The following is a 205,858-nucleotide window of genomic DNA, read 5'->3' as shown; positions in this document are numbered from 1 at the left end:
GCCGCGCCCGGGGACCCCCCCGGGCTCACGGGGGCCCGCCGGGGGCCCGGGGGGGGGGGGGGGGGGCGCGGGGGGGGGGGGCGGGGCCCCCGCGCGCCCCCCCCCCCCACGGCCCCGCATGACGGCGGCCGACCCTCGGCGCCCCGCCTCCGACTCCCGGCAGGCTGTGCGACTCGTCGTGGACGACGCGGACGACCCGGCCGCCGCGGGACGTTGCCGACGGGCGCGAGCGGCCCTGCGCTGGGGGCGCGGCACCGTCGTTGGCCGTCACCGCCCGACGCAGCGACGGCAGCGGCAGCGGCAACGGCAACGGCAACGGCAACGGCAACTCGAAGACAAGCCGCATGGATTTGTCGACAAGCCCTGCTCGCAAGGATGCCGCGATAACGATTCCGAGTCGGATCGGTGATCGAAGGACCTGACCGGGAGGACCGTTGTGCCGCTTCCTTAGGATGCCGAACACAGCTATCGGGGCTGCTGATGCTGCTGGCGGGACCGTCCCCCATGTCAACGGGTCCTGCGCGAAGGGGAATTCCGTGGTTTCTGCGTTTTCTGCGTCGTCCGGGTGCCGGCGGGGGGCAGCCCGTCTCGCCGCCGTGGCGATGGTGTCGGGGCTGGTCGCGCTGGGGACTTTCGCCTCGGCCGGCACGGCCGTCGCCGACGAGACCCCGCAGAGCCCCGGCGGTGCGACCGCCACGCTCGGCGACCTGAAGACGTACGGGTCCGCGGTCGTCCACGACCACGGCGAGGACTCCTGGGTCTCGGCGGGCCTGTTCGAGATGTCCGTCGACGACGGCGGGACGCTCCAGACGTACGGCGTCGACCTGCGCAATCCGACGCAGCGGGACGCCCGGTACCGGGAGATCTCCTGGAGCGGCACGTCGTTGAGCGGGAACAAGGACGCCGGCCGGATCCGCTGGATCCTGCAGAACTCCTACCCCCAGGTGAACGACCTGGCGGCGCTGGCGAAGAAGGCCGGCGCGAGCGGCCTGACCGAGCAGGACGCGGCGGCCGGCACCCAGGTGGCCATCTGGCGCTACTCGGACGGCGCCGACGTCGACGCGGTGGACGCGAACGCGGAGAAGCTCGCGGACTTCCTGCAGCGCCACGCGCGGAGCCTGCCGGAACCGGAGGCGTCGCTCACCCTGGCGCCGGCCGCGGTGTCCGGGCACGCGGGCGAGCGGCTCGGCCCGGTCACCGTCCACACGAACGCGGACGGCGTGACCGTGACCCCGCCGGCGGACGCGGCGACGAGCGGTGTGCGGGTCGTGGACGAGGACGGCCGTCCGGTGACCTCGGCCGCCGACGGCAGCCGGCTGTTCTTCGACATACCGCGGGACGGGGCGGACGGTTCGGCGTCCCTGAGCGTGCAGGCATCGACGAGCGTGCCGGTGGGCCGTGCCTTCGCCTCGGAGTCCCGCAGCCAGACGCAGATCCTGGCGGGCTCCAGCGAGTCCACCGTCTCCGCCACCGCCTCCGCGGACTGGGCGGCGACGGGGGCCGTCCCCGCGCTGACCGCGGAGAAGAACTGCGCCGACGGCGGTGTGGACATCACGGCGGTCAACAAGGGCGACGAGGCGTTCACGTTCGAGCTGCTGGGTGTGGAGCACACCATCGCGGCGGGTGCGGCGCAGACGGTGACGGTGCCTCTGCAGGAGGACCAGGCATACGACTTCACGATCAGCGCTCCGCACGGCTTCGCCAAGCGGTTCACGGGCGTGCTGGACTGCATGACGCAGGGCGGCCCGGGGGACATCACGACCCAGACGGTCGGTGAGCCGAGCCCGGCGTCGGTGGGTGGCGGTACGGGGAGCGGTCCGGATCTGGCGGCGACCGGCGGTTCCGCCGCGACACCGGCCATCGCGGGCATCGCCATCGGCCTGGTGGTGGTGGGCGGGGCGGCGCTCCTGCTCGTCCGCAGGAGGCAGACACCCGCAACGGGCCCGAGCCGGGACTGACGGAGCCGGCGGAACCGGCGTGAGTGGCGGAGCCGGCGGAACTGGCGGGAGTGGCGGAGCCGGCGTGATTGGCGGAGTCGGCAGGACCGGCGGGACCGCGACGAGAGCGGACCGCCTACGCAGGTGAGCGGCGTCTGCGGCGGGGGAAGTCCGTCCCGCAGCCCACCAGATCCTGCGCTCCCCCGTCTCCAGGCCCCACCTCCACGAACCTCAGGTCTCTGCGGACACCCGGGTCTGCGGAATCCGGCCCGCGGATCTCGTCCCCCGCGGGGCCGCCCCGGACGACGGGACGGCCCACGGGCGACGGTGCTCAGGAGCGGACGCTCCGGACGCGGACGAGCGCGAACGCGGCGGCGATCAGGCCGAGGGCACCGACGACCAGGCCGGCCGTGCCCAGCGAACGCGCGGTGGAGTCGTCGGCCTTCTCCTGCGCGGCGGGCTCTCCGGCGGCCCGGGACGACGCCGTCTCGGACGCCCCGGTGTCCGGCGCGGAGGACGGGTCGCTTCCCGCGGCACCGGCTGCCGCGTCGCCGGAGCCCTCCCCCGCATTCTCGGCGGTGAGCGCGAGCACGGGGGCGGGGCTCTCCGGCTCGTCGGCGCCGTCCTTCGCCTCCTCGATCCAGCGGACGACCTTGCCGTCCGAATAGGTCTGAAGGGTCTTGAAGGTCAGCCGGCCGGTGTCGTCGGGCAGCTGGCCGAAGGCGACGTCGAAGTCCTGGAACTCGCCGTGCCGGATCCTGCCGCCCGTCCAGGTGATCTCGGAGACCGCGTCGGTGATCGTGCCGTCGTCCGTCTTGACGGGCTTCTTCAGCTTGGTGGTCGTCACCTTCGCCGTCCATCCGGCCTGCGGGGTGACGAGGACGCCCAGGACGGGATGGTCGGTGGGCAGGAACACCTGCACCTTCGTGGTGCTCGCGGTGTCCTCCTCGTTGGGGACGCGGAAACTCAGGACGCCGTCCGTGGCGCCCTTGGCGTAGCTCTCGGGGTGGACCGTCACATGGGCGCAGGCCGCGCCCGCCGCGGCCATGACACCCGCCAGGGCGAGGGCGGCGACGGTGCCGGTGCGGCGCAGGGTGGTGCTCGTCGGGGACATCGGGGGAACTCCGTACGGAAGGGGGTGTGGTCAGGGCGTGGCGGTGAGCCCTGCGGGTGGTCCCCGGCCGGAGACGGCGTGCCGCAGCAGCGTCTGACGCAGCGGCAGCGGCCCGGCGAAGCGGCCGGCCGGCGGATGCGGCCGGGCGGTCCCCCGCGCGGTGCGCCCCTTCCACCAGGCGACCAGGCCGGGCACGAAGGCTGCGGTGCGGCGCAGCAGGGACCACAGGGCGGCCTCGCCGCGGCGCAGCCACCAGGTCGCGAGGAGCGCGGCGGCGATGTGGGCGGCCGTGGCGTGCGGTGTGAGGGCGTGCGCGGCCGTGTGCGTCATCGGCGCGCCGTGCTGGGGCATGGCCATGGGGGGACGGCCGGCCGCGAAGCCGAGGTGGAGTGCGGCCTGCGCGCCCAGCATGGCGCCGCCTATGCCGCACAGGGACCGCTCCCGTCCGGCCAGCAGGAAGCCGGCGGCGAAGACGAGGAGGACTCCCGCGGCGACGGCGCCGGGCCCGGGTGCCCGGCCCGTGGCGAGCGCGTGCCCTCCGGCCGCCAGCAGCACGCAGAGCACGGCGAACACCGCCGCGCGCAGGCTCCGTACCGCCGGGGACGCACTCATGGAGCCCAGATACTGCCATGGGCGGTGCGCGACCGTACCTGCTTCCGGACGAGCGGTCCGTCACGGGCCGCCCGGCTCACCCCGCGGCGCCTCGGATAGGGTCTCCGACCGAGCCTGGGAGGGATGCTCCATGCGATACCGCTGTGCCGTGCTGGACGACTATCAGCGCGTGGCCGCCGAGTTCGCCGACTGGTCGCCGGTCGCGGACAGCGTGGCGGTCACCTCCTTCGACCGGCACATGGAGGACGAGGACGAACTCGCGCGTGAACTGGCGGGGTTCGAGATCGTCGTCACACTCCGCGAGCGGGTCGCCTTCCCTGCGTCGCTGCTGGCGCGGCTGCCCGCGCTGAAGCTGCTGATCGCGTCGGGCATGCGCAACAGCGTGATCGACTACGCGGCGGCCGAGGCGCACGGGATCACCGTGTGCGGCACGCCGAGCGCCTCGACGCCCCCGGTCGAGCTGACCTGGGCGCTGCTCCTGGGCCTGGCCCGGGGCATCGTCACCGAGCACGAGGCGCTGCGGTCGGGCGGCCCCTGGCAGAGCACCGTCGGCGCGGACCTGCACGGCCGCCGGCTGGGGCTGCTGGGGCTTGGCCGGATCGGCGGCCGGGTGGCGCAGGTGGGCCTCGCCTTCGGCATGCGGGTCGGCGCCTGGAGCCGGAACCTCACGAAGGAGCGCGCGCGGGAGGTGGGGGTGGAGCTCGCCGCGTCCAAGGAGGAGCTGTTGGCGGAGAGCGATTTCGTCTCGGTGCACCTCGCGCTCGGCGAGCGTACGAGGGGCCTGATCGGCGCCGCGGAGCTGGCCCTGCTGAAGCCGACGGCGTTCCTCGTCAACACCTCGCGTTCGGCGATCGTCGACCAGGACGCGCTGCTCGCCGCCCTGCACGCGGGGCGGATCGCCGGAGCGGGCGTCGACGTGTTCGACGTGGAACCGCTGCCCGCGGACCATCCGATGCGCTCGGCTCCCCGGCTGCTGGCCACCCCTCACCTCGGGTACGTGTCGCGGTCCAACTACGCGACGTACTACGGCGCGGCGGTCGAGAACATCCAGGCGTACCTGGCGGGCAGCCCGGTCCGCGTGCTCGGCTGACCGGGCGGTTTCCCAGTCGCCCCTCCGGCCGCGCGCCCAGCCCCCTGGCGCCCCGCACACCCGGCACCCCTGGCACCCCGCCCGCCCGGTAGTCCACACCCCCGGCAGTCCTCGCCCCCGATGCCCGCGCGGGCGCCCGGCGCCTCGTCCGGGGCCCCGGCCGGGCACGCGGCCTGCCGTTGCCGTGCTCGGAGCCCGGCCCGGGAGGTCCGGCACGCCGCACCTCACGCCGGGCTGCCGCACTGCCGGCCTCCCGGGTTGCCGGGCCGCCGGTCTGTCAGCCTCCCGCGTTGCCGGGCCGCCGGTCTGTCGGCCTCCCGGGTTGCCGGGCCGCCGGTCTCCCTGGTTGCCGGGCCGCCGGTCTGCCGCACTGCCGGTCTTCCGGGCCCCCGGGCTGCCGCACTGCCGGGCCGCCGCGCTACCGGGCTGCCGGCCTCCAAGGCCACACCGGGCCACCGGGCCACCGGGCACCAGCCACCGCACTCCGCCGGGCCCGGCACCCGGACGCGGCAGCCGCCGGTGGCTCGCCCCCTCCCCTGCCCGGGCGGGTCAGGCGGCGGTCGCGGCCTCGGCGCGTCGGTACACGCCGGACCGGCGGTTCAGGTGGTGCAGGTCAACGAGGTAGCGCCGGAGGGTCACATGGTCGACGGGCGCGTCCTCGCACCAGGCGCGGAGCTTCTCGTTCACCGTCCGCTCCGGGTAGGCGACGCCCGGCTCGAAGGTCTGCTCGGCGATGTGCCGCAGGACGACGAGTTTGCGTTCCCACTGGGCCGGCAGCCGGACGAGCCGGCCGTCGCGCACGAAGGTCCGCAGCACCGTCTCGGATCGCTCGTCCCCGGAACCGAAGCCCTCGTCGGAGCGCTTCGCGGCGGCGCCGCGGGCGAGTTCGCGGAAGCGGTCGTAGGCGACGGCGAGGCCGTCCCGGCGCTCCTCGACGACTCCCTGGTCGCGCAGTCGCCGCAGCGCGATGGCGGCGTCCTTGGACGACAGGCCCGTCCGCTCGGCGACCTGGGCGGCGGTGGCTGCGCCGAGGACGACGGCGGCGAAGGCGCGGGCCCGGGACTCCTCCGCGAAGAGCCCCACGGTGCCGGCGAGGCCGTCGAGGTCGGGGCGATCGTCCGGGCCGGCGGGCGTCGTGTCCGACCGCCCGTCGGCGGGGTCCGTGGCCGCGGGGGCGGTGTTCTGGTCGATGGGTCGATCGGTCGGCATGGCCGGCACGCTAGCCGAGGGGGTCCGCCCGGCCGAAGTGAATTTCGTCCGCCCGTGCGATGCGGACCGTCGGGTGATAGGCCGGCCGGCGCCCGTGACCAGGGGTGCGCGGGCGCGTTGAAGGGGGAGTGCGGTCGCGTCCGTGCCACCGCGCTTACCGAACCAAAGGAGAACGTGATGTCTCGCATCGCGAAGGTCGCCGCCGTAGCCCTCGGCACGGGTGCCGTTGTCATCAGCGGGGCCGGTCTGGCCATGGCCGACGCCGGCGCCCAGGGTGCGGCCGTGGGCTCGCCCGGCGTCCTGTCGGGCAACGTCGTCCAGGTGCCCGTGAACATCCCGGTCAACGTGTGCGGCAACACCGTCAGCGTCGTCGGCCTGCTGAACCCGGCCTTCGGCAACACCTGCGTGAACGGCGGCGGTCACGGCATGGAGCGCGGCGGCCACGGTTACGGCTACGGCAGCTGACCCGCGTCACGCGAGAGGCCCCCGGCAGGACGTCGCACGACGTCACTGCCGGGGGCCTCGCCGTCGTCGCCGGCCGGTGCGCGGGACGCCCTACGCGTACCGGTACACGGCGCTGTGGTCCTCCATCGACTCCGGCGTGACCCCCCACGGGGGCATCTCCTCGCCGCGGGCGACGACCCGCTTGTGCTGGGGGTCGCCCAGGCCCGGCGGGCGCTCGGGCAGGTAGCGGGCACCGCGGTGGCGCTGCTGCCAGCGCGACCACTGGAGGTCCACGAAGGCGTGGTGCAGCCAGAACGCCGGATCGTTGACCGAACCGCCGCCCAGCATGTGGCCGCCGACCCAGCGGTGGACGCGGTTGTGGTTGGCCCAGGCGGCGTTCCCCGGCCCGTGCCCCCATCCCTCCAGCTTGTTGCGGAATCCGCGCCGGGACGTGGAGTTCCAGGGCGAGGCGTCGTAGAGCGGGTCGTCCAGAGCGGCGTCGAGCTCGCTCGCCGTGGGCAGGCGCAGGGGCTGGCGCGGCCTGCCGAACTCCCGGGTGAGGAACTCCCCGTCCGTCACCCCCTGCGTGATCGTCCAGTTGCCCTCGGCGAAGGCGAAGGGCCCGGTCGTCACCTGGCGGTCCGAGCGGCGCCCGTCGCCGCCGAGCAGATCCTTCGTCCAGGGCACCGACGTCGTCGAACGGTCCCGGGTCCAGTCCCAGTACGGCACGCTCACCGAGGAGTCCACCCGGCGCAGCGCGCCCTCCAGTTGCAGCAGGAAGCGCCGGTGCCAGGGCAGGAAGGACGGCGTCATGTGGGCCGCGCGCAGCCCGTCGTCGCCGTCCGCGACGTAGTAGTCGATGTGCATGCGGACGAACTCGTCGTACTCGCCCCGGCGTTTGACCTCCAGCATCGCGGAGACGAAGCGCCGTCGCTCCGCGGCGGTCAGGGTGCTGACGTCCTTACGCGTGTACACCATGATGGTGGCCGCCCCCCTTCGTGCCGCCCACGAGCACGGCTCCCCCGCCGCTCCCACGGCCGGTTCCTGCCGCCCCGCGGGTCCCGCGCACGGAGTCCGTCCGGTACGAGCCGGGTGTGCCCTGCGCGGCCGGCCCGCCGTGCGCGCCGTGCGTCCCCGCGGCGCCGTGCGAGCCGTCGGTGCCGTGGGACCCCTCCTCGCCGCTCCCGCCCTGCATCGCGGCCATGGGCATCAGGTGCTCCGCCGCGCCCAGTTCGTCGACGGCGGCGCGCGCGGCCTCCAGCGCCGTGGGGTACGCGGCGTAGTGGTCCAGCATGCTCAGGTAGCCGCCATCCGCACGGCGCATCAGGTGCAGGGGCCGGCCGTCCACGGTGACCAGCCAGGCGTCACCGGTGAAGGCGACCCGGCCGTCCGAACCGGTCCTCCTGCCGAGGAGGTGCCGGCCGCGGTAGACCTCATCGAAGGAGAGGTCCTCGGAGGGTGCCGGCCGGGAGGACCGCGAGGCGGCGACCACCGGGGCCAGCGCCACGACGACGGCCGAGCCGAGCAGTCCCCGGGTCACCCCGCGCCGGGTCACCGCCCACGCGCCCGCTCCGCGTTCCGCGCCCCGGCCCGGCACCCGGCCGGCCGGCGCACGGCGCGGCCGGCGCCCTCGTGATCGTGCCGACACCCAGCTGACGAACATGCTTGTCTCCTCGACGGGTTGAGGTGGATGCATCGTCTTCAGCTGGGTTCAACGACGGTGGCCCCCGATGGTTCGGGCGGCGGGCCCGGACCGGGCTCCCGGCAGTGCGGGTTCCGGCTCACCGGCGGGCGCCCGGCAGTGCGGGTGCCCTGGTGTCAGGCCCCGGAGCCCGTCTCCACGTTCGCTCCCGGCATGGTCTGCAGGAGCGGCGTCAGCACCGCGGCCTGCGGCATCCGGGCGTCGGGCAGACCGAAGTTGTCGGCGTTCGGCGCACCGAGTGGGGCGTCGAGGGAGAGGCCGGGGGTCAGCGTCCGCAGGTCGGCGGCGGGCGCCGAGACCCCGAGGTGGTCGGTGCCCTCGGCGACGAGATGCGGCAGCGGGGTGCGCAGGTCCGCGCCGGGCAGCCCGGCGGCGAGGGGGAGCCGGGGAAGGGCGTGCTCGGGAATCATCCGGCCCTCGACGTAGCGGGGTCCCTCGGGCGCGCCGGGCACCGGCACCGGCAACTCGCCCGCGAGGTGCGGTGTGCGCAGGTGGAGGGCCTGCTCGACCCCGTTCAGCGGCACGGGGACGGGGGCCGTGTCCGCCGCGGCGGCGGGCGTCGCGGCGGCACCCACCGCCGCAGCCATCCCCGTCATGACGGCGGCGAGCGTTCCTCGTGTGGTCGGCTTCATCTCAGGTTCGGCCCTTTCCGGATTCGGTGGCTCTGCGTCCGTACCGCGTAACGAAACCGGGAAGGCCATCGGCGAAAGATTCCCCCGACGGACCCAATAGTCGTCCGATATGCAGAATCAGCCCGTCCAGAAATCCCACCATCGGGTCAGGATCAGCATCCCGATGACACCGATGTGCAGCACCGGAAGGACCCAGGTGAATTCCGCGAGGAATCTCTTCACCCCTTCCGGAGCGGGAAGAAAATCATTTCGTACGTTGAACGATGTGACGTACCAGAACATGATGATGGTGGCGATCCACGCGAGGCAGCACCACAGGCACAGCGAGTTGATCCGGTAGAACGACTGGAACTGGAGCCAGGTGCAGAATCCGACGCCGAAGAGCATGCCGGCGTTGAACGTCAGCCAGTACCAGCGGGGGAACGCGGCGCGGGCGAACAGGCTCACGCCGACGCAGACCACCACGGCGTAGGTCACCAGGCCCAGCATCGGGTTGGGGAACCCGAACGCCGATGCCTGGTCGCTCTTCATGATGTTGCCGCAGGACACGACCGGGTTCAGGCTGCACCCCGGGACGAAGCCCGGGTCCTCCAGCAGCTTGAACTTGTCGATCGTGATGACCCACGCGGCCAGGAGACCGGCCGCGCCCGTGATCACCAGCAGCAGGGCGAGGGCCCGGCCGCCGCCCAGGGCACGGCCTCGCGCCCCGGGTCCCGCGGCGGACGTCATCAGCCGTTCAGGCTGCGCGCGGGCAGCAGCACGTGCGCCGCTCCGAGCAGGGTCTCCTCGTCGCCCGCGAAGGCCGTCAGGTCCTCCGGCGCGAGCGGCTTGCCGGGCTCGGCGAGGGGCCAGGCCCGGGTGGCGAACAGGAAGTAGGCGTAGCCGCGTTCGCCGACCGCGGCGAGCCACTCCGGCGGCGCGACGCACTGGGCGTTCAGGTGGGGCATGGTCACGACGGCCTGGCCGGCCTCGACGAGGAGGGTGAGCGGCAGGCTCGGGTGCTTGGACCCGTCGATGAGCGTCTCGCCCACCGGGATGCCGTTGTCGGTGAGCAGTTGCCGGATGGCGGAGGCGGACGCCTCCGGGCCGCCCGCGCCGTCGCCGAGGGAGTAGGCGAGCAGATAGGGCATGTCGCCGTCGGGGGCTTCACCGCTGAATGCCATGACGGCGAGCGTGCCGAGATCGGCGACCTGAAGAGGGCGCGTCTGACTTGAGGTTGAGGTCACCGCGGAACCTTATCGGCGCCTCCGTTCGGCCCCTTTCCCGATCTCACCCGCCCGGGCGATGAACGGCCGGGCGACCACACGAAAGAGGGACGCGGATCGAACAGCGCGAAGGACCGGTTCCGCGGCTGCGGAATCGGTCCTTCGCGACGGTCCGGGGAACGGCGTCAGCCGTTGACGCAGGTGTTGCCGAACGCCGGGTTCAGCGCGCCGATGACGTCGGCCGTGTTGCCGCAGACGTTCACCGGGACGTGCACGGGGACCTGGATGACGTTTCCGGAGGCGACGCCCGGCGACTTGACCGCCGCGGCCTCCGCACCGGAGTCGGCGGCGGCGGTACCGGCGGCGGCACCCGCGGCCATTCCGGCGGTGGCGAAAATGAGGGCGGCCTTCTTGGCAGAGTTCATCGTCATCCCTTTCCTCGGAGATTTGTCACGAGCCTAGGGAAATGCCCGCGTCCGTCGGGGAAAGACACGCGACGAAAGAAGCGGAGCTGGGGAGGAATGGGCCGACCGGTGCCGCGACCGGAAGAGTTCGCCGGACGGCTCGCGGCGTCCGGTGCGGTGCCGTGCCGGGCGTCGCGAGCCGGTGAACCCTCCGGTCAGGACACTAGCCCTTGAGGGGGAGCCCGCCGAGCAGCTGGGAGGGGCCGCCGGCCGTGTTGAGTGCCTTGGTCGTGCCGTTCACGGTGCTGAGCAGGGAGTTCTTGTTCTCGGTGTCGAGGGCGTTCGACTGGTGCTGGAGCGGCATGACGTCCTGCGCGCTGAGCGAGCGCTGGCTGGTGAGGGTCTCCAGGGCGCCGTTGAGGCTGGAGGGGGTGAGATCGGAGGCTCCGGCGGCGAACGCGGGTGCGGCGGCACCGGCGACGACCATGGACCCGGCGACTACAGCGGCGGCCTTGAGGGACTTCATCGTGTTCCTTTCTTCGGCGACTCGCGTCACCCGAGGTAATTCCTCTTCGGTATCGCTAACGAGCCCCGAAGGAGAGGGAAACCCCGCGTGCAGAAAATTCCTGCACCCGACCGGGACGAACGACGCGCCCCCTCGCCGCAGAAGAGGGCCGCCGGGGCGCGCGGGTCCGCCGCGCCCCGGCGCACGAACGGCCTCCGTGCCGCCCCGGAAAAGGGGCGGCACGGAGGCCGGTGGACGCGGTCCCGGTGTGCGGTGGGGACGGGGTCAGGAGACGGGCAGCGAACCCGTCGGGAGGGAGCCGGTCGGCAGCGACGGCAGGGTGGGCAGGCCCGGCAGGTTCGGGGCCGGCAGGCCGCCGCCGAGGACGGTGGCGACGATGAAGTTGACCAGCCCGGTCACCACGGCGGTGGCCGCGGGGACGACCGAGGCGGCGTCACCCGACGTGACCGCCTTGACCAGCGAGTCGACGGCGGTCTGCAGGGCGGCCGGCTCGTCCGCCTTGACGTCCGCGGCCCGGGCCCGGGGCCGCTCCGCGCCCTTGGCCGCCGGGGGCGCCGCCGGAAGCGCCGCGGACGGGGCCGCCGGGACCGCCGGGACGGCGGGAACGGCGGGGAGGGCCGCCGGGGGAGCGACCGGGGCCGCGGCGGCGGCCTTGGCGATCGCGTCCTTGGCGGCCTGGCCGAGCTTCGCCGCCTGGTCGGCGGGAAGCCGGCCGTTGTCGGCCTTCAGGGCGGCGTCGAGCAGAGCGGTCACCGGGGTGAGGACCCCGCCGATGTCGCCCAGGGTCTTGGTCTGCGCCGGGAGCGCGTCCGCGCCGGGGACGGGCGCCGCCGCGTGGCTGTGGCCACGCGGCAGGCCGCCGTCGGCGGCCATGGAGGCCGGTGCGGCGATGCCGATGAGGAGCGTGGCACAGAGTGCGGAGGTCACGATGCGCCGTGCGGGCAGAGCACGCATGGATGTTCCCTTAGGTGGTGCGTTCGATCGTGGTTCCACCGTGAGAGCCATCGTGGCACTCTGCAACCTTTCGAATGCACTGCGTTACCAGCATGCCCTCTCGGGTCCCCGTCACCGCAGGTGGGGAGCCCTGTTCGCCGCCCGTGAGGGCCATCCCTCGTCCGGTGGAACGCGAACCGGCCGCCCTCCCGAGGGGAGGACGGCCGGCAGAGGGTCCGCGCAGGCGTCAGCCGTTGACGCAGGTGTTGCCGAACGCGGGGTTCAGCAGACCGATGACGTTCACGGTGTTGCCGCAGACGTTGACCGGGATGTGGACGGGAACCTGCAGGACGTTGCCCGACAGGACGCCCGGGGAGTGGGCGGCCGCGCCGTGCGCGTCGCTGTCGGCGGCGGCGATGCCGGCGGTGCCGGCCACGGCGGCGGCGGCAACGGAGGTCAGGGCCAGGCCCTTAGCGATACGCGACATGGAGAAATGCTCCTTGGAAGTCGACACAACATCCGGGCGGGTTGCCCGGCTCTGCGTTCAACGCGCGGCCCGCACAGGGGTTGTGCCCCAAAGGAGTGATATCGGAATCAGCCAGGTGCCCCGCGTCCGACACACATCACATGTTCCACGCATAAATACAGACAAGGGCTAGAGTCGGCCACCTCCCGAGGCGCCGGTACTCAGGCGCCGGCAGGCGCCGGACGAGGGGCGGGGAGCCGGCGCGCACCGATCCGATCCGCAGGCGTCCGTCACTCCGTAGGTCCAGAACCCCGTCCCCCGAAAGGGCACCCGGTCATGCGCATCTCCGCGGGTCCGCTGCTGCGCCGCGCGGCGGTGGGCCGCTCGGCCTCCACCGCCCCGGGTACGGCGGCCACCGCCGGACCCGCCCCGGCACCGGTGCACCGTCACGCGCTCCGGCACGGCGGGATCGTGCGGGCCGCGCACCCCTCCGTCGGCTGCCGCAGTTCCGGGAGTCCGGCATGCCCCGGCGCCCGCGCCGGCGGAACGGGGCGGGTGCCCGCCCCCGCGAACACGCTGGGTGACGACTCGGACGTTCGTGAACGTGTCAGGGAAATCCGTTCCGGGGGTGACCAGTTGGCCGTCCGGCTCGTTTCGCACCGGGACGCGGCCAGGGTCGGGGCACTGTTCGCCGCCGTCGACGCGAAGCAGTGACGCGCGCCCCGGCGCGCCGCCCGTGAGCAAGGAACCGCGCATGTATCTGTCAACCGACCCTCCGCCGCGTGTCCTTCATGTCACGCAGCCGGTCGACGGCGGCGTCGCCCGGGTGGTCGCCGACCTCGTCCGGGCGCAACTGGCCTCCGGTACCCGGGTGACCGTCGCCTGCCCGGACGGCAACTCCTTCGCCCGGGAGGTGCGCGCCCTCGGCGCGGAGGTTCGGCCCTGGCAGGCGACCCGTGCGCCGGGGCGCCAACTGCCCGGCGAGGTGCGTCGGCTGGGCCGGGTGCTGGCGCGGGTGCGGCCCGACGTGGTGCACGCGCACAGCGCGAAGGCCGGCCTCGCGGCCCGGCTGGCCCTGCGCGGCCGGATTCCGACCGTGTTCCAGCCGCACGCCTGGTCCTTCGAGGCGGTGGACGGCACCGCCGCCGCACTGGCGCTCCGCTGGGAGCGCTGGGGGGCGCGTTGGGCCACCCGGGTGGTGTGCGTGAGCGAGGCGGAGCGCGCGACCGGCACGCACGCCGGCGTACACGCCCGGTGGCAGGTGATCCCCAACGGGGTCGACCCGGAGCGCTTCCGCCCCGCGCCCGCGCAGGCCGCCCGCGCCGCCCTCCCCCCGCTCGCCGGGGTCGACCCGGCGGCCCCGCTGGTGGTGTGCGTGGGACGGCTGTGCCGGCAGAAGGGGCAGGACGTCCTGCTGAGCGCGTGGGACACGGTGCTGCGCCGGGTGCCGCGGGCGCGACTGGTGCTCGTCGGGGACGGCCCGGACACCGCGCCGCTGCGGGCCGCGGCACCGCCCGACGTGGTGTTCGCCGGGGCCGCCGCCGATGCCGTGCCCTGGTACCAGGCCGCCGACCTGGTGGTGCTGCCCTCCCGCTGGGAGGGCATGGCGCTGGCTCCGCTGGAGGCCATGGCCTGCGGGCGGCCGGTCGTGATGACGGACGTCGACGGCGCCCGGGAGAGCCTGCCGGCCGGCTACGACCCCCGCTGCCTGGTACCGGCGCACGAGCCGGAGCCGCTCGCGGAGTCGATCGGCGCGCTGCTGTCCGAGCCGGGACCGCGCGCCTCGCTCGGCCGGCACGGGCGCCGCCACGTACTGACCACGCACGACGTGCGCCTCACGGCCGACGCGGTCGCCGGGGTGTACCGCGAACTGCTGACCGGGCCGCCGGCGCGGCGCGCCGGGAGCGCCGCGTGCGGGGACCACACCGAGTCCAGGGAGCCCATCCACTCGTGACTGCGGAAAGCACCGTTCCCTCCCCCGGCGGACAGCCCCGGGAGTACGGATACTCGCCCGTCTCGGTCATTCCTCCGCGCGGAGCCGACGGCGGATTCAGATTCCCGGCCGTGCAGCGGCCGGCCGGCCGGCGGGCCGGGTGGCCGCCGCTGGTCGCGGTGGACACCGTCGCGGCCCTGGCCGCGGGGCAGGTGCTCGCCGGCCGGCTGCACCCGTCGTTCGTCGCCGGACTGCTGGTCGGCGTGGTCGTGCTGAACGCGCGGGCCTCGCTCTACCGGCCGCCGCCCGTACCGGCGCTGCTGGACGACGCGCCCGCCCTGTGCGGCCGGATCGCCGTCACCTGGTGCGCGCTCGCCGCGCTGGTGGCCGCCGTGGCCCCGGGGGCGGTCCTGTCCGCGCCCGCCCTCGCGCTGGGCTGCGCGGTGCAGTCGGCGATCGGCCTGTTGGGCCGGGGCGCGGTGCACTGGCGTAGCCGCCGGGCCCTCGGCCTGCGCCCCGCGGCGGCGCTGGTGATCGGCCCCGCCGCCACGGCGCAACGGGTGGCCGCGGCCTTCCTGCGCCACCCGGGCTGCGGAATCCGCCCGGTCGGCGTGGTCGCCGACCAGCCGGCCGGCGTCGAGGGCCTGCCGGTCCTGACGACCGGCGAGGAGGTGCAGCGGGCCCTGATCCAGAACGGGGTGCGGTCCGTGCTGCTGGTGGAGCCGGCATCGGGGCGCGCCCCGATGCTGCGGGCGCTGGCCGAGGCGGGCTGCGAACTGTGGGAGGTCGACGCGGACTCCCCGTCGTACGAGCGGGCCGGCCGGCACACGCTGGCCGGCTTCTCCTGCCGCCGGCTCTGCATGACGCCGCCGCGGGCGAGCGCCGGCAAGCGCCTTCTGGACGTCGCGGTCTCCGGCGCGCTGCTGCTCCTGGTCGGTCCGCTGCTGCTGGTGTGCGCGGTGGTCCTGCGGCTGAACGACGGGCCCGGTGTGGTGTTCCGGCAGGAACGCATCGGCAAGGACGGCCGGCCCTTCACGCTGCTGAAGTTCCGCACCCACCGCCCGGTCGACGCGCACGAGGCGGCGACCCGCTGGAGCGTCGCCGGCGAGCGGAGGATGAGCCCGTTCTGCCACTTCCTGCGGCGCACATCCCTCGACGAGCTGCTCCAGTTGTGGAACGTCCTGCGGGGCGACATGAGCCTGGTCGGGCCCCGCCCCGAACGCCCCTACTTCGTCACCCAGTTCAGCCAGACCTATCCCGGCTACGCGGCCCGGCACCGGATGCGGACCGGCATCACCGGGCTCGCCCAGGTGCACGGGCTGCGCGGTGACACCTCCATCGAGGACCGGTGCCGTTTCGACAACGCGTACATCGACAACTGGTCGCTGTGGCAGGACGTCTGCATCCTGCTGCGCACGGCCGTCGCGCTCGTCCGCCCGACGGGAAGCTGAGCCGATGAGCCACGCCCTGCCCGCCACCCCTCTCGGACGTCCGGCCGCCGCGCTGCGGCGGGCGCTGCCGGTGCTGCCGGTCGTGGTGGTGATCGCCCTGCTCGGGCTGCCGGTGGCGCCGGACGGCGAGGGCGGCGCGAACGTCGCCGACGCCATGTCCGGTGTCGTCGTGCTCGCGTGCGTGATCCGTCTGCTGCGGGCCCGGCGGCGGCCGTTGTCCGCCACGGCCGCGGTCGTCCTCGGGCTGCCCGTGGTCGGTGTCGCGGTCGCCGCGGCCGGGGCCGCGGACCCGGGAGCCGGCGTCACCGGACTCGTCCGCTACCTCCAGGTCTTCGTGCTCGTCCCCGCCGCCGTCCTGCTCTCGGTTCGCGACCGGCGCGACTTCCGTCTGCTGGCCTGGTCGTTCGTCGCTCTGGCCCTGTGGCAGGGGGCGGTCGGCGTCCAGCAGTACGCCACCGGGACCGGCGCCTCCTACCAGGGCGAGGACGTGCGCGCGGTCGGCACGTTCGGCCCGACGGACGTGATGGGGATGGCCACGGTCGTCGCCTTCGGGCTGGTGTGCTCGGTGGCGCTGGCCCTCGGGACGAGCGCGGCACGCCGGCGCGCCGTCGCCCTGGGGTGCGCGCTGACGCTGCTGCTGCCGCTCGCCCTGTCGTTCAGCCGGGGGGCCTGGATCGCCACCGCCGTCGCCTGCGGCGGGCAGCTGCTCCTCGCGGGCCTGCGGCGCGCGGCGAAGGTGGCCGCGGTGGCCCTCGCGGCGGGCGTCGTCCTGGTGGGGGGCTTCGGTGTCGGCACGGCGATGCTCCAGGAGCGGATGGCCAGCATCACGCAGGTCGCGGACGCGCCGGACCAGTCGGTGCTCGACCGGTACACCATGTGGGCCGCCGCCACCGACATGTGGAGCGAACACCCGCTCACCGGGGTCGGCCTGAAGGGGTTCCCGGAATACCGCGACGGCCATGCCTCGCTCGCGCTGTCGTCGGGCAGCGACATCGCCGGCGCGGGCGCCGCGTACCACAAGCAGGCACTGCTCTCGCCGCACAACATGTACCTCCTGGTCCTCAGTGAACAGGGGCTCGTCGGGCTGCTCGCGCTGGCGGGGAGCTGGCTCGCGCTGCTGGTGTGCGCGCTGCGCGGCCTCGTCCGGGTGCGCAGCGCCGCCGTGCGGGCGGCGCCGGGCGGGAGGCCGGTCGCGGCGGGCACGGACTGCGCGCTCGTCGCGTGCGGGCTGCTCGTCTGGCAGCTGACCGACTTCGTGTACGCGGACATCGGCGGTCCCTCGACGGTGCTGACCGCCGTCGTGTTCGGCCTCGTCGGCTGGTGGGCGCTGGTCGACCCGGCGGCACCGGCCGGTCCGGGGGACCCCGCCCCGGCCCCCTCGGTTCCCGAGGAGGCCGCGGTCCGATGACGGTGAAGCCGCCGAGGGCGGGGGACGACGCGGAGTCCGCGACGGCGGCGGGCGCGGTCGCGGGGGCAGGCTCGGGAGCGGACGGGGACGGCGGCCCGGAGACGATCGCGGGACCGGCCCGTGCGGCGACCGGCTCGGCCACCGGTACGGCGCGCTTCGGGCCGGCCGGGGCCGCCGGTCCCCGACCGGCGCCCGGACCCGCGGCGGCGCCGCCGGCCGGGCCCGGCCGGCGGCCGGCGGCGGCCGGCCCCGGGGCGGCGGGCGAGGCCGCGGGGGGCGCGTCGGGTGCGGGGGACGGGGACGCGTCCGGCACCGCGCCGGCCGCACCCGCCGGCCCTCCGCCGCGCCCCCTCCCCGGCGCCCGCACCGCTCCCCCGGCCACCCCGGGCGCCTCTCCCCCCTCCCCCGAGACCCCTCACCCCCTCGGCGCTCCCGGCCGCTCCGACTCCACCCGCGCCACCCGCTCCTCCGAGACCCCGGCCGCCGGCGGAGCGGAGCGCCGGTCCGAGGCCCCCGTCTCCAACCGGTTCCTCGCGAAGGCCGCTCTGGTCACCGTCGCGCTGTCCATCGCCGGAGCGGTCCTCGGCCTCGGACGCGACCAGGCGCTCGCCCACCTGTTCGGCGCGGGGTCGGACACGGACGCGTTCCTCGTCGCGTGGACGGTCCCGGAGTTCGCGGCCACCCTGCTCATCGAGGACGGCCTGGCCTTCGTCCTCGTCCCCCTGTTCAGCGTCGCCGTCGCCCGGCGGGCCCGCGGAGCGGCCGGCGACCCCGTACGGGCGCTGGTCGCCGTGACGCTGCCGCGGCTCACGCTCGCCTTCGCGGCCGTCGGCGCGCTGCTCGTCGCCGGCGCTCCCTACCTCGTCGAGGCGCTCGCACCCGGCCTGCCCGATCCCCGGCTCGCGGTGGACTGCACCCGGCTGACCGCGACCTGCGTGTTCTCCTTCGGGCTCGCGGGCTACTGCAGCGCGGCGCTGCGCGCCCACCGCCGCTTCGTCGCCCCCGCCGCCATCTACGTCGCCTACAACGCCGGGATCATCGCGGCGATGGTCGTGCTCGGCGGCCACTGGGGCGTGCGGTCGGCGGCCCTCGGCGTCGCGGTCGGCGGCGCCCTGATGGTGGTGGCGCAGCTTCCGTCGGTGGCCCGGCAGTGGCGGCGCGAGGGGGCGGCGGTCGAGTTGCCGGACGGCGAGCCGGCCCGGCCGATGGACCTGGCCCTCGTCGGCACGGTGCTGCTCTTCGCGCTCTGCCGGCAGTCCCAGGTCCTGGTCGAGCGCTTCCTCGCCTCCTCGCTGCCCGCCGGCGCCATCTCGCATCTGAACTACGCCCAGAAGGTCGCGCAGATGCCGATGGTCCTCTCGCTGATGCTGTGCACGGTCACCTTCCCGGTGGTCGCGCAGGCCATCGCCGAGGGAGACACCGCGCGCGCCCGCGAGCGCGTGGAGCGCGACCTCGCGCTGGTGTCCTGCACGGTGCTGCTGGGCGCGGCGGGGGTCGTCGCGTGCGCCCCGCAGATCATCGAACTGCTCTTCCAGCGGGGCGCGTTCACCGCCGCCGACACGGCGGCCACGGCGTCGGTCATGCGGGTGTACGCGCTCGGGCTGCTCGGCCACACCCTGGTCGGGGCGCTCGTGCGGTCGTACTTCTGCGCGGGGCGGCCGACCTGGTACCCGCTGTTCGCGATGACCGCCGGGATCATCGCGACCTCCTGGATCGGCGTCCTGGCCGTCGGTCCGTGGGGGGTGTGCGGCATCGCCGCCGCCAACGCCACCGGCATCACCCTGAGCGCCGTGCTCCTGCTGCACGGCACCGGTCCGCGCAGTGTGCCGATCCGCACCCGCCGGGTGCTGACCGAGATCGGCAAGCCGCTGCGGGCCGCGACGGCCGCCGCGGTGGCCGGGGGGCTGTGCGCGAGCCGCCCGGACTCACCGCTCCTCGGCCTGGTCCTCGGCGGCACGGTCGTGACCGTCGTCTTCGCCCTGCTGGCCTGGATGCTCCGCGTCGAGGGGCTCGCACCCGCACTCCGTTCCGTCACACGAAGGGTTCCGCATGCCCGTTTCCGCTGACAGCAGCAGACGTACCGGCACGAGCTCCCTCGAAGGGCCGCCCTGGGTGGCGATGTACCACTCGGTCGGGGACACCTCCGACGACCCGTACCGCATCACGGTCTCGCCCGACCGCCTCGACCAGCAGTTCGGCTGGCTGCGGCGGCGCGGGCTGCGCGGCATGGGGATGGCGGACCTGCTCGCCGCCCGCGCCCGCGGCGAGGGGCGCGACCTGGTGGGCCTCACCTTCGACGACGGGTACGCGGACTTCGTCGAGACCGCGCTCCCGCTGCTGCGCCGGTACGGCTTCGGCGCCACCCTCTTCGTGCTGCCCGGCCGGCTCGGCGGCGAGAACGGCTGGGACCCCCTGGGTCCCCGCAAGCCGCTGCTGTCCCGGCAGGGCATCCGGGTCGCCGCCGCCTCCGAGGGCGTCGAGGTCGGTTCGCACGGGCTGACCCACGTCGACCTGACCCGGGCCGACGACGCGCTGCTGCACGCGGAGGTCGCGGAGAGCCGTGCGCTGCTCGCGGAGCTGACGGGTGCTCCGGTCGAGGGCTTCTGCTACCCCTACGGCACGCTCGACGCCCGGGTCGTGAGCGCCGTCCGGGACGCCGGGTACGGCTACGGGTGCGCGATCGACCCCGGGCCGCTGACCTGCCTGCACGCCCTCCCCCGCCTGCACGTCGGCGAGAGCGACACCCCCGTGCGGATGCTGCTGAAGCACAAGCTGCACCGCCTGCGCCGGCGGCCCGTCGAGGGGGTCTGATGAAGGCCCTGCACATCATCACCGGTCTCGGGGTGGGCGGCGCCGAGCAGCAACTGCGGCTGCTGCTGCGGCACCTGCCCGTCGAGTGCGACGTCGTGACCCTCACCAACCCGGGGGCCGTCGCCGCCGGCCTGACCGACGACGGTGTGCGGGTCATCGACCTCGGCATGACCGGAAACCGCGACCTCGCCGCGCTGCCCCGGCTGGTGCGGGTGATCCGCGCGGGCCGCTACGACCTGGTGCACACCCACCTGTACCGGGCCTGCGTGTACGGCCGGCTCGCCGCCCGGCTGGCCGGTGTGCGGGCCGTCGTGGCCACCGAGCACTCGCTCGGCGACTCCCAGATGGAGGGCCGCCGGCTCGGCTCCGGCGTGCGCGCCCTCTACCTGGCCAGCGAGCGGCTCGGCCGGTCGACCGTCGCGGTGTCCCCGACGGTCGCCGACCGGCTGCGCCGCTGGGGCGTGCCCGGGCCGCGTATCGAGGTCGTCCCGAACGGCATCGACGTCGCCCGCTTCCGCTTCGACCCGGTGCTGCGCGAGCGCACCCGCCGCAGGCTCGGGCTGCCGGAGGGCGCCTACGTCGTCGGCGGGGTGGGCCGGCTGGCGCCGGGCAAGCGGTTCGACGTCCTGGTCCGGGCGCTGGCGGAACTGCCCGACGACTGCTGGCTGCTGCTCGTCGGCGGTGGCACCGAGGAGAGCGTGCTGCGGCGGACGGCGCACGAGGCGGGGGTCGCGGACCGGGTGCTGTTCACCGGCGAACGCCCGGCCGGGGGCTCGCCCGGCGCCGACCTCCCCTCGCTCACCGCGGCCATGGACGTCCTCGCCTCGCCCAGCCCGGAGGAGGCGTTCGGGCTCGCCGTGGTGGAGGCGATGGCGGCCGGGCTGCCGGTCCGCTACGTCTCCTGCCCGGCCGTCGAGGACCTGCCGCCCGAGGCGGCTCACGGCGCCGTGCGGGTCGCGGGCGACACGGACTCCTTCGTCCGCGCCCTGACCCGCTGCCGTGCGGGGGGCCCGGCCTCCCGCACGGCGCCGGACGCCGCCCACCACTACTGCATCACCCGCAGCGCCGCACGGCTCATGGACGTGTACACGGCCGCTGTCTCGCGCACCTGAACCGGAAAAGAGTTCCTCATGCCCGAAAACCCCACCCGGGGCCGCCGTTCCTCCGCAACGGTCCTCGCCCGGGCGAAGTCCCTGCCGCCGTGGTCGCTGCTCGCCGCCGGTGCCGTGCTCGGCGGTCTGCTCGGCGGCGCCTACGGCGCGGTGAAGACGCCGGCCTACACGGCGACGAGCTACGTCATCGCCGTACCGACCGACAAGGGCGACCCGTCGGCCGCACTCGGGTTCGCGCAGGCGTACGGCCGGGTCGCGACCCAGCTCGCGGTCCTCGGCGACGCGCAGGTGTGGGCCGGGGTCCCGGTCCGGACGCTTCAGGCGGACGTGCGGACGGCGACCTCGCCGGACGCCCCGATGGTCGCCGTCTCCGCCACCTCCGCGCGTCCCGACCGTGCCGCCGACATGGCGAACGCGGTGACCCGCTCGCTGATCCAGCACGCCAACGCCGGCCAGAAGGACACCCACGTCCAGCTCCTGTCGTTCTCCCGCGCGGTGAAGCCGACCTCGGCGTCCTCCGCCCCGGCCCCGGTGACGGGCCTGGTCGGCGCCGGCGCGGGTGGCCTGCTCAGCGGGCTCGTGCTGCTCGTCCGCCCCCGCCGCTCCGCCGACGCGACCCGGCCGGCCCCCGTACCGGGTCCCGCCGTCGCCGCCGACGTGCACGGGGCGCTGTGACTGTGCCCGGGACACTCCGGAGCCGCGTACGCAGCGTCGCGCGGACGGACATCATCACCGACGAGCGGGAGTTCGCCGACCTGGGGCCCGCCTGGGACCGCCTGTACCGCAGCTGCGCGGCCGTCACCGCCTTCCAGAGCCACGCCTGGCTGCACTCGTGGTGGCTGTCGTACGGGACGCCGGGCCGGCTGCGGCTGGTGGTGGTCCGCGAGGGCGGCGAGCTGCGGGCCGTCGCGCCGCTGATGCTGGTGCGCCGCCCGCTGCCCGTGCTGGTCCCGCTCGGCGGGGCCATCTCCGACTACGCGGACGTGCTGCTGGACGACGAGCGGGCCGACCGGTGGGCGGCCCTGCTCGCCGACGGCCTGTCGGCCGCCGCCCGCACCGCGCTGATCGACTTCCGCGAGGTCCGTCCCGGCGGGGCGGTGGAGCGGATCTACGCGTGCTGGCGCGGACCGCGCCGCCGGGTGGGCGACTCGCTGTGCCTGGAACTGCCCGCGGCCTCCATGGAGGAGCTGGTGGGCCGGCTGCCGTCGGCGAAGGCGCAGCGCGTCCGGGCGAAGCTGCGCAAGCTCACCGCGCTGGGGGTCCGGCAGCGGGTGGTGGGCCTGGACGAGGTGGACACCGCGCTGCGCCGGCTGCTCGAACTGCACCGGTTGCAGTGGCAGGACCGGAAGGTGACGAGCGAGCACCTCCAGGAACGGTTCTCCGAACACCTGGTCCGCTCGGTGGTCCCGATGGTGCGGTCGGGGGACGCGGTGGTCACCGAGTTCCGTCTCGACGACGCCGTGGTCGCCGTGGACCTCACGCTGCTGTCGCCGCGGCTGGCCGGCGGCTACCTGTACGGCGCCCATCCGCGGTTGCGCGAGCGCAAGGCGGACGTGGCGGTGATGCTGCTGGACGCCTGCTCCCGGCACACCGAGGCGGGCGGACGCGGAACCCTGAGCCTGCTGCGCGGCGACGAACCGTACAAGCGCCACTGGCGTCCGGAGCCCGTCGTCAACCAGCGGTTGCTGCTCGCCCGCCGGCGGACGGCGCCGCTGATGTCGGCGGTGGTCTGCGACGTCGCCGCGCGCCGGCGGGGCAAACAACTGCTGCGCAGTTGGAAGGAGCGCGGTGGCGGCGGGCCCTGAACGACCCGCCGCCACCCGGGGGTCACCGGTTGCGCGACCACCAGTCGAAGCGCAGGCACAGCTTCCCGCCCAGCCAGTACTCCACCCAGTCGCCCAGGTCCACCGGCGAGCAACTCGGCCGGGGGACCGGCGTCGTGGGCGGGGTCGGCTCGGGCGTGGGTGTCGGGGTCGGCGTCGGCGTCGGGGTCGGCTCCGGGGACTCCGGGACGGCCGGGCCGGTGAGCCCGGACAGCGCGGCGCGGTAGACGCGGGACGCCTGGGGGTTGTCCCGGCACTGCCAGACGCCGTGCGGGCAGTAGTCGGTGACGGTGTTGTACAGGGGCTTGTGCTCGTCGATCCAGGCGAGCATGCGCTTCATGTACTCGGCGTTGTCGCCGTTGCGGAACAGGCCCCATTCAGGATAGGAAACGGGCTTGCCGTGGGCTTTCGCGAAGTCGACCTGCGCCTGAAGCCCGTACGGCTCCTTCACCTGCTCGTCGAACGACATTCCCGACGGCTGGTCGTACGAATCCATGCCGATGACGTCGACCGTGTCGTCCCCGGGATAGCACTGGGTCCAGGGAACGGCGTCCCGGCCGCGGTTCGGGGCGAAATCGAACGTGAATTTCTGCCCGGGCACCGAACGCATCGTGGTGACGATTCTGTTCCAGTACTTCTTCCAGGCCTCCGGGTCGGGACCGCAGCGATGGGTGTACGTGATGCCGTTCATCTCCCAGCCGAGCACGACCACGGTGTCGGGCACCTGCAGCTCGACGAGGCGTTCGGCGAGCGCGCGGAAGTGGCGGTCGAACTCCCCGGCGGCGCCCTGGCGGAGCAGGGAGCGGACCGCGCTGTCGGAGACCCCGTCCTCGTTGCGCTCCATCATGGGGACGTTCAGCACGAGCATCCGGTCGGCCCGCTCCCGCCGCCAGTCCGCCCACGCGTCCAGGAAGCCGGGCGCCCCCTCGATGTTGCTCCAGCGGTCGCCGGGCAGGTACGTGTGCCCGACCCGCAGTTCGGTGCCGCCCAGCCATTCGCTGAGCTGCGCGATCCGGGCGATACCCCGGGCGCCGTAGTCCAGGTAGGCGCCGAAGGCGGGCCGCTGCGCGGCCGGCTCGGCGGGCTTCGGGGAGCCGGGGCTCGGGGAGGGCGACGGGTCGGCGGCGAAGACGGGGGGAGCCGCCGGCGCCGCCGGCGCGGGTGCCGGAACCGGCGGACGACCGGCCCGACCCGCCCCGGCGCCCACGGCGTATCCCGGACCCGCCGCGACCGCGACCGACGTGACGATGCCTGCCGCGACGAACGCCAGCCTGCTGCTCCGGGGCCGGTGCTGATGTGGGGCCATGCCTGCTCCTCTCCCTCACGCTCGGATTTTCCTATCCGATTACTGACACACAGTCATACGAATACCCATTCCGCCAACCGAGGCCCCGGCCCGATTCCCTGATGATCACTCTCACGGGTGACCGTTCGTCCGCACGTCCGCGGGCGGAACGACCGCTCAGGTATCCGGGGACATTCCGCCGGGCGCGTTCCGCGCTTTCGCCGCCCCTGTCGCCGACCCGAAGGAAAAAGCCCGTGCCGATGCTCGACACCCGGGTTCCCGCCGTTCTGCTCCGCATCGACCGGAATCCCTTCCACCACGGAACCCTCGGCGCCGTCCGCTCCCTCGGCAGGGCCGGTGTGGAGGTCCACGTCGTCGCCGATTCCGCGGGAAGTCCCGTCGCCGGATCGCGCTTCGTGAGTGCCATGCATCCCCCGCCGCCGCCGGGTTCATCCCCCGCGGAGATCGCCGCGGTGTTGCGCCGAGTGGCCGCCCGGGTGGCCCGGCCGGCCGTACTGGTCCCGATGGATGACGCCGGCGCGCTGGCGGTCGGCCGCATCGGCGGCGACCTCGGCGACGCCTTCCTGCTCCCCGGGCAGCCCCTCGCCCTCGCCGAACGGGTCGCCGACAAGGCCGAACTGGCCGCCGTGTGCGCGAGCGCGGGCGTTCCGCACCCGGTGACCCTGGTCCCGGAGAGCCCCGCGCAGGCGGCCGCGGCGACCCGGCGGCTGGGGCTGCCGCTGATGGCGAAGTGGAGCCGGCCCTGGCTGCTCCCGGCGGGCAGCGATCTGCGCAGCACGGTGCTGGTCCGCTCGGCGCGCGAGGCGCGCGACCTGTGCCGGCGTGCCGCGGAGGCGGGCAGCCCGCTGCTGCTCCAGGCTTTCGTGCCGCCGGGACCCGACCGCGACTGGTTCGTCCACGGCTACGTCGGCCGGTCCGGTACGACGCACGGCGGCGGCGCGGGCCGCAAACACCGGTCCTGGCCGCGCGGCGCGGGCCTGACGGCGGTCGGCCGCTGGACACCCCATCCCGAACTGGAGGATCTCGTCGAACGGCTCACCGGCGCTCTCGGCTACCGGGGCGTCTTCGACCTCGACTTCCGCAGGGACGGGACGGGCCGCTACCACCTGCTCGACTTCAACCCCCGGCCCGGCGCCCAGTTCCGGCTCTTCGAGGACGGCGGCGGTCTGGACGTGGTCCGCGCCCTGCACCTGGACCTGACCCACCGTCCGCTGCCGGACCCGGCACCCCTGCCGGGCCGCGCGTTCGTCGTGGAGAACTACGCCCCGCTCTCCGCGCTGCTCCCCCGCCCGCGCCCCGCGGGGCGCGAACTGGCCTGGCACGCACCGGACGACCGGGCACCGGGCCGTGCGCTGTGGAGCCTGTGGGCCCGGCACGTGCCCCTCCGGCTGGTCCAGCGCGCCGGGCGTCTGCTGCGCGCGGCGGGCGGGGTGCCGGCGGCCGGTGACCCGACGCGCGGTGCCGCGGCGGCGGTGACCGAGGCGCTGGAGGAACTGGCGGCCCCCGTCCCGGCATCCGCCGGTCCGCGCGCGGACCCGACGGTCGTGCGTCCCCGGGGCGAGGCGCGCCCCGGGCCCCGCGGGAGCGCCCGGGTCCCGGCCCCCGCCCGGCGGGACGGGCTCCCGGCCGACTCCTCCACCGCGCCGGGTGACTCCCGTGCCGGCGGCGAGACGGCGGACAGCCGCTGACGGACGGCCTGCCGGTGGCGGCGGGACCCCGCGGGGCGTCCATCGCCCCACCCGCCGCCGCGGCCGGGCCCGTTCCGTGGGTCCCCGAACGTCCCGCGGCCTCCCGACGGCGGCAGCCGCCCGGAGGAGCGCTCCCGGCGCCGCAGCCGCGGCCGTCCGGCCCCCGCCCCCGGAGGGCCGCCGGAGGGGGCCGCGCCGAGTGGCTCGGCGACCGCGGCGGAGCGGCGTCCGACAGCGGAGGCGGGAGCGGTTCGGGTGCCGGACGCGAGGACGCGTCCGGCACCCGGAGGCGTTCTACGGACGGGACACGGCCCGGTTCCGCCGGTACAGCACCGTGCCGCCGGCGAGCAGCAGCACACTGGCCGCCGTCGTGGCCAGCATGCCGCCGGCTCCGGTCTCCGCCAGCGCGGCGGGAGGCGTGGAGGCGTGGTGCTCGGGGGTGGAGGGCACGGGCGGCTGCTCGTGGACCGTGGGCGGCGGGGTGTACGCGACGGGCGTGAAGGGCGTGTCGGTCGGCGGCTGTTCGTGCACCGGCGGAGGCGTGTGCGGCGGGGTGCACGATTCGTCCGGGGTGGACGCGTGTCCCTGCGGCGCGTGCTCGTGGCCGCACGCGTTGCCGAACACGGGGTTCAGCGCGGCGATCACGTCCACGGTGTTCCCGCACAGCTCGACCGGGACGTCGACCGGGGCGCCGGCGTGGTTGCCGGAGAACACGCCGGGCGAGTCGTGCGACCCGCCGACCGCGGAGGCGCCCCCGTGGTGACCGTGGCCGCCGTGTCCCGGGTGACCGTACCCGGAGTCCCCGTAGCCGGAGTTCGCGTATGCGGAGTCCCCATGGCCGGAGTGGCCGTACCCGGAGTCGCCGTACCCGGAGTCCCCGTGGCCGGAGTGGCCGTACCCGGAGTCCCCGTGGCCCGTTCCTCCGTGGCCCGTGTCGGCGGAGGCGCCGTGGTCCGAGGCGTGGGCGCGCGCGGGGCCGGAACCGTGGGACGCGGCGGTGTCGTGCCGGGCGGGGACGCGCGGCGCGGCGTGCCTGCCGTGCGAACCGGACGTGTTCGCGCAGGAGTTGCCGAACGCGGGGTTCAGCGCGGCGACCGCGTCGACCGTGTTGCCGCAGGCGTTCAGGGGCACGTCCACCGGCACCTGGACGTTGTTGCCGGACGCGACGCCCGGCGAGTCCGAGGCGGCGGACACCGCGCCGGAATCCGCGAACGCCGTGCCGCCGTACAGGGACATGATGCTCGTCGCGGCCGCTGCCACGACCACTCCCCTACTCAGGTTCTGTCGCACTCTTGTTTTCTTCCTGCTGGTAGAAGTGAGGAAGCCGGCCCCGGACCGCACAGGGGTCCGGGGCCGGCGTGGCACAGCCGGGGGGCTGAGGTGCCGGGGGCGTCAGCCGTTGACGCAGGCGTTGCCGAACGCCGGGTTCAGCAGCGCGATCACGTTGATCGAGTTGCCGCACACGTTGACGGGGATGTGGACGGGAACCTGGATCACGTTGCCCGAGAGGACGCCGGGAGAGTGGACGGCGGCACCCTCGGCGCCCGCGTCCGCGAAGGCCGGGGCAGCCATGCCCAGGGCCATGATCGCGCCGGCGACGACAGCAGCGCTCTTCTTGTGCTTCACGTGCTTTCCCTTCTCTGCGGCCATGCCCCTGTGTCGGCCGAGACCGAGCGAGCACGACTTGAACGGCTCGCGCCATGACCTGCGCTCTGTAAACGACCGGCCGAGGGCGGAGGAAACTGCGCGACGCGCGCCGCCTGGAAATTCACTCGAATCGCCCTGCCGCACAGCGAAGGGAAAGCGGTACCCGGGAACCGAAGGGAAGAAACGCTTATTTGATGGTCGACGACAAAGAAGAAGCGTTTCCCTGGTTAGTCGGGGAAACGCTTCTCCGGGCGCAAGCGGAGGGCCCGCGGCACGGCGCGGGAAAGGCGACACGGCACACAGAGGGAGAGGAAGAGGAGGGGGGTGCGGAGACGGTTCCGGCCGCGCGCGAACGAGCCGGCGCGGCCGGAACCGTCCGCGGGTCAGCTGCCGAGCGAGCCGTTGCCCGACAGGACCGGGATGTTGTCCACGATGTGCGACAGCGGCTCGTCGCCCTTGGCCTGGGTGGAGTTCTCGGCGCACTGCTGGTTCTGCGGGGCCGACAGGACCGGCACGTCCTGCGCGACGACGACTGGGACGAGGACGCCGACGAGCGAGCCCGCGTTGGCCTTGACCGGCACACCGAGGCAGAGCTTGTTCAGCGAGCCCTGGACAAGCGAGGCCTGCGGGCTCTGGTCGCCCTTGGCCACCGCGTTACCGTACGACTGCTCGGCACCGTTCCCGTTGGTCGTGGTGACGCCGTCGTCGTTGCCGATGGCCAGCGCCTGCGGGGCGGCCGCCGCCGAGGCACCGACGACGGAAGCCGCGACAGCCGCCACGGCCATTGCCTTCTTGAGCATTTCTCCGGGTTCCTTTCCTGCCTGTACAACACATTCCTGCCGCCTCACCAACCGGACTCCACTGAAATGGTTCCGGTGCGTCACCCGAACGGATTGTCCACGCGCCGGTGTCGACGAAACCCTTGGCCCACGCACGGGCCATTTCTCCCCGCGCATGGGCCATTGGGGTGAATCGGAGCAACTATGCGCGCCGGGTCCAGTTGTCCAGGTCGCTCCGGTGGACGGGGTTACTCCAGAAGGGATCAGCAAGTGATCAAGAAGGTTATGGCTGCTGCGGCGATCGCCGCTTCCGTCGTCGGAGCCACGGCTGCCGCCGCGCCGCAGGCGCTGGCCATCGGCAACGACGGTGGTGTCACCACCACCCAGGGCAACGGCGCCGCGCAGATCTACGGCAACCAGGCCACGTACGGCAACATGAGCCCGCAGATGGCGCTCATCCAGGGCTCCCTGAACAAGCCCTGCATCGGCCTGCCCGCCAAGGCCAACCTGGCCTCGCTCGTCGGCCTGGTGCCGGTCACCGTCGCGCAGGACGTGCCGATCCTTTCGGCCCCGCAGAACCAGCAGTGCACCGAGAACTCCACCCAGGCCAAGGGCGACGAGCCGCTGTCGCACATCCTGGACAACATCCCGGTCCTGTCGGGCAACGGCTCGGCCGGCAGCTGACCCGTCGCCGCGTACAGCGGGCCGCCGCCCGCGGCGGCCCGCTGCCGCTGTCACCTCCACGACGACAGCGGCGGCGACGTCCCGGCCCGGAGATCCTCCCTGGGCCATTCGGGGCACTCCCCGCAACCGCACCACCCGCACCACAGTTGATCATGACGCGGCTCCGCTCGGAGTCCGCTCTCCGAAAGGGCAAAACCACCATGAAGAAGCTCTGGGCGACCGCGGCCATTGCCGCTTCCATCGCCGGTGTCTCCGCCGCCGCCGCGCCCCAGGCGCTCGCCGTCGGCAACGACGACGGTGTCACCACCACGAACGGCAACGGCGCCGTCCAGAAGTACGGCAACCAGGCGACGCACGGCGACATGAGCCCCCAGCTCTCCCTCGTCCAGGGCTCGCTGAACAAGCCCTGTGTCGGCCTGCCCGTCAAGGCCAACCTGGCCTCGCTCGTCGGCGTCGTGCCGGTCACCGTCCTGCAGGACGTGCCGATCCTGTCGGCCCCGCAGAACCAGCAGTGCACCGAGAACTCCACCCAGGCCAAGGGCGACGAGCCGCTGTCGCACATCCTGGACAACATCCCGGTCCTGTCGGGCAACGGCTCGCTCGGCAGCTGACCCTCCCGGTTCCGCGGACAGCGGGTCGCTCCTCGGAGCGGCCCGCTGTTCCCGTGTCCGGGCACCGCAGCGGCCCCCCTGCCGGGCGGCCCGCCGCCGGATCGCCGGGAGGGGACCGGACGGGCGACGGCCCCGGCGGCCTCCCCCTGCGCCGGTTCGCACGCGGTCCGTCCCGTCGCGCGCGCAGCGCCACGGACGGGTGGGGAGATGCCCGGCGGACGCCCGCCGGGCCCGCTACCGGAGGCAGCCGGAGCCGCAGACGTGCAGGTGGTCGGCCTGGCCGAGCGCGGTGGCGAGGGCCGCGACGTCCTTGTCCCCGGTGGCGCGCGCCAGGTCGCGGGCGCGGGAGGCCAGTTCACCGAGGGGCCGGCCGCCGGGCAGCGCCGTCCGGCGCGCGCCGTCCGAGCGCAGGGCGTCGGCGAAGTACGCCGCCACCGCGGTGACCTGGAAGGAGGGCGGGGCCGCCCAGACGTCGGAGCGCAGTGAGCCGGTCTCCAGCCGGCCGGACTCCTCGTGCGGGGCGCGGGTGGCCGGGTCCAGCCAGCGGACGGTCGCGGTGGCGAGGTGGCCGGAGGCGCCGGGCCGGGTGCGCACCGCGTACAGCGCGGTGACGGTGTGGCCGGGACCGACCTCGCCGCCGTCCACCCGGTCGTCGCGGAAGTCCTCGTCGGCGACGGCGCGGTCGTCGTACCCGATCAGCCGGAACCGCTCGACGGTCTCCGGGTCGAAGGCGACCTGGGCCTTGGCGTCGCGGGCGGTGAGGTCGATGTTCCGCGGGAGTTGGTCGCAGAAGACGTCGTAGGCGTCGTCCCTGCCGGAGACGTAGGTCGTGTGGCCGTCGCCCTTGTCGGCGAGGCGTTCCATCAGGGCGTCGCCGTACTCGCTGCCCACGCCGACGCCGAAGAGGGTGACGCCGTGCTCCCGGCGGGCGGTGGAGACCCGTTCGAGGATGCTGTCCGCGTCGGTGTCCCCGGTGTTGGCGAGGGCGTCGGAGACGAGCACGACCCGGTTGGTGGCGCCCTTGCGCAGGCCCTCGACGGCGGTGGCGTAGCCGGTGCGCACCCCCGCGCCGAGGTTGGTGGACTCGCCCGGCTCCAGCCGGTCGACCGCCCGGTGCACGCGGTCGCGGTGGTCGCCGAGGCGGGTCATCGGCAGCACCGTCCGCGCCTCGTCGCTGAAGGTGACGAGCGCGACCGCGTCGTCGTCGCGCAGCCGGTCGGTCATCACGTCGAGGGAGGCGCGGGCCAGGTCGAGCCGGCCCGGTTCGGCCATGGACCCCGAGACGTCGACGACGAAGGTGAGGTTGGCCGGCGGGCGGCTGCTCTCGCTCTCGGGGGCGCGGGTGGCGAGCCCGACGCGGACCAGGGACCAGCGGTCGTCGTCGGCGCGGGCGCCGTCGACGGTGACGGAGAAACCGTTGCCGGCGGGGCGTTCGTAGTCCTGGTGGAAGCTGTTGACGAACTCCTCGGGGCGGACCGTGGAGGGATCGGGGGTCCGTCCGCTCGCGAGGGCACTCCGGGCGTATCCGTAGGACGCGGTGTCGACGTCGAGCGCGAACGTGGACAGGTAGTCGGCGGACGGGGTGGCCTCGGGCGTGTCCGGCTGTTCGCCGTCCCGCTGGGTGCCGTCCCCTGTCGGCTGTCCCGGCAGCGGCAGGGAGCGGCGCGCCTTGCCGTCGGCGGAGGAGTGCCCGCCGCCTCCCGCGCCGCAGCCGGTGAGCAGGACCGCGCCGGCCGCGGCGAGTGCGATCAGCGGGGCGGCGAGGCGCCGGCGGCCCGCCGCCCGGGTGCCGGTGCTCGCTGCGGCGCCGGCCGCGGTGCGTGTGCGCTTGTTCCCCATCCGTGCCCCCTCGGTTGTCCGGCCCCGGTGTGGCCCGACCTGTGTGACTGTGACGGCGCGGGGGGCCCGGACGAGCGCTCGGGAGCGTTGCGGAACCGTCTCGAACCGGCCACGGTGACGGCCCGTCGAGACCGGGTGGTGATCTTCCGGAGACCTGGCGGTGTCGTCGGGGTGCCGCCGGTCGCGGTCGCGGCAGCCGGTGCCGCGGCCGGGAAGGGGTCACCGGCTCGCGGCGTCCGGCAAACCCTTCCGGTCACGGCGGCACTACGAGACGACGTCCTTGTGCCGGAAGCCGCGGAAGGCCAGGGCGAACAGCACGAGCGCGTACGTCACCGAGATCGCCGCGCCCTGGATCATGCCGCCCCACTCGGGGGTGGGCTGGACGGCGTCCGCCCAGGCGAACTGCCAGTGGGCGGGCAGGAAGTCGCGCCAGTGGCCGAGGGCGGTGACCGCGTCCAGGACGTTGCCCACGATGGTGAGGCCGACCGCGCCGCCGACGGCGCCGAGCGGCGCGTCCGTCTTCGTCGAGAGCCAGAACGCCAGTCCCGCGGTGACCAGTTGGGACACGAAGACGTAGGCGACGACGAGGAGCAGCCGCTGGGTGGCGGTGCCGGCGGGCAGGGCGCCGCCGGTGGGGATCTCCAGGGGACCCCAGCCGTAGGCGGCGGTGCCCACGGCGAGCGCGACGACCGGCAGCAGGACCATCGCGGCGAGGCTGAGGGCGAGCGCCACGGTGAGTTTGGACCACAGCAGGCGGGTCCGCGGCACGGGGGCCGCGAGCAGATAGCGCAGTGAGGACCAGCTCGCCTCCGAGGCGACGGTGTCGCCGCAGAACAGGGCGACCGGGATCACCAGGAGGAAGCCCGCGGAGACGAACAGGTTCACCGCGGCGAAGTTGGCTCCGGACGCGGTGGCCGTGTCCATCAGGGTGACCCGGCCGTTGCGCCCGCCGGGCTCGCCGCCGATGGCGAAGGCCGCGACGAGGACGAAGGGCAGCAGCGCGAGGATCGCGCCCATCACCAGGGTGCGGCGGCGTTTGAGCTGGCGGATCAGCTCCACGCGCAGCGGCAGGGTGCGGCGTGCGGTGTACCCGTCCGCCGTCTCGGTCCGCTCGACGAGCGTGCTCACGCGGAGCCTCCGATCAGGGTGAGGAAGGCGTCTTCCAGCCGGCGGTGGGGGCCCACGGACGCCACCGGCACGTCGAGCCGCACGAGTTCGGCGACGAGTCGCGCGGGGCTGCCGTCCGCGCCGAGGCGGACCAGCAGTCCGCCGTCGGTGGCGAGCGCGGACTCGACGCCCGGGAGGGCGCCGACCTTCTCCACCACGGGTGCCTCGACGGGCTCCGAGGTGCCCACGAGCAGGGTGTCGCCGGAGCCGGTGATCTCGGACACGGGGCCCGCCTGGACGAGCCGGCCGCGGTCCATGACCACCAGGTGGGTGCAGGACTGCTCGACCTCGGCGAGGAGATGGCTGGAGACGATGACCGTGCGGCCCGCCGCGGCGTACCGGATCATCACCTCGCGCATCTCGCGGATCTGCGGCGGGTCCAGGCCGTTGGTCGGCTCGTCGAGGATGAGCAGGTCCGGGAGGCCGAGCATGGCCTGGGCGATGGCGAGGCGCTGGCGCATGCCCTGCGAGTAGGTGCGCACGGCGCGGGCCAGCGCGTCGCCGAGGCCGGCGATCTCCAGGGCCTCTTCGAGGTGGGCGTCCTGCGCGGGCCGGCCGGTGGCCTGCCAGTACAGCTCCAGGTTCTCCCGGCCGGACAGGTGCGGCAGGAAGCCGGCGCCCTCGACGAACGCGCCGACCCGGGAGAGGACGGGCGCGCCCGGGCGGACGGCGTGGCCGAAGACGCGGATCTCCCCGTCGTCCGGTGTGATGAGGCCCATCAGCATGCGCAGGGTGGTCGTCTTGCCCGCGCCGTTCGGGCCGAGCAGGCCGAGGACCTGCCCCTTCTCCACCCGGAAGGACAGCTCGCGCACGGCGTAGCGGTCGGCCGACTTCGCGTACCGCTTGCTCAGGCCGGTGATCTGGAGCGGGACGTCCGCGAGCGCGGGGTCGGGTGCCGGGGCGGTGGTGCGGCGGCGGCCGGTGGCCAGCAGGGCCAGTGCGGCGAGCGCGCCGGCGGCCGGCAGCCACCACACCCAGGAGGGCAGCGGGGCCGCGGCGGTCCTCACGCCGGGCGCGGTGGGCACCGTCAGGCCGCCGCCGACCGCCGCGGTGTAGGTGGCCGGGGCGGCGGGCGAGGCGTAGCCGAGGTCGGTCGAGGCGAGGACCAGGCGGAGCCGGTGGCCCTTGCGGACCTCGTGGTCGACGGCGGGCAGCGTGAGGCGGACGTCCTTGCCCTCCTTCGCGCCCGTCACGCGCACCGGGGTGACGAGCTGGGAGGGAAGCACCTGGCGCTCGCCGTCCGGTGCGACGTCGTAGACCTTCGCGAACAGCACGGCGTCGTCGGCGCTCGACGTCACGTGCACCGTCACCGTGGGCGAGCCGGTGATCCGCAGGTCCTGGCGGAAGGGCGCGGACCGGAAGCCCGCGTACTGGCCGGGGAAGTCGATGCCGATGCCGACGCCGAGGGAGGAGAGCTGGGTGAGCCCGCCCGAGTCGCCGAGTCCCGGCAGGGCCGAGATGGCGGGCGGGCTCGCGCCGGCGGGGTTGCGGAAGGTCTGCTCGCGGCCGGTCAGCGCGACGGTGTGGCGGCCGCTGTGCAGTCCGGGGTAGCGGTCGGCGGACGCGCCGCGCAGCAGGGCCGCGCCGTCGGTGGAGTCGACGCCTCCGGTGCGGGTGACGCGGAACGCGGGACCGGTATCGGCGCTTCGGTCGTCCTTGAGGTAGCGGTCGAACCAGGCGGCGGTGCGGGCGCCGATCCGGTCCGCCTCGCTGTCGCCGCCGTCGTGCCCGCCGGCGATCCAGTCCACCTTCACGGGCGCGCCGTTGGCGCGCAGGGCCTTCTGCATCGCGTCGGCCTGGCCGAGCGGGAAGAGGGAGTCGGTCTGCCCCTGGGAGATGAGGGTGGGCACCGTGATGTGCGAGGCGACGGCTTCGGGGCTGCGTTCGCGCAGGAGGTCGACCGCCTCGGCGTCCGGCTTCCCCGACTCCGCGACCCGGTCGTACATGGCGCACAGCCGGGCCTCGAACCGTTCGCACCCGCCGCCGGAGTTGATGAAGAGCCCGGCCCAGACCTTCTTGAACACGCCGTTGGGGAAGAGGGCGTCGGCGAGGTTCCAGTAGGTGATGGACGGGGCGATGGCGTCGATGCGCGGGTCGTGGGCGGCGGTCAGCAGGGAGACGGCTCCGCCGTAGGAGGCGCCGGCCATGCCCACCCGCGGGTCGCCGCTCCTGTCGAGTCGGACCTCGGGGCGCTTCGCCAGCCAGTCGACGAGCCGGGAGGCGTCGGCCACCTCGCCGCGCGCGTCGTTCAGGCCGATCTTCCCGGTGGACCTGCCGAAGCCGCGCGCGGACCAGGTCAGCACCGCGTACCCGTCGCGGGCGAGCTTCTCCGCCTCGCCGCGGACGTCCTCCTTGCTGCCGCCGAAGCCGTGCGCGAGCAGCACGGCGGGACGGCGCCGGTCGGCGGGTCCGGCGGTGAAGTACGAGGTGTCGACGCGCACTCCGCCGCCCATCGGCATCAGGCGGTCGCTGCGGCGTACGGCGGGCGCGCCGTCGGCGGCGGCGGCCGTCCAGGTGACGGCTCCGGCGAGCACGACGAGGGCCGCGGCGGCGGCACCCCACCTCCGGCGGGTTCCCCCGCCGGTTCGGGCGGGCGGGCGTCCCCGGCGCGGCAGGCGCAACCGGGGCAGTCGAAGATCCATGCCTCAACGGTACGGGGGCGGAACGGCGTCGGGACCGGCCACCCGGGCGAGCCGCGGCCCCTCCCGGAGGTGTACGGTCCCGCCCTCGCGTACCGCGTCCGTGGTACGAACGGGTCATGCGGACACGCCGTGCCACCACCGTCGGGGAGCTGACCGCCGCCGGGCACCTCTTCGACGGTCCCGTGCGCCCCGAGTACGCCCGGCGCTTCCTGGAGACGCCGGGGCATCACCTGTACCTGGCCTACGAGGGCGGGGAGCCGGTGGGCTTCGTCAGCGGGGTCGAGACGGTCCACCCGGACAAGGGCACCGAGATGTTCCTGTACGAGCTGGGGGTGGCGGAGCCGTTCCGGCGGCGGGGGATCGGCCGGGCGCTGGTCCGCGAACTCGCCGCGCTGGCGCGGGAGCGCGGGTGTTACGGGATGTGGGTGGGCGTGGACACCGGAAACGACGCCGCCCTCGCCGTGTACCGCGGGGCGGGGGGCGAGGACGACGGGACGTGCACGGTGGTGACGTGGACCTTCGGCTGAGGGGTCCGGGGGTGGGCGCGCGGGTGTGGGTCCGGCGGGGTGGTCAGACCGTCTGCTCGTCCTCCGGGAGCGACACCAGCCAGCGGGTGTCGCGGCGCGGGCGCAGGTAGAAAGCCCAGTACAGGGTGGCGAAGGCGGTGATGCCGCCGGTCCAGAGCAGGTAGACGGTGTCCTGCTGGACGAGGATGTAGGCGAGGACCGCGATCAGGGCGACCGGGACGGCCGGCCACAGCGGCATCCGCCAGGCGGGCGTGTGGCGGTGCGGGCCGCGCCGGGCGAGCAGCGCGGCGACCGCCACCAGCAGGTACATCGCCGTCACGGACACGCCGGTCACGCCGTACAGCGTGTCCAGGTTGACGAAGCAGAGGGCCGCGCCGGGGACGCCGACCACCAGGGTGGCGACCCAGGGGGAGCCGAAGCGGCCGAGCCGCGAGAGCGCGCTGTTGACGGCGCCGGGCCAGGCCCTGTCCCGGGCCGAGGCGAACAGGACGCGGGAGTTCTGGATGACCATGACGATGCCGGCGTTGATGATCGCGAGGGCCACGCACAGGCTGACGAAGGTGCCGACGGCGGAGTTGGACCAGGCCGTCACCATGCTGCCGATGTCTCCGCCGGTGAGGGCGGCCAGGTCGGGGGCGCCCAGGGTGATGGCGACGACCGGGACCAGGATGATGACGCTGGAGATGGCCAGTGTGGCGAGGACGGTGCGGGCGACGTTGCGGCGCGGGTTCTCCAGTTCTTCCGAGAGGTAGACCGCGGTCGAGAAGCCCTGGGTGATGAAGAGGGCGATGGCGAGTCCGGAGACGACCAGCATGGCCGTCACGGTGTCCGTGTGGCCGCCGGAGCCGGAGACCTCCATGGAGACCAGGCTGCCGGCGCCGCGCTCGCCGTGCGCGAAGCCGAGCACGGCCACGACGGCGGCGGCGATGACCTCCAGGACGAGGAAGACGCCGGTGATCCAGGCGTTGGCCCGCAGGTCGAGCAGGCCCGCGAGGGTGGCCAGGAGCATCACGCCGGCGCCGGCGATCGCCGGGTTCAGGTGGATGAGGGGGGCCAGGTAGTCGGCGGTGCCCATCGCGATCACCGGGGGCACGATCATGACGACCAGCAGGGAGAGCACGAAGACCAGCCAGCCCGCGAGGCGGCCGGCCAGGGTGGAGACCATGGCGTACTCGCCGCCGGCGCTGGGGATGAGGGTGCCCAGTTCCGAGTAGCAGAACGCCACGGCGACGCAGAGTACGGAGCCGATCGCGATGGTCAGCGCGGTGGCCGTGCCGAGGGACGAGAAGAGGTCGGGGACCACGACGAACAGGGTCGAGGCGGGGGTCACGCACGAGAGGGTCAGCAGGGTGCCGCCGACGATGCCGATGGAGCGCTTGAGCTTCTGGGGGCTGCCGGGCGCCGCGAGCGCGGCCTCGGGGCCGGCGGTCTCGACGGGGCGGAGCGTGTCGGTCATGGAGCGGTTCCGATCGACTCGTGCGTGCGGTGGTTCGGGGTGGGGAGCGCTATCGCCTCCGGCGGCTGGTGTCGTGGTACGTCTCGTCGTCCGCTCCCGCGCTGATGGAACCTTGACGGAAACCGTTGCGTCAATGGCTGTTTACCTGCGGAATCCGCAGGGGCGGAGGGTCCCTTGCCACATCGCTTTCGGAGGCGGAAGAAGCCTTTTGAGGCAATCAGCAAGCCCATTTCCATAACGACCATGCTTTTGAAGGTGGATCTTGCGGAACTCCTGCGACACCCGGTTCATCCCCACTCCACGGGAACCGTTGCGGGGAGGGCGAAAAAATAAGGAAGCCGTCCGCAGAGCGGACGGCTTCCCGGGGTGGTGCGGCGGGCTCAGTGGTTGCGCGGGAAGCCCAGGTCGACACCGGCCGGGGCGTCGGAGGGGTCCGGCCAGCGGGTGGTGACGACCTTGCCGCGGGTGTAGAAGTGCGTGCCGTCGTTGCCGTAGATGTGGTGGTCCCCGAACAGGGAGTCCTTCCAGCCGCCGAAGGAGTGGTAGCCGACCGGCACCGGGATCGGCACGTTCACGCCCACCATGCCCGCCTCGACCTCCATCTGGAAGCGGCGGGCGGCGCCGCCGTCCCGGGTGAAGATGGCGGTGCCGTTGCCGAAGGGGGAGGCGTTGATGAGGGCGAGGCCCTCCTCGTAGGTGTCCACGCGCAGCACGCACAGCACCGGGCCGAAGATCTCGTCCCGGTACGCGTCCGCCGACACCGGCACCCGGTCCAGCAGCGAGAGGCCGATCCAGTGGCCGTCCTCGTGGCCCTCGACCGTGTAGCCGGTGCCGTCGAGGACGACCTCGCAGCCCTGGGCGGCGGCGCCGGTCACGTAGGAGGCGACCTTGTCGCGGTGGGCCGCGGTGATCAGCGGACCCATCTCGGAGGCCGGGTCGTTGCCGGGGCCGATCTTGATCTTCTCGGCGCGCTCGCGGATCCTGGCCACCAAATCATCGCCCACGGAGCCGACCGCGACGACGGCGGAGATGGCCATGCAGCGCTCGCCGGCCGAGCCGTAAGCGGCCGAGACGGCGGCGTCGGCGGCCGCGTCGAGGTCGGCGTCCGGCAGGACCAGCATGTGGTTCTTGGCGCCGCCCAGGGCCTGCACCCGCTTGTGGTTGGCGGCGGCGGTGGTGTGGATGTGCCGGGCGATCGGCGTCGAGCCGACGAAGGACACGGCCGCGACGTCCGGGTGCTCCAGGAGGCGGTCCACGGCGACCTTGTCGCCGTGCACGACGTTGAAGACGCCCTCGGGCAGCCCCGCCTCGGCCAGCAGCTCGGCGATGCGCATGGCCGCCGACGGGTCCTTCTCGGACGGCTTGAGGACGAAGGTGTTGCCGCACGCGATGGCGATGGGGAACATCCACATCGGCACCATGGCCGGGAAGTTGAACGGGGTGATGCCCGCGACGACGCCGAGCGGCTGGCGGATCGAGGACACGTCGACCCGGGAGGCCACCTCGGTCGACAGCTCGCCCTTCAGCTGCACGGTGATCCCGCACGCCAGGTCGACGATCTCCAGACCGCGCGCGACCTCGCCGAGCGCGTCGGAGTGGACCTTGCCGTGCTCGGCGGTGATCAGCGCGGCGATGTCGTCGCGGTGGGCGTCGAGCAGCGCGCGGAACGCGAACAGGACCGCGGTGCGCCGGGCCAGCGACGAGGTCCCCCACGTCGCGAACGCCTCCTTCGCGGCGGCGACCGCGGCGTCGACCTCGTCGACGCTCGCGAACGCGACCCGCGTCGTCACGGCTCCGGTCGCCGGGTCCGTGACCGGCCCGTACGTTCCCGAGGCCCCTTCGACGGGCTTGCCACCGATCCAGTGGTCGACGGTCTTCGTCATGGCCAAGAACTCCTTCACAGATGGCGGCGTCGGGCGGCGACGTGCCGGTCGTACTCCTCACGGGCCGCCACCGCCGACGGTCGGGTCGCGGTCTCGGCCACGGGTACATCCCACCAGGCCTGGGCCGGAGGCGCGCCCGACACTCTGTCTGCCGTTTCGGTCTCCACATAGACACAAGTGGGAGTGTCCGCGCCCCGCGCCTCGGCGAGGGCGGACCGCAGGTCACGCACCGTCTTCGCCCGCAGCACCCGCATGCCCAGGCTGGCCGCGTTCGCCGCGAGGTCCACGGGCAGCGGCGCCCCGGTGAACGAGCCGTCCCCGGCCCGGAAGCGGTAGGCCGTGCCGTACCCCTCGGCGCCCACCGCGGCGGACAGGCCGCCGATGGAGGCGTACCCGTGGTTCTGGAGGACGATCACCGTGATCGCGACGTTCTCCTGGACGGCGGTGACGATCTCGGTCGGGTTCATGAGATACGTGCCGTCGCCCACCAGCGCCCAGACGGGCCGGCCGGGGGCCGCCATCCGGACGCCGATCGCCGCGGGGATCTCGTAGCCCATGCAGGAATAGCCGTACTCGACGTGGTACTGGTCCCTCGATCGCGCCCGCCACAGCTTGTGCAGGTCGCCCGGGAGCGAACCGGCCGCGTTGATCAGGATGTCGTCCTCGGTGACCAGTTCGTCGAGTGCGCCGAGGACCTGCGGCTGGGTGGGCCGGATGTCGGCGTCCTCCGCCTCGTAGGCCGCGTCGACGCGGTACTCCCAGCGCTCCTTGTCGTCCGTGTACTCGGTGACGTAGGCCGGCTCGACGCGGTGGGCGGGCGCCGTCAGCGCCGCGGCGAGGGCCTCCAGGCCCGTGCGGGCGTCGGCGATCAGCGGGAGTCCGGCGAGCTTGTGACCGTCGTGCGGGGCGATGTTGACGTTGAGGAAGCGGACCCCGGGGGCGGTGAAGAGGGTGCCGGAGGCGGTCGTGAAGTCGGTGTAGCGGGTGCCGACACCGATCACCAGGTCGGCGGTGCGGGCCAGTTCGTCGGCGGTCGCCGTGCCGGTGTGGCCGATGCCTCCGACGTCCTGCGGATGGTCCCAGCGCAGCGAGCCCTTGCCCGCCTGCGTGGAGGCCACCGGGATGCGGGTCGCCGCGGCCAGCGCGCCGAGCGCCTCCTCGGCGCGGCTGTGGTGCACGCCGCCGCCCGCCACGATGAGCGGACGCCGGGCCGCGCGGACGGCGGCGGCGGCCGCGGCCAGCTCGCCGGGGTCGGCGGCCGGCCGGCGCACCGTCCAGGTCCGTGCCGCGAAGAACTCCTCCGGCCAGTCGAACGCCTCCGTCTGCACGTCCTGCGGCAGCGCGAGCGTGACGGCCCCGGTGTCCACCGGGTCGGCCAGCACCCGCATCGCCTGGAGCGCCGCCGGGATCAGCGCCTCGGGACGGGTGACGCGGTCGAACCAGCGCGACACCGGGCGCAGGCAGTCGTTGACCGACACGTCCCCGGCGTAGGGCACTTCGAGCTGCTGGAGCACCGGATCGGCCGGCCGGGTGGCGAACACGTCGCCGGGCAGCAGCAGCACGGGCAGATGGTTGACCGTGGCGAGGGCCGCGCCGGTGACGAGGTTGGTGGCGCCGGGCCCGATGGAGGTCGTCACGGCGTGCGCCGACAGCCGGTTGCGCTGGCGCGCGTAGCCGACGGCCGCGTGCACCATCGCCTGTTCGCTGCGGCCCTGGTGGTAGGGCATCACGTCGGCGTACTCGACGAGCGCCTGCCCGATCCCGGCGACGTTGCCGTGCCCGAAGATGCCCCAGGTGGCCCCGACGAGCCGGGTCCGCTCCCCGTCCCGTTCGGTGTACTGGGCGGCGAGGAACCGCACCAGGGCCTGCGCGACCGTCAGCCGTGTCGTCGAGGTCATCGGTGTCCCCTCGTGTTCTGTGGGTGTTCCCGGTGCGGGTCCGTCCGCCGCCGTGCGGCCGGGGCCTCCTCCGCGGCCGGCGGGCACCGCGGGAGGCGATCCCGCTCGCAGACGGGCGCGGCGTGGCCGGTCCGGGTCCGGGCGGGCACGTGCGGTCGTTCCTCGCGGAAGGGAGTCGTGGGCCGCCGACCGGGGCCGTCCGGGCCGTGCGCCGCGGAGCGGAGGACCGCCGGCGGCCGTGGCCGTGCCGCGGTCCGGGGTGCGTCCTCGGCCTGCCGGCGCGGCCGGTCCGCGCCGGCGGAGACGACGCCGGCGGCGGCGAGCGGGTCGCGGGCGGCGGTCCGGGGACGCGGCCGGGGCGCGGCTCCCCGGCCGCGGCGCCCGACGGGAACCTCCGGCGCGGGGCCGTGGCGGGCGGGGAGTCGGCGCTCGCCCTTCGCTCCTGCCAGGGCGAAGGGGCCTCCCACGCCGGAGGCGATGTGGGCCGGGACGGCTCGGGGGCCGCGGGCGACGTCGGTGACGTCGCCTTTCGCGCCCGGTCCGCCCGGGTGGGGGAACTCGGTCTCGTTCATGCCGTCCTCGGTGCGCGCCGTGCCGCCGCCGGCGTGCGCAAGCGCGACCGGCCCGCCGTCCGCGCCGGTGACGGTACGGATACCCGCCGGCGGCGGTTCCACCGGCCGCGGCGCGCCGTCGGACCGGGCGGCCCGCACACGGCCGGCGCCCGATCCGGGACGCGCCCCCGCGGTGGGGCGCGGCTCGCCGCGGGGCCCGCCGCCCGGCCGGGTCACGCGCCCCTCACAGCAGCCCCACGGCCGTGTCGACGGCCGCGGCGACGTCACCGTCCGCCGGGTACAGCAGCGACCGCCCGACCACGAGCCCCTGGACGGTGGGGAGCCGCAGCGCTCCGCGCCACTTCTCGTACGCCTCCTCCTGGTCCTCGCCCACGTCGCCGCCCAGCAGCACGGCGGGCAGGGTCGACGTCTCCATGACACGGGCCATGTCGTCGGGGTCCTCGGTGACGGGGACCTTGAGCCAGGTGTACGCCGAACTGCCGCCCAGGCCGGCGGCGATGGACAGCGACCTGATGACGGCCTCGGCCCCCAGATCGTTGCGCAGCGTGCCGTCCTCCCGGCGACGGCAGAGGAACGGCTCGACGAAGACCGGAAGGCGGCGTTCGGCCATCGCGTCGATCGCCCGGGCGGCCGACTCCAGGGTGCGCAGTGAGCCGGGGTCGTCGTAGTCGATGCGCAGGAGCAGCTTCCCCGCGTCGAAGCGGAGCCGTTCGATGTCCTGGGGCCGGTGGCCGGTGAACCGGTCGTCCAGTTCGAAGGCCGAGCCGGCGAGTCCGCCCCGGTTCATCGAGCCGATGGCGACCTTTCCGTCGAGGGCGCCGAGGAGCAGCAGGTCGTCGAGGATGTCGGCGGTGGCGAGCACCCCGTCGACGCCGGGGCGGGACAGCGCGAGGCAGAGCCGCTCCAGCAGGTCGGCGCGGCCCGCCATGGCGAACGGGCGGTCCCCGACGGCGAGCGCGCCGCGCGCCGGATGGTCGGCGGCGACGATCATCAGCCGACCGGAGTCGCCGAGCAGCGGCCTGCGCACCCTGCGCGCGGCGGCCTCGGCGACGGACCGGGGCCGGCGGGCGCGCGTGCTCGCCAGGCGGGCGACGTCCACGCGCGGCACCGGCGGACGCGGCGGCGGGCCGGCGGCGGACGGGCCGGGCGGTCGGCCGCCCTCACCGCCGGGTTCGCGGTGCGCGCCGAAGACGTGCCCCGCCCTCACCGCACCGCCCCGGCGGCCAGGGCCGCGTCGACCTCGTGCGCGGCCGGCATCGCCGAGGAGCACTCCAGGCGGGAGGCGACGATGGCGCCCGCCGCGTTCGCGTACCGCATGATCCGCTCCAGGTCCCAGCCGGCGAGCAGCCCGTGGCAGAGGGACCCGCCGAACGCGTCTCCCGCGCCGAGGCCGTTGAGGACCTCGACGGGCAGCGGCGGCACCTGCGCGACGGTGCCGTCGCGGTGGACGGCGAGCACCCCCTCGGGGCCCTGCTTGACCACGGCGAGTTCCACGCCGGCGTCCAGAAGGGCCGCGGCGGCGGCGCGCGGGTCGCGCTCGCCGGTGGCGATCTCCACCTCGTCGACGTTCCCGACGGCGACGGTGGCATGGCGCAGGGCCTGCCGGTAGAAGGGCCGCGCCGCGTCGGGGTCCGCCCAGAACACGGGGCGCCAGTCGAGGTCGAAGACCGTCGTGGCGGACCGGTCGCGGCCGGCCAGCGCGGCGAGCGTGGCCGAGCGGCTCGGCTCCGCGCAGAGCCCGGTGCCCGTCACCCAGAAGACGCGGGCGGCGCGCACCGCGTCGAGGTCGAGCTCGTCGGCGGTGATCTCCAGGTCGGGCGCCTTGGGCAGGCGGTAGAAGTACAGCGGGAAGTCGTCCGGCGGGAAGATCTCGCAGAAGGTGACGGGGGTCGGCAGGCCGGGGACGGCGGCGACCCAGCGGTCGTCGACGCCGAACCCGCGCAGCGCCTCGTGCAGATACGCGCCGAAGGGGTCGTCACCCGTCCGGGTGATGACGGCCGTACGCCGTCCGAGTCGCGCGGCCGCCACCGCCACGTTGGTCGCCGAGCCGCCGAGGAACTTGCCGAAGGACGTCACCCGGGCCAGCGGCACCCCGGCCTGGAGCGGGTAGAGGTCCACTCCGATCCGGCCCATGGTGATCAGCTCGTACGCCATGCACGTTCCTTCCCTCCGGCTGTCCCCAGGTCTAGCCCCGCGCGGCACCCCTGTCAACGTTTTGTCCGGACATTCGGACGATTCCCTTGACACCTCTCCGGAGCCGCCGGAAGCTGGCGTCCATGTCGTCGCTGCCACCTCAGCCACCGCCGCGGTCCGAGCCGGAGCCGGAGTCGGAGTCCGAATCCCCACTGTCGCGCATCCGGATCGGTTCGGCTCCCGACTCCTGGGGCGTCTGGTTCCCCGACGACCCGCGCCAGGTGCCCTGGCAGCGCTTCCTCGACGAGGTCTCCGACGCCGGGTACGAGTGGATCGAGCTGGGCCCGTACGGATATCTGCCCACCGACCCCGCGGTCCTGCGGGAGGAGACCGCCCGGCGCGGGCTCGCCGTCTCGGCGGGCACCGTCTTCACCGGGCTGCACCGGGGCCCCGAGGTGTGGGAGTCGACGTGGGAGCACGTCGCGGACATCGCCGCGCTCACCCGGGCGATGGGCGCCGAACACCTGGTCGTCATCCCGGCGTTCTGGCGCGACGACAAGACGGGCGCCGTGCTGGAGGACAGCACCCTGACGCCGACCCAGTGGCGCAGCCTGACCGCGCAGACGGAGCGGCTGGCCCACGAGGTGCGCGAACGCTTCGGACTGCGGATCGTCGTCCACCCGCATGCCGACACCCACATCGACACCGAGGAGAACGTCACCCGCTTCCTCGACGCGACGGACGCCTCGCTGGTGTCGCTGTGCCTCGACACCGGCCACTACGCGTACTGCGGCGGCGACAGCGTCGAACTCGTCGAGACGTACGGGGAGCGCATCGGCTACCTCCACCTCAAGCAGGTGGACCCGCTGGTGCTGGCCGGGGTGCGCGCCGAACAGGTGCCGTTCGGACCGGCGGTCGCGCGCGGCGTGATGTGCGAACCGCCGTCGGGCGTACCGGCGTTGGAGCCCGTCCTGGCCGCGGCGCAGCGACTCGGCGTCGACCTCTTCGCCATCGTCGAGCAGGACATGTACCCCTGTCCGCCGGACAAGCCCCTGCCGATCGCCCGGCGCACCCGCGCGTTCCTGCGGTCCTGCGGGGCGTGAGGCGCAGCGGGGAGGCCCGCCCGCCGGAGGCGTGAGCCGTCCGCCGGGGCGACGGCCCCCGCGGAGCCCGGGCGGCCGTCCGGGCGTCCGACACCGCGCGGCAGCACGACGGCGGGCCGCCGGAGCGTGCGGTGCCAGGGAGCGCCGGCCCGCCCGGAGACCGGGACACCGGACAGGCGATCCGCCCCGGCCGTGCGGGTGCGCGAGGACGCCGCAGCGCGGGTGTCCGGGCAGGCGGCGGGCGGGCGGCGGCCCGACAGCCGTGCCGCACCGCGCGAGCAGAGGACCGGCCGGTCGTGCGGATACGCCGGCACTCGACTCCCCGGGCGCACCGGCGGACGGCCGGCGAGCAGCGGCCCTCCCGACCCGGTAGCGCCGCGCAGACAGCGGACCGGCCCGGCGGTCCCGAGCGGGCGGCTCCGTGGGACGTCCGGCCGTGGGACCTCCCGGCCCCGGGCCCGTCGTGCGTCACTCGTGTCACAAAAACCACCTCCGCGTCACAGTTGTCTCGGATACGCGGGTCTTGCGTCACACCCGGTCGACAGCCGCTGCCCGGCGTTCCCGCCACGTCGTTCACCGGGCACAGGCTTTGTGATCACCAGCGCAGCGCCCCGGCTCCCCCGCCGGCCGCCCGAGGCCGCCGCCGCGGCGCGCGCGCAGGGAGGTGCCCCCCGCATGACCCACCCCGGACTCTGGTCGTACAAGGAGATCGCCGCGCACATCAAGGTGCAGCCGGACACCGTCCGTTCGTACCGCAAGCACGGCCTGCTGCCGCCACCGGACCACGTGGAGGGCGGAAAGCCCTACTGGTACGCCGACACCGTCCGCGCCTGGGTGGCCTCCCGGCCCGGCAACCGGGGGCGCCGCACCGACTGAACGCCCGCGCCCGGGGCGCGGAACGGACGGACCGTCGCTCTGCCGCCGCCCTCGCCGCCCTCGTCCCGCCCCGGGCCGGCCCCGTCTCGAAGGGGCCGGCCCGGGGAGGGTGCCGTGGAGGGAGGGCACCGGGCCGGCGCGGGCTCCGGCCCCGTGGGGTCCGGGCCCGGGCAGGCCGCTTCCGCACGGGAGCGCGCGGAGCGTAATGGGTTTGCCGCACTGCCTGCCGTCCCCGGATGATCGCCCGATGAGCTTCTCCCTGAAACCCGTCCTCACCGGCGAGAAGGCGCTCCTGCGCCCGTTCACCGAGGACGACGTCCCGGTGATGGCGGAGATCCTGCGCGATCCGGACGTCCTGCGGTTGACCGGCAGCCCCGACGAGGTGTTCGGGATGGACCGGCTGCGTGCGTGGTACGGCTCGCGGAGCGCCCAGCAGGACCGGCTCGATCTCGGCGTGGTGGACCGCGCCACCGGTGAACTGGTCGGCGAGGCCGTCCTGTTCGACTGGGACCCGCACAACCGCAACTGCGTCTTCCGCATCCTCATCGGCCCGCGCGGCCGGGACCGCGGGCTCGGCACCGAGGCGACCCGGCTGATCCTGGGGCACGGCTTCGACCACCTCGGCCTGCACCGCGTCTCGCTGCACGTCTTCGCCTTCAACCCCCGCGCGCGGCGCGCCTACGAGAACGCCGGCTTCGTGGCCGAGGGGATCGAGCGGCAGACACTGCTGCACGACGGGGAGTGGATCGACGCCGTGCGCATGTCGGTGCTGGCGCCCGAGTGGCACGCCCACCGGGGCCGCCCCGCCGTCACGCCGGCCGCCACGCCGACCTCCTGACGCCCTCGCGCCCCGGCCGCCCGGGCGCCGGATGGGGGTGCGCTCGCGGCGGGCTTTCCCGTCCCGGTGCCGGCCCGGCGCCCGGCTCGCTCATCGCAAAACGGCCGAGCGCGTGCGCCGCGGCCGGATCCGGCACGGTCGCGACGACACCCGCGCCGTCTTCCGGGCACTGGGCCGCCGCCGGTCCGCATCCGCCGTCTCCGGCCGCCGGTGCCCGCCTCGTGCGCGGCTCACGCCCACGGTTCGACGACCGTCACACCGGAGCCCGGTGCGGTCCCCAGGGCGGCCAGCGCGGCGGGAGCGGCGTCCAGGGCGATGGTGGACGTGACCAGCCGGTCGGGCCGCAGCACTCCGGCGCCGACCAGCTCCAGCATGCGCGGATAGGCGTGGGCGGGCATGCCGTGGCTGCCGAGGAGTTCGAGTTCCAGCCCGATCACGCGGGCCATCGGGACCGCGGTGAGTCCGTTCGGTGAGGGCAGCAGGCCGACCTGGACATGGCGTCCGCGGCGGCGCAGCCCGTCGACGGAGGCCGCGCAGGTGGCGGGCGATCCGAGGGCGTCCAGCGACAGGTGGGCGCCGCCGCCGGTCAGATCACGCACCGCGAGCGCGGTGTCCGCCACGGCGGAGGCGTCCACGCACTCCGCGGCCCCGAAGGCGCGGGCGAGTTCGAGCGCGGCCGGGGACACGTCGACGGCCACGACCCGCGCCCCACAGGCCGCCGCGATCATCACCGCCGACAGGCCGACACCTCCGCAGCCGTGCACCGCGACCCACTCCCCCGCGCCCACCCGGCCCTGCGCCACCACGGCACGGAACGCCGTGGCGAACCGGCAGCCCAGGCCCGCCGCCGTCCGGAAGGACAGCTCCGGCGGGACGGCGACCAGGTTCACGTCCGCGTGGTCCAGCGCCACGTACTGGGCGAAGGAACCCCAGTGGGTGAAACCCGGCTGGGTCTGCCGCTCGCACACCTGCTGGTCGCCCGCCGCGCACGCGGGACAGCGTCCGCAGGCGCAGACGAAGGGGACGGTGACCCGGTCGCCGGGGCGCCGGCGGGTCACCCGGGCCCCCACCGCCTCGACGACACCGGCGAGTTCGTGGCCCGGCACGTGCGGGAGCCTGATGTCCGGGTCGTGCCCCATCCAGCCGTGCCAGTCGCTGCGGCACAGGCCGGTCGCCTCCACCCGCACCACCACGCCGTGCTCGGCGGGCGACGGGTCGGCGACCTCCCGGACCTCGGCCTGCTCCCCGTACCGCTCGAAGACCACTGCCCGCATGGGTCCCGCCCTCCTGTCGAAGATGACCGTCCGCGCGAACGCTAACGCGCCCGCGCCGGCTGCCGGTCGGGCTCCGGGTCCCCCTCAGGTTCGCGTGCCGGTGCGGGCCCGGGCGCGGGCGCCTCCCCCTCGCTCAGGCCGAACCGGTCGTGGAGGCGGCGCAGCGGTCCGGGCGCCCACCAGGTGGCACGGCCGGTGAGCCGCATCACCGCCGGGACCAGCAGGCTGCGGACGACCATCGCGTCCATCAGGACGGCGAGCGCGATGCCCAGGCCGAGCATCTTGGTGTTCGCCACGCGGGAGGTGCCGATGGCGACCATGACGACGGCGAGGATGACCGCCGCCGCGGTGATCAGGCCGCCGGTGCGCTGGAGCCCGAAGCGGACCGCCTCGGCGTGGTCGCCGGTCCTGTCGTACTCCTCCTTGACGCGGGAGAGGAGGAAGACGCCGTAGTCCATCGAGAGGCCGAAGGCGACGCAGAACATCAGGACCGGGAGGGTCGTCTCGATCGATCCGGAGCTGGTGAAGTCCAGCAGGCCGGAGAGATGGCCGTCCTGGAAGACCCAGACCACCGCGCCGAACATGGCGGTGAGGCTGAGCGCGTTGAGCAGGACGGCCTGCACGGGGATGAGGACGCTGCCGGTCAGCAGGAACACCAGGAGCAGGGTGACGATCGCGATGAACGCGGCGGCCCACGGGAGCCGGTCCCCGATCGCGTCCTTGGAGTCGACGAGGACGGCGGCCGTGCCGGTCACCGAGGTGGCGAACGGGGCGGCGGTGGAGCGCACTTCTCCCACCAGCCGCTGGGCCCCCTCGTCCACCGCCTCCCCCTCGGGCTGCACGGTGAAGTAGGCCGCGTCGCCCTTCACCAGGGGCCCGTCCACCCGCCGGACCCCGGGCAGGGCGGCGATCCGCTGCCCGTACCCGGCGTACTGGCGTGCGGTGGCCGGGCCCTCCGCCAGGATCTCCAGGCCGCCGCCGGGGCTGCCCGGGAAGCCGTCCCGGATGTGCTGCTGGACGACGTGGGACTCGGCGGTCGAGGGGAGCTGGCGGTCGTCCGCGGTGCCGAACCGCACGCCCAGGAAGGGCAGTCCGAGCACGATGAGGCCCGCGGTGGTGGCCACCGCGAAGAGCGGCGCCCTGCGCATCACCAGGGCGGCGGTGCGGCCCCAGGCTCCCCCGCCGCCGGTGGGCCGGGGCCGGCCGCGACGGAACAGCCGCCGCAGGTCGAGCGCGTCGACCCGGTGGCCGAGCAGCACGAGGGCCGCCGGCAGCAGGATCAGCGCCGCGCCGGCGGCGAGCAGCACCACGGCGATGCCCGCGTAGGCGAAGGAGCGCAGGAAGTACTGCGGGAAGAGCAGCATCGCGGCCAGGGAGACGGCCACGGTGAGCGAGGAGAAGAGCACCGTGCGGCCCGCGGTGCGCAGGGTGGTGCCGACGGCGGCGCGGGGCGCGGCGCCGGCGGCCAGTTCCTCGCGGAACCGGCGCACGATGAACAGGGCGTAGTCGATGGCGAGGCCGAGGCCGAGGGCCGTCGTGAGGTTCATCGCGAAGACCGAGACGTCCGTGATCTCGGTGAGTCCGCGCAGCACCGCGTTGGTCCCGAGGATCGCGACGATGCCGACCCCGAGGGGCAGCAGGGCGGCGATCGCGCTGCCGAAGACCATGACCAGCAGCAGGAGCGTCACGGGCAGGGCGATCAGTTCGGCCCGGGTGAGGTCCTCGCGGATGGTCGTCTGCATCTCGTGCCGCACCGCGACCGGTCCGCCGATCTCGACGTCGACGGGTCCGCTCCGCCCCCGGTAGGAGGGGGCGAGCCGGTCGAGGGTGTCGGCGGCGGCCGTCTCGTCGCCGGTGATCCGGGCGGCGATCAGCGCCTGGTGTCCGTCACGGGACGCGAGGGCGGGGGAGGCGGACCGCCAGTACGAGCCGACCCCGGTGACGCCCTTCTCGGCCGCCAGCCGCGCCGTGATGCGCCGCGCCTCGGCGGCGACGGCCGGGTCGTCGACCGAGGAGCCGCCCGCGTCCAGCAGGAGCAGCAGGTTGGGCTGCGAGGCGGGGAACTCCCGCTCCAGGGCCTTGGTCGCGTAGGTCGACTCGGCGGTCGGGTCCTCCCAGCCGCCGCTGCCCAGCCGGTCGGCGACCCCGCTGCCCGCGACCACCGCGAGCGCGGTGAGCAGCAGGGCGACGAGCAGGGAGAGGCGGGGCCGGGCGGTCACGAACCGGCTCCAGCCGCCGAGACGGGCCTCGGGGCCGCCGCCCGGACGCTCCCCCGCGCCCGCCGCCGGGCCGGTGCCGGCCTCCGGCGCGGCGGACCCGCGCGGCACCTCGTCGCGGTGGCCGCCGGGCCCGTGACCCGCACTGTTGACTTCGGACATGACGCGGTGTCCCCTTCACCATGACCCGATGACCGGCATCCGTGCAGGCAGCATGGGTCGCCCATTGCCATAGAATTGGCAAACACGAGTCGGCGCTCGCGTTTTTCAAGAATGCGAGCGATCGCTCGCGTTTGTCAATCACGTCCCGAGAAGCTGGGGATAACCCGTGCCCGAGAATCAGCAGACCGAGGAGTCGCCGACGCGCCGCGAGCGCACCGAGGACAGGCCGCGCCGCCGCCAGGCGCGCGGCGAGCGCCGCATCGCCCAGCTCCTGGAGGCGGCGGCGTCGGTGTTCTGCCGCACCGGCTACACCGGGGCGAGCACCAACGCCATCGCCCGCGAGGCAGGCGTCTCGCCCGGCACGCTCTACCAGTTCTTCCCGAACAAGGAGGCGATCGCGGTCGGCCTCAGCGACCAGCTGCTGGAGCACTGGGCGACCTCGCACGGCCAGGCCCTCGCGGCGGAGAACACCAGCCTCCCGCTGGACCGGATGCTGGACGCGGTCCTCGACCCGCTGATCGCGTTCAACGTGGAGAACCCCGCCTTCGGGGTGCTGATGCACGCCCCCGACACCCCGGGGCGGATCATCGAGGAGATCGGCACGCTGCACGGCGCGATCCTGACGCGGGTGGAGGACCTGATCGCCGCACGGCTGCCCGGCGGCCCGGCGGACCAGCGGGAACGCACGGCCAACATGACCCTCATGCTCTTCAAAGCCGGCCTGACCCTGGTCATGGCCCACGAGGGCGCCGAGCGGCAGGCGTACATCACCGAACTGAAGACGGTCATGTACCGCTACCTGGAACCGCTGCTCGGAGAGGACGGCGCGGGCGGCCACTGACCCCGGCGCCACCGCACCCCGCCGAGCGCCGGACCGGCCGCGGGCGACCGCGCCCCGCAGGCCCGCCCTCCCCGCGCACCGCGGCCACACCGGCCCGCGCGGGCGGACCACGCCGCCCCCGGCCGTGCGGACCGCAGCGGCCGGGCGCCGGGCGCGGCGCACCCGGCGCCCGGCGTCCCGCCCCATCCCGCCGCAGCCCGCTCCACCCCGCGTCGCGTCGCGGGCGCCGGCGCGCCCTGCATGCGGAGCCGCCCCTGTACCGCGCGCCGAGCCGCCTCGGCGCATCTTTGCTTCATACCCCCTAGGGGTATAGTCTGGTGAGCGTCGAGGGGAACTCTGGGTTCCCGGAGTCCCCTTCCGTACACCTCAGCAGCACCCGCCTCGACGAGGAGCAACGCCATGACCGCCCAGACCGACACCCACAACACCGTGACCACCGTCTACCAGGTGAGCGGCATGAGCTGCGGGCACTGCGAAGGCGCCGTCGGCAGCGAGATCTCCGCGATCCCGGGCGTCGACTCCGTGAAGGCGGTGGCGGCGACCGGCGAGGTCACCGTCGTCTCCGCAGCCCCGCTCGACGAGGCCGCCGTGCGCGCCGCGGTCGACGAGGCGGGCTTCGAGCTCGCCGGCCTCGCCTGACCGAGACCCGACCCTTCCCTCCGCACCGGGCCGTGCCGACCGGCTGATACCGGCTCCGCACGGTCCGGCCGACCCCGGGAGCCGGACGATGACCACCGCACCACCCGAGATAGCCGACGGGACGACCTCGCGGGTCGAACTCGTCATCGGCGGCATGACCTGCGCCTCCTGCGCGGCACGCGTCGAGAAGAAGCTGAACCGCATGGACGGCGTCAGCGCCACCGTCAACTACGCCACGGAAAAGGCGCAGGTCTCCTACCCGCGGGGGGTACAGGTCTCCGACCTGATCGCCACCGTCGTGAAGACCGGGTACACCGCCGAGGAGCCCCCGCCGCCGGAGCCGGAACCGAGCGCGCCCCCCGCGTCCGACGAGGACCCCGGGACGGCGGCCCTGCGCCGGCGGCTGACGGTCTCCGCGCTGCTCGCCCTCCCGGTCGTCCTGCTGTCGATGGTCCCGCCCCTGCAGTTCGAGAACTGGCAGTGGCTCGCCCTGACCCTCGCCTCGCCGGTGGTGGTGTGGGGCGGGCTGCCGTTCCACCGGGCGGCGCTGACGAACGCGCGGCACGGCGCGGCCACCATGGACACCCTGGTCTCGGTCGGCACCCTCGCCGCGTTCGGCTGGTCCCTGTGGGCGCTGTTCCTCGGCGACGCGGGGAGGCCGGGCATGCGGGACGGCTTCTCGTTCACCGTCTCCCGGGCCGACGGGGCCTCCACGCTCTATCTGGAGGTCGCCTCCGGCGTCGTCGCCTTCATCCTGCTCGGCCGCTGGCTGGAGGCCCGCTCCAAGCGGCGCGCGGGGGCGGCGCTGCGCGCCCTGATGGAGCTGGGCGCCCGGGACGTCGCCGTCCTGCGGGACGGCCGCGAGGTGCGCGTCCCGGTGGCGCGGCTGGCCGTGGGCGACCGGTTCGTGGTGCGGCCGGGCGAGACGATCGCCACCGACGGCACGGTGGTCGAGGGCGCGTCGGCCGTCGACGCCTCGATGCTGACCGGCGAGTCCGTGCCGGTGGACGTGGGCACCGGCGACGGCGTCACCGGCGCCACCGTGAACGCCGGCGGACGCCTGGTGGTCGAGGCCACCCGGATCGGCTCCGACACCCGGCTCGCCCGGATGGCACAGCTGGTGGAGGAGGCGCAGAACGGCAAGGCCGAGGTGCAGCGGCTCGCCGACCGGGTCTCCGGCGTCTTCGTGCCGGTCGTGCTGGTCATCGCGCTCGGCACGTTCGCGGCCTGGATCGCGGCCACCGGGGACCCGGCCGCGGCGTTCACCGCCGCCGTCGCGGTCCTGATCATCGCCTGCCCGTGCGCCCTCGGACTGGCCACCCCGACCGCCCTGATGGTCGGCACCGGCCGGGGCGCCCAGCTCGGCATCCTGATCAAGGGGCCCGAGGTCCTGGAGTCCACCCGCCGCGTCGACACGGTCGTCCTGGACAAGACCGGCACGGTGACCACCGGCCGCATGAGCCTGCGCGAGGTGTACGTCGCCGACGGGGCCGGGGAGCGGGACGTGCTGCGGCTCGCGGGAGCCCTGGAGGACGCCTCCGAGCACCCCGTCGCCCGGGCCGTGGCGGAGGGTGCGCGCCGGCGCGTCGGGGCCCTCCCGGCGGTCGAGCACTTCGAGAACGTCCCCGGCCGCGGGGTGCGCGGCCGGGTGGACGGCCACGAGGTCGCGGTGGGCCGCTTCCCCGGGGCCCTGCCCGACCGGCTGGCCCGGGCGAAGGACGCCGCGGAGGCGGACGGCCGGACGGCCGTCGCGGTCCGGCTCGACGGCACGCCGGTCGGCGTGCTGACCGTCGCGGACACGGTCAAGGAGACCAGCGCCGAGGCGGTGCGCGACCTGCGCGCCCTCGGGCTCACCCCGATCCTGCTGACCGGCGACAACCGCGCGGTCGCCGAGGCCGTGGCCCGCTCGGTCGGCGTGGACGCCGCCGACGTGTTCGCCGAGGTGCTGCCCGAGGACAAGGTCGCCGTCGTCGAGCGGCTGCGGGCCGAGGGGCGCACCGTCGCGATGGTGGGCGACGGGGTGAACGACGCCGCGGCGCTCGCCACCGCCGACCTGGGCCTCGCGATGGGCACCGGCACGGACGCGGCGATCGAGGCGAGCGACCTGACGCTGGTGCGCGGGGACCTGCGGGTGGCGGCGGACGCGATCCGGCTGGCCCGCGCGACCCTGTCGACGATCCGCGGGAACCTGCTGTGGGCGTTCGGCTACAACGTGGCGGCGCTGCCACTGGCCGCCGCCGGACTGCTGAACCCGATGATCGCGGGAGCGGCGATGGCCTTCTCGTCCGTGTTCGTGGTGACGAACAGCCTTCGGCTCCGGAGATTCTCGTGACGACGGAGTTGAGAGTCCCCCTGGAGTCCCACGCCGCCCTCACATAAGCTCTTCACAAGGCTCGCGCATCTTCCTTACGCTGGGACCTCGGTTCCCGTACCGAGGCTCTTGCCCATCTTCAGGACATGTGCAAGAGACACAGATCACAGTGGTGTGAACACAACCATCGAAGGGGTTCGTGAGTCTAAGTTGGCAATGTCAGAAGCGTCTTGGGGGGCGTGACTGGCATCCGGGGATGTCTTGGGGGACGTTTCCCGGACCGTGCGTCGCCGGGGCGCGTACTGCGGGGAGCTTTGAGCGGCCCTCCCGATCCGTACGGGTCCCGGCAGATCGCACCGCACCACCCGCAGCATGCGCACCACCGCGGCGGGGCGAGCCGCTCTGCTCGCTTCGCCGGCCGTCGGCCCTGCGCCGGCACACAGCGATTCAGGCGCTGTCCCACAGACGCCCGGCCGGATCCCGTGGGGGGAATCCGTACCGGGACAAGGAAAGCGCCCTGACTGCCGGCCCGTGGGGGGACCAGCAGCAGGGCGCTTTCCGTTTTCCGCGTCCTCGGCAGGGCTCAGCGGGCCCCGGAATCCGGGGCCCTGCCCTTCGATACGAGCCTCAGCGGCTCTCGACCGGCACGAAGTCGCGCTCGACGACACCCGTGTAGATCTGGCGGGGGCGGCCGATACGGGAGCCGGGCTCCTTGATCATCTCGTGCCACTGGGCGATCCAGCCGGGCAGCCGGCCGAGGGCGAACAGGACCGTGAACATCTCGGTCGGGAAGCCCATGGCCCGGTAGATCAGGCCGGTGTAGAAGTCGACGTTCGGGTAGAGGTTGCGCGAGACGAAGTAGTCGTCGGAGAGCGCGTGCTCCTCCAGCTTGAGCGCGATGTCCAGCAGCTCGTCGGACTTCCCGAGAGCGGACAGGACGTCGTGCGCCGCGGCCTTGATGATCTTGGCGCGCGGGTCGAACGACTTGTACACCCGGTGGCCGAAGCCCATCAGGCGGACGCCGTCCTCCTTGTTCTTCACCTTGCGGATGAAGGAGTCGACGTCACCGCCGTTGGTCTGGATGCCCTCCAGCATCTCCAGGACCGACTGGTTGGCGCCGCCGTGCAGCGGGCCCCACAGGGCCGAGATGCCGGCGGAGATCGAGGCGAACATGTTCGCCTGCGAGGAGCCGACCAGGCGCACGGTGGAGGTCGAGCAGTTCTGCTCGTGGTCCGCGTGCAGGATCAGCAGCTTGTCGAGCGCGGAGACGACGACCGGGTCGAGCTCGTACTCCTGCGCGGGGACCGAGAAGGTCATGCGCAGGAAGTTCTCGACGTATCCGAGGTCGTTGCGCGGGTAGACGAACGGGTGGCCGATCGACTTCTTGTACGCGTACGCCGCGATCGTGGGGAGCTTCGCGAGCAGCCGGATCGTCGAGAGGTTGCGCTGCTTCTCGTCGAACGGGTTGTGGCTGTCCTGGTAGAACGTGGACAGCGCCGAGACCACCGACGACAGCATCGCCATCGGGTGGGCGTCGCGCGGGAAGCCCTTGTAGAAGTTCTTGACGTCCTCGTGCAGCAGCGTGTGCTGCGTGATCTCGTTCTTGAAGGTGGAGAGCTCGTCGATGTTCGGGAGCTCGCCGTTGATCAGCAGGTAGGCCACCTCGAGGAAGGTGGACCGCTCGGCCAGCTGCTCGATCGGGTAGCCGCGGTACCGCAGGATGCCCTGCTCGCCGTCGAGATAGGTGATCGCGGATTTGTAGGCGGCGGTGTTGCCGTACCCACTGTCCAGCGTCACCAGACCGGTCTGGGCGCGGAGCTTGCCGATGTCGAAGCCCTTGTCGCCGACGGTGCTGTCGATCACCGGGTAGGTGTACTCGCCATCGCCGTACCGCAGTACTACAGCGTTGTTGGTGTGCTCGCTCACGTCATCCCTCACCGACGTTGTGCCTCTTCTTCGAGGTGCCCTGACTGTCTCTACCATCCCCCATTTGGCCCTGGAGAGTGCACTCGGGGTCGACCATTAGGCCTATTGGCGGCACTCAGTGCCGCCAACCTGCTCATCCTGCCCCGTCCGCAGCCCGTCGGGAAGGTCTCTGTGACCTTCGTGACTCATTTGATCGATCATTTTTTTGCGGCACCCGCTCCGCGGACCGGAGAAGCTGCGGATCAGGCGCCGGAGAGCCGGAAGTCCAGGGCCGTGCACCGGCGTCCCGCCGACACCGTACGGACCGCCTGGCCTATCGCCTTGCGCGAACCGACGAGGACGACCAGCCTCTTGGCCCGGGTCACCGCCGTGTAGAGCAGATTGCGCTGGAGCATCATCCACGCGCTGGTGGTGACCGGGATGACCACCGCCGGATACTCGCTGCCCTGGGAGCGGTGGATGGTCAGCGCGTACGCGTGGGCCAGCTCGTCGAGTTCGTCGAACTCGTACGCCACCTCCTCGTCCTCGTCCGTGCGCACCGTCAGGCGCTGCTCGACGGGATCGAGCGAGGTGACGACCCCGACCGTGCCGTTGAAGACGCCGTTCTCGCCCTTGTCGTAGTTGTTGCGGATCTGGGTGACCTTGTCGCCCACGCGGAAGATCCGGCCGCCGAACCGCTTCTCCGCCAGGTCCGGGCGGCCCGGCGTGATGGCCTGCTGCAACAGGCCGTTGAGATGGCCGGCGCCGGCCGGGCCCCGGTGCATCGGGGCCAGCACCTGGACGTCCCGGCGCGGGTCGAGGCCGAACTTGGCCGGAATCCGACGCGCCGCCACGTCCACCGCGAGCCGGCCCGCGTCCTCCGTCTCGTCCTCGACGAAGAGGAAGAAGTCCTTCATCCCGTCGGTGACCGGATGCTGCCCGGAGTTGATCCGGTGGGCGTTGGTCACCACACCGGACTGCTGGGCCTGGCGGAAGACGCGGGTGAGCCGGATCGCCGGGACGGGACCGCGGTCGGCGAGCAGGTCGCGCAGCACCTCGCCCGCGCCGACGCTCGGCAGCTGGTCGACGTCACCGACGAAGAGCAGGTGGGCGCCCGGCGGCACCGCCTTGACCAGCTTGTTGGCGAGGAGCAGGTCGAGCATGGACGCCTCGTCGACGACGACCAGGTCGGCGTCCAGCGGGCGGTCCCGGTCGTACGCCGCGTCGCCGCCCGGCTTCAGTTCCAGGAGGCGGTGCACGGTGGAGGCGTCGGCGCCGGTCAGCTCCGCGAGCCGCTTGGCGGCCCGGCCGGTGGGCGCGGCGAGGACCACCTTGGCCCGCTTGGCTCGGGCCAGTTCCACGATCGAGCGGACCGTGAAGGACTTGCCGCAGCCGGGACCGCCGGTGAGGACGGCGACCTTCTCGGTGAGCGCGAGCCGGACGGCCGCCTCCTGCTCCGGGGCCAGTTCGACGCCCGTCCGGCCCTTCAGCCAGGCCAGCGCCTTGTCCCAGGCCACGTCGCGGAAGCCCGGCATCCGGTCGTGGTCGGCGCGCAGCAGGCGCACCAGCTGGGCGGACAGGGACAGTTCGGCGCGGTGGAAGGGCACCAGGTAGACGGCCGTCACCGGGTCGCCGCCGTCCGGGCCGGGCACCTTCTCGCGGACGACGCCGGGGTCCTCGCCGTCCTCGGCCGGCGCCGCCAGCTCGGCCAGGCATTCGATGACCAGGCCGGTGTCGACCTGGAGGAGCTTCACCGCGTCCGCGATGAGCCGCTCCTCGGGGAGATAGCAGTGGCCCTGGTCGGCGGACTGGGAGAGCGCGTACTGCAGGCCGGCCTTGACGCGCTCCGGGCTGTCGTGCGGGATGCCGACGGACCGGGCGATCCGGTCGGCGGTGAGGAAGCCGATGCCCCACACGTCCGACGCCAGCCGGTAGGGCTGGTTCCGCACCACGGAGACGGAGGCGTCGCCGTACTTCTTGTAGATGCGCACGGCGATGGAGGTGGACACCTCGACGCTCTGGAGGAAGAGCATGACCTCCTTGATCGCCTTCTGCTCCTCCCAGGCGTCGGCGATGCGTCCGGTGCGCTTGGGGCCGAGTCCGGGGACCTCGATGAGCCGCTTCGGCTCCTCCTCGATGATCCGCAGGGTGTCGAGGCCGAAGTGCCGGGTGATGCGGTCGGCGAAGACGGGGCCGATCCCCTTGACGAGGCCGGAGCCGAGGTAGCGGCGGATGCCCTGGACGGTGGCGGGGAGGACCGTCGTGTAGTTCTCCACCGTGAACTGCTTGCCGTACTGCGGGTGGGAGCCCCAGCGGCCCTCCATCCGCAGCGACTCCCCGACCTGCGCGCCGAGGAGCGCCCCGACCACCGTGAGCAGGTCGCCGGCGCCTCTGCCGGTGTCGACGCGGGCGACGGTGTACCCGCTCTCCTCGTTGGCGTACGTGATGCGTTCGAGGACGCCCTCCAGGGTCGCCGTCCGGCGCTCGCCCGACCGCCCGCCCTCCGCCTGATGCGACATGACCCGACGGTACCGTCCGCCTCCGACAGCGCCGGCGGCCCCGGGGACAAGCCCGCCCGAAAGGGGCGGCGGCTCCCGGCGGCCGTTCATCACGATCCGGTTGCGGGATGCGGCGAGGGGGTTGCCCGAAGCGCGTGTAATCGATTCCAATCCTCCGTGTAATCGATTCCACGAGGAGGTGGAGCGACGATGGCGAGCATCAAGGACGTTGCCGCCGAGGCAGGCGTGTCCGTCGCCACGGTCTCCCGGGTGCTGAACGACCACCCGTCGGTCAGCGAGGAGGCGCGCACCCGCGTGCTGGCCGCCGTGCGGAGCCTCGGCTACCGCCCGAACGCCGTCGCCCGCTCCCTGCGCACCGACCAGACGCGCACGCTCGGCCTCGTCATCAGCGACGTGCTCAACCCGTACTTCACGGAACTGGCGCGCTCGGTCGAGGAGGAGGCCCGGGCCCTCGGCTACAGCGTGATCATCGGCAACGCCGACGAACGGCCCGACCTCCAGGACCACCACGTGCGGACCCTGCTGGACCGGCGCATAGACGGCCTGCTGGTCTCCCCCACCGACGGCGGCTCCCCCGGCATGCTGGACGCCGCGCGGGCGGGGACGCCGATGGTCTTCGTGGACCGCTGGATCCCGGGCCTCGACGTGCCGGTCGTGCGGGCCGACGGACGGGCCGCGGTCCGCGACCTGGTCGCCCATCTGCACGGCCTGGGCCACCGCCGGCTGGCCATCATCGCCGGGCCGGCGGCCACCACGACCGGCAGCGAGCGGGTGGAGGCCTTCCGCGAGGCCCTCGCCGCGTACGGCATCGCGCTGCCCGACGCCTACATCGGGCAGGGCGACTTCCAGGCGGAGAGCGGTCGCCGGGCCACCGAGGGCTTCCTCGACCTGGCCGAGCCGCCCGAGGTGGTCTTCGCCGCGGACAACCTGATGGCGCTCGGCGCGCTGGACGCGGTCCGTGCGCGCGGACTGCGCGTCCCGGACGACATCGCGCTCGCCGCGTTCGACGACATCCCGTGGTTCGTGCACACCGACCCGCCGGTCACCGCGATCGCCCAGCCCACGGGCGAACTGGGCCGGGCCGCCGTCCGCGCCCTGGTCGACCGTATCGAGGGACGCACCCCGCGGTCCGTCATCCTCCCCGCCCGCCTGGTCGTGCGCCGCTCCTGCGGAGAGCCGGCGCCCGGGCAGGGCCCCGCGCGGCCCGCCGCCGCACCACCGTCCCCCCTGCGAAGGAGCCAGTCGTGAGCAACCAGGACGAGTTGCTGCGGATCGAGGGCATCCGCAAGACGTTCCCCGGCGTCGTCGCGCTCGACAGCGTCGGCTTCGACCTGCGCCGCGGCGAGGTGCACGTCCTGCTCGGCGAGAACGGCGCGGGCAAGAGCACGCTCATCAAGATGCTCTCCGGCGCCTACCGGCCCGACGCCGGACGCGTCCTCGTCGACGGCGAGGAGGTCCGCATCCACGGGGCGGAGGACTCCGAGCGGCTCGGGATCGCCACCATCCACCAGGAGTTCAACCTCGTCCCCGACCTGACCGTCGCCGAGAACATCTTCCTGGGCCGGCAGCCGCGGCGCTTCGGGCTGATCGACCGCACGCGGATGGAGGCGGACGCCGCCCGCCTCCTGGAGCGGGTCGGCGTGAACGTGTCGCCTCGCGCGCGGGTGCGTGAACTGGGCGTCGCCCGGCTCCAGATGGTGGAGATCGCCAAGGCGCTGAGCCTGGAGGCCCGCGTCCTGATCATGGACGAGCCGACCGCCGTGCTCACCTCCGGGGAGGTCGACAGGCTCTTCCGGATCGTGCGCAGGCTGCGCGATGACGGCGTCGGCATCGTGTTCATCACCCATCACCTGGACGAGATCGCCGCCCTCGGCGACCGGGTCACGGTCATCCGCGACGGCCGGAGCGTCGGCCGGGTGCCCGCCTCCACCCCGGAGGACGAACTCGTCCGGCTGATGGTCGGACGCTCCATCGAGCAGCAGTACCCGCGCGAACGCCCGGACACCGGCGAGGCGTTGCTCACCGTCGAGGGGCTGACCCGGAACGGGGTCTTCCACGACGTGAGCTTCGAGGTGCGGGCCGGCGAGGTCGTCGGCATCGCCGGGCTCGTGGGAGCGGGCCGCACCGAGGTGGTCCGGGCCGTCTTCGGCGCCGACCCCTACGACGGCGGTTCGGTGACGGTCGCCGGGAGCGGCGGCCTGCGCCGGGGCGACGTGAGCGCGGCCCTGGAGGCCGGCATCGGGCTGGTGCCCGAGGACCGCAAGGGCCAGGGGCTCCTCCTGGACGCCTCCGTGGAGGAGAACATCGGGCTGGTGAGCCTGCGCTCCGCGACACGGCGGGGACTCGTCGACCTCAAGGGGCAGCGGGCCGCGGCCGGGGAGATCGCCCGCCGGCTCGGCGTGCGGATGGCGGGGCCCGGCCAGCTCGTGCGCACGCTGTCCGGAGGCAACCAGCAGAAGGTCGTCATCGGCAAGTGGCTGCTCGCCGACACCAGGGTGCTGATCCTCGACGAACCCACCCGGGGCATCGACGTCGGCGCGAAGGTCGAGATCTACCAGCTCGTCAACGAACTGACCGCCGCCGGCGCCGCCGTCCTGATGATCTCCAGCGATCTGCCCGAGGTCCTCGGCATGAGCGACCGGGTCCTGGTGATGGCGCAGGGCCGCATCGCGGGCGAACTCTCCGCCGCGGAGGCGACCCAGGACTCCGTGATGGCCCTGGCCGTCGGCACCCCCGCCACCGCGCACCGCAACGACACCACGAACGAGAACGGCAAGGAGGCCCCCCGTGGCCACTGACACGCAACCGGACACGACGGGCGCGAGCCGCGCCGGGGCGGTCCGCCGCCTGCTGCTCGACAACGGGGCGCTCACCGCGCTCATCGTCCTCGTCGTCGCGATGTCGGCCCTCTCGGGTGACTTCCTGACGACGGACAACCTGCTGAACATCGGCGTCCAGGCGGCCGTCACCGCCATCCTCGCCTTCGGTGTGACCTTCGTGATCGTCTCGGCGGGCATCGACCTGTCGGTCGGCTCGGTCGCCGCGCTGTCGGCCACCGTTCTCGCCTGGACGGCGACGTCCCACGGCATACCCGTCTGGATCGCCGTGCTCCTCGCGGTCGCCACCGGCGTCGCCTTCGGCCTCGTCAACGGCGCGCTGATCGCCTACGGCAAGCTGCCGCCCTTCATCGCGACGCTCGCCATGCTGTCGGTGGGCCGGGGCCTGTCGCTGGTGATCTCGCAGGGCAGCCCGATCGGCTTCCCCGACTCCGTCTCGCACCTCGGCGACACGCTCGGCGGCTGGCTGCCGGTACCGGTCCTCGTCATGGCCTTCATGGGCCTGGTCACGGCCGTGGTCCTGGGCCGCACGTACATCGGCCGCTCCATGTACGCGATCGGCGGCAACGAGGAGGCCGCGCGGCTGTCCGGGCTGCGGGTCAGGAAGCAGAAGCTCGCGATCTACGCGCTGTCCGGCCTGTTCGCCGCCGCCGCGGGCATCGTGCTCGCCTCCCGGCTCTCCTCCGCGCAGCCGCAGGCCGCGCAGGGCTACGAACTCGACGCCATCGCGGCCGTCGTCATCGGCGGCGCCTCGCTGGCCGGCGGCACCGGAAAGGCGTCCGGCACGCTCGTCGGGGCGCTGATCCTCGCGGTGCTGCGCAACGGCCTCAACCTGCTGTCGGTGTCGGCGTTCTGGCAGCAGGTCGTCATCGGTGTGGTGATCGCGCTGGCCGTCCTGCTGGACACCGTACGGCGCAAGGCGGGCGCGGCCCCGGTGGCCGGCGGCTCCTTTGGCGGCGACCGGCGCAGGCAGGCGGCGACCTACGTGATCGCGGCCGTGGTCGCGGTGGCGGTGGTCGGCGCGATGTCCTTCGTGCACGGCGGCTCGTCCACCGCGGCGGACCGGAAGATCGGCCTGTCCCTGTCCACGCTGAACAACCCCTTCTTCGTGCAGATCAAGGCGGGCGCCCAGCAGGAGGCGCGGAGGCAAGGAGTGGACCTGACCGTCACCGACGCCCAGAACGACGCCTCGCAGCAGGCCAACCAGCTCCAGAACTTCACCAGTTCGGGACTCGCCTCGATCATCGTGAACCCGGTGGACTCGGACGCGGCGGGCCCCTCGGTCCGTGCCGCGAACAAGGCCGGCATCCCCGTCGTCGGCGTCGACCGGGGCGTCAACAAGGCGAAGACGGTCGCGCTCGTCGCCTCCGACAACGTGGCGGGCGGCAGGCTGGGCGCGAAGGCGCTGGCCGAGAAGCTGGGCGGCAAGGGCCGGATCGTGATCCTCCAGGGGCTGGCGGGCACGTCCGCGAGCCGGGAGCGCGGAGCGGGCTTCGCCGCGGGCCTGAAGGACTACCCCGGCATCAAGGTCGTCGCCCGGCAGCCGGCCGACTTCGACCGCACCAAGGGGCTCGACGTGATGACGAACCTGCTCCAGGCGCACCCCGACATCGACGGCGTCTTCGCGGAGAACGACGAGATGGCGCTCGGCGCTGTCAAGGCCCTCGGCTCCAAGGCGGGCACATCCGTCTCCGTGATCGGCTTCGACGGGACGCCCGACGGCCTGAAGGCGGTCTCCGCGGGCACGCTGTACGCGTCCGTCGCGCAGCAGCCCAGGGAGCTCGGCCGGATCGCGGTGGACAACGCGCTGCGGGCAGCCGGGGGCGGCACGGTCCGGGAGACGGTGAAGGTGCCGGTGAAGGTCGTCACGAAGGAGAACGTCGCCGGGTTCGGCGGCTGACACCGGGCCGGGGGCGGCGGGCGGCGGGAGCAGCCCGCCGCCCCCGGCCTCGCGCGCGTCGGGCTCGACTCATCTGTGCAGGGAGACAGTTCATGTACGACTACGACCTCCTGGTCGTGGGCTCGGCCAACGCCGACCTGGTGGTCCGGGTCGAGCGGCGGCCCGGCGCCGGCGAGACGGTGCTCGGCTCCGATCTCGCCGTCCACCCGGGCGGGAAGGGCGCCAACCAGGCGGTCGCCGCCGCCCGGCTCGGCGCGCGCACGGCGCTGCTCGCCCGGGTCGGCGACGACGGACACGGCCGGCTGCTGCTGGACGCGCAGCGCGCCGCCGGCGTCGACACCGTCGGCGCCCTGGTCGGCGGCGCTCCGACCGGGGTCGCGCTGATCACGGTCGACCCCTCGGGGGACAACAGCATCGTGGTGTCGCCGGGCGCCAACGGCCGGCTCGCCCCGGCCGACGTCCGCGCGGCAGCAAGCCTGTTCCAGGCCGCCAGGGTGGTGTCGGTCCAGCTGGAGATCCCGCTGGAGACGGTGGCCGAGGTCGTCCGGAGCCTCGCGGACGGCAGCCGTCTGGTGCTGAACCCCTCACCGCCGCGCCCGCTGCCGCCCGAGGTGCTCGCGGCCTGCGACCCGCTCATCGTCAACGAGCACGAGGCCCGGGTGATCGCCGGAGACGGCCTGGGGGACTCCCCCGAGGACTGGGCGACGGCCCTGCTGGCGCTCGGCCCGCGGTCGGTGGTCGTCACGCTGGGCGCGGCCGGCGCGCTGGTGGCGGAGCGGGCGGGGCCCCGGGTCCGGGTGCCCTCGGTGCCGGTCGAGGCCGTGGACACCACGGGTGCCGGCGACGCGTTCACCGCGGCGCTCGCCTGGCGTCTGGGCCGGGGCGAGTCCCTCGCGGAGGCCGCCCGCTACGCGGCCCGGGTCGGTGCCGTCGCGGTCACCCGGGCCGGGGCGCAGGAGTCCTTCCCGACCGCCGCGGAGGTGGCCGAGGTGGCCGCGCCGTGAAGCGGGCCGGAATCCTGAACCGCCATCTGGCGGGCGCGCTGGCCGAGTTGGGCCACGGCGACCAGGTGCTGGTGTGCGACGCGGGGATGCCGGTCCCGGCGGGCCCGCGCCTCGTCGACCTGGCGTTCCGGGCGGGGGTGCCGTCCTTCGCGGAGGTGCTGGACGGGCTGCTCGCCGAGCTGGTGGTGGAGGGCGGTACGGCGGCGCGCGAGGTGCGGGAGGCGAATCCGGCGGCGGCCGAGCTGCTCCGGGCCCGGGTTCCCGGTCTCGCCCTGGTCGGTCACCCGGAGCTGAAGTCGCTGTCGGCCGAGGCCCGGCTGGTGGTCCGCACGGGAGAGGCCCGGCCGTACGCCAACGTGCTGCTGCGCTGCGGGGTGTTCTTCTGAGCCGGCGGCGCCGCGGGCGGTGCGAGCCGCCTCCCCGGCCCGGACGCTTGCGCCGGAACCGTGACGGCGGCCTCGAAACGTCTTCGAGGGGCCCGGTCCGTCGACCGGGCCCCTCGGCTTTCCCCTCCGTATCAGGACCCCGTGATCCCCCCCGGAATCCCCCTCCAGACGTCCTGATGCCCGGTACGACCCGCGTCCCGGGGAAAGGGTTGTACGGGATTCCGAAGATTCTTTCCGCGGCCCGGGCGCGGGGTCGGACGGCACGCGCCCTGCCCCCGGTCTCGGCCGGCACCGCGTGGCCGTTCCGGGCGTGCGGGGCGGCGTTGAACGGTTCCCCCTCGATCGCCCCACGGCGTCCCTCCGTCCGCGCCGGGCGCCGCCACACCTCCGCGAGGGCACGACGGCAAGGGCTTTCCGTCTCGGGGGAAACCGGCCACCGTTCACCGGCTGCGACCAGACCGTCACCGGGTCGAGTTGTTCGAGGGGGCGAACACCGGGGGCCGTTGGCCGTAGGGTCTGCACGGACCCCCGCCGAGGACGGCGGCACCCCCCGGCCCCGACCCCGCGTTCGACTCCGTTCGACGAGGTGGGACCGGCACGACGACGTAGGCGCCGTACGACGGGGTACGGCGGGAGGCGCGACCGGAGGACGACGAGATGACGGTGACCCTGGCGGACGTGGCGGCCCGCGCGCAGGTCTCTCCCGCGACGGTGTCGCGCGTGCTGAACGGCAACTATCCGGTGGCCGCCGCCACGCGGGAGCGGGTGCTGCGCGCGGTGGACGAGCTGGACTACGTGCTGAACGGACCCGCCAGCTCGCTGGCCGCGGCGACCTCCGACCTCGTCGGCGTCCTCGTCAACGACATCGCCGACCCCTTCTTCGGGATCATGGCCGCCGCGATCCAGTCCGAGATCGGCGGGCCCGGGGGGCGCGCGGGCGGGGAGCGGCTCGGGGTCGTGTGCAACACCGGCGGCTCCCCGGAGCGCGAACTCACCTACCTCACGCTCCTTCAGCGCCAACGCGCCGCCGCGGTCGTCCTGACCGGCTGCGCCATCGAGGACCCGGAGCACGCGGCGGCCGTCGCCGCGAAGCTGCGCCGGCTGGCGGAGGCGGGCAGCAAGGTGGTGCTGTGCGGCCGTCCGCCGGCGCCGGACGCACCCGAGGCGATCGCCCTCACCTTCGACAACCGCGGCGGCGGCCGGCAGCTCACCGACCATCTGCTCGGCCTCGGCCACCGGCGGCTCGGCTACATCGCGGGCCCCGCGGAGCGCACCACGACCCGGCACCGGCTGGAGGGCCACCGCGCCGCGCTGGCCGCGCGGGGTGTCGAGGACGACCCGCGCCGCACCGTGCACGGCCGCTACGACCGCCGCTCCGGCTACGAGGCGACCCTCGAACTGCTGCGCAGGGATCCCGAGGTGACGGCCGTCGTGGCCGCCAACGACACCGTCGCCCTGGGCGCCTGCGCGGCGCTGCGCGACTCCGGGCTGCGCATCCCGGACGACGTGTCCGTGGCGGGCTTCGACGATCTGCCGTTCAGCGTCGACGCGGTCCCGGCCCTGACGACCGTACGGCTGCCGCTGTCCGAGGCGGGTGCCCGCGCGGGCCGGATCGCCATGGGCCGCGAGGAGCCCCCGCCGGGCGGCATCGCCACGGTGCGGGGCGAGTTGATGGTGCGGGGATCCACCGGCGGCCCCCGCGGGTGACTCTCCGCCGTACCGGGGCCGGGGCCGCCGCGCGGAGCCGGGGCGGCGGCCCCGGCTCCCCTCGCCCTCCGGCGCGGGAGGGGTGTCGCCCGCCGGGCGCCGCGGACTCCGGTGGCCTCCCCCCGTTCCGCGGGCGCCGGTCGCGGTCTTGGGCGGCGGCCCGCGGGGACGTAGGGTCCGGCCCATGAGACTGGCGTTCTCCACCCTCGGTGTGCCCGGGCTGCCCGTCGCGGACGTCGTGCGGCTGGCCGGCGCGCACGGTTTCCGGGGCGTGGAGGTGCGGGCGCATCCGGAGGAGCCCGTGCACCCCGGGATCGGCCGGGCCGAACGGGCTTCCGTGAAAGCGGAGTTCACGGCGGGCGGGATCACCCTCGTCGGCGTGGCGGGATACGCGCGGGTGGCGGCGCCGGGTGACGACGCGCCGGTGCTGCGGGAGTTGCGGGACCTGGTGGAGCTGGCGGCGGACCTGGACGCGCCGTTCGTGCGGGTCTTCCCCGGCGCCGCCCCCGGGGCGGACACCGCGGAGGCGGACGCGGCGGCCGTCCGGCGGCTCGGCGCCGCCGCGGAGCACGCCGCCGCCCGCGGGGTGCGCGTCCTGCTGGAGACGCACGACTCGCACCGCACCGGAGCCGACGCGCTCCGGGTCCTGGGCCGGGTCGGTCACCGCCACGTCGGGGCGCTGTGGGACGTGATGCACACCTGGCTCGGCGGCGAGGACCCCGCGCGGACCGGTCCGGCCCTGTCCCCGTACCTCGGGTACACCCAGGTCAAGGACATCGCGTCGGCCGCCGACACCACTCCGCTGCCGCTCGGTTCGGGGGTGGTCCCGCTCGGCGCGTGCGTGGACGCCCTCGCCCGGGCCGGGTGGGACGGCTGGCTCTGCTGGGAGTACGAGAAGCGCTGGTACCCGCAGGCGGCGCCGCTGGAGGGGCTGCTGGGCGCGGGGCGGGAGTACCTGGAGGGGCTCCTGAAGGCGGCGCGGCCCGGGGGCTGAGCGTCGGGCCCGGCAGGCTGCCCGCCGGGCCCCGTGCGGACGCGGCGCGCGGGCCGGGGTCCGCGCGGACCCCGGCGACGGCGCGCGGCCGTGGCTCCCGGACGTCACCGGCGGGGCGCGTCGCCTGCCGGCCGGCGGGCGCGGTCGGCGCCGTCGGGGGGCGGGGCGGCCGTCGCGGCCGCGTGCGGAGGGGGCGCCGCGCCGGCCGCCCGGGACGCGCGGGGTGTCCGGGAGGTCAGCGCGACGCCGCCCACCAGCAGCACCGCGGCCAGTTGGCGCAGCGGGCTCACCGGCTCGCCGAGGAAGAGGGCCGCGGAGGACATCCCGAAGACCGGGACGAGGAGCGAGAACGGGGCGACCACGGAGGCGGGGTGCCGGTGCAGCAGCCAGCCCCAGGCGCCGAAGCCGAAGACGGTGGTGATCCAGGCGACGTAGAGGACGACTCCGACGCCCTGCCCGTCCAGGGCGCGCAGCGCGTCGAGGTCCCGGGACGGTCCCTCGGTGAGCAGCGACAGGCCGAGCAGGGGCAGGACGGGCACGGTGCTCACCCACACCATGAAGGTGAGCGGGTCGGGCGGGGACGCCCTGCGGGTGAGGACGTTGGAGACGCCCCAGCAGGCGGCAGCGGCGACGACCAGGGCGAAGGCGCCGAGCGGTCCCGCGGTGCCCTCGTCGACGGCGGCCAGGCCGACCCCGCACAGCGCCACCGCCATCCCGGCCGCCCGAACGCGCGTGGGGCGTTCGCCGAGGAAGGCGAAGGCGGCGAGCGCCGTGAACACCGCCTGGATCTGGAGCACCAGGGAGGACAGCCCGGCGGGCATGCCGGCGTCCATGCCGATGAAGAGCAGCCCGAACTTGGCGACGCCGAGGCAGAGGCCCACGGCCACGATCCACCGCCACGCCACCGTGGGGCGGCCCACGAGGAAGACCGCGGGCACCGCGGCCATCAGGAACCGCAGGGCCGAGAAGAGCAGCGGCGGGAAATGGCCGAGACCGACCTGGATGACGGTGAAGTTCACCCCCCAGACGGCGGCGACGAGCACGGCGAGGGCGATGTGGGCGGGGCGCATGCGTCGAGCATCGGACGCGGGCACCGTGTAGCACCAGCGCGGATCTCTGTAGGGTTGGATGAAGCAGCGCTTACGTGTCCGGCGAAGAGGCTGGCGTGCCCGAGGAGGCCCCCGTGCTCGATCTCCAGCGCCTGCGCGCGCTGCACGCCGTGTCCGTGCACGGCACCGTCGGCGCCGCCGCCGCCTCGCTCGGCTACACGCCGTCGGCGGTGTCCCAGCAGATCGCCAAGCTGGAGCGGGAGACCCGGACGGTTCTGCTGGAGCGACGGGGCCGCGGCGTCCGGCTCACCGAACAGGCCGAGCAACTGGCCGCCACGGCACAGCAGTTGCTGGCGATCGTGGAGCGGGCCGAAACGGAGCTGGAGGAACGCAGGGGGCTGCCCGCGGGGCGGCTGACGGTGGCCGCGTTCGCCTCGGCCGCACGCGGCCTGCTGCCCGCCGTGCTGGCCGACCTGGCCGACCGGCATCCGGCTCTGGACACCCGGCTGACCGAGGTCGACCCGCATCTGTCGGTCGACCTGGTGGCCCGCGGCGCGGTGGATCTGGCGATCGCCCACGACTGGGACATCGCCCCGCTGCCGGCGCCGCCCGGGGTGGAACAGGCGGCCATCGGCGAGGACCTGTGCGACCTGCTGGTTCCCGCGGGCCACCCCTTCGCGGGGCGGGCCTCGGTGCGGCGGGAGGACCTGGGCGGCGAGCGGTGGATCTGCCAGCCGCCGGGGCGGGTCTGCCACGACTGGCTGGTGCGCACGCTGCGAGCGGCGGGCTGCGAACCGGACATCGTCCACCAGGCCGACGAGAACCCCACACTGGTCGCCCTCGTGGCCGCGGGCCTCGGCGTCGCCCTCATCCCGCGGCTCGGCCGCGGCCCGCTGCCGCCGGGGGTCGTGGAGGTGCCGCTGGATCCGCTGCCGGTGCGCCGCCTGTACGCGCTGTGGCGCGCGGGGGCGGCCCGGCGTCCGGCGATCGCGGAGACGGTCCGCACCCTCCAGGCGCACTGGCCGCGGGTCTCGGCCCGAGCCTGAACCGCCTGCCTCCGGCGGCCCACGCCTCGGCGAACTCGCGCACTGCGGACGGCGGATGGCGGAGCAGAGCGGTGTCGGCCTCGTCGCCGCCCGCCGCGACCGCCGACGCACCCTCTCCGCCGCCTGCGGCCGGCAGCGCGCCGCCACCGGCGCGCCCCCTCCGACCGCACCGGTGGCGACCCCTCCTCCGGTTGCTGTGCACACCCTTGACTGGAAGAAACTTCCCGGATATTCGTGACTCCTTGGAAGTTTCCTTCACGAGGGAAGGAGCGCTTGTGCGCGACTCCAGCACGGGAAGCACCGCAAGACCGTCCGGACCGGCCGAACCGAACACACCGTCACGGCCCTCCCGGCGTACGGTCCTGGCCGCCACGGCGGGCGTCACCGCCGCGCTGGCCACCGGACCCGCCGCCCACGCGGCCGGCACGCGCACCCCGCACGGCGACACGGCGCTGCGCGCCCTCATCTCCCGTATGACACTGGAGGAGAAGGTCGGCCAGCTGTTCGTCATGCGGGTCTACGGCCACTCGGCCACCGCCCCCGACCAGGCCGACGTCGACGCCAACCTCGCGGAGATCGGCGTCCGGACGGCCGAGGAGCTGATCGCCCGGTACCGCGTCGGCGGCATCATCTACTTCGCCTGGGCGCACAACGTCCGTGATCCGCACCAGATCGCCGCCCTGTCCAACGGCATCCAGCGGGCCTCGCTGGACCAGCCGCGCGGTCTGCCCGTGCTCATCGCCACCGACCAGGAGCACGGGATGGTGGCTCGGGTGGGCAAGCCCGCGACGCTGTTCCCCGGCGCCATGGCGCTGGGAGCCGGCGGTTCGCGGGCCGACGCCCGGAAGGTGGGCGCCATCGGCGGCGAGGAACTGCGCGCGATGGGCATCTGCCAGGACTACTCCCCCGACGCCGACGTGAACGTCAACCCGGCCAACCCGGTGATCGGCGTCCGTTCCTTCGGCGCCGACCCGGACGCGGTGGCGGGCCTGGTGGCGGCGGAGGTGAAGGGCTATCAGGGCTCGGCCGTCGCCGCGACCGCCAAGCACTTCCCCGGACACGGCGACACGGCCGTCGACTCCCACTTCGGCTTCCCGGTGATCACGCACAGCCGCGAGGAGTGGGAGAAGCTCGACGCGGTGCCCTTCCGGGCGGCGATCCGGGCCGGCATCGACTCGATCATGACGGCGCACATCATGGTCCCGGCCCTCGACGACGCGGGCGACCCCGCCACCCTGTCGCACCCGATCCTGACCGGCATCCTGCGCGGCGAACTCGGCTACGACGGCGTGGTGGTGACCGACGCGCTCGGTATGGAGGGCGTCCGGACGAAGTACGGCGACGACCGGGTGCCCGTCCTCGCCCTGAAGGCCGGGGTCGACCAGCTCCTCAACCCGCCGGACCTGCACGTCGCCTGGAACGCCGTGCTGGACGCGGTGCGCGGCGGCGAGCTGACCGAGGACCGGCTCGACGCCTCGATCCTGCGCATCCTGCGGATGAAGGCCGGGCTCGGCCTGCTGAGGAACCCCTACGTCGACGAGGCGGCGGTGGACCGGGTGGTCGGCACGCCGGCACACCTCAGGGCCGCCGACAAGATCGCCGAGCGGACCACCACCCTGCTGGTCAACAAGGAGAAGCTGCTGCCGCTGTCCCGGCGGCGCACCCCGCGCGTCCTCGTGGTCGGGGCCGATCCGGCCTCTCCCTCACTGTCCGACGGGCCCCCCACCACGGTGCTCGCCGGCGCGCTGACCGAGCTGGGCTTCACCGCGACCGCCCTGTCCACGGGTACCGCGCCGAGCGCGGCGAGGATCACCGAGGCGGTGTCCGCGGCGGACGGCGCGGACGCGGTCGTCGTCGTGACGTACAACGTCACGGCGACGGGGTCGCAGAAGACCCTCGTCGACCGGCTCACCGCCACGGGCGTGCCGGTCGTCGCCCTGTCCGTCCGCAACCCCTACGACGTCGCCCAGCTCCCGCAGGTCGGCGCCTGCCTGGCCGCCTACTCCTGGATCGACGTCGAGGTGCGCGCCGCCGCCCGGGTGATCGCCGGGCGGGTGGACCCGCGCGGGAAGCTGCCGGTGGCCGTGCAGCGGGCCGACGACCCGGAGCAGGTGCTGTACCCGATCGGATACGGCCTGACGTACTAGCCCCGCCCGGCCGGTCCCGTCCCCTCCGCCGCCCCGCCGCCCCGCCTTCCGGAGGCCGAGGGGACACCGTGCCCGGCGTGCGCCCGCCCCGGCGGGCCGCGCCGGGGCGGGGAGTGCCTGCGCGGTCGCGCCGCCCCGCACCCCGGCGGCGCGGGGGTGCGGGCCGCGACCGGATCCGGGTCCGGGTCCGGGAGACCGACTGCGGCGGGAGCGGCCGGAGGGGCCTGAGCAACGGGTGCCGTCGGCGGTGACGTCGCCCTCCCGGTGCCCGCCCGCCACGGCCCGCCACGGCCCTCCGCGTCCGCCCCGGGTGACCGGAGCGGACGCGGCCGGGTGCTCACGGACGCAGCGTCATCTCCCGCTCGACGTCCCGCCGGTCCAGGCGGGCGTCGTAGGGGGCGAGCGGCCGGGCGGCCGAGGGGTCCGCCGCGACCGCCGCGGGGGCGACGCCCGCCCAGTGCAGGATGCGGGCGGTGGCCAGGGCCTTCTGCTCGGCGGCGAGTCCGGCCACGTTCGCGCCGTGGTTCATCCCCGGGGCCGTGAACACGTAGGAGTCGCGCGCTCCGGGACCCACCCGGAAGCGCTCGGCACCCCACGGGTCGTTCTCGCCGTACACGAACAGCATGTGCCGGGCGTGGCGGCGCACCCAGCGGTCCACGTCGGGCATCGCGGACGGCTGGAAGCGCATCGGGATGGAGCGGGGCACGTAGTTCCGGGGCGGCTGGTAGCCGTAGCGCACGTACTTCTTCTCGATGGAGGGGAAGTGGATCGTCGGCGCGCCGAGCTGGGTGCCCGCCTGGTAGTAGTACGGCGTGTACGGCTCCAGCCCCTGGTCGGTGTAGAAGGAGAACCCGGAGATCGTGTCGACGGAGTCCCAGATCTCCTCGTCGGACGCCGTCGCCGCGTTCGCCGGGACCGTGTCGCAGTCGGCGAGCCGGCCGTACTGCCAGAAGCCCCAGACGTAGTCGAGCACCACGGCCTCGTAGGCCCGGTCGAGGCTGCCGACCGTGGTGAACGTGTAGCCGTTGTCGGCCGCGTAGGCCGCGTACCGGCGCTCCAGCGGCTCGCGGCGGACCAGGGCCTCGCGCTGCACGGCGTTCAGCCGGTCGCGGCACTCCGCGGTGCCGACCCGGGCGAGGAAGCGGTCGTAGGCGGAGTCCTCGTCGTCGACGACGTCGTTGGGCGCGACGTAGGCGACGACGCCGTCCATGTCGCGCGGGTGGAAGCGCTCGAAGTAGGTGGCGGTCATGCCGCCCTTCGAGCCGCCGGTGGCGATCCACTTCTTGCGGTAGATCGGTTGCAGCGCCTTGAAGATGCGGTGCTGGTCGTCGGCCGCCTGCCGGATGTCGAGCTTGGACCAGTCGGCCGGGTCGGGGCGGGACGGCGTGAAGTAGCGGTACTCCATGGAGACCTGGTTGCCGTCGACGATCTGGGTGGGCTCGCGCCGGCTCGGCGTGGTGGAGACGGTGTAGCCGCCGGTGTAGAAGATCGTCGGGCGCTCGGTGTCCTTGTGCAGCACGGTGACGCGCTGCTGGAAGGTGCCCCGCGACGGATGCCGGTGGTCGACCGGCTGGGTGTAGTTCAGGACGAAGAAGCGGTAGCCGGTGTAGGGCTTCTCCTCGACGAGGCTCATGCCGGGGATCGCCAGGAGGCGGTCCCGGATGTCCTGCGAGGCCCCGGTGGCGGGGCCGGGGGCCCGCGGCGGGGCCGCGGTGGCGGTCCCGGCCGTACTCAGTGTGCCGATGAGCACCGCGAGCACCAGCAGCCGTCTGAGCGCCTTGCGCATGCACCCTCCCCGGGGACGTGGCAGATGTCCGCCGGAACCTAGCGGAGCAACTCCCTTGACACCAGGGGTTCTTGGGCAATCCTGGACCCCGGCGGCAGTGCGGCCGAAAAGAGCCGGTGCGGCCTGCGCACCCGACGGAGGGCGGCGCACGGCACCCGCGGGAGCCGTCGGATCGACGGCGGGTACCCGACGGACCGGGGACGCGGCGGACCGGCGAGGTGGAGGGCCGGCGGGTCGGCGGTCGGCGGTCGGCGGTCAGCAGACGGCGGTCGGCGGTCAGCGGTCAGCGGTCAGCGGTCAGCGGTCAGCGGTCAGCGGTCAGCAGAGAATCCAGCCGGAGTTGACCGAGCCGGAGCCGACCGACCCCTTGAACAGGACGCAGCGGTGACCCGCGTGGACGGTCACGGGACCGGCGTGGTGCGAGAAGCGCCCGGCGTCCACCACGGGCCGGCCGCCGCGCGGCTGCACGCTGACGGACATCCGCGTGCGGGCCCCGGACTTCCTGGCCACGGTCACGGCGCAGACGTAGGCGCCGCGCTTGTAGACCCGCACGGAGCCGGTCGAGAAGGACAGGGTGCGGACCTTGCGGCCCGAGCAGGAGGTGGGGGCGGCCTGGGCGGTGCCCGGGGTCACCAGCGCCAGCACCGCGGACGCGACCAGCACGGCCGCACCCGCCGCCAGCCGCCGACGTATCGCACCACGGTCCACTCCCGCCCCTTCCGCCGCAATCAGCGTACGGGTGTACGGACGCAGAACGTACGTCGGGCGGTTGCGCCGGGGCGGACGGGACTCCCGTCCGCCCCGGCGCGGGGCCGCCGGTCTCAGGCGGTGGTGCCGACCGGCTCCTCCGGCTCCGGGTCGCCGACGAAGGTCCGCCAGAGCAGGGCGTACCGGCCGCCCCGGCGCAGCAGTTCGTCGTGGGTGCCGTCCTCGGCGACCCGGCCGTGGTCCATCACCACGATGCGGTCGGCGCGGGCGGCCGTGGTGAGCCGGTGGGCGACGACGAGCGTCGTGCGGCGGCCGGCGAGCCGGTCGGTGGCCTGGTTGACCAGGGCCTCGGAGGCGAGGTCCAGCGCGGCGGTCGCCTCGTCCAGGAGCAGGACGTCGGGGTCGACGAGTTCCGCGCGGGCGAGTGCGATCAGCTGGCGCTGGCCCGCGGAGAGGTTGCGGCCGCGCTCGGCGACCTCGTGCAGGTAGCCGCCGTCGAGCGTGGCGATCATGTCGTGGGCGCCGACCGCGCGGGCGGCGGCCTCCACCTGGGCGTCGGTGGCGTCCGGCCTGCCGTAGGCGATGGCGTCGCGGACGGTCCCGGGGAAGAGGTAGGCCTCCTGGGGCACCACGCCCAGGCGGTGCCGGTAGGAGGTGAGGTCCAGGGCGCGCAGGTCGGTGCCGTCGGCGGTGATCCGCCCGCCCGTCGGGTCGTAGAAGCGGGCGACCAGTTTGACCAGCGTGGACTTGCCCGCGCCGGTCTCGCCGACGAAGGCGACGGTCTGCCCGGCCGGGATGCGCAGCGAGACCCCGCTGAGCGCCTCCTCGGCCCGGTCGGCGCTCCCGTAGGCGAAGTCCACGTCCTCGAAGGCGATCTCGCCGCGCAGCGAGGGCACGTCGATCGGCTTCTCGGCGTTCCGCGTCGACGCCGGTTCCCGGAGCAGTTCCTGGATGCGGCCCAGCGACACGGTGGCCTGCTGGTAGCCGTCGAAGACCTGCGAGAGCTGCTGGACCGGCGCGAAGAACAGGTCGATGTAGAGGAGGTAGGCGACCAGCGCGCCGGTCGAGAGGGTGCCCGCGTCGATCCGGTGCGCGCCGGCGATCAGCACCGCCGCCGCCGCGGCGGAGGACAGCAGTTGCACGAAGGGGAAGTAGATCGAGATCAGCCACTGTCCGCGGATGCGCGCGCGGCGGTAGCCGTCGCTGCCCTCGGTGAAGCGCGCCGCGCTGGCGCCCTCGCGCCGGAACGCCTGGAGGACGCGCAGTCCGGAGACCGACTCCTGGAGCTCGGCGTTGACGAGCGAGACGCGTTCCCGGGCCAGCTCGTAGGCCCGGACGCTCGCCCGGCGGAAGAAGACCGTGGCGACGATCAGCGGGGGGAGGGTCGCGAAGACGACGAGGGCCAGCTGGAGGTCGATGACCAGCAGCGCGACCATGATGCCGAAGAAGGTGACGACCGAGACGAACGCGGTGACCAGGCCGGTCTGGAGGAACGTCGACAGCGCGTCGACGTCGGTCGTCATGCGGGTCATGATCCGGCCGGTCAGCTCCCGCTCGTAGTAGTCGAGCCCGAGGCGCTGGAGCTGGGCGAATATCTTCAGGCGCAGCGCGTACAGGACCCGCTCGCCGGTGCGGCCGGTCATCCGGGTCTCGCCGATCTGCGCCGACCACTGGACGAGCACGGTGAGCAGGGCGAGCGCGGCGGCGGCCCACACCGCGCCGAGCGCGAGCCGGTTGACTCCCTCGTCGATGCCGTGCCGGATCAGCACGGGCAGCAGCAGGGTCATCACCGCGTCGACGGCGACCAGTCCCAGACTGATCAGGAGCGGGGTGCGGAACCCGCGCAGCAGGGTGCGCAGCCCGTAGGAGTCCTCGGCGCGGACGGCGTCGGCCTCGTCGACGTCCGGCACGTCGGCGGCCGGGGGCAGTGCGTCGACCTGGGCGAGCAGGCCGGGGGTGGCGGGCATCCCGTCGAGCGCGGTGTCGCGCCGTTCGCGGTCCCCCGTCCACAGGTGCGGCGTCACCCCGCGCTCGGCGTCGAACTCGGCCTCCAGTTCCTCGCGTACGGAGGTGTCCTCGGGCGGGGCGGCCGGCCGGGCGTGCCCGGGCGAGACGCCGCCGAGTTCGTCGGGGTCGGTGAGCAGCCGCCGGTAGAGCGGGGACCGGGACTGGAGTTCCTCGTGGGTGCCGATGTCGGCGAGCCGGCCGCCGTCGAGGACGGCGATGCGGTCGGCGAGGTTCAGGGTGGAGCGGCGGTGCGCGATCAGCAGGGTGGTGCGGCCCTCCATGACGTGCCGCAGGGCCTCGTGGATCTCGTGCTCCACCCGCGCGTCGACCGCGGAGGTGGCGTCGTCGAGGACGAGCAGCCGGGGGTCGGTGAGGATGGCGCGGGCGAGCGCGACGCGCTGGCGCTGGCCGCCGGAGAGGGTCAGGCCGTGCTCGCCGACGGTGGTGTCGTAGCCGTCGGGCAGGTCGGCGATGAAGCGGTGCGCCTGGGCGGCGCGGGCGGCGGTCTCGATCTCCTGCGCGGTGGCGTCCGGGCGGCCGTAGGCGATGTTGGCGCGCACGGTGTCGGAGAAGAGGAAGGAGTCCTCGGGAACGAGGCCGATCGCGGCGCGCAGCGACTCGGTGGTCAGCTCGCGGACGTCGTGGCCGCCGACGAGGACGGCGCCGTGCGTCACGTCGTAGAAGCGGGGCATCAGCAGCGACACCGTCGACTTGCCGGAGCCGGAGGTGCCGACCACGGCGAGGGTCTCCCCGGCGCGGATCTCGAAGCTCAGGCCGTCGAGGACCGGCCTGCCCTCCTCGTAGCCGAAGGAGACGTCGTCGAACTCGACGGTGGCGGGGGCGTCGGCGGGCAGGTCCTTGGTGCCGTCCTGGAGGGACGGCCGGGTGTCGATGAGTTCGAGGACCCGCTCGGCGCCCGCGCGGGCCTGCTGGCCGACGGTCAGCACGACCGCGAGCATCCGCACCGGGCCGACGAGCTGTGCGAGGTAGGTGGAGAAGGCGACGAAGGTGCCGAGGGTGATCTGGCCGCGCACCGCCAGCCAGCCGCCGAGCGCGAGCATCGCGACCTGGCCGAGCGCGGGCACGGCCTGGAGGGCGGGGGTGTAGAGGGAGTTGAGCCGGATGGTGCGCAGCCGCCCGGCGAAGAGGCGCCGGCCGACCTCGCGCAGTTTGCCGGTCTCCTGCTCCTCCTGCCCGAAGCCCTTGACCACGCGGACCCCGCTGACGGCGCCGTCGACCACCCCGGCCACGGCGGCGGCCTGCGCCTGGGCGTACCAGGTGGCCGGGTGCAGCCGGGAGCGGCTGCGCTTGGCGACGAACCACAGGGCGGGGGCGACGGTCAGCGCCACCAGGGTCAGCGGCAGGGAGAGCGCGGCCATGACCCCGAGGGAGATGAGGAACAGCAGCATGTTCCCGATCGTCATCGGCAGCATGAAGAGCAGGCCCTGGATCAGCTGGAGGTCGCTGGTCGCCCGCCCCACGACCTGCCCGGTGGACAGTTCGTCCTGGCGCCGCCCGTCCAGCCGGGTGATCGTCCGGTACATGTCGGTCCGCAGGTCGTGCTGCACGTCGAGGGCGAGCCGTCCGCCGTAGTAGCGGCGGACGTAGGCGAGGACGTACACCAGGACCGCCGCGCCGATCAGCGCGCCCGCCCAGGGCGCCATGGAGCGGCTGTGGTCGCCGATGACGTCGTCGATGATCACCTTCGTGACCAGCGGGACCAGGGCCATCAGCCCCATGCCCGCCAGCGAGGAGCCGAGCGCGAGCACCACGTCCTTCGGGTACCGCCACGCGTACCCGGCCAGCCGCCGCGCCCATCCCCGTTCCGTCGCCACGCCGACACCTTCCGTAGATCTCACTCCGCCGCAGGCACCAACACCGCGCGAAGCGGATTTCATCCCTCCGCAACCATCGTCCGCCCCGCGGGCCCGCCCGGCGGCCGGGTGGGGCCCGTGCGGGGCATCACACAGGTTGTTGAATCCCGACACAGAACCGACACCTCGCCTTAACCCCACGTGCCGCATGTCCATGTCACGCTCCCGGGTATCCGCTCCCCTCAACCCGCGTAGAACGGACACCCCCATGCCCGCCACGCACATACGACGCTGGAAGACCCTGGCGCTGACAACCTCCGCGGTCCTCGTCGGACTGACCCTTCCGACCGTGGCCGCGTCCCCCGCGAGCGCGACGAACACCTCGTACGACAGCACGTACTACAAGAACGCCGTCGGCAAGAGCGGCGCGAGCCTCAAGTCCTCGCTGCACACGATCATCAGCAGCCAGAGCAAGATCTCCTACTCGGCGGTCTGGAACGCGCTGAAGGTCACCGACCAGGACCCGAACAACAGCAACAACGTGATCCTGCTGTACAGCGGCGTCTCCCGCAGCAAGTCCCTCAACGGCGGCGACGTCGGCGACTGGAACCGCGAGCACACCTGGGCCAAGTCGCACGGCGGCTTCGGCGAGGTGACCGGGCCCGGCACCGACCTGCACCACCTGCGCCCGGCGGACGTCCAGGTCAACAGCATCCGCGGCAACCTCGACTTCGACAACGGCGGCAGCGCGGTGACGGGCGGCGGCGGCAGCCGGGTGGACTCCGACTCCTTCGAGCCGCGCGACGCCGACAAGGGCGACGTCGCCCGCATGATCCTGTACATGGCCGTGCGCTACGACGGCGGTGACGGGTTCGCCGACCTGGAGCCGGACGACGTGGTCGGCAACGGCAGCACCCCGTACATGGGCAGGCTCTCCGTGCTCAAGCAGTGGAACGACCAGGACCCGCCGAGCGCCTTCGAGGAGCACCGCAACCAGGTCATCTACGACTCCTACCAGCACAACCGCAACCCGTTCATCGACCACCCGGAGTGGGTGGACGCGATCTGGTAGCGGTCCCGCGGGCCGCCCGGACCCCCGACCCGCGCGGGGCGTCCGGGCGGCCTCGCCGTGTCCCCCATCGCCGGGGACGGCGCGGCCGGGCCGGGAACCCTCGCGGTCGGCCGGCGTCGCCCCCGGCCTCCGTCAGTCCAGGTGCGTCGGCGCGAACATCCGCAGCAGGGCCGGCAGGACGACCACCGAGGGGCCCGGGGCGGCCAGCGCCTTCGCCAGGTCCGCCTCCAGCGTCGCGGGGCTGCTGAGCGTGCCCGGCACCCCGAAGGACTCGGCGAGGGCCACGTAGTCCGGCCGGGACAGCTCCGTCCCGGTCGCCTCCCCGAAGGTGTCCGTCATGTACTCGCGGAGGATGCCGTAGCCGCCGTCGTCGACGATCAGCCAGGTGACCGGCAGGCCGTACTGCTTCGCCGTCGCCAGCTCGGCGATCGAGTACAGCGCGCCGCCGTCCCCGGACACCGCGAGCACCGGGCGGGAGGGGTCGGCCGCCGCCGCGCCGAGCGCCGCCGGGAAGCCGTAGCCGAGGCCGCCCGCGCCCTGCGCGGAGTGCATGGTGTTGGCGCCGCGCGGGTCGAAGGCGGACCAGGCCCAGTAGGCCAGGATCGTCATGTCCCAGAAGGACGGCGAGTCCGCGGGCAGGGCGCCGCGCACAGACGCGAGCACGTCCTGTTCCAGGGTGAGTTCCTGGCCCGCGATACGGTCCGCGACCCGGGCGAGCACCGAGGTCACCCGGTCCGCCGCCGCCGCGTCGGGGCGCTCCTCGACCGTCTCCAGGAGCGCGGAGAGGGCGAGCCGGGCGTCCGCGTGGATGCCGAGCGCCGGGTGGTTGGACTCCAGCTTGCCGACGTCGGCCTCGATCTGCACGACCCGGCCGCGGGGCGTGAACGTGTGGTAGTTCGAGGAGAGTTCGCCCAGGCCCGAGCCGACGACCAGCAGGACGTCCGCGTCCTCCAGGAAGTCGGTGGTGTGCCGGTCCTCCAGCCAGGACTGGAGCGAGAGCGGGTGCTCCCAGGGGAAGGCGCCCTTGCCGCCGAAGGTGGTGACGACCGGCGCGTTCAGCCTCTCGGCGAGCAGACGCAGTTTGCCCGAGGCGTCCGCCCGGACCACGCCGCCGCCCGCGATGATCGCGGGACGCTCGGCGGTGGAGAGCAGATGGGCGGCGAGCGCGGTGAGTTCGGGGCGCGGGACGACGTCCTCGGGAGTGGCGTCCATCGCGGTCACCACCGGCAGGGAGGTCTCGGCGAGCAGGACGTCCTGCGGGATCTCCACCCACACCGGACCGTGCGGGACGGTCAGCGCCGACTCCCAGGCCGCCGCGATCGCGGACGGGATCTGCGACGGCGTGCGGACCGTGTGGACCGACTTGACCACCCCCCGGAACGACGCCTGCTGGTCGGGGAGTTCGTGCAGGTAGCCGTGGCGCCCGCCGCCCAGGCCCGCGGTGGGGACCTGGCTGCTGACGGCGAGCACCGGCGCCGAGGCGGCCCGCGCCTCCTGGAGCGCGGCCAGCGAGGTCAGCGCGCCGGGTCCGGTGGAGAGCAGCAGCGGCGCGGCCTCGCCGGTGACCCGGCCGTAGGCGTCCGCCGCGAACCCGGCGTTGTTCTCGACGCGCAGACCGACGTACCGGAGGTCGGAGCGGCGCAGCGCGTCGAACATGCCGAGCGCGTGCTGGCCGGGCAGCCCGAAGACGGTGGTCGCGCCGAGGCCGGAGAGGGTCTCCACGACCAGGTCTCCGCCGGTGCGGCCCGGGGGCGGGTTGAGCGCGGCCTCCGTCTGCGCCGCCGACGGGCGGAGGACCGGGTCGTGGTCGTGGGTCACTTGGTCCGGGCCTCCGCGATCTGGCGGGACATGATGGTGGTCAGCTCGTAGGCGGTGTGGGACGCCGCCACCGCGGTGATCTCCGCGTGGTCGTAGGCCGGCGCGACCTCGACGACGTCGGCCGAGACCAGGTTGCACGAGGACAGCCCGCGCAGGATCTCCAGCAGTTCGCGGGAGGTCATGCCGCCCGCCTCCGGGGTGCCGGTGCCGGGCGCGTGCGCCGGGTCGAGGCAGTCGATGTCGATGGAGATGTAGAGCGGGCGGTCGCCGATGCGCTGGCGGAGCTGGTCGGCGACCTCGTCGGCGCCGCGCCGGTAGATGTCCGCCGAGGTGACGATGCCGAAGCCCATCTTCTCGTCGTCGGTGAGGTCCTGCTTGCCGTACAGCGGTCCGCGGGTGCCGACGTGCGAGAGCGCCTCGGTGTCGAGGATGCCTTCCTCGACGGCGCGGCGGAACGGCGTGCCGTGGGTGTATTCGGCGCCGAAGTAGGTGTCCCAGGTGTCGAGGTGGGCGTCGAAGTGGAGCAGGGCGACCGGGCCGTGCTTCTTGGCGACCGAGCGCAGCAGCGGCAGCGCGATGGTGTGGTCGCCGCCGAGGGTCATCAGCCGGGCGCCGGTGCCGAGCAGGTCGTCGGCCGCGGCCTCGACGGTCTCCACGGCCTCGTTGATGTTGAACGGGTTCGCGGCGATGTCGCCGGCGTCGGCGACCTGGGCGAGCGCGAACGGCGAGGCGTCCTGGGCGGGGTTGTAGGGGCGGAGCAGCCGGGACGCCTCGCGGATCGCGTTGCCGCCGAAGCGGGCGCCCGGCCGGTAGGAGACACCGGAGTCGAACGGCACGCCCACGACGGCGACGTCGGCGCTGCCGACCTCGTCGAGGCGGGGCAGCCGGGCGAAGGTCGCGGGGCCGGCGTACCGCGGGACGCGGGACGAGTCGACGGGGCCGCGGGGCGTCTCGTTGCTCATGGGGCGATGCCTTCTTTCCTACGCTTCGTCGCGTATGGACGACTAAGTACGACTAGTACGACTCTACTGGTGAACGGGGACCGGCTCGGCCGCGGGTTCGGTGTCCCGGCCGGCCAGCCGCGCGCGCCAGACGGCCAGCACCGCCGCGTCCGTCGCGGGCGTCAGCAGCGAGACGGTCACGTAGGCGGCCAGGGAGAGGAGCAGCCCGTAGTAGACGGGCTCGTTGGCAAGGATGCCGTACCCGGCCATCAGGGCGACGACGGCGAGGCCGCCGACGGCCACGGAGGCGAGCGCGCCCTGCGCCGTGCCCCGCTTCCACAGCAGTCCGCCGAGGATCGGCACGAGCAGCCCGGCCACGAGCAGGTTGTACGCGACGGTCAGCGCCTCGACGACGTTGTTCAGCGCGATCGCGGTACCGATCGTGGCGACGCCCATGACCAGGATGAAGACCCGGTTGCCCCGGACCTCGTCGTGGGCGTCGCCGGTGCCGCGCCGCACCGCGCCGCGCAGCCGCGACCAGATGTCGTTGTTGGCGACCGTGGCGCAGGCGATCAGGGCACCGGAGGAAGTGGACATCACGGCGGCGAGGGCGGCGGCGAGCACCAGGCCCCGCACACCGACGGGGAGTTCGTCCTTGACGATGGTCGCGAAGGCCGTGTCGGCGCTGGGCAGCTCGGGGTACATGACCTTGGCCGCGGTGCCGATGACGGCTCCGGCGACGGCGTACACCAGGCAGTAGGTGCCGGCCACGGTGCCGCCCCACTTGGCGGTCCGGTCGCCGCGGGCGGTGAACACGCGCTGCCAGATGTCCTGGCCGATCAGCATGCCGAAGGTGTAGATGAGGACGTAGGTGAAGATCGTCTCGCCGCCGATGCCCAGCGGGTCGAAGTACTCCGTCGGGAGCTTGGCCTTCATCTCGGAGAACCCGCCCGCCTTGACCACGGCGACGGGCAGCAGCAGGAGCAGCACCCCCACGGTCTTGACGACGAACTGCACCATGTCGGTGAGGGTGATCGACCACATGCCGCCGAGCGTGGAGTACGCGACGACGATCGAGCCGCCGAGGACGATGGCGAGCGTCCGGTTCATGTCGAAGAGGACGTCGAAGATCGTGGCGTACGCGATGGTCGAGGTGACCGCCAGCATGAGGGTGTACGCCCACATGACGACACCGGAGATGACACCCGCCCGGCCGCCGTAGCGCAGGTCGAGCATCTCGGAGACGGTGTAGACCTTCAGGCGGGCTATGCGGGCGGAGAAGAACACGCTGAGGGCCAGCAGGCCGAGGCCGATGGTGAAGACCATCCAGGCCCCGGAGAGCCCGTACCGGTAGCCGAGCCCGACACCGCCGATGGTGGACGCGCCGCCGAGGACGATGGCGGCCATGGTGCCGGAGTACATGGCGGGCCCGAGGCGCCGCCCGGCGACCAGGAACTCGCTCTTGGACCGGGCGCGGCGCATGCCCCACCAGCCCATGGCCAGCATGCCGGCCAGATAGACGACGATCACGGTGTAGTCGACGGCCATGGGTCTCCTCGGGGCGTTCGGTGGCGTGTCGTGCGCGTGCTGGGGGAACGGGCCGGCAACGCAGCGCGGGGACATCCGCCCGTACCCGCGGCTGCCGGTCGGGACCGACACTAGGTGGCCGGAAAGCGACTGCGAAGTGTACGTTTCATCCATTCGACCCGAGCGGGATGGAGGAAACGTCCACCATGCCGGTCCCCCAGGCACCGTCACCCCCACCGTCACCTCCGCCCCCGCGCGTCCCGCCGGCCCCACCGCCCCCGCCGGCCCCCGCGGTGCCGCCGACTCCCCCGGTCGCGCTGACGGCGCTCCTGGCCCGGGAGGACCTCGGACTGCGCCTGCTCGCCGGTCCCGCCGGAGCGGGGACGGTGATCCACTGGGCGCACACCTCGGAGATGGCCGACCCCTTCCCCTACCTGCTGGGCGGCGAACTGCTGCTGACGGCCGGGGTCCACGTCCCGGAACCGGAACCCGGCGCCGGTGCGGGCCCCCCGGAGCGCGGCTCGCGCGAGTACTTCGACGCCTACGTCTCCCGGATCGTCGCCGCGGGCGGCGCGGCGCTCGGCTTCGGGCTGGCCCCGGTGCACGACGCGGTGCCCGCCGCGCTGATCGCGGCCTGCGAGGCCCACGGGCTGCCCCTGCTGGAGGTCCCGCCCCGGACCACGTTCTCGGGCGTGGCCCGCGCGGTGTGGCAGCTCATGGCACAGGCCCGGCTCGCGGAACTGCGCCGGGTGACCGAGGCGCAGCAGAGCCTGGCCGCCGCGGCGGCCCGTCCCGATCCGGTCCCGGCGGTGCTCCGGCGGCTCGCCGAGCGGATGGGCGGACTCGCCGTGCTGTACGGCCCCGAGGGCACGGAGCTGGCCCGGACCGGCAAGGCCCCGGCCCTCGCCGGGTCCGGGACCGGCGCCGGGCGGAACACCTCGCGGCCCGCCTCCCCGAAGCGCCCGGCGGACGGCGCCGCCCCCCACCCGGCCGGCACCGCACCGGCGGGGGAGGCGCCCGCTCCGCCGGACGGCCCCGCCGACACCCCGGTCGGCGCCCCCGCGGCCCCCTCCCCGGGCGCCCCGGCGGACGGCTCCTCGGCGGGGCGGGCCGCGCCCGGTGCCGCCGGGCCGCCCGCCGGGGGACACCCGGCCGAGGCGGCGCTCGCCGCGCTGGCCGGGGTCGTCCGGCCGGCCCCCGGTCCGGGCGCACCGCCCCCGGCGCGCGCCGCCTCCACCGCCCCGGCGTCCTCCGCCGCTCCCCCTCCCTCGCCCGTGCCCTCGTCCGCCACCGACACCGTGGCCGGGGTGCACCTCGCCGCCTACGCGCTCGGCGGCAACGGGGGCTTCGTCCTCGGTGTCGCCGCCCCGCGCCGGGAGCCCGGGGACCACACCATCGCCTCCGTGGCGTCCGTGCTGCTCTCCCTCCTCACCGGGGAGCAGCTGAGCGGCAGCGGCGCGGCCCGGTCGGCGGCGCTGGTGCGGCTGCTGCTGGGTTCCGCGCCGCGGGCGGTGGCCCCCCTTCTCGGCGGTGCCCGGTGGACCGTCGTGCACGCGTGCCGGGGCGGGGACGCTCCCGCCCCGGACACCGTCACCGCCGCCGCACTGGGAGCCGCCCTCGGCTCCGCGCTGGTGGACGTGGACGGCGGCGTCGTGCGCGTACTGGTCCCCGGCGACCGCCCGCCCGCCGGGCAGCCGGGCTGGACCGTCGGGGTCAGCGCGCCCGCCGGCCCGGACGACTGGGCCGCCGCCGACGTCCAGGCTTCCCGGGCGCTGGCCCGCGCTCGCGCGACCCGCACCGCCCTGGTCCGGCACGGCGACCGCCCCGCACTCGCCGATCTGCTTCCCGCGGACGACGCCGAGGCCCACGCCCGTGCCCTGCTCGCCCCGCTCGCCGGATCGCCCGCACTGACCGAGACCCTGCGCACCTGGCTGTCCCTGCACGGCAGTTGGGACCGGACGGCGGTGGCGCTCTCGGTGCACCGCAATACCGTCCGGCAACGCGTCGCCCGCTGCTCGGCGTTGCTGGAGGCGGACCTCGACGACCCGGACGTGCGGATGGAGTTGTGGTTCGCCCTCAGGTCCGGGTGAGCGCGCCGCGGCCCGGTGCGGCAGAGCTGCCGGCCGTCCCCGACGCGGCCGGCGGGGAGGCGGTTCCGCGCCACGCCGCCGCTCGCCTCCGTGCGCGGCGGTGCGGGTGGCCGGCACCGGACGCGGCCGGCGGCACGCCCCCGACCGGTGCGCACGGCCCTCCCCGGGCCGGCGTCCTTCCGCGGTCCGCCGCAGTGACGCGCGTCCCAGCGGCCGGGACGGCCGCGCCCGCGGCGGGGCCCACCGGCACAATGGGAGCCATGCCGATACCCGGGACCCCCAGCCGCGCCGAACTCGTCGACCATCTCGTGCGGACCCGCATCGCGGGCGACGTCGCCACCCCCCGCGAGAACAACCTCTCCCACTACCGCAAGCTGGCCAACGGCGAGCGCAACTGGTGGCTCGGCCTGGAGCTCGGCGACCGCTGGACCGACGAGCAGGACGTGCTCGCGGTGATGGCGGAGCGGGTCGGTGTCAGCGACGACCCGGAGCACCGGTACGGGCAGGACACCATCGACCCCGAGCTGACCGTGGACGGCCTGGACCGGCTCGCGGCGCGGCTGCGCAAGGCGGCGGGGGGACGGCAGCGGGTGCTGTTCGCGACCGGCCACCCCGGAGGTCTGCTCGACGTCCACCGGGCCACCGCCGCCGCGCTGCGCGCCGCCGGCTGCGAGATCGTGGTGATCCCCGAGGGGCTGCGGACGGAGGAGGGCTACGTCGTGCAGTTCGCCGACGTGGCGATGCTGGAGCACGGGGCCACGCTGTGGCACACGCACTCGGGCGAGCCGATGCGCGCCATCCTCGACGGCCTGGAGCGAGCGGGGCGCCCGCTGCCCGACCTGGTCGTCGCCGACCACGGCTGGGCGGGCCGCGCGGGCCAGCAGGGCGTGGACTCCGTCGGCTACGCCGACTGCAACGACCCGGCCCTGTTCCTGGCCGAGGCGGAGGGCACCGTGCAGGTCGTGGTCCCGCTCGACGACCACGTGGCCAGCCCGCGCCACTACGACCCGATGACCGCGTACCTGCTGAAGGAAGCCGGCCTGGCCTGAGGGCTGTCCCGGCATCCGCGGCGGGCGCGCGACGACGGGACACGGCACCTCGCCGCGTTGCCGGACCGCCCGCACACGCCCGGCACGAGGACGGCCCTCCGCCGTGCGATGCACCGCAGCCGACGCCACGCGCCGATCCACCGGGGATCACGGGACAGCCCCCAACCGGGCGCGGTGCGTCCGGCCCACCGGCGCATTCCGGTGCGCTGGACGCGCACGGCGGACGCGGGTGCGCGCCGACCCGGCGTCCGGCCGGTGGCCGCCGGAGGCGTTCCGGGCCGGGGTCCGGTGTCCCGCCCGCGCGGAGCACGCACCGGGGACGCCGGCACGCCCCCGCACCCGCCCCCGCACCCGCGCCCACCGGCCGCCGGACCGGCGCCCTCCGGATGCCGGGCCGGGGCTCCGCGTGCGCCGCCGCGACCGGTCACGGCCAGGGGTTCAGGCCCTCCGCCCGCCGCTGGGCGTACCCGGGTGTCGGGTCCAGGTACACCCGGACCACCGACGGGAAGACCTCGCGCAGCCGGTCCTCCGCCCGCTCGCAGGCCCATTCGATCTGGGCCGCCGTCGACACGTCCCGGAAGTCGACCTTGGCGGCCACGAGCGCCTCGCGCGGCCCCTGCACGAGCGTCGTCAGCTCCAGGACGGCCTCCACCTGCTCGATCGCCAGCAGCTCCGACCGGATCCGCTCCCGCACCGCCCGGGGCAGCGGCCGTCCGATGAGCAGCTCCGCGTTGGAGCGGCCGAGCACCCAGGCGACGCAGAGCAGCAGTGCGCCGATCAGGAGGGAGGCGACGCCGTCCCACACCCCGGAGCCGGTGAGCTGCCCGCCGAGCAGGCCGCCCGCGGCGAACACCAGGCCGACGAGCGCCGCGGAGTCCTCCAGGACGACGGCCTTCACGGCCGTGTCGGGGGTGTACCTCAGGTAGTGCGCGAACGGGGCGCGGACCCGGGCGGCCTCGCCGCGGGCCTGGCGCAGCCCCGTGCGCAGGGAGTAGCCCTCCAGCAGGAAGGCGACGCCGAGCACGACGTAGGAGACGAGCGGGCTGCCGAGCTCCTCGCCCGCGACCAGGGTGTGGACGCCGTCGTAGATCGAGAAGACCGCGCCGCCGACGAAGGTGGCGACGGCGGCGAGCAGGGCCCAGATGTAGCGTTCGGGGCCGTAGCCCAGGGGGTGCTCCTCGTCGGCCGGCCGCGTGCTGCGTTTGAGGGCGGTCAGCAGCAGGAGTTCGGTGACGGTGTCGGCGACGGAGTGCGCCGCCTCCGACAGCATCGCGCTGGACCCGCTGATGATGCCCGCGACCGCCTTGGCGAGCGCGATGCCGAGGTTGGCGGCGGCGGCGACGATCACCGTGGCGACGGACTCGCCCCCGCCGTCCCGGCCCGCCGCCGGGTCCCGCTCTGCTGGTGTCATGCCCCAGTCTTACCGGCGGAGCGCTACCGGGGGACGCGGACCACGCCCTCCTGGATGACCGAGATGGCCAGCCGGCCGTCCCGTGTGTAGATCCGGGCCTGGCCCAGGCCGCGGCCGCCGGACGCGGACGGCGACTCCTGGTCGTACAGCAGCCACTCGTCGGCGCGGAAGGGGCGGTGGAACCACATCGCGTGGTCCAGGGACGCCCCGACGACGTCCCCGGTCACCCAGCCGCCGCGGCCGTGCGCGAGGAGGATCGAGTCCAGCAGGGTCATGTCGGAGACGTAGGTGGCGAGGACGACGTGCAGCAGTGGCCGGTCGACCGCTCCGTCGAGCTTGCCGTTGGTGCGGAACCACACCTGGGAGCGCGGTTCGCGGACCTCGCCGACGGTGCCGTAGGGCGGGGCGTCGACGTAGCGCAGGTCGACCGCCTCGCGGGCCTCCAGGACGCGTTCGAGGACGTCGGTGCCGGAGAAGGCGTCGGCGTACCGGGGCAGCAGTTCGGCGGCCGTGGGCAGCGTCTCGGGGTCGGGCGCGGACGGCATCTCCGCCTGGTGCTCCATGCCCTCCTCGTCCGTCTGGAAGGACGCGGAGAGGTGGAAGATCGGCTGTCCGTGCTGGACGGCGACCACGCGGCGCGTGGTGAAGGAGCGGCCGTCGCGGATGCGGTCGACCGTGTACACGATGGGCGCCCCCGGGTCGCCGGCGCGCAGGAAGTAGGCGTGCAGGGAGTGGGCGTGCCGGTCGGGCGGGACCGTGCGCCCGGCGGCGACCAGGGCCTGCGCCGCCACCTGCCCGCCGAAGACGCGGGGGACGACGGCGGAACGGGACCGGCCGCGGAAGATGTCCTCCTCGATCCGCTCCAGGTCGAGCAGATCGAGGAGGGACTGGAGTGCCTCGCTCATGGGGCAGTCGTACCGTGCAGTCGTTTCGCCGGCCTTACAGGCCCATGTTCTTGGCGATGATCGACTTCATGATCTCGCTGGTGCCGCCGTAGATGCGGTTGACCCGGTTGTCCGCGTACAGGCGGGCAATCGGGTACTCGTTCATGAAGCCGTAGCCGCCGTGCAGCTGGAGGCAGCGGTCGATGACGCGGTGCGCGACCTCGGTGCAGAACAGCTTGGCGCTGGCGGCCTCGGCGGGGGTCAGCTCGCCCGCGTCGAGGGCTTCCAGGGCGCGGTCGGCGACGGCCTCGGCCGCGTCCACCTCGGCCTGGCAGGCGGCCAGCTCGAACTTGGTGTTCTGGAAGGACGCGACGGACTTGCCGAAGACGGTCCGCTCCTGGACGTACTCCTTGGCGAACCGCACGGCGGCCTTGGCCTGGGCGTAGGCGCCGAAGGCGATGCCCCAGCGCTCGGAGGCGAGGTTGTGGCCGAGGTAGTAGAAGCCCTTGTTCTCCTCGCCGAGCAGGTCCTCGACGGGCACCTTGACGTCGACGAACGCCAGCTCGGCGGTGTCGGACGTCTTCAGGCCGAGCTTGTCGAGCTTGCGGCCGACGGAGTAGCCCTCGGAGGTGGTGTCCACCGCGAACAGGGAGATGCCGAAGCGGCGGTCCTCCGCGGTGGGCGCGGAGGTGCGGGCGCAGACGATCACCCGGTCGGCGTGCACACCGCCGGTGATGAAGGTCTTGGCGCCGTTGAGGACGTAGTGCGTGCCGTCCTCGGAGAGCTTGGCGGTGGTCTTCATGCCCGCGAGGTCGGAGCCGGTGCCCGGCTCGGTCATCGCCAGGGCCCACATCTCCTCGCCGCTGACGAACTTGGGCAGGAAGCGCTTCTTCTGCTCGTCGGTGGCGAGCATCTTGATGTAGGGCAGGCCGAGCAGGACGTGCACGCCCGATCCGCCGAACTGGACACCGGCGCGCGCGGTCTCCTCGTACATCACGGCCTCGAACTTGTACGAGTCGATGCCCGCACCGCCGAACTCCTCGTCGACGCGGATACCGAAGACGCCCAGCTCGGCGAGCTTGTAGTAGAAGTCGCGCGGCGCCTGGCCGGCGGCGAACCACTCGTCGTAGACCGGGACGACCTCGGCCTCGATGAAGGCGCGCAGGGTCTCCCGGAACGCCTCGTGGTCCTCGTTGAACACAGTACGGCGCACCGCCGCCACCTCCACCTGGATACCTGGGCATGTCTAAGCGCTTGCTCAGATACGAGGTTACCCGTCGGTCACGACAGCCGTCCAGAGGCCACCGCCCGAGACGCTCGTCACGCCCCGGCCGCACCCGCCGCCCCGAAGGCCCCGCGGGCCATCCGGTGCAGCAGCCCGGCCGTCGCCGCGCGTCCCGGCAGGGCTCCGGGGCGCCCGAGGTGCGGGGTGGAGTTCAGCAGGCCGAAGACCGAGTGCACGGCCGACCGGGCGACGGGCTCGGCCAGCTCCGGGTACACCTCGCGGACCACCTCCACCCACAGCTCGACGTACTGCCGCTGGAGCTGGCGCACCAGCTTGCGGTCGCTGTCCCGCAGGCGATCCAGCTCCCGGTCGTGCAGGGTGATCAGGGGGCGGTCGTCCAGCGCGAAGTCGATGTGCCCCTCGATGAGCGAGTCCAGGAGCGCCTCGGCGCCCCCGTCCGCCTCGGCCACCCGGCGCCTGCCCCCCGCGAGGAGCTGCCCGCTGATACCCACCAGCAGTTCGGCGAGCATCGCGTCCTTGCCGGGGAAGTGCCGGTACAGCCCGGGGCCGCTGATGCCGACCGCCGCCCCTATCTCGTCCACGCCCACACCGTGGAAGCCGCGCTCGGCGAAGAGCCGCGCCGCTTCCCTGAGGATCTGCTCACGGCGGGTGGGGGCGTCGGTTCTGGTGGCCATGGAAGTGATTCTAGACAGGGAGGTTAGCGGTCGTTAACCTGAAGGAAATGCGTTAACGCTCATTAACTGGTCGACCACTGGTGAGGGGACCGCAAGAATGCACGAGGCACCGGAGCTGACGAGCGCGGCCGATCCCGCGTCGGACGCCTGGCGGGCCAACGAGGCGGCGCACCGCGCGCTGGGCGAGGAGCTGCGGGCCAAGCTGGCCGCGGCCCGGCTCGGCGGCGGCGAGAAGGCGCGCGCCCGGCACACCGCGCGCGGCAAGCTGCTGCCCCGCGACCGCGTGGACACCCTCCTCGACCCCGGCTCGCCGTTCCTGGAGCTGGCGCCGCTCGCCGCCGACGGGATGTACGACGGGCAGGCCCCGGCCGCCGGCGTCGTCGCGGGCATCGGCCGGGTCAGCGGCCGCGAGTGCGTGATCGTCGCCAACGACGCCACGGTCAAGGGCGGCACGTACTACCCGATGACGGTGAAGAAGCACCTGCGCGCCCAGGAGGTCGCGCTGGAGAACCGCCTGCCCTGCGTCTACCTCGTCGACTCCGGGGGTGCCTTCCTGCCCATGCAGGACGAGGTCTTCCCCGACCGCGACCACTTCGGGCGGATCTTCTACAACCAGGCCCGGATGTCGGGCGCGGGCATCCCGCAGATCGCCGCGGTCCTCGGCTCCTGCACCGCCGGCGGCGCCTACGTGCCGGCGATGAGCGACGAGGCCGTGATCGTCCGCGGCCAGGGCACGATCTTCCTCGGCGGCCCGCCGCTGGTGAAGGCCGCCACCGGCGAGGTCGTGACGGCGGAGGAACTGGGCGGCGGCGAGGTCCACGCCCGCGTGTCGGGCGTGACCGACCACCTCGCGGAGGACGACGCGCACGCGCTGCGGATCGTCCGGAACATCGTCGCCACCCTCCCCGCGCGCGGGGCACTCCCGTGGTCGGTGGAACCGTCCGTGGAGCCCAAGGCGGACCCGGCCGGGCTGTACGGCGCGGTGCCGGTCGACTCCCGCACCCCCTACGACGTCCGCGAGGTCATCGCGCGCGTGGTCGACGGCTCGCGGTTCGCCGAGTTCAAGGCCGAGTTCGGGCAGACCCTGGTCACCGGGTTCGCCCGGATCGAGGGCCACCCGGTCGGCATCGTCGCGAACAACGGCATCCTCTTCTCCGAGTCGGCCCAGAAGGGCGCGCACTTCATCGAGCTGTGCGACCAGCGCGGCATCCCGCTGGTGTTCCTCCAGAACATCTCGGGCTTCATGGTCGGCCGCCAGTACGAGGCGGGCGGCATCGCCAAGCACGGCGCGAAGATGGTCACGGCGGTGGCCTGCACGCGCGTGCCGAAGCTGACCGTCGTGATCGGCGGATCGTACGGCGCGGGCAACTACTCGATGTGCGGCCGGGCGTACTCGCCGCGCTTCCTGTGGATGTGGCCCGGGGCGAAGATCTCCGTGATGGGCGGCGAGCAGGCCTCCTCGGTCCTCGCGACCGTCAAGCGCGACCAGTTGGAGGCGCGCGGGGAGTCCTGGTCCGCCGAGGACGAGGAGGAGTTCAAGGCGCCGATCCGCGGGCAGTACGAGCGCCAGGGCAGCGCGTACTACGCGACCGCCCGGCTCTGGGACGACGGGGTCATCGACCCGGCGGAGACCCGGCAGGTCCTCGGACTCGCCCTGACCGCCTGTGCCAACGCGCCCCTGGGTGACCCCCAGTTCGGCGTCTTCCGGATGTGAGGGGACCCATGTTCGACACGGTGCTTGTGGCCAACCGGGGCGAGATCGCCGTACGCGTCATCCGCACGCTGCGCGCGCTCGGCGTGCGCTCGGTGGCCGTCTTCTCGGACGCCGACGCGGACGCGCGGCACGTCCGGGAGGCCGACACGGCCGTACGGATCGGGCCGGCGCCCGCGTCCGAGAGCTATCTGTCGGTGGAGCGGCTGCTGGAGGCGGCGGCCCGCAGCGGAGCCCAGGCCGTCCACCCGGGGTACGGCTTCCTGGCCGAGAACGCCGTCTTCGCGCGGGCCTGCGCGGACGCCGGACTCGTCTTCATCGGACCGTCCCCCGAGGCGATCTCCCTGATGGGCGACAAGATCCGCGCCAAGGAGACGGTCCGGGAGGCCGGCGTACCGGTCGTCCCCGGCTCCTCGGGCAGCGGCCTGACGGACGCCGAGCTGATCGGGGCGGCACGGGAGATCGGCGTGCCGGTGCTGCTGAAGCCGAGCGCCGGCGGCGGCGGCAAGGGCATGCGCCTGGTCCGCGACGCCGACGCCCTCGCCGACGAGATCGCCGCCGCGCGCCGGGAGGCCCGCGCCTCCTTCGGCGACGACACCCTGCTGGTCGAGCGGTGGGTGGACCGCCCCCGGCACATCGAGATCCAGGTCCTCGCCGACGCCCACGGCAACGTCGTGCACCTCGGCGAGCGCGAGTGCTCCCTCCAGCGCCGCCACCAGAAGATCATCGAGGAGGCGCCGAGCGTCTTCCTCGACTCCGCCACCCGGGCCGCGATGGGCGAGGCCGCCGTCCAGGCGGCCCGCTCCTGCGGCTACCGGGGAGCGGGCACGGTCGAGTTCATCGTCTCCGGCGGCGACGCCTCCTCGTACTACTTCATGGAGATGAACACCCGGCTCCAGGTGGAGCACCCGGTCACCGAACTGGTCACCGGCCTCGACCTGGTCGAGTGGCAGCTGCGGGTGGCCGCGGGCGAGCCGCTCCCCCTCGCGCAGGACGACATCACCCTCACCGGGCACGCCGTGGAGGCCCGGATCTGCGCCGAGGACCCCGCCCGCGGATTCCTCCCCTCCGGCGGCACCGTCCTCGCCCTGCACGAGCCCCGGGGCGAGGGGGTGCGCACCGACTCGGGCCTCTCGGAGGGCACGGAGGTCGGCAGCCTGTACGACCCGATGCTCTCCAAGGTCATCGCCTACGGCCCGGACCGGCCCACCGCGCTGCGCCGGCTGCGGGCCGCCCTCGCCGACACGGTCACCCTCGGCGTCCAGACCAACGCCGGCTTCCTGCGCCGGCTGCTGGCCCATCCGGACGTGGTGGCCGGCGACCTGGACACCGGCCTGGTCGAGCGCGAGGCGCCCGGACTGGTCCCGGAGGGCGTGCCGGAGGAGGTGTACGAGGCGGCGGCGGCGGTGCGGCTCGCTGCTCTGGCCCCGGCGGGCGGCGGCTGGACCGATCCGTTCTCGGTGCCGAGCGGCTGGCGGCTCGGCGGCGTACCGCGGCCGGTGAGCTTCCCGCTGCGGGTCCTGGAGCCCGTCGAGTACACCCCGCGCGGCACCCACTCGGTCGGCGCGGACAAGGTCGCGGTCACGCTCGACGGAGTACGGCACACCTTCCACCGCGCCGGCGACTGGATCGGCCGCGACGGCGACGCCTGGCACGTGCGCGACCACGACCCGGTGGCGGCGTCGCTCACCGGCGCCGCGCACGCCGGCGCCGACTCGCTGACCGCCCCCATGCCGGGCACGGTGACCGTGGTGAAGGTCTCCGTCGGCGACGAGGTGGCCGCCGGCCAGAGCCTGCTGGTGGTCGAGGCGATGAAGATGGAGCACGTCATCTCCGCGCCGCACGCCGGGACGGTCAGCGAACTGGACGTCACACCGGGCACCACGGTCGCGATGGACCAGGTCCTCGCGGTCGTCACCCCCGCGGAGGAGGCGGAGACCGCATGAGCGCCACCGAACGGGCCCTGCCGATGACCGTGCCCGCGCCGGACCTGCCCGCCCGGGTGCGCATCCACGAGGTGGGTGCGCGCGACGGCCTGCAGAACGAGAAGGCGACCGTGCCGACCGAGGTCAAGGCGGAGTTCATCCGGCGTCTCGCCGACGCGGGTCTGACCACGATCGAGGCGACCAGCTTCGTGCACCCCAAGTGGGTGCCCCAACTGGCCGACGCCGAAGCGCTGTTCCCCCAGGTGTCCGGCCTCCCGGTCGCCCTCCCGGTCCTCGTGCCGAACGAGCGTGGCCTGGACCGGGCACTCGCGCTCGGCGCCCGCCAGGTGGCCGTCTTCGCCAGCGCGACGGAGTCGTTCGCCCGGGCCAACCTGAACCGGGGGCTCGACGAGGCGCTCGCCGCGTTCGATCCGGTGGTGCGCCGGGCGAAGGACGCGGGCCTGACCGTCCGCGCCTACGTCTCGATGTGCTTCGGCGACCCGTGGGAGGGAGCCGTCCCGGTCCACCAGGTCGCGCGGGTCTGCACGGCGCTCATGGACATGGGAGCCGACGAGCTGAGCCTCGGCGACACGATCGGCGTGGCGACCCCCGGCCATGTCCGCTCCCTGCTCACGGAGCTGAACGGGCGGGGTGTGCCGACCGGGTCGATCGCCGTGCACTTCCACGACACCTACGGCCAGGCGCTGTCCAACACCCTGGCCGCTCTCCAGCACGGCGTCGGCATCGTCGACGCCTCCGCGGGCGGCCTCGGCGGCTGCCCGTACGCGAAGTCCGCGACCGGCAACCTCGCCACCGAGGACCTCGTGTGGATGCTCCAGGGCCTCGGTATCGACACCGGGGTCGACCTCGGCCGCCTCACCGCCACCAGCGTGTGGATGGCCGGACAACTGGGCCGACCCAGCCCGTCCCGCACCGTCAAAGCCCTCTCCCACCAGGAGTGAACCGCATGTCCCTGGACCACCGCCTGTCCCCCGAACTGGAGGAGCTCCGCCGCACGGTGGAGGCCTTCGCGCACGACGTGGTCGCCCCGAAGATCGGCGACTTCTACGAGCGGCACGAGTTCCCCTACGAGATCGTGCGCGAGATGGGCCGCATGGGCCTGTTCGGGCTGCCGTTCCCGGAGGAGTACGGCGGCATGGGCGGCGACTACCTCGCCCTCGGCATCGCCCTGGAGGAGCTGGCCCGGGTCGACTCGTCCGTGGCCATCACCCTGGAGGCGGGCGTCTCGCTCGGCGCCATGCCCCTCCACCTGTTCGGCACCGAGGCGCAGAAGGCTCGGTGGCTGCCCCGGCTCTGCTCCGGTGAGATCCTCGGCGCGTTCGGCCTGACCGAGCCGGACGGCGGATCGGACGCGGGCGCCACCCGGACGACGGCACGGCTGGACCCGGACACCGACGAGTGGGTCATCAACGGCAGCAAGTGCTTCATCACCAACTCCGGCACGGACATCACCGGCCTGGTGACCGTCACCGCGGTCACCGGCCGCAAGCCCGACGGCAGGCCGCAGATCTCGGCGATCATCGTGCCCTCGGGCACCCCGGGCTTCACGGTCGCCGCCCCGTACTCGAAGGTCGGCTGGAACGCCTCGGACACCCGCGAACTGTCCTTCGTCGACGTCCGGGTGCCGGCCGCGAACCTGCTCGGCGAGGAGGGCCGCGGCTACGCCCAGTTCCTGCGCATCCTGGACGAGGGCCGCATCGCCATCGCCGCGCTCGCCACCGGGCTGGCGCAGGGCTGTGTGGACGAGTCGGTGCGGTACGCCAAGGAGCGGCACGCGTTCGGGCGGCCGATCGGCGCCAACCAGGCCATCCAGTTCAAGATCGCCGACATGGAGGCGAAGGCGCACATGGCCCGCGTCGGCTGGCGCGACGCGGCCTCCCGCCTGGTGGCGGGCGAACCGTTCAAGAAGGAGGCGGCGATCGCGAAGCTCTACTCCTCCACGATCGCCGTGGACAACGCCCGCGACGCCACCCAGGTGCACGGCGGCTACGGCTTCATGAACGAGTACCCGGTGGCCCGGATGTGGCGCGACTCCAAGATCCTGGAGATCGGCGAGGGCACCAGCGAGGTCCAGCGCATGCTCATCGCGCGGGAGTTGGGCCTCTCCGGCTGACCTCCGCCGGCACCGATCCCGACCGGCCGCGCCTCCCTGCACGGGGGGCGCGGCCGGTCTGCGTCCGCGGCACGGCGGGCGGGCCCCCGGCACCCCCACCCCCTGGACAACTACCAAGGTTAGGCTAACCTACCTTCGAACCTGTCCGGCGGGCGCCGTCGCGCGCCCCGTGCCGAAAGCGGCCCCCTCATGCCCAACGCCCGTGCCACCCACCTCACCCGTCGCGGCGTCCTCGCCGCGGGCGGCGCCCTCGGCCTCGGTGTCGCCCTCGCCGCCTGCGGCGACGAAGACGCCTCGAAGAACGGTGGTTCGGACACGGGGAAATCCGGCGCCGCCTCCGGGCCCTGGAGCTTCGAGGACGACCGCGGCACCACGGTCGAGCTGGACAAGACCCCGGCGAACATCGTCGCCTTCACCGGCGTCGCCGCCGCCCTCTTCGACTACGGCATCGAGGTCAAGGGGGTCTTCGGCCCGACCCGGACCAAGGACGGCTCGGCCGACGTCCAGGCCGGCGACATGGACGTCAGCAAGGTGACCGTACTCGGCAACGAGTGGGGCCAGTTCAACATCGAGAAGTACGCGGGCCTCGCACCCGACGTGCTCGTCTCGACGATGTTCGACTCCTCCGGCACCCTCTGGTACGTGCCCGAGGAGTCCAAGGACAAGATCCTCAAGCTGGCCCCGAGCGTCGGCCTGTCGGTGTACGACGTGCAGATGCCGCAGCCGCTCCAGCGCATGCTCGCCCTGGCGAAGTCGCTCGGCGCCGACGTGACGTCGGCCCGGATCGTCGCGTCGAAGAAGAAGTTCGAGAAGGCGGCCGAGCGGCTGCGCGCGGCCGCGAAGGCCCGCCCGGAGATCAAGGTCCTCGCGGGCAGCGCGAGCCAGGACATCTTCTACGTGTCCGGCTCCAACCTCTCCATCGACCTGGAGTACTTCAAGGCGCTCGGCGTGAACATCGTCGAGCCCTCGGCCAAGGCCCTGAAGGCCAGTGGCGGCTGGTTCGAGAACCTGAGCTGGGAGAACGTCGACACCTACCCGGCCGACGTCATCATGATGGACGACCGCACCTCGACCATCCAGCCGGCCGACATCACCGAGGCCACCTGGAAAAAGCTGCCCGCCGTCAAGGCCGGCCAGGTCGTCGCGCGCACCCCGGAGCCGATCCTGTCGTACGACAAGTGCGCCCCGATCCTCGACCGGCTCGCCGAGGCCATCGAGAACGCCAGGAAGGTCGCCTGACACCCGCACGCCCACGTGAACCCCGACACCTCTCCGGGAGCACTCATGACGACGGCCGTGGCCGCCCCGTTCCGCTTCTTCTCCCTCCGGGTCGTGACCACGCGGCGGCTCGGCCCGTCCCTGGTCCGGGTAACCTTCGGCGGGCCCGACCTGGACCGGTTCCGCTCCGAGGGGCGCGACCAGTCGCTGTCGCTGTTCCTGCCACACCCCGGCCAGAGCGAACCGGCGGTGCCCGTCGACCGGGGAGACGGGTGGTGGCAGGCGTGGCGCGAACTCCCCGACGACGTACGGGCCGTGATGCGCTCGTACACCCTGCGCGCACTGCGCCGCACACCGGGCGGGCCCACCGAGATCGACATCGACTTCGTGCTGCACGGCACGGAGCCGGGGTCCGCCGTCCCGGCCGGGCCCGCCTCGCGCTGGGCCTCGCGGGCGCGGCCCGGCGACCGGGTCGTCCTGCTCGGCCCCGCCGTCGCGGACAACCGGGCGATCCGGTTCCGGCCGCCGTCCGGCACCGATCTCGTCGTCCTGTGGGGCGACGAGACGGCCCTGCCCGCGGTCTGCGCCATCCTGTCCTCGCTGCCCGCCGGACTGCCCGTCCACGCCTGGCTGGAGGTCGGCCACCCCGGCGACGTCCGGGAACCGGTGACGGCGGCGGACGCCCGGATCACCTGGCGGGTCCGGGACGGCCGCGCCGGCCCGGACTCCGCCGCGACGCTCGACGCCCTGCGGGCCGCCCGGCTGCCGGCTGCGACGGCGCCGTACGCCTGGGTCGCGGGTGAGGCCGGACGCGTCAGGGACGTCCGCAGGCACCTGGTGCGCGAGCGGGGACTGGACCGGCGGCGGGTCACCTTCGTCGGCTACTGGCGGCAGGGTCTGACGGAGGAGCAGCTCCACCAGAGCGGCGCCTAGCGCGCCGACCGGACGGGTTCACCGACGCGCGGCGTCCGGCTCGCGGCGTCCGGCACCGCTCCTCGCCGCGCCGTCGCACCACCCGCATACATCCCGTACACGGGCGACGCTCCACCCGCGATGCACCGCACCGGGCACCGCGAGCCGTCCGACGAACCCTCCCGGCCCGTCCGCCGCGGGACGCCCCGCCCGCCCGCCGCACCGGGCGGAAGCCCCCGCACCTCCCCGCCGGCACGCCGAGAGCACGCGCGCGACGCCCCGCGGCCCGCCCTCCGGGCGAACGACGGGACATGCGCAACTCGCCCTGGCTCAGCGCCGGCCGGCCCCATCCGGCGACGACCGGCGGGAGGTGCGGTCCCGGGCCGGGGAACCTGCCGAAGGGCAGGTCGTGGCGTTCAACTTAGGTTAGGCTAACCTAAGCAATGCTTCGCGGCCCGCCCTTTCCCCGTCCCGCTCGGACTCTCCCCCGCACGGAGGACCCCCACATGCGCTCGCACCTGCTCAACGACACCACCGCGGACCGGTACCGCCGCTCCGTGACCGAAGGCGTCGAGCGGGTGGCGGCCAAACTCGCCACCACCACCGGCCCGTTCACGGGCGTCGCGGTCGACGACCTCGCCCCCCGCATCGCGGGCATCGACCTCGACAAGCCCCTGCACGACAGCACCGCCGCCCTCGACGAACTGGAGGAGGTCTACCTCCGGGACGCGGTCTACTTCCACCACCCCCGCTACCTCGCCCACCTCAACTGCCCGGTCGTCATCCCGGCGGTGCTCGGCGAGGCGGTGCTCTCCGCCGTCAACTCCTCCCTGGACACCTGGGACCAGTCGGCCGGCGGCACCCTCATCGAGCGCAGGCTCGTCGACTGGACCTGCGAGCGCGTCGGCCTCGGACCGCGCGCCGACGGCGTCTTCACCAGCGGCGGCAGCCAGTCCAACCTCCAGGCGCTGCTGCTGGCCCGCGAGGAGGCCGCGCCGGCGGACCTCGGCGACCTGCGGATCCTCGTCTCGGAGGCCGGCCACTTCAGCGTCAGGAAGTCGGCCACACTCCTCGGACTCGGCCCCGACGCCGTCGTGACCGTCCCCGTCGACCACGACCAGCGCATGCAGACCGTGGCCCTCGCCCGGGAACTGGAGCGCTGCGAGGAGGCCGGCCTCGTCCCCATGGCCGTCGTCGCCACCGCGGGCACCACCGACTTCGGTTCCATCGACCCGCTCCCCGAGATCGCGGCGCTCTGCGCGCGGTCCGGCGCCTGGATGCACGTGGACGCCGCCTACGGCTGCGGCCTGCTCGCCTCCCGGAGGAACCGCGACCGCCTCCACGGCATCGAGCGCGCCGACTCCGTCACGGTCGACTACCACAAGTCCTTCTTCCAGCCGGTGAGTTCCTCGGCCCTGCTGGTCCGCGACGGCGGCACGCTGCGGCACGCGACCTATCACGCGGAGTACCTCAACCCGCGCCGGATGGCCGAGGAGCGCATCCCCAACCAGGTCGACAAGTCCCTCCAGACCACCCGCCGGTTCGACGCCCTGAAACTCTGGATGACCCTGCGGGTGATGGGCGCCGACGCCGTCGGCGACCTCTTCGACGAGGTGTGCGACCTGGCGGCCCGAGGCTGGGAACTGCTGGCCGCCGACCCGCGGTTCGACGTCGTCGTGGAGCCCTCGCTGTCCACCCTCGTCTTCCGCTTCGTCCCGCCCGGCGTCACCGACCCCGGCGCGATCGACCGCGCCAACCTGTACGCCCGCAAGGCCCTGTTCGCCTCCGGTGACGCCGTCGTGGCGGGCACCAAGGTCCGCGGACGCCACCACCTGAAGTTCACCCTGCTCAACCCGGAGACGACGGTGGACGACATCGCCGCCGTCCTCGACCTGATCGCCGGCCACGCCGAGCAGTACCTGGGAGACTCCCTTGACCGCGCCAGCTGACACCACGGACACGACCCACGACTTCGTGGGGATCGGGCTGGGGCCCTTCAACCTCGGCCTCGCCTGCCTCACCGAACCGATCGCCGAACTCGACGGCGTCTTCCTGGAGTCGAAGCCCGCCTTCTCGTGGCACTCCGGGATGTTCCTGGAGGGCGCCCACCTCCAGACGCCCTTCCTGTCGGACCTGGTCACCCTCGCCGACCCGACGTCCCCGTACTCCTTCCTCAACTACCTGAAGGAGTCCGGCCGCCTGTACTCGTTCTACATCCGCGAGAACTTCTACCCGCTGCGCGTGGAGTACGACGCCTACTGCCGCTGGGCCGCGAACAGGCTCCGCACCGTCCGCTTCGGCACCACGGTCGTGGAGGTGACCTGCGAGGACGAGGTGTACGCCGTGCGCACGGCGGGCGGCGAGGTCTACCGCGCCCGCCACCTGGTCCTCGGCACCGGCACGCAGCCCCACGTGCCGCCGGCCTGCGCCGGCCTCGGCGGCGACTTCGTCCACACCTCACGCTACATGGACCACAAGCGGGAGCTGCAGTCCAAGGAGTCGATCACCCTGGTGGGCAGCGGCCAGTCCGCCGCGGAGATCTTCCACGACCTGCTGGGCGAGATCGACGTCCACGGCTACCGGCTGACCTGGGTGACCCGCTCGCCGCGCTTCTTCCCCCTCGAATACACCAAGCTCACCCTGGAGATGACCTCCCCGGAGTACATCGACTACTTCCACGCGCTGCCCGAGCCGACCCGCTACCGCCTCCAGGACGAGCAGAAGGGCCTGTTCAAGGGCATCGACGGCGACCTGATCAACGGCATCTTCGACCTGCTGTACCAGAAGAACCTGGACGGCCCGGTTCCGGCCCGCCTGCTCACCAACTCCTCCCTGGAGTCGGCCCGCCACGAGAACGGGACGTACACCCTGGGGCTGCGCCAGCAGGAGCAGGACAAGGAGTACGAACTGCGCTCGGCGGGGCTGATCCTGGCGACCGGCTACCGCTACACCGAGCCCGCGTTCCTCGCCCCCGTCCGCGACCGCCTGCGCTACGACGGCCGCGGCAACCTCGACGTGGCCCGCAACTACGCCGTCGACACCACCGGACGCGGGATCTTCCTGCAGAACGGCGGCGTCCACACCCACTCGATCACCTCGCCGGACCTCGGGATGGGCGCGTACCGCAACGCGTACATCATCCGCGAGCTGCTCGGCACCGAGTACTACCCGGTCGAGAAGACCATCGCGTTCCAGGAGTTCTCCGCATGAGCACCACCACCGCACTCGGCACCTTCCGCCTCCGCCCCCTCGACCCGGCCGCGGACGCCCCCCTGCTGCACCGCTGGGTGACGCACCCGAAGGCGGCCTTCTGGATGATGCAGGAGGCGAGCCAGGCCGACGTGGAACGCGAGTACACCGCCATCGCGGCCGACGAGCACCACCACGCCCGGATCGGGCTGCTCGACGGGGAGCCCGTCTTCCTCATGGAGCGCTACGACCCGCGCCACGTCGAACTGGTCGGGCTCTACGACCCGGAACCCGGCGACGTCGGGATGCACTTCCTGGTCGCGCCGACCGACACCCCCGTGCACGGATTCACCCGCGCCGTGATCACCGCCGTGATGGAGCACCTCTTCGCCGACCCGGCGACCCGGCGCGTGGTCGTGGAGCCGGACGTGGGCAACACGGCGGTGCACGCGCTGAACGAGGCCGTCGGCTTCGTGCCCGAACGGGAGATCCGCAAGCCGGAGAAGCGGGCCCTGCTGAGCTTCTGCACCCGGGAGCAGTTCGCGAAGGCGGTGGCGGCATGAACCTCGCCGACGGCGTCGCCCACCTCTCCCCCGAGCGCTGGGCGACCGCCAACCGCCTCCTCGTCCGCAAGGCGCTCGCCGAGTTCGCCCACGAACGGCTGATCACCCCGCTGCGGCTGCCGGACGGCCGCTACGAGGTCCGCTCCGACGACGGCGCCACCCGCTACCGCTACACCGCGGTGCGGCGCGCCCTCGACCACTGGCAGGTGGACGCCGACTCCATCACCCGGCTCCGCGACGGCGCCGAACTCCCCCTGTCCGCACCGGACTTCCTCATCGAGCTGCGCCGGTCGCTGGGGCTCGGCGAGGAGGTGCTGCCGGTCTACCTGGAGGAGATCTCCTCCACGCTCTCCGGCACCTGCTACAAACTGGCCAAGCCGCCCCTGCCGGTCCGCGACCTGGTCGACGCCGGGTTCCAGGCGATCGAGACGGGGATGACCGAGGGCCACCCCTGCTTCGTCGCCAACAACGGACGGCTCGGCTTCGGGGTGCACGAGTACCACGCCTACGCCCCCGAGACCGCGGCCCCGGTCCGGCTGGTGTGGCTGGCCGCGCACCGCTCCCGCGCGGTGTTCACCGCCGGGGAGGGCATCGCCTACGCGTCCTTCCTGCGCGAGGAGCTGGGCGCCGCGGCCGTCGAGCGGTTCGCCGCGACGCTGTCCGGGCAGGGCCTGGACCCGGACGACTACCTGCTCGTCCCGGTCCACCCCTGGCAGTGGTGGAACAAGCTGTCGGTGACCTTCGCCTCCGAGATCGCCCGCCGGCACCTGGTCTGCCTCGGCGAGGGTGACGACACGTACCTCGCCCAGCAGTCGATCCGGACGTTCTTCAACACGACGGACCCCGCGAAGCACTACGTGAAGACCGCGCTCAGCGTGCTCAACATGGGCTTCATGCGCGGGCTGTCCGCCGCCTACATGGAGGCGACCCCGGCCGTCAACGACTGGCTGGCGCGGCTCGTCGACGGCGACCCGGTGCTGAGGTCGACGGGTCTGTCGATCATCCGCGAGCGCGCCGCCGTCGGCTACCGGCACCCGGAGTACGAGGCCGCCACCGACCGGCACTCCCCGTACCGCAAGATGCTGGCCGCGCTGTGGCGGGAGAGCCCGGTGCCCTCGCTCCGGGAGGGCGAGAGCCTCGCCACGATGGCGTCGCTCCTGCACGTCGACCACGAGGGCGCCTCGTTCGCGGGCGCGCTGATCGAGCGGTCGGGGCAGACACCGGTGGAGTGGCTGCGCGACTACCTGCACGCCTACCTCACCCCGCTGCTGCACAGCTTCTACGCCTACGACCTCGTCTACATGCCGCACGGCGAGAACGTCATCCTGGTCCTGCGGGACGGGGCGGTGCGGCGGGCGATATACAAGGACATCGCCGAGGAGATCGCGGTGATGGACCCGCAGGCGGTGCTGCCCCCGGCGGTCGAGCGCATCCGGGTCGAGGTGCCCGAGGAGCACAGGCTCCTGTCCGTCTTCACGGACGTCTTCGACTGCTTCTTCCGCTTCCTCGCCGCACAGCTGGCGTCCGAGGGCGTCCTCGGCGAGGACGACTTCTGGCGCACGGTCGCCGACAGCGTGCGCGCCTACCAGGAGGCGGTGCCCGAACTGGAGGACCGGTTCCGCCGGTACGACCTGTTCGCCCCCGAGTTCGCGCTGTCCTGCCTGAACCGGCTCCAGCTGCGCGACAACCGGCAGATGGTGGACCTGGCGGACCCCTCGGGCGCACTCCAGCTGGTCGGCACGCTGCGGAACCCGATCGCCGGGTTCTGAGCGCGCGGCGCGCGGGCGCCGCGGCCGACGGGCGCCCCGGAGGCGGTCCTGCGGGGCGCCCGTCGGCGCGCCCGGCCGGTGCGCGGGCGGCACCCCGGACGCGCACCGGCCGCCGTACCGGTCGGGGCCACGCTCCCGGGGCGGCGGTGGAACAATCCCGAGCATGGCGGAAATCATCCAGCGGGACGGCACCTGGGTCCTCGACGGCGACGCGCTGCGGCTGACTCCGGGGCGGGACAGGAACGTCGGTCTGCTGCGCCGGGAGCTGGGTGAACTGACCGTTCCCCTGCGCGCGTTGGCGGGCATATCGCTGGAGCAGGGAAAGAGGTCCGGGCGGCTGCGGCTGCGGCTGCGCGACGGCGCGGACCCCCTGCTCCAGGCGACCGGGGGCCGGCTCGGCGAGCCGCACGACCCCTATCGGCTGACGGTCGAGGCGGACCGGTTCGGCGTCGCCGAGTACGTCGTGGACGAGGTGCGCAACGCCCTGCTGCTCGACGAGGTGCCGGCGGGGCCGGTCCAGGAGTACCTGCTCCCCGGCCCGGCGGTGCCGCTGTCCGCCTCCGCCGGGGACGGGACGGCGGCCTTCGACGGCGAGTGCGTGCGCCTGGACTGGAACTGGAAGACGGAGGAGGCGAAGTCGGCCGGCGGCCCGCGCGTCCTGGCCCTGGACGACATCACGGCCGTGGAGTGGCACCCCGCGGCCGGCCTGGAGAACGGCTGCCTGCGGTTCGGCGTGCGCGGCGCCGAGACGAAGGCACCGGCGAAGTACGACCCCCACGCGGTGGAGCTGTGGGGCTTCAAGAAGGACCCACTGATGGCGCTGGTCGCGGCGGCGGTGCAGGCGCGGCTGCCGCACCCGGCGGCGTCCGCGCCCGGGCCCGCCACCGCGCCGGCCAAGGAACCGGACGGGGTGGCGATCCCCGCACAGCCGTCCGGGGCCGATCACGACGCCCTGCTGCGCAGGCTGCGGGAGCTGGGCGAGCTGCACCGGGACGGCGTCCTGACGGACGAGGAGTTCGCGCTGGCCAAGCAGGCGGTCCTGCGGCGCCTGTGACGTCGGGCCCCGGTCCGCGTGCGGCGGCCCACACCGTGTGCGGGCACGCGGACCGCCCGCCCGCACCGCGCCGCCCGGCACGCCCGGTGCCGTGACCGGAAGGGTTCGCCGGACGGCTCGCGGCGTCCGGTGCGGTGCATCGCGAGGCGGAGCGTCTCCCGCGTACGGGATGTAACTCGGGTGATGCGACGACGCGGCGCGGTGCCGTGCCGGGCGTCGCGAGCCGGTGGCCCTTCCGGTCAGGGCACTAGCGGCGGGCGAGGCGGGTGAGCGTGACCCCGTTGGGGAAGGCGGTGCGCTCGGCGACGTCGAAGACGGCGGGGTCGAAGGCCCCCTCGACCACCGGGACGCCCGTGCCGGCGACGACCGGGTAGGTCTTGATCAGCAGCTCGTCGATCTCGGGCAGCAGGGTGCCCGCGAGCCGGCCGCCCCCGCAGAGCCAGACGTCCAGCTCGGCGTCCGCCTCGCCTTTGAGGTCGCGGACCAGGGCGAGCGGGTCCTTCGGCACGACGGTGACGGCCGAGTCGGTGTCCGGTTCGAGGGTGCTGGACACCACGTACTGGCGCAGGTGCGCGTACGGGCTGGTGATCCCGAGGTCGAGGGCCGGGCGGTAGGTGCCGAGACCCATGACGACGGTGTCGAAACGCCGGTTGGGCGCGCCGTCGACGCCGGCGGCGGCCCGGTGGGCGGTCGGGACGGTCTCCGGGTACAGCGTGCTCACCCAGGTCGCGTAGGCGGCTGCCTGCCGCTCGTCGCCCTGCGGAAAGAAGTCGAACTCGCCTCCGGGGCCGGCGATGCGGCCGTCGAGCGAGACGCCGACGTAGTACACGAGCTTGCGCACCAGGATCCCCCTACGTAGTACTCTGCCTGTAGTGGTCTGAACGTAGTACTACACATGGAGTGGTGTCAATGGCGAGACGGAACGACCGGCGGCGCGCGGCCCTGGTCGACGCGGCGATCGAGGTGCTGGCCCGGGACGGCGCACGCGGCCTGACCTTCCGGGCCGTCGACACCGAGGCCGCCGTCCCCACCGGCACGGCATCGAACTACTTCGGCAGCCGCGACGACCTGTTCACCCAGGCCGGCGCCCGGATCTACGAGCGGCTCCAGCCGGACGAGGCCACGATCGCCCGCCAGCGGGCGGCCGACCGCGACCGGGAGACCTACGCCGAACTGATGCGCGAGCTCGTCGGCCGCGTCGCCTCCTTCCGCGCCGGCTACCTCGCCCTGCTGGAACTCCGCCTGGAGGCCACCCGCCGCCCGGAACTGCGCAGGGTCCTCACCGAGCGGGTCCGGGCGGACGTCGACGCCAACGTCGCCTACCACGAGACCTCCGGCCTCCCGGGCGACGCCATGGCCGTCAAGCTGCTCATGCTGACGCTGAACTGGCTGATCGTCGAGCAGCTCACCCTGCCGGACGTGTTCTCCGAGGAGGAGCGCGACCGGCTGGCGACGGCCGCGGTGGAGCGCATCGTGGGGGCCGAGCAGACGGCCCGGCCCCAGGGATGACACCCGTCGGCCGCGGGGAGGCGGCGCACCGGACCGGACCGGTCCCGGCCGGCGCCCACCCCCGCCTCCCCGTGCCGTTCCGGAGGAGGAGGCGTAGCGGTCCGCACCCCCTCCCGCAAGACCCTGCCCGAAATCGGGCAGGATTCTTGCACATCGCTCTCCGTTACCCCAGGATCGACGGGTGCACGACGAACTTGTTGATCACCTGACGCGGTCCACGCCCCTGAGCCGGGGCGAGGCGCTGCGCGTGGTCCAGGACGTGCTCGCCTGGTTCGACGAGACGACCGAGGAGTACGTCCGTCGCCGCCACCGCGAACTCCAGGCCCAGGGCCTGGTGAACGCGACGATCTTCGAACGGATCGAGGCGGACCTGAAGTACCGCGCGGTCGCGCCGCCCGAGCTGAGCCTCCGGCAGCTGCGCCGCATCGTCTACGGCTGAGGAATACGTATATATGTGCGGAATCGTCGGATACATCGGCAGGCGTGACGTGGCGCCGCTGCTCCTGGAGGGCCTGCAGCGCCTGGAGTACCGCGGCTACGACTCGGCGGGCATCGTCGTGACCTCGCCCAAGACCGCCGGCCTGAGGATGGTCAAGGCCAAGGGCCGGGTCCGCGACCTGGAGGCCAAGGTCCCCAAGCGGTTCGCCGGCACCACCGGCATCGCCCACACCCGCTGGGCCACCCACGGCGCCCCCTCCGACGTGAACGCCCACCCCCACATGTCGGCCGACCAGTCCGTCGCCGTGGTCCACAACGGCATCATCGACAACGCCGCCGACCTGCGCCGGAAGCTGGAGGCGGACGGCGTCGAGTTCCTCTCCGAGACGGACACCGAGGTGCTCACCCACCTCATCGCGCGCTCCCAGCAGGAGAAGCTGGAGGACAAGGTCCGCGAGACCCTGCGGGTCATCGAGGGGACCTACGGCATCGCCGTCATGCACGCCGACTTCCCCGACCGCATCGTGGTGGCGCGCAACGGCTCCCCCGTCGTGCTCGGCATCGGCGAGAAGGAGATGTTCGTCGCCTCGGACATCGCCGCGCTGGTCACCCACACCCGGCAGATCGTCACGCTCGACGACGGCGAGATGGCCACGCTGAAGGCCGACGACTTCCGCACCTACACCACCGAGGGCACCCGGACCACGTCCGAGCCGACCACGGTGGAGTGGGAGGCCGCCTCCTACGACATGGGCGGCCACGACACGTACATGCACAAGGAGATCCACGAGCAGGCCGAGGCCGTGGACCGGGTGCTGCGCGGCCGGATCGACGACCGCTTCTCGACCGTCCACCTCGGCGGCCTGAACCTGGACGCCCGCGAGGCGCGCCAGATCCGCCGCGTGAAGATCCTCGGCTGCGGCACCTCCTACCACGCGGGCATGATCGGCGCCCAGATGATCGAGGAGCTGGCCCGCATCCCCGCGGACGCCGAGCCGGCCTCCGAGTTCCGCTACCGCAACGCGGTCGTCGACCCCGACACCCTCTACGTCGCCGTCTCCCAGTCGGGCGAGACCTATGACGTGCTGGCCGCCGTGCAGGAGCTGAAGCGCAAGGGCGCCCGGGTGCTCGGCGTGGTCAACGTCGTCGGCTCGGCGATCGCCCGCGAGGCGGACGGCGGCATGTACGTGCACGCCGGCCCGGAGGTCTGCGTCGTCTCGACGAAGTGCTTCACCAACACCACCGTGGCGTTCGCGCTGCTCGCCCTGCACCTCGGCCGCACCCGCGACCTGTCGGTCCGCGACGGCAAGCGGATCATCGAGGGCCTGCGCCGGCTGCCCGGCCAGATCACCGAGATCCTGGAGCAGGAGGAGGAGATCAAGAAGCTGGCCGAGCAGTACGCCGAGGCCCGCTCGATGCTCTTCATCGGCCGCGTCCGCGGCTACCCGGTGGCCCGGGAGGCCTCCCTGAAGCTCAAGGAGGTCTCGTACATCCACGCCGAGGCCTATCCCGCCTCGGAGCTGAAGCACGGACCGCTGGCCCTGATCGAGCCCGCCCTGCCCACGGTCGCGATCGTCCCCGACGACGACCTGCTGGAGAAGAACCGCGCGGCCCTGGAGGAGATCAAGGCGCGCAGCGGCCGCATCCTCGCCGTCGCGCACCAGGAGCAGGAGAAGGCCGACCAGACGATCGTCGTCCCGAAGAACGAGGACGAGCTGGACCCGATCCTGATGGGCATTCCGCTCCAACTGCTGGCCTACCACACCGCGTTGGCGCTGGGCCGGGACATCGACAAGCCGCGCAACCTGGCCAAGTCGGTCACCGTCGAGTAGGACGCTCCGTCAGATCGCCGACGGCAGACGGACGATGAGCGGTCCCCGTGCGCGCCACCCGTGCACGGGGACCGCTCCCGAAGGGCCGGGGGCGCCCCGTCACCCCGGCCCGCGCCGGTCTCAGCCGGTGGCCGTCACACCCCGGCCGCGGCGCGTCGCGGCGGTCCGGGGCGGCGTCGGGAACCCCGCGATGGGGAGGGCGGTCGCCTGCCGCGGCCCGGCGGTCGCCGCCGCCGGGACCGATGCCCGGTACATTCCCGCCACCGGGGCGTGAACACCCGCTACGCGCCGGTAGGTTGGCGACGCGCGAGGTCGGGCCGCCTACGGGGCCGCGCGGGCGGCTTCCGGGCCCGGGGCCCGACGGCCTCCGCGCGGACGGGACGTCAGGGTGGCGGGGCGTCAGGGTGGCGGGGCGTCAGGGAATGACGATCACGGGGCGCTTGGCGCGCTTGGCGAGCCGGCCGGCCACCGAACCGAAGAGGCGCCCGACGATGCCGTGCGTGGAGCCGACGACGATCGCGTCCGCCTCGTACTCCTGCCCGACCTCTTCGAGTTCGTGGCAGATGTCCCCGCCGCGCTCGACCAGGATCCACGGCACCTCGGCGAGGTACTCGGCGCAGGCGAGCTCCAGGCCGAGCACCTCGGTGCGGTGGTCGGGGACGTCGACGAAGACGGGGGGCTCGCAGCCCGCCCACACCGTGGTGGGCAGCCGGTTGGCCACGTGCACGATGATGAGTCCCGAGCCGGAGCGGTGCGCCATGCCGATCGCGTAGGCGAGGGCGCGCTCACTTGACGTCGAGCCGTCGAAGCCGACGACGACGCCGTGCCGGAAGGCGGGATCACAGGACTCGCGCGGCGCCCGCGCCGCCAGCGGCTCGTCCGCCGCGGGCTCGGCGAGGGGGCGCCTGCGGTCCGCAGGATCGAAGAATTCGTGACCGGCCATGATTGTCTCGGCGTCTGGATCCTCGTGGTGGGACGACAACGATCGGCGGAGCTGTGTCCGGGAAGCATCTTCCCGACCCCCTACCCCCAAGGGTACGGCGGCACGCCTCCGCTGCCCAGATTCCGCGCGCCGTGCGCGGCATTCCAGGGAGCATGCACGAGAGGCGCCCGTAACGCAACGGTTGCTGCCCTGTACAGGCGGTTTGCGCGGCGCCCGGCCGAGGGACGGCGGCGGGCCGCCGGCGCCGGGCCGCGACGGCCGGTGACGGGGCCCCGCTTCCGGACGGCGGACACCGCGGTCCGGGCAGTGACCGGCGGCGCGGCCACGCGTTGAACCCCGTACAGCCACCGCCATGGAGAGCATGGAGCACACAGGAGTACGAGGGAGCGCCACGTGCCCGGACCCGACACCGCCCGTCCTCGCTCGACCCCGCCCGCATCTCCCGCGGCGCCCGCGTCCGGATCACGCCCCGGCGCCCACCCCGGTACGCCCGCCGCCCGCCGCCCCGCCGCGGCGGGCTCGGCGGACACCGTGAGCGACGTGGTGCGCTGGGCGGCGTTCAGCTGCGTCCTAGTCCCGGTGGTGCTCTTCTGGTACGGCACCTCGGCGGCCGGCGCGACGGGCACCGCCCTCGGCCTCGCGGCCGTGACGGGCGCCTGCATGCTGCTGCTGCGCCGGTCCGAGCGGGGCGCCGCGGTGCTGCGCGAGCAGCAGCTCGACGCGGCGCGGGCGGCGGCGCCCCACCGGACGCCGCACCAGCGGGGCCGGCACGGCCGGACCGGGCCGGTGCCCGCGCCCGGCACGGGGCGGGGGGCGGCCGCCGGGGCGGGGGGCGTCCAGCGCGGCAGGAGCGGCGCGGGGGCACGTCGCGGAGGGCGCCACGGAGCGGGAAACCAGCCGGTCGACTGACCGGTTTGCACGCACTCCTGCACCTCTTTTCAGCCAACTTCTCGTGATGGCTCATCCCTTGTCCGAACGACCCCTCAACCCCCGTTCCACCTGCACCGACAGGGGTCCGAGGGGCGTTCGCACCCTACGCGGATTGGCCACCGCCACGAGGCGCACTTCCCTGCACGGCCCCCGAGTGCAACGCTTCGTGATCGAATGCTTCACGCCAAGTTGCCATGTCGACATTCCACGGAGTACCGATCTGGTCACCTTGGCGCCACGGGACACAGTAGATTCGATCTTGTCTTACGGCGGGGGACTCGTGCAGGACCGAGGGGAAACGTGTTGGAGCGACAGACCCGAAAGGTTGAGGGCGCCGCGACCACCGAGGGGGGCTTAGCCGGATGAGCCACGACTCCACTGCCGCGCCGGATGCCGCGGCCCGGAAGCTGTCCGGGCGCCGCCGCAAGGAGATCGTCGCGGTGCTGCTGTTCAGCGGCGGGCCCATCTTCGAGAGTTCCATACCGCTGTCGGTGTTCGGGATTGACCGCCAGGACGCCGGCGTGCCGCGCTACCGCCTTCTGGTGTGTGCCGGCGAGGACGGCCCGCTGCGGACCACAGGGGGCCTGGAACTCACCGCACCGCATGGCCTGGAAGCGATCTCCAGAGCGGGCACGGTGGTCGTGCCCGCCTGGCGTTCGATCACCTCGCCACCGCCCGAGGAGGCGCTCGACGCGCTGCGCCGCGCCCACGAGGAGGGTGCCCGCATCGTCGGGCTGTGCACCGGCGCGTTCGTGCTGGCCGCGGCCGGTTTACTGGACGGCCGTCCGGCGACCACCCACTGGATGTACGCGCCGACGCTGGCCAAGCGCTACCCGTCGGTGCACGTCGACCCGCGCGAACTCTTCGTGGACGACGGCGACGTGCTGACCTCCGCGGGGACGGCGGCCGGAATCGATCTCTGCCTGCACATCGTGCGCACGGACCACGGCAACGAGGCGGCCGGGGCACTCGCCCGGCGGCTCGTCGTGCCGCCGCGGCGCAGCGGCGGACAGGAGCGCTACCTCGACCGGTCGCTGCCGGAGGAGATCGGCGCCGACCCGCTGGCCGAGGTCGTCGCCTGGGCGCTGGAGCACCTGCACGAGCAGTTCGACGTCGAGACGCTGGCGGCGCGCGCCTACATGAGCCGCCGCACCTTCGACCGCCGATTCCGTTCGCTGACCGGCAGCGCTCCGCTGCAGTGGCTGATCACCCAGCGGGTGCTCCAGGCGCAGCGCCTGCTGGAGACCTCCGACTACTCCGTCGACGAGGTCGCGGGGCGCTGCGGCTTCCGCTCGCCGGTCGCGCTGCGCGGGCACTTCCGCCGCCAGCTCGGCTCGTCCCCGGCCGCCTACCGGGCGGCGTACCGCGCCCGCCGGCCTCAGGCCGAGCGGGCCGTGGACACGGACAGCGCGCCGGGTCCGGTCGGGCCGCCGCCGCAGATGCACCCGGAGCATCCGGGTCCGCTGCCGATGCAGACCCGCCGCACCGCCGCGGCCGGCGCGCTCGGCGCGGCGGCGCTCTCCGCCGACGCGCTGCGGGAGCGGCCGGAGCTGTACGTGGCGGGCCGGCCGAGCCTGCCCGGCCAGCGCAGCGCGCCCTGATCCGGACGCCGCACGCGTGAGGGGCCCGCACCCACCGGTGCGGGCCCCTCACGTGTGCCGGGCGGTGCCCCGGCACACGGGCGGGCGCACGGGCGGGTCCGCCCGGCGGGGGCGGGCCGTAGGGTGAGACACATGAACGATCGCATGGTGTGGATCGACTGCGAGATGACCGGGCTCTCGCTGTCGGATGACGCGCTCATCGAGGTGGCCGCACTGGTCACCGACTCGGAGCTGAACGTGCTCGGCGACGGAGTGGACATCGTGATCCGTCCCCCGGACGCGGCCCTGGAGACGATGCCGGACGTGGTGCGCCGGATGCACACGGCCTCCGGCCTGCTGGAGGAGCTCGCGGGGGGCACCACCCTGGCGGAGGCGGAGGAGCAGGTCCTCGCCTACGTGCGGGAGCACGTGAAGGAGCCCGGCAAGGCGCCGCTGTGCGGGAACTCCGTCGGCACCGACCGCGGTTTCCTGCTGCGCGACATGCCGACGCTGGAGGACTATCTCCACTACCGCATCGTCGACGTCTCCTCGGTGAAGGAACTGGCCCGCCGCTGGTACCCCCGGGCCTACTTCAACAGCCCGGACAAGAACGGCAACCACCGCGCGCTCGCCGACATCCGCGAGTCCATCGCCGAACTCCGCTACTACCGCGAGGCGATCTTCGTCCCGCAGCCCGGGCCCGACTCGGACACCGCCCGCACCATCGCGGCACGGCACGTCGTCCCCACCGAATAGGGCTGCGGCGGGGCCCCGGCGGGCCCCGCGAAAAGGCGTGCGCGAGCACCCCTTCCGACCCTGTACACTTTTTCTCGGCCGGTCGGAGAAGTGCACAGGACCGGACATGGTGGGTGTAGCTCAGTTGGTAGAGCACCTGGTTGTGGTCCAGGTGGCCGCGGGTTCAAGTCCCGTCACTCACCCTGATTGATCAAGGGCTGACCTGTGGAAACAGGTCAGCCCTTCGTCATGCTCGGGGTCTTCGGGAACACTCGCGAACACGGGGGCGCCGCGGGCGCCGGTGCCGGCGCCTCCGCCGAGCGACGCGATGGCCGCCCTCGCCGCGGCCTCCCGCGGCCACCCGTCCACCGCGCCTCCGCCGCCGCGGGGATGCGCCGCCCGGCGTGATGCCGCCGGGAGCCGACCGCGCGCCCGCGAGGTCAGCGGCGCGGCGCCCCGCCCGCGGTACGCCAGGCCTCCACGAAGCGCCGCACGTCGGGGAAGCGGTCGTCCGGCGCGGGGAAGGTGGCCCGTTCCAGGACGGCCAGCAGTTCCGGGGTGCCGCGCCAGGCACGCTCCTCGTCCCCCGCGTCGAGCAGCAGCCGGGCCGCCCGGCCGAGGGTGAAGACGGTCGTCCGGGTGTCGATGACGGCCCCGCGCTCGAACGCCTCGGGCGCCATGAACCGCCGTGATCCCGGCAGCCGCTCCTCCTCCAGGACGAAGGGACCGGGCCGGTACTCGTCGAGGTCGACGAGGTGCACGGCGCCCGGGCCGAAGTCGTAGAGCAGCGCGCCGTCGTAGAAGTCGACGGCCACGTGGCCGGCGGCCTCGACCGCGAGGTGCGCGTCGAGGATCCGGTCGAGGGCGCGGAGGACCTCGGGGACGGGCAGCGCCCGGAAGCGGGCCATCGCCCCGCCCGGCGCCTGGCGGTCCCCGGACCCGCCGGCCGCGGGGTGGTACAGCACCTCGCCCTTCCGCCAGGGCATGACGGACGCCCATCCGTCCCGCACCGCGATCCGGTGGACCTGCGGCACGATCGCGGTGTGCCGGACGGCCCGGTGGAACGCCCAGGCCCGGTCGAGCGAACGCCGGCCGCGTTCGCCGTCCGCCTCCTTCACGAACCAGCGGGCGCCGTCCAGCAGGCGCACCCCGTAGGACACGCATCCGGAGTCCTGCTCGCGGAACACCGTGAACACCTCACCCACCCGGCCCAAGTACGTCTCCACGGACGTCACTTCGTCGACTCCGAGCAAGGGATGCAGAACCATGCCCCCAGCCTGCCTTACCGGGACCCCGAAGAGGACGGAAACCGCAGGCCACCCATTTCGGGCGCGTCGCCGCGCGACCGGGCACCCGGCCCGGCGGCGTCCCCGACGCCGGCGCCCGGACCACCTCACGAGGAGGCCCGCACCACCAGCTCCGCCGGCAGCACCAGCTGACGCTGCTCCAGCGTCCGGGAGGCGGCGGGGCGGCGGTCCGCTATCTCGCCGAGGAGCAGGTCCGTCATCGCGCGGCCCATGTCCTCGATGGGCTGGCGGACGCTGGTGAGCGGCGGCTCCATGTGGCGGGCTATGGCCGAGTCGTCGTAGCCGATCAGGGCGACGTCGTCCGGGATGCGCCGGCCGCTCTCGCGCAGGACCTGCCGGGCGCCCGCCGCCATGACGTCGGAGCCGGCGAACACCGCGTCGAGGTCCGGGCAGCGCTCCAGCAGCAGGGTCATCGCGCGGCGGCCCCCCTCCTCGGTGAAGTCGCCCGGCACGATGAGCCGGTCGTCGACCGGGCGGCCCGCGTCGAGCAGTCCCCGGCGGTAGCCGGCGACGCGCTGCTGGGCTCCGTAGACGTCCAGGCGGCCGGCCAGATGGACGATCGAGCGGCGCCCGCGGGCCACCAGGTGCTCCACGGCCGCGCGGCCCCCGCCGTAGTTGTCGGAGTCCACCGACGGCAGGGTCTCCTCGGCGGAGCGCCGGCCGCTGATCACGGCCGGGATCTCCAGCTGGGAGAGCAGGTCGGGCAGCGGGTCGTCCGCGTGCACGGAGACGAGCAGGACGCCGTCCACGCGGTGCGCCGCCAGGTACTGGGCGAGCCGCCGCCGCTCCCGGTCGCTCCCCGCGAAGATCAGCAGCAGCTGCATCTCCGTGTCGGAGAGTTCGGCCCCGACGCCGCGCAGCATGTCCGAGAAGTACGGCTCCGCGAAGAACCGGGTCTCCGGTTCGGGGACGACCAGGGCGATGGCGTCCGTACGGTTGGCGGCCAGCGCGCGGGCCGCCGTGTTGGGGACGTACCCGAGTTCGGCGACGGCCGCCTCGACCGCGGCCCGCGTCGCGTCGCTGACGCGCGGGGAGCCGTTGATGACCCGGGAGACCGTGCCGCGGCCCACGCCGGCGCGTGCGGCCACCTCTTCGAGGGTCGGCCGGCCGCCGCCGCGGCCCCGCGCTCCGTGGACTGCCATGGGCTCCGCCCTCCCGTCGACACCAGGTGGCCTGGAATCTAACAGCCCCGTCCGCCGAGGTCGCCGCCGCTCACGCGGGCGACGGGCGCTTTCCCGCGCCGGCCACTCGCCTTCGGGCCCCGAAGGGGCTATAAGTCACCTCGGGCCATGTACCGGAATGACATCTTCAGCTAACAGGCCGATAACTGAACGCATCTCTCCGCTCCCCCACCCTTGACACCCCCGCGGGAACCGACGACTCTTCAACACATCACTGGTGGGAGCGCTCCCACAGTACCTGACACATACACAACCCGCACGTTCCCCGCCCGAGCCGCAGCGAGTAACAACGGGCGCCACCAATGCAGTTGGCCGGGGGGTCGGCACGTCAGGCAACAGGAGGACGCAATGCGCACGAGTATCCGCCGATCCCGCAGGCTGGGGGCCGCCGCGGCCGTCGCCGCGCTCGCCGCGGGGCTGCTGGCCGGCTGTTCCAGCGATCCGGACAGCGACTCGTCGGACGCGAACAACGGTGGGGACGCCAAGGGCAAGACGACCCTGACCGTCGGCACCTTCGGCGTCTTCGGCTACAAGCAGGCCGGTCTCTACGACGAGTACATGAAGCAGCACCCGAACATCTCGATCAAGGAGAACGTCACCACCCGCACGGACGTGTACTGGCCCAAGACGCTCACCCGTCTGCAGGCCGGCTCCGGCACCGACGACATCCAGGCGATCGAGGTCGGCAACATCACCGAGGCCGTCCAGACCCAGGCCAACAAGTTCGTCGACCTCGGCAAGGAGGTCGACAAGTCGCAGTGGCTGGACTGGAAGCTCGCCCAGGCCACCACCAAGGACGGCAAGACCATCGGCCTCGGCACGGACATCGGCCCGATGGCCATCTGCTACCGCAAGGACCTGTTCGAGAAGGCCGGCCTGGAGACCGACCGCACCAAGCTCGCCGCGCAGTGGAAGGGCGACTGGGCCAAGTACGTCGACCTCGGCAAGCAGTACATGAAGAAGGCGCCGAGCGGCACCAAGTTCGTGGACTCCGCCTCCTCGGTCTACAACGCCGCGCTCGGCGGCGAGAGCGAGCGGTACTACGACAAGGACGGCAACGTCATCTGGGACAAGTCCTCGGGCGTGAAGAAGTCCTGGAACGCGGCGATGACGGTGGCCACCAGTGACATGTCGGCGAAGCTGAAGCAGTTCGACCCGACCTGGGACCAGGGCTTCGCCAAGGGGTCGTTCGCGACGGTGGCGTGCCCCGCCTGGATGATGGGCTACATCCAGGAGAAGTCCGGTGACGCGGGCAAGGGCAAGTGGGACGTGGCGGCGGCGCCGACCGCGGCCAACTGGGGCGGTTCGTTCATCGGCGTGCCGACCGCGTCCAAGCACCAGAAGGAGGCCGTCGCGCTGGCCAAGTGGCTGACCGCGCCCGAGCAGCAGGCGAAGGTCTTCGCCAAGCAGGCCAGCTTCCCCTCGACCCCGGCGGCCTACGACAGCCTGAAGCCGGCCTCCGCGACCACGTCGTACTTCTCCGACGCGCCGATCACCGAGATCTTCGCCGACTCCGCGAAGACGATCCCGGTGCAGAACTTCGGCGCCAAGGACCAGCCGATCGGCACCGCGATCACCGACGTCGGCATCCTCCAGGTCGAGCAGAAGGGCAAGTCCCCCGCGCAGGGCTGGAGCGCGGCCAAGGCCGAGATCAAGGACGTGCTCGGCCAGTGACCGGCTCCAAGCAGGCTCTCGCGCATCCCGCGACGAGCGCCGACGCCGCGCCCGGCTCCCAGCCGGGCGCGGCCCGGGGCGCTCAGGGTCGCGGTACACCGCCGCCGGGCCCCGACTCCTGGCGCAGCCGGCTGTACCGCTGGGACATGAAGGCGTCGCCGTACGCGTTCATCGCCCCCTTCTTCATCGTCTTCGGCGCCTTCGGGCTCGTGCCGCTGCTCTACACGGCCTGGTACTCGCTGCACAACGTGCAGCTGTCCGGCCTGGACCACCAGACCTGGGCCGGTCTGGACAACTACAAGAACCTGCTCTCCTCGGAGTTCTTCTGGAACGCGCTGGAGAACACCTTCACCATCGGCGTGATCTCCACGGTCCCGCAGCTGGTCATGGCCCTCGGGATCGCCCACCTGCTCAACTACCGGCTGCGCGGCTCGACGGTGTGGCGGGTCGTGATGCTCACCCCGTACGCCACCTCGGTCGCGGCGGCGACGCTGGTCTTCACGCTGCTGTACTCGTGGGACGGCGGCATGGTCAACTGGCTGCTGCACTTCGTCGGGATCGACCCGATCAACTGGCGCGAGTCCGACTGGGGCGGCCAGTTCGCGGTCTCCTCCATCGTGATCTGGCGGTGGACCGGCTACAACGCGCTGATCTACCTCGCCGCCATGCAGGCGATCCCCGCCGACCTCTACGAGTCGGCCGCACTCGACGGGGCGGGGCGCTGGCAGCAGTTCCGCCACGTGACGGTCCCCATGCTGCGGCCGACGATCCTGTTCACCGTGGTCGTCTCCACCATCGGCGCGACGCAGCTGTTCGGTGAACCGCTGCTGTTCGGCGGGGTCAGCGGCTCCAAGGGCGGCTCCGCCCACCAGTACCAGACGCTCGGCCTCTACATGTACGACCAGGGCTGGGGCATCGGCAACCTCGGCAAGGCGTCGGCGATCGCGTGGACGATGTTCCTGATCCTGCTGATCATCGCCGCGATCAACCTGCTGGTCACCCGACGGTTGAGGAAGTCCCAATGACCACCACTGAACTGACCGCCCCGCAGACGGAGGCGAAGACGGGCCCCGCCGGCCGGGGCGGCGGACGCCGCAGGGTGCTCGGCGCGGGCAAGCAGCTGCACGCGGGTCCGGTCACCTACGTCGTGCTGGCCCTGTTCGCGCTGGTCTCGCTCGCCCCGCTGGTCTGGACGGCGATCGCGGCCTCGCGGAACAACACGCGGCTGGCGCAGGCGCCGCCGCCGCTGTGGTTCGGCGGGAACCTGTTCAAGAACCTCCAGGCCGCGTGGGAGCAGGCCGGGCTCGGCACCGCGATGGTGAACTCCACGATCGTCGCCGGCACCATCACCGTCGGCACGGTGGTGTTCTCCACGCTCGCCGGATTCGCCTTCGCCAAACTGCGGTTCCGGTTCTCCGGCTTCCTGCTGCTGCTGACCATCGGCACGATGATGATCCCGCCGCAGCTGGCCGTCGTACCGCTGTACCTGTGGATGAGCGACCTGGGCTGGTCGAACCAGCTCCAGACGGTCATCCTGCCCACCCTGGTGAGCGCCTTCGGCACGTTCTTCATGCGGCAGTACCTGGTGCAGGCGCTGCCCTCCGAACTGATCGAGGCGGCGAGGGTCGACGGCGCGAGCAGTCTGCGGGTCGTCTGGCACGTCGTCTTCCCGGCGGCCCGGCCGGCGATGGCGGTCCTCGGCCTGCTGACGTTCGTGATGGCCTGGAACGACTTCCTCTGGCCGATCATCGCCCTCAACCAGCAGAACCCGACCGTGCAGGTCGCCCTGAACTCGCTGGGCACCGGCTACATCCCCGACCAGGCCGTCATCATGGCGGGCGCGCTGCTCGGCACCCTGCCGCTGCTCATCGCCTTCCTGCTGTTCGGCAAGCAGATCGTGGGCGGGATCATGCAGGGCGCGATCAAGGGCTGACGCTCGCCCGGGGGCCGGGCCACCGCCGCCTCGGCCCCCTCCCGCCCTCCTGCCCGTCCTTCCCCCTCCGACCCGTCGGTCTTGACGACCCCTCTGGGAGCGCTTCCATGCCTGAGTCCACAACGCCCCTGACCTTTCCCCCGGCCTTCCTGTGGGGCGCGGCGACCTCCGCGTACCAGATCGAGGGAGCGGTGCGCGAGGACGGCCGCACCCCCTCGATCTGGGACACCTTCAGCCATACGCCGGGCAGGACGGCCGGTGGCGAGCACGGTGACATCGCTGTCGACCACTACCACCGCTACCGCGACGACGTGGCCCTGATGGCGGACCTGGGCCTGAGCGCCTACCGCTTCTCGGTGTCCTGGCCGCGGGTGCAGCCCACCGGGCGGGGCCCCGCCGTCCAGCGCGGCCTCGACTTCTACCGGCGGCTCGTCGACGAGCTGCTCGCGCACGGCATCAAGCCCGCCGTCACCCTGTACCACTGGGACCTGCCGCAGGAGCTGGAGGACGCGGGCGGCTGGCCCGAGCGGGAGACCGCGCTGCGGTTCGCGGAGTACGCGCAGATCGTCGGCGAGGCGCTCGGCGACCGCGTCGAGCAGTGGATCACCCTCAACGAGCCCTGGTGCAGCGCGTTCCTCGGATACGGTTCCGGTGTGCACGCCCCGGGCCGGACCGACCCGGTGGCCTCGCTGCGGGCGGCGCACCACCTCAACCTGGCACACGGACTGGGAACGTCGGCGCTGCGCTCGGTGATGCCCGCACGCAACTCGGTCGCGGTGAGCCTCAACTCCTCGGTGGTCCGCCCGGTCTCGCAGGACCCGGCCGACCTGGAGGCGGTGCGGCGGATCGACGACCTGGCCAACGGCGTCTTCCACGGCCCGATGCTGCACGGCGCCTACCCGCAGACCCTGTTCGCCGCCACCCGGTCCGTCACCGACTGGTCCTTCGTCCAGGAGGGCGACCTGCGGACGATCCGGCAGCCGCTGGACGCGCTGGGGCTCAACTACTACACGCCCGCCCTGGTCTCGGCCGCCGAGGCGCCCACCGACGGCCCGCGGGCGGACGGCCACGGCGCCAGCGCGCACTCCCCCTGGCCGGGCGCGGACGACGTGGCGTTCCACCAGACGCCGGGCGAGCGCACGGAGATGGGCTGGACGATCGACCCGACCGGCCTGTACGACCTGATCATGCGCTACACCCGAGAGGTGCCGGGGCTGCCGCTGTACGTGACGGAGAACGGCGCCGCCTACGACGACAAGCCGGACCCGGAGGGCCGCGTCCACGACCCCGAGCGCATCGCGTACCTGCACGGCCACCTGTCGGCCGTGCACCGCGCGATCGCCGACGGCGCGGACGTCCGCGGCTACTACCTCTGGTCGCTGATGGACAACTTCGAGTGGGCGTACGGCTACGGCAAGCGGTTCGGCGCGGTCTACGTCGACTACGCGACCCAGGCCCGCACCCCGAAGTCGAGCGCCCACTGGTACGGGCGGGCGGCGCGCACCGGGACGCTGGAGCCGGCGGTGCCCGCGGTACCGGCCGAGTAACCGGGCCCGGTGGGGAAGGCGGGCACGCGGCACGCGGCCCGGTAACAAGCCGGAAGGCTCGTACCTGAGGGCTCGGGCCTGAGGGCTGAGACCTGAGGGCTCGGGCGTGGAACAGGCGGGGCGGGGCGCGGTACCGAGAGGGTGCCGCGCCCCGCCGTCCGCGCGCGGACGCCACGGTGCCCCGGCCGGGTGGGGGGTGCGGAGTCCGGCCGGGGCACCGTGGCCCCCGTTGCGGGATGGCTACTTGAAGGCGCCGAAGGCCTTGGAGAACGCGCCGTCGCTCTGCACGACGGAGCTGCACACCGGGTCGGCGGAGTTCTTGGCCCCGCCGGCGCACTGCTTGTCGCGGGTCGCGGACCACATCGAGAGCGAGCCGAGGCCCTTCGACCGCGCGAACGACACGAGCTGCGTGGCGTCGTCGACCGTGAAGACCTCGGACGAGACGTCGTTGACCCCGATCATCGGCGTGATCGCGACGGCCTTCCACGCGGCGCTGTCGGAGAGGCCAAGGACGCTCTTGACCTGCGCCTGGGTGGCCGTGGCGGCCTGCTCTGCGTAGGTGCCCATGTCACCGCTGTACGAGGCGCCGTAGTCCATCGCCATGATGTTCACGGTGGCGATGTCGACGCCGTTCGCCTTGGCGTCGGCGAGCAGGTTCACGCCGTCCTGGGTGAGGCCCTCGGGCATGACCGGCAGGGTGAACGACACGTCCAGGCCGGGGTGCTGCTGCTGGAGCTTGGCGATGGCCTTCGCGCGGATGGTGTTGGCCGCCTTGTTCGGCAGCGCTCCGCCCTCGATGTCGAAGTCGACCTTGGTGAGCCGGTAGGCGTCGACGGCCTTGCCGTACGCCGTCGCGAGGGCGTCGGCCGAGGAGCAGGTGGTGGCCAGCTCGGAGCCGGAGGCGCCGCCGAAGGAGACCCGGACGTCGCCGCCCTTGGCCCGCAGGGCGCCGATCTGCGCGGCCACCGCGTCGCTCGCGAGGTCGCTGACGCCACCCCACTTGGGGGTGCAGCCGCCGCCGTCGGTGATGAAGGCGAGGTTGTAGTTCTTGACCCCGGTGGCCTCGGCGGCCTTCACCAGGTCGAAGGCCGGGTAGAGCGAGGTGTCGACGTAGGGCGCGAACCCGGCCGTCGTGCCGTTGCCGGTGCCGGTGCTCTGGGTGGGGGCCGGGGTGGTCGCCGTCGCCGTCGGTTCGGTGGACTGGCTCGGGGAGGCGGTGGCGGTGGGCTCCGGGCTCGCGGACTGCGTGGGACGCCCGCTCGGCTCGGGCGTCGCGCCGCCGTCCACCGAGCACGACGCGTCGTCGATGAGGCAGCCCGTGGGGTCCGCGGTGCCGTTCACGACGAAGCCGACGGTGACGGACGCGCCGGGCGCGATGCCGTCCTTGTCCCAGGAGGCCGGGCCCACGGTGACGTGCCGGCCGCTCACCGTCGAGGTGGCGTTCCAGAGCGAGCCGAGCGTGCCGCCGGAGGGCAGGTCGAACTCCAGCCTCCAGTCCTTCTTCGGCTGGGCGCTGTCGTTGGTGACGACGTACTGCGCGGTGTAGCCGGTCGACCAGTCGCTGGTCCGGGTGTACGCCGCGCCGACGCCCGCCGCGTGCGCGCTGCCGGTGAACAGGAGCGCGCCGCCGCCGACCACGGCCGCCGCGACGACGCCGCCTATCGCCTTGTTCCTGCCACTGACCCTGCGCCGGTGCGTACTGCTCATCGCGTGCCTGCCTTCGCGGTTTCACGGGGGGCCACGGGGGTGTCCCGTGGGGGTGCGGCATCACGCTAGCGATCCGGAATCGGTCAAACCGGTTCATCCGGGCGGCGGTTGAGGATCTTAGGGTCCGCTTAAGGAAGGCATCGGAGACGGTTAAAGGTCGAGACCACTTCGGGCGGTGGGACGGGGGTGGGAAGGTCGCACGGCGGCGGGCCGGGGAGCGGCCGGGGCGGCCCGGCCACCCCGGGGCGTCCGGTCGCCCGCCGTGCTCAGCCCACCCCGGCGCCGCGTCTGCGGCGGCGGACCGCTCCCCGGTGCCCGCGGCGGACCGGCGCCCGTCCGTCGAGCTGGATCCAGATGCGCACCTCGGTCCCGCCGAGCACGGAGGAGCCGATCGCCACGTCGCCGCCGGTCGACTCCGCGAGCCGGCGGACGATGTCCAGGCCGAGGCCGGTCGATCCGTCGCTGCCGGAGCCCCTGCCGCGGGCCATCGCGGCCTCCGGGTCCACGATGCCCGGTCCGGCGTCCGACACCAGCACGATCACGGCGTCCTCGCCGTTGTGCACGTCGACCGCGAACGCCGTGCCCTCGGCGGTGTGCCGGAAGACGTTGCCGAGCAGGGCGTCGAGCGCCGCCGCCAGGTCGGCGCGCGCCACGGGGATGCGGACCGGCCGGTCGACACCGGCCACCCGCACCTTGCGGCCCTCGTCCTCGGCGAGCGCGGACCAGAAGTCCATCCGCTCACGCACCACTTCGGCCGCGTCGCACCCGGCGCCCGCGCCGATCGCCGCGGTCTGCGGCTTGGCGTCGCGGGCCGTGCGGATGATGGTGTCGACCTCGCGCTCCAACTGCTCGACGGCGGCCCGGGTCTGCTCCGCCGCCGCGCCGTCGCCGAGCGAGGCGGTGTTGAGGCGGAGCACGGTCAGCGGGGTACGCAGCCGGTGCGAGAGGTCGGCGGCGAGTTCCCGCTCGTTGGCCAGGAGCTGGACGACCTGGTCGGCCATGGAGTTGAACGCGACGGCCGCCAGCCGCAGTTCGGTCGGCCCCTCTTCGGGCACCCGGGCGCCCAGCTTGCCCTCCCCCAGTTCGTGGGCGCCCTCGACCAGGCGCTGCGCGGGCCGGACCATCCGGATGCCGAGCCGGTCGGCGACCGCGACGGAGCCGACGACGAGCGCGGCGCCCACCGCGGCCAGCACCGCCCAGGCGGTGCCCACGCCGTTGCTGACCTCGGCCTCGGGGACGTACACCTCGACGACCGCGATCTCGCCGGAGCTGAGGGCGATCGGCTGGAGCAGGGTGGACCCGCCCGCCACCTCCGCGGTGGAGGCCCGGCCGATCCTGCGGGTCATGGCGATGTCCTCGGCGGCGGCGCGCCGCTTGCCGATCTCCACGGCGGGCGCGCGGTCCGCGGCGGGTATGTGCACGGCGATGCCCGCGTCGGAGCCGGCCGAGGCGACGACGCGCTCCAGTTCGTCCCGGTCGGTGGTGATGGAGAGGGCGGGCGCGATGGCGGCGGCCTCGCGCTCGGCGTTCGAGAACGCCCGGTCGCGCGCCATCTCCTTGATCACCAGGCCGAGCGGGACGGCGAAGGCCACCACGACCATCGTCGTCACCGCCACGCAGACCTTGACCAGGGCCCACCTCACAGCGGTCGCTCCGCTCTCGGCGGCTCCAGCTTCACGCCGACACCGCGCAGCGTGTGCAGATAGCGCGGCCGGGCCGCCGTCTCGCCCAGCTTGCGGCGCAGCCAGGACAGATGGACGTCGATGGTCTGGTCGTCGCCGTACGCCTGCTGCCACACCTCGGCGAGCAGTTCGCGGCGCGGGACGACGACGCCGGGGCGGCCGGCGAGGAAGGCGAGCAGGTCGAACTCGCGCCGGGTCAGGTCGAGTCGGACCCCGTCCAGCTCGGCCTGGCGGCGCAACGGGTCGATGGCCAGGCCGCCGACGCGGATGACCGTGGACGGAGCGGCCTCGGCGGTGCCGGCGCGCGAGCGGCGCAGCACGGCCGTCATGCGCGCGGACAGGTGCTCGACCGAGAAGGGCTTGGTCAGGTAGTCGTCCGCGCCGTCGTTCAGCAGGCGGACGATCTCCGCCTCGTCGTCCCGCGCGGTCGCGATGATGACGGGCACGTCCGTGATGCCGCGCAGCATCTTCAGCGCCTCGGCGCCGTCCAGGTCGGGCAGTCCGAGGTCGAGGATCACCACGTCGAAGGAGAAATGGGCGACCTCGCGCAGCGCCTCCAGGGCGGTGCCGACGCTGCGCACGGTGTGCGCGGCGTCGGTCAGATGCCGGATGAGGGCCGAGCGTACGAACTGGTCGTCCTCGACCACGAGCACACGTGCCATGGGCGGCACCGTACGCCATGCGGGCGGGACGGCACGGTGCCTGTGGACAACGCCTTCCGGGCACCGGGGGACAATCCCGCCCGGACCGCTGCGGCCACCGCCCGGGAGACCGGGTCCCCGGGACACCCGTGGGGCGGGTGGTGCAGTATGGCCGCGATGCGCAGAGGACTCGTACACGTACTCGCATGGTCGCTCGCCACGGGCGCGGCGGTCACGCTGTCGTGGTGGGGCGTGCACACGGTGATGGCGGGGACGGCGTACGACCCGCCGCGCGCGCTGCCGATCACGGCGGTGGGCCGGGCGGCCCGGGACTCCGCGCCCGCCGCCTCCTCCACCAGCCGGCCGGAGCCGTCGAGGACGGCGTCCCGCACGCCGTCGGCGACGCCCCGGCCGAGCGCGACCCGCTCGGCGTCGCCGTCCGGGAGCGCCGGCCGTCCCCCGGCGTCGCCGAGCGCGTCGGGGCGGGTGAAGAGCTACGACACCGACGGCGGCCGGGCGGTGTTCGACGTCGGGCCGGCCGACGCGACGCTGGTCTCCGCGACGCCGAAGGCCGGTTGGTCGATGCAGGTGTGGAAGACCGAGTCGTGGATCCGCGTGGAGTACACCGCGGGGGCGGACCGGGTGTCGGTGTTCTGCACCTGGCACGACGGGCCGCCGCACGTGGAGATCGGCACGTACTGACGCCGGGAGACGGCCGCGGGCCGCGGCGGGTCAGCGGAAGACCGAGGGCGGCGGGGCCGGTGACGCCACGGCGACCGCGTCGGTGACGGGGACCGCGCCTCCGGTGAAGTCCGCGAGTTCCCTGCCGTGCTGCACGCGCGCGGGGTGGGGGTCACAGGCGGCGCGCCGGGTGAGTTCGGCGACGGGCAGCGGCCGGCCGGAGGCGACGAGGACGAGGTTGCCGAAGCGCCTGCCGCGCAGCACCGCCGGGTCGGCCACCAGGGCGAGGTGGGGGAAGACGGCCGCCACGGTGGCGATCTGGCCCCGCAGATGGGCGAGCGGCGGTCCGTCGGCGAGGTTGGCCGCGTATACCCCCGAGTCCTTCAGGGCGCGGCGCACGTCGGTGACGAACTCGACGGAGGTGAGGTGCGCCGGGGTGCGCGCGCCGCTGAACACGTCCGCGACGAGGAGGTCGGCCCAGCCGTCGGCCACTTTGGCGAGTCCCGCGCGGGCGTCGGCGGACCGCACCCTGATGCGGGCGTTGGGGTCCAGCGGCAGTTCCCGGCGGACGAGTCGGACGAGGGCCGCGTCCCGCTCGACGACCTGCTGGGTGGACCGGGGGCGGGTGGCGGCGGTGTAGCGGGCGAGGGTCAGCGCCCCGCCGCCGAGGTGCACGGCCTGGACGGGCCGGCCCGGCGGCGCGCCGAGGTCGATCACGTGGCCGAGCCGGCGCTGGTACTCGAAGGCGAGACGGGACGGGTCGTCGAGGTCCACGTGGGACTGCGGGGCACCGTCGACGAGCAGCGTCCAGGCCCGCGGCCGGTCCCGGTCGGGCAGCAGCTCCGCGAGCCCGCCGTCGACGCTCTCCACGACCGCCTCGGCCGCCCGGCCGCGCCGCGCGCCGCGCGCCGTGTCGCGGGAGTCGTCCGACCGCTGGTTCCTCGCCCGTGCCATCCCGCCATTATCCGGGGGCGCGGCCGGCCCGGCCCAGCGGTGGTCCGTGCGGGCCGCGCGGCCCGCACGCGGGGTGGTCAGCGGCAGCCGTCCGCGGCCTCGATCAGCCGGGCCGCCTCGCCCAGCGCGGCACGCAGCACGGCGGGGTCGGTCGCGAGGTCGGCGTCGCCGGGCGGGAGGAGCCAGTCCGAGCCCTCGACCGGGGGCTCGGGGGCCAGGCGCAGGCCGCGGCCGTCGGTCTGGGTGCAGGTGCTTCCCGGCACGTCCCAGGCGTCCGCGGTGCCCGGCGGGACCAGGAAGCCCAGGGTGTCGCAGTCGTCGTCGTGCAGGACGGGGCCCACGCCGTCGCCCGTGCCGCGGCGCAGGATGTCCACCGCCTCCAGTCCCTGCCGCGCCGGGACGGTCACCAGGTCGCACTCGGCGACCGGGCTGCCGTGGGCCGCGTACTGCGGGGGCGGTCCGTGCCGGACCGCCGACGCCGGTGTACGCGCCTCGGTGCTCTGCCTGATCTGCATCCCGGCCATCGACGGAACCCCTCCTCGTGACGAGCGGGTCGGGAGTTCGGGCGGCTCCCGGTCCATCGGGTTCAACGCGTGGGGACGTCAACGGCTACGGCGAAACTCCGCCGCGAAGGATGGCAGTTCATGGCGGATCGTGGATGAGATATCCGTTTTGTAGCCAAACCCTGCGTGATCGACTCGTCACAGCAGGTACGTTCTTGCCCCGCCGGGCACAGAGCGCGCACGGGGCACCACCCGGGCGCTCGGCACGGTTCCGGCACGGTTCGACGGTTCGGTTCGCACGAGAGGGCCCGGCCATGGCGTCGTCAACGGTGACCTCGTCCCCGTCCCCCCGGCCACCTCGGCCGAATCTCGCCTTCCGGCGGTTGCGCGGCCCGCGCTCCCCCGGCGAGTTCGCCGCGCTGGTCCGGCGGGCCGCGCGCGAGATCGGCGAGCGGGTGAGCTGCGACGCGCGCTACATCGGGCGCGTCGAGGCGGGCGAGATCCGCTGCCCCAACTACGCGTACGAGCGGGTGTTCCTGCACATGTTCCCCGGCCGCACGCTGACCGACCTCGGATTCACACCCCGCTCATGGGTGCGCGGACGCGGGGCGCGGAGCGCGGACGAGGCGCCCCCGGAGCACCTCACGAGCCCCTCGCCGAGCACGTATGAGACGGACGGGACCGGCGAGACGTACGAGACGTGTGAGACGTACGAGATGCCGAATCCCCGCCGGTCCACCCCCCACGAACCCCGGACCCCGTACGGGACGCGCGATCCGTACGCCCCGTACGAGGAACACGACCAGAACCACGAGGAGAGCGACGTGCGGCGTCGCGCATTCATGACGGGAGGCACCGCCACCGTGGCGGCGGCCTCACTGGGACCCTTCACGGCCGGCTGCGACACCGCCGGACGGCGCGTCCACCGCGCGGGAAGCTCCGAGGCCGGCGCCCTGGAGGAGGCGGTCCGCAGGATCAGGCTGCTCGACGACCGGCACGGGGCCGACGGCCTGTACCGGCGCGCGGCGGCACCGCTGCGCACCGCCTACGAACTCCTCGACGCCGGAACCGCCCGGCGGGCCACCGCCGACCGGCTCTACGCGGGCGCCGGCGAACTGGCCATCTCGGTGGGCTGGCTCGCCCACGACTCGGGGCGATACGACGACGCCCGCTCGCACTACGCGGAGGCGCTCGCGACCGCGCGGATGGCCGACGACGGGGGCCTGGAGGCCCACGCCTTCTGCAACACCGCCTTCCTCGCGCGCGACGCGGGACGTCCGCGCGAGGCGGTCCGCGCGGCCCAGGCGGCCCAGCGCGCCGCCCGCCCCCTCGGCTCGCCGCGCCTGCTGTCGCTGCTCGCGCTGCGCGAGGCCGGCGGCTGGGCGGGGCTCGCCGACCGCAGGGGCTGCGAGCAGGCACTGGCCCGCGCGCACGCCCTCTACGCACGGGGGCCCGCCGAGACGGACCCCGAGTGGATGACCTTCTACGGGGAGGCCGAACTGGAGGGCCTGGAGGCGCAGTGCTGGTCGGCGCTGGGCGACTGGCCGCGCGCGGCCCGGCACGCCCGCCGCGCGGCCGAGCTCCAGGACCCGCACTTCACCCGCAACATCGCCCTCTACACCGCGGAGCTGGCCGACGACCTGGCCCGCGGCGGGCGCCCCGACGAGGCCGCCGTCGCCGGGCTGCGCGTCCTGGAACTGCTGGGCGAGGTGCAGTCGTCCCGCATCCAGACCATGCTCGCGGGCACGGCCCGCGTCCTGCTGCCGCACCGCAGGGCCTCGGGGGTCTCGGCGTTCCTGGACCGGCACGCGGGCCTGCCGCGCACCGCGTGAACCGGCCCGGCGCGGCGCCCCGCGACCGCGCCGGTCAGCCGCTCAGGTGCCCGCAGTCGTTCCACGTCTCGATCGCGGGCTCGCCGTAGGCCCAGCCGAGCACGGACAGCGACGTCGGGTTCAGCCGGACGCGGGCCGCGAAGTCCAGCGGGAGTCCGAGCCAGCGGGCGCCGATGGACCGCAGGATGTGCCCGTGGGCGAAGACCAGCACGTCGCGGTCGGCGGAGCGGGCCCAGCCGACCACCTCGTCGGCACGCGCGGTGACCTGCTCCAGGGTCTCGCCCTCGGGGACCCCGTCACGCCAGATCAGCCAGCCGGGCCTGGCCTCCTGGATGCCGGCCGGGGTCATGCCCTCGTAGGCGCCGTAGTCCCACTCCACGAGCGCGTCCCAGGTCTCCGCGCGGTCGCCGAACCCGGCCAGCTCGCAGGTCTCGCGCGCGCGCACGAGCGGGCTGGTGCGCACCTGCGCGCCGGGGAGCCCCGCGAACGGCTCCCGGTGCAGCCGCTCCCCGAGCAGTTTCGCGCCGCGCCGCCCCTCGTCGAGGAGCGGGACGTCGGTCCTGCCGGTGTGCTTGCCGGACAGCGACCACTGCGTCTGTCCGTGCCGGGCCAGCAGGATGCGCGGTGCCATGGAGGGGAGCCTTTCCGGAACGGGCGGTGCGAGGGGAGGGCACCCGCTACCGCCGACGAGTCGGTCCTTCCATCATCGCGCACCGGCGCGCGAGGCAACCCGGGGGGCGATCCCGGCGTCTTCGAGGGCCGGGGGCGCCCCCTCGGGGCGGGGGCCCGCCCCGTAAAATCCCGTGTGGCCACGGATCGGCGTCGGCAGACTGCAGACTGTCGGGTCACGGGGAACGGCTGGACCACGAGCAGATGGGGGAGGGCGATCGGATGCCGCAGACCGATGCACCGCGTACGGAGGCGGCACCAGGCGCCCGCGGGACCGGACCGCGCGCGTCCGCAGACCCGCGGTCCCGTCTGCGCTGGTGGACCGAGCTCCCGCTGATCCTGCTGGTGTACGGGTGCTACTCGGCGGGCCGGCTGCTGGCGCGGGGGGACACCTCCGGCGCCGTCGACCACGGCCTGCAGATCCTGCGCCTGGAGAAGGTCCTGCACCTCAACGCCGAGCACCCGCTGAACCGGCTGTTCACGCGCGAGGCGTGGCTGGGCGTGCCCGCCGACTTCTGGTACGCCTCGCTGCACTACGTGGTGACGCCCGCGATCCTCGTCTGGCTCTTCCGGTCCCGGGCGGTGCGGTACCGCGCGGCCCGCACCTGGCTGATGACCTCCACGTTCATCGGCCTGATCGGCTTCACGCTGCTGCCGACCTGCCCGCCCCGCCTGCTGGCGCCGGGGTACGGCTTCGTCGACACCATGGCCCGCTACAGCGACTACGGCTGGTGGGGCGGCGAGGCCAGCGCCCCGCGCGGCATGGGCGGGATGACCAACCAGTACGCGGCGATGCCGAGCCTGCACGTGGGCTGGGCACTGTGGTGCGGTGTGATGCTGTGGCGGCACGGCCGCACCCCGGCCGCGAAGGTCGCCGGCGTCGTCTACCCGCTGGTGACCACGCTCGTCGTCATGGGCACCGCCAACCACTACTTCCTGGACGCCGTCGCGGGTGCCGCCGTGATGGGCCTCGGGCTGCTGCTGACCCCGTACGTGATGCGCGCCGCCGACCGGCTGTGGTCGGTCCTCCGCGGCCGTGCCCGGTGGGTCGCGGGCGTCGCGCGGGGCGAGGGTTCCGCGATTGTCGGTGCGGAGTGCCAGACTTCCCCGGGTGAACGCATTCCCCGACAGCGCGAGTCCCGATCCGGACCGGCGGCCGAGCCCGGTGCCACCCCCGCGGGCGCCGGGGACGGCGCTGCGGCGGCAGCTCGCTGAGCTGCGCGGTCCGGACGTCCCGCCCAAGGCGCTGGACGCGCGCGCCCTCGCGGCGCTCGCCGCCAACCCCGGCTGCGACCGGCGCGCCCTGCTGGACGGCGCGGGCGTCGACAAGGCCAAGCTGGCGGGGGCGCTCGGCGCGCCCTCGGCGTTCGGCCAGTCACAGTTCGCGTTCATGCGGGGCAACGCCTTCGAGGCACGGGTCAAGGCCGACGGCGGAGCGGAACTGCTGCGGCTGGTGCACGAGAAGATCGACCCGGGTGCCGAGCCGCCCGGCGCAGGCGCCGTGCCCGACCTGGACGCGATCGGCCCCGAGGGCCGCGCGGCCCGCACCGCGCTGGCCCTGCGCGAGGCCACCGGGGCCGGCGGCTGGACGCTGCTGGACCATCCGATGCTGACCCTGGACGTGGCGGGCTCCGCCGCCTTCCTGGAGCCGGACGCGGTGGTCGTGCACCCCGACGGCGGCTGGACGGTCGTCGAGATCAAGTCGTTCCCGATGCTGGACGGTTCGGCCGACCCGGCGAAGGTGGGCGCCGCCGCCCGGCAGTCCGCGGTGTACGTCCTGGCGCTGGAGGAGGTCGCCGCCCGGCTCACGCCCGCCGCCCGGGTCCGGCACCGCGTTCTGCTGGTGTGCCCGAAGGACTTCTCCAACCTCCCCACCGGCTCGGCGGTCGACGTGCGCAAGCAGCGCGCCGTCACCCGGCGGCAGCTCGCCCGCCTCACCCGGGTCGAGGACATCGCGGCGGCCCTCCCCGAGGGCAGCTGCTTCTCCCCCGGCCTCCCGGCCGAGGAGCTGGTCACCGCCGTCGAGGCGGTGCCCGCGAGCTACGCGCCGGAGTGCCTGTCCGCCTGCGAACTCGCCTTCCACTGCCGGGCCCGCTCCCGGGAGCAGGGGGCGGTGACGTCCCTGGGCCGCTCCCTGCGCGCCGAGCTGGGCGGCCTGACGACGGTCACCGACGTCCTGGCGGCGGCGCACGGCGAGGCGGGCGACCCGGCGGATCCGGCCGTCGCCGCGCTGCGCAGAGCGGCCCGGCTGCGCGCCGAGGCGCTGGACGCCGGTGCCCGCGCGGCGGCGGCACGCGTGCCGTCGGCCGACCTGCCGGGCGGCGACCGGGAGGCGGGCGCATGTCGCTGATCTCCGCACTGGCCCGGCTGGAGGCCGTGCGGAGCGGCCGGGCCCAGCCCACCGCCACCGTGCTGCACCGCCATCTCGTCGAGCGCCCCCTGGTGTTCGTGCCGTTGACCACCGCGGGCGAGGCGGGGGCGCCGCTGGGCGCCCTCGTGGGCACCGACCGGGACGCCCCGCGCCTGCTCGTCGTACCGCAGCCCCGGGACCGCGACCTGCGGTTCGCCTTCCTCGCCGAGCTGGCCGACGTCGTCCTGCCCCACATCGACTCCCACGCCGGCGCGGTCGAGGCCGCCGAGCGCAGCGAGACCGACCCGGAGACCGGGAAGCGGGTCAAGGTCGAGGTCGAACTGTGCGCGGACGCACCACAGTTGATCGTGCCGGGCCGGGCGGGCATCGACTTCGTCCGCCTCCTGGGGCGTTCCACCCGGTTCCGGCGCACCGCGGAGCAGGATCCCGAGGCACCGCATCCGGCGCCGCCGAAGGTGCCGCTGTGCGGGCGCTGGTTCACCCACTTCGGGGAGCGGGCCCGGGTACCCGGCTCCGCCCTGCTGCTCGCCCTCACCGACGTGCTGTCCCGGCACTGGGCCACCGGCCAGAGCAGCCTGGAGGACCAGCATCTCGGAGCGCTGCTGGCCTGGATCGATCCGCCCGGGGACGCGTCCGGCGCCGAAGCGGCGGTACGGGCCGAACTCCGGCGGGACGCCCGGGGCCAGCTCGTGTGGCCGCCCGCCGGCCCCGCCACCGACCCCGCGTTCGACAACCAACTGCTGGCTCCCGCCATCGAGGCCTACGACCGCGCGCGGACGGCGTTCGCCGCCGCGCAGGACGGCGTCGAGGCGGACGACCGGCTCGGCGAACTGACCGCCGCCGAGCGGCGCGTCCGCGACCTGGTCGCGAGCGTCACCCGGCCCACCTGGGACGCGGTGTGGCGGGGTCTCGACCTGCTGCGGGCGCTGCCGGAGGGTGCGCACGCCGCCGACCGGTGGACCCGCGACCGCTGGTCGTTCACCGGGCACCGGGACCGGGTGGCGGCGGGCGAGCCGCCGCAGCCGCGCCGGGACGACGCGGTCACGGCGGCGAACAAACTGGCCACGCGCGAGCGGGAGCAGGCCCGCCTGGAGGCCCAGGAGGCGCTGGACGACCCGCTGGTCATGGCGGGCCGGCGGCTGGCGGGGGAGGCGTTCGCGGGCGAGGTGACCGATGTGGTGATGGCGTACAGCGAGAGCAAGCGGCCCAGCCCCCGCCCGCTGGTCACCGTCCGCACCGACGACCGCCCGCACCTGGGTGAGCGGGCGAAGGTGTACCGCTCGCTGCGCGGGAAGCCGCAGTCCGCGGAGTTCGCGGGGTACGCCGACGAGGGTGCCGCGGTGGTGCTGCGGATCACCGACAAGATGGGCCGGGGCAAGGAGCCCGAGGCCGGGTCGGTGCCGGAGAAGGGGGACCTCGTCTGCTTCACCCTCTTCGAGCACGAGCAGCGCGGCGGCGCGGGACTGCCCGACCCCGAGCAGACGCCGTGGACGCACGGCGGGCCGCCGGGTGAGCCGGAGGCCCTGCCGGTGCCGGACCCGGTGACCGAGGAGGACGTCCTGTGACCGCCGTCTTCGACCCGGGTGCCGCGGCCACCCGCGCGACCGACGCGATCCTGCACGACACGCTGCACGGCGGCGACCGCGGTGTCGTGGTCGACTCGCCGCCCGGCGCCGGGAAGTCGACCCTGGTGGTCCGCGCCGCGCTCGAACTGGCCGCGGCGGGGCGCCCGCTGATGGTGATCGCGCAGACGAACGCGCAGGTCGACGACCTGGTGCTGCGGATCGCCGAGAAGGCCCCCGACCTGCCCGTGGGCCGGCTGCACAGCAGCGACTCCGATCCGTACGACAAGGCCCTGGACGGTCTGGACCAGGTCCGCACGTCCACGAAGGCGGCCGACCTGGCGGGGCTGGACGTCGTCCTGTCGACGGCGGCCAAGTGGGCCCACGTCAAGGGCGTCGAGCCCTGGCGGCACGCCATCGTGGACGAGGCGTACCAGATGCGCTCGGACGCGCTGCTCGCCGTCGCGGGCCTGTTCGAGCGGGCGCTGTTCGTGGGCGACCCGGGCCAGTTGGACCCGTTCGCGATCGTGGGGTCGGAGCAGTGGGCCGGCCTCTCCTACGATCCGTCCGCGTCCGCGGTGACCACCCTGCTGGCGCACAACCCGCAGCTGCCGCAGCACCGGTTGCCGGTCTCCTGGCGGCTGCCCGCGTCGGCGGCCCCGCTCGTCTCGGACGCGTTCTACCCGTACACGCCGTTCCGCAGCGGCACCGGTCACGGCGACCGGCGGCTGCGCTTCGGCGTCCCGTCGGACGGTTCGGGGCCCGACCGGGTCATCGACGAGGCCGCGGAGTCCGGTTGGGGCCTGCTCCAGCTGCCCGCCCGGCACACCCCGCGCACCGATCCCGAGGCGGTCCGGGCGGTGGCCGCGGTGGTACGGCGGCTGCTGGACCGCGGTGGCGCCGCCACCTCGGAGCGGGCGCCGGACCCGGTGCCGCTGACCGCCGACCGGATCGCCGTCGGCACCGCGCACCGCGACCAGGCCGCGGCCGTGCGGGCGGCGCTCGGGGACCTGGGGGCGGCGGGCGTCACCGTCGACACGGCGAACCGGCTCCAGGGACGGGAGTTCGACGTCACGGTGGTGCTGCATCCGCTGTCGGGACGGCCGGACGCCACGGCGTTCCACCTGGAGACGGGCCGGCTGTGCGTGCTGGCCTCCCGGCACCGGCACGCCTGCATCGTGGTGTGCCGGGAGGGCGTGGGCGAGCTGCTGGACGACCACCCCTCGACCGAACCCGTCCAGTTGGGCGTCACGGTGAAGTTCCCGGACGGCTGGGAGGCCAACCACTCGGTGCTGTCCCACCTGGAGGAGCACCGGGTGGCGTGGCGCCCCTGAACCGGTCCCGGCCCCGGCGGGCCGCGTCCGTCCCGGCCCGCCCAAACGCATCCCCCCGGACCGGTCCTCGGCACGGGGGGCGCGTCGGCCCCCGGCATCCCCTTGCGCCGCCGGGGGACAATGGACGGTGGCCCTCCCGCGCGAGGGACACCCGAACCGCACGAGGAGGACCAGACATGGCGGAGCCCACGCCGCGTCGGAACGAACCGCGGCTACGCCCCGCGCCCCTGCTCTTCGAGCCGGCGGTGGCCGCCGGGGACCCGGAGCACTTCTTCGACCTGGAGTCGACCGACGACCCGCGCGCCCTGCTGGACCGGGCGACGGAGCTGACCCGGGCGTTCCGGGCCGCGGCCGACCGCGCGGTCGAGTTCCAGGCCATCGCCGCCGCTCAGCTCGCCGATCCGCGCCGCTTCGACCGGCTGACGCCCGCCGAGATCGCCGAGCGGGCCGAGTGGACCGAGGACTACGCGAAGAAGATGGTCGAGTTCGGCCGCGACCTGCTGTCGGGCGCCGAGGGGACCGGCCACGGCCACGGCGTGGCCGACACCCTCTGACTCCCCTGCGGGAACGGGTCCCCTCGCACAGCTCGGGCCGCCTCCCCGAGCCCGCCCCGCGGCCCCGGCCGAACCGCCCGGTCAGGACCAAGGGGGCTTCGCGTGGACGAGCGCCGGGCCGCCGGCGTCCGCCGCGTCGGGCCGTCGCCGGACTCGCCCGCCGGACCGGGCGCCGGTGCGGCGGCCGGAGCGCCCGCCTCACCCGTTCGGGCCAGGCCGCGCAGGGGCCGTGCACGGGGGCCGCGAGCACCCTTCCGCCGTACTGGCATATGCCAGGCGGGCAAGATACTCCACTCGGCCCACCCCTGTCCCGGTTTTCCGCAACCCTCCGGAAGCACTTCCTCACCCCCGGTAGATGTATCCGGCATGAGCAGCACACGGAACCCGGCCAGCAGCACGCCCCAGCGCCCCGGAACACCGTTGCCCGAGTGGCGGGACGCCTCGGGGGTCACCCCCGAGGGAGCCGCCTGGCTCGCCTCGGCAGGAACGTATCCGCGGAGCACCCTCACCCTCTGGGCGGAACGGCCCGACGCCCCGGTCGTGCTGCCCTGCGGCAGCGCCTTCGACGTCGTCAGCGCACCCGCGCTGTTCGGCCGCCGGATGCTCGACCGGCTCTGGGAGGACGGCCCCGGCTCCGGCCCGGTGGCGGTGTACCGCGGGCGGGTGCTGCTGTTCGCCGCGCCCGGTACCGCCCAGCGGCTGCCCTCGCTGATGCGCTGGGAGGAGTGGGGCGCGGACGGCGCCGGGGAGGCGACCGGCGCGGGGGCCCGCGGGCGCGGAGTGGGGCGCTGCCGCGAGGTGCCGCCCCTGCTGTGCCACGGCACGGGCGACGCGGTGACCGTCCCGGCGCTCGACGCGCCCGGGTCGACGGCGGAACCGGGCCGTGCCGACGCGCGGTGGCTGGTCGCCCCGGACACCCGCCGGCCCTGGCTCCCGGGGCCGGAGATCCTGCTCTGGGCGGCCGTGCGGGCGGCCCGCGCGGCGGCGTCGGCGGCGGTGCGGATATCGATTTTTCCTCCCGCCGATCAGGGTGCTAAGGTCTACGACGTCAGCAGGCGCCGCTAGCTCAGTTGGTTAGAGCAGCTGACTCTTAATCAGCGGGTCCGGGGTTCGAGTCCCTGGCGGCGCACGCCAACGAGAGCGGGATGATCGCGGAAACGCGAGCATCCCGCTCTCGTCGTTCGCCCTCCCGGCACGCCGTCCCTCTCTCCCCCCCGCCCCCCTCCTCGCCACATCGCAGCGCTTCCGGCCGCCCGCGCCCCGCCTCCGTCACCGCCCGGGCCGCCCGGGCCGCCCGCACCGCCTCGGCAGGCCGTCCGGACCGGCGGTTCAGCCCGTCGTGATCCGCACCGTCCACGAGCCCGACGCGGTGCGGTCCTCGACGTCGACGCGGACGTGGTCGCCGGGGACCGTGAAGCTCTCGCCGGCGCCCACCGGCGCGTCCGCGAGCGGCGGGTAGACGGAGTCCTCCCAGCACGCCTCGGTGTGCGGGTGGGCGTCGAGGACCTGGATGGGCCCGCCGCCGGACTCGGTGCCGCTGCGGACCCGGTAGACGAGCACCCCCTGCGTGCAGGTCGAGCCGTCGTTGCCGGACGTGCCGCGGGCCTCGAAGGCGAGGGCGGTGCCCGGGCCCGTGGGAACGACCGCCAGTTTCGTGCCGCGCCCCGCGCCGAACGCCGGCGTACCCGGCGGCGCGGCGACCCCGAGGGCCCCGGGGTCGGCGGCGCCGGGAGTTGCCGGCCCTACCCCGGACGCCCCGGCGCGGACGTCCGCGCCGGCCGGCCCGGCGGAGCCCGCCGGGCCCAGCCCCAGCGGCTCCAGGGTGAGGCGGGTGGACCCGGCGCCCCGTACGCACGCCACCTGACGGCGGTCCAGCCAGCCCAGCCGCCACTTGTGCCAGCCGAACAGGTCGGGCGCGAGGCCGAACTGGCTGCCCATGAGGTCCCAGTCGCCGACGTAGGTGTCCCAGTCGCCCTCGCCGTTCTCGGGGCGGTGGTACAGATCGGGCAGGTCGAAGACGTGGCCCGTCTCGTGGGCGAGGACGAGGCGGTCCGGCGGATGCTTCTCGAAGACCGTCACGACCCGGCGGATGTCCGTGCCGTCCGCGCGCAGCGGTGTGGCCAGGTTGACGACCTTGGTGGCGTCGGAGTCGACACCCGGCGCGTCCGGGTCGGCGACGAAGTAGACGACGTCGTAGCGCGAGAAGTCCACCTGCGGGTCGGCCGCAGCGAGGGCGTCCCGCAGGTACGCGCCCCGGTCGGCGGCGTTCCAGTCGCGCCGTATGGCGTACGAGGTGGAGGGGTGCGGCATCCGGATCCAGGAGCGCCGGGGATGCGGGCGGACCGTGAACCTGCCGTAGGAGGCGCGTTCGAAGAAGCGGCTGGTGGCGGGGAAGTAGTCGCCGGTCAGCTCCGCCGGACTGGTGCGCGGGACGGAGTCGGGAAAGGACAGGAACACCATCACGGCGTCCAGCGGACGGGTGGGCCGCACGTAGGAGGGGTTCCAGGTGTCGACGCCCTCCGAGTGGTGCGCCCCGGTGCGGGTCAGGGCGCAGGGGTCGGCCAGCGGTTCGGCGAGGGCGGGGCCGGGGAGCAGTGAGGTCGCCGCGAGGGCCGTCATCGAGGTGAACGCGGCCGCCGTGCTGCGCCAGCGCGGCACTCCGTCACGGGCGAGGCCGCGCAGGGGCCGGCGCGTGAGAAGGGGCAGCGGACGCGGCACGTCGACCTCCGGATGCGGATTTCGGGACACCGCACCCAGCCTGTGTTGATTTGTATTACTTCGCCCTGTTTGTCTGCACCAGAAGGGTGAGGGCACTCCCGGGCCGACACCCCCGACAGCTCACGGAACGTCACATGCGGTCGGCGGGAGAAGGAACCCGTCCAGATGCAGGCAGAAACGATCTGTCAGAACGGGTGGTTGTTCCGGGACACTGGACACGGGCTGCACCGCGCCGAGGGCAGCCTCTATGATCGGCACACTTTCCTGCACCGACACGGCTTGTGCGGCCGCCCCGTCCGGCCGACCACGCGAGAGACCCATACGAAGAACGACTGCACTGCGGGAGCGAGCGGTGAGCGGAACGTCCGAAGGGCCGGCAACCGCGGGAGACCTCGCCCGGCCGACCGTCACAGAGCGTCACGTCGACACGTCTTCTCGTGTGCCCGCCGGGTCCTCCCCCGGCCCGTCCGCCCCTCCCGCGGCCTGCGCGCCGCCCGCGGCACCGGCGCTGCCGGCCGGGCCGGCGGACGCCCCGGCGGGGGACGCGGCGTCGCCGCGCGCCTTCCAGGCCGCCTTCGCCACCGCGCCGCTCGCGATGGCCGTCGTCGACCGCGAGGGCACCGTCGTCACGGCGAACGCGTCGCTGGCGGTACTGCTGGGCGTCGAGGCGGCGGCGATCGCCGGCCGCTCCGCCTCCGACCTGGTGGACCTCGCCTCCGACGCCCGCACCTGGCAGGCCTACCGCGAGGTCCTGGGCGGCGGGCAGGGCCGGCTGCGCTGCACCCGCCGCCTGAAGCACCCCGACGGCCACTCGCTGTGGGTGCAGATCACCGTCACCCCGCTCCCCCCGCAGGAGCAGGCCGTCCTGGTGTCCGTCGCCGACATCGGCCCCCGGCGTGAACTCCAGGCCCGGCTGCGGCACTTGCAGATGCACGACCCGGTGACCCGGCTGCCCAACCGCACCCTGTTCTTCGAACGCCTGACGGCGGCCCTGGAGGCCGAGGCGCACGAGGAGGGCGGCACCGGCCGGATCGGGCTGTGCTATCTGGACCTCGACGGTTTCAAGGCCGTCAACGACACCCTCGGGCACCGGGTCGGGGACCGGCTGCTCGCGGCGGTCGCCGAACGGCTGACCCGCTGCGCGGACGAGGCGGGGCAGGCGCGGGCCGCGGCCCCGCTGGTGGCCCGGCTCGGCGGTGACGAGTTCGCGCTGCTCGTCGAGGACTCGACCGGCACCGAGCAGGTGGCCGACCTCGCCCAGGCGGTCCTCACCGCGCTCCGGGCGCCGTTCGACCTGTCGGGGCAGCGGCTGTCGCTGTCGGCGTCCATCGGCGTCGTCGAGCGGCGCGCCGCCGGGACGAGCGCCACGGGGCTCATGCAGGCCGCCGACACGACGCTGTACTGGGCGAAGGCCGACGGCAAGGGCCGGTGGACGCTGTTCGACCCGGAGCGCAACGCGCACCGCATGACACGCCAGGCCCTGTCGTCCACCCTGCGCGCCGCCGTCGACCGCGGTGAATTCGCCCTGGAGTACCAGCCGTTGGTGGGCATGGAGGACGGCGGTGTGCACGGGGTGGAGGCGCTGGTCCGCTGGAACCACCCGCGCTTCGGCATGCTGACGCCGAATCGGTTCATCGGACTGGCGGAGGAGGACGGCTCGATCGTGCAGCTCGGCCGCTGGGTGCTGGCCACGGCCTGCCGGCAGGCGCGCCGCTGGCAGCTGGACCACCCGGACGCGCCGCCGCTGTTCGTCAGCGTCAACGTCGCCGTGCGGCAGGTCTGGGACTCCGATCTGGTCGCGGACGTGGCGGAGATTCTGGCGGAGACCCGACTCGCCCCGCATCTGCTCCAGTTGGAGCTGACGGAGTCGGCGGTGATGGGCTCGGCGGGCCGGCCGCTCCAGGCCCTCCAGGCGCTCAGCGACATGGGGGTGCGCATCGCGATCGACGACTTCGGCACCGGGTACTCCAACCTCGCCTACCTCAGCCGGCTCCCGGTGTCGGTGCTGAAGCTGGACGGCTCCTTCGTCCGGGGCTTCCAGTACGAGAACGCCGACGGGACCTCCGCCCACCCCAACCCCGCGGACGAGGTCATCGTCGAGGCGCTCATCCAGCTCGCGCACCGGCTGGGGCTGACCGTCACCGCCGAGTGCGTGGAGACGGCCTCGCAGGCCTCCCGGCTGCGTGGGATCGGCTGCGACACCGGCCAGGGGTGGCTGTACTCCCGGCCGGTGGCACCGCACCTCATCGCGGAGCTGCTGACCTCGGGCGCCTGCCCGCTGGCCTGATCCGCTCCCCCGAGGCGGCCCCGCGCTCAGGCCCCCGCGGCCGCCTCGGGCAACCCGTAGGCGTCGGCGATGAGTTCGTAGGAACGCAGGCGGACGTCGCCGCTGTGCGCGTTGCCGGTGATCATCAACTCGTCGGCACCGGTGCGCTTGTGGAGGTCGTCGAGGCCGGCGCGCACCTCGTCGGCGGTGCCGTGGAGCACGTTCGCGTTCCAGGAGTCGACGAACTCCCGCTCCATCGCGCTGAACGCGTAGCCCTCCGCCTCCTCCGGCGTGGGGACGAGCCCCGGACGGCCGGTACGCAGCCGGACCATGCTCAGGGCGGCGGCCAGCACCTGGCGGCGGGCCTCGCGCTCCTCGTCGGCGGCGAGCGCCGAGACCCCGATGAGGGCGTAGGGGGCGTCCAGGACCGCACTCGGCCGGAAGGACTCGCGGTAGAGGTCGAGTGCCGGGAGGGTGTTCTGCGCCGAGAAGTGGTGGGCGAAGGCGAACGGCAGGCCGAGCACTCCGGCCAGGCGAGCGCTGAAGCCGGACGAGCCGAGCAGCCAGACCGGCGGGCGGTGCGGGGACTGCACCCCGCCGGGCGAAGTGGACTGGACGGGGCCGGGTACGGCGTGGATGCGCGCGTAAGGGTGCCCGTCGGGGAAGTCGTCGTCCAGGAAGCGGGTGAGCTCGGCGAGTTGCTCGGGGAAGTCGTCGGCGCCCTCGTTCAGCCGCTCGGTGCGGCGCAGGGCTGCGGCCGTGGCCCCGTCCGTGCCCGGCGCCCGCCCGAGCCCGAGGTCCACGCGCCCGGGGGCCAGGGCCTCCAGGGTGCCGAACTGCTCGGCGATGACCAGGGGGGCGTGGTTGGGGAGCATCACGCCGCCGGAGCCCAACCGGATGCGGTCCGTGTGCGCGGCCAGGTGGGCGAGGATCACGGCGGGCGAGGAGCTGGCCACGCCCGGCATCGAGTGGTGCTCGGCCACCCAGTAGCGGTGGAAGCCGCGGGACTCCGCGAGGCGGGCGATCTGCACGCTGGTGCGCAGCGCCTCGCTCGCGGTGCGGCCCGCTCCCACGGTGACCAGGTCCAGTACGGAGAGCGGGACCGGGGCGGCACCCCGTGCCGTACCGCGGATCTCGCCCGTCTCGGCCGTCTCGTCCACCGGGGGTGCCTCCTGTCACTGCGCGATCGTTTCCTCGCGGCTGCCAACAGGAGGCCGGCTCCGTTTATTCCTCCGGCCCCCGCGGGACGCCTTCCGGCCGCCGGGCGGGGCACGGGGGGCCGGCCCCCGGCTCCCCACCCCGCTCCGGCGGGACCGCGCGCGAGGCCGCGCCGCGCACGGCGGAGGGCCGTTACGCCTGGACCACCGGCTCCCGGGTGAAGAGGGCTCCCAGCTGCGGGGCGTGCACGCGGCGGTCGGTGAGGCGCAGGGCCTCCCAGACCGACACCTGGTTGGCCGTGAGGACGGGCTTGCCCAGCTCCCGCTCCAGGTCGGCGAGGTGGGACGCCGTGTGCAGGGCCGTGTCGGGCAGCAGCACCGCCTCGGCGTCCGGACCGTCCACCGCGCGGGCCAGGGCGAGCACCCGGTCGTACTCCCAGGTGCCGACCTCGGCGGCGGTGACGATCCCGGAGGCGGTCACGGCCGTCACCTCGACCCCCGCCTCCTTGAGGAACGCGGCGAAGAGGGCGGCCACGTCGTCGGGGTAGGTGGCCCCGACCGCCACGCGGTGCGCCCCGATCTCCTGGACGGCGTGCGCGAAGGCGAAGGACGTCGAGGACGCCGGGATACCCGCCGCCCGGGCGAGGCCGCGCACCTGGTCGTGGGCGCCCTGCCAGCCGCGGACGAAGCTGCCGCTGGTGCAGGCCCAGACCACGGCCTCCGCTCCGGACCGGCGCAGCTCCTCGACGCCCGCCTCCAGGCGCTCCGCGGACCCCATCTCGTGCAGGGCGTCGACCCGGTGGGCGTCCTCCCCGATGTCGGTGTGGACGACGGTCAGGCGGACGTCGCTGCCGAGCAGCTGCTCCATGCGCGGGTAGTCGTCCTCGGCCGAGTGGCCGGGGTAGAGGAATCCGAGTGCGGTCATGCCCAACCTTCCTGTTCTTCCGGCAGTACCGGACCCCGGCGGGCGGCCGGATCGACCAGACGCTGATAGGGGCCCACGGCTCGGGTACCCAGTTGGCGCAGTGCCGCCCACATCGTCACCTGGTTGGCCGAGATCACCGGAATCCGCAGCTCGGCCTCCAGCTGCGGGATGACGTCGTAGGTCGCAAGGTTGGTGCAGCTGATGAAGAGGGCGTCGGCCTGCCCCCCGACGGCCCGGCGGGCCATGTCGGCGACGTCGCGGTACGGGACCTTCCAGATGTGCCGGGTCAGCCCCATGAAGGCGCGGTCGGTGACGACGATGCCGGCCTCGGCGAGGTACTCCTCCAGGGACTGGGTGACGGAGACGGTGTACGGGGTGACCAGGGCGATCCGGCGGGCGCCGAGTTCCGCCAGGGCGTCGAGGAGGGCTCCGGAGGTGGTGAGCGAGGGGAGCGCGCCCGCCCGGGTCATCGCCTCGCACATGGCCTTCTCCCCGGCGACCCCGCCGACGAAGCTGCCCGAGGTGCACGCGTAGGCGACGACCTCGGGCGAGACGGCGTTCAGGGCGCGCACCGCGTCCCCGAGCGTCTCGTGCTCGGAGACCAGCCGGGCCAGGTCCAGGCTGACCTCGACCGGCACGAACGGGGTCCGCGTGAGATGCAGGGAGACCTCGTCCGGGACCCAGCGCCACAGTTCGCGGTCGAGGGCGAAGTCGAACGGGGCGACGACGCCGACCCCGCGCTGCGGCTGTGGACCGCCGAGAAAGGAAACGTCCATGCTGACACCGGCCTCACGAAGGGAAACAGGCACGCAACGGACCGTGTTCGGGCCCGTGTTGACGAAGGTAGGTTCGGGTGCGAGCGTGGTCAATCCGCGCATCTCAGACGACTTCGACCCCTGTACGCCCGCACGTCTCCCGGCCATCCCGCCCCGGACCACTCCAGAGAAGCGGACTCGCATTGCGAAACGGTTTCGCCCGATGAACGCCCGTATGTCCCCCGCCCCGTCCTCCCCTCCGTCCTCTCCCGCCACACTGCTCGTGCTGGACGCCGAGCCCCTCCCCCGCCTCGGCCGGCTCACCGGACGCGTGCGGATCGAGCACGCCGACGAGTCGAGCCTCGCCCGGAAGCTGCCGCACGCGGACGCGCTGCTCGTGTGGGACTTCACCTCGCACGCGGTGCGCCGGGCGTGGCCGGGCGAGGGGCCGCGCCCCCGCTGGGTGCACACCGCGAGCGCCGGCGTGGATCATCTGATGTGCCCCGAACTGGCCGCCTCCGACACGGTGGTGACGAACGCGCGCGGCGTGTTCGACCAGCCCATCGCGGAGTACGTGGCGGCGCTGGTGCTCGCCATGGCGAAGGACCTGCCGCGGACCTGGGACCTCCAGCGCGAGCACGCGTGGCACCACCGCGAGTCCCAGCGGGTGGCGGGCACCCGGGCCTGCGTGGTGGGCTCCGGGCCGATCGGGCGGGCCGTCGCCCGCACCCTCAAGGCACTCGGCATCACGACCGCCCTGGTCGGCAGGACGGCCCGCACCGGCGTCCACGGGCCCGAGGAGCTGGACCGGCTGGTGGCCCGCGCCGACTGGGTGGTGTGCGCGGCGCCGCTCACCGCCGAGACGCACGGCATGTTCGACGCCCGGCGCTTCGGGACGATGCAGCCCTCCGCCCGGTTCGTCAACGTCGGCCGCGGTCAGCTCGTCGTGGAGGAGGCGCTCGCCGAGGCGCTGTCCAAGCACTGGATCGCGGGCGCCGCCCTCGACGTCTTCGCGGACGAACCGCTGGACCCCGACAGCCCGTTGTGGCGCCTCCCGGGCCTGATCGTGTCACCGCACATGAGCGGGGACACGATCGGCTGGCGGGACGAACTGGGCGCCCAGTTCGTGGAGTTGTACGAGTGCTGGGAGGCGGGTAGGCCCCTGCGGAACGTGGTCGACAAGAAGCGCGGGTACGTACCCGGACACTGAACCGCCGTGGAGGGGCCGATGTCGGAACTCACCGAGCTGACCGCCGTACAACTCGTCGACGGCTACCGCAAGGGCGAATTCGGACCCGAGGAGGTGACCCGCGCGGCCCTGGAACGGGCCGAGCGGGTGCAGCCGGCCGTGAACGCCTTCGTCCGGCTGCTCGCGGACGACGCCCTGGCGCGGGCCCGCGCGTCGGCGGACCGGTGGCGACGCGGGGAGCCCGCGGGCCTGCTGGACGGCGTGCCCGTGACGGTGAAGGACATCCTGCTGCTGCGCGGGCATCCGACGCTGCGCGGATCGAGAACCGTGAGCGAGCGGGGCCCCTGGGACGAGGACGCGCCGTCGGTGGCCCGGCTGCGCGAGCACGGCGCGGTGTTCCTCGGCAAGACGACGACACCCGAGTTCGGCTGGAAGGGCGTCACCGACTCGCCGGCGTCCGGCGTGACCCGCAACCCCTACGACCTCGCGCGCACCGCGGGCGGCTCCAGCGGGGGCAGCGCGGCGGCCGTCGCGCTCGGCGCGGGCCCGCTGTCGCTCGGCACCGACGGCGGCGGCAGTGTGCGCATCCCCGCCGCCTTCTGCGGCGTCTTCGGGCTGAAACCCACGTACGGCAGGGTGCCGCTGTATCCGGCCAGCGCCTTCGGGACGCTCGCGCACGTGGGCCCGATGGCCCGGGACGCCGCCGACGCGGCGCTGATGCTCGACGTGATCGGCGCGCCGGACGCCCGCGACTGGTCCGCGCTCGGCCCGCCCGGCGACTCCTTCGCCACCTGCCTGGACGCCGGGGTGCGCGGGCTGCGCGTCGCGTTCTCGCCGTCCCTCGGCGGGCAGGTGGCGGTCGCCCCGGGGATCGCCGCGGCGGTCCGCCGTGCGGTGGAACGGCTGGCCGGTCTCGGCGCCCATGTCACCGAGGCCGACCCCGACTTCGCCGATCCGGTGGAGGCGTTCCACACCCTGTGGTTCAGCGGTGCGGCCCGGGTCACGCAGGGACTGGGCCCCGAGCGGCGGGCGCTGCTCGATCCGGGGCTGCGGGAGATCTGCGAGCGGGGCGCCCGGTACAGCGCGCTGGAGTACCTCGCCGCGACCGACGTCCGGATGGCGCTGGGCCGCCGGATGGGGCTGTTCCACACGAGGTACGACGTGCTGGTCACGCCGACTCTGCCGCTGACGGCGTTCGAGGCGGGCGCCGAGGCGCCCGCCGGTTCCGGCCGGCGCCGCTGGACGGGGTGGACCCCGTTCACGTACCCCTTCAACCTGACGCAGCAGCCCGCCGCGACCGTCCCCGTCGGGACGGACGGGCAGGGGCTGCCGGCCGGGCTTCAGATCATCGCCGCCCGGCACCGGGACGATCTCGTCCTGCGCACGGCGCACGCCCTGTACGCGGCGGGGGCCGCCGGGGTCGCCCCGCCGGCGCCGCCGCTCCCCTGACGCCCGGCCGGGCCGGGCGCCGGCGCGCATCCGGCCCGGACCGCGCGGCGGGGCCCCGCCCCGGCGCCGTCAGGCCCGGCGGAAGCTGAGCGTCTCGCCGGCGGCGCCGGTCCGCCACAGGTCGTTGCAGGCCGCGGCCATCTCGTCGAGCCCGTCCACCAGCCGGCCCCACACGATGCCCGGGACCCAGCCCACGTCCCCGTTCAGGAGCAGGTTGTTGCGCTCGTAGAAGAGCGCGAGGTCGACCACGGTGGTACCGGGGCGGACGTCGGCGCCGTAGCCGTATGCCTTGGTGCCGAGTTCCGTTCCCGCGAAAGCGAAATAGCAGAGGTCTCCCGGAATGGGGGTAACTGTCGGATTTTCCAGCGGCGGCTCTGATTTCGCGAAAGGGGGGAAAAGAGCGTAGATCTCGTTGCGCGCGTATTTCGCGTGGTAGACGTCGCCGCTCAGCGGGAGGGCGTCCCACACCGCCGCGCAGGTGATCGGCGCGCGGTCGTCCAGGAGTTTCGCGGTGCAGTGCACATCGCGCTTGACCAGGGAGACGTCGATGAATCGATCAGCCATGCGTTCCATGGTCCCCCTCCGGTCAAGAGCGCGTCCGATCACACACGACCGAAATCGATCCGAATACTTCGCATGGTCTCGGGTAGCCGCGCCGCCATGGCTCCACCACTTGGGAAAAGACGTGGAAATGACCGTGAAGACGACAGACAACCGTCAGGCACCACACGCCGGTCGCTGCTCGCCGGGGTCGCCGCGCTCGGCGCGCTCGGCGCGGCGGGGTGCAGCCGTGTGGCCACGGCGTCCTCGACGAGCGGCGGCGAACTCCTCGACCGGCTGAGGGCCCAGGGCATCGTCCGCCTCGGCATCGCCGGCGAGGTGCCGTTCGGCTACATCGACAAGAACGGCGACCTGACCGGGGAGGCGCCGGAGCTGGCCAAAGCGGTCTTCAAACGGCTGGGAGTGGACAACGTCCAGCCCGTGCCGACCGAGTTCGGCTCCCTCATACCCGGGCTCAACTCCCAGCAGTTCGACGTCGTGTCCGCCGGGATGTACATCAACCCCGAGCGGTGCGAGCAGGTCATCTTCGCCGACCCCGACTACCAGATGCTCGACGCGTTCATCGTGCGCAAGGGCAATCCGAAGGGTCTCCACGACTACAAGGACGTCGTGGAGAAGAAGGCCAAGTTCGCCACGGGTACCGGCTACGCCGAGATCCAGTACGCGGTCGAGGCCGGGTACAAGCAGAGCGAGATCCTGATCGTGCCCGACCAGGTGGCCGGGCTGAACGCGGTCGAGGCCGGCCGCGCCGACGTCTTCGCCGGGACCGCGCTGACCGTCCGCGAGGTCGTGAAGAAGTCCGCCAAGGCGGAGAGCACCAAGGCGTTCGCCCCGCTGGTCAAGGGCAAGCCGCACGTCGACGGCGGCGGCTTCGCCTTCCGCTCCTCGGAGACCAGGCTGCGGGACGCCTTCAACGCCGAACTGCGCAAGATGAAAGCGAGCGGCGACGTCTTCCGCATCCTCAAGCCGTTCGGGTTCACCGAGGACGAGATGACCGACATGACCGCGAAGGAGCTGTGCCGCGGATGACATCGGGACTCTGGGAACTCGTACTCAAAGGCATCTGGGTCACGGTCCAACTGCTGTTCTGCAGCGCCCTGCTGGCGGGGGCCGTGTCCTTCGCCGTCGGCATCGCGCGCACCTCGCGGCTGTGGATCGTCCGCTTCCTCGCGGGCTTCTACACCGAGGTGTTCCGCGGCACCTCCGCCCTGATCATGATCTTCTGGGTGTACTTCGTGCTGCCGCTGGCCTTCGGCTGGCAGCTCGTCCCGCTGTGGGCGGGCACCCTGGCGCTCGGGCTGACGTACGGCGCGTACGGCTCGGAGATCGTGCGCGGCGCGCTGAACGCGGTCGACCCGGCCCAGCGTGAGGGCGGTATCGCGCTCAGCTTCACGCCCTGGCAGCGGATGCGGCTGATCCTGCTGCCGCAGGCGGTGCCGGAGATGATCCCGCCGTTCAGCAACCTGCTGGTCGAACTGCTCAAGGGCACCGCGCTGGTGTCGGTGATGGGCATGGGCGACCTGACGTTCAGCGCCAACCTGGTGCGCCTGGCGCTCCAGCAGAGCGCGGAGATCTACACGTACGTCCTGCTCGTCTACTTCGTCATCGCCTTCCTGCTGACGCGGCTGATGCGCGGGCTGGAGAAGCGGCTGAAGACCGGCGTCGGCAAGGAGCCGGACGCCCTGCCGGCCCGGGAGCTGAAGCGGGCCGAGACGGCCGGCGTGGGCGCCGGGGCGGGTACCGCCGCGGGCGGGGGTGACTCATGAGCACCACGGACCTCATGGAGACGACGACCGGAGGTGCCTCATGACGTGGGACTGGAACGCAGTCGGCGACTTCATGCCGCACTTCTGGGACGGGCTGCTGGTCACCCTCCAGGCGCTGGCCCTCGGCTCGGTGATCTCGTTCGCGCTCGGCCTGGTGTGGGCCCTGCTGATGCGGACGCCGTCGCGCTGGGTGCGCTGGCCCGTCGGGGTGGTCACCGAGTTCGTCCGCAACACCCCGCTGCTGGTGCAGCTGTTCTTCCTCTTCTACGTGCTGCCCGAGTGGAACGTCACGTTCTCCGCGCTGACCACCGGTGTGGTCGCGATCGGCCTGCACTACTCGACGTACACGATGCAGGTCTACCGGGCCGGCATCGAGGGCGTGCCCGCGGGCCAGTGGGAGGCGGCGACGGCGCTCAGCCTGCCCGCCCGGCGCACCTGGACCGCGGTGATCCTGCCGCAGGCGATCCGGCGTGTGGTGCCGGCGCTCGGCAACTACGTCATCTCGATGCTGAAGGACACCCCGCTGCTGATGACGATCACCGTGCTGGAGATGCTCGGGGAGGCGCGGCTGTACTCACAGCAGCACTTCCAGTTCACCGAGCCGCTCACGGTCATCGGTGTGGCCTTCATCCTCATTTCCTACCCGGCTTCCCTGCTGCTGCGAGCCCTGGAGCGACGCCTTGTCCGCTGACACGAACAACGACACCGGTCCCGCGAAGGACCTCGCCAACCCCAAGGTCGACGGCAGCGAGCTGATCCGTTTCGACCGGGTCACCAAGCGCTTCGGGGACAACACCGTCCTCGACGGGCTCGACTTCGGCGTCGACTCCGGCAAGCACGTCACGCTGATCGGGCCGTCCGGCTCCGGCAAGACGACGATCCTGCGGCTGCTGATGACGCTGACCAAGCCGGACGAGGGCACCATCACCGTGGCCGGCGACCGGCTGTTCCCCGCGGACGAGAAGCAGGTCCGCGAGGTCCGCAAGAAGATCGGCATGGTCTTCCAGCAGTTCAACCTGTTCCCCAACATGAGCGTGCTGCGCAACGTCACCGAGGCACCGGTGACCGTGCTCGGCATGTCCAAGGACGAGGCGGAGGTCCGGGCGCGCGAGCTGCTCGACCTCGTCGGCCTCGCGGACAAGTGCGACGCGCGGCCGGGCATGCTGTCCGGCGGCCAGCAGCAGCGGGTGGCGATCGCCCGCGCCCTGGCGATGCGGCCGCAGGTGCTGCTCCTGGACGAGGTGACGTCGGCGCTGGACCCGGAGCTGGTCGCGGGAGTCCTCGACGTCCTCCGTGACATCGCCCGCACCACGGACATCACCATGCTGTGCGTGACCCACGAGATGAACTTCGCCCGGGACATCTCGGACCAGGTCCTCATGTTCGATTCCGGCCACGTCATCGAGTCCGGCCCGCCGGAGAAGATCTTCAGCGATCCGGAGCAGGAGCGGACCCGGGAGTTCCTCAGCGCCGTGCTGTGACGGCGGCGAGGGGGCGGGGCGCGGCGGGCGGGTGTGGACGGGAAGGCGGGAGGTCCGCCGCCTAGACCATGCCCGCCGGGCCATGACCTCGGCATATGCCGGACGGTGCGCTCCCGCCGGGCGGCCCGGAGCGCACCTCGAATCTCGTCAACGGACGCTCCCGGGCGGCTCCTTGACGGCTATCGTGGAGTGAGCCCAGCCGTCCGGCCCGACGTCTTTTTCGAGCCGGGCCACGAAGCGCAGGGGGAGACCGTGGCGCTGAAGCACGAGCCGACCGCGTCGTACCACTCGACCCAGGACGCCCTGCGCGTCCTGGAGACGGTGGCCCGGCACGCCGCGGGTGTCACCGGCACCGAGCTCGCCCGGGCGACCGGCCTGGGCGGCGACCGGCTCACCCCGCTGATGCGGATGCTGCGCCGGGAGGGATACGTCGAGCAGGTGGCCGACGGCGCCTACGTGACCGGCGCCTCCCTCAGCCGCCTCGGTTCGGCCGAGGGCCGCGACCAGGCCGTGCGCGACACCCTCCAGCAGACCCTCGACCGGCTCCGGGACTCGGTCGGGGCCGCCGTCTACGTCAGCCGGTACATCGACGGCGAGGTGCAGGTCACGCAGTACGCGGACAGCCCGGCCACCCCCGCAGTCAACGAGTGGGTGGACTTCCGCTCCTCCGCGCACGCCAGCGCGGTCGGCAAGAGCCTGCTGGGCCAGCTCGACCACGCGGGCCGGCGCGACCACCTCGCCCGGCACAGGATGGCCCGGCTCACCTCGCGGACCATCACCAGCGAGCGGCTGCTGCTGTCCCGCCTGGACTCCCAGCCGGCCACCGTGCCGGTCCTCGACCTCCAGGAGTACGCGATCGGCACGGTCTGCGCGGCCGTCCCGCTCACGGCGGGCTCCGCGGCGGGCTGCCTCGCCCTCTCCCTGCCCGTGGAGCACGCCCACCGGCTCCGCGAGGCCGCGGACACCCTGAACCGCGAAGCGGCGCCCGTCCTGCTGTCGCTCACCCTCTAGTGCCCTGACCGGCACCAGTGCGGCGCGCGGCGTCCGGCACGGCTCCGGGCGGAAGGCGATCCGGCAGGGGCCCCGGGCCTGCGCCGGGCCGCCGCCGGCGGGGTGCCGGACGGGTGTCCGCGGGGTGGCGGGCGGGTGGTCGGAAGCACCCCGCAGGACCAGGTAGTATTTCCTTCGTCGCCGACCGCGGAAGCGGGAGGCGGGAGTCATGCGCCGCTAGCTCAGTTGGTTAGAGCAGCTGACTCTTAATCAGCGGGTCCGGGGTTCGAGTCCCTGGCGGCGCACCTCGACGAAGGCCCCCCACGCACGTGGGGGGCCTTCGCGTCTCTCTGCCCGCCGCGGTCCGGAGCGGGTCGGGATCGCGCCGGGGCCCGCCTCAGAAGGTGACGTCCGCGCAGGAGTAGAACGCGTTCGCCGTGTCCGCGACCGTCCACACCCCGAGGATGACGTGGTGCCCGCTCTTGCCGCTCGGCAGGGTGCCGGTGTGCGAGAGCGTGGACGGGGGGCGCTGCCCGTTGTAGGGGACCGTCAGGAACGGGGTGGTCTCCAGGTCCGCACGGGTCAGCGCGTGGTTCTGGTTCCAGCCGGTCTTGGTGACGAAGTACTTGAAGTCGGTCGTCGCGTGCATCGCGGTGAACTGCCAGCGGAAGCTGTAGCTCTGCCCCGACGCGACCCTGGTCGTCGGCCAGGCCGCGCCCGAGGGGGTGCGGGGCTGGTCGAGCTGGCCGAAGTTGGCGTGGCCCGCCGAGCAGATGTGCCCGTCGGCGGGACCCGCCGCCGGGAAGCCCTTGAGGCCCTCGACGCTCTGCGGCTCCCACTGGATGTCGCCGCAGTTGGCGACGCTGCCGCCGCTCGCGCACATCTTCTGCCGGCTGAGGGGCTGGTCGGTGTACCCGTGGGCGCTGGCCCCGCCGGTGGAGAGCACGAAGGTGCCCGCCGTGGCGAGGCCGACGGCCGCCGCGTACATCCTCGTCTTGCCTCGGGTGCGGGACGTGTTCGTCCGTTTGCGCATGCTGACGCTCCTGGAGGACGTGGGGGAGGTTCTCTGAGCCGTGCGCGCGACGCTTAGGTCTAGACCAAGTCCCAGATTATGGGCGACCGTTGAACATGTCCATACCAATCACGGAGCTGTCCGAGGCGCCCCGTCCCGCGGGCGGCCGGCGGTCGCGCCGGCCGCCCGCGGGGACGGCTACGAGGTGACCTCCCCGCGCCCGGTGCAGAACGCCACCGTGAGGTCCTTCACCAGCGCCTTGCGCTCGTAGTCGTCCAGTTCGACCAGGCCGCGCACGGTCAGCCGGGTCACCGTCTCCTCCACCGAGTCGACGACCGAGCCCAGCACGCTGTCCCGGTGCTGCGCGTCCAGGGCCGCGATCCGGCGGCGCTGCATCACGGCGGCGATCTCCGGCGCGTACTCGATCCGGGTCGGCTGCGCGGAGAAGACCTCCAGGCCGACGGGCTCGGTGTCGGCGGCCACCATCCGGGTCAGGGCCTCCCCGACCGCGTCCGTGTTGCGCAGGGTGAGGTCCTTGACCACCGCGGGGGGCAGTTCGGCCGGCTGCTGCGAGAGAACCCGGGACAGCGCCGCCTCGACGCACTCGCGCAGGTACGTCTGGTGGTCGTCGACGCCGAGCGCGGCGCGCGCGGTGTCCTTGACGCGCCACACCACGAGCACCACCACGCGCAGCGCGACGCCGTTCGCGTCGACGACCGACATCGGCTCGCTGCGCCAGTGCCGCAGCCGGACGTCGACCCGGCGGCGCAGCACCAGGGGGTTGACCCACATGAGCCCGGTACGGCGGACCGTGCCGCGGTAGCGCCCGAAGAGCCCGAGCACCCAGGCCCGCCCGGTCCGGCCGCGGGCTAGACCGCCGAAGCCGAACAGCGCGAGGGTGCCCGCCCCCGCGTACGCCGCCCACTGCGCGGGGCCGAGCCCGGCGCCGGCGGCCGGGGGCAGGCGCAGGGCGTCGAGGGCGACGGACGGCAGGGCACCCGCCCACCACGAGGTGACCGCGCAGCCGGCCAGGCCGCAGGCGCCGGCGAGGACGCCCGCGAGCCCGGGGAGCACCCGGGCGGGACGCTCCACGAGGTCGGGGTCGGCCTGCGGTACCGGGCGGGCCGGCCTGCCGGGGGCGGGGCGGCGCACCCGGGGCTGTTCCCCGGTGCCGCGCCGCCGCCCCACGACGGCCGGGGCGAGCGGCACCGCCGCGGGTTCGGGGTCGTCGCGGAAGAGCAGGTGGACGGGGATCTCGGTGGTCACCTCGTTCTGGATGAGCCGCACGGACCGCGGGCCGCTGTCCGCGGGGCCGCCCGGCCGCGGTCCGGGCGAGGCCCTGCCCTCTGGGTCCGGGGTGTGGTCCGGGGTGGGGGACGTCGTCGTGGTCATAGCTTCCTCCATGCCTCCGCGCCTGGAAGGGTGTTCACGAGCCGTGGAACGGACCGGCCGGCGAGTCGGCCGGTCCGGGGGTGCGGGCCGGCGCCCCGGGACGCGCACCCTTCGCGTCCCGGGGGGTGCGGGCCGGCCGCTCAGGAGAAGAGCCGCCGCCAGGTCTCCGGGCCGGGGTAGCCGTCGGCGGCACCGCCGCGCCAGCCCTGCGCCCGCTGGAACGCCTCGACGTTGCGGCGGTCCGCCTCGCTCCAGCGGGGCCCCGGGCCTGTCGTGTAGAAGGTCCCGAACCCCTTCTTGACCAGCTGCTGTCCCAGCCGGGTGACATGGGCGTTGTTCGCTCCGGGCCGGAACATCGCGCGTCCGGGGAAGGCGGGGACGGGTTGCGAGGTGCCCGTGCCCGGGGTCCCGGGGCTCGTCGTGGCGGCGGGGATGTCCTTGCCCTTCCCGCCGGTGAGGTAGGCCCAGGTGGTGGGTCCGGGCAGTCCGTCGGCGTCCGCACCGGTCCAGCCCTGCGCCTTCTGGAACGCCTGGGTCGCCCGCTGGTCCGCGGCGCTCCAGCGGGGCCCGGGGCCGGTGGTGTAGAAGCGGGCGCCGCCCCGCTCCACCAGGTGCCGGCCCAGTTCGGTGACGTGGTCGTTGTTCGCGCCGGGCCCGAAGTACGCGGCCCCCGGGAACGGGGTCGGCACGGCGGGCGGCTCCGGCGTGGTCGGCTCCGCGCCGGGCGCGCCCTCCGCCAGGCCCTTGTAGCGGTAGGGCACGTAGTGGTCGGAGTTGGACCAGTACGCGTAGGGGGTGGACTGCTTCCGGGTCCGCGGCGGGGTCTGCTCGTAGGCGACGTAGTAGGTGTGGGTGTAGTCGGTCCAGCCGCCGAAGATGACGACGTGGGAGCCCTTCTGCGGGTTGGCCGGGTTGTGGAAGAGCAGCATGTCCCCGGGCTGCAGCTGGTCACGGGTGATCCGCACCCCGAAGGCGTCGAGGCTGCCCGTCCACTCGTTGCCCGGCAGCCCCCACGCCATGGACACGAAGCCGGAGCAGTCCTGCCGGTAGCCGTCCTTCCAGTAGGCGGTCATGCTGTACGGCACCTTCGCGTCGATCCAGGTCTTGGCCCGGTTGATGATCTCCGCCCGCGTGGTGGCCGGCGTCCGGGAGGTCTGACCGGACGGGGCCGGGTCCTTCGTGGAACCGTGCAGCGGCGCCTTGGTGCCCTGCGGGGTGTCCGGTTCGTCGTCCGCCGGAGCGCCCGGCCGGGCGGGTCCGTGCGCGGCGGCGAGGGCCGGCACCGACTGCCCCGCCGCGAGCAGCGTGCCCGCCGTCGCGGCCAGCGCGAGCGCCATGGGGGTCCGCCCGGCCCGGGTGAGGCCGAGCACGTGGGAGAGGGTCGCCGGGTGGCCCGCGAGGCCGCCCGCCCGGAACCCTGGGGGCAGGACGCGCCGCCAGTGGACGCATCCGGGGCAGTCGCAGTCGCTCGCGGGATCGAGTTCCTCGAATACCGGAGTCTCCATGCGATGCCCCTCACACTCCAGATTGAAATGTCCGCATTTCTGCACAATCGTCAGTTTCTCAACTGTCGCCGGGTGTCGCATGTTGACGGTCCGAATGATGTACGGGACCCCTCCCACCTGGTGCGGAGCCCCGCGCCGCGGTCGGGAGCACCCCGGGGGATCGGGTAGAGTTCTCGCGTCAGCAGGCGCCGCTAGCTCAGTTGGTTAGAGCAGCTGACTCTTAATCAGCGGGTCCGGGGTTCGAGTCCCTGGCGGCGCACCGACCGAAGGGCCCCCTCGCCATGGCGAGGGGGCCCTTCGCCATGCCCCGGAACCCCCTCCCGAAGGTCCCTGTCCGTCCCATCTTCGTACACCCGTCCCGATTAGCTCGTATGACCGGTTAACAGAGCGTTTCGCACCTTGCGATCATGAAGGCAGACGTAGAACCCTGGGCCCCCAAGCGGCTGCCGATCGACGGCGGTTGCGCGCAGTGGGGGTTTGGCCGGTCGCGGCTCCAGGGGGTGGGGGCCCCGTGCACGACCGACGCCGAGGGGGGCGTCGTGCGACCGGAACACCGGTGACGGCCGTCCGCGGGATGCGGACACGGCACTCCGGCTTTCCATGACACGTCCGGAACGGTCCAGGGGGGACCCGGCGGACGAAGAGAGACGACGGACACGCGCCCTCGGCGCGTGTTGGGGGGATGACTCATGACGTCGACACCGACGGGCGCCCGGAAGGACTCCGACCCGTCCGGGACGACCCGGCCGAGGACGCCGTCGCACCGGACCGGCGGCTTCCGCAGAATCAAGAGCACGCTGCCGAGATACGACTACGAGCACTACAGCCGCCTCGCGGGCCCGCTCACCGAGCCCGACCCGGGCCGGCCCTACACGGTGCAGTACCGCTCCCTGCTCTCGCAGGAACCGCACCGCCTCAGGGCGGCGCTCATGCTGGGCGCCGCCCCCCTGCTGTCGCTGGTCCTGCTCGGCTGGCTGCTCCGGCCCGAGCACTGGACCGAACGCGACTATCCGGCCCACGACTTCCTGCCGGCCCTGGACGTCGTGATGCTCGTCTCGATCGGCCTGATCGAGTTCTTCCGCTGCATGAACGTGCTGTCGAACGCGCACGCCACGCTGGTCGCCCGCGACCCGGTGCCGGTGGTGCCCGAATCCGGCACCAGAGTCGCCTTCCTCACCTCGTTCGTGCCCGGCAAGGAGCCGCTCGCCATGGTGACGAAGACCCTGGAGGCCGCCGTCAGGCTGCGCCACCGGGGCCTGCTGCACGTCTGGCTCCTCGACGAGGGCGACGACCCGGAGGTGAAGGAGGTCTGCGCGCGCCTGGGCGTGCACCACTTCACCCGCAAAGGCGTCGAACGGTGGAACCGGCCCACGGGCGCGCACCGTGCGAAGACCAAGCACGGCAACTACAACGCCTGGCTGGAGGCGCACGGAGACGCCTACGACTACTTCGCCTCCGTCGACACCGACCACGTGCCGCTGCCCAACTACCTGGAGCGGATGCTCGGCTTCTTCCGCGACCCGGACGTGGGCTTCGTGATCGGGCCGCAGGTGTACGGCAACTACGACAACCCGATCACCAAGGCCGCCGAGTCGCAGCAGTTCCTCTTCCACGCCCTCATCCAGCGGGCCGGCAACTTCTACGGCTCCCCGATGTTCGTCGGCACCTCCAACGCCGTGCGCATCAGGGCGCTGCGGCAGATCGGCGGGCTGTACGACTCGATCACCGAGGACATGGCGACCGGCTTCGAGATGCACCGCGCCAAGAACCCGGCGACGGGCCGCAGATGGAAGTCCGTGTACACGCCGGACGTGCTGGCCGTCGGCGAGGGCCCGGGTGCCTGGACGGACTTCTTCACCCAGCAGCTGCGCTGGTCGCGGGGCACCTACGAGACGATCCTCAAGCAGTACTGGAAGGGCTTCGCCACGATGCCTCCGGGCAAGCTCTTCAACTACACCATGATGATCATCTTCTACCCGATGTCGGCGCTCAACTGGATTCTCGCCGCCCTGAGTTGCGCCCTGTTCCTCGGGCTCGGCGCCTCCGGCGTCAACATCGACCCGACGGTGTGGCTGATGCTCTACGGCAACGCCTCCGCGCTCCAGATCGGCCTCTACATCTGGAACCGCCGGCACAACGTCTCCCCGCACGAGCCGGAGGGGTCCGGCGGGGTGGCGGGCATGGTGATGTCGGCGCTGTCCGCGCCGGTCTACGCACGGTCGCTGCTGGACACCGTGCTGCGCCGCAAGAGCCGGTTCGTGGTGACGCCCAAGGGCGACTCGGCGAGCCCCGACACCCTGTTCGGGACCTTCCGCATCCATCTGTTCTTCGTCCTCGTCTTCGGCGCCTCGATCACGGCCGGCTTCGTGTTCGGGCACGCCCACCCCGCGATGATCACCTGGGGCACCCTCGCCCTGCTGATCACCGCGTCGCCGATCCTCGCCTGGCGCTGGAGCCTGCGCCGGGAGCGGCTCGGGCCGCCGGCGGCGTCCGCGGCCGAGCGCCCGGTCCCGGCCCCCGTCGCACAGCAGGAGGAGCACGCGGCGCAGCACCGGCCCCGCTGGGCCGAGGCGGACGGGACCGCCGGCGACCAGACCATGCAGATCGCCCTGGGGGGACGTAAGAAATGAAGGACGGTGCCCGTCGCCGCCGCGCCCGCAGACTCGGCATCACCTCGGTGGTGGTGCTCGCGCTGGCCGGGATGAACGGACCGTGGCTGTACCGCTTCGGGACGGACCGGTATCACCAGTACACGATCGACAAACCGGAGTACAAGGCCGCCAACGGCCACTGGGACGTCGTGCAGTTCCCGAAGGAGTACCGCCTCAACACGATCCACGCGGCCCTGCTGCACACGGGCAGGGTTCTGCTCGTCGCGGGCTCCGGCAACAACCAGCGGAACTTCGACGCGAAGAAGTTCGACACCAGGATCTGGGACCCGGTCAAGGGCACGATCAAGAAGGTCCCGACGCCCGCCGACCTCTTCTGCACCGGGCACACCCAGCTCGCGAACGGCAACCTGCTGATCGCGGGCGGGACCAAGCGGTACGAGACGCTGAAGGGCGACGTCACCAAGGCGGGCGGGCTGATGGTGGTCCACAACGAGAACCCGGACAAGCCGGTGACGCTGCCCGCGGGCACCGCCTTCACGGGCAAGGAGAACGGCAGGACGTTCGTCTCCAAGGACCCGGTCCTGGTCCCGCGCGCCAAGAAGGTCTTCGACCGCAAGACCGGCGCGTTCCTGCGCAACGACCCGGGCCTCGGCCGCATCTACGTCGAGGCGCAGCGCAGCGGCCGGAGGTACGAGACGGGCACCCAGGACAACTACCGGGTCCGGGGGCTGCGCGGCGCCGACGCCCGCAACACCTACGGGATCGCCCAGAAACTCGCCCTGGACAAGAAGGACTTCCAGGGCATCCGGGACGCCTACGAGTTCGATCCGGTCGCCGAGCGGTACATCAAGGTCGACCCGATGAACGAGGCCCGCTGGTACCCGACGCTGACCACCCTCGGCGACGGCACGGTCCTCGGCCTGTCCGGCCTGGACGAGATCGGCCAGCTCGTCCCCGGCAAGAACGAGGTCTTCGACCCCGAGACCCGCAGGTGGCACTACACCAAGGGCGTCCGGCAGTTCCCGACCTACCCGGCCATCTCGCTGATGCAGAACGGCAAGCTCTTCTACTCGGGCTCGAACGCCGGCTACGGCCCCGACGACGTGGGCCGCGACCCCGGCGTGTGGGACCTGCGGGCCAACACCTTCACCAAGGTGCCCGGGCTGAGCGACCCGAACATGATGGAGACCTCCGGCACGGTGCTGCTGCCGCCGGCGCAGGACGAGAAGTACCTGGTCATCGGGGGCGGCGGGGTCGGCGAGTCCAGGCTGTCCAGCCGCAGGACCCGGCTGGTCGACCTCAAGAAACCGCATCCGCGGTTCGTGGACGGCCCCCTGCTCGACAAGGGCACCCGCTACCCGCAGTCCTCGATCCTGCCCGACGACACCGTGCTGGTGTCCGGGGGCTCGGAGGACTACCGGGGGCGCAGCGACTCCAACATCCTCCAGGCGCGGATCTACACGCCGGGCACCGGCCGCTTCGACCGGGTCGCCGATCCGCTGGTGGGCCGCAACTACCACTCGGGGTCGATCCTGCTGCCCGACGGCCGCGTGATGTTCTTCGGCTCCAACTCGCTCTACGCGGACAAGGCCAACACCAAGCCCGCCCCGTTCGAGCAGCGCATCGAGATCTACACGCCGCCGTACCTGTACCGGGACGCGCGGCCCTCCCTGTCCGGGGGGCCCCGGACGATCGCCCGGGGCGGCTCGGCGACGTTCGCCTCGGCGCACGCCTCGTCGATCAGGACCGCGCGGCTGATCCGGCCGAGCGCGTCGACCCACGTGACCGACGTCGACCAGCGCTCCATCGCCCTCGACTTCACCCGGACCGGGAAGGGCATCTCGGTGACGGTGCCGAAGAACCGCAACCTGGTCCAGTCCGGCTGGTACATGCTGTTCGTGACGGACGATCAGGGCACGCCCAGCAAGGCCCGGTGGGTGAAGGTGCCCTGAGGGCGGGCGCCCCGGTCCGCGAGGGCGCCCTCCGCTCCGGCGGAGGGCGCCCTTCGTGCGGAGCGGGTGGGGCGGGAGTGCGTGCGGCGCGACGCGGCGTCCGCGACGCGCCCTACTGGGAGGCCCGGGCGAGACGGAGCGCGTACGCGGGCCACCAGTCCCCCGCCTTCGGGCCGCCCTTGCAGGTGCCGTCCGACTCGCCGGGCCGCTTGATCCACAGGTAGGCGTCGACGAGCGGGTCCGCGGTGGCCGTCGTCGGCTTCTCGCCGAGGGCGCGGCCGGGCGGATTGCACCAGTTCTCCTCGGGACGGCCCGCCGTGTACGGCCCGTTGCCGTTGCGGCTGGTGTCGACGACGAAGTGCTTGCCGCCGACCTTCGCCGCGAGCTGCTTGCCGTAGGCGATGGAGTCCTCGGTGGAGTAGAAGTTCGAGACGTTGACGGAGAAGCCGTCGGCGCGGTCCACCCCGGCGGCGCGCAGCGGCCCGAAGATCTCATCCGGGTGGCCCCAGCCGGCGTTGCCCGCGTCCAGGTACACCTTCGTGTCCCCCAGACCGGTGAGCCGGGTGACGGCGCCCCGGAGCAGGTCGTAGCGCTCCTCCCGGAACTGCCGCGGCGTGCACTGGTCGACCAGGTGCAGCAGGGCGTCGGGTTCGAGGATCACCGTGGCCGGGCGGTCCCCGATGCCCCGTGCCACGCCGTCGATCCACCGGCGGTAGGCGGCGCCGTCGGCGGCGCCGCCCCGGGAGAACTGGCCGCAGTCGCGGTGCGGGATGTTGTAGAGGACCAGGAGCGCCGACCGGCCGGCCCGCTCCGCCGCCTCGGTGAAACCGCGCGCCTCCGCCTCGGGGTCGTCCGGGCCGATCCACTCGCCGGTCGGCTGGCCGGCGATCTTGCGGATCTGCCCGGCGTCGGCGCTCCGGCCCGCCTCGGCGTAGGCGGCGACCTGTTCGGCGGCCTTCCCGTCCGGGTTCACCCAGAACGGGCCGGTGTTCCCGGGCTGCCGGGCGGCCGGGGTCCCCGGCTTCCCGTGCGAGCCGCCGCCCGCTCCCTGGTGCGTGCACCCGGCGAGCAGCAGGGCGGCCCCCAGCACCGCCAGCGGCGCGCGCACTCCGGCGCCCCGTTTGCCGTACATCCAACTCCCCCTCGAATGCACCGTCTTGAGAGGCAATCGTGACATACCCACCCGGGTCGCCGAGGGGTCTTGGCCGGGTGTCCGGGAGCTGTTACAGCGCCGTCACGCCGCCCCCGCGACGGGCATCGCGTCCGCTCCACCCGGAGGCCCGCCGGGCCCCTCCCTGCGGCGCCGTCCGCGTGGTCGCGGGCGGCCGGCTCATCCGGTGCGACCGGTCAGGTAGGCGGAGACGACCACGTTGGCGGTGTAGCTCCCGCTCCTGCGGTCGAAGGTCCCGCCGCAGGTGACGAGCCGCAGTTCGGCCCGCCCCGGCACCCGCGCCCCGTAGGCCCGCCGGGCGTCGAAGCGGTCGCGGGGCAGCACGTCGACGTCGTCCACGGTGAACTCGGCGACGGCGCCGTCGTCGCGCGCCACCCGGACGGTGTCGCCGGGGCGGACGGTGGCGAGCGCGTGGAAGACCGCGGGCCGGGTGTCGGTGTCGACATGGCCGGCCATCAGCGCCGTGCCCGCGGCGCCCGGCGCCACCCCGGCGGCGTACCAGGCGACGACGCCCGGCTGGTCGTAGGGAGGCGTGTCGAGGGCACCCGTCCGGTCGAGCCCGCGTGCCACGACCGGTGCCTGCACCCCGGCCGCGGGGAGGTCGATCCGCTGCGGGCGGGCGGTGCCGAGCGGCCTGAGCGCGGGCGGCAGCCGCACCTCGGTCGGACGCCCGAGGGCCGCGATGTCCCCGGCGGCCGGTGCGGACACCTCCGTGCGGACCTCCGTCAGTCCGCTCCCCCACAGCCAGAGGCCGAGCAGGAGCACCAGCCAGGCGAGAGCGGCCGGCAGCCGGCCGGTGCCGCCGGCGCGTTCCCGTTCGGCCATGTCAGTCGCGGCCGTCCTGGCCCCGGCGGCTGCTGCGGACCGCGACGGCGACGGCGGCGACACCGGCGAGCACCAGACCGGTCACCGCCTGCCGGGTGCCGGGGCCGGCCTCGTGCGCGTCCACCGAGCCGAAGTGGGCGGTGGCGCCGCCGCCCGCGCGCACCGGGGCGACGGGCGAGGCGGGCGCGGTCGCGGTGGGCGTCGCGGCCGGGTCGGCGACGGTGACGGTGCCGCGGACCCGGTCGGTGCGGCCGTCGCAGGTCACCTCGACGGGGTAGCTGCCGGGGCGGACGGTGCTGCGGACGCGGGTCTCGCCGACCAGCCCGCCGCCGGCTCCCCCGGTCAGCCGCGCGTCCGCGACGAAGGCCGCCGAGACCGCGGTGCCCGTCCGGCCGGCGCAGCCCGTGGCCCGCAGCCGGATGTCGCTGCCGGAGGCGGGGCCCGCGGGAGTCACGGAGAGGCCGGCGGGCCCGGTGTCGGCGGCGTGGGCGACGGGCGGGAACACGGCGGCGACCACCGCCCCCGCACAGAGAGTGAGTCGCACTGAGCGCATGGTGGAACCTCCAGACACCTGGAGACTCCCCCGCGCGGCGGCGGCCCGCATCCTCAGCGGCCCGCCGTTGCTCCGTACGGGTCCGTCCGGGGCGTCGGAGGTTTCGCGGGCGCCCGGGCGGGCCCGTACGGGGACGGGCCCGCCCGGAGGCCCGCGGGGCGGTCAGACGCGGTCGACGAGGTCGGCGATCGAGTCGACGACCAGGGACGGGCGGTAGGGGTGGCGCTCGATCTCGTCGGGCGTGGTCAGCCCGGTCAGCACCAGGAAGGTCTGCATCCCCGCCTCCAGACCGGCCAGCACGTCGGTGTCCATGCGGTCGCCGATCATCGCGCTGGTCTCGGAGTGCGCGCCGATGGCGTTCAGCCCGGTCCGCATCATCAGCGGGTTGGGCTTGCCCGCGAAGTAGGGCTGCTTGCCGGTGGCCTTGGTGATCAGGGCGGCGACGGCGCCGGTGGCGGGCAGCGGGCCCTCGGTGGAGGGGCCGGTCTCGTCCGGGTTGGTCGCGATGAAGCGGGCGCCGCCCTTGATCAGCCGGACCGCCTGGGTCATGGCCTCGAAGGAGTAGGTGCGGGTCTCGCCGAGGACCACGTAGTCCGGCTCGTGGTCGGTCAGGACGTAGCCGATGTCGTGCAGCGCGGTGGTCAGGCCGGCCTCGCCGATGACGTACGCGGTGCCGCCGGGGCGCTGGTCGTCCAGGAACTTGGCGGTGGCCAGGGCGGAGGTCCAGATGTTCTCGACCGGCACGTCCAGGCCCATGCGCCGCAGCCTGGCGTGCAGGTCGCGGGCGGTGTAGATGGAGTTGTTCGTCAGGACCAGGAAGGGCTTGCCGGATTCCCGCAGCTTCTTGACGAAGGCGTCGGCGCCGGGGATGGGCACGCCTTCGTGGATGAGGACACCGTCCATGTCGGTGAGCCAGGACTCGATGGGCTTGCGCTCTGACATGTGCTGGGTCTCCTGCCGTCCTGTGGCGTACGTACGCTCGCGATCCGGGGGCGCCGGAACGACGCTGTGCCGACGGCCCCAGCCTAGTGCCGGGGCGGTGTGGTCCCGGGCCCGGCCGGGACCACACCGCCCGGGTCAGCCGGCCGTGACGGAGACGCCGTCGATCACCCAGTACCAGTTGTTCCCGCCGGTGTAGCGGAACCGGATCCGGGCGGTCCGCGCCCCGGCGGGGACCTGGAGGGTCACCTTCTCCACCCGGGAGGAGGTGTCGGCGGTGTACGTCTTCACGCCGACCGGCGCCGCGCCGTCGTAGGAGACGAGGACCTCGCCCTTCTGCGGCGGCTCCTGGCGGTAGTAGGTGGTGTAGGTGAGGGTGGCGGGGGCGCCCGGGGTGACCGGGTAGGCGGGGCTGACGAGGGTGGAGTCGAAGGTGCCCGAGAAGCCCTTGTCCTGCCACTCGTCCCCGTCGGCGACCGCGAACACGTCGCGGGCGCGCACATTGCCCTCACGGCTCTGGTCCGCCTGCGCCTTGGTCCAGAACTCGTCCGTGGTGAAGGACCAGCCGCGCCACTCGGTGACACCGCCGGTGCCCATGGCGGAGTTGTCGACGGACCAGCCGCTCGGCGGGGTGTGGGTGAAGCCGAGCACGCCCGCGCCGATGCCGGTCTCGTCGACGCGGGTGGCGAGCAGCGGGCGCAGCGCGTCGAAGTCGTCCGGGGCGGGCTGCTGGACGGGCCGTCCGTCCAGGCCCCAGGCGGGGTCGATGGCGATGCCGAGGTGGGCGAGCGCGGAGGCGGCGATGTCCGGCATCTTGACGTCGTGGCGCACCGAACCGGCGGCCAGGGTCGGGCCGGTCGCGATCATGAAGGTCTGCCGTTCGGGCCAGCTCGACCCGCCGTGGCCGCCCGCGTCGGTGTGCCCGTGGTCGGCGGTGACCATGATCAGCCAGTCCTCGGAGGCGTACGTGGCCCGGGCCTTGACGGCGGCGACGATCTGCCCGACCTGGGTGTCCACGCCGTGGATGGCGTCCAGGTACTCCCGGCTCGCGGCGCCGTGGCTGTGGCCCGCGTGGTCGACGTTGTCGAGCTGGACGAACATCGCGTCGGGGTCGGCGGTGCGGAGCCGGGCGACGGCGCGCGAGGTCGTGCCGGCGTCGTACTCGGCGCTCGGGGTCGACACCCGGGTGTCGACCTCGGCGGAGAAGACGGTGTCCGTCAGGGGCGCCCAGGAGGAGACGGCGTAGGTGGACAGGGACGGCCTGGCGGTCTCGATCCGGGTGAGGAAGTCCGGGTACCGCGCGAACCTCTGGCCGGTGAAGGTGTTGTCCTTCACGTTGTGCTTGTCGGGCCAGACGCCGGTGATGAGGGTGGACCAGCCCGGGCCGGAGAGGGTGGGCGCGAGGGGGTTGGCGTAGATGCTGCTGGGCGCGGTGAGGCCCGCGGCCATCAGGGCGTCGAGGTGGGGGGCGTCGGCGTCCTTGACGCGGTCGAGCAGGGTGCCGTCGAGGCCGATGACGAGGACCTTGGGGGTCTTGGCGGCGGCACGGGCGACGGACGCGAGCGGTCCGGCGGCGAGGGCGAGGCCGGCCGCGGAGGCCAGCAGGGAGCGACGGGACATGCGTGACGACACGTGATCCTCCGGAAGGGGGGACGAGGGTGTGGAGCACGGATGGGACAGCGGGGTGAGGCGCGTGGGGCACGGTGACGCCCCCGGCGGTCCGGGTCCGGGGGCGGCGCGGGAGGGGGATGTGCGGGGGCCGCCGGCCCTGGGGGCGGGCTCGGATCGGCCGGTGATGGTTCGGCTGCCGGTCGTTCAGCTGCCGGTGACGGTCTTCCAGTCCTCGACGTACGCGGTGAGGTTCTTGTCGATGTCCGCCCAGTCGGGCTCGAAGACCTCGACGCCGTCCATGAGCCTGGTCAGCGCGATGGCGTTGGCGTCGGTGGCCTTGACGTCGGAGCGCGCGGAGAAGCCGCCGCCGATCTCGCTGACCTGCCGCTGGGCCGTGGCGGACAGCATGAAGTCGAGGAGCTTCCTGCCGTTCGCGGTGTGCGGGGCCTTGGTGACGAGGCCGGCGGCGTACGGGAGCGCGAAGGTGGTGGGCTTGCCGGCCGCGTCGCCGGCCTTGTCGGTGGCCTGCGGGAACCAGAGGCCGAGGTTCGGCATGTCCTTGGACTGCGCGTAGTTCATCTGCACGTCGCCGTTGGCGACCAGCAGTTCGCCCTTGTCCACCTTGGGGGCCAGCTTGCCGGTGGAGGCGGACGGGCCGACGTTGTTGGACTGGAGCTTCTTCAGGTAGGCGAGCGCCGCGTCCTTGCCGCCGAAGTCGTGGATCGCCTTGATGAGCACGGCGGTTCCGTCGCCGGCGACACCGGGGGTGGAGTACTGGAGCTTGTTCCTGTACGAGCCGCCGAGCAGTTCGTCCCAGGTGGTGGGCGCCTTCTTCAGCTCCTTCTTGTTGTAGACGAACCCGAAGTAGTTGTTGACGACGGAGGTCCAGGTGGCGTCGGCGGCCTTGTCGGCGCCGTCGACCCGGTCGGAGCCGGCGGGGGCGTACTTCTGCAGCAGCCCCTTGCCGTCGGCCTGCTGGATGAACGGCGGGAGGGTGACGAGGACGTCGGCCTGCGGGTTGCTCTTCTCCCGGACGGCCCGCTGGACCATCTCGCCCGAGCCTCCCTCGACGTAACGGACCGTGATGCCGGTCTTCTTCTCGAAGTCCTCGAAGACCTGGTCGTACCAGCCGTCGCCGTTCTCGCCCTTGAGGCCGTCCGCGCTGTACACGGTGACGACCTCGGCGTCGGAGGCGGCGGAGTCGCCGCCGCACGCGGTGAGGGAGCCGGCGAGGACGAGGCTGCCGGTCACGGCGGCGAGCGGGGTGAGGCGGGGCGAGCGGGTGATTCCGGGCATGGCGAGGTGAACTCCTTGCGTGGATGGGGCTTTCGGAGGTGTCCGGCGGTGGGGCCGGAGCAGCGCGTCAGCGGTAGGAGGCCCTGGTGCGGATCCGGGAGACGGCGAACAGCACGAGCACGGTCGCCGTCATGAGGACCACGGCGAGGGCGGAGCCGGTGAACAGCGAGCCGCGGTCGGTGGTGGCGTAGATCCGTACGGGAAGCGGGGTCCAGTCGGGCGGGTAGAGCATCATCGTGGCGCTCAGCTCGCCCATGGACAGGGCGAAGCAGAGTCCCGCGGCGGCGGTGAGCGAGGGCAGCAGCAGCGGCAGCCGCACCCGCCACAGCACGGTGGAGGGCCGGGCTCCGAGGGAGGCGGCGGCCTGTTCGTACGCCGGGTCGAGACGCTGGACGGCGGCCGACACCGACTGGTGGGCGAACGCCGTGACGAGGACGGCGTGCGCGAGGACGACGATCCACGGGGTGCCGTTGAGCAGCACCGGGGGCCGGGAGAAGGCGACCAGGATCGCGAGCCCGACGACGACGGAGGGCACCGCGACCGGCAGCATGAACAGCGCGTCCAGCAGCCGCTTGCCGCGTTTGTTCAGGGCGTGCCCGGCGAGCGCCGCCCAGGTGCCCACGACCAGCGCGAGGACGCTCGCGGTGAGGGCGGTGACCAGGCTGGTGGTGAGGGCCTGGAGGGATGCGCCGCGGGTGGCGGCGGTGTAGTGCCCGGTGGTGAATCCGGACGGGAGCGCGCTCGACCAGTTCGTGGCGAACGACGCGGCGAGGACGACGAGCAGGGGCAGGGCGAACAGGGGCAGGAAGAGGACGAAGAAGACGGTCCAGGTGGCCCACTTCCCCTTGCGGCTATGCACCAGCACGGCGGCTCACCACCCGGTAGAGGCCGTACAGACCGACGGAGATCAGGATGTTGACGACGGCGACGACGCAGGCTCCCGGATAGTCGGACTCCAGGATCGCCTTGCCGTAGACGAGCATCGGCAGGGTGGTGACCCCCTTCGCCCCGGTGAACAGGACGATGCCGAACTCGTTCAGGCACAGCACCAGGACCAGGCTGCCGCCGGCGGCGAGCGCGGGCAGCGCCTCGGGCAGGACGACCTGCCGCACGATCCGCGCGGGCCGTGCTCCGAGCGAGGACGCGACCTCCAGCTGCGCGGTGTCGATGCCGGAGAAGGCGGCGAGCAGCGGCCGCATCACGAACGGGGTGAAGTAGGTGATCTCCGCGAGGAGCACCCCCCAGGGTGTGGTGAGGAACCGGAAGGGGCCCTCGGCCGCTCCGGTGGCGCCGGTCCACAGCCCGTTGGCCATGCCGGCGGTGCCGTAGACGAACAGCAGCGCGAGCGTGATCAGGAAGGACGGGAAGGACAGGAAGACGTCGACGAACCGGGCGACCGCCCTGCCGCCGGGGAACGGCACGAAGGCGATGACCAGGGCGAGGACGAACCCGAGGACCAGGCAGCCGATCGTGGACCCGACCGCCAGCCACACCGTGGTGCCGAGCGCCTCCCGGAACGCGGCGGAGCCGAACACGTCCCCGTAGGCCGCCGCCGAGGTCCCGCCGGTGTCGGGCCGGAACGACTGCCGGACGACCAGCCCGAGCGGATAGAGGAACACCAGCCCGAGCACGGCCACGGGAGGCAGGGCCCAGACCCAGGAGGGGATCGCCCTCCCGGCCCGGGGCACGGCCTTCGCCGGGGCGGCAACTGCTGCGCTAGCCATCCCGGCTCACCCCTCCGCCCGCTCCGGCGGTCTGCCCGACGGTGACGGGAGCCGCCCGTTCGGGCGTGAGGCCGGCGGCGAGCAGGACCGCGTCCTCGGGCGCGAAATGCAGGGTGACCGTGTCCCCGAGGGCGGGCGGCCGCCGCAGTTCCCGCAGGTCAGCCGTGATCCGGTGGCCCCCCACGTCGACGTACAGCCGGTGGGTGGACCCCCGCCACTGCACCTCCGCGACCGCCCCGGTCAGGGCGTTCGGCCCGGCGCCGAGCCCGACGAGGTGCGGGCGGACGCACAGCGTGGCCGCAGCGCCCCGGGCGGCGTCCCCGGTCGCCACGGCGAGTTCGGTTCCGCAGAAGTCGACCCCGTCCGAACCCACCGTCACCGGCAGCAGATTGGCGTTGCCGACGAACGACGCGGTGAACTCGGTGCGCGGCGCCCGGTACAGCTCCCGGGGCGTGCCGACGTCCTGGAGCCGGGCCTTGTCCATGACGGCGATCCGGTCGGCCAGGGTCAGTGCCTCGACCTGGTCGTGGGTGACGTAGAGGATCGACACGTCGGGCAACTCGCGGTGCAGTCGGGCGAGTTCGGCGAGCATCCCGGAGCGGAGCCGGGCGTCGAGGGCGGACAGCGGCTCGTCCAGCAGGAGGACGCCGGGCCGGATGGCGAGCGCCCGCGCGATGGCGACGCGCTGCTGCTGCCCGCCGGACAGCTCGCGCGGGTGGCGCCGCGCGTACGCCGCCATCCCGGTCATCTCCAGCGCCTCGGCCACCCGCCCGCGGATCTCCGCCCTGGGGGCCTTTCGCGCCTTGAGCCCGAAGGCGACGTTGTCCTCGACGCGCAGGTGCGGGAAGAGGGCGTACTGCTGGACGACCATGCCGATCCCGCGCCGGTGCGGCGGCAGGTCGGTGACGTCGCGATCGCCGATGAACACCCGCCCGGCGGCGGGCCGGACGAACCCGGCGACGGCCCGCAGCGCGGTGGTCTTGCCCGAGCCGGACGGCCCGAGCAGGGCCATCACCTCGCCGGGCCCGACGCTCAGGTCGAGGGAGTCGAGGACCGTGGTGCCGCCGTAGGCGACGGACACCCGGTCGAAGCGGATCCCGCTGCTCATCGACCGGCTCCGCCCGGTCCGGTGAACTCGCGCAGCAGGGCCGGGAGTTCGGCCACCGAGGCGAGGACGTGGCCGGCCCCGGCGGCACGCAGCGCGTCCTCGTCGTGGGCACCGGTGAGGACACCGGCGACGAGTCCGGCGCCGGCGCGGACGCCGCTGAGCATGTCGTAGGAGGTGTCGCCGAGGACGGCGGTCTGCCGGACCCCGTCGGCGGCCTTGGTGCGCAGGAACGCCTCCAGGACCATGTCGGGGTAGGGGCGGCCACGGCCGCCGGCGTCCGCCGGGCACAGCGTGAGCGGCACGAGGTCCTGCCAGCCGAGGGCCGCGAGGATGGCGTCCTGGGTGACGCGGGCGAACCCGGTGCTCAGGACGACGGTCCGGCCGCCGGCCCGGAGTTCCTCGATCGTCTCGCGGGCCCCGGGGACCGGCGCGACGGCGCCGCCGTCGACGCGTTCCCCGTACGCCTTCTCGAAGGCGGCGTTGGCCCGCCGGGCGAGGGCCTCCTCGCCGAACAGGTGCCGGAAGACGGAGATCTTGGACTCGCCCATCGTGGCGCGGACGTAGTCGAGCTTCCGCGCGTGGTCCGCGGACCCGGGCTCGACGCCCAGTTCCCCGGCGGCCGCGGCGAAGGCCTGCTCCACGAGGCCGCCGTCGGCGACGGTGGTACCGGCCATGTCGAGCACCACCAGGCGGATGTCGTTCGGTTCGTCCGGCTCGGTCATCTCGTTCACCATCCCAGCTCGTCGGCGGTGGTCTCTGCGATCGCGGGTGCGCAGGTCATGCCGCGCCCACCGGGCCCGGTGACCAGCCACACCCCGTCCCTCACCCGCTCGCGGTGCACGACCCGTCCGGGGTCGGTGCACTGCGCGTACACCCCGGCCCAGCGGCGCCGGATACTCGGCAGCGGGCGCCCGAGGAAGGACTCGACGACCTCGGTGAGGTGGTCGTAGGGGTCTTCGAGGGTGTCGAAGGCGAAGGGGTGCTCGTACTCGTGGGTGTCGCCGATGGTCAGCCCGCCGTCCGCGCGCTGCACCATGAGCAGCTGCATCCGGTGCTCGGCGGCGGTCGGCGCCTGCGGCTGGCCGGAGTCGAGCGCGTCGAGCGCCGCGCCGCGGTAGGCGGGGTAGTAGCGGAAGCTGTCCGCGTCGGCGACGGAGGTGGTGAGCGCCTCGCCCAGCGGGGCGGTCTGCATCATCTGCAACCGGACGCGGCGCACGGGCAGTTCGGGGCCGGCCAGCTCGCGGACGAGTCCGCCGAGCCAGGCGCCGGTGCACAGCACCACGGCGTCGCCGGTGTGGACGTCGCCGTGGTCGTCGCGGACGGCCCGCTCGCCGATCACCTCGCGGACCTCGCGGCCCGGCAGGAAGGTGTAGTCCGGGGACTTCAGGAGTTCGGCGCGCAGCGCGACCTGGGCGGTGCGCGGCTCGACGGCTCCGTCGCGCTCGCAGTACAGCGCGGCCTCGAAGGCGCCGCGCAGGGCGGGGTTCAGGGCACGCGCCTGCCCGGCGGTGAGCAGCCGGTAGCCGCGGGCCGACGCGTCGTCGCGGGCCAGGGCGGCCTCGGCGACGGCGATCTCGCGCCGGGTGCGCAGCGGGGTCAGTGATCCGCAGCCGCGGAAGCCGAGTCCGGGCACCCGGGCGCCGATCCCCTCCCACAGCTCGCGGGCCCGCAGGGCGGTGTCGAGCTCCTCTCCACCGGCTCGGCCACTCACCCAGATCTGGCCGAAATTGCGCAGTGAGGCCCCGCGGGCCTCCGCCTCGCGCTCGATCTGTACGACCTCGTGGCCGCGTTCCCTTGCGTGCCAGGCGTGCAGGGTGCCCACCACGCCGGCTCCGACGATTATCACTCTCACAGCGGTCACGCTCCTCGGTACGGGGGAATCGGAAGGGTCCGGCCGGCAACCGGATGGTGAACTGCCTATCACGTTTGGGCTAGACCCGTTATCTACCCGTGATTAAAGGAGGCGAGCCGCAGCTCGCCTCGGTCTGGCCGGAATCAGTCTCCCAGGTGGGCGGTGAACGAGAACCGGTCCCCCCGGTACAGCGTCCGCACCCGCTCCAGCGGCCGTCCGCCGGTGTCCCGGGAGATCCGGTGGATGAGCAGCATCGGCAGGGCGGGCGGCGTGCCGATCAGCAGTGCCTCGCGCGGGGTGGCCAGCACCGTCTCGATCCGTTCGTCGGCGTCGCCGAACGCGATGCCGAGACGGTCGCGCAGGTAGGCGTAGAAGGAGGAGTCGGGATCGAAGTCGCGGTCCAGCCCGGGGACCCGGCGCACCGCCACGTAGGTGCTCTCCAGGCCGACCCGTTCGTCGTCGGCGAGCAGCACCCGCTCCATGTGCCAGACCGGTTCGCCGCGCTCCAGCCCCGTCTCGGCGGCGAGCGGCTGCGGGCACGGGAACCGGTCGAGCGAGATCAGCGAACGCCCCGGGACCCGCCCCTGCCGGCGCACGCCCTCGGTGTAACTGGCCAGCGACAGCGGCTGCTCCAGCTTGGGCCCGGCGACGACCGTGCCGCGGCCCCGCCGCCGCAGCTTCCCTTCGAGCAGCAGCTCGCGCAGCGCCTGCCGCACGGTCTCCCGGGCGACCTCGTAGCGCTCCGACAGGTCCCGCTCGGTGGGCAGCGGCCCTCCTTCGCCCAGTTCCTCGACGAGCCGGGCGATGTGCGCCTTGACCGCGTAGTACTTAGGAACGCGGCCGTGCTCCGGGATGCCGGAGCGGACGGGGGCGCCGGGAGCCTGGTCGTTCGGGTAGTCCACGGGCACGATCGTCGCAGACGGCACGGGCCGCGCGGCCGCCAGGTGTCAGCGCCGCCGGGCGCGCGACCTCCGCGCCAGGACCAGCAGCCCGGTCCCCACGACGGTCAGGGCGACCGCCAGCGCGGCCAGGACGGGGCGGTTCGACACCGCGCCTCCGGTCCGCGCCAGCTCCTCCAGGGACGGCAGTGCCGTGTCCGCGTCCGCGGAGGCGCCGGGGCTCGCGGTGCCCGGGCCGGGACTCGCGGCGGCGGTGCCCGCCCCGGCGGTGGCGGCGGGCTCCGGCGTGCCGTCCTCGTCCGGCGTCTCCTCGCGGCCGGTGCCCGGGCCGTCGTCGCCGACGTGGAAGCGGTAGTCGTCCGACTCCCCCACCCAGTCGCCGTCATCGCCGTGCCGCTGCACCACCGCCGCGTTCACGACGACGTCGTTGGGAGCGGTCGCGGCCGAGGCGAGCGCGAGCCGTACCGTCACCGTCAGGGTGCGGCCCGGCTCCAGGGTGAAGCCGGGGAACCCGTCGTCGAAGGGCGCCACGTTCTCGGCCTCGTCACTGCGCTCGAAGCGCACCGGGTGCGTCCGCCCGCCCGCGACGAACTCCATCCGCAGCTGCTCCGGGCGCAGTGTCCGCGCGGTGTCCGTGAGGACGACGACCGGGTGGATGGCCCCGCAGGCGTGCGCCGTGGTGTTGGTCAGGTCGAGGTACCAGGTGCCGAAGCCGCCCCCGGGCCGGTAGTCGTCCGGGCCGCCGTGGATACGGCTCCTGACCGGGAAGTCGTGGATGCCGGACGCCACACAGTCCGGAGCCGGCCGCGCCGCGTGGGCGGGCGTCGGGGCGAACCCCGCGCACAGGGCGAGGGCGGCCGGACCGAGCAGGGCGGCGGCCGGAACGGACGGTCGGGACGTACGCAGTCGCATGGGAGCCTCTGGCCGATCGGTGGGGGACGGGGATCGGGAGCCGTGGAAGGCGTCAGGCGGTACGGGGCAATGCCGCCGCCACCCTGACGCGCGCCCCGGGCCTCCCCCGGTACGCCACGCGGGCCGGCCCCCCGTTCGGCCCCGGCGATCCCCCCGTCCGGCCGGACGGCACCGCGCGCCGGGCCGCCCCGGTCGGCGCCGGCCTCCCGCGCCCGCACCGCCCCGCGCCCTCCGGCCGGGCGGACGCGGCCGTCCGTCCCGGCGGCCGGTCCGATCAGCCCGGGCCGATCAGCCGTCCCCGCGCCCGAACAGCGGGGCCAGCAGCAGGTGGGCCGCCCCCTCCGCCACGCCCCGCGCCCCGCCGGGAGCGATCCGGACCGGGACGGCCGCCCCGGCCCCCTCCCGCCGGGCCCGCTCCGCGAGGACCGCGCCGACGCCCCGGACGAAGGTCTCCTCGTGGGCGGCGACCGTGCGCCCGCCGAGCAGGACGAGGTCGATGTCGAGCAGGCCGACCAGGTTGGCCGCGCCCGCGCCGAGCACCCGGGCCGCCTCCGCGGGCGCGCCCCGGCCCACCGCGGCCAGGCACAGGGCCTCGATGCACCCCCGGTCGCCGCACGCGCACGGCGGCCCGTCCAGCTGGATGACCTGATGCCCGAACTCGCCGGCCCCGGTGCGCACGCCGCGGTGCACCGTCCCGCCGATCACCAGACCCGCGCCGAGCCCCGTGCCCAGGTGCAGGTAGGCGAAGGAGGCGCCGGCCGCCGGGCCGGCCCCGGACCCCGCGGTCACCGCGACCGCGAGCGCCGCCGCGTTGGTGTCCTTGTCGACCACCACCGGCAGTCCGAGCCGCCCGGCGAGCGCGTCGCGCAGGGCGAAACCGTCCCACGCGGGGAAGCCGGTCACCCGGTGCAGCACGCCGCGCGCGTGGTCGAGCGGCCCCGGCAGCGCGACCCCCACGCCGAGCGGGCGCACCCCGCCCAGCACCGCCCCGACCGCCTCGGCGGCCCCCGCGACCAGCGCCTGCGCCCCGGCGCCGAGACCCAGCGGGGCGCGCCGCTCGGCCACCACCTCACCGGAGAGGTCGCAGAGCACCGCGGTCAGTTCGTCCCGGTCCAGGTGCAGGCCGACGGCGTGCGCGGCCTCCGGCACGAGCCGCAGCACCGTCCGGGGCTTGCCGCCCGTCGAGGCGCGCCGGCCGGCCTCCGCCGCCGCCCCCTCGGCCCGCAGCCGCGCGGTGATCTTGCTGACGGCCTGCGGGGTCAGCCCCGTCCGCTCGGCGAGTTCGAGCCGGCTGATCCCCGACGGCCCGGCCGTGCGCAGCAGGTCCAGCACCAGGGCTGCGTTGTGGCTGCGCAGGGCCGGCAGGTTCACCCCGGCGCCCCCGCCCGCGCCGACGGCCGCCGCGGCCCCGGGCACGCCCGGGGGACCGGCCGGCCCCGACGTCCGCGCGGACCCGACCGGTCCGGCGCCCCCGGGGACCGCACCGCCCGCACCCACCGGGGCGCCCCGGCCCTCCGCGCGGCCCCCGGCACCGCCGCCGGCCTCGGTGCCCCGGGCCGCCGTCCTGTTCCCGGCGGCCCGGGCGCCCTCTCCCCCGCCGGGCCGCTCCGCCCCCACCGCCGCGCCCGGGCCCGGCGCGCCCCGCGCGGCATCCCCCGCCGGGCCGGCCGCTCCCGCGGCGGCTCCCCGGCCCGCGGCGCCTCCGCTGCCCCCCGGCGCCCCGGTCGTGCCGCTCCCGCTCTCACCCGTCCTGTTCACGCGGCCCATTGTCTCCCGCGCTTGCACTTTGGCAACAGCGTTGCGAAAGTGGGGCGCATGACAGGCATGACTGGTACGCCCCTGCGCGCGGGTCTCGTCGGCTACGGCCTCGCGGGCTCCGTCTTCCACGCCCCGCTGATCGCCGCGACCGAGGGCCTGACCCTCGACACCGTCGTCACCTCCAGCCCGGAGCGGCGCCGGGCGGCCCGCGCCGAGTTCGGCGACTCCCTGCGGTTCGCCGCCACCCCCGACGAGCTGTGGGCGCACGCCGGCGAACTCGACCTGATCGTCATCGCGTCGCCGAACAAGACGCACGTGCCGCTCGCGACCGCCGCCCTGCGGGCCGGCCTGCCGGTCGTCGTCGACAAGCCCGTCGCCGGCACGGCGGAGCAGGCACGGGAGCTGGCCGCCCTCGCCGACGAGCGGGGCCTGCTGCTCTCCGTCTTCCAGAACCGGCGCTGGGACAACGACTTCCTCACCCTGCGGGAACTCCTCGCCGAGGGGGCGCTGGGCGACGTCTACCGCTTCGAGTCGCGGTTCGAGCGGTGGCGCCCGCAGCTGAAGGGCGGCTGGCGCGAGTCCGGCGACCCGGCGGAGATCGGAGGGCTCCTCTACGACCTCGGCAGTCACGTCGTCGACCAGGCCCTCGTCCTGTTCGGCCCCGCCGCGGCCGTCTACGCGGAAACCGACATCCGCCGCCCCGGTGCGGCGACCGACGACGACACGTTCATCGCGATCACCCACACGAGCGGCGTCCGCTCCCACCTCCACGTCTCGGCGACGACGTCCCAACTCGGCCCGCGCTTCCGCGTCCTCGGCTCGCGGGCGGGCTACGTCAAGCACGGGCTCGACCCGCAGGAGGCCGCCCTGCGGGAGGGCCGCCGTCCGGACGGCTCGTCCCCGTGGGGTGTCGAACCGGAGGAGCTGTGGGGCCGCGTCGGCTCCGGCGAGTCCCCGCTGACCGGCGGCGGCGTACCGCGGCCCACCGCCGCCGGCGCCTACCCGGCGTACTACGCGGCCGTGGCCGCCGCACTGCGCGAGGGCGCGCCGAATCCGGTGACCGCGCACGAGGCCGCCGCCGCGCTCGACGTCCTGGAGGCGGCGCGGCGCTCCGCGCGCGAGGGTGCGGTGGTGTCGCTGTGACCGCGCCCGCCGCACCGGACATCGCCGAACTGGAGGAGCAGGAGCGGCGGCTGACGTTCCCCCGCTTCACCCACGACGACGCCTGGGCCCTCGGCACGCTCCTGGTCGGCTTGGCCCGGGAGCGCGGCGCGCCGGTCGCCGTCGACGTCCGCCGCGGGGCCCAGCAGGTGTTCCACGCCGCGCTGCCCGGCTCCACCCCGGACAACGACGCCTGGATCGACCGCAAGCGCCGCGTCGTCGAGCACTACGGCTGCTCCTCGCTCCTGGTCGGCTCACGCTTCCGGGCGAAGGGCACGACCTTCGAGGACTCCTCGCGTCTCGACCCCGGCACCCACGCCGCCCACGGCGGGGCGTTCCCGATCACCGTGCGGGACGCGGGCGTCATCGGCACGGTGGTCGTCTCCGGCCTCCCCCAGGTCGAGGACCACCTCCTCGTCGTGGAGGCGTTGGAGCGGTTCCTAGCGGTGTGACGGGCCGTGTTCCCCGCGCCCCGGCGGCGCGGGGAACGGCGGACGCCCGTACGACGCGAGCGCGGTGGGCGGGGACACGGCCGCCCCGGTCGGGCGGCCCGGCGCACCCTGGGCGGGGAGCGGACGCCCGGCCCGGCCCGAGCCACGGGGAACGGCTCACCCCACCACACCGCGCCCGCGACGGGAGCGGGGGCACCACCCGGGCGGACCCGCCCGGGTGGGGCGCCCAACACGCCCTACGCGCCGACGAGTTCCTGCCGCTGCCCCCTCCAACTCCACGCCGAACAGCCGGCCCGGCGCACCCGGGTCAGGGAGCGGACACCGGGCCCGGCCCGAGCCACGGGGAACGGCTCACCCCACCACACCGCGCCCGCGACGGGAGCGGGGACGCCCCCGGACGGACCCGCCGGGGGGCGCCCAACACGCCCTACGCGCCGACGAGTTCCTGCCGCTGCCTTCCCAGCCCGGGGATCTCCAGCTCCACGACGTCCCCGGCCCGCAGGTACGGCTTCGGCTCGGGCCGGCCCATGGCGACCCCCGCCGGGGTGCCGGTGTTGATGACGTCACCGGGGTACAGCGTCATGAACCGGCTGACGTACCGGACGACCTCGGCCACCGGAAAGATCTGCTCCGCGGTGCTCCCGTCCTGCCTCAGCGTGCCGTTCACCCACAGCCGCAGCGACAGGGACTGGGGGTCCGGGATCTCGTCGGCGGTCACCAGCCACGGCCCGAGCGGGTTGAACGTCTCGCAGTTCTTTCCCTTGTCCCAGGTGCCGCCGCGCTCGATCTGGTACTCGCGCTCGGAGACGTCGTGCGCCACCGCGTACCCGGCGACGTGCGCGAGGGCCTCCTCGTCGGACTCCAGGTAGCGGGCCGTACGGCCGATGACGACGGCCAGCTCGACCTCCCAGTCGGTCTTCACCGACCCGCGCGGCACGAGCACCGTGTCGTCCGGGCCGACCACGGTGTCCGGCGCCTTCAGGAACACGACCGGCTCGGCGGGCGGCTCCGCCCCGGTCTCCCGGGCGTGGTCGTGGTAGTTCAGCCCGATGCACACGACCTTGCCGATCCGCGCGACGGGCGGTCCGACGCGCAGCCCGGCCGCATCCAGGACGGGCAGCTCGCCGGAGGCCGCGGCCGAACGGATCCGGCCCAGCGCGGCCTCGTCCGCGAGCAGTCCCCCGTCGATGTCGGGCACGAGCCCCGACAGGTCCCGCAGCGTGCCCCGGGCGTCGAGCAGCGCGGGCCGCTCCGACCCCGCCGTACCGACTCGCAGCAGCTTCATGATCACCGTCTTCCTCGAACGTGGGCGCCGCCCGACGGATGCGGCCGTCGGAAGGGCTGGTCGATCCTCCAATCCACCCGTCCACTCCGCAAGACCCCGTTCACGGACTGGACCGCTGCCGGACCGCGGCGCCTGGTGCGGACGGCGGTTCAGACGAGGGCGGGCGCGCCGGGAGCGGCCCCCGGCATGTCCCGGTAGAGCACCGCCCGCTCCACCGCGGTCCACGTCGTACTGGTCACCACGTAGAGCGCGGCGGCCAGCGGCACCACGGCCACGGTGACGAGCGTGAAGAAGGACAGGAACGGCATCAGCCTGCCGATCGACGCGAGGCCGGGAACGGGCTCCCCGCCGGGGCCCGCGGCCGGCTGAGCCGCCGCGGCGGCGCTCGTCCGCCGGGTCCGCCGGACGGTGAAGGCGGCGACGGCCGCGACCACGGCGAACAGGCCCAGGTAGACGAGACCGGCGGCCCCGAAGACCCCGCCGTCGGCGAGTGCGCCCGCCCAGCGTCCGCCGAGGGGCGCGCCGAACAGGGTGTGCCCGAGCAGGGCGTTCGCGTCGCCGCCGATCGTCGCGCTGGAGAACAGGTGGTAGAGCAGGAAGAAGGCCGGCATCTGGAGCAGGCCGGGCAGGCAGCCGGAGAGCGGCGAGACCTTCTCCTCGGCGTGCAGTTCCATCAGCGCCTTCTGGAACCCCTCCCGGTCCTTGCCGTGCTTCGCCCGCAGTTCGGTGACGCGCGGCTGGAGCGCGGCGCGCGCCCGCTGCCCGCGCGCCGAAGCCCGCGACAGCGGGTGCACGAGGAGGCGCACGAGTGCGGTGAACAGGACGATCGCGACGGCGGCGGCCGAGGCGTGGAACAGCGGCTGGAGCTGGTCGGCGAGGTTCTCGACCAGGTGCGCGAACGCGGACAGGAACGTGGACATGAAGGAGCCCTCCGGGGGTCTCGTCGTGCCGGGAGTAAGGAAAGCGGCAGGACGGACCACGCGGGGTCACCGGGGGTGGAGCAGATGACGAGGGGTGCCCTACGCGGCCGTCGGGAGGGCGGGTCCGGGCGCCCTGGGCCGCGGGCGCCCCTTGGCGTCCGGGTCGCGCTGGGCCAGGAAGGCCGTCCGACGGGCGCGGTCGCGGATGGCGGTGCGGACCCGGGTGGGCGGCACGGCGGACGCGCAGCGCGACGCGAGGAGCGAGCAGGCCGCGAAGGCGGAACCGGCCGCGGCGGTCGCGGCGAGCGCGACGGTGGCGGAGAGGCTGCCCGTGTCGAGCAGGGCGATCGGAAGCAGCAGGAACACCAGCACGGCGGCGGGACGGGCAGGGAAGAGCGTGCGCATCACCGGCTGCCCCTCCTCTCGTCCGCGGCGCGCACGGCGGTCCGTGGCACGCGTGCGGGTCCTCGCTTTCGTTATACAGGATGCCCGCCACCGGCCCACGCCCGCTCACCGGTACGACGGGAGACGGCGTCGGCGCGACGGGGGTGGCGCGACGGGGACGGCGTCACGGGGGACGACATCCGCGACCGGGACGGTGCGACGGGGGCGGCGCGGGTGGCGCGGACGAGGCGCGCCGGCGGCGTCCGGCGCGGGCCGCGGGCCTTCCCGCCCTCCCGCATATGCCCCCGGTGACTCCCGCCGCTGTGGCCAGCACCTCTCTCTTCTTTGTCGGTCAACGGCAGTACGGTGTCCTCCATGCGCCCCGACACGCCCGCCGAGAACGTCGACCACACCGCCGAAGCGGCACGCCTGGAGCGGACCGCCGGCCTGTACCCCGAGGACGCCGAGCACCTGCTCGTCCAGGCGGCGGCCCACCTCGAACTCGCCGGAGACCGTCCGGCCGCGACCGCGCTCTACGACCGCCTGCTGTCCTCGGCGGCCCCGCTGGACAACCCCCACCTGGTGCGCGCGCTCAAGGCGTCGAACCTGTGGGAGTACGGCCACGAGGCGGAGGCCCGCGCGATCATCGACGGCGTCCGGACGGCGGCGCCCCGCGACCCGGCGCCCTGGGTCATCGTGGCCGAGGCCCTGGAGTCCCACGACGAACTGCAAGCGGCGCAGGACACCTTCACCGAGGGGGCGACGCTGCTGCTGACGGACGTGGCGGAGCCGCCGTACGCGACGCGTCCGCTGCTGTTCGGCCGGCACCGGGTGCGGCGCATGCTGGGCGCGGCGCACGACGAGTGGGACGCGCTCGCCGACACCCTGCACTCGTCCGCGGTCTCCCTGGACGAACTCCACGACCCCAAGCGCGTCTGGTCCCTCGGCTCGGACAACCCGGCGGAACTGCAGGCCGAGATCAGCCGCCTCCAGGCGGAACTGGGCACCTACCGCGAGGCCCTGTCCCGCCCCTTCCCCGTGGCGGTCCTGCACTGGTCCGCCGCCGAACTGGCCGAACTGGTCGCCGCCTACCCGGACCTGTCCGAGGAGTACCCGACCCACGAGGAGCACCTGGCGACCATAGAGTCCTCGCTGCGCGAGCTCGCCGCCTCGGGCACCCCCAACCTCGGCATCGTCACGGCCACGGTCCCCTCCTACGAGGCCTTCGCCGCCTCCGAAGCCTCGTCCCCGTCCGACACCGCCCTCCTCCCCCAGTACGCGACGACACTGGCGGCCCGCGGCCTGGCGGTGGCGTGGCCGCCGCAGCGCAGCGCCGGGTGCTGGTGCGGATCGGGCGAGGCGTACGGGGAGTGCCACGGGGCGGGGTAGCCGGCCGGGAAGGCACTCGCCCGTGTTCGCGGCCCCCGTCCTGTTCCACGACTGGGGCCGGTCGCGTTGCGCGCCCCATCGGCTGCAATACGGCTGAGCACGCTCGTGTGTCGCAGGCTCCTGTTACAACGGGTCCTAGCCGCAACAGTGATCGGGGGGCACAGCGTGACTCAACCAGGAAATCGGCCGGAGCCTGTGGCGGGCGTGTACGAGGAACTGATCACGCTGCGGATGCAGGCTCGGATGGAGGAGTGGGACGCAGCAGGCTGGAAGGCCATCGACGCCGACGTCAGTGAGGAGTCCTCCCCCCATGTGATCGCGCGACACCTCAGCCACGCCATCGGGCGACACCTCGCTGACGTGCCACCCGGCCAACGAGTGGCCGTGGCGAACCGCATCATCAAGGCCATCAGCCTCGACGATCCCGCACCCTCCGGCACCAGCACACGGGACAGCGTCGAACTGATAGCTGACGGGCCCCGCCAACTCCTGGCCCTGGCAGAACAGGAGGCCCCCGGCGTCTACGCCGTGCGACCGCTGACCCCGCTCTCGGAGACGGCGCTCATCACGAACTCGCCGGAGGACCCCAGTCTCGGAACCGAAATCCGGGCCGAGTTGGCCACTGCGGATCGCATCGACCTGTTGTGCGCGTTCGTGAAGTGGTACGGCTTGCGCGTCCTGGAAGACTCCCTCCACGCGGCCCGGGCACGAGGCGTTCCGATTCGCGTCATCACGACCACGTACATGGGCGCGACGGATCGCCAGGCTCTCGACCGCCTCGTACGCGACTTCGGTGCCGAGGTGAAGGTCAACTACGAGATCCGCTCCACACGCCTCCACGCCAAAGCGTGGCTGTTCCGACGCAACAGTGGCTTCGATACGGCGTACGTCGGGAGTTCGAACCTGTCCAGGGCCGCCCTGCTCGACGGCCTGGAGTGGAACGTCCGGCTCTCGTCGGTGGCCACACCGGCCGTACTCGACAAGTTCGAGGCGACCTTCGACGCCTACTGGAATGACAGCGCCTTCGAGACCTACGACCCGGAGGGGGACGGGGAGCGCATCGATCGGGCCCTGGCCCGTGCCGGGGGCGGTGATGGCAGCGATGACGTGCGGATCAGCCTGTCGGGCCTTGAGGTGCGTCCCTTCCCGCATCAGCGCGACATGCTCGAACGTCTCCGCGTGGAGCGGGAGATCCATGATCGCCACCGCAATCTCCTGGTCGCTGCCACCGGCACCGGCAAGACGGTGATGGCTGCGCTGGACTACCGGGCCTTGAAGCAACAAGCGGACGGGCGGGCTCCCACCCTGCTGTTCGTCGCACACCGCAAGGAGATCCTGAGCCAGTCCCTGCGTACGTACCGGGAGGTTCTCGACGACGCCTCTTTCGGCGAGCTGCTGCACGGCGGGCAGAACCCTCAGCAGGGGCGGCACGTCTTCGCCAGTGTGCAGTCACTCAACCTTCAGCGACTTGAAGGTCTTGCCCCGGATCACTTCGACATCGTCGTCATCGACGAGTTCCACCACGCCACAGCGGCCACGTACCGGCGCGTCCTCGACCACTTCCAGCCCAAGCAGCTCTTGGGACTTACGGCCACGCCCGAGCGGATGGACGGGCGCAATGTCCAGGACGAGTTCTTCGAGGGACGCATCGCCGCGGAAATGCGCCTGTGGGAGGCTCTGGAGAACGATCTGCTCTGCCCGTTCCACTACTTCGGCATCCCGGACGGAACGGACCTGCGGGGCATCGGGTGGAAAAACGGCGCCTATGCCGACAGCGACCTCGGCGAACTGTTCACGGGTAACGAAGCACGCGCACGCATCGTGCTCAGGCAGATCCAGGACAAGGTGTCGCGCCCCGGGGACATGCGGGCCCTAGGGTTCTGCGTCACCAAGGCCCACGCGCACTTCATGGCCTCTGCCGTGCGCGCCGCCGGCCTCCGGGCGGTGGCGCTCGACAGCGACTCCTCGGCCGGCGTCCGCGCACAGGCCCTGACCGATCTGCGCAACGGGAAGCTGCAAGTGATCTTCTCGGTCGACCTGTTCAACGAGGGGCTCGACATACCGGACGTCGACACGCTGCTCCTCCTGCGTCCCACGAGCAGTGCCACGGTCTTCCTTCAGCAACTGGGCCGGGGCCTGCGCCGCACGGAGTCCAAGCCGGTCTTGACCGTATTGGACTTCATCGGCCAGCATCGCGCGGAATTCCGCTTCGAAGAGCAGTTCCGAGCCATCACCAACCTCTCTCGCAACCGGCTGGTCGAGCACATCGAGCGAGGCTTTCCCCAACTACCCTCCGGTTGCCACATCGTGTTGGAGGGGAAGTCCAAGGATCTCGTACTCGACAACATTCGCACGCAGTTGGGCGCGACGGTGAGGACTCTGGTGAAGGAAGCCAGAGCGTACGAGACTCCGCGGCTCGCTGACTATCTTCGCGAGAGCCGCCGAGAGATCAAAGAGGTCTACAAAGGTGATACCTCATGGACGGCGGTCCTGCGAAAGTCCGGCCTCTTGAATGACGTTGCGCCCTTGGGAGAGGGAGAGCTGCTCAAGCGAGTCCACGCATTCCTCCACGTCGATGATCCCGAACGGGCACACGCCTATCTGCGCCTGCTCGCAGACGACGCTCCGCCTTACGCAGCCCTCGACCCCACCGCGCAGGTGTACGCTCGCATGCTCTTCTTCAACCTGTGGGACAACGGGGGCGGGTTCTCTGATGTCGCCGAGGGCTTGGACTCGCTGCGGGGGCAGTCGGTGGTCCGCGACGAGCTTCGACAGGTGCTCGCCCATGTCATGCAGCAGTGCGACCACTTCCCCCTTCCTCTGTCAGGAGCGCACAAGGACGTCCCTCTGAAGGTTCACAGCTCCTACAACCGATCAGAAATCCTGGCCGCACTCGGTGTCGCGCGCTTCGGCGGGCAGATGCCCAGAACATTCGCCCAGGGCGTGCAGTGGGTCGAAGATCTCCGGACGGACGCACTGCTGATCACCTTGGAGAAGAACGAGAAGGACTTCTCTCCGACCGTCCGCTACAAGGACTACGCCCTGAGCCCCTCCTTGTTCCATTGGGAGTCCCAGGGAACGACGGCTGAAACGTCGCGCACAGGTCTGCGCTACCAGCACCACGAGCAGCAGGGCACACACATGCTCCTCTTCATGCGGCGATACAAGTACACCGACATAGGAAAATCGCAGCCATGGATGCTGCTGGGGCCGGCAACCTATAGGGAGCACAAGGGCAGCAGCCCCATGGGCATCACCTGGAAGCTCCAGCACGACCTGCCGGCGGACGTGTGGACCTACGCGGCCATCACCTCTGGGTGAGGCGCTCCAGCCTGACGTGCCCTCAGAAGCGGCCCCGGTTCGGGCAGAGCGGCGGTAGACCCGGCGCACGGTCGGCCGCGGGCCCGTCCCACCGGGGCGCCGCACCCCGTCGACCCGCCCGTGCTAGCGCCGTGCCCAAAAAGGTGCGCCGGACAGCTCGCGGCGTCCGGTGCGGTGCATCGCAGCCCGCCGTCCCAGGTCTCGCCGGGCCCCTGCCGCTCGCCTCCTGGGCCCTCGCCGGCCGGCGAGGGCTGAACCGGGCGTGGACCGAGGGCGCGGTCAGGCCGCCCTCTCCCCCTGGAACGCCCGCCGGTACGCCTGCGGGCTCGTGCCCACCACCCTCTTGAAGCGTTCCCGGAACGCGGTCGGGGAGCCGAAGCCGGCCTGGGTGGCGATGCGTTCGACGGGGTGGGTGGTCGTCTCCAGGAGGTACTGGGCGCGGCGGACGCGGGCCAGGTGGAGCCACTGGAGCGGTGTCGTGCCGGTCTGTTCGCGGAAGCGGCGATTGAGGGTGCGGGTGCTGGTGCCGGCCCGGGCGGCGATGTCCTCCAGGGTCAGGGCGCGTTCCGCGTTCTCCTCCAGCCAGGCCAGAAGGGGTTCCATCGTCGTGCCGGCCGGAGCCGGGGGCTGCGGGTGGACGATGAACTGGGCCTGCCCTCCCTCCCGTTCGAGGGGCATCACCGAGAGCCGGGCGGCGTCCGCGGCGACCGCGGAGCCGAGGTCCCGGCGCACCATGTGCAGGCACATGTCCAGGGCCGCCGCCGCGCCCGCCGAGGTGAGGAACTGGCCGTTGTCGACGTAGAGGACGTTCGGGTCGACGGTCACCGCGGGGTGGCGGGCCGCCAGTTCGGCCGCCGCCCGCCAGTGCGTCGTCGCCCGCAGCCCGTCGAGCAGGCCGGTGGCCGCGAGGACGAACGCCCCCACGCAGACCGACGCGATCCGCGTGCCGTTCGCCGCCGCCGCGCGCAGCGCCCGCGCCACACCGGGCGGGAGCGGCAGCGACGGGTCCGACCGGCCCGGAAGGACGATCGTGTCGGCCTCCGCCAGCGCCTCCAGCCCGTGGGGCGCGCGCAGCGTGAAGGCGCCCGCGTTCACCTCGTCGCCCGCCGCGACCGAGCAGACGCGGGTGCGGTACGCGGGCCGGCCGTCGGGCAGTCTGGCCCAGCCGAAGGTGTCGATCGGGGCGGCGAGGTCGAAGGGGATCACCTGGTCGAGCGCCAGGACGGCGACGGTGTGCATGGCGGAAGCCTAGGCATGCGACGGATTCTCGCCACCGCGTGCCTCCCCGATGCGGTCCGACTCCGCGCAAGCGCGCGCGGGGGACCCGGCGAGCGGGAGACCAAGTGGGCTGGAGACCAGGTGGGCGGGCGGACGATCGGGCAGGGCGTCGAACCGTTCGGTTGCCGAGCCGTTCGGGCGGCGGACGCGCCCTTTCGGGGTGCCCGCACCAGGTGACGGGCGGCGAAAATCCGTTGGGTCGTGGCAAAAGCGCCACTTCTGCTTGATCGCCGCCCCGCCTACCGTCACCCCGTGACCACGTTCCTTCTCGCCGTCCACGTCATCGCCGCGATCGTCGCCGTCGGGCCCGTGACGGTCGCCGCCAGCATGTTCCCGCCCGCCGCGCGCCGCGCTCTCGGGGCGCCGGACGACGCCGACGCCCGCACCACCGCGCGGCTGCTGCACCGTGTCTGCCGCGTGTACGCCGTCGTCGGCGTCGCCGTCCCGGTGTTCGGGTTCGGCACGGCGAACGCCATGGGTGTGCTGGGCGACACCTGGCTGATCGTCTCCATCGTGCTGACCGCGCTCGCGGCCGGCGTGCTCGCCCTGCTTGTGCTGCCCCGCCAGAGCGCCGTCCTGGACGCCCTCGGGGGGACCGTGGCGACCGAGGGGCCGGGAGGGGGCATGCCGGTGGACGGGCGGGCGGCCACGGTCCGGCTCGCGATGTCCACCGGGATCTTCAACCTGCTGTGGGCCACCGTCACCGTCCTGATGATCGCCCGCCCGGGGTCGACGACAGGGGTATGAGAGTGCCCGCCGAGGCGTCGGCGAGGGCTCGCCTGCCCGGCTCCGCGACCTGCCGGCACCGCCGTGGCTCCAGCGCGTTTCCGCGGGGCGGGCCGGACGGCGGGGTCGGGTCCTGTCCGGCGCGCCGTCGTCGTACGGCCGGGGCAGGGCCGGCCGGGAGAGCGGCGACCGGGGTCCGGCCGCCGCCGGGATCAGGACCCGGGGCCGGTGGAGGAGGGACCCGGGCCGGTGGCGACGCGCGGATCGACCGTGTCGAAGTAGACGGTGTCGGTGTCCGGGTCGAAAGAGAACGCGCCGGAGTACGCCGACGCCGTCACCTCCTCGTCGAAGGAGGTGATCCGGACCCACCGCGCCCCCTCGGGCAGGAACTCCACGATGTCGTCGGGGCACCGGTCCACCGACGCGCGGCGGAACCGCCGTTCCGGCACCCCGGTGATGGCGGCGGCCGATCCCGCTCGCATCCGGGCCGTGCCGACCACGCGGACGTCCGTGGGCCCCGGGGCGGAAACCCGGGAGTCGCCGCCCAACGGGGTTCCCAGCCAGTGCGCGTCGGACAGGGGGCCGAGCTGGGGGAACCGGCGGTGCAGCGGTTCCGGGTCGGTCCGGACCCGGGGGCCGTCGTCGCTCTTCTTCGTCGGAGTACACGCGCCGAGCAGCGCCGTCGCGCCCAGCGCGAGGACCGCTCTGCGCCCCCGTCCCGCTCCGCCCACAGCCCACCCCTTGATTCCCCCGTGCCGTCGCCCCGATCGTAGAGGGAGCCGAGCGCGGGCGCCCCGGGCCGGGTGGCACAGAGCGTCGAGCGCCCCGGGCCGGCGCCCGGGGACCCGAGGCCACCGAGGCCACCGAGGCGGGACGGTGCCCCGGACCGCGGACCGCGGGACCGGACCCGCAGATCCGCACACCCGGAGCCCCGCAGCCCCGGAGCCCCGGAGCCCCGCAGCCCCGCAGCCCCGCAGCCCCGCAGCCCCGCAGCCCCGCAGCCCCGCAGCCCCGCAGCCCCGCAGGCGAACGCGCGGCGACGCGGGAGGTGGCCGGCATCTGCCCTGGCCTCGTGGCGGGCCGGACGGCGGCGGTGGGCCGATGCGGCACGCCGAGGGAGGGCCGGTCCGGAAGGAGGGCCGGTCCGGGGCACCGGCGCTCGGAGCCGCGGGCGCCTCCCGCGGCACCGGTGCCGCGGGGCCCGGTGCCGCGGGGCCCGGTGCCGCGGGGCCCGGTGCCGCGGGGCCCCTGCCGGGAAGCGGAGGGGCGGGGGAACCGCTCAGCCCCGGTGCCCCAGCACGTTCACCACCCGCCCGTTCGGATCACGCACGAAGAACCGGCGTACGCCCCACTCCTCGTCCCGCAGCTCCCGCACGATCGCCGCGTCCGTGGCGAGCACCCGGGCGTACACGGCGTCGACGTCGTCGACCTCCACGCTCAGGTCGGGGACGACGGGGGCGGTGCGTTCCTCGGTGAGGAAGCTGATCTGGGCGGTGGGGGCGGCCGGCGAGGCGAGCGTCATGATCCAGCCCTGGTTCATGACCTCCTCCAGACCGAGCAGCCCGTAGAAGTCGCGGTGCGTCGCCAGGTCACCCTCGGAGCCGACCCGGAGGTCGGGGACGATCCTGCGGACGGTCATGGGCGGTGCCTTCCTGCTGGTCCGGATGCGGTCGGGCCGGGACGGCGGGCGGCGGGCGGCGGACCGCCGCCCGCGGGGTCCCGACGGCGGGGTCCCGGCCTGCGGCAGGGTGCGCCGGCCCGCGCCCGCGCCGCCCGCCGGGATGATGTCAGGTCGGCCCGGCGGCCCCCGGGCCGGAGTCCCGCTGCGCCGCCGCGGACGAGGCCGCGGACGAGGCTCCACCGGCGGCGGGCGCCGTGGACAGCGGCGCGGCGATGTCCTCCAGGGAGCGGCGTTCGGCGTTGACGGCGAGGAACACGGCGACCAGTCCGGCCGCGCACATCAGGGCCGCGCCGATCTGGAAGGCGAGCACCGTGTCGCCCACGACGCCGGACTCGGTGAGGTCCGCGAAGACCAGCGGGCCGCTGATGCCGCCGGCGGCGGTGCCGATGGCGTAGAAGAAGGCGATGGCCATGGCGCGGGTCTCCATGGGGAAGACCTCGGAGACCGTCAGGTAGGCGCTGGAGGCGCCCGCGGAGGCGAAGAACAGCACCACGCACCAGCAGGCCGTCATCGTCACGGCGTTGAGGGAGCCCTGGTCGAAGAGCCAGGCGGTGACGAACAGGAGCGCGCCGGAGAGCAGGTACGTGGAGGAGATCATGACGCGGCGGCCGGCGGTGTCGAAGAGTTTGCCGAGGAGCAGCGGGCCGAGGAAGTTGCCGGCCGCGATGACGGCGAAGTAGTAGCCGGTGCCGCCCGTGGGGACGTCGAAGAACGTGGTCAGGATGGCGCCGAAGCCAAAGGTGATGGCGTTGTAGAGGAAGGCCTGGCCGATGAAGAGGGCGAGGCCGAGCACCGCGCGTTTGGGGTAGCGGCCGAAGACGGTGCGGGCGATGACGCCGAAGCCGATGCTCTTGCGCTGTTCGACGGTGATCTCGCCCGCGGGCGGGGGCAGCGCCGTGCCCGTCTCCTTCTCGACTTCCTTTTCGACCGAGTCGACGAGGCGGTCGGCTTCCTCGCCGTGGCCGTGGATGAACTGCCATCGGGGGCTCTCCGGCACGTGCCGCCGGACCAGCAGGATCACCAGGCCGAGGACGACGCCGAGGGCGAAGGTGAGCCGCCAGCCGAGGTCCTTGGGGAAGATGTCGGTGTTCAGCATGACGATCGACAGCAAGGCGCCGCCGATGGCGCCGAGCCAGTAGCTGCCGTTGATGATCAGGTCGACCCGGCCGCGGTACCTGGCGGGGATCAGTTCGTCGATCGCGGAGTTGATGGCCGCGTACTCGCCGCCGATGCCGAAGCCGGTGAGGAAGCGGAAGGTGAAGAACCACCAGGCGTCGAAGGACAGTCCGGTCAGGGCGGTCGAGGCGAGGTAGACCGCGAGGGTGACCATGAACAGCTTCTTGCGGCCGTAGCGGTCGGTGAGCCAGCCGAAGAAGAGGGCGCCCGCGCAGGCGCCCGCCACGTACAGTGCCGCCGCGATGCCGGTGACCTGCGCCGAGGTGATGGACAGGCCGCTGCCGTCCTCGGAGAGGCGGCCCGCGATGTTGCCGACGGTGGTGACCTCCAGGCCGTCCAGGATCCAGACGGTGCCGAGGCCGATGACGATCATCCAGTGCCAGCGGGACCACGGCAGCCGGTCCAGACGGGCGGGGACGCTCGTCGTGATCGTGCCCGTGGCGGCGGGCGTCGGGGGTGGCGGGGCAGCTGCGCTCATGAGGGTCCCTCTCCGTCGAGTGAACGCCGCACGGGTTCCCCGATCTTCGCCCGGCTACGCCCCCAGCGCCTGCGACACGGTGTGGATCAGCAGGCCGACGAGGGAGCCCACCACCGTGCCGTTGATCCGGATGAACTGCAGGTCACGGCCGATGTTCGCCTCGATCTTCTTCGTCGTGTGCTCGGCGTCCCAGCCGGCGACGGTGTCGGTGATGAGCGAGGTGATCTCCGTGCGGTACGTCGTCACCACGTACACGGCGGCGCCCTCGACCCAGCCGTCGACCTTGGCCTGCACCTTGGGCTCGGTGGCCATCCGGGCGCCCAGCGACAGCAGCGAGGCCCGCACGCGCAGCCGCAGCTCGCTTCGCTCGTCCTCGGCCGCCGAGACGATCATCGAGCGTACGGCCGTCCAGGCGGACGCGATCAGGTCCTGGACCTCGCCGCGGCCCAGCACCTCGCCCTTGAGGCGCTCCACCCGGGCCCGGGTGTCGGTGTCGGACTGCAGGTCGGCGGCGAAGTCGGTGAGGAAGCGGTCCAGGGCCCCCCGGGCCGGGTGCGCGGGCGCGTCCCGCATCTCGGTGACGAAGCGGAGCAGTTCGCGGTAGACGCGCTCGCCGACCTTCTTGTCCACGAAGCGGGGTGTCCAGCCGGGCGCGCCGCCCTGCACGGCGGCCATGACCTGCTCGTCGTGCAGGACCAGCCAGTCGTGGGCGCGGCCGACCACCAGGTCGACGACGCGCCGGTGCCCGCCGTCGGCGACGACCCGCTCCAGCATCTTGCCGATGCCGGGCCCGACCTCCGCGGCGTCGGCCCGCCGGGTGATGGCCTCGCCCACCACGGCCTGGACGTCCGCGTCCCGCAGCACGGTCAGCGCGCCCCGCAGGGCGGCGGCCAACTCGGCCGTCACCCGGTCGGCGTGCTCGGGGACGGCGAGCCAGGCCCCCAGCCTGCTGCCGATGCCCACGGCGCGCAGCCGCTGCCGGACGACCTCCTCGGAGAGGAAGTTCTCGCCGACGAACTCGCCGAGGGAGACGCCGAGCTGGTCCTTCTTGGTGGGGATGATCGCGGTGTGCGGGATGGGCAGCCCGAGCGGGTGCCGGAAGAGGGCGGTGACGGCGAACCAGTCGGCCATCGCGCCGACCATGCCGGCCTCCGCCGCCGCCGCGACGTAGTCGGCCCAGGCCCCGGCGCCCGCGTGCGAGGCCCACGTCGCCAGCACGTACACGAGGGCGACCAGCAGGAGCAAACCGGTGGCGGTGGCCTTCATCCGGCGCACCCCGCGCCGCTTCTCGACGTCGGCGGCGCTGAAGGTGTTCATCGCCCGGCCCGGGGGCGGGGCGGGCGTCCCGGTGCCCGGGGCGCCGGCGGACGGGGCGCGCCCTCCGGTGCCGCGCACGCCACCCGATCCGCCCGCTTTCATGCGATCCATTCGCTCCACCCGTCCGCAGAACCCGACTCACCCGGTGACCATTGTCTCTTTCCCCCTTTTCCCGGCCGCCCGCGGGAACGCCCGACGCGTCCCCCGCGTCTGTTCGGGCGGGGAATCGACCGGAGGGACCCGATGGGGGGTGCGTCGGCGCTCTCCCGGCCCATGCCGCATCATGGGGTGATCACATCGGAGCCTTACGCTCCCGTCGTTTTCGAGGAGAGACGCACCGCATGACCAAGCGTCACGGTTATGCCCTGCTCGCCGCGGTACTCGCCGTGGTCGTGGTCCTTTCGGGGGCCATCTACATCGGTGTCGCCGCCGACGAAGGCAGCGGCACCCGGACCGACGTCGCCGGTGGGCGCACGTCGCACAACTCAGCCGCGCCCGCGTCCACCGGCACCTGGGTGGGCGCCTGGTCGGCGTCCCCGGCCGGAGCGGAACCGGACACGGAGACCACCGGCATGGCGGGCCGCTCCGTGCGCAACGTCGTGCACGCCGCCGTCGGCGGCACGGGCGCCCGCATCACGCTGTCGAACCTCTACGGGCAGCAGCCGCTGGCCCTCGCGCACGCCACGATCGCGGTCGCCGCGACCACCGGCACCCCGGCGGCGGCGGCCGACACCCTGCGCCGCCTCACCTTCGGCGGCTCCACGGCCGTGGTGATCCCGGCGGGCGGTCAGGTGATGAGCGACGCCGTCCGCGTGCGCATCCCGCACGGCGCGGACGTCCTCGTCACCACCTACTCGCCGACCCCGTCCGGACCGGTCACCTACCACCCGATGGCCCGTCAGCTCTCCTACGTGGCAGAGGGCGACCGCACCGAGGACGCGAGCGGCACCCCGTACACCGAACAGACGCCGTACTGGCGCTACCTGACCGCGCTCGACGTGCTCAGCGACGAGGCGTCCGGCACCGTCGTCGTGCTCGGCGACTCGCTCACCGACGGTGTCACCTCGACCGTGGGCGCCAACCGGCGCTGGACGGACGTCCTCGCCGAGCGGCTGCGCGCCGCGGCCGGCAGCGGCCGGACACCCCGCTACAGCGTCGTGAACCAGGGCATCAGCGGCAACCAGGTCCTCGCCGCCGGCCTCGGCCGGCCGGCCGACAACCCCAGCGGGCTGAGCCGCTTCCAACGGGACGTGCTGGACCGCACGAACGTCAAGGCGGTCGTCATCGACCTCGGCGTCAACGACATCCTGCGCAACCCCCGCCAGGTCGACCCGCGCACCATCACGGACGGCCTGCGCACCCTGGTCCGCCAGGCGCACTCCCGCGGCCTGCGGGTCGTCGGCGCCACCCTGATGCCCTTCGAGGGCCACCGGGGCTACACCGTCCGGCGCGAGGCGGTGCGCGAGGCCGTGAACGCCGAGATCCGCGCGGGGAGGGTGTACGACGCTGTCGTCGACTTCGACGCCGCGCTGCGCGACCCGTACAACCCGCGCCGGCTGCGGGCCGCGTACGACTCCGGCGACCACCTCCACCCGAGCGACTCGGGGTTCCGGCGGATGGCCGACTGGTTCGACCTGACCGAGCTGAAGGGTTCGGCCCCCGCGGAGCTCTGACCGACCGGTCCGGCCCGCCCCCGGCCTCCCGCTCCCCGGTGTCGGGGGCGGGAGGCGTCAGCGGTCTCCGAAGCGGCGCCGGTCGCGGTCCTCCCGGCGCTCCCGGCGCGCCGCGTGGCGCTCGCGGTGCAGGTCGCGCAGCTCCTCGTGGAGCTCGCGCCGCTCCCGCTCCCGGTCGCGGCGGTACTCGTGATGGTCCTCGTGCCGCTCGCGGATCAGGTCCCGCGCGTCGTCCAGGACGTCGAACACGTCACCGAGCCGCCCGCCCTGCGACCCCTGAAGCTCCTTGCGGGCCGCCCTGCGCTCCTGCTTCTCCCGGCGGCGCTCCTCGCGCTGACGCAGCCGCTCGGCACGCGTCGGCTTGCGCTCGACCCCCACACCGCCCCAGAAGGCGAAGCCCGTCACGACCACCCGGGGCGCCCCCGGATCGCCCGGCCTGCCCTCCTCCCGGTGGTCGAAGCCGCCCATGATCCCGATGCCGCGGACGACGACCTCGACACCCGGCGGCACGACGACGTTCATCCCGCCCATCACCGCGACGCAGTTGACGACCACCTCGCGGTCCGCGAAGTTCGCCTCCCGCAGGTCGATCTCGCCGCCGCCCATGAAGGCGAAGGAGTTGAACCTCCGCGGCACCGTCCAGCGGCCCTTGCGCTCGAAACCGGACAGGACCGCGACACCCCAGGACGAGGAGCCCTCCCCGCCCACGATCCGCGACGCCCAACTGCCGTCGTCCTCGGGCTGCTTCACCATGGACACCGGCGGCGCGACACCCGGTCCCGGCAGATCGCGGGTGATCGGAGCCAACTCGCCGTAGGTGCGCGCCGTGTACGCCGCCTCCAGCCGCTCCTCGAACTCCTCCATGTCGAGCCGGCCCTCGGCGAGGGCGTCCCGCAACCGTTCGGCGACCCGTTCACGATCGGCGTCGGAGGCGCGCAGCGCGGGGAGTTCGTCGTCCGTCATGGACATCAGCCTACGAGGTACCCCGCGCGCCCGCCATGCCGCTCGCCGCCCCGCCGGGCACCCGGAACACCGCGCCGCGGCGGGCTCACGACACCGCCCGCTCCGCGTACATGCGGCTGATCACGGCCTCGATGTCGGGCTCCCGCACCGACAGGTCCAGCAGCGGGTAGTCCGCGGCGATCCGCGCCACCAGCGGAGCCGCCGACCGGTCCGCCGGGAACGCCAGCCACTGCCGGGGCCCCTCCACCCGCACCACCCGCGCCGACTCCACCTCGATCGGCGGGAGTTCCCGCTCCAGGTCCACCACCAGGGTCCGCTCGCTCTCCCCCGCCTCGTGCAGCCCGGACAGCGGACCGTCGTACATCAGCCGCCCGTGGTCGATGACCATCACCCGCCGGCACAGCTGCTCGATGTCGGTGAGGTCGTGCGTGGTGAGCAGGACGGTCGTGCCGCGCTCCGCGTTCAGGTCCCGCAGGAACTCCCGGACCCGCGCCTTGCTGACCACGTCGAGCCCGATCGTCGGCTCGTCCAGGTAGAGCACCTCCGGGTCGTGCAGCAGCGCCGCCGCGATATCGCCGCGCATCCGCTGCCCGAGCGACAACTGCCGGACCGGCACGTCCAACAGCGCCCCGAGCTCCAGGAGTTCGACACAGCGGTCCAGGTTCTCCCGGAAACGCCCGTCGGGGATGCGGTACATGCGGTGCATCAGCCGGTAGGAGTCGATCAGCGGCAGGTCCCACCACAGCGTCGTGCGCTGCCCGAACACCACCCCGATCCGGCGGGCCAGCCGGGTCCGCTCCCGCGACGGATCGAGCCCCGCGACCCGCAGCCGGCCGCCGCTCGGGGTGAGGATGCCGGTGAGCATCTTGATCGTCGTCGACTTGCCCGCACCGTTCGGGCCGATGTACCCGACCATCTCGCCGCGCGCCACGGTGAAGGAGATCGAGTCGACCGCCCGCACCCGCCGGCGCTCGCTGCGCAGGAACCCCGTCCGCCTGCGCACGTCGAAGACCTTCTCGACGCCGTCCAGCTCGATGAGACCGCCGACCGGCCCCGCGGGACCGCCGTCCTCGGTGATGGCCACGCCCGATTCCCCTAACTTCCGGTACTGCGGTAGGCGCGCAGCCCCGCGCGCCAGGCGATCCCGGCGAGCGCGCAGCATCCCGCGGCCACCAGGGGTGGAGTGAACGCGACCCACGCCGGCAGGTCGAGCGGATAGGGCCGCCCCAGCACGTACAGCGCGGGAAGCCAGTTGACGAAGGCCAGCGGGAGCACGAACGTCACCCCGCGCACCATCTCCTTGGCGAAGACGGTCGGCGGGTACTGCAGCAGCGTGCTGCCGCCGTAGGTGAAGGAGTTCTGCACCTCGGAGGCGTCCCTCGCGACGAACTGGAAGGCCGCGCCCGCCACGAACACCGCCGCGAAGATCGCGCCGCCGCTGAGCAGCATCACGGGCACCAGCAGCAGCTTCAGCGGCGTCCACCGGATGTCGAGGACGGCCAGGGCGTACCCCAGGACCAGCAGGCCCTGCACGACACGGCCCAGCCGGCGCAGCGCGAACCGGTCGGCCGCCACCTGTGCGAGCACCGGCACCGGCCGCACCAGCAGGGTGTCGAGCGTGCCGTCGCGCACCCGCCGCCCGAGCCGGTCCATCGAGCCGAGCGCGAGGTCCGCGAGCCCGAAGGCGGTGCCGGCCACCCCGTACAGGAAGGCCACCTCCGGCAGCCCGTACCCGCCGATGCGGTCCACCTGCGAGAACATCAGCAGGATCGCCACGAAGTCCAGGGCCGTCGCCACGAAGTTGCCGAACGCGGTCATCGCGAACGACGCCCGGTAGGCCATCGTCGACCGCATCCACATCGCCGTGATCAGCCGGTACGAGCGCAGCCCGTCGCACAGCCGCTCCCATCCGCCCGCCCTCGCCGGGGGCCGGCCGTCCGCCGCCCGCTCCCCCGGCCCGGCTCCACCGGGCGCACGCTCCCGCACCGTCCCGGCCACCGGGTCAGCCACCCTGCACCACCACCCTCCGCGTCGCCGCCGACTGCAGCAGCCGCCCCGCCGCGAGCAGCGCGCACGCCCAGCCGGCCTGGAAGGCGTACGTGCCGAGCGGATCCGCCGTGCCGAGCAGGACGTCCACCGGCGCCTGGATCAGCGACGACCACGGCAGGGCCCGGACGATCTCGCCGAGCGTCCCCGGGAACACGTTCAGCGGCAGCAGCATCCCCGAGCAGAACACCCCGGCGATCATGGTGAGCTGCGCGACACCCGCCCCGTCGAGCAGCCAGAACGCCGACAGCGCCACCAGGAACCGCAGCGCGAAACCCACGACCACCCCGAGCGTCACCGCGACCAGGAAGGCGAGCCAGGCCAGCGGGTCCGCGGGCAGCGCCAGGTCGAAGAAGAGGGCCCCGAAGGCCAGCGGCACCACCCCGCGCCCCAGCAGGTGGAACAGCGCCCGCCCCGCGTCCTGCGCGAGCCACCACGACTGGAGGTCCACCGGACGGTACAGGTCGATGGCGATGTCACCCGTGCGGATGCGCTCGACCAGCTCGTCCTCGAAGCCGCCGCCCATCACCGCGACCACCATCAGCAGCGCCTGGCTGAGCCACACGTAGCTGAGCGCCTGGGCCTGGTCGTAGCCCCCGAGGTGCGGTCTGACGTCCCACAGCGCGAGGAAGATGTAGGCGAGGATCAACCCGAAGACGGTGTTCGTGAAGACGCCGGCGACCGTCGCGGTCCGATAGGTCGCGTACCGCCGGAACCCGCCCGCCACCACGGAGGCGTACAACCGCGCCGTGCCCACAACCGGTCCTCCTCCCGAGCGTTGAGCCAAAGCGCAGGAGCCTAGCCCGGGCCCCGCCGACGCCGCCAGGCATTTTCCGGCGCGACGCGTGCCGGGGCCGGGGAACGGAACGCGGGGTGCGACAGTCTTCCAGGGCGCGCACGAGGCGTAAGAGGCGTACGGCGACGTACGACGCGAAACAGGAGTCCGGCGAACAGATGAGTGACGAGCCGCAGCCGCAGCGCAACGACCAGGGCTGGGCACCCAGGGAGCCGGAACCGGGCCCCCGCCCGGCCGCCGACCCCGCGGCGGGAGGAAAGGGAACCGGCGGGAAGGGCACGGCGCAACGCAAGGACAAGCGCCCGCGCACCGGCTGGCGCCGCCTCGTCCCGACCTGGCGGACCGTGGCCGGCACCCTCGTCATCGCGGTCATGCTCCTGGTCGGCCTCTTCGCCCTCGGCTACTACCTCGTCGAGATCCCCCCGGCCAACGCCGCCGCCACCAAGCAGAGCAACGTCTACCTCTACGCCGACGGCAGCCAGCTCGCCCGCGACGGCGACGTCAACCGCGAGAACGTCTCCCTGGCCCGGATGTCCGCGGACGCCCGGCACGCCACCCTCGCCGCCGAGGACCGCGACTTCTACACCGAGTCCGCCGTCGACCTCAAGGCGATGCTGCGCGCCGGCTGGAACACCGTCACCGGCAAGGGCAAGCAGTCCGGCTCGACGATCACCCAGCAGTACGTGAAGAACTACTACCTCGGCCAGGAACAGACCGTCACGCGCAAGTTCAAGGAGTTCTTCATCTCGATCAAACTCGACCGGGAGAAGAGCAAGGACGCCATCCTGGAGGGCTACCTCAACACCAGCTACTACGGCCGCAACGCCTACGGCCTCCAGGCCGCCGCCCAGGCCTACTACGGCGTCGACGCCTCGGACCTGACGGCCGGTCAGGGAGCCTACCTCGCCGCCCTGCTCAACGCCCCCAGCGAGTACGACGTCGTCGCCCACCCCGAGAACAAGGCATCGGCCCTCGCCCGCTGGAACTACGTGCTGGACGGCATGGTCAAGGAGAAGTGGCTCACCCCGGCCGCCCGCGCCCGCGTCACCTTCCCGCCCCCCGGACAGGCCAAGAGCCCCGCCGGCCTGTCCGGACAGCGCGGCTACCTCGTGCAGGCCGTCAACGACTACCTGACCTCCCACGACATCCTCGACGAGGACACCCTCGCCGGCGGCGGCTACCGCATCACCACCACCCTCCAGAAACCCAAGCAGGACGCCTTCGTCGAAGCCGTCGACGACCAGGTGACCGACCGCCTCGACAAGAAGAACCGCCCGACCGACCGGTACGTCCGGGCCGGCGGCGTCGCCATCGACCCGTCCACCGGCAAGGTCCTCGCCATGTACGGCGGCATCGACTACACCCGGCAGTACGTCAACAACGCCACCCGCCGGGACTACCAGGTCGGCTCCACCTTCAAACCGTTCGTCTTCGCCTCGGCCGTGCAGAACTTCTCCTCGACCCGGGACGGCCGCATGATCACCCCGAACACCGTCTACGACGGCACCGACCAGCGGCCCGTCCAGGGCTGGAACGGCGGCCGGTACGCCCCGGAGAACGAGGACGGCGTCTCCTACGGCGACATCACCGTCGCCACCGCCACCGACAAGTCGGTGAACTCGGTGTACGCCCAGATGGCCGTCGACGTCGGCCCCGGCAAGGTCGAGCGGACCGCCGTCGCCCTCGGCCTGCCCTCCGGCACCCCCGACCTCACCCCCACCCCCTCCATCGCCCTCGGCCCGGCCACCGCCAGCGTCCTCGACATGGCGCAGGCCTACGCCACGCTCGCCAACCACGGCCGGCACGGCACGTACACGCTCGTCGAGAAGATCACCAAGGACGGCCAGGACGACATCGAGCCGCCACGGCAGCAGACCGGGCAGGCCGTGAGCCGCGAGGCCGCCGACACCACCACGTCCATGCTCCGCAGCGTCGTCGACGACGGCACCGGCCAGGCCGCACAGGCCGCCGACCGGCCCGCCGCCGGCAAGACCGGCACCGCCGAGGAGGACACCGCCGCCTGGTTCGCGGGCTACACCCCCGACCTCGCGACCGTCGTCGCCGTGATGGGCCAGGACCCCGAGACCGGCGCCCACAAGTCGCTGTACGGCGCACTCGGCGAGGCCCGCATGAACGGCGGCGGCTACCCGGCCCGGATCTGGGCCCAGTTCACCAGAAACGCCCTCGAGGGCACCGACCCCTCCGACTTCGACCTCCAGCTCCAGCCCGGCGCCGAGCAGCAGGAGGACTTCCCCTCCTACGAACCGAGCGACCCGGACCCCACCGGCGGCCAGGACGACGGCACCACCGACGGCGGCCCGCAGACCCCCGACCGGACCCCCGGACGCACCCAGGGCCCCAGCCGGTCCCCCGGCCGGCCCGACGGCCGCACCCAGGGCCAGACGGGCGGGCAGGACCAGGGGCAGACCGGCGGCGGCACCGACACCGGCGGCGCCACCGGGGGCGGCGACGGCGGAGGCACCACCGACGGCGGCACCACCGGCACCCCCACGGACGGCGCAACCGGTACCGGCGGAGCCACGGACGGCGCAACCGGCACCGACACGGCGGGCCCCTGGGGCCCGCTCTCGGCAGGACGGCCCTGACACCGGGACCCGCCCCGGCGGCACCGGGCGCCACCGACCGCACCGGGCACACCCGCGGCCGGGCGGCCCCGGGCCCCCGCCCTCAGGCGAAGCGGCCCCGGGACCGCCGGCCCGCGACGCGCGGGGTCAGATCCCCAGATCCTTGATGATCTTCGCGACGTGCCCGGTCGCCTTCACGTTGTACAGCGCCCGCTCGACCTTGCCCTCCTCGTCCACCACCACCGTGGAGCGGATGACCCCGACGACCGTCTTCCCGTACAGCTTCTTCTCCCCGAAGGCGCCGTACGCCTCCAGCACCGACTTGTCGGGGTCCCCGACCAGCGTCACCTTCAGCGACTCCTTCTCACGGAACCTGGCCAGCTTCTCCGGCTTGTCCGGGGAGACCCCGATGACGTCGTACCCGGCGCTCGCCAGCACGTCGAGGTTGTCCGTGAAGTCACAGGCCTGCTTGGTGCAGCCGGGAGTGAGCGCGGCCGGGTAGAAGTAGACGATGACCTTGCGGCCCTTGTGATCCGCCAGCGACACCTCGTTGCCGTCGGCGTCGGGCAGGGTGAAGGCGGGGGCGGTGTCGCCGGGCTGGAGTCGCTCGCTCATCGGTACCTCACGTGGCCGGGTGGATGGAACGCATACGGAACGAGCGTAATGGGGGGTGCCGAGGGGTGCGGCGCAGCATGAGCTGACAGACTGTCCGGACCAGGCAGTCACTACACGACCACGGAGGCAGCGCGGTGTCGGATACGTCGGACACGTCGGATACCAGGACTCCGGCGCAGATCGAGGCGGACATCAAGAACCGCCGCGCAACACTCGCCGACACGCTCGACGAGATCGGCGTGCGCGTGCACCCCAAGACGATCGTCGGAGACGCCAAGGCCAAGGTCGCCTCCAGCATCGACCACACCCTGGGGCGCGCCTACGTCGGCGTGAACCGCGTCGTCGGCGAGGTGAAGGGGCAGTTCGTCACCGAGGAGGGCTCGCCCCGGATGGAGCGGATCGTTCCGGCGGCGCTGCTGGCGGTGGGCGTCGTCGGACTGCTCACCCTGGGGACGCGGCGCCGCAAGGGCTGACCCGGCGGCCCCCGCGCGCCCCGGCGGCAGGTAGGTTCTGGGCGTGAGCGCCAAACGGGAACAGCACACCCCCCACGACGACAAGTTGCCCATCCGGATGCTGCACGACCGCGTGCTCGTGCGGCAGGACGCCGCCGAGGGCGAGCGGCGCTCCGGGGGCGGCATCCTCATCCCCGCGACGGCGGCCGTCGGCCGTCGCCTCGCCTGGGCCGACGTCGTCGCCGTGGGCCAGAACGTCCGCACGGTCGAGCCCGGAGACCGGGTCCTGTACGACCCGGAGGACCGCGCCGAGGTCGAGGTGCGCGGCGTCGCCTACGTGCTGATGCGCGAACGGGACCTGCACGCCGTGGCCGCGGACCGCTTCGAGGGCTCCGAGGACTCGACCGGCCTGTACCTCTAGCACGAGCGCCCGCCGAGGGGGCCGGTGACCATCGTCACCGGCCCCCTCGGCCGTCCTTTGCTACCGTGGGGACACCCGACGAGACGCGCCGTACCGGGCAAGGCGAAGACGACGCACCCCGTTCGCCACGTCTGTCGGAGGTGCCCCCATGGCCTGGGTTCTGCTGCTCGTCGCCGGTCTGCTCGAAGTCGGCTGGTCGATCGGAATGACGTACACCGACGGCTTCACCCGCCCGGTCCCGAGCGTGCTCACCGGCGCGGGAATCGTCGCCAGCATGCTCCTCCTGTCGTACGCCGCGAAGTCCCTGCCGATCGGCACGGCCTACGGCGTCTGGGTCGGCATCGGCGCGGCGGGCGCCGCCCTCCTCGGCATGCTCCTCCTCGGCGAACCGGCCACCGCCCCCCGCCTCTTCTTCATCGCCCTGCTGCTGGTCGCGGTGGTCGGACTGAAGGCGACGTCCGGCCACTGACCCCCAGCCCGGGGCGTGACGATCGGATGAGCTGCTCGTTGGTTCGTTCGGGCCGCGAACACGGCGGCGGACGCACACCGGACGGCGAAGGCGGGGGCGGAGAGCGTGAGCGGTACATACGACCGGGACACGCTCGTCGCGGCCGTCGCGCAGTCGCGCAACTGGAGCGATCTCATGCGGCGCCTGGGATGCGAGCCGAGCGGCGGCCGGCGGAGAGTGCTGCGAGAGCGGGTCGCGGCCCACGGAATCGACACCGGGCACTTCACCCGGCGCAGCCCCTGGACCCGCTACCCGGACGACGCCATCGCCGAGGCCGCGGCGGCGTCGACGACCCTGCGCGAGGTGGCGCTCCGTCTCGGCGCCACCCCGGCGACCGGCACACTCGCGCACATCCGGCGCCGCATCGTCGCGGCCGGCATCGACATCGGCCACTTCCCGGGCATCGACCGGCCGCGCCCGGACCTGCCCTTCACTCCCGAGGAGCTGAGGGCCGCCGCCTCGTCCGCCACGAGCATCCGGGCGACGGCGCGGGCGCTCGGGGTCCCCGACGACAGCCGGTCCAGGGCGACGCTGGGCCGGATGCTGAGGGAACACGGCGTCGACACGGCCCACTTCCGCGGGGCACGCCTCGCCGTTCCCGACGAGGCGTTGCGCGCGGCCGTTCCGACCGCCACGAGCTACGCGGACGTGATGCGCGCGCTGAACCTCGACGTGAACGACACCAACCACCGCCGCGTCCGCCGCAAGGTGGCGCAACTGGGCCTGGATACCGGCCACTTCACGCGGCGCACCTGGAGTGCCACCGACAGGGGCCGGCGGACTTCGGCCGCGGAGCGCATCCTGGTGGTCCTGCCTCCGGGATCGGCCCGCCCCAACCGGGCGCGGCTGCACTCGGCACTCCAGGAGCTGGGGGTTCCGTACCGGTGCGCCTCCTGCGGAAACGCCGGACGGTGGAGGGGATCGCCGATGACGCTCCAGATCGATCACATCGACGGCGACTGGCTGGACAACCGGGCCGGGAACCTGCGCTACCTGTGTCCGAACTGCCACGCCCTGACCGCGACATGGTGTCGCCGGAAGGCGGGCGCCACACCGGGGGCGCCGAGGCCCCCGTACACTGAGCGGCACGAAGCGGAACGACGATGATGTGTCCGTTTTGGGGCGGTCGTGGCGGAATAGGCTATACGCGCGGGTTTTAGGTGCCCGTGGGAGAGATCCCGTGTGGGTTCGAGTCCCACCGACCGCACGGTTCGACGACGAAGGCCCGGTCCGGCACGGACCGGGCCTTCGCACGTCGAGGGCGCGCCGTCGTGTGGACGGCGCGCCCTCGTGGTTGTCCGTGGCCCGGTCCCGGGTTCAGGCCAGCAGGTCGCGCACGACCGGGACCAGCGCCCGGAACGCCTTGCCCCGGTGGCTGATCGCGTTCTTCTCGGCGGGGGTGAGTTCCGCGCAGGTGCGGGTGTCTCCCTCGGGCTGGAGGATCGGGTCGTAGCCGAAGCCGTGGGTGCCGGCCGGGGTGTGGCGCAGGGTGCCGAGGAGGCGGCCCTCGACGACGCGTTCCGTGCCGTCGGGCAGGGCGAGGGCCGCCGCGCAGGCGAAGTGGGCGCCGCGGTGCGGGGCGTCGATGTCGCCGAGTTGGGCGAGGAGCAGGTCGAGGTTGGCCTGGTCGTCGCCGTGCCGGCCGGCCCAGCGGGCGGAGAAGATGCCGGGGGCGCCGTTGAGGACGTCGACGCACAGGCCCGAGTCGTCGGCGACGGCGGGCAGGCCGGTGGCGCGGGCGAGGGCGTGGGCCTTGAGGAGGGCGTTCTCGGCGAAGGTGACGCCGGTTTCCTTGACGTCGGGGATGTCCGGGTAGGCGTCCGCGCCGACGAGGTCGTGCGGGATGCCCGCGTCGGCGAGGATCGCCTTGAGTTCGGTGAGCTTGCCGGCGTTGCGGGTGGCGAGGATCAGGCGGGTCATGGTGGCCAGTATCTCCGAGGCGTGGCGGTCGGAGGGGGCCGTGTCCTTGTCGGCGCCGGGAGGGCGGTTTCCGGTGGGGGGAAGTGTGCGCCCCCGGCGAACGGCGGGGGGCACCTGGGTGGAGTGGGGCGGCTGCCCGGGCGGGGGGTGCCTCCCGCGCCCGGGGGGGCCGGCGTGGGGGCCTACGGTGTGCAGACCTTGGTCAGTTCGCCGGCGGCGTCCGTGGCGGGGCTGAGGTCGGGGGTGTTGTCGCCGTTCTGGATGGCGGTGCGGATGTTCGCCACGGCCTTGTCGAGGTGGTCGACGGCCTGGTCGACGTCGGCGTCGTCGGTGGTGGCGGCGAGTTGGTCGAGGTCGGTCTCGATGGAGTCGAGGGAGGCGTCGGTGCGGGACGGGTCGTCGGCCGCGTTCTCCACGGCCTGCTGGAGGTCGGTGACGCTGTCGGCTATGGAGTCGGCGGTCTGTACGCAGTCGAGCGCCTTGTTGACGGCGTCGCAGCCGATGACGGCGGGTAGAACGGTGAGCGCGGCGGTGACGGCCAGTGCGGCGGTACGGCGACGACGGTGGTGGTGCGCGGCCATGGATCGGTCCCTCCCCGTGGGCATGGTGGCGTGCGGCCGTGTCGGCGGCCGGTGCGTCCCGCGGTGAGGTCGTCCCGATCCGGTCCGACGTGGCCGGTGGGGCGCGCGGTGGGACCGCGCGCCCGTACCTCTGAGAACGCGTGGGGTCAGCGCTCGGTTGCCTCGAGGGTGGATTCGAGGGCGGCGCGCTGGGCGGCGGCGAGGTCGGCGCAGCCGGCGGCGGCGAGGTCGAGGAGGGCGCCGAGTTCCTTGCGGTCGAAGGGTTCGGCCTCGGCGGTGCCCTGGATCTCGACGAAGCGGCCGTCGCCGGTGCAGACGACGTTCATGTCGGTGTCGGCTCGGACGTCTTCCTCGTAGCAGAGGTCGAGGAGGGGGGCGCCGCCGACGATGCCGACGGAGACGGCGGCGACGGTGCCGGTCAGGGGCTTGCGGCCGGCTTTGACGAGCTTCTTGCCCTGGGCCCAGGTGACGGCGTCGGCGAGAGCGACGTAGGCGCCGGTGATGGCCGCGGTGCGGGTGCCGCCGTCGGCCTGGAGGACGTCGCAGTCGAGGACGATGGTGTTCTCGCCGAGTGCCTTGTAGTCGACGACGGCGCGCAGGGAGCGGCCGATGAGGCGGCTGATCTCGTGGGTGCGGCCGCCGATCTTGCCGCGGACGGACTCGCGGTCGCCGCGGGTGTTGGTGGCGCGGGGCAGCATGGAGTATTCGGCGGTGACCCAGCCTTCGCCGCTGCCCTTGCGCCAGCGGGGGACGCCTTCGGTGAGGGAGGCGGTGCAGAGGACCTTGGTGTCGCCGAAGGAGACGAGGACGGAGCCCTCGGCGTGCTTGCTCCAGCCACGCTGGATGGTGATGGGGCGCAGCTGTTCGGGGGTGCGGCCGTCGATGCGAGACATGCGGCCGAGCCTATCGGCACAGGGGTGAGGGGCTGTCCGCCGGTGGCGGAAGCAGCCCCTCACGGGTGAGGCGGGTGCGTCGAGATGGTGGGCCGCTTCGGGGGCGGCGTGGCCTCGGCGGGTCCGGGTCCTCACATCATGTCTTCGATCTCCCCGGCGATGGGGTCGGCGTCGGTGCCGATGACGACCTGGATGGCGGTGCCCATCTTGACGACGCCGTGGGCGCCGGCGGCCTTGAGGGCGGCTTCGTCGACCAGTGAGGGGTCGTTGACCTCGGTGCGCAGGCGGGTGATGCAGCCTTCGACCTCTTCGATGTTGTCGATGCCGCCGAGTCCGGCGACGATCTTCTCAGCCTTCGTGGCCATGTCCTACTCCCCTGATCAGAACCGCTTTGTCGCAGTAACCCACAGTTGGCCCATCTTCGCGAGCGGTCGTGTCGTGGGTGCCGAAGGATGGCGGTCACGACAGAGCGACGCGTCGTCAACTGGTCTACACCAGTGGACGGGTCGTCGCCAAACCGGCCGGCCCGGAGGACGCCCATGAGTGCCGTCAGTGCCGTCTCACCTGCGCGCGACCGGTGGAACCGGGCCTTCCAGGGCTTGCAGAAGATGGGCCGCAGTCTTCAGCTTCCGATCGCCGTGCTGCCGGCGGCGGGCATCCTGAACCGGCTGGGCCAGCCGGACGTGTTCGGCGCGGACGGGCTCGGCTGGGACAACGTCTCCACGGTGATGGGGGCGGCGGGCGGTGCGCTGCTGGACGGCCAGCTGGGTCTGCCGATGCTGTTCTGCGTGGGTGTGGCCATCGGCATGGCGAAGAAGTCGGACGGTTCGACGGCGCTGGCGGCGGTGGTGGGCTTCCTCGTCTACTACAACGTGCTGCGCGCCTTTCCGGAGGACTGCCCGTCGGGGAGTACGGCGATCAAGCTGGGCTGCCGGCTGGAGGACAACTCGGTCGTCGAGTTCACGTACCAGAATCCCGGGGTGTTCGGCGGGATCGTGATCGGGCTGCTGTCTGCGTACTTCTGGCAGCGGTTCCACCGGACGAAGCTGGTGGACTGGCTGGGCTTCTTCAACGGGCGGCGGCTGGTGCCGATCATCATGGCGTTCGTGGCGATCGCGTTCGCGTCGCTGTGCGTGTGGGTGTGGCCGCCGATCGGTGACGCGCTGGAGAGCTTCAGCGACTGGCTGGTGGGGCTGGGCGCGTGGGGCGCGGGTGTGTTCGGCGTGGCGAACCGGGCGCTGCTGGTGATCGGGCTGCACCAGTTCCTGAACGTGCCCATCTGGTTCCAGTTCGGCAGCTTCACCAAGCCGGACGGGCAGGTGGTGCACGGAGACATCAACATGTTCCTGGCGGGCGACCCGAACGCGGGGCAGTTCACCTCGGGCTTCTTCCCGATCATGATGTTCGCGCTGCCGGCGGCGGCGCTGGCGATCACGCACTGCGCGAAGCCGCATCGGCGCAAGGAGGTGGGCGGTCTGATGCTGTCGGTGGCGCTGACGTCGTTCGTCACCGGCATCACGGAGCCGCTGGAGTACTCGTTCCTGTTCATCGCTCCGCTGCTGTTCGCGGTGCACGCGGTGCTGACGGGTGTCTCGATGGCGGTGACGTGGGGGCTGGGGGTGCACGACGGTTTCAGTTTCTCGGCCGGTCTGATCGACTACGTCATCAACTGGAACCTGGCGACGAAGCCGTGGGCGATCGTGCCGATCGGGCTGTGCTTCGCGGTCGTGTACTACACGATCTTCCGGTTCGCGATCACGCGGTTCGACCTGAAGACGCCGGGCCGAGAGCCGGAGGAAGACGTGGAGGACACGACCAGGGCGTAGCCCGCGCCCGCGCGCGGGCCGCCCGCCTGCGCCGCTTCCCCGAAGGGCCCCCGGACCACCTGGTCCGGGGGCCCTTCGGCATGACCGGAACCGGTTGTTCCCGTTATGGCCGAGACCACAAAATCAGTGGGTTCCTTATCCGGCCTTGACCGTGCTACAACAGGTCTACACCACTGAGTGGTGTAGACCACGCGGCCGCTGCCCATCCCCCTGTTTCCCCTTCGTCCCCCGGCAGCGCCAGCACATGGAGGAACTATGAGCACCGCCACCGCATCGGCGGCACCCGCGAAGAAGCGGGGATCCAGCCTGTTCCAGGGCCTGCAGAAGGTCGGCCGCAGCCTGCAGCTGCCGATCGCCGTGCTGCCGGCGGCGGGCATCCTGCTCCGGCTCGGCCAGGACGACGTGCACGACAAGTTGAACCTGCCGGACAAGGTCACGGCCGTGTTCGCGACGGCCGGTGGCGCGATCTTCGACAACCTCCCGATGCTGTTCTGCATCGGTGTCGCGATCGGCTTCGCGAAGAAGGCCGACGGCTCCACGGCTCTCGCCGCCCTCGTCGGCTTCCTGGTCTACAGCAACGTGCTGAAGGCGTTCCCCGTCACCGAGGAGAAGATCCAGAAGGGCGCGGACATAGCCGCGACCTACAACAACCCCGGCGTCCTCGGCGGCATCCTGATGGGCCTGCTGTCCGCCGTGCTGTGGCAGCGCTACCACCGCAAGAAGTTGGTGGACTGGCTCGGCTTCTTCAACGGCCGTCGACTGGTGCCGATCATCATGGCGTTCGTCGGAACCGCCATGGGCGTCTTCTTCGGGCTGATCTGGAAGCCGATCGGCGAGGGCATCTCCAACTTCGGCGAGTGGATCACGGGTCTGGGCGCTTTCGGCGCGGGTCTGTTCGGCCTCATCAACCGCGGGCTGCTCCCCGTCGGCATGCACCAGTTCGTGAACACCGTCTCCTGGTTCCAGATCGGCGACTACAAGAACGCCGCCGGCGACATCGTCCACGGAGACCTCAACCGCTTCTTCGCGGGTGACCCGACCGCCGGTCAGTTCATGTCCGGGTTCTTCCCGATCATGATGTTCGGCCTCCCGGCCGCCGCGCTCGCCATCGCCCACTGCGCCCGCCCCGAGCGCCGCAAGGCCGTGCTGGGCATGATGGTCTCGCTCGCGCTGACCTCCTTCGTGACCGGCGTGACGGAGCCCATCGAGTTCTCGTTCATGTTCATCGCGCCGGCGCTGTACGTCATCCACGCCGTGCTGACCGCCCTGTCCATGGCGATCACCTGGGCGCTCGGCGTCCACGCGGGCTTCACCTTCTCCGCAGGCGCCATCGACTACGCGCTCAACTGGAACCTGGCGACCAAGCCGTGGCTCATCATCCCCATCGGCCTGGTCTTCGCGGCGATCTACTACACCGTCTTCCGGTTCGCGATCATCAAGTTCAACCTCACCACTCCGGGACGTGAGCCCGAGGAAGAGGTCGAAGACCTCACCAAGGCTTAGCCCGAACCGGCTCAAGCACGGCAGGGCCCCGGAACCCTTGGGTTCAAGGGGTCGTCGCAACACCGCTTGGTTTCAGGTGGTGAGTAGATCACGTAGACGCTCGGCTGGGGTATCCCAGCCGAGCGTCTTGC

At 73.6% G+C, this 205,858-nt stretch carries 173 protein-coding genes, 5 tRNA genes and 1 riboswitch; of the genes, 90 read left to right on the top strand and 88 right to left on the bottom strand.

The window, feature by feature from the left end; genetic code table 11:
- Window positions 1-602 precede the first annotated feature (602 nt).
- Window positions 603-1,958: a TQXA domain-containing protein gene (locus ACGFS9_RS07795; RefSeq protein ID WP_393251646.1), complete on the top strand. Its 1,356-nt coding sequence runs from the start codon at window positions 603-605 to the stop codon at window positions 1,956-1,958.
- A 310-nt stretch (window positions 1,959-2,268) separates the two neighbouring features.
- Here ACGFS9_RS07795 and ACGFS9_RS07790 read toward each other — a convergent pair whose 3' ends face one another.
- Window positions 2,269-3,051 (bottom strand): YcnI family protein, encoded by a 783-nt coding sequence (locus tag ACGFS9_RS07790; protein ID WP_393251451.1) that lies wholly within the window; start codon window positions 3,049-3,051, stop codon window positions 2,269-2,271.
- 30 nt (window positions 3,052-3,081) lie between these two features.
- On the bottom strand, window positions 3,082-3,663 hold the full coding sequence (locus tag ACGFS9_RS07785; protein WP_393251450.1) for a hypothetical protein: 582 nt from the start codon (window positions 3,661-3,663) through the stop codon (window positions 3,082-3,084).
- Window positions 3,664-3,793: 130 nt separating this feature from the next.
- On the opposite strand from ACGFS9_RS07785, the gene ACGFS9_RS07780 reads away from it, so the two are divergent.
- Window positions 3,794-4,753 (top strand): D-2-hydroxyacid dehydrogenase family protein, encoded by a 960-nt coding sequence (locus ACGFS9_RS07780; protein WP_393251449.1) that lies wholly within the window; start codon window positions 3,794-3,796, stop codon window positions 4,751-4,753.
- Window positions 4,754-5,302: 549 nt separating this feature from the next.
- On the opposite strand, the gene ACGFS9_RS07775 is transcribed toward ACGFS9_RS07780, so the two are convergent.
- A complete protein-coding gene (locus tag ACGFS9_RS07775; RefSeq protein WP_393251448.1) occupies window positions 5,303-5,962 on the bottom strand; it encodes a DUF2087 domain-containing protein in 660 nt (219 codons plus the stop codon).
- Between the two features lie 177 nt (window positions 5,963-6,139).
- Here ACGFS9_RS07775 and ACGFS9_RS07770 point away from each other — a divergent pair, with 177 nt between their 5' ends.
- Complete coding sequence (locus ACGFS9_RS07770) at window positions 6,140-6,427, top strand: chaplin (protein ID WP_393251447.1); 288 nt, start codon at window positions 6,140-6,142, stop codon at window positions 6,425-6,427.
- Between the two features lie 90 nt (window positions 6,428-6,517).
- On the opposite strand, the gene ACGFS9_RS07765 is transcribed toward ACGFS9_RS07770, so the two are convergent.
- The 9 genes from ACGFS9_RS07765 to chpG all read right to left on the bottom strand — a co-directional run bounded on the left by ACGFS9_RS07765 (window position 6,518) and on the right by chpG (window position 12,295).
- Window positions 6,518-7,384 (bottom strand): tyrosinase family protein, encoded by an 867-nt coding sequence (locus ACGFS9_RS07765; protein WP_393251446.1) that lies wholly within the window; start codon window positions 7,382-7,384, stop codon window positions 6,518-6,520.
- The gene (locus ACGFS9_RS07760) at window positions 7,368-8,069 is read right to left on the bottom strand and encodes a tyrosinase family oxidase copper chaperone (RefSeq protein ID WP_393251445.1); all 702 of its coding nucleotides are present in this window, start codon (window positions 8,067-8,069) and stop codon (window positions 7,368-7,370) included. Before ACGFS9_RS07760 ends, ACGFS9_RS07765 begins: the two co-directional genes overlap by 17 nt.
- Before the next feature lie 155 nt (window positions 8,070-8,224).
- Window positions 8,225-8,740 carry a hypothetical protein gene (locus ACGFS9_RS07755; RefSeq protein WP_393251444.1) on the bottom strand — a complete coding sequence of 172 codons (516 nt, stop codon included), beginning with the start codon at window positions 8,738-8,740 and terminating at the stop codon, window positions 8,225-8,227.
- 117 nt (window positions 8,741-8,857) lie between these two features.
- Window positions 8,858-9,469 carry a vitamin K epoxide reductase family protein gene (locus tag ACGFS9_RS07750; protein ID WP_393251443.1) on the bottom strand — a complete coding sequence of 204 codons (612 nt, stop codon included), beginning with the start codon at window positions 9,467-9,469 and terminating at the stop codon, window positions 8,858-8,860.
- On the bottom strand, window positions 9,469-9,966 hold the full coding sequence (locus ACGFS9_RS07745) for a DUF5949 family protein (protein WP_393251442.1): 498 nt from the start codon (window positions 9,964-9,966) through the stop codon (window positions 9,469-9,471). Before ACGFS9_RS07745 ends, ACGFS9_RS07750 begins: the two co-directional genes overlap by 1 nt.
- Before the next feature lie 164 nt (window positions 9,967-10,130).
- Window positions 10,131-10,370, bottom strand: coding sequence for a chaplin (locus ACGFS9_RS07740; RefSeq protein ID WP_393251645.1), 240 nt, complete (start codon window positions 10,368-10,370; stop codon window positions 10,131-10,133).
- Window positions 10,371-10,572: 202 nt separating this feature from the next.
- On the bottom strand, window positions 10,573-10,875 hold the full coding sequence (locus tag ACGFS9_RS07735) for a hypothetical protein (RefSeq protein ID WP_393251441.1): 303 nt from the start codon (window positions 10,873-10,875) through the stop codon (window positions 10,573-10,575).
- A 264-nt stretch (window positions 10,876-11,139) separates the two neighbouring features.
- A complete protein-coding gene (locus ACGFS9_RS07730; RefSeq protein ID WP_393251440.1) occupies window positions 11,140-11,829 on the bottom strand; it encodes a hypothetical protein in 690 nt (229 codons plus the stop codon).
- 226 nt (window positions 11,830-12,055) lie between these two features.
- Window positions 12,056-12,295, bottom strand: a complete 240-nt coding sequence (chpG, locus tag ACGFS9_RS07725; RefSeq protein ID WP_358814835.1) for a chaplin ChpG — start codon at window positions 12,293-12,295, stop codon at window positions 12,056-12,058.
- 733 nt (window positions 12,296-13,028) lie between these two features.
- Between chpG and ACGFS9_RS07720 the strand changes: the two genes are divergently transcribed.
- Genes ACGFS9_RS07720 through ACGFS9_RS07685 form a run of 8 tightly spaced genes read left to right on the top strand, consistent with a single transcriptional unit; the run spans window position 13,029 to window position 22,794 of the window.
- Window positions 13,029-14,228, top strand: coding sequence for a glycosyltransferase (locus ACGFS9_RS07720; protein WP_393251439.1), 1,200 nt, complete (start codon window positions 13,029-13,031; stop codon window positions 14,226-14,228).
- Window positions 14,225-15,658: an exopolysaccharide biosynthesis polyprenyl glycosylphosphotransferase gene (locus ACGFS9_RS07715; RefSeq protein ID WP_393251438.1), complete on the top strand. Its 1,434-nt coding sequence runs from the start codon at window positions 14,225-14,227 to the stop codon at window positions 15,656-15,658. Before ACGFS9_RS07720 ends, ACGFS9_RS07715 begins: the two co-directional genes overlap by 4 nt.
- 4 nt (window positions 15,659-15,662) lie before the next feature.
- The gene (locus ACGFS9_RS07710; protein ID WP_393251437.1) at window positions 15,663-17,066 is read left to right on the top strand and encodes an O-antigen ligase family protein; all 1,404 of its coding nucleotides are present in this window, start codon (window positions 15,663-15,665) and stop codon (window positions 17,064-17,066) included.
- A complete protein-coding gene (murJ, locus tag ACGFS9_RS07705) occupies window positions 17,063-19,132 on the top strand; it encodes a murein biosynthesis integral membrane protein MurJ (RefSeq protein ID WP_393251436.1) in 2,070 nt (689 codons plus the stop codon). The genes ACGFS9_RS07710 and murJ overlap by 4 nt, the downstream gene beginning before the upstream one ends.
- Window positions 19,116-19,877 (top strand): polysaccharide deacetylase family protein, encoded by a 762-nt coding sequence (locus ACGFS9_RS07700; RefSeq protein WP_393251435.1) that lies wholly within the window; start codon window positions 19,116-19,118, stop codon window positions 19,875-19,877. The genes murJ and ACGFS9_RS07700 overlap by 17 nt, the downstream gene beginning before the upstream one ends.
- A complete protein-coding gene (locus tag ACGFS9_RS07695) occupies window positions 19,877-20,989 on the top strand; it encodes a glycosyltransferase (protein ID WP_393251434.1) in 1,113 nt (370 codons plus the stop codon). The genes ACGFS9_RS07700 and ACGFS9_RS07695 overlap by 1 nt, the downstream gene beginning before the upstream one ends.
- A gap of 18 nt (window positions 20,990-21,007) precedes the next feature.
- Complete coding sequence (locus tag ACGFS9_RS07690; protein ID WP_393251433.1) at window positions 21,008-21,664, top strand: lipopolysaccharide biosynthesis protein; 657 nt, start codon at window positions 21,008-21,010, stop codon at window positions 21,662-21,664.
- Window positions 21,665-21,666: 2 nt separating this feature from the next.
- Window positions 21,667-22,794 carry a GNAT family N-acetyltransferase gene (locus tag ACGFS9_RS07685; RefSeq protein WP_393251432.1) on the top strand — a complete coding sequence of 376 codons (1,128 nt, stop codon included), beginning with the start codon at window positions 21,667-21,669 and terminating at the stop codon, window positions 22,792-22,794.
- A gap of 22 nt (window positions 22,795-22,816) precedes the next feature.
- On the opposite strand, the gene ACGFS9_RS07680 is transcribed toward ACGFS9_RS07685, so the two are convergent.
- Window positions 22,817-24,118 carry a glycoside hydrolase family 26 protein gene (locus ACGFS9_RS07680; protein ID WP_393251431.1) on the bottom strand — a complete coding sequence of 434 codons (1,302 nt, stop codon included), beginning with the start codon at window positions 24,116-24,118 and terminating at the stop codon, window positions 22,817-22,819.
- 233 nt (window positions 24,119-24,351) lie between these two features.
- On the opposite strand from ACGFS9_RS07680, the gene ACGFS9_RS07675 reads away from it, so the two are divergent.
- Entirely contained in the window at window positions 24,352-25,806 is a 1,455-nt protein-coding gene (locus ACGFS9_RS07675; RefSeq protein WP_393251430.1) for an ATP-grasp domain-containing protein, read from the top strand.
- A 294-nt stretch (window positions 25,807-26,100) separates the two neighbouring features.
- Here ACGFS9_RS07675 and ACGFS9_RS07670 read toward each other — a convergent pair whose 3' ends face one another.
- The 3 genes from ACGFS9_RS07670 to ACGFS9_RS07660 all read right to left on the bottom strand — a co-directional run bounded on the left by ACGFS9_RS07670 (window position 26,101) and on the right by ACGFS9_RS07660 (window position 28,253).
- Window positions 26,101-27,096 (bottom strand): chaplin family protein, encoded by a 996-nt coding sequence (locus ACGFS9_RS07670; protein WP_393251429.1) that lies wholly within the window; start codon window positions 27,094-27,096, stop codon window positions 26,101-26,103.
- A 102-nt stretch (window positions 27,097-27,198) separates the two neighbouring features.
- Window positions 27,199-27,456, bottom strand: coding sequence for a chaplin (locus ACGFS9_RS07665; protein WP_393251428.1), 258 nt, complete (start codon window positions 27,454-27,456; stop codon window positions 27,199-27,201).
- 380 nt (window positions 27,457-27,836) lie between these two features.
- On the bottom strand, window positions 27,837-28,253 hold the full coding sequence (locus ACGFS9_RS07660) for a rodlin (RefSeq protein WP_393251427.1): 417 nt from the start codon (window positions 28,251-28,253) through the stop codon (window positions 27,837-27,839).
- A 249-nt stretch (window positions 28,254-28,502) separates the two neighbouring features.
- Between ACGFS9_RS07660 and ACGFS9_RS07655 the strand changes: the two genes are divergently transcribed.
- Both ACGFS9_RS07655 and ACGFS9_RS07650 read left to right on the top strand, forming a co-directional pair.
- On the top strand, window positions 28,503-28,916 hold the full coding sequence (locus ACGFS9_RS07655) for a rodlin (protein WP_366272123.1): 414 nt from the start codon (window positions 28,503-28,505) through the stop codon (window positions 28,914-28,916).
- Window positions 28,917-29,116: 200 nt separating this feature from the next.
- Entirely contained in the window at window positions 29,117-29,527 is a 411-nt protein-coding gene (locus tag ACGFS9_RS07650) for a rodlin (protein WP_393251426.1), read from the top strand.
- A gap of 234 nt (window positions 29,528-29,761) precedes the next feature.
- Here ACGFS9_RS07650 and ACGFS9_RS07645 read toward each other — a convergent pair whose 3' ends face one another.
- The 3 genes from ACGFS9_RS07645 to ACGFS9_RS07635 form a co-directional block, all read right to left on the bottom strand.
- The gene (locus ACGFS9_RS07645) at window positions 29,762-31,366 is read right to left on the bottom strand and encodes a von Willebrand factor type A domain-containing protein (protein ID WP_393251425.1); all 1,605 of its coding nucleotides are present in this window, start codon (window positions 31,364-31,366) and stop codon (window positions 29,762-29,764) included.
- 264 nt (window positions 31,367-31,630) lie between these two features.
- Window positions 31,631-32,494: an ABC transporter permease gene (locus ACGFS9_RS07640; RefSeq protein WP_393251424.1), complete on the bottom strand. Its 864-nt coding sequence runs from the start codon at window positions 32,492-32,494 to the stop codon at window positions 31,631-31,633.
- On the bottom strand, window positions 32,491-35,175 hold the full coding sequence (locus ACGFS9_RS07635; RefSeq protein WP_393251423.1) for an alpha/beta fold hydrolase: 2,685 nt from the start codon (window positions 35,173-35,175) through the stop codon (window positions 32,491-32,493). Before ACGFS9_RS07635 ends, ACGFS9_RS07640 begins: the two co-directional genes overlap by 4 nt.
- 116 nt (window positions 35,176-35,291) lie before the next feature.
- On the opposite strand from ACGFS9_RS07635, the gene ACGFS9_RS07630 reads away from it, so the two are divergent.
- The gene (locus ACGFS9_RS07630) at window positions 35,292-35,702 is read left to right on the top strand and encodes a GNAT family N-acetyltransferase (RefSeq protein ID WP_393251422.1); all 411 of its coding nucleotides are present in this window, start codon (window positions 35,292-35,294) and stop codon (window positions 35,700-35,702) included.
- Between the two features lie 43 nt (window positions 35,703-35,745).
- On the opposite strand, the gene ACGFS9_RS07625 is transcribed toward ACGFS9_RS07630, so the two are convergent.
- The 5 genes from ACGFS9_RS07625 to iolC all read right to left on the bottom strand — a co-directional run bounded on the left by ACGFS9_RS07625 (window position 35,746) and on the right by iolC (window position 43,665).
- The gene (locus ACGFS9_RS07625; protein ID WP_393251421.1) at window positions 35,746-37,158 is read right to left on the bottom strand and encodes an APC family permease; all 1,413 of its coding nucleotides are present in this window, start codon (window positions 37,156-37,158) and stop codon (window positions 35,746-35,748) included.
- A gap of 380 nt (window positions 37,159-37,538) precedes the next feature.
- The gene (gene mmsA, locus ACGFS9_RS07620; RefSeq protein WP_393251420.1) at window positions 37,539-39,041 is read right to left on the bottom strand and encodes a CoA-acylating methylmalonate-semialdehyde dehydrogenase; all 1,503 of its coding nucleotides are present in this window, start codon (window positions 39,039-39,041) and stop codon (window positions 37,539-37,541) included.
- Between the two features lie 14 nt (window positions 39,042-39,055).
- The gene (gene iolD, locus ACGFS9_RS07615; RefSeq protein ID WP_393251419.1) at window positions 39,056-40,939 is read right to left on the bottom strand and encodes a 3D-(3,5/4)-trihydroxycyclohexane-1,2-dione acylhydrolase (decyclizing); all 1,884 of its coding nucleotides are present in this window, start codon (window positions 40,937-40,939) and stop codon (window positions 39,056-39,058) included.
- A gap of 795 nt (window positions 40,940-41,734) precedes the next feature.
- Window positions 41,735-42,610 carry a deoxyribose-phosphate aldolase gene (locus ACGFS9_RS07610; RefSeq protein ID WP_393251418.1) on the bottom strand — a complete coding sequence of 292 codons (876 nt, stop codon included), beginning with the start codon at window positions 42,608-42,610 and terminating at the stop codon, window positions 41,735-41,737.
- A 104-nt stretch (window positions 42,611-42,714) separates the two neighbouring features.
- Window positions 42,715-43,665, bottom strand: coding sequence for a 5-dehydro-2-deoxygluconokinase (iolC, locus tag ACGFS9_RS07605; protein WP_393251417.1), 951 nt, complete (start codon window positions 43,663-43,665; stop codon window positions 42,715-42,717).
- 122 nt (window positions 43,666-43,787) lie between these two features.
- Here iolC and ACGFS9_RS07600 point away from each other — a divergent pair, with 122 nt between their 5' ends.
- From ACGFS9_RS07600 to ACGFS9_RS07590, 3 genes are all read left to right on the top strand, one after another.
- Complete coding sequence (locus ACGFS9_RS07600; RefSeq protein ID WP_393251416.1) at window positions 43,788-44,747, top strand: sugar phosphate isomerase/epimerase family protein; 960 nt, start codon at window positions 43,788-43,790, stop codon at window positions 44,745-44,747.
- Between the two features lie 675 nt (window positions 44,748-45,422).
- The gene (locus tag ACGFS9_RS07595) at window positions 45,423-45,623 is read left to right on the top strand and encodes a helix-turn-helix transcriptional regulator (protein ID WP_393251415.1); all 201 of its coding nucleotides are present in this window, start codon (window positions 45,423-45,425) and stop codon (window positions 45,621-45,623) included.
- A gap of 247 nt (window positions 45,624-45,870) precedes the next feature.
- Window positions 45,871-46,461 (top strand): GNAT family N-acetyltransferase, encoded by a 591-nt coding sequence (locus tag ACGFS9_RS07590; protein ID WP_393251414.1) that lies wholly within the window; start codon window positions 45,871-45,873, stop codon window positions 46,459-46,461.
- A 230-nt stretch (window positions 46,462-46,691) separates the two neighbouring features.
- Here ACGFS9_RS07590 and ACGFS9_RS07585 read toward each other — a convergent pair whose 3' ends face one another.
- Entirely contained in the window at window positions 46,692-47,735 is a 1,044-nt protein-coding gene (locus ACGFS9_RS07585; protein WP_393251413.1) for a zinc-dependent alcohol dehydrogenase family protein, read from the bottom strand.
- Between the two features lie 41 nt (window positions 47,736-47,776).
- Complete coding sequence (locus tag ACGFS9_RS07580; protein WP_393251412.1) at window positions 47,777-50,113, bottom strand: MMPL family transporter; 2,337 nt, start codon at window positions 50,111-50,113, stop codon at window positions 47,777-47,779.
- 166 nt (window positions 50,114-50,279) lie between these two features.
- Between ACGFS9_RS07580 and ACGFS9_RS07575 the strand changes: the two genes are divergently transcribed.
- From ACGFS9_RS07575 to ACGFS9_RS07565, 3 genes are all read left to right on the top strand, one after another.
- Window positions 50,280-50,954, top strand: coding sequence for a TetR family transcriptional regulator (locus tag ACGFS9_RS07575; protein ID WP_393251411.1), 675 nt, complete (start codon window positions 50,280-50,282; stop codon window positions 50,952-50,954).
- Between the two features lie 399 nt (window positions 50,955-51,353).
- Entirely contained in the window at window positions 51,354-51,593 is a 240-nt protein-coding gene (locus ACGFS9_RS07570) for a heavy-metal-associated domain-containing protein (RefSeq protein WP_393251410.1), read from the top strand.
- 88 nt (window positions 51,594-51,681) lie between these two features.
- On the top strand, window positions 51,682-53,925 hold the full coding sequence (locus ACGFS9_RS07565) for a heavy metal translocating P-type ATPase (protein ID WP_393251409.1): 2,244 nt from the start codon (window positions 51,682-51,684) through the stop codon (window positions 53,923-53,925).
- 606 nt (window positions 53,926-54,531) lie between these two features.
- Here the strand turns inward: ACGFS9_RS07565 and ACGFS9_RS07560 are convergent.
- Window positions 54,532-55,830 (bottom strand): citrate synthase, encoded by a 1,299-nt coding sequence (locus ACGFS9_RS07560; RefSeq protein WP_393251408.1) that lies wholly within the window; start codon window positions 55,828-55,830, stop codon window positions 54,532-54,534.
- Between the two features lie 242 nt (window positions 55,831-56,072).
- Window positions 56,073-58,328 carry an ATP-dependent RecD-like DNA helicase gene (locus ACGFS9_RS07555; protein ID WP_393251407.1) on the bottom strand — a complete coding sequence of 752 codons (2,256 nt, stop codon included), beginning with the start codon at window positions 58,326-58,328 and terminating at the stop codon, window positions 56,073-56,075.
- A gap of 189 nt (window positions 58,329-58,517) precedes the next feature.
- Between ACGFS9_RS07555 and ACGFS9_RS07550 the strand changes: the two genes are divergently transcribed.
- The 7 genes from ACGFS9_RS07550 (at window position 58,518) to ACGFS9_RS07520 (ending at window position 67,156) form a co-directional block, all read left to right on the top strand.
- Complete coding sequence (locus ACGFS9_RS07550) at window positions 58,518-59,576, top strand: LacI family DNA-binding transcriptional regulator (RefSeq protein ID WP_393251406.1); 1,059 nt, start codon at window positions 58,518-58,520, stop codon at window positions 59,574-59,576.
- Window positions 59,573-61,126, top strand: coding sequence for a sugar ABC transporter ATP-binding protein (locus tag ACGFS9_RS07545; protein ID WP_393251405.1), 1,554 nt, complete (start codon window positions 59,573-59,575; stop codon window positions 61,124-61,126). Before ACGFS9_RS07550 ends, ACGFS9_RS07545 begins: the two co-directional genes overlap by 4 nt.
- A complete protein-coding gene (locus ACGFS9_RS07540) occupies window positions 61,116-63,065 on the top strand; it encodes a substrate-binding domain-containing protein (RefSeq protein WP_393251404.1) in 1,950 nt (649 codons plus the stop codon). Before ACGFS9_RS07545 ends, ACGFS9_RS07540 begins: the two co-directional genes overlap by 11 nt.
- A gap of 92 nt (window positions 63,066-63,157) precedes the next feature.
- On the top strand, window positions 63,158-64,069 hold the full coding sequence (locus ACGFS9_RS07535; protein WP_393251403.1) for a ribokinase: 912 nt from the start codon (window positions 63,158-63,160) through the stop codon (window positions 64,067-64,069).
- Window positions 64,066-64,455 (top strand): D-ribose pyranase, encoded by a 390-nt coding sequence (gene rbsD / locus ACGFS9_RS07530; protein ID WP_393251402.1) that lies wholly within the window; start codon window positions 64,066-64,068, stop codon window positions 64,453-64,455. The genes ACGFS9_RS07535 and rbsD overlap by 4 nt, the downstream gene beginning before the upstream one ends.
- Window positions 64,456-65,112: 657 nt before the next feature.
- Window positions 65,113-66,162 carry a LacI family DNA-binding transcriptional regulator gene (locus ACGFS9_RS07525; protein WP_393251401.1) on the top strand — a complete coding sequence of 350 codons (1,050 nt, stop codon included), beginning with the start codon at window positions 65,113-65,115 and terminating at the stop codon, window positions 66,160-66,162.
- 184 nt (window positions 66,163-66,346) lie between these two features.
- Entirely contained in the window at window positions 66,347-67,156 is an 810-nt protein-coding gene (locus ACGFS9_RS07520; protein WP_393251400.1) for a sugar phosphate isomerase/epimerase family protein, read from the top strand.
- A 104-nt stretch (window positions 67,157-67,260) separates the two neighbouring features.
- On the opposite strand, the gene ACGFS9_RS07515 is transcribed toward ACGFS9_RS07520, so the two are convergent.
- Window positions 67,261-68,226, bottom strand: a complete 966-nt coding sequence (locus tag ACGFS9_RS07515) for an EamA family transporter (RefSeq protein ID WP_393251399.1) — start codon at window positions 68,224-68,226, stop codon at window positions 67,261-67,263.
- 113 nt (window positions 68,227-68,339) lie between these two features.
- Here ACGFS9_RS07515 and ACGFS9_RS07510 point away from each other — a divergent pair, with 113 nt between their 5' ends.
- Window positions 68,340-69,251 carry a LysR family transcriptional regulator gene (locus ACGFS9_RS07510; protein ID WP_393251398.1) on the top strand — a complete coding sequence of 304 codons (912 nt, stop codon included), beginning with the start codon at window positions 68,340-68,342 and terminating at the stop codon, window positions 69,249-69,251.
- Between the two features lie 275 nt (window positions 69,252-69,526).
- A complete protein-coding gene (locus tag ACGFS9_RS07505; RefSeq protein WP_393251397.1) occupies window positions 69,527-71,398 on the top strand; it encodes a glycoside hydrolase family 3 protein in 1,872 nt (623 codons plus the stop codon).
- 337 nt (window positions 71,399-71,735) lie between these two features.
- Here the strand turns inward: ACGFS9_RS07505 and ACGFS9_RS07500 are convergent, their stop codons facing one another.
- The 3 genes from ACGFS9_RS07500 to ACGFS9_RS07490 form a co-directional block, all read right to left on the bottom strand.
- Window positions 71,736-73,184 (bottom strand): S28 family serine protease, encoded by a 1,449-nt coding sequence (locus ACGFS9_RS07500; RefSeq protein ID WP_393251396.1) that lies wholly within the window; start codon window positions 73,182-73,184, stop codon window positions 71,736-71,738.
- Window positions 73,185-73,502: 318 nt separating this feature from the next.
- The gene (locus ACGFS9_RS07495) at window positions 73,503-73,892 is read right to left on the bottom strand and encodes a hypothetical protein (RefSeq protein ID WP_393251395.1); all 390 of its coding nucleotides are present in this window, start codon (window positions 73,890-73,892) and stop codon (window positions 73,503-73,505) included.
- A gap of 113 nt (window positions 73,893-74,005) precedes the next feature.
- Window positions 74,006-77,734, bottom strand: coding sequence for an ABC transporter ATP-binding protein (locus ACGFS9_RS07490; RefSeq protein ID WP_393251394.1), 3,729 nt, complete (start codon window positions 77,732-77,734; stop codon window positions 74,006-74,008).
- A gap of 247 nt (window positions 77,735-77,981) precedes the next feature.
- Here ACGFS9_RS07490 and ACGFS9_RS07485 point away from each other — a divergent pair, with 247 nt between their 5' ends.
- Window positions 77,982-78,785, top strand: a complete 804-nt coding sequence (locus ACGFS9_RS07485; RefSeq protein WP_393251393.1) for an endonuclease I family protein — start codon at window positions 77,982-77,984, stop codon at window positions 78,783-78,785.
- A 132-nt stretch (window positions 78,786-78,917) separates the two neighbouring features.
- Here the strand turns inward: ACGFS9_RS07485 and ACGFS9_RS07480 are convergent, their stop codons facing one another.
- From ACGFS9_RS07480 to ACGFS9_RS07470, 3 genes are all read right to left on the bottom strand, one after another.
- Window positions 78,918-80,603: a thiamine pyrophosphate-binding protein gene (locus ACGFS9_RS07480; RefSeq protein ID WP_393251392.1), complete on the bottom strand. Its 1,686-nt coding sequence runs from the start codon at window positions 80,601-80,603 to the stop codon at window positions 78,918-78,920.
- On the bottom strand, window positions 80,600-81,565 hold the full coding sequence (gene speB / locus ACGFS9_RS07475; protein WP_393251391.1) for an agmatinase: 966 nt from the start codon (window positions 81,563-81,565) through the stop codon (window positions 80,600-80,602). Before speB ends, ACGFS9_RS07480 begins: the two co-directional genes overlap by 4 nt.
- Before the next feature lie 63 nt (window positions 81,566-81,628).
- Window positions 81,629-83,092, bottom strand: a complete 1,464-nt coding sequence (locus ACGFS9_RS07470; RefSeq protein WP_393251390.1) for a sodium:solute symporter — start codon at window positions 83,090-83,092, stop codon at window positions 81,629-81,631.
- A 272-nt stretch (window positions 83,093-83,364) separates the two neighbouring features.
- On the opposite strand from ACGFS9_RS07470, the gene ACGFS9_RS07465 reads away from it, so the two are divergent.
- Window positions 83,365-85,161, top strand: a complete 1,797-nt coding sequence (locus tag ACGFS9_RS07465; RefSeq protein ID WP_393251389.1) for a PucR family transcriptional regulator — start codon at window positions 83,365-83,367, stop codon at window positions 85,159-85,161.
- Between the two features lie 260 nt (window positions 85,162-85,421).
- On the top strand, window positions 85,422-86,210 hold the full coding sequence (locus ACGFS9_RS07460; protein WP_393251388.1) for a phosphatase: 789 nt from the start codon (window positions 85,422-85,424) through the stop codon (window positions 86,208-86,210).
- Window positions 86,211-86,634: 424 nt separating this feature from the next.
- On the opposite strand, the gene ACGFS9_RS07455 is transcribed toward ACGFS9_RS07460, so the two are convergent.
- From ACGFS9_RS07455 to ACGFS9_RS07440, 4 genes are all read right to left on the bottom strand, one after another.
- Entirely contained in the window at window positions 86,635-87,621 is a 987-nt protein-coding gene (locus ACGFS9_RS07455) for a cation diffusion facilitator family transporter (protein WP_393251387.1), read from the bottom strand.
- 23 nt (window positions 87,622-87,644) lie between these two features.
- Window positions 87,645-88,526: an acyl-CoA thioesterase II gene (gene tesB, locus ACGFS9_RS07450; protein ID WP_393251386.1), complete on the bottom strand. Its 882-nt coding sequence runs from the start codon at window positions 88,524-88,526 to the stop codon at window positions 87,645-87,647.
- A 34-nt stretch (window positions 88,527-88,560) separates the two neighbouring features.
- Complete coding sequence (locus ACGFS9_RS07445) at window positions 88,561-89,718, bottom strand: acyl-CoA dehydrogenase family protein (RefSeq protein WP_393251385.1); 1,158 nt, start codon at window positions 89,716-89,718, stop codon at window positions 88,561-88,563.
- 107 nt (window positions 89,719-89,825) lie between these two features.
- A complete protein-coding gene (locus ACGFS9_RS07440) occupies window positions 89,826-90,425 on the bottom strand; it encodes a TetR/AcrR family transcriptional regulator (RefSeq protein WP_393251384.1) in 600 nt (199 codons plus the stop codon).
- A 97-nt stretch (window positions 90,426-90,522) separates the two neighbouring features.
- On the opposite strand from ACGFS9_RS07440, the gene ACGFS9_RS07435 reads away from it, so the two are divergent.
- The 11 genes from ACGFS9_RS07435 to ACGFS9_RS07385 all read left to right on the top strand — a co-directional run bounded on the left by ACGFS9_RS07435 (window position 90,523) and on the right by ACGFS9_RS07385 (window position 104,900).
- Window positions 90,523-92,139: a carboxyl transferase domain-containing protein gene (locus ACGFS9_RS07435; protein ID WP_393251383.1), complete on the top strand. Its 1,617-nt coding sequence runs from the start codon at window positions 90,523-90,525 to the stop codon at window positions 92,137-92,139.
- A gap of 8 nt (window positions 92,140-92,147) precedes the next feature.
- Window positions 92,148-94,082 (top strand): acetyl/propionyl/methylcrotonyl-CoA carboxylase subunit alpha, encoded by a 1,935-nt coding sequence (locus ACGFS9_RS07430; RefSeq protein ID WP_393251382.1) that lies wholly within the window; start codon window positions 92,148-92,150, stop codon window positions 94,080-94,082.
- Complete coding sequence (locus ACGFS9_RS07425) at window positions 94,079-95,023, top strand: hydroxymethylglutaryl-CoA lyase (RefSeq protein ID WP_393251381.1); 945 nt, start codon at window positions 94,079-94,081, stop codon at window positions 95,021-95,023. The genes ACGFS9_RS07430 and ACGFS9_RS07425 overlap by 4 nt, the downstream gene beginning before the upstream one ends.
- Before the next feature lie 11 nt (window positions 95,024-95,034).
- Window positions 95,035-96,195: an acyl-CoA dehydrogenase family protein gene (locus ACGFS9_RS07420; RefSeq protein ID WP_393251644.1), complete on the top strand. Its 1,161-nt coding sequence runs from the start codon at window positions 95,035-95,037 to the stop codon at window positions 96,193-96,195.
- 189 nt (window positions 96,196-96,384) lie between these two features.
- The gene (locus ACGFS9_RS07415; protein ID WP_393251380.1) at window positions 96,385-97,434 is read left to right on the top strand and encodes an ABC transporter substrate-binding protein; all 1,050 of its coding nucleotides are present in this window, start codon (window positions 96,385-96,387) and stop codon (window positions 97,432-97,434) included.
- A gap of 45 nt (window positions 97,435-97,479) precedes the next feature.
- Complete coding sequence (locus tag ACGFS9_RS07410; protein ID WP_393251379.1) at window positions 97,480-98,346, top strand: siderophore-interacting protein; 867 nt, start codon at window positions 97,480-97,482, stop codon at window positions 98,344-98,346.
- A gap of 485 nt (window positions 98,347-98,831) precedes the next feature.
- On the top strand, window positions 98,832-100,274 hold the full coding sequence (desA, locus tag ACGFS9_RS07405) for a lysine decarboxylase DesA (protein WP_393251378.1): 1,443 nt from the start codon (window positions 98,832-98,834) through the stop codon (window positions 100,272-100,274).
- Window positions 100,258-101,535, top strand: coding sequence for a lysine N(6)-hydroxylase/L-ornithine N(5)-oxygenase family protein (locus tag ACGFS9_RS07400; protein WP_393251377.1), 1,278 nt, complete (start codon window positions 100,258-100,260; stop codon window positions 101,533-101,535). Before desA ends, ACGFS9_RS07400 begins: the two co-directional genes overlap by 17 nt.
- Entirely contained in the window at window positions 101,532-102,077 is a 546-nt protein-coding gene (locus ACGFS9_RS07395) for a GNAT family N-acetyltransferase (protein WP_393251376.1), read from the top strand. Before ACGFS9_RS07400 ends, ACGFS9_RS07395 begins: the two co-directional genes overlap by 4 nt.
- Window positions 102,074-103,846, top strand: a complete 1,773-nt coding sequence (locus tag ACGFS9_RS07390; RefSeq protein ID WP_393251375.1) for an IucA/IucC family protein — start codon at window positions 102,074-102,076, stop codon at window positions 103,844-103,846. The genes ACGFS9_RS07395 and ACGFS9_RS07390 overlap by 4 nt, the downstream gene beginning before the upstream one ends.
- Window positions 103,847-104,009: 163 nt before the next feature.
- On the top strand, window positions 104,010-104,900 hold the full coding sequence (locus tag ACGFS9_RS07385) for a DUF4429 domain-containing protein (RefSeq protein WP_393251374.1): 891 nt from the start codon (window positions 104,010-104,012) through the stop codon (window positions 104,898-104,900).
- 247 nt (window positions 104,901-105,147) lie between these two features.
- Here the strand turns inward: ACGFS9_RS07385 and ACGFS9_RS07380 are convergent, their stop codons facing one another.
- Window positions 105,148-105,741 carry a dihydrofolate reductase family protein gene (locus ACGFS9_RS07380; RefSeq protein ID WP_393251373.1) on the bottom strand — a complete coding sequence of 198 codons (594 nt, stop codon included), beginning with the start codon at window positions 105,739-105,741 and terminating at the stop codon, window positions 105,148-105,150.
- A 68-nt stretch (window positions 105,742-105,809) separates the two neighbouring features.
- Here ACGFS9_RS07380 and ACGFS9_RS07375 point away from each other — a divergent pair, with 68 nt between their 5' ends.
- The 3 genes from ACGFS9_RS07375 (at window position 105,810) to glmS (ending at window position 108,679) form a co-directional block, all read left to right on the top strand.
- Window positions 105,810-106,409, top strand: a complete 600-nt coding sequence (locus ACGFS9_RS07375) for a TetR/AcrR family transcriptional regulator (protein WP_393251372.1) — start codon at window positions 105,810-105,812, stop codon at window positions 106,407-106,409.
- 181 nt (window positions 106,410-106,590) lie between these two features.
- Entirely contained in the window at window positions 106,591-106,848 is a 258-nt protein-coding gene (locus ACGFS9_RS07370; RefSeq protein WP_355863081.1) for a hypothetical protein, read from the top strand.
- Between the two features lie 13 nt (window positions 106,849-106,861).
- Entirely contained in the window at window positions 106,862-108,679 is a 1,818-nt protein-coding gene (gene glmS, locus ACGFS9_RS07365) for a glutamine--fructose-6-phosphate transaminase (isomerizing) (protein ID WP_393251371.1), read from the top strand.
- Window positions 108,680-109,094: 415 nt separating this feature from the next.
- Here the strand turns inward: glmS and ACGFS9_RS07360 are convergent, their stop codons facing one another.
- Window positions 109,095-109,622, bottom strand: coding sequence for a universal stress protein (locus ACGFS9_RS07360; protein WP_393251370.1), 528 nt, complete (start codon window positions 109,620-109,622; stop codon window positions 109,095-109,097).
- 531 nt (window positions 109,623-110,153) lie between these two features.
- Between ACGFS9_RS07360 and ACGFS9_RS07355 the strand changes: the two genes are divergently transcribed.
- From ACGFS9_RS07355 to ACGFS9_RS07340, 4 genes are all read left to right on the top strand, one after another.
- On the top strand, window positions 110,154-110,531 hold the full coding sequence (locus ACGFS9_RS07355) for a hypothetical protein (protein ID WP_393251369.1): 378 nt from the start codon (window positions 110,154-110,156) through the stop codon (window positions 110,529-110,531).
- 383 nt (window positions 110,532-110,914) lie between these two features.
- Complete coding sequence (locus ACGFS9_RS07350; protein WP_393251368.1) at window positions 110,915-112,153, top strand: helix-turn-helix domain-containing protein; 1,239 nt, start codon at window positions 110,915-110,917, stop codon at window positions 112,151-112,153.
- Between the two features lie 132 nt (window positions 112,154-112,285).
- Complete coding sequence (orn, locus tag ACGFS9_RS07345; protein WP_393251367.1) at window positions 112,286-112,888, top strand: oligoribonuclease; 603 nt, start codon at window positions 112,286-112,288, stop codon at window positions 112,886-112,888.
- A gap of 109 nt (window positions 112,889-112,997) precedes the next feature.
- Window positions 112,998-113,070: transfer RNA gene (locus ACGFS9_RS07340), tRNA-His, on the top strand.
- 237 nt (window positions 113,071-113,307) lie between these two features.
- Here ACGFS9_RS07340 and ACGFS9_RS07335 read toward each other — a convergent pair.
- Entirely contained in the window at window positions 113,308-114,135 is an 828-nt protein-coding gene (locus ACGFS9_RS07335) for a serine/threonine protein kinase (protein WP_393251366.1), read from the bottom strand.
- Window positions 114,136-114,260: 125 nt separating this feature from the next.
- Window positions 114,261-115,316 (bottom strand): LacI family DNA-binding transcriptional regulator, encoded by a 1,056-nt coding sequence (locus ACGFS9_RS07330; protein ID WP_393251365.1) that lies wholly within the window; start codon window positions 115,314-115,316, stop codon window positions 114,261-114,263.
- Between the two features lie 387 nt (window positions 115,317-115,703).
- Here ACGFS9_RS07330 and ACGFS9_RS07325 point away from each other — a divergent pair, with 387 nt between their 5' ends.
- From ACGFS9_RS07325 to ACGFS9_RS07310, 4 genes are all read left to right on the top strand, one after another.
- Window positions 115,704-117,029 carry an ABC transporter substrate-binding protein gene (locus ACGFS9_RS07325; protein WP_393251364.1) on the top strand — a complete coding sequence of 442 codons (1,326 nt, stop codon included), beginning with the start codon at window positions 115,704-115,706 and terminating at the stop codon, window positions 117,027-117,029.
- The gene (locus ACGFS9_RS07320; protein WP_393251363.1) at window positions 117,026-118,054 is read left to right on the top strand and encodes a carbohydrate ABC transporter permease; all 1,029 of its coding nucleotides are present in this window, start codon (window positions 117,026-117,028) and stop codon (window positions 118,052-118,054) included. Before ACGFS9_RS07325 ends, ACGFS9_RS07320 begins: the two co-directional genes overlap by 4 nt.
- Window positions 118,051-118,962 (top strand): carbohydrate ABC transporter permease, encoded by a 912-nt coding sequence (locus ACGFS9_RS07315; protein WP_393251362.1) that lies wholly within the window; start codon window positions 118,051-118,053, stop codon window positions 118,960-118,962. The genes ACGFS9_RS07320 and ACGFS9_RS07315 overlap by 4 nt, the downstream gene beginning before the upstream one ends.
- Before the next feature lie 107 nt (window positions 118,963-119,069).
- Entirely contained in the window at window positions 119,070-120,509 is a 1,440-nt protein-coding gene (locus tag ACGFS9_RS07310) for a GH1 family beta-glucosidase (RefSeq protein ID WP_393251361.1), read from the top strand.
- A 240-nt stretch (window positions 120,510-120,749) separates the two neighbouring features.
- Here ACGFS9_RS07310 and ACGFS9_RS07305 read toward each other — a convergent pair whose 3' ends face one another.
- The 3 genes from ACGFS9_RS07305 to ACGFS9_RS07295 form a co-directional block, all read right to left on the bottom strand.
- Window positions 120,750-122,216 (bottom strand): cellulose binding domain-containing protein, encoded by a 1,467-nt coding sequence (locus tag ACGFS9_RS07305; RefSeq protein ID WP_393251360.1) that lies wholly within the window; start codon window positions 122,214-122,216, stop codon window positions 120,750-120,752.
- A gap of 266 nt (window positions 122,217-122,482) precedes the next feature.
- On the bottom strand, window positions 122,483-123,859 hold the full coding sequence (locus tag ACGFS9_RS07300) for a sensor histidine kinase (RefSeq protein WP_393251359.1): 1,377 nt from the start codon (window positions 123,857-123,859) through the stop codon (window positions 122,483-122,485).
- A complete protein-coding gene (locus tag ACGFS9_RS07295) occupies window positions 123,856-124,560 on the bottom strand; it encodes a response regulator transcription factor (protein ID WP_393251358.1) in 705 nt (234 codons plus the stop codon). Before ACGFS9_RS07295 ends, ACGFS9_RS07300 begins: the two co-directional genes overlap by 4 nt.
- Before the next feature lie 156 nt (window positions 124,561-124,716).
- On the opposite strand from ACGFS9_RS07295, the gene ACGFS9_RS07290 reads away from it, so the two are divergent.
- Window positions 124,717-125,241 (top strand): hypothetical protein, encoded by a 525-nt coding sequence (locus ACGFS9_RS07290; RefSeq protein ID WP_393251357.1) that lies wholly within the window; start codon window positions 124,717-124,719, stop codon window positions 125,239-125,241.
- 30 nt (window positions 125,242-125,271) lie between these two features.
- On the opposite strand, the gene ACGFS9_RS07285 is transcribed toward ACGFS9_RS07290, so the two are convergent.
- Together ACGFS9_RS07285 and ACGFS9_RS07280 are read right to left on the bottom strand one after the other, a co-directional pair.
- Window positions 125,272-126,174 carry a spermidine synthase gene (locus ACGFS9_RS07285; RefSeq protein ID WP_393251356.1) on the bottom strand — a complete coding sequence of 301 codons (903 nt, stop codon included), beginning with the start codon at window positions 126,172-126,174 and terminating at the stop codon, window positions 125,272-125,274.
- 77 nt (window positions 126,175-126,251) lie between these two features.
- Window positions 126,252-126,689, bottom strand: a complete 438-nt coding sequence (locus ACGFS9_RS07280) for a hypothetical protein (protein ID WP_393251643.1) — start codon at window positions 126,687-126,689, stop codon at window positions 126,252-126,254.
- Between the two features lie 302 nt (window positions 126,690-126,991).
- Between ACGFS9_RS07280 and ACGFS9_RS07275 the strand changes: the two genes are divergently transcribed.
- Window positions 126,992-128,509 (top strand): hypothetical protein, encoded by a 1,518-nt coding sequence (locus ACGFS9_RS07275; RefSeq protein ID WP_393251355.1) that lies wholly within the window; start codon window positions 126,992-126,994, stop codon window positions 128,507-128,509.
- A 34-nt stretch (window positions 128,510-128,543) separates the two neighbouring features.
- Here the strand turns inward: ACGFS9_RS07275 and ACGFS9_RS07270 are convergent, their stop codons facing one another.
- Window positions 128,544-129,140 (bottom strand): histidine phosphatase family protein, encoded by a 597-nt coding sequence (locus ACGFS9_RS07270; RefSeq protein ID WP_393251354.1) that lies wholly within the window; start codon window positions 129,138-129,140, stop codon window positions 128,544-128,546.
- A gap of 260 nt (window positions 129,141-129,400) precedes the next feature.
- Between ACGFS9_RS07270 and ACGFS9_RS07265 the strand changes: the two genes are divergently transcribed.
- The 7 genes from ACGFS9_RS07265 to ACGFS9_RS07235 all read left to right on the top strand — a co-directional run bounded on the left by ACGFS9_RS07265 (window position 129,401) and on the right by ACGFS9_RS07235 (window position 136,128).
- On the top strand, window positions 129,401-130,393 hold the full coding sequence (locus ACGFS9_RS07265; RefSeq protein WP_393251353.1) for a phosphatase PAP2 family protein: 993 nt from the start codon (window positions 129,401-129,403) through the stop codon (window positions 130,391-130,393).
- Window positions 130,344-131,528, top strand: coding sequence for a hypothetical protein (locus ACGFS9_RS07260; RefSeq protein ID WP_393251642.1), 1,185 nt, complete (start codon window positions 130,344-130,346; stop codon window positions 131,526-131,528). The genes ACGFS9_RS07265 and ACGFS9_RS07260 overlap by 50 nt, the downstream gene beginning before the upstream one ends.
- Complete coding sequence (locus tag ACGFS9_RS07255) at window positions 131,519-133,114, top strand: hypothetical protein (protein ID WP_393251352.1); 1,596 nt, start codon at window positions 131,519-131,521, stop codon at window positions 133,112-133,114. The genes ACGFS9_RS07260 and ACGFS9_RS07255 overlap by 10 nt, the downstream gene beginning before the upstream one ends.
- On the top strand, window positions 133,111-134,445 hold the full coding sequence (locus ACGFS9_RS07250) for an AAA family ATPase (RefSeq protein ID WP_393251351.1): 1,335 nt from the start codon (window positions 133,111-133,113) through the stop codon (window positions 134,443-134,445). The genes ACGFS9_RS07255 and ACGFS9_RS07250 overlap by 4 nt, the downstream gene beginning before the upstream one ends.
- Window positions 134,446-134,621: 176 nt before the next feature.
- Entirely contained in the window at window positions 134,622-134,999 is a 378-nt protein-coding gene (locus ACGFS9_RS07245; RefSeq protein ID WP_393251350.1) for a hypothetical protein, read from the top strand.
- 366 nt (window positions 135,000-135,365) lie between these two features.
- On the top strand, window positions 135,366-136,064 hold the full coding sequence (locus tag ACGFS9_RS07240; RefSeq protein WP_393251349.1) for a bifunctional DNA primase/polymerase: 699 nt from the start codon (window positions 135,366-135,368) through the stop codon (window positions 136,062-136,064).
- A tRNA-Lys gene (locus ACGFS9_RS07235) sits at window positions 136,055-136,128 on the top strand. The genes ACGFS9_RS07240 and ACGFS9_RS07235 overlap by 10 nt, the downstream gene beginning before the upstream one ends.
- A gap of 200 nt (window positions 136,129-136,328) precedes the next feature.
- Here ACGFS9_RS07235 and ACGFS9_RS07230 read toward each other — a convergent pair.
- Complete coding sequence (locus ACGFS9_RS07230) at window positions 136,329-137,747, bottom strand: M6 family metalloprotease domain-containing protein (RefSeq protein WP_393251348.1); 1,419 nt, start codon at window positions 137,745-137,747, stop codon at window positions 136,329-136,331.
- 322 nt (window positions 137,748-138,069) lie between these two features.
- Between ACGFS9_RS07230 and ACGFS9_RS07225 the strand changes: the two genes are divergently transcribed.
- Window positions 138,070-140,004 carry a putative bifunctional diguanylate cyclase/phosphodiesterase gene (locus ACGFS9_RS07225; RefSeq protein ID WP_393251347.1) on the top strand — a complete coding sequence of 645 codons (1,935 nt, stop codon included), beginning with the start codon at window positions 138,070-138,072 and terminating at the stop codon, window positions 140,002-140,004.
- A gap of 26 nt (window positions 140,005-140,030) precedes the next feature.
- Here ACGFS9_RS07225 and ACGFS9_RS07220 read toward each other — a convergent pair whose 3' ends face one another.
- The 3 genes from ACGFS9_RS07220 to ACGFS9_RS07210 all read right to left on the bottom strand — a co-directional run bounded on the left by ACGFS9_RS07220 (window position 140,031) and on the right by ACGFS9_RS07210 (window position 142,841).
- On the bottom strand, window positions 140,031-141,143 hold the full coding sequence (locus ACGFS9_RS07220) for an LLM class flavin-dependent oxidoreductase (RefSeq protein ID WP_393251346.1): 1,113 nt from the start codon (window positions 141,141-141,143) through the stop codon (window positions 140,031-140,033).
- Between the two features lie 190 nt (window positions 141,144-141,333).
- Window positions 141,334-142,065 carry an aspartate/glutamate racemase family protein gene (locus ACGFS9_RS07215; protein WP_393251345.1) on the bottom strand — a complete coding sequence of 244 codons (732 nt, stop codon included), beginning with the start codon at window positions 142,063-142,065 and terminating at the stop codon, window positions 141,334-141,336.
- Complete coding sequence (locus ACGFS9_RS07210; RefSeq protein ID WP_393251344.1) at window positions 142,062-142,841, bottom strand: aspartate/glutamate racemase family protein; 780 nt, start codon at window positions 142,839-142,841, stop codon at window positions 142,062-142,064. Before ACGFS9_RS07210 ends, ACGFS9_RS07215 begins: the two co-directional genes overlap by 4 nt.
- A gap of 202 nt (window positions 142,842-143,043) precedes the next feature.
- Between ACGFS9_RS07210 and ACGFS9_RS07205 the strand changes: the two genes are divergently transcribed.
- Together ACGFS9_RS07205 and ACGFS9_RS07200 are read left to right on the top strand one after the other, a co-directional pair.
- Window positions 143,044-144,030, top strand: a complete 987-nt coding sequence (locus ACGFS9_RS07205) for a D-2-hydroxyacid dehydrogenase (protein WP_393251343.1) — start codon at window positions 143,044-143,046, stop codon at window positions 144,028-144,030.
- Window positions 144,031-144,048: 18 nt separating this feature from the next.
- Window positions 144,049-145,458: an amidase gene (locus ACGFS9_RS07200; protein ID WP_393251342.1), complete on the top strand. Its 1,410-nt coding sequence runs from the start codon at window positions 144,049-144,051 to the stop codon at window positions 145,456-145,458.
- 69 nt (window positions 145,459-145,527) lie between these two features.
- On the opposite strand, the gene ACGFS9_RS07195 is transcribed toward ACGFS9_RS07200, so the two are convergent.
- Window positions 145,528-146,022 carry a DUF3830 family protein gene (locus tag ACGFS9_RS07195; protein ID WP_393251341.1) on the bottom strand — a complete coding sequence of 165 codons (495 nt, stop codon included), beginning with the start codon at window positions 146,020-146,022 and terminating at the stop codon, window positions 145,528-145,530.
- Window positions 146,023-146,118: 96 nt separating this feature from the next.
- Here ACGFS9_RS07195 and ehuB point away from each other — a divergent pair, with 96 nt between their 5' ends.
- The 6 genes from ehuB (at window position 146,119) to ACGFS9_RS07165 (ending at window position 150,561) form a co-directional block, all read left to right on the top strand.
- Window positions 146,119-147,048, top strand: a complete 930-nt coding sequence (gene ehuB / locus ACGFS9_RS07190) for an ectoine/hydroxyectoine ABC transporter substrate-binding protein EhuB (RefSeq protein WP_393251340.1) — start codon at window positions 146,119-146,121, stop codon at window positions 147,046-147,048.
- Window positions 147,045-147,785 (top strand): ectoine/hydroxyectoine ABC transporter permease subunit EhuC, encoded by a 741-nt coding sequence (gene ehuC, locus ACGFS9_RS07185; RefSeq protein ID WP_393251339.1) that lies wholly within the window; start codon window positions 147,045-147,047, stop codon window positions 147,783-147,785. The genes ehuB and ehuC overlap by 4 nt, the downstream gene beginning before the upstream one ends.
- Before the next feature lie 40 nt (window positions 147,786-147,825).
- Entirely contained in the window at window positions 147,826-148,476 is a 651-nt protein-coding gene (gene ehuD, locus ACGFS9_RS07180; RefSeq protein ID WP_393251338.1) for an ectoine/hydroxyectoine ABC transporter permease subunit EhuD, read from the top strand.
- Window positions 148,466-149,266 carry an ectoine/hydroxyectoine ABC transporter ATP-binding protein EhuA gene (gene ehuA, locus ACGFS9_RS07175; protein ID WP_393251337.1) on the top strand — a complete coding sequence of 267 codons (801 nt, stop codon included), beginning with the start codon at window positions 148,466-148,468 and terminating at the stop codon, window positions 149,264-149,266. The genes ehuD and ehuA overlap by 11 nt, the downstream gene beginning before the upstream one ends.
- Before the next feature lie 252 nt (window positions 149,267-149,518).
- Entirely contained in the window at window positions 149,519-150,277 is a 759-nt protein-coding gene (locus tag ACGFS9_RS07170) for an IclR family transcriptional regulator (RefSeq protein WP_393251641.1), read from the top strand.
- A 210-nt stretch (window positions 150,278-150,487) separates the two neighbouring features.
- Window positions 150,488-150,561, top strand: a tRNA-Lys gene (locus ACGFS9_RS07165).
- 92 nt (window positions 150,562-150,653) lie between these two features.
- Here ACGFS9_RS07165 and ACGFS9_RS07160 read toward each other — a convergent pair.
- The 3 genes from ACGFS9_RS07160 to ACGFS9_RS07150 all read right to left on the bottom strand — a co-directional run bounded on the left by ACGFS9_RS07160 (window position 150,654) and on the right by ACGFS9_RS07150 (window position 154,165).
- Window positions 150,654-151,289, bottom strand: a complete 636-nt coding sequence (locus ACGFS9_RS07160; RefSeq protein ID WP_393251336.1) for a lytic polysaccharide monooxygenase — start codon at window positions 151,287-151,289, stop codon at window positions 150,654-150,656.
- Window positions 151,290-151,466: 177 nt separating this feature from the next.
- Window positions 151,467-152,660 (bottom strand): SPFH domain-containing protein, encoded by a 1,194-nt coding sequence (locus ACGFS9_RS07155; protein ID WP_393251335.1) that lies wholly within the window; start codon window positions 152,658-152,660, stop codon window positions 151,467-151,469.
- A 140-nt stretch (window positions 152,661-152,800) separates the two neighbouring features.
- Window positions 152,801-154,165, bottom strand: coding sequence for a peptidoglycan-binding protein (locus ACGFS9_RS07150; RefSeq protein ID WP_393251334.1), 1,365 nt, complete (start codon window positions 154,163-154,165; stop codon window positions 152,801-152,803).
- Between the two features lie 185 nt (window positions 154,166-154,350).
- Here ACGFS9_RS07150 and ACGFS9_RS07145 point away from each other — a divergent pair.
- The 3 genes from ACGFS9_RS07145 (at window position 154,351) to ACGFS9_RS07135 (ending at window position 158,729) form a co-directional block, all read left to right on the top strand.
- Window positions 154,351-154,424 (top strand) — tRNA-Lys (locus ACGFS9_RS07145).
- 430 nt (window positions 154,425-154,854) lie between these two features.
- Window positions 154,855-156,795 carry a glycosyltransferase family 2 protein gene (locus tag ACGFS9_RS07140; RefSeq protein ID WP_393251333.1) on the top strand — a complete coding sequence of 647 codons (1,941 nt, stop codon included), beginning with the start codon at window positions 154,855-154,857 and terminating at the stop codon, window positions 156,793-156,795.
- Window positions 156,792-158,729, top strand: a complete 1,938-nt coding sequence (locus ACGFS9_RS07135; protein WP_393251332.1) for a galactose oxidase-like domain-containing protein — start codon at window positions 156,792-156,794, stop codon at window positions 158,727-158,729. The genes ACGFS9_RS07140 and ACGFS9_RS07135 overlap by 4 nt, the downstream gene beginning before the upstream one ends.
- A 112-nt stretch (window positions 158,730-158,841) precedes the next feature.
- Here ACGFS9_RS07135 and ACGFS9_RS07130 read toward each other — a convergent pair whose 3' ends face one another.
- The 14 genes from ACGFS9_RS07130 to ACGFS9_RS07065 all read right to left on the bottom strand — a co-directional run bounded on the left by ACGFS9_RS07130 (window position 158,842) and on the right by ACGFS9_RS07065 (window position 173,035).
- Complete coding sequence (locus tag ACGFS9_RS07130; protein WP_393251331.1) at window positions 158,842-159,861, bottom strand: glycoside hydrolase family 6 protein; 1,020 nt, start codon at window positions 159,859-159,861, stop codon at window positions 158,842-158,844.
- A gap of 198 nt (window positions 159,862-160,059) precedes the next feature.
- Window positions 160,060-160,725 carry a class F sortase gene (locus ACGFS9_RS07125; protein WP_393251330.1) on the bottom strand — a complete coding sequence of 222 codons (666 nt, stop codon included), beginning with the start codon at window positions 160,723-160,725 and terminating at the stop codon, window positions 160,060-160,062.
- A gap of 1 nt (window position 160,726) precedes the next feature.
- On the bottom strand, window positions 160,727-161,278 hold the full coding sequence (locus ACGFS9_RS07120; protein WP_393251329.1) for a hypothetical protein: 552 nt from the start codon (window positions 161,276-161,278) through the stop codon (window positions 160,727-160,729).
- Between the two features lie 162 nt (window positions 161,279-161,440).
- A complete protein-coding gene (locus ACGFS9_RS07115; protein WP_393251328.1) occupies window positions 161,441-162,220 on the bottom strand; it encodes an HAD-IIA family hydrolase in 780 nt (259 codons plus the stop codon).
- Window positions 162,221-162,355: 135 nt separating this feature from the next.
- Window positions 162,356-163,837 (bottom strand): alkaline phosphatase family protein, encoded by a 1,482-nt coding sequence (locus ACGFS9_RS07110; RefSeq protein WP_393251327.1) that lies wholly within the window; start codon window positions 163,835-163,837, stop codon window positions 162,356-162,358.
- Window positions 163,838-164,032: 195 nt separating this feature from the next.
- On the bottom strand, window positions 164,033-165,124 hold the full coding sequence (locus tag ACGFS9_RS07105) for a 2-aminoethylphosphonate ABC transporter substrate-binding protein (RefSeq protein WP_393251326.1): 1,092 nt from the start codon (window positions 165,122-165,124) through the stop codon (window positions 164,033-164,035).
- Between the two features lie 67 nt (window positions 165,125-165,191).
- Window positions 165,192-165,989, bottom strand: coding sequence for an ABC transporter permease (locus ACGFS9_RS07100; protein WP_393251325.1), 798 nt, complete (start codon window positions 165,987-165,989; stop codon window positions 165,192-165,194).
- On the bottom strand, window positions 165,976-166,848 hold the full coding sequence (locus ACGFS9_RS07095; RefSeq protein ID WP_393251324.1) for a 2-aminoethylphosphonate ABC transporter permease subunit: 873 nt from the start codon (window positions 166,846-166,848) through the stop codon (window positions 165,976-165,978). Before ACGFS9_RS07095 ends, ACGFS9_RS07100 begins: the two co-directional genes overlap by 14 nt.
- On the bottom strand, window positions 166,841-167,956 hold the full coding sequence (locus ACGFS9_RS07090) for an ABC transporter ATP-binding protein (protein WP_393251323.1): 1,116 nt from the start codon (window positions 167,954-167,956) through the stop codon (window positions 166,841-166,843). Before ACGFS9_RS07090 ends, ACGFS9_RS07095 begins: the two co-directional genes overlap by 8 nt.
- Window positions 167,953-168,678: a phosphonatase-like hydrolase gene (locus ACGFS9_RS07085; RefSeq protein WP_393251322.1), complete on the bottom strand. Its 726-nt coding sequence runs from the start codon at window positions 168,676-168,678 to the stop codon at window positions 167,953-167,955. The genes ACGFS9_RS07090 and ACGFS9_RS07085 overlap by 4 nt, the downstream gene beginning before the upstream one ends.
- 5 nt (window positions 168,679-168,683) lie before the next feature.
- A complete protein-coding gene (locus ACGFS9_RS07080; protein ID WP_393251321.1) occupies window positions 168,684-169,808 on the bottom strand; it encodes a TIGR03364 family FAD-dependent oxidoreductase in 1,125 nt (374 codons plus the stop codon).
- 143 nt (window positions 169,809-169,951) lie between these two features.
- Window positions 169,952-170,710 carry a GntR family transcriptional regulator gene (locus tag ACGFS9_RS07075; protein ID WP_393251320.1) on the bottom strand — a complete coding sequence of 253 codons (759 nt, stop codon included), beginning with the start codon at window positions 170,708-170,710 and terminating at the stop codon, window positions 169,952-169,954.
- A gap of 45 nt (window positions 170,711-170,755) precedes the next feature.
- Window positions 170,756-171,619, bottom strand: coding sequence for a hypothetical protein (locus tag ACGFS9_RS07070; RefSeq protein ID WP_393251319.1), 864 nt, complete (start codon window positions 171,617-171,619; stop codon window positions 170,756-170,758).
- Between the two features lie 288 nt (window positions 171,620-171,907).
- Window positions 171,908-173,035, bottom strand: a complete 1,128-nt coding sequence (locus ACGFS9_RS07065; RefSeq protein ID WP_393251318.1) for an ROK family protein — start codon at window positions 173,033-173,035, stop codon at window positions 171,908-171,910.
- 399 nt (window positions 173,036-173,434) lie between these two features.
- Between ACGFS9_RS07065 and ACGFS9_RS07060 the strand changes: the two genes are divergently transcribed.
- Both ACGFS9_RS07060 and ACGFS9_RS07055 read left to right on the top strand, forming a co-directional pair.
- Window positions 173,435-174,520, top strand: coding sequence for a Gfo/Idh/MocA family oxidoreductase (locus tag ACGFS9_RS07060; RefSeq protein ID WP_393251317.1), 1,086 nt, complete (start codon window positions 173,435-173,437; stop codon window positions 174,518-174,520).
- Window positions 174,517-174,990, top strand: coding sequence for a heme-degrading domain-containing protein (locus ACGFS9_RS07055; protein WP_393251316.1), 474 nt, complete (start codon window positions 174,517-174,519; stop codon window positions 174,988-174,990). Before ACGFS9_RS07060 ends, ACGFS9_RS07055 begins: the two co-directional genes overlap by 4 nt.
- 427 nt (window positions 174,991-175,417) lie before the next feature.
- On the opposite strand, the gene ACGFS9_RS07050 is transcribed toward ACGFS9_RS07055, so the two are convergent.
- The 3 genes from ACGFS9_RS07050 to ACGFS9_RS07040 all read right to left on the bottom strand — a co-directional run bounded on the left by ACGFS9_RS07050 (window position 175,418) and on the right by ACGFS9_RS07040 (window position 177,600).
- Window positions 175,418-176,275, bottom strand: a complete 858-nt coding sequence (locus tag ACGFS9_RS07050; protein WP_393251315.1) for a fumarylacetoacetate hydrolase family protein — start codon at window positions 176,273-176,275, stop codon at window positions 175,418-175,420.
- Window positions 176,276-176,424: 149 nt separating this feature from the next.
- Window positions 176,425-177,195 (bottom strand): YidC/Oxa1 family membrane protein insertase, encoded by a 771-nt coding sequence (locus tag ACGFS9_RS07045; protein ID WP_393251314.1) that lies wholly within the window; start codon window positions 177,193-177,195, stop codon window positions 176,425-176,427.
- Window positions 177,196-177,294: 99 nt separating this feature from the next.
- Window positions 177,295-177,600, bottom strand: a complete 306-nt coding sequence (locus tag ACGFS9_RS07040; RefSeq protein ID WP_393251313.1) for a DUF6412 domain-containing protein — start codon at window positions 177,598-177,600, stop codon at window positions 177,295-177,297.
- 354 nt (window positions 177,601-177,954) lie between these two features.
- Here ACGFS9_RS07040 and ACGFS9_RS07035 point away from each other — a divergent pair, with 354 nt between their 5' ends.
- Both ACGFS9_RS07035 and ACGFS9_RS07030 read left to right on the top strand, forming a co-directional pair.
- Entirely contained in the window at window positions 177,955-178,968 is a 1,014-nt protein-coding gene (locus ACGFS9_RS07035) for an SEC-C domain-containing protein (protein ID WP_393251312.1), read from the top strand.
- A gap of 231 nt (window positions 178,969-179,199) precedes the next feature.
- Complete coding sequence (locus tag ACGFS9_RS07030; protein ID WP_393251640.1) at window positions 179,200-182,289, top strand: DUF3427 domain-containing protein; 3,090 nt, start codon at window positions 179,200-179,202, stop codon at window positions 182,287-182,289.
- Between the two features lie 279 nt (window positions 182,290-182,568).
- Here the strand turns inward: ACGFS9_RS07030 and ACGFS9_RS07025 are convergent, their stop codons facing one another.
- The gene (locus tag ACGFS9_RS07025) at window positions 182,569-183,528 is read right to left on the bottom strand and encodes a GlxA family transcriptional regulator (protein ID WP_393251311.1); all 960 of its coding nucleotides are present in this window, start codon (window positions 183,526-183,528) and stop codon (window positions 182,569-182,571) included.
- Window positions 183,529-183,819: 291 nt separating this feature from the next.
- Between ACGFS9_RS07025 and ACGFS9_RS07020 the strand changes: the two genes are divergently transcribed.
- The gene (locus tag ACGFS9_RS07020; RefSeq protein ID WP_393251310.1) at window positions 183,820-184,314 is read left to right on the top strand and encodes a DUF2269 family protein; all 495 of its coding nucleotides are present in this window, start codon (window positions 183,820-183,822) and stop codon (window positions 184,312-184,314) included.
- A gap of 191 nt (window positions 184,315-184,505) precedes the next feature.
- Here ACGFS9_RS07020 and ACGFS9_RS07015 read toward each other — a convergent pair whose 3' ends face one another.
- The 4 genes from ACGFS9_RS07015 to ACGFS9_RS07000 form a co-directional block, all read right to left on the bottom strand.
- The gene (locus ACGFS9_RS07015) at window positions 184,506-185,024 is read right to left on the bottom strand and encodes a hypothetical protein (RefSeq protein WP_393251309.1); all 519 of its coding nucleotides are present in this window, start codon (window positions 185,022-185,024) and stop codon (window positions 184,506-184,508) included.
- A gap of 548 nt (window positions 185,025-185,572) precedes the next feature.
- On the bottom strand, window positions 185,573-185,932 hold the full coding sequence (locus ACGFS9_RS07010; protein ID WP_393251308.1) for a VOC family protein: 360 nt from the start codon (window positions 185,930-185,932) through the stop codon (window positions 185,573-185,575).
- Window positions 185,933-186,080: 148 nt separating this feature from the next.
- Complete coding sequence (locus ACGFS9_RS07005) at window positions 186,081-187,628, bottom strand: MFS transporter (RefSeq protein ID WP_393251307.1); 1,548 nt, start codon at window positions 187,626-187,628, stop codon at window positions 186,081-186,083.
- Window positions 187,629-187,682: 54 nt separating this feature from the next.
- Entirely contained in the window at window positions 187,683-189,056 is a 1,374-nt protein-coding gene (locus ACGFS9_RS07000) for a DUF445 domain-containing protein (protein WP_393251306.1), read from the bottom strand.
- 230 nt (window positions 189,057-189,286) lie between these two features.
- Between ACGFS9_RS07000 and ACGFS9_RS06995 the strand changes: the two genes are divergently transcribed.
- Complete coding sequence (locus ACGFS9_RS06995; protein WP_393251305.1) at window positions 189,287-190,618, top strand: SGNH/GDSL hydrolase family protein; 1,332 nt, start codon at window positions 189,287-189,289, stop codon at window positions 190,616-190,618.
- 57 nt (window positions 190,619-190,675) lie between these two features.
- On the opposite strand, the gene ACGFS9_RS06990 is transcribed toward ACGFS9_RS06995, so the two are convergent.
- The 4 genes from ACGFS9_RS06990 to ACGFS9_RS06975 all read right to left on the bottom strand — a co-directional run bounded on the left by ACGFS9_RS06990 (window position 190,676) and on the right by ACGFS9_RS06975 (window position 194,384).
- Window positions 190,676-191,581, bottom strand: a complete 906-nt coding sequence (locus ACGFS9_RS06990) for a DUF1707 domain-containing protein (protein WP_393251304.1) — start codon at window positions 191,579-191,581, stop codon at window positions 190,676-190,678.
- Window positions 191,582-191,666: 85 nt separating this feature from the next.
- A complete protein-coding gene (locus ACGFS9_RS06985; RefSeq protein ID WP_393251303.1) occupies window positions 191,667-192,665 on the bottom strand; it encodes an ATP-binding cassette domain-containing protein in 999 nt (332 codons plus the stop codon).
- An 11-nt stretch (window positions 192,666-192,676) separates the two neighbouring features.
- Window positions 192,677-193,579: an ABC transporter permease gene (locus ACGFS9_RS06980; RefSeq protein WP_393251639.1), complete on the bottom strand. Its 903-nt coding sequence runs from the start codon at window positions 193,577-193,579 to the stop codon at window positions 192,677-192,679.
- A 4-nt stretch (window positions 193,580-193,583) separates the two neighbouring features.
- Window positions 193,584-194,384, bottom strand: coding sequence for an ABC transporter permease (locus ACGFS9_RS06975; RefSeq protein WP_393251302.1), 801 nt, complete (start codon window positions 194,382-194,384; stop codon window positions 193,584-193,586).
- A 197-nt stretch (window positions 194,385-194,581) separates the two neighbouring features.
- On the opposite strand from ACGFS9_RS06975, the gene ACGFS9_RS06970 reads away from it, so the two are divergent.
- Window positions 194,582-197,029 carry a transglycosylase domain-containing protein gene (locus tag ACGFS9_RS06970; protein WP_393251301.1) on the top strand — a complete coding sequence of 816 codons (2,448 nt, stop codon included), beginning with the start codon at window positions 194,582-194,584 and terminating at the stop codon, window positions 197,027-197,029.
- A 126-nt stretch (window positions 197,030-197,155) separates the two neighbouring features.
- Here ACGFS9_RS06970 and bcp read toward each other — a convergent pair whose 3' ends face one another.
- The gene (gene bcp, locus ACGFS9_RS06965; RefSeq protein WP_393251300.1) at window positions 197,156-197,623 is read right to left on the bottom strand and encodes a thioredoxin-dependent thiol peroxidase; all 468 of its coding nucleotides are present in this window, start codon (window positions 197,621-197,623) and stop codon (window positions 197,156-197,158) included.
- A 134-nt stretch (window positions 197,624-197,757) separates the two neighbouring features.
- Between bcp and ACGFS9_RS06960 the strand changes: the two genes are divergently transcribed.
- The 5 genes from ACGFS9_RS06960 to ACGFS9_RS06940 all read left to right on the top strand — a co-directional run bounded on the left by ACGFS9_RS06960 (window position 197,758) and on the right by ACGFS9_RS06940 (window position 200,211).
- Window positions 197,758-198,096 (top strand): DUF3618 domain-containing protein, encoded by a 339-nt coding sequence (locus ACGFS9_RS06960; RefSeq protein WP_393251299.1) that lies wholly within the window; start codon window positions 197,758-197,760, stop codon window positions 198,094-198,096.
- Window positions 198,097-198,139: 43 nt separating this feature from the next.
- Window positions 198,140-198,496, top strand: a complete 357-nt coding sequence (locus tag ACGFS9_RS06955) for a GroES family chaperonin (RefSeq protein ID WP_393251298.1) — start codon at window positions 198,140-198,142, stop codon at window positions 198,494-198,496.
- 48 nt (window positions 198,497-198,544) lie between these two features.
- Window positions 198,545-198,614: riboswitch (guanidine-III (ykkC-III) riboswitch) on the top strand.
- Window positions 198,615-198,644: 30 nt separating this feature from the next.
- Entirely contained in the window at window positions 198,645-198,965 is a 321-nt protein-coding gene (locus tag ACGFS9_RS06950; protein WP_393251297.1) for a DMT family transporter, read from the top strand.
- 105 nt (window positions 198,966-199,070) lie between these two features.
- Window positions 199,071-200,111 (top strand): HNH endonuclease signature motif containing protein, encoded by a 1,041-nt coding sequence (locus ACGFS9_RS06945; protein WP_393251296.1) that lies wholly within the window; start codon window positions 199,071-199,073, stop codon window positions 200,109-200,111.
- Between the two features lie 15 nt (window positions 200,112-200,126).
- Window positions 200,127-200,211 (top strand) — tRNA-Leu (locus tag ACGFS9_RS06940).
- Window positions 200,212-200,321: 110 nt separating this feature from the next.
- Here the strand turns inward: ACGFS9_RS06940 and rdgB are convergent.
- From rdgB to ACGFS9_RS06920, 4 genes are all read right to left on the bottom strand, one after another.
- Window positions 200,322-200,924 carry an RdgB/HAM1 family non-canonical purine NTP pyrophosphatase gene (gene rdgB / locus ACGFS9_RS06935; RefSeq protein ID WP_393251295.1) on the bottom strand — a complete coding sequence of 201 codons (603 nt, stop codon included), beginning with the start codon at window positions 200,922-200,924 and terminating at the stop codon, window positions 200,322-200,324.
- A gap of 182 nt (window positions 200,925-201,106) precedes the next feature.
- The gene (locus ACGFS9_RS06930; protein ID WP_393251294.1) at window positions 201,107-201,505 is read right to left on the bottom strand and encodes a hypothetical protein; all 399 of its coding nucleotides are present in this window, start codon (window positions 201,503-201,505) and stop codon (window positions 201,107-201,109) included.
- A gap of 146 nt (window positions 201,506-201,651) precedes the next feature.
- The gene (rph, locus tag ACGFS9_RS06925; protein ID WP_393251293.1) at window positions 201,652-202,398 is read right to left on the bottom strand and encodes a ribonuclease PH; all 747 of its coding nucleotides are present in this window, start codon (window positions 202,396-202,398) and stop codon (window positions 201,652-201,654) included.
- 131 nt (window positions 202,399-202,529) lie between these two features.
- Window positions 202,530-202,763: a PTS glucose/sucrose transporter subunit IIB gene (locus tag ACGFS9_RS06920; protein ID WP_362501359.1), complete on the bottom strand. Its 234-nt coding sequence runs from the start codon at window positions 202,761-202,763 to the stop codon at window positions 202,530-202,532.
- Between the two features lie 174 nt (window positions 202,764-202,937).
- Between ACGFS9_RS06920 and ACGFS9_RS06915 the strand changes: the two genes are divergently transcribed.
- Both ACGFS9_RS06915 and ACGFS9_RS06910 read left to right on the top strand, forming a co-directional pair.
- Window positions 202,938-204,224 carry a PTS transporter subunit EIIC gene (locus tag ACGFS9_RS06915; protein ID WP_393251292.1) on the top strand — a complete coding sequence of 429 codons (1,287 nt, stop codon included), beginning with the start codon at window positions 202,938-202,940 and terminating at the stop codon, window positions 204,222-204,224.
- 255 nt (window positions 204,225-204,479) lie between these two features.
- On the top strand, window positions 204,480-205,727 hold the full coding sequence (locus ACGFS9_RS06910) for a PTS transporter subunit EIIC (protein ID WP_393251291.1): 1,248 nt from the start codon (window positions 204,480-204,482) through the stop codon (window positions 205,725-205,727).
- Window positions 205,728-205,858 lie beyond the last annotated feature (131 nt).

This window comes from Streptomyces sp. NPDC048566 (genome assembly GCF_043199735.1).
Classification (GTDB): domain Bacteria; phylum Actinomycetota; class Actinomycetes; order Streptomycetales; family Streptomycetaceae; genus Streptomyces.
Note: the sequence above shows the minus strand (reverse complement) of the source record. Positions and strands in the feature narration are given on the sequence as shown.

Excerpts from the sequence above, each read along its gene's own strand:
- ACGFS9_RS07025 (WP_393251311.1), bottom strand. The coding sequence starts at position 183,528 with ATGCACACCGTCGCCGTCCTGGCGCTCGACCAGGTGATCCCCTTCGAC.
- ACGFS9_RS07325 (WP_393251364.1), top strand. The coding sequence starts at position 115,704 with ATGCGCACGAGTATCCGCCGATCCCGCAGGCTGGGGGCCGCCGCGGCC.
- chpG (WP_358814835.1), bottom strand. The coding sequence starts at position 12,295 with ATGTCGCGTATCGCTAAGGGCCTGGCCCTGACCTCCGTTGCCGCCGCC.
- ACGFS9_RS07330 (WP_393251365.1), bottom strand. The coding sequence starts at position 115,316 with ATGGCAGTCCACGGAGCGCGGGGCCGCGGCGGCGGCCGGCCGACCCTC.
- ACGFS9_RS07585 (WP_393251413.1), bottom strand. The coding sequence starts at position 47,735 with ATGCGGGCAGTGGTCTTCGAGCGGTACGGGGAGCAGGCCGAGGTCCGG.
- ACGFS9_RS07535 (WP_393251403.1), top strand. The coding sequence starts at position 63,158 with ATGTACGACTACGACCTCCTGGTCGTGGGCTCGGCCAACGCCGACCTG.
- ACGFS9_RS07775 (WP_393251448.1), bottom strand. The coding sequence starts at position 5,962 with ATGCCGACCGATCGACCCATCGACCAGAACACCGCCCCCGCGGCCACG.
- ACGFS9_RS06990 (WP_393251304.1), bottom strand. The coding sequence starts at position 191,581 with ATGACGGACGACGAACTCCCCGCGCTGCGCGCCTCCGACGCCGATCGT.
- ACGFS9_RS07520 (WP_393251400.1), top strand. The coding sequence starts at position 66,347 with ATGAGACTGGCGTTCTCCACCCTCGGTGTGCCCGGGCTGCCCGTCGCG.
- ACGFS9_RS07035 (WP_393251312.1), top strand. The coding sequence starts at position 177,955 with ATGCGCCCCGACACGCCCGCCGAGAACGTCGACCACACCGCCGAAGCG.
- ACGFS9_RS07285 (WP_393251356.1), bottom strand. The coding sequence starts at position 126,174 with ATGGCACGGGCGAGGAACCAGCGGTCGGACGACTCCCGCGACACGGCG.
- ACGFS9_RS07650 (WP_393251426.1), top strand. The coding sequence starts at position 29,117 with ATGAAGAAGCTCTGGGCGACCGCGGCCATTGCCGCTTCCATCGCCGGT.
- ACGFS9_RS07195 (WP_393251341.1), bottom strand. The coding sequence starts at position 146,022 with ATGGCTGATCGATTCATCGACGTCTCCCTGGTCAAGCGCGATGTGCAC.
- ACGFS9_RS07755 (WP_393251444.1), bottom strand. The coding sequence starts at position 8,740 with ATGAAGCCGACCACACGAGGAACGCTCGCCGCCGTCATGACGGGGATG.
- ACGFS9_RS07515 (WP_393251399.1), bottom strand. The coding sequence starts at position 68,226 with ATGCGCCCCGCCCACATCGCCCTCGCCGTGCTCGTCGCCGCCGTCTGG.
- rdgB (WP_393251295.1), bottom strand. The coding sequence starts at position 200,924 with ATGACCCGCCTGATCCTCGCCACCCGCAACGCCGGCAAGCTCACCGAA.
- murJ (WP_393251436.1), top strand. The coding sequence starts at position 17,063 with ATGACGGTGAAGCCGCCGAGGGCGGGGGACGACGCGGAGTCCGCGACG.
- ACGFS9_RS07625 (WP_393251421.1), bottom strand. The coding sequence starts at position 37,158 with ATGACCGACACGCTCCGCCCCGTCGAGACCGCCGGCCCCGAGGCCGCG.
- ACGFS9_RS07780 (WP_393251449.1), top strand. The coding sequence starts at position 3,794 with ATGCGATACCGCTGTGCCGTGCTGGACGACTATCAGCGCGTGGCCGCC.
- ACGFS9_RS07245 (WP_393251350.1), top strand. The coding sequence starts at position 134,622 with ATGGCGGAGCCCACGCCGCGTCGGAACGAACCGCGGCTACGCCCCGCG.
- ACGFS9_RS07205 (WP_393251343.1), top strand. The coding sequence starts at position 143,044 with ATGAACGCCCGTATGTCCCCCGCCCCGTCCTCCCCTCCGTCCTCTCCC.
- ACGFS9_RS07485 (WP_393251393.1), top strand. The coding sequence starts at position 77,982 with ATGCCCGCCACGCACATACGACGCTGGAAGACCCTGGCGCTGACAACC.
- ACGFS9_RS07565 (WP_393251409.1), top strand. The coding sequence starts at position 51,682 with ATGACCACCGCACCACCCGAGATAGCCGACGGGACGACCTCGCGGGTC.
- ACGFS9_RS07795 (WP_393251646.1), top strand. The coding sequence starts at position 603 with ATGGTGTCGGGGCTGGTCGCGCTGGGGACTTTCGCCTCGGCCGGCACG.
- ACGFS9_RS07665 (WP_393251428.1), bottom strand. The coding sequence starts at position 27,456 with ATGGCCGCAGAGAAGGGAAAGCACGTGAAGCACAAGAAGAGCGCTGCT.
- ACGFS9_RS07500 (WP_393251396.1), bottom strand. The coding sequence starts at position 73,184 with ATGCGCAAGGCGCTCAGACGGCTGCTGGTGCTCGCGGTGCTCATCGGC.
- ACGFS9_RS06995 (WP_393251305.1), top strand. The coding sequence starts at position 189,287 with ATGACCAAGCGTCACGGTTATGCCCTGCTCGCCGCGGTACTCGCCGTG.
- ACGFS9_RS07555 (WP_393251407.1), bottom strand. The coding sequence starts at position 58,328 with ATGTCGCATCAGGCGGAGGGCGGGCGGTCGGGCGAGCGCCGGACGGCG.
- ACGFS9_RS07430 (WP_393251382.1), top strand. The coding sequence starts at position 92,148 with ATGTTCGACACGGTGCTTGTGGCCAACCGGGGCGAGATCGCCGTACGC.
- ACGFS9_RS07375 (WP_393251372.1), top strand. The coding sequence starts at position 105,810 with ATGGCGAGACGGAACGACCGGCGGCGCGCGGCCCTGGTCGACGCGGCG.
- ACGFS9_RS07760 (WP_393251445.1), bottom strand. The coding sequence starts at position 8,069 with ATGTTCGTCAGCTGGGTGTCGGCACGATCACGAGGGCGCCGGCCGCGC.
- ACGFS9_RS07435 (WP_393251383.1), top strand. The coding sequence starts at position 90,523 with ATGCACGAGGCACCGGAGCTGACGAGCGCGGCCGATCCCGCGTCGGAC.
- ACGFS9_RS06920 (WP_362501359.1), bottom strand. The coding sequence starts at position 202,763 with ATGGCCACGAAGGCTGAGAAGATCGTCGCCGGACTCGGCGGCATCGAC.
- ACGFS9_RS07120 (WP_393251329.1), bottom strand. The coding sequence starts at position 161,278 with ATGCGCTCAGTGCGACTCACTCTCTGTGCGGGGGCGGTGGTCGCCGCC.
- ACGFS9_RS07460 (WP_393251388.1), top strand. The coding sequence starts at position 85,422 with ATGCCGATACCCGGGACCCCCAGCCGCGCCGAACTCGTCGACCATCTC.
- ACGFS9_RS07730 (WP_393251440.1), bottom strand. The coding sequence starts at position 11,829 with ATGCGTGCTCTGCCCGCACGGCGCATCGTGACCTCCGCACTCTGTGCC.
- ACGFS9_RS07070 (WP_393251319.1), bottom strand. The coding sequence starts at position 171,619 with ATGCGACTGCGTACGTCCCGACCGTCCGTTCCGGCCGCCGCCCTGCTC.
- ACGFS9_RS07215 (WP_393251345.1), bottom strand. The coding sequence starts at position 142,065 with ATGACCGCACTCGGATTCCTCTACCCCGGCCACTCGGCCGAGGACGAC.
- ACGFS9_RS07155 (WP_393251335.1), bottom strand. The coding sequence starts at position 152,660 with ATGACCACGACGACGTCCCCCACCCCGGACCACACCCCGGACCCAGAG.
- ACGFS9_RS07290 (WP_393251357.1), top strand. The coding sequence starts at position 124,717 with ATGCGCAGAGGACTCGTACACGTACTCGCATGGTCGCTCGCCACGGGC.
- ACGFS9_RS07695 (WP_393251434.1), top strand. The coding sequence starts at position 19,877 with ATGAAGGCCCTGCACATCATCACCGGTCTCGGGGTGGGCGGCGCCGAG.
- ACGFS9_RS07045 (WP_393251314.1), bottom strand. The coding sequence starts at position 177,195 with ATGTCCACGTTCCTGTCCGCGTTCGCGCACCTGGTCGAGAACCTCGCC.
- ACGFS9_RS07270 (WP_393251354.1), bottom strand. The coding sequence starts at position 129,140 with ATGGCACCGCGCATCCTGCTGGCCCGGCACGGACAGACGCAGTGGTCG.
- ehuD (WP_393251338.1), top strand. The coding sequence starts at position 147,826 with ATGACGTGGGACTGGAACGCAGTCGGCGACTTCATGCCGCACTTCTGG.
- ACGFS9_RS07770 (WP_393251447.1), top strand. The coding sequence starts at position 6,140 with ATGTCTCGCATCGCGAAGGTCGCCGCCGTAGCCCTCGGCACGGGTGCC.
- ACGFS9_RS07470 (WP_393251390.1), bottom strand. The coding sequence starts at position 83,092 with ATGGCCGTCGACTACACCGTGATCGTCGTCTATCTGGCCGGCATGCTG.
- ACGFS9_RS07335 (WP_393251366.1), bottom strand. The coding sequence starts at position 114,135 with ATGGTTCTGCATCCCTTGCTCGGAGTCGACGAAGTGACGTCCGTGGAG.
- ACGFS9_RS07200 (WP_393251342.1), top strand. The coding sequence starts at position 144,049 with ATGTCGGAACTCACCGAGCTGACCGCCGTACAACTCGTCGACGGCTAC.
- ehuB (WP_393251340.1), top strand. The coding sequence starts at position 146,119 with ATGGCTCCACCACTTGGGAAAAGACGTGGAAATGACCGTGAAGACGAC.
- ACGFS9_RS07210 (WP_393251344.1), bottom strand. The coding sequence starts at position 142,841 with ATGGACGTTTCCTTTCTCGGCGGTCCACAGCCGCAGCGCGGGGTCGGC.
- ACGFS9_RS07700 (WP_393251435.1), top strand. The coding sequence starts at position 19,116 with ATGCCCGTTTCCGCTGACAGCAGCAGACGTACCGGCACGAGCTCCCTC.
- ACGFS9_RS07790 (WP_393251451.1), bottom strand. The coding sequence starts at position 3,051 with ATGTCCCCGACGAGCACCACCCTGCGCCGCACCGGCACCGTCGCCGCC.
- ACGFS9_RS07305 (WP_393251360.1), bottom strand. The coding sequence starts at position 122,216 with ATGAGCAGTACGCACCGGCGCAGGGTCAGTGGCAGGAACAAGGCGATA.
- ACGFS9_RS07280 (WP_393251643.1), bottom strand. The coding sequence starts at position 126,689 with ATGCAGATCAGGCAGAGCACCGAGGCGCGTACACCGGCGTCGGCGGTC.
- bcp (WP_393251300.1), bottom strand. The coding sequence starts at position 197,623 with ATGAGCGAGCGACTCCAGCCCGGCGACACCGCCCCCGCCTTCACCCTG.
- ACGFS9_RS07265 (WP_393251353.1), top strand. The coding sequence starts at position 129,401 with ATGCCGCAGACCGATGCACCGCGTACGGAGGCGGCACCAGGCGCCCGC.
- ACGFS9_RS07600 (WP_393251416.1), top strand. The coding sequence starts at position 43,788 with ATGTCGTCGCTGCCACCTCAGCCACCGCCGCGGTCCGAGCCGGAGCCG.
- ACGFS9_RS07385 (WP_393251374.1), top strand. The coding sequence starts at position 104,010 with ATGGCGGAAATCATCCAGCGGGACGGCACCTGGGTCCTCGACGGCGAC.
- ACGFS9_RS07525 (WP_393251401.1), top strand. The coding sequence starts at position 65,113 with ATGACGGTGACCCTGGCGGACGTGGCGGCCCGCGCGCAGGTCTCTCCC.
- iolC (WP_393251417.1), bottom strand. The coding sequence starts at position 43,665 with ATGGCGTACGAGCTGATCACCATGGGCCGGATCGGAGTGGACCTCTAC.
- ACGFS9_RS07660 (WP_393251427.1), bottom strand. The coding sequence starts at position 28,253 with ATGCTCAAGAAGGCAATGGCCGTGGCGGCTGTCGCGGCTTCCGTCGTC.
- speB (WP_393251391.1), bottom strand. The coding sequence starts at position 81,565 with ATGAGCAACGAGACGCCCCGCGGCCCCGTCGACTCGTCCCGCGTCCCG.
- ACGFS9_RS07630 (WP_393251422.1), top strand. The coding sequence starts at position 35,292 with ATGCGGACACGCCGTGCCACCACCGTCGGGGAGCTGACCGCCGCCGGG.
- ACGFS9_RS07395 (WP_393251376.1), top strand. The coding sequence starts at position 101,532 with ATGAGCACCACCACCGCACTCGGCACCTTCCGCCTCCGCCCCCTCGAC.
- tesB (WP_393251386.1), bottom strand. The coding sequence starts at position 88,526 with ATGAGCGAGGCACTCCAGTCCCTCCTCGATCTGCTCGACCTGGAGCGG.
- ACGFS9_RS07440 (WP_393251384.1), bottom strand. The coding sequence starts at position 90,425 with ATGGCCACCAGAACCGACGCCCCCACCCGCCGTGAGCAGATCCTCAGG.
- ACGFS9_RS07050 (WP_393251315.1), bottom strand. The coding sequence starts at position 176,275 with ATGAAGCTGCTGCGAGTCGGTACGGCGGGGTCGGAGCGGCCCGCGCTG.
- ACGFS9_RS07590 (WP_393251414.1), top strand. The coding sequence starts at position 45,871 with ATGAGCTTCTCCCTGAAACCCGTCCTCACCGGCGAGAAGGCGCTCCTG.
- ACGFS9_RS07130 (WP_393251331.1), bottom strand. The coding sequence starts at position 159,861 with ATGTACGGCAAACGGGGCGCCGGAGTGCGCGCGCCGCTGGCGGTGCTG.
- ACGFS9_RS07425 (WP_393251381.1), top strand. The coding sequence starts at position 94,079 with ATGAGCGCCACCGAACGGGCCCTGCCGATGACCGTGCCCGCGCCGGAC.
- ACGFS9_RS07295 (WP_393251358.1), bottom strand. The coding sequence starts at position 124,560 with ATGGCACGTGTGCTCGTGGTCGAGGACGACCAGTTCGTACGCTCGGCC.
- ACGFS9_RS07105 (WP_393251326.1), bottom strand. The coding sequence starts at position 165,124 with ATGCCCGGAATCACCCGCTCGCCCCGCCTCACCCCGCTCGCCGCCGTG.
- ACGFS9_RS07040 (WP_393251313.1), bottom strand. The coding sequence starts at position 177,600 with ATGCGCACGCTCTTCCCTGCCCGTCCCGCCGCCGTGCTGGTGTTCCTG.
- ACGFS9_RS07570 (WP_393251410.1), top strand. The coding sequence starts at position 51,354 with ATGACCGCCCAGACCGACACCCACAACACCGTGACCACCGTCTACCAG.
- ACGFS9_RS07160 (WP_393251336.1), bottom strand. The coding sequence starts at position 151,289 with ATGCGCAAACGGACGAACACGTCCCGCACCCGAGGCAAGACGAGGATG.
- ACGFS9_RS07350 (WP_393251368.1), top strand. The coding sequence starts at position 110,915 with ATGAGCCACGACTCCACTGCCGCGCCGGATGCCGCGGCCCGGAAGCTG.
- ACGFS9_RS07125 (WP_393251330.1), bottom strand. The coding sequence starts at position 160,725 with ATGGCCGAACGGGAACGCGCCGGCGGCACCGGCCGGCTGCCGGCCGCT.
- glmS (WP_393251371.1), top strand. The coding sequence starts at position 106,862 with ATGTGCGGAATCGTCGGATACATCGGCAGGCGTGACGTGGCGCCGCTG.
- ACGFS9_RS07765 (WP_393251446.1), bottom strand. The coding sequence starts at position 7,384 with ATGGTGTACACGCGTAAGGACGTCAGCACCCTGACCGCCGCGGAGCGA.
- ACGFS9_RS07085 (WP_393251322.1), bottom strand. The coding sequence starts at position 168,678 with ATGACCGAGCCGGACGAACCGAACGACATCCGCCTGGTGGTGCTCGAC.
- ACGFS9_RS06910 (WP_393251291.1), top strand. The coding sequence starts at position 204,480 with ATGAGCACCGCCACCGCATCGGCGGCACCCGCGAAGAAGCGGGGATCC.
- ACGFS9_RS07150 (WP_393251334.1), bottom strand. The coding sequence starts at position 154,165 with ATGGAGACTCCGGTATTCGAGGAACTCGATCCCGCGAGCGACTGCGAC.
- ACGFS9_RS07315 (WP_393251362.1), top strand. The coding sequence starts at position 118,051 with ATGACCACCACTGAACTGACCGCCCCGCAGACGGAGGCGAAGACGGGC.
- ACGFS9_RS07415 (WP_393251380.1), top strand. The coding sequence starts at position 96,385 with ATGCCCAACGCCCGTGCCACCCACCTCACCCGTCGCGGCGTCCTCGCC.
- ACGFS9_RS07455 (WP_393251387.1), bottom strand. The coding sequence starts at position 87,621 with ATGACACCAGCAGAGCGGGACCCGGCGGCGGGCCGGGACGGCGGGGGC.
- ACGFS9_RS07090 (WP_393251323.1), bottom strand. The coding sequence starts at position 167,956 with ATGAGCAGCGGGATCCGCTTCGACCGGGTGTCCGTCGCCTACGGCGGC.
- ACGFS9_RS07240 (WP_393251349.1), top strand. The coding sequence starts at position 135,366 with ATGAGCAGCACACGGAACCCGGCCAGCAGCACGCCCCAGCGCCCCGGA.
- ACGFS9_RS07135 (WP_393251332.1), top strand. The coding sequence starts at position 156,792 with ATGAAGGACGGTGCCCGTCGCCGCCGCGCCCGCAGACTCGGCATCACC.
- ACGFS9_RS07310 (WP_393251361.1), top strand. The coding sequence starts at position 119,070 with ATGCCTGAGTCCACAACGCCCCTGACCTTTCCCCCGGCCTTCCTGTGG.
- ACGFS9_RS07595 (WP_393251415.1), top strand. The coding sequence starts at position 45,423 with ATGACCCACCCCGGACTCTGGTCGTACAAGGAGATCGCCGCGCACATC.
- iolD (WP_393251419.1), bottom strand. The coding sequence starts at position 40,939 with ATGACCTCGACGACACGGCTGACGGTCGCGCAGGCCCTGGTGCGGTTC.
- ACGFS9_RS07735 (WP_393251441.1), bottom strand. The coding sequence starts at position 10,875 with ATGAAGTCCCTCAAGGCCGCCGCTGTAGTCGCCGGGTCCATGGTCGTC.
- ACGFS9_RS07010 (WP_393251308.1), bottom strand. The coding sequence starts at position 185,932 with ATGACCGTCCGCAGGATCGTCCCCGACCTCCGGGTCGGCTCCGAGGGT.
- ACGFS9_RS07740 (WP_393251645.1), bottom strand. The coding sequence starts at position 10,370 with ATGAACTCTGCCAAGAAGGCCGCCCTCATTTTCGCCACCGCCGGAATG.
- ACGFS9_RS07410 (WP_393251379.1), top strand. The coding sequence starts at position 97,480 with ATGACGACGGCCGTGGCCGCCCCGTTCCGCTTCTTCTCCCTCCGGGTC.
- ACGFS9_RS07680 (WP_393251431.1), bottom strand. The coding sequence starts at position 24,118 with ATGGCCCCACATCAGCACCGGCCCCGGAGCAGCAGGCTGGCGTTCGTC.
- ACGFS9_RS07710 (WP_393251437.1), top strand. The coding sequence starts at position 15,663 with ATGAGCCACGCCCTGCCCGCCACCCCTCTCGGACGTCCGGCCGCCGCG.
- ACGFS9_RS07690 (WP_393251433.1), top strand. The coding sequence starts at position 21,008 with ATGCCCGAAAACCCCACCCGGGGCCGCCGTTCCTCCGCAACGGTCCTC.
- ACGFS9_RS07030 (WP_393251640.1), top strand. The coding sequence starts at position 179,200 with ATGCAGGCTCGGATGGAGGAGTGGGACGCAGCAGGCTGGAAGGCCATC.
- ACGFS9_RS07360 (WP_393251370.1), bottom strand. The coding sequence starts at position 109,622 with ATGGCCGGTCACGAATTCTTCGATCCTGCGGACCGCAGGCGCCCCCTC.
- ACGFS9_RS07060 (WP_393251317.1), top strand. The coding sequence starts at position 173,435 with ATGACAGGCATGACTGGTACGCCCCTGCGCGCGGGTCTCGTCGGCTAC.
- ACGFS9_RS07095 (WP_393251324.1), bottom strand. The coding sequence starts at position 166,848 with ATGGCTAGCGCAGCAGTTGCCGCCCCGGCGAAGGCCGTGCCCCGGGCC.
- ACGFS9_RS07550 (WP_393251406.1), top strand. The coding sequence starts at position 58,518 with ATGGCGAGCATCAAGGACGTTGCCGCCGAGGCAGGCGTGTCCGTCGCC.
- ACGFS9_RS07390 (WP_393251375.1), top strand. The coding sequence starts at position 102,074 with ATGAACCTCGCCGACGGCGTCGCCCACCTCTCCCCCGAGCGCTGGGCG.
- ACGFS9_RS07275 (WP_393251355.1), top strand. The coding sequence starts at position 126,992 with ATGGCGTCGTCAACGGTGACCTCGTCCCCGTCCCCCCGGCCACCTCGG.
- ACGFS9_RS07115 (WP_393251328.1), bottom strand. The coding sequence starts at position 162,220 with ATGTCAGAGCGCAAGCCCATCGAGTCCTGGCTCACCGACATGGACGGT.
- desA (WP_393251378.1), top strand. The coding sequence starts at position 98,832 with ATGCGCTCGCACCTGCTCAACGACACCACCGCGGACCGGTACCGCCGC.
- ACGFS9_RS07005 (WP_393251307.1), bottom strand. The coding sequence starts at position 187,628 with ATGAGCGCAGCTGCCCCGCCACCCCCGACGCCCGCCGCCACGGGCACG.
- ACGFS9_RS07140 (WP_393251333.1), top strand. The coding sequence starts at position 154,855 with ATGACGTCGACACCGACGGGCGCCCGGAAGGACTCCGACCCGTCCGGG.
- ACGFS9_RS07785 (WP_393251450.1), bottom strand. The coding sequence starts at position 3,663 with ATGAGTGCGTCCCCGGCGGTACGGAGCCTGCGCGCGGCGGTGTTCGCC.
- ACGFS9_RS06970 (WP_393251301.1), top strand. The coding sequence starts at position 194,582 with ATGAGTGACGAGCCGCAGCCGCAGCGCAACGACCAGGGCTGGGCACCC.
- ACGFS9_RS07635 (WP_393251423.1), bottom strand. The coding sequence starts at position 35,175 with ATGGATCTTCGACTGCCCCGGTTGCGCCTGCCGCGCCGGGGACGCCCG.
- ACGFS9_RS06930 (WP_393251294.1), bottom strand. The coding sequence starts at position 201,505 with ATGGCCGCGCACCACCACCGTCGTCGCCGTACCGCCGCACTGGCCGTC.
- ACGFS9_RS07580 (WP_393251412.1), bottom strand. The coding sequence starts at position 50,113 with ATGTCCGAAGTCAACAGTGCGGGTCACGGGCCCGGCGGCCACCGCGAC.
- ACGFS9_RS06950 (WP_393251297.1), top strand. The coding sequence starts at position 198,645 with ATGGCCTGGGTTCTGCTGCTCGTCGCCGGTCTGCTCGAAGTCGGCTGG.
- ehuC (WP_393251339.1), top strand. The coding sequence starts at position 147,045 with ATGACATCGGGACTCTGGGAACTCGTACTCAAAGGCATCTGGGTCACG.
- ACGFS9_RS07255 (WP_393251352.1), top strand. The coding sequence starts at position 131,519 with ATGTCGCTGATCTCCGCACTGGCCCGGCTGGAGGCCGTGCGGAGCGGC.
- ACGFS9_RS07110 (WP_393251327.1), bottom strand. The coding sequence starts at position 163,837 with ATGTCCCGTCGCTCCCTGCTGGCCTCCGCGGCCGGCCTCGCCCTCGCC.
- rph (WP_393251293.1), bottom strand. The coding sequence starts at position 202,398 with ATGTCTCGCATCGACGGCCGCACCCCCGAACAGCTGCGCCCCATCACC.
- orn (WP_393251367.1), top strand. The coding sequence starts at position 112,286 with ATGAACGATCGCATGGTGTGGATCGACTGCGAGATGACCGGGCTCTCG.
- ACGFS9_RS07720 (WP_393251439.1), top strand. The coding sequence starts at position 13,029 with ATGTATCTGTCAACCGACCCTCCGCCGCGTGTCCTTCATGTCACGCAG.
- ACGFS9_RS07000 (WP_393251306.1), bottom strand. The coding sequence starts at position 189,056 with ATGGATCGCATGAAAGCGGGCGGATCGGGTGGCGTGCGCGGCACCGGA.
- ACGFS9_RS07750 (WP_393251443.1), bottom strand. The coding sequence starts at position 9,469 with ATGACGTCCGCCGCGGGACCCGGGGCGCGAGGCCGTGCCCTGGGCGGC.
- ACGFS9_RS07645 (WP_393251425.1), bottom strand. The coding sequence starts at position 31,366 with ATGGGGAACAAGCGCACACGCACCGCGGCCGGCGCCGCAGCGAGCACC.
- ACGFS9_RS06915 (WP_393251292.1), top strand. The coding sequence starts at position 202,938 with ATGAGTGCCGTCAGTGCCGTCTCACCTGCGCGCGACCGGTGGAACCGG.
- mmsA (WP_393251420.1), bottom strand. The coding sequence starts at position 39,041 with ATGACGAAGACCGTCGACCACTGGATCGGTGGCAAGCCCGTCGAAGGG.